General features: G+C 69.3%; 240 protein-coding genes, 1 tRNA gene and 2 pseudogenes (2 of these 243 running past the window's edge). 123 read left to right on the forward strand and 120 right to left on the reverse strand.

Translation table 11 applies throughout. The annotated features are described in order from the left end of the window. A protein-coding gene (locus ACRSBM_RS32940; protein ID WP_434449510.1) for a hypothetical protein crosses the window boundary here: on the forward strand, positions 1–734 show its 3' portion. It extends 4 nt beyond the left edge of the window; 734 of the gene's 738 nt are visible here — the last part of the coding sequence; the start codon falls outside the window, past its left edge; its stop codon occupies positions 732–734. A gap of 27 nt (positions 735–761) precedes the next feature. Here ACRSBM_RS32940 and ACRSBM_RS32945 read toward each other — a convergent pair whose 3' ends face one another. Beyond that, the gene (locus ACRSBM_RS32945; protein WP_434453314.1) at positions 762–1,865 is read right to left on the reverse strand and encodes a sugar ABC transporter substrate-binding protein; all 1,104 of its coding nucleotides are present in this window, start codon (positions 1,863–1,865) and stop codon (positions 762–764) included. 229 nt (positions 1,866–2,094) lie between these two features. On the opposite strand from ACRSBM_RS32945, the gene ACRSBM_RS32950 reads away from it, so the two are divergent. From ACRSBM_RS32950 to ACRSBM_RS32960, 3 genes are all read left to right on the forward strand, one after another. Then, on the forward strand, positions 2,095–3,804 hold the full coding sequence (locus ACRSBM_RS32950; protein ID WP_434453317.1) for a S8 family serine peptidase: 1,710 nt from the start codon (positions 2,095–2,097) through the stop codon (positions 3,802–3,804). 174 nt (positions 3,805–3,978) lie between these two features. After that, positions 3,979–4,695 (forward strand): MerR family transcriptional regulator, encoded by a 717-nt coding sequence (locus ACRSBM_RS32955; protein WP_434449511.1) that lies wholly within the window; start codon positions 3,979–3,981, stop codon positions 4,693–4,695. Between the two features lie 53 nt (positions 4,696–4,748). Then, positions 4,749–6,203, forward strand: coding sequence for an alpha/beta hydrolase (locus ACRSBM_RS32960; protein ID WP_434449513.1), 1,455 nt, complete (start codon positions 4,749–4,751; stop codon positions 6,201–6,203). 74 nt (positions 6,204–6,277) lie between these two features. On the opposite strand, the gene ACRSBM_RS32965 is transcribed toward ACRSBM_RS32960, so the two are convergent. Together ACRSBM_RS32965 and ACRSBM_RS32970 are read right to left on the reverse strand one after the other, a co-directional pair. Then, the gene (locus ACRSBM_RS32965; protein ID WP_434453319.1) at positions 6,278–9,208 is read right to left on the reverse strand and encodes a glycine--tRNA ligase; all 2,931 of its coding nucleotides are present in this window, start codon (positions 9,206–9,208) and stop codon (positions 6,278–6,280) included. Between the two features lie 247 nt (positions 9,209–9,455). Continuing rightward, on the reverse strand, positions 9,456–9,791 hold the full coding sequence (locus ACRSBM_RS32970) for a hypothetical protein (RefSeq protein WP_434449516.1): 336 nt from the start codon (positions 9,789–9,791) through the stop codon (positions 9,456–9,458). On the opposite strand from ACRSBM_RS32970, the gene ACRSBM_RS32975 reads away from it, so the two are divergent. The 4 genes from ACRSBM_RS32975 (at position 9,790) to ACRSBM_RS32990 (ending at position 13,836) form a co-directional block, all read left to right on the forward strand. Further along, positions 9,790–11,211 carry an LCP family protein gene (locus ACRSBM_RS32975; protein WP_434449518.1) on the forward strand — a complete coding sequence of 474 codons (1,422 nt, stop codon included), beginning with the start codon at positions 9,790–9,792 and terminating at the stop codon, positions 11,209–11,211. The genes ACRSBM_RS32970 and ACRSBM_RS32975 overlap by 2 nt on opposite strands. A gap of 114 nt (positions 11,212–11,325) precedes the next feature. After that, positions 11,326–11,811: a helix-turn-helix domain-containing protein gene (locus ACRSBM_RS32980; protein ID WP_434449520.1), complete on the forward strand. Its 486-nt coding sequence runs from the start codon at positions 11,326–11,328 to the stop codon at positions 11,809–11,811. 77 nt (positions 11,812–11,888) lie between these two features. Next, positions 11,889–13,136: a MurT ligase domain-containing protein gene (locus tag ACRSBM_RS32985; RefSeq protein ID WP_434449522.1), complete on the forward strand. Its 1,248-nt coding sequence runs from the start codon at positions 11,889–11,891 to the stop codon at positions 13,134–13,136. After that, a complete protein-coding gene (locus tag ACRSBM_RS32990) occupies positions 13,129–13,836 on the forward strand; it encodes a type 1 glutamine amidotransferase (protein ID WP_434449525.1) in 708 nt (235 codons plus the stop codon). The genes ACRSBM_RS32985 and ACRSBM_RS32990 overlap by 8 nt, the downstream gene beginning before the upstream one ends. Here ACRSBM_RS32990 and ACRSBM_RS32995 read toward each other — a convergent pair. Further along, positions 13,802–14,377 (reverse strand): TetR/AcrR family transcriptional regulator, encoded by a 576-nt coding sequence (locus tag ACRSBM_RS32995; protein ID WP_434453321.1) that lies wholly within the window; start codon positions 14,375–14,377, stop codon positions 13,802–13,804. The genes ACRSBM_RS32990 and ACRSBM_RS32995 overlap by 35 nt on opposite strands. Before the next feature lie 114 nt (positions 14,378–14,491). Between ACRSBM_RS32995 and ACRSBM_RS33000 the strand changes: the two genes are divergently transcribed. Then, the gene (locus ACRSBM_RS33000; RefSeq protein WP_434449527.1) at positions 14,492–15,964 is read left to right on the forward strand and encodes a flavin-containing monooxygenase; all 1,473 of its coding nucleotides are present in this window, start codon (positions 14,492–14,494) and stop codon (positions 15,962–15,964) included. Here the strand turns inward: ACRSBM_RS33000 and ACRSBM_RS33005 are convergent. Together ACRSBM_RS33005 and ACRSBM_RS33010 are read right to left on the reverse strand one after the other, a co-directional pair. Continuing rightward, positions 15,948–16,982: a zinc-dependent alcohol dehydrogenase family protein gene (locus ACRSBM_RS33005; protein WP_434449530.1), complete on the reverse strand. Its 1,035-nt coding sequence runs from the start codon at positions 16,980–16,982 to the stop codon at positions 15,948–15,950. The genes ACRSBM_RS33000 and ACRSBM_RS33005 overlap by 17 nt on opposite strands. Before the next feature lie 96 nt (positions 16,983–17,078). Further along, positions 17,079–17,978, reverse strand: coding sequence for an AraC family transcriptional regulator (locus ACRSBM_RS33010; protein WP_434453322.1), 900 nt, complete (start codon positions 17,976–17,978; stop codon positions 17,079–17,081). Between the two features lie 96 nt (positions 17,979–18,074). On the opposite strand from ACRSBM_RS33010, the gene ACRSBM_RS33015 reads away from it, so the two are divergent. The 3 genes from ACRSBM_RS33015 to ACRSBM_RS33025 all read left to right on the forward strand — a co-directional run bounded on the left by ACRSBM_RS33015 (position 18,075) and on the right by ACRSBM_RS33025 (position 20,139). After that, complete coding sequence (locus ACRSBM_RS33015; protein ID WP_434449532.1) at positions 18,075–19,001, forward strand: MBL fold metallo-hydrolase; 927 nt, start codon at positions 18,075–18,077, stop codon at positions 18,999–19,001. A gap of 70 nt (positions 19,002–19,071) precedes the next feature. Then, the gene (locus ACRSBM_RS33020; protein ID WP_434449534.1) at positions 19,072–19,290 is read left to right on the forward strand and encodes a hypothetical protein; all 219 of its coding nucleotides are present in this window, start codon (positions 19,072–19,074) and stop codon (positions 19,288–19,290) included. A gap of 234 nt (positions 19,291–19,524) precedes the next feature. Next, positions 19,525–20,139 carry a TetR/AcrR family transcriptional regulator gene (locus ACRSBM_RS33025; RefSeq protein ID WP_434449536.1) on the forward strand — a complete coding sequence of 205 codons (615 nt, stop codon included), beginning with the start codon at positions 19,525–19,527 and terminating at the stop codon, positions 20,137–20,139. Here ACRSBM_RS33025 and ACRSBM_RS33030 read toward each other — a convergent pair. Further along, positions 20,136–20,357 (reverse strand): DUF3618 domain-containing protein, encoded by a 222-nt coding sequence (locus tag ACRSBM_RS33030; protein ID WP_030469566.1) that lies wholly within the window; start codon positions 20,355–20,357, stop codon positions 20,136–20,138. The genes ACRSBM_RS33025 and ACRSBM_RS33030 overlap by 4 nt on opposite strands. 109 nt (positions 20,358–20,466) lie before the next feature. Between ACRSBM_RS33030 and ACRSBM_RS33035 the strand changes: the two genes are divergently transcribed. Both ACRSBM_RS33035 and ACRSBM_RS33040 read left to right on the forward strand, forming a co-directional pair. Continuing rightward, positions 20,467–20,540 (forward strand) — tRNA-Leu (locus tag ACRSBM_RS33035). Between the two features lie 402 nt (positions 20,541–20,942). After that, positions 20,943–21,557 (forward strand): DedA family protein, encoded by a 615-nt coding sequence (locus tag ACRSBM_RS33040; protein WP_434449539.1) that lies wholly within the window; start codon positions 20,943–20,945, stop codon positions 21,555–21,557. 99 nt (positions 21,558–21,656) lie between these two features. Here the strand turns inward: ACRSBM_RS33040 and ACRSBM_RS33045 are convergent, their stop codons facing one another. Beyond that, the gene (locus ACRSBM_RS33045) at positions 21,657–22,700 is read right to left on the reverse strand and encodes an NAD(P)-binding domain-containing protein (protein WP_434449542.1); all 1,044 of its coding nucleotides are present in this window, start codon (positions 22,698–22,700) and stop codon (positions 21,657–21,659) included. 93 nt (positions 22,701–22,793) lie between these two features. On the opposite strand from ACRSBM_RS33045, the gene ACRSBM_RS33050 reads away from it, so the two are divergent. From ACRSBM_RS33050 to ACRSBM_RS33070, 5 genes are all read left to right on the forward strand, one after another. Beyond that, positions 22,794–23,528 (forward strand): hypothetical protein, encoded by a 735-nt coding sequence (locus ACRSBM_RS33050; RefSeq protein WP_434449544.1) that lies wholly within the window; start codon positions 22,794–22,796, stop codon positions 23,526–23,528. A gap of 7 nt (positions 23,529–23,535) precedes the next feature. After that, on the forward strand, positions 23,536–24,564 hold the full coding sequence (locus tag ACRSBM_RS33055; protein WP_434449546.1) for an LLM class flavin-dependent oxidoreductase: 1,029 nt from the start codon (positions 23,536–23,538) through the stop codon (positions 24,562–24,564). 337 nt (positions 24,565–24,901) lie between these two features. Next, on the forward strand, positions 24,902–25,429 hold the full coding sequence (locus ACRSBM_RS33060; RefSeq protein ID WP_434449548.1) for a hypothetical protein: 528 nt from the start codon (positions 24,902–24,904) through the stop codon (positions 25,427–25,429). A gap of 22 nt (positions 25,430–25,451) precedes the next feature. After that, positions 25,452–25,919: a thioredoxin-dependent thiol peroxidase gene (gene bcp, locus ACRSBM_RS33065; protein ID WP_434449551.1), complete on the forward strand. Its 468-nt coding sequence runs from the start codon at positions 25,452–25,454 to the stop codon at positions 25,917–25,919. A 284-nt stretch (positions 25,920–26,203) separates the two neighbouring features. Continuing rightward, positions 26,204–26,545 (forward strand): DMT family transporter, encoded by a 342-nt coding sequence (locus ACRSBM_RS33070; protein WP_434449553.1) that lies wholly within the window; start codon positions 26,204–26,206, stop codon positions 26,543–26,545. A 34-nt stretch (positions 26,546–26,579) separates the two neighbouring features. Here the strand turns inward: ACRSBM_RS33070 and rdgB are convergent, their stop codons facing one another. After that, positions 26,580–27,179, reverse strand: coding sequence for an RdgB/HAM1 family non-canonical purine NTP pyrophosphatase (gene rdgB, locus ACRSBM_RS33075; RefSeq protein WP_434449556.1), 600 nt, complete (start codon positions 27,177–27,179; stop codon positions 26,580–26,582). Continuing rightward, entirely contained in the window at positions 27,176–27,940 is a 765-nt protein-coding gene (gene rph / locus ACRSBM_RS33080; protein ID WP_434449559.1) for a ribonuclease PH, read from the reverse strand. The genes rdgB and rph overlap by 4 nt, the downstream gene beginning before the upstream one ends. Positions 27,941–27,989: 49 nt before the next feature. Between rph and ACRSBM_RS33085 the strand changes: the two genes are divergently transcribed. Then, positions 27,990–28,484 (forward strand): DUF2231 domain-containing protein, encoded by a 495-nt coding sequence (locus tag ACRSBM_RS33085; RefSeq protein ID WP_434449561.1) that lies wholly within the window; start codon positions 27,990–27,992, stop codon positions 28,482–28,484. Here the strand turns inward: ACRSBM_RS33085 and ACRSBM_RS33090 are convergent. The 4 genes from ACRSBM_RS33090 to ACRSBM_RS33105 are packed head-to-tail and all read right to left on the reverse strand — an operon-like array spanning position 28,442 to position 31,002. Then, a complete protein-coding gene (locus ACRSBM_RS33090; protein ID WP_434449564.1) occupies positions 28,442–28,858 on the reverse strand; it encodes an OsmC family protein in 417 nt (138 codons plus the stop codon). The two genes, ACRSBM_RS33085 and ACRSBM_RS33090, sit on opposite strands and share 43 nt — an antisense overlap. Continuing rightward, positions 28,855–29,622: an MBL fold metallo-hydrolase gene (locus ACRSBM_RS33095; protein WP_434449567.1), complete on the reverse strand. Its 768-nt coding sequence runs from the start codon at positions 29,620–29,622 to the stop codon at positions 28,855–28,857. Before ACRSBM_RS33095 ends, ACRSBM_RS33090 begins: the two co-directional genes overlap by 4 nt. Position 29,623: 1 nt before the next feature. Further along, a complete protein-coding gene (gene murI / locus ACRSBM_RS33100) occupies positions 29,624–30,379 on the reverse strand; it encodes a glutamate racemase (RefSeq protein ID WP_434453323.1) in 756 nt (251 codons plus the stop codon). 11 nt (positions 30,380–30,390) lie between these two features. Beyond that, positions 30,391–31,002: a rhomboid family intramembrane serine protease gene (locus tag ACRSBM_RS33105; RefSeq protein ID WP_434449568.1), complete on the reverse strand. Its 612-nt coding sequence runs from the start codon at positions 31,000–31,002 to the stop codon at positions 30,391–30,393. A gap of 33 nt (positions 31,003–31,035) precedes the next feature. On the opposite strand from ACRSBM_RS33105, the gene ACRSBM_RS33110 reads away from it, so the two are divergent. Next, positions 31,036–31,896, forward strand: a complete 861-nt coding sequence (locus ACRSBM_RS33110; protein ID WP_434449570.1) for an SMP-30/gluconolactonase/LRE family protein — start codon at positions 31,036–31,038, stop codon at positions 31,894–31,896. Positions 31,897–32,019: 123 nt separating this feature from the next. On the opposite strand, the gene ACRSBM_RS33115 is transcribed toward ACRSBM_RS33110, so the two are convergent. The 10 genes from ACRSBM_RS33115 to clpS all read right to left on the reverse strand — a co-directional run bounded on the left by ACRSBM_RS33115 (position 32,020) and on the right by clpS (position 37,665). Continuing rightward, complete coding sequence (locus tag ACRSBM_RS33115) at positions 32,020–32,970, reverse strand: PLP-dependent cysteine synthase family protein (protein ID WP_434449573.1); 951 nt, start codon at positions 32,968–32,970, stop codon at positions 32,020–32,022. 8 nt (positions 32,971–32,978) lie between these two features. Further along, complete coding sequence (locus ACRSBM_RS33120; protein ID WP_434449576.1) at positions 32,979–33,251, reverse strand: MoaD/ThiS family protein; 273 nt, start codon at positions 33,249–33,251, stop codon at positions 32,979–32,981. A 31-nt stretch (positions 33,252–33,282) separates the two neighbouring features. Next, a complete protein-coding gene (locus ACRSBM_RS33125) occupies positions 33,283–33,693 on the reverse strand; it encodes a Mov34/MPN/PAD-1 family protein (protein ID WP_086661214.1) in 411 nt (136 codons plus the stop codon). A 99-nt stretch (positions 33,694–33,792) separates the two neighbouring features. Continuing rightward, positions 33,793–34,092 (reverse strand): hypothetical protein, encoded by a 300-nt coding sequence (locus tag ACRSBM_RS33130; protein ID WP_434449579.1) that lies wholly within the window; start codon positions 34,090–34,092, stop codon positions 33,793–33,795. Positions 34,093–34,118: 26 nt separating this feature from the next. Beyond that, positions 34,119–34,595: a YbaB/EbfC family nucleoid-associated protein gene (locus ACRSBM_RS33135; protein ID WP_434449582.1), complete on the reverse strand. Its 477-nt coding sequence runs from the start codon at positions 34,593–34,595 to the stop codon at positions 34,119–34,121. Beyond that, complete coding sequence (locus ACRSBM_RS33140) at positions 34,592–35,542, reverse strand: hypothetical protein (protein WP_434449585.1); 951 nt, start codon at positions 35,540–35,542, stop codon at positions 34,592–34,594. The genes ACRSBM_RS33135 and ACRSBM_RS33140 overlap by 4 nt, the downstream gene beginning before the upstream one ends. Further along, complete coding sequence (locus tag ACRSBM_RS33145) at positions 35,539–35,847, reverse strand: hypothetical protein (RefSeq protein WP_434449586.1); 309 nt, start codon at positions 35,845–35,847, stop codon at positions 35,539–35,541. Before ACRSBM_RS33145 ends, ACRSBM_RS33140 begins: the two co-directional genes overlap by 4 nt. Before the next feature lie 56 nt (positions 35,848–35,903). Next, complete coding sequence (locus ACRSBM_RS33150; protein WP_434449588.1) at positions 35,904–36,815, reverse strand: P1 family peptidase; 912 nt, start codon at positions 36,813–36,815, stop codon at positions 35,904–35,906. Continuing rightward, positions 36,812–37,369 carry a DUF2017 domain-containing protein gene (locus ACRSBM_RS33155; protein WP_434449591.1) on the reverse strand — a complete coding sequence of 186 codons (558 nt, stop codon included), beginning with the start codon at positions 37,367–37,369 and terminating at the stop codon, positions 36,812–36,814. The genes ACRSBM_RS33150 and ACRSBM_RS33155 overlap by 4 nt, the downstream gene beginning before the upstream one ends. Beyond that, positions 37,366–37,665, reverse strand: coding sequence for an ATP-dependent Clp protease adapter ClpS (gene clpS, locus ACRSBM_RS33160; RefSeq protein ID WP_434449594.1), 300 nt, complete (start codon positions 37,663–37,665; stop codon positions 37,366–37,368). The genes ACRSBM_RS33155 and clpS overlap by 4 nt, the downstream gene beginning before the upstream one ends. Before the next feature lie 79 nt (positions 37,666–37,744). On the opposite strand from clpS, the gene ACRSBM_RS33165 reads away from it, so the two are divergent. Together ACRSBM_RS33165 and ACRSBM_RS33170 are read left to right on the forward strand one after the other, a co-directional pair. After that, the gene (locus ACRSBM_RS33165; protein WP_434449595.1) at positions 37,745–39,028 is read left to right on the forward strand and encodes a nicotinate phosphoribosyltransferase; all 1,284 of its coding nucleotides are present in this window, start codon (positions 37,745–37,747) and stop codon (positions 39,026–39,028) included. A 1-nt stretch (position 39,029) separates the two neighbouring features. Beyond that, positions 39,030–39,569, forward strand: coding sequence for an isochorismatase family protein (locus tag ACRSBM_RS33170; RefSeq protein ID WP_434449598.1), 540 nt, complete (start codon positions 39,030–39,032; stop codon positions 39,567–39,569). On the opposite strand, the gene ACRSBM_RS33175 is transcribed toward ACRSBM_RS33170, so the two are convergent. From ACRSBM_RS33175 to ACRSBM_RS33190, 4 genes are all read right to left on the reverse strand, one after another. Next, positions 39,566–40,222 carry a hypothetical protein gene (locus ACRSBM_RS33175; RefSeq protein WP_434449601.1) on the reverse strand — a complete coding sequence of 219 codons (657 nt, stop codon included), beginning with the start codon at positions 40,220–40,222 and terminating at the stop codon, positions 39,566–39,568. The genes ACRSBM_RS33170 and ACRSBM_RS33175 overlap by 4 nt on opposite strands. Positions 40,223–40,450: 228 nt before the next feature. After that, positions 40,451–41,623, reverse strand: coding sequence for a non-hydrolyzing UDP-N-acetylglucosamine 2-epimerase (wecB, locus tag ACRSBM_RS33180; protein WP_434449602.1), 1,173 nt, complete (start codon positions 41,621–41,623; stop codon positions 40,451–40,453). A 66-nt stretch (positions 41,624–41,689) separates the two neighbouring features. Then, positions 41,690–41,881: an LPXTG cell wall anchor domain-containing protein gene (locus tag ACRSBM_RS33185; protein ID WP_434449604.1), complete on the reverse strand. Its 192-nt coding sequence runs from the start codon at positions 41,879–41,881 to the stop codon at positions 41,690–41,692. Positions 41,882–41,895: 14 nt separating this feature from the next. Next, entirely contained in the window at positions 41,896–42,660 is a 765-nt protein-coding gene (locus ACRSBM_RS33190) for a choice-of-anchor P family protein (protein WP_434449607.1), read from the reverse strand. Positions 42,661–42,952: 292 nt separating this feature from the next. Between ACRSBM_RS33190 and xrtP the strand changes: the two genes are divergently transcribed. The 5 genes from xrtP to ACRSBM_RS33215 all read left to right on the forward strand — a co-directional run bounded on the left by xrtP (position 42,953) and on the right by ACRSBM_RS33215 (position 48,220). Further along, positions 42,953–43,471, forward strand: coding sequence for an exosortase P (gene xrtP / locus ACRSBM_RS33195; protein WP_434449610.1), 519 nt, complete (start codon positions 42,953–42,955; stop codon positions 43,469–43,471). 44 nt (positions 43,472–43,515) lie between these two features. Continuing rightward, positions 43,516–44,838 carry a glycosyltransferase gene (locus ACRSBM_RS33200; protein WP_434453325.1) on the forward strand — a complete coding sequence of 441 codons (1,323 nt, stop codon included), beginning with the start codon at positions 43,516–43,518 and terminating at the stop codon, positions 44,836–44,838. A gap of 102 nt (positions 44,839–44,940) precedes the next feature. After that, the gene (locus tag ACRSBM_RS33205; protein WP_434449613.1) at positions 44,941–45,513 is read left to right on the forward strand and encodes a biotin transporter BioY; all 573 of its coding nucleotides are present in this window, start codon (positions 44,941–44,943) and stop codon (positions 45,511–45,513) included. A 10-nt stretch (positions 45,514–45,523) separates the two neighbouring features. Next, a complete protein-coding gene (locus tag ACRSBM_RS33210; protein WP_434449616.1) occupies positions 45,524–46,180 on the forward strand; it encodes a hypothetical protein in 657 nt (218 codons plus the stop codon). Between the two features lie 120 nt (positions 46,181–46,300). After that, positions 46,301–48,220 (forward strand): ATP-dependent DNA helicase, encoded by a 1,920-nt coding sequence (locus ACRSBM_RS33215; protein ID WP_434453327.1) that lies wholly within the window; start codon positions 46,301–46,303, stop codon positions 48,218–48,220. Here ACRSBM_RS33215 and ACRSBM_RS33220 read toward each other — a convergent pair. The 8 genes from ACRSBM_RS33220 to ctaD all read right to left on the reverse strand — a co-directional run bounded on the left by ACRSBM_RS33220 (position 48,189) and on the right by ctaD (position 55,207). Next, positions 48,189–48,785, reverse strand: coding sequence for a hypothetical protein (locus ACRSBM_RS33220; RefSeq protein WP_434449619.1), 597 nt, complete (start codon positions 48,783–48,785; stop codon positions 48,189–48,191). The two genes, ACRSBM_RS33215 and ACRSBM_RS33220, sit on opposite strands and share 32 nt — an antisense overlap. A gap of 48 nt (positions 48,786–48,833) precedes the next feature. Further along, entirely contained in the window at positions 48,834–49,133 is a 300-nt protein-coding gene (locus tag ACRSBM_RS33225; protein WP_434449622.1) for a hypothetical protein, read from the reverse strand. Continuing rightward, on the reverse strand, positions 49,130–49,435 hold the full coding sequence (locus ACRSBM_RS33230; RefSeq protein ID WP_434449624.1) for a helix-turn-helix transcriptional regulator: 306 nt from the start codon (positions 49,433–49,435) through the stop codon (positions 49,130–49,132). The genes ACRSBM_RS33225 and ACRSBM_RS33230 overlap by 4 nt, the downstream gene beginning before the upstream one ends. 10 nt (positions 49,436–49,445) lie before the next feature. Next, complete coding sequence (locus tag ACRSBM_RS33235) at positions 49,446–50,015, reverse strand: bleomycin resistance protein (RefSeq protein WP_434449627.1); 570 nt, start codon at positions 50,013–50,015, stop codon at positions 49,446–49,448. 22 nt (positions 50,016–50,037) lie between these two features. After that, a complete protein-coding gene (locus tag ACRSBM_RS33240) occupies positions 50,038–51,291 on the reverse strand; it encodes a phospholipase D-like domain-containing protein (RefSeq protein WP_434449630.1) in 1,254 nt (417 codons plus the stop codon). Between the two features lie 155 nt (positions 51,292–51,446). Beyond that, entirely contained in the window at positions 51,447–52,124 is a 678-nt protein-coding gene (locus ACRSBM_RS33245; RefSeq protein ID WP_434449633.1) for a peptidyl-tRNA hydrolase, read from the reverse strand. Continuing rightward, complete coding sequence (gene serB, locus ACRSBM_RS33250) at positions 52,124–53,338, reverse strand: phosphoserine phosphatase SerB (protein WP_434449636.1); 1,215 nt, start codon at positions 53,336–53,338, stop codon at positions 52,124–52,126. The genes ACRSBM_RS33245 and serB overlap by 1 nt, the downstream gene beginning before the upstream one ends. Before the next feature lie 81 nt (positions 53,339–53,419). After that, a complete protein-coding gene (gene ctaD, locus ACRSBM_RS33255; protein WP_434449639.1) occupies positions 53,420–55,207 on the reverse strand; it encodes an aa3-type cytochrome oxidase subunit I in 1,788 nt (595 codons plus the stop codon). Between the two features lie 133 nt (positions 55,208–55,340). Between ctaD and ACRSBM_RS33260 the strand changes: the two genes are divergently transcribed. Continuing rightward, positions 55,341–55,847 (forward strand): DUF305 domain-containing protein, encoded by a 507-nt coding sequence (locus ACRSBM_RS33260; RefSeq protein WP_434449642.1) that lies wholly within the window; start codon positions 55,341–55,343, stop codon positions 55,845–55,847. A 16-nt stretch (positions 55,848–55,863) separates the two neighbouring features. Beyond that, on the forward strand, positions 55,864–56,649 hold the full coding sequence (locus tag ACRSBM_RS33265; protein ID WP_434449644.1) for a phosphotransferase: 786 nt from the start codon (positions 55,864–55,866) through the stop codon (positions 56,647–56,649). On the opposite strand, the gene ACRSBM_RS33270 is transcribed toward ACRSBM_RS33265, so the two are convergent. The 4 genes from ACRSBM_RS33270 to ACRSBM_RS33285 all read right to left on the reverse strand — a co-directional run bounded on the left by ACRSBM_RS33270 (position 56,646) and on the right by ACRSBM_RS33285 (position 59,340). Beyond that, positions 56,646–57,365 (reverse strand): LPXTG cell wall anchor domain-containing protein, encoded by a 720-nt coding sequence (locus tag ACRSBM_RS33270; protein ID WP_434449647.1) that lies wholly within the window; start codon positions 57,363–57,365, stop codon positions 56,646–56,648. The genes ACRSBM_RS33265 and ACRSBM_RS33270 overlap by 4 nt on opposite strands. Positions 57,366–57,546: 181 nt before the next feature. Next, positions 57,547–57,732 carry a hypothetical protein gene (locus ACRSBM_RS33275; protein WP_434449650.1) on the reverse strand — a complete coding sequence of 62 codons (186 nt, stop codon included), beginning with the start codon at positions 57,730–57,732 and terminating at the stop codon, positions 57,547–57,549. A 21-nt stretch (positions 57,733–57,753) separates the two neighbouring features. Continuing rightward, the gene (locus tag ACRSBM_RS33280) at positions 57,754–58,749 is read right to left on the reverse strand and encodes an aKG-HExxH-type peptide beta-hydroxylase (RefSeq protein ID WP_434449653.1); all 996 of its coding nucleotides are present in this window, start codon (positions 58,747–58,749) and stop codon (positions 57,754–57,756) included. A 438-nt stretch (positions 58,750–59,187) separates the two neighbouring features. Beyond that, positions 59,188–59,340, reverse strand: coding sequence for a hypothetical protein (locus tag ACRSBM_RS33285; protein ID WP_170166570.1), 153 nt, complete (start codon positions 59,338–59,340; stop codon positions 59,188–59,190). A gap of 157 nt (positions 59,341–59,497) precedes the next feature. Here ACRSBM_RS33285 and ACRSBM_RS33290 point away from each other — a divergent pair, with 157 nt between their 5' ends. From ACRSBM_RS33290 to ACRSBM_RS33320, 7 genes are all read left to right on the forward strand, one after another. Then, a complete protein-coding gene (locus tag ACRSBM_RS33290; RefSeq protein ID WP_434449655.1) occupies positions 59,498–60,295 on the forward strand; it encodes a FadR/GntR family transcriptional regulator in 798 nt (265 codons plus the stop codon). Positions 60,296–60,398: 103 nt separating this feature from the next. After that, positions 60,399–61,532 carry a hypothetical protein gene (locus ACRSBM_RS33295; protein ID WP_434449657.1) on the forward strand — a complete coding sequence of 378 codons (1,134 nt, stop codon included), beginning with the start codon at positions 60,399–60,401 and terminating at the stop codon, positions 61,530–61,532. 66 nt (positions 61,533–61,598) lie between these two features. Continuing rightward, entirely contained in the window at positions 61,599–62,582 is a 984-nt protein-coding gene (locus ACRSBM_RS33300) for a LacI family DNA-binding transcriptional regulator (protein ID WP_434449659.1), read from the forward strand. Between the two features lie 108 nt (positions 62,583–62,690). After that, a complete protein-coding gene (locus ACRSBM_RS33305) occupies positions 62,691–64,019 on the forward strand; it encodes an ABC transporter substrate-binding protein (RefSeq protein WP_434449661.1) in 1,329 nt (442 codons plus the stop codon). After that, complete coding sequence (locus ACRSBM_RS33310; protein ID WP_434449664.1) at positions 64,020–64,877, forward strand: carbohydrate ABC transporter permease; 858 nt, start codon at positions 64,020–64,022, stop codon at positions 64,875–64,877. Beyond that, positions 64,874–65,707 (forward strand): carbohydrate ABC transporter permease, encoded by an 834-nt coding sequence (locus ACRSBM_RS33315; RefSeq protein WP_434449666.1) that lies wholly within the window; start codon positions 64,874–64,876, stop codon positions 65,705–65,707. The genes ACRSBM_RS33310 and ACRSBM_RS33315 overlap by 4 nt, the downstream gene beginning before the upstream one ends. An 11-nt stretch (positions 65,708–65,718) precedes the next feature. Beyond that, positions 65,719–67,200 (forward strand): glycoside hydrolase family 13 protein, encoded by a 1,482-nt coding sequence (locus ACRSBM_RS33320; protein ID WP_434449669.1) that lies wholly within the window; start codon positions 65,719–65,721, stop codon positions 67,198–67,200. Positions 67,201–67,249: 49 nt separating this feature from the next. On the opposite strand, the gene ACRSBM_RS33325 is transcribed toward ACRSBM_RS33320, so the two are convergent. Genes ACRSBM_RS33325 through ACRSBM_RS33340 form a run of 4 tightly spaced genes read right to left on the reverse strand, consistent with a single transcriptional unit; the run spans position 67,250 to position 69,398 of the window. Further along, on the reverse strand, positions 67,250–68,125 hold the full coding sequence (locus tag ACRSBM_RS33325) for a WXG100 family type VII secretion target (RefSeq protein ID WP_434449672.1): 876 nt from the start codon (positions 68,123–68,125) through the stop codon (positions 67,250–67,252). After that, a complete protein-coding gene (locus tag ACRSBM_RS33330) occupies positions 68,122–68,454 on the reverse strand; it encodes a type VII secretion target (RefSeq protein WP_434449675.1) in 333 nt (110 codons plus the stop codon). The genes ACRSBM_RS33325 and ACRSBM_RS33330 overlap by 4 nt, the downstream gene beginning before the upstream one ends. 5 nt (positions 68,455–68,459) lie before the next feature. Further along, positions 68,460–68,921 carry a YbaB/EbfC family nucleoid-associated protein gene (locus ACRSBM_RS33335; protein WP_434449678.1) on the reverse strand — a complete coding sequence of 154 codons (462 nt, stop codon included), beginning with the start codon at positions 68,919–68,921 and terminating at the stop codon, positions 68,460–68,462. Next, positions 68,922–69,398, reverse strand: a complete 477-nt coding sequence (locus tag ACRSBM_RS33340; protein WP_434449680.1) for a DUF6346 domain-containing protein — start codon at positions 69,396–69,398, stop codon at positions 68,922–68,924. A gap of 277 nt (positions 69,399–69,675) precedes the next feature. On the opposite strand from ACRSBM_RS33340, the gene ACRSBM_RS33345 reads away from it, so the two are divergent. From ACRSBM_RS33345 to ACRSBM_RS33385, 9 genes are all read left to right on the forward strand, one after another. Further along, positions 69,676–70,437, forward strand: a complete 762-nt coding sequence (locus ACRSBM_RS33345) for a DeoR/GlpR family DNA-binding transcription regulator (protein ID WP_434449683.1) — start codon at positions 69,676–69,678, stop codon at positions 70,435–70,437. Positions 70,438–70,518: 81 nt separating this feature from the next. Beyond that, a complete protein-coding gene (locus ACRSBM_RS33350) occupies positions 70,519–71,853 on the forward strand; it encodes an ABC transporter substrate-binding protein (protein WP_434449684.1) in 1,335 nt (444 codons plus the stop codon). Between the two features lies 1 nt (position 71,854). Beyond that, positions 71,855–72,799 (forward strand): carbohydrate ABC transporter permease, encoded by a 945-nt coding sequence (locus tag ACRSBM_RS33355; protein WP_434449686.1) that lies wholly within the window; start codon positions 71,855–71,857, stop codon positions 72,797–72,799. Then, positions 72,796–73,596, forward strand: a complete 801-nt coding sequence (locus ACRSBM_RS33360; RefSeq protein ID WP_434449689.1) for a carbohydrate ABC transporter permease — start codon at positions 72,796–72,798, stop codon at positions 73,594–73,596. Before ACRSBM_RS33355 ends, ACRSBM_RS33360 begins: the two co-directional genes overlap by 4 nt. Further along, positions 73,593–74,582 (forward strand): zinc-dependent alcohol dehydrogenase family protein, encoded by a 990-nt coding sequence (locus ACRSBM_RS33365; protein ID WP_434449692.1) that lies wholly within the window; start codon positions 73,593–73,595, stop codon positions 74,580–74,582. Before ACRSBM_RS33360 ends, ACRSBM_RS33365 begins: the two co-directional genes overlap by 4 nt. 108 nt (positions 74,583–74,690) lie before the next feature. Continuing rightward, complete coding sequence (locus tag ACRSBM_RS33370; protein ID WP_434449695.1) at positions 74,691–74,915, forward strand: hypothetical protein; 225 nt, start codon at positions 74,691–74,693, stop codon at positions 74,913–74,915. Positions 74,916–74,956: 41 nt separating this feature from the next. Further along, on the forward strand, positions 74,957–76,768 hold the full coding sequence (locus ACRSBM_RS33375) for an ATP-binding protein (RefSeq protein WP_434449698.1): 1,812 nt from the start codon (positions 74,957–74,959) through the stop codon (positions 76,766–76,768). Positions 76,769–76,779: 11 nt separating this feature from the next. After that, the gene (locus ACRSBM_RS33380) at positions 76,780–77,445 is read left to right on the forward strand and encodes a response regulator (RefSeq protein ID WP_434449700.1); all 666 of its coding nucleotides are present in this window, start codon (positions 76,780–76,782) and stop codon (positions 77,443–77,445) included. A 56-nt stretch (positions 77,446–77,501) separates the two neighbouring features. Further along, positions 77,502–78,047 carry a hypothetical protein gene (locus tag ACRSBM_RS33385; protein WP_434449703.1) on the forward strand — a complete coding sequence of 182 codons (546 nt, stop codon included), beginning with the start codon at positions 77,502–77,504 and terminating at the stop codon, positions 78,045–78,047. On the opposite strand, the gene ACRSBM_RS33390 is transcribed toward ACRSBM_RS33385, so the two are convergent. Then, positions 78,034–78,144 (reverse strand): DUF397 domain-containing protein, encoded by a 111-nt coding sequence (locus tag ACRSBM_RS33390; RefSeq protein WP_434449706.1) that lies wholly within the window; start codon positions 78,142–78,144, stop codon positions 78,034–78,036. The genes ACRSBM_RS33385 and ACRSBM_RS33390 overlap by 14 nt on opposite strands. A gap of 13 nt (positions 78,145–78,157) precedes the next feature. After that, positions 78,158–79,027: a helix-turn-helix domain-containing protein gene (locus tag ACRSBM_RS33395; RefSeq protein WP_434449708.1), complete on the reverse strand. Its 870-nt coding sequence runs from the start codon at positions 79,025–79,027 to the stop codon at positions 78,158–78,160. Between the two features lie 166 nt (positions 79,028–79,193). Here ACRSBM_RS33395 and ACRSBM_RS33400 point away from each other — a divergent pair, with 166 nt between their 5' ends. After that, positions 79,194–80,378: a DUF222 domain-containing protein gene (locus tag ACRSBM_RS33400; RefSeq protein WP_434449710.1), complete on the forward strand. Its 1,185-nt coding sequence runs from the start codon at positions 79,194–79,196 to the stop codon at positions 80,376–80,378. 7 nt (positions 80,379–80,385) lie between these two features. Here ACRSBM_RS33400 and ACRSBM_RS33405 read toward each other — a convergent pair whose 3' ends face one another. From ACRSBM_RS33405 to ACRSBM_RS33430, 6 genes are read right to left on the reverse strand one after another with little or no spacing between them, the layout of a single operon-like run. Next, positions 80,386–81,321 carry an asparaginase gene (locus ACRSBM_RS33405; RefSeq protein ID WP_434449712.1) on the reverse strand — a complete coding sequence of 312 codons (936 nt, stop codon included), beginning with the start codon at positions 81,319–81,321 and terminating at the stop codon, positions 80,386–80,388. Continuing rightward, positions 81,318–81,884: a 1,2-dihydroxy-3-keto-5-methylthiopentene dioxygenase gene (locus tag ACRSBM_RS33410; protein ID WP_434449715.1), complete on the reverse strand. Its 567-nt coding sequence runs from the start codon at positions 81,882–81,884 to the stop codon at positions 81,318–81,320. The genes ACRSBM_RS33405 and ACRSBM_RS33410 overlap by 4 nt, the downstream gene beginning before the upstream one ends. Next, positions 81,881–82,477, reverse strand: coding sequence for a methylthioribulose 1-phosphate dehydratase (mtnB, locus tag ACRSBM_RS33415; RefSeq protein ID WP_434449717.1), 597 nt, complete (start codon positions 82,475–82,477; stop codon positions 81,881–81,883). The genes ACRSBM_RS33410 and mtnB overlap by 4 nt, the downstream gene beginning before the upstream one ends. Beyond that, complete coding sequence (gene mtnC / locus ACRSBM_RS33420; protein ID WP_434449719.1) at positions 82,474–83,130, reverse strand: acireductone synthase; 657 nt, start codon at positions 83,128–83,130, stop codon at positions 82,474–82,476. The genes mtnB and mtnC overlap by 4 nt, the downstream gene beginning before the upstream one ends. Continuing rightward, the gene (locus ACRSBM_RS33425) at positions 83,127–84,128 is read right to left on the reverse strand and encodes a s-methyl-5-thioribose-1-phosphate isomerase (RefSeq protein ID WP_434449722.1); all 1,002 of its coding nucleotides are present in this window, start codon (positions 84,126–84,128) and stop codon (positions 83,127–83,129) included. Before ACRSBM_RS33425 ends, mtnC begins: the two co-directional genes overlap by 4 nt. Then, positions 84,128–85,228 (reverse strand): acyl-CoA dehydrogenase family protein, encoded by a 1,101-nt coding sequence (locus ACRSBM_RS33430; protein ID WP_434449725.1) that lies wholly within the window; start codon positions 85,226–85,228, stop codon positions 84,128–84,130. The genes ACRSBM_RS33425 and ACRSBM_RS33430 overlap by 1 nt, the downstream gene beginning before the upstream one ends. Positions 85,229–85,367: 139 nt before the next feature. Here ACRSBM_RS33430 and ACRSBM_RS33435 point away from each other — a divergent pair, with 139 nt between their 5' ends. Both ACRSBM_RS33435 and ACRSBM_RS33440 read left to right on the forward strand, forming a co-directional pair. Further along, positions 85,368–85,571 carry a cold-shock protein gene (locus tag ACRSBM_RS33435; RefSeq protein WP_434449727.1) on the forward strand — a complete coding sequence of 68 codons (204 nt, stop codon included), beginning with the start codon at positions 85,368–85,370 and terminating at the stop codon, positions 85,569–85,571. Positions 85,572–85,861: 290 nt separating this feature from the next. Beyond that, positions 85,862–86,938 (forward strand): PLP-dependent aminotransferase family protein, encoded by a 1,077-nt coding sequence (locus ACRSBM_RS33440; RefSeq protein ID WP_434449729.1) that lies wholly within the window; start codon positions 85,862–85,864, stop codon positions 86,936–86,938. Here the strand turns inward: ACRSBM_RS33440 and ACRSBM_RS33445 are convergent. Next, positions 86,904–87,728, reverse strand: coding sequence for a glycosyltransferase family 2 protein (locus tag ACRSBM_RS33445; protein ID WP_434449732.1), 825 nt, complete (start codon positions 87,726–87,728; stop codon positions 86,904–86,906). The genes ACRSBM_RS33440 and ACRSBM_RS33445 overlap by 35 nt on opposite strands. A gap of 94 nt (positions 87,729–87,822) precedes the next feature. Here ACRSBM_RS33445 and ACRSBM_RS33450 point away from each other — a divergent pair, with 94 nt between their 5' ends. Genes ACRSBM_RS33450 through ACRSBM_RS33460 form a run of 3 tightly spaced genes read left to right on the forward strand, consistent with a single transcriptional unit; the run spans position 87,823 to position 89,000 of the window. Continuing rightward, a complete protein-coding gene (locus ACRSBM_RS33450; protein ID WP_434449735.1) occupies positions 87,823–88,272 on the forward strand; it encodes a MarR family winged helix-turn-helix transcriptional regulator in 450 nt (149 codons plus the stop codon). Beyond that, the gene (locus ACRSBM_RS33455; RefSeq protein ID WP_434449738.1) at positions 88,269–88,664 is read left to right on the forward strand and encodes a DUF5313 family protein; all 396 of its coding nucleotides are present in this window, start codon (positions 88,269–88,271) and stop codon (positions 88,662–88,664) included. The genes ACRSBM_RS33450 and ACRSBM_RS33455 overlap by 4 nt, the downstream gene beginning before the upstream one ends. 6 nt (positions 88,665–88,670) lie before the next feature. Beyond that, the gene (locus ACRSBM_RS33460; protein ID WP_434449740.1) at positions 88,671–89,000 is read left to right on the forward strand and encodes a hypothetical protein; all 330 of its coding nucleotides are present in this window, start codon (positions 88,671–88,673) and stop codon (positions 88,998–89,000) included. Here ACRSBM_RS33460 and surE read toward each other — a convergent pair. From surE to ACRSBM_RS33525, 13 genes and pseudogenes are all read right to left on the reverse strand, one after another. Next, the gene (gene surE / locus ACRSBM_RS33465) at positions 88,963–89,718 is read right to left on the reverse strand and encodes a 5'/3'-nucleotidase SurE (protein ID WP_434449743.1); all 756 of its coding nucleotides are present in this window, start codon (positions 89,716–89,718) and stop codon (positions 88,963–88,965) included. The genes ACRSBM_RS33460 and surE overlap by 38 nt on opposite strands. A 4-nt stretch (positions 89,719–89,722) precedes the next feature. Beyond that, positions 89,723–90,628, reverse strand: a complete 906-nt coding sequence (locus ACRSBM_RS33470) for a 1-phosphofructokinase family hexose kinase (RefSeq protein WP_434449744.1) — start codon at positions 90,626–90,628, stop codon at positions 89,723–89,725. A 58-nt stretch (positions 90,629–90,686) separates the two neighbouring features. Next, a complete protein-coding gene (locus tag ACRSBM_RS33475) occupies positions 90,687–90,872 on the reverse strand; it encodes a hypothetical protein (RefSeq protein ID WP_434449746.1) in 186 nt (61 codons plus the stop codon). A gap of 23 nt (positions 90,873–90,895) precedes the next feature. Beyond that, on the reverse strand, positions 90,896–92,623 hold the full coding sequence (locus ACRSBM_RS33480; protein ID WP_434449748.1) for a family 20 glycosylhydrolase: 1,728 nt from the start codon (positions 92,621–92,623) through the stop codon (positions 90,896–90,898). A gap of 316 nt (positions 92,624–92,939) precedes the next feature. After that, positions 92,940–95,090 (reverse strand): terpene synthase family protein, encoded by a 2,151-nt coding sequence (locus tag ACRSBM_RS33485; RefSeq protein WP_434449751.1) that lies wholly within the window; start codon positions 95,088–95,090, stop codon positions 92,940–92,942. A 144-nt stretch (positions 95,091–95,234) separates the two neighbouring features. Next, positions 95,235–95,867, reverse strand: coding sequence for a Uma2 family endonuclease (locus ACRSBM_RS33490; protein ID WP_434449753.1), 633 nt, complete (start codon positions 95,865–95,867; stop codon positions 95,235–95,237). A 531-nt stretch (positions 95,868–96,398) separates the two neighbouring features. Next, the gene (locus ACRSBM_RS33495) at positions 96,399–99,335 is read right to left on the reverse strand and encodes a BTAD domain-containing putative transcriptional regulator (protein WP_434449755.1); all 2,937 of its coding nucleotides are present in this window, start codon (positions 99,333–99,335) and stop codon (positions 96,399–96,401) included. Beyond that, entirely contained in the window at positions 99,326–99,913 is a 588-nt protein-coding gene (locus tag ACRSBM_RS33500) for a nitroreductase family protein (protein ID WP_434449758.1), read from the reverse strand. Before ACRSBM_RS33500 ends, ACRSBM_RS33495 begins: the two co-directional genes overlap by 10 nt. A 54-nt stretch (positions 99,914–99,967) precedes the next feature. Then, positions 99,968–100,498 (reverse strand): DUF742 domain-containing protein, encoded by a 531-nt coding sequence (locus tag ACRSBM_RS33505; RefSeq protein ID WP_434449761.1) that lies wholly within the window; start codon positions 100,496–100,498, stop codon positions 99,968–99,970. Further along, positions 100,495–100,893: a roadblock/LC7 domain-containing protein gene (locus tag ACRSBM_RS33510; protein ID WP_434449763.1), complete on the reverse strand. Its 399-nt coding sequence runs from the start codon at positions 100,891–100,893 to the stop codon at positions 100,495–100,497. Before ACRSBM_RS33510 ends, ACRSBM_RS33505 begins: the two co-directional genes overlap by 4 nt. Then, positions 100,890–103,007, reverse strand: a complete 2,118-nt coding sequence (locus tag ACRSBM_RS33515; protein ID WP_434449766.1) for a sensor histidine kinase — start codon at positions 103,005–103,007, stop codon at positions 100,890–100,892. The genes ACRSBM_RS33510 and ACRSBM_RS33515 overlap by 4 nt, the downstream gene beginning before the upstream one ends. Beyond that, complete coding sequence (locus ACRSBM_RS33520; protein ID WP_434449769.1) at positions 103,007–103,132, reverse strand: MFS transporter small subunit; 126 nt, start codon at positions 103,130–103,132, stop codon at positions 103,007–103,009. The genes ACRSBM_RS33515 and ACRSBM_RS33520 overlap by 1 nt, the downstream gene beginning before the upstream one ends. Before the next feature lie 122 nt (positions 103,133–103,254). Then, positions 103,255–104,601, reverse strand: a pseudogene (locus tag ACRSBM_RS33525) (OFA family MFS transporter); the annotation flags it as partial. Between the two features lie 274 nt (positions 104,602–104,875). On the opposite strand from ACRSBM_RS33525, the gene ACRSBM_RS33530 reads away from it, so the two are divergent. Next, positions 104,876–105,292, forward strand: a complete 417-nt coding sequence (locus ACRSBM_RS33530) for a DUF485 domain-containing protein (RefSeq protein WP_434449771.1) — start codon at positions 104,876–104,878, stop codon at positions 105,290–105,292. A gap of 3 nt (positions 105,293–105,295) precedes the next feature. Further along, on the forward strand, positions 105,296–106,876 hold the full coding sequence (locus ACRSBM_RS33535) for a solute symporter family protein (RefSeq protein ID WP_434449773.1): 1,581 nt from the start codon (positions 105,296–105,298) through the stop codon (positions 106,874–106,876). Positions 106,877–106,890: 14 nt separating this feature from the next. Here the strand turns inward: ACRSBM_RS33535 and ACRSBM_RS33540 are convergent, their stop codons facing one another. Genes ACRSBM_RS33540 through ACRSBM_RS33550 form a run of 3 tightly spaced genes read right to left on the reverse strand, consistent with a single transcriptional unit; the run spans position 106,891 to position 109,495 of the window. Next, on the reverse strand, positions 106,891–107,538 hold the full coding sequence (locus ACRSBM_RS33540) for a response regulator (protein WP_434453329.1): 648 nt from the start codon (positions 107,536–107,538) through the stop codon (positions 106,891–106,893). Further along, a complete protein-coding gene (locus ACRSBM_RS33545; protein WP_434449775.1) occupies positions 107,535–109,004 on the reverse strand; it encodes a sensor histidine kinase in 1,470 nt (489 codons plus the stop codon). The genes ACRSBM_RS33540 and ACRSBM_RS33545 overlap by 4 nt, the downstream gene beginning before the upstream one ends. An 8-nt stretch (positions 109,005–109,012) precedes the next feature. Next, entirely contained in the window at positions 109,013–109,495 is a 483-nt protein-coding gene (locus ACRSBM_RS33550) for a phosphatase PAP2 family protein (protein ID WP_434449778.1), read from the reverse strand. Between the two features lie 89 nt (positions 109,496–109,584). Here ACRSBM_RS33550 and ACRSBM_RS33555 point away from each other — a divergent pair, with 89 nt between their 5' ends. Further along, positions 109,585–110,712, forward strand: a complete 1,128-nt coding sequence (locus ACRSBM_RS33555; protein ID WP_434449781.1) for an MFS transporter — start codon at positions 109,585–109,587, stop codon at positions 110,710–110,712. On the opposite strand, the gene ACRSBM_RS33560 is transcribed toward ACRSBM_RS33555, so the two are convergent. Beyond that, positions 110,643–111,212: a DinB family protein gene (locus tag ACRSBM_RS33560; RefSeq protein WP_434449784.1), complete on the reverse strand. Its 570-nt coding sequence runs from the start codon at positions 111,210–111,212 to the stop codon at positions 110,643–110,645. The two genes, ACRSBM_RS33555 and ACRSBM_RS33560, sit on opposite strands and share 70 nt — an antisense overlap. Positions 111,213–111,349: 137 nt before the next feature. Between ACRSBM_RS33560 and ACRSBM_RS33565 the strand changes: the two genes are divergently transcribed. Continuing rightward, positions 111,350–111,544, forward strand: a complete 195-nt coding sequence (locus ACRSBM_RS33565) for a hypothetical protein (RefSeq protein WP_434449787.1) — start codon at positions 111,350–111,352, stop codon at positions 111,542–111,544. A 180-nt stretch (positions 111,545–111,724) separates the two neighbouring features. After that, positions 111,725–112,243 carry a DinB family protein gene (locus ACRSBM_RS33570; protein ID WP_434449789.1) on the forward strand — a complete coding sequence of 173 codons (519 nt, stop codon included), beginning with the start codon at positions 111,725–111,727 and terminating at the stop codon, positions 112,241–112,243. Between the two features lie 79 nt (positions 112,244–112,322). Here the strand turns inward: ACRSBM_RS33570 and ACRSBM_RS33575 are convergent, their stop codons facing one another. Further along, entirely contained in the window at positions 112,323–113,903 is a 1,581-nt protein-coding gene (locus tag ACRSBM_RS33575; RefSeq protein WP_434449792.1) for a sulfatase-like hydrolase/transferase, read from the reverse strand. A gap of 77 nt (positions 113,904–113,980) precedes the next feature. On the opposite strand from ACRSBM_RS33575, the gene ACRSBM_RS33580 reads away from it, so the two are divergent. Continuing rightward, a complete protein-coding gene (locus tag ACRSBM_RS33580) occupies positions 113,981–114,643 on the forward strand; it encodes a RibD family protein (RefSeq protein WP_434449793.1) in 663 nt (220 codons plus the stop codon). Here ACRSBM_RS33580 and ACRSBM_RS33585 read toward each other — a convergent pair. Continuing rightward, the gene (locus ACRSBM_RS33585; RefSeq protein WP_434449796.1) at positions 114,624–115,025 is read right to left on the reverse strand and encodes a DoxX family protein; all 402 of its coding nucleotides are present in this window, start codon (positions 115,023–115,025) and stop codon (positions 114,624–114,626) included. The genes ACRSBM_RS33580 and ACRSBM_RS33585 overlap by 20 nt on opposite strands. Next, positions 115,018–115,752, reverse strand: a complete 735-nt coding sequence (locus ACRSBM_RS33590; RefSeq protein WP_434449798.1) for a CDP-alcohol phosphatidyltransferase family protein — start codon at positions 115,750–115,752, stop codon at positions 115,018–115,020. The genes ACRSBM_RS33585 and ACRSBM_RS33590 overlap by 8 nt, the downstream gene beginning before the upstream one ends. A gap of 41 nt (positions 115,753–115,793) precedes the next feature. Here ACRSBM_RS33590 and ACRSBM_RS33595 point away from each other — a divergent pair, with 41 nt between their 5' ends. Together ACRSBM_RS33595 and ACRSBM_RS33600 are read left to right on the forward strand one after the other, a co-directional pair. Then, positions 115,794–116,789 (forward strand): zinc-dependent alcohol dehydrogenase, encoded by a 996-nt coding sequence (locus ACRSBM_RS33595; protein WP_434449801.1) that lies wholly within the window; start codon positions 115,794–115,796, stop codon positions 116,787–116,789. Then, on the forward strand, positions 116,776–117,468 hold the full coding sequence (locus ACRSBM_RS33600; RefSeq protein WP_434449804.1) for a creatininase family protein: 693 nt from the start codon (positions 116,776–116,778) through the stop codon (positions 117,466–117,468). Before ACRSBM_RS33595 ends, ACRSBM_RS33600 begins: the two co-directional genes overlap by 14 nt. Here ACRSBM_RS33600 and ACRSBM_RS33605 read toward each other — a convergent pair. The 4 genes from ACRSBM_RS33605 to ACRSBM_RS33620 are packed head-to-tail and all read right to left on the reverse strand — an operon-like array spanning position 117,382 to position 120,479. Continuing rightward, complete coding sequence (locus ACRSBM_RS33605) at positions 117,382–118,344, reverse strand: lysylphosphatidylglycerol synthase transmembrane domain-containing protein (RefSeq protein WP_434449807.1); 963 nt, start codon at positions 118,342–118,344, stop codon at positions 117,382–117,384. The two genes, ACRSBM_RS33600 and ACRSBM_RS33605, sit on opposite strands and share 87 nt — an antisense overlap. Next, entirely contained in the window at positions 118,344–119,123 is a 780-nt protein-coding gene (locus tag ACRSBM_RS33610) for a class I SAM-dependent methyltransferase (protein ID WP_434449809.1), read from the reverse strand. Before ACRSBM_RS33610 ends, ACRSBM_RS33605 begins: the two co-directional genes overlap by 1 nt. Then, positions 119,120–120,091 (reverse strand): glycosyltransferase family 4 protein, encoded by a 972-nt coding sequence (locus ACRSBM_RS33615; RefSeq protein WP_434449812.1) that lies wholly within the window; start codon positions 120,089–120,091, stop codon positions 119,120–119,122. Before ACRSBM_RS33615 ends, ACRSBM_RS33610 begins: the two co-directional genes overlap by 4 nt. Continuing rightward, on the reverse strand, positions 120,069–120,479 hold the full coding sequence (locus ACRSBM_RS33620) for a 6-pyruvoyl trahydropterin synthase family protein (RefSeq protein WP_434453330.1): 411 nt from the start codon (positions 120,477–120,479) through the stop codon (positions 120,069–120,071). Before ACRSBM_RS33620 ends, ACRSBM_RS33615 begins: the two co-directional genes overlap by 23 nt. A 93-nt stretch (positions 120,480–120,572) precedes the next feature. Between ACRSBM_RS33620 and ribA the strand changes: the two genes are divergently transcribed. Genes ribA through ACRSBM_RS33635 form a run of 3 tightly spaced genes read left to right on the forward strand, consistent with a single transcriptional unit; the run spans position 120,573 to position 122,177 of the window. Then, on the forward strand, positions 120,573–121,205 hold the full coding sequence (gene ribA / locus ACRSBM_RS33625; RefSeq protein WP_434449815.1) for a GTP cyclohydrolase II: 633 nt from the start codon (positions 120,573–120,575) through the stop codon (positions 121,203–121,205). 38 nt (positions 121,206–121,243) lie between these two features. Then, the gene (locus ACRSBM_RS33630; RefSeq protein ID WP_434449818.1) at positions 121,244–121,894 is read left to right on the forward strand and encodes an amidohydrolase family protein; all 651 of its coding nucleotides are present in this window, start codon (positions 121,244–121,246) and stop codon (positions 121,892–121,894) included. 31 nt (positions 121,895–121,925) lie between these two features. Next, positions 121,926–122,177 (forward strand): amidohydrolase family protein, encoded by a 252-nt coding sequence (locus ACRSBM_RS33635; RefSeq protein WP_434453331.1) that lies wholly within the window; start codon positions 121,926–121,928, stop codon positions 122,175–122,177. Here the strand turns inward: ACRSBM_RS33635 and ACRSBM_RS33640 are convergent. The 3 genes from ACRSBM_RS33640 to ACRSBM_RS33650 are packed head-to-tail and all read right to left on the reverse strand — an operon-like array spanning position 122,135 to position 123,716. Then, positions 122,135–123,079 (reverse strand): NAD(P)-dependent alcohol dehydrogenase, encoded by a 945-nt coding sequence (locus tag ACRSBM_RS33640; RefSeq protein ID WP_434449821.1) that lies wholly within the window; start codon positions 123,077–123,079, stop codon positions 122,135–122,137. The two genes, ACRSBM_RS33635 and ACRSBM_RS33640, sit on opposite strands and share 43 nt — an antisense overlap. Then, a complete protein-coding gene (locus ACRSBM_RS33645) occupies positions 123,076–123,240 on the reverse strand; it encodes a helix-turn-helix transcriptional regulator (protein ID WP_434453332.1) in 165 nt (54 codons plus the stop codon). Before ACRSBM_RS33645 ends, ACRSBM_RS33640 begins: the two co-directional genes overlap by 4 nt. 53 nt (positions 123,241–123,293) lie before the next feature. After that, positions 123,294–123,716, reverse strand: a complete 423-nt coding sequence (locus ACRSBM_RS33650) for a hypothetical protein (RefSeq protein WP_434449823.1) — start codon at positions 123,714–123,716, stop codon at positions 123,294–123,296. Positions 123,717–123,863: 147 nt separating this feature from the next. Here ACRSBM_RS33650 and ACRSBM_RS33655 point away from each other — a divergent pair, with 147 nt between their 5' ends. Further along, entirely contained in the window at positions 123,864–124,730 is an 867-nt protein-coding gene (locus ACRSBM_RS33655; protein WP_434449825.1) for a tat pathway signal sequence, read from the forward strand. A gap of 197 nt (positions 124,731–124,927) precedes the next feature. Here ACRSBM_RS33655 and ACRSBM_RS33660 read toward each other — a convergent pair whose 3' ends face one another. From ACRSBM_RS33660 to ACRSBM_RS33675, 4 genes are all read right to left on the reverse strand, one after another. Next, positions 124,928–126,394 (reverse strand): M16 family metallopeptidase, encoded by a 1,467-nt coding sequence (locus ACRSBM_RS33660; RefSeq protein ID WP_434449828.1) that lies wholly within the window; start codon positions 126,392–126,394, stop codon positions 124,928–124,930. 453 nt (positions 126,395–126,847) lie between these two features. Next, positions 126,848–127,222: a VOC family protein gene (locus tag ACRSBM_RS33665; protein ID WP_434449831.1), complete on the reverse strand. Its 375-nt coding sequence runs from the start codon at positions 127,220–127,222 to the stop codon at positions 126,848–126,850. Continuing rightward, positions 127,219–127,566, reverse strand: coding sequence for an MmcQ/YjbR family DNA-binding protein (locus ACRSBM_RS33670; RefSeq protein WP_434449834.1), 348 nt, complete (start codon positions 127,564–127,566; stop codon positions 127,219–127,221). The genes ACRSBM_RS33665 and ACRSBM_RS33670 overlap by 4 nt, the downstream gene beginning before the upstream one ends. 40 nt (positions 127,567–127,606) lie before the next feature. Beyond that, positions 127,607–128,152: a DUF6939 family protein gene (locus ACRSBM_RS33675; protein ID WP_434449837.1), complete on the reverse strand. Its 546-nt coding sequence runs from the start codon at positions 128,150–128,152 to the stop codon at positions 127,607–127,609. Positions 128,153–128,216: 64 nt separating this feature from the next. Between ACRSBM_RS33675 and ACRSBM_RS33680 the strand changes: the two genes are divergently transcribed. Then, positions 128,217–128,825, forward strand: a complete 609-nt coding sequence (locus tag ACRSBM_RS33680; protein ID WP_434449840.1) for a suppressor of fused domain protein — start codon at positions 128,217–128,219, stop codon at positions 128,823–128,825. On the opposite strand, the gene ACRSBM_RS33685 is transcribed toward ACRSBM_RS33680, so the two are convergent. After that, positions 128,785–129,699, reverse strand: coding sequence for a DMT family transporter (locus tag ACRSBM_RS33685; RefSeq protein ID WP_434449842.1), 915 nt, complete (start codon positions 129,697–129,699; stop codon positions 128,785–128,787). The genes ACRSBM_RS33680 and ACRSBM_RS33685 overlap by 41 nt on opposite strands. Here ACRSBM_RS33685 and ACRSBM_RS33690 point away from each other — a divergent pair. The 3 genes from ACRSBM_RS33690 (at position 129,698) to katG (ending at position 133,843) form a co-directional block, all read left to right on the forward strand. Next, positions 129,698–131,092, forward strand: coding sequence for a PLP-dependent aminotransferase family protein (locus ACRSBM_RS33690; protein ID WP_434449845.1), 1,395 nt, complete (start codon positions 129,698–129,700; stop codon positions 131,090–131,092). The genes ACRSBM_RS33685 and ACRSBM_RS33690 overlap by 2 nt on opposite strands. 66 nt (positions 131,093–131,158) lie before the next feature. Then, positions 131,159–131,593, forward strand: a complete 435-nt coding sequence (locus ACRSBM_RS33695; RefSeq protein ID WP_434449848.1) for a Fur family transcriptional regulator — start codon at positions 131,159–131,161, stop codon at positions 131,591–131,593. Between the two features lie 18 nt (positions 131,594–131,611). Further along, positions 131,612–133,843, forward strand: coding sequence for a catalase/peroxidase HPI (katG, locus tag ACRSBM_RS33700; protein ID WP_434449851.1), 2,232 nt, complete (start codon positions 131,612–131,614; stop codon positions 133,841–133,843). Between the two features lie 804 nt (positions 133,844–134,647). On the opposite strand, the gene ACRSBM_RS33705 is transcribed toward katG, so the two are convergent. Continuing rightward, complete coding sequence (locus tag ACRSBM_RS33705; RefSeq protein WP_434449854.1) at positions 134,648–135,289, reverse strand: DedA family protein; 642 nt, start codon at positions 135,287–135,289, stop codon at positions 134,648–134,650. 161 nt (positions 135,290–135,450) lie between these two features. Here ACRSBM_RS33705 and ACRSBM_RS33710 point away from each other — a divergent pair, with 161 nt between their 5' ends. From ACRSBM_RS33710 to ACRSBM_RS33735, 6 genes are all read left to right on the forward strand, one after another. Next, on the forward strand, positions 135,451–136,575 hold the full coding sequence (locus ACRSBM_RS33710) for a sensor histidine kinase (RefSeq protein WP_434449857.1): 1,125 nt from the start codon (positions 135,451–135,453) through the stop codon (positions 136,573–136,575). After that, on the forward strand, positions 136,566–137,210 hold the full coding sequence (locus ACRSBM_RS33715; protein ID WP_434449860.1) for a response regulator transcription factor: 645 nt from the start codon (positions 136,566–136,568) through the stop codon (positions 137,208–137,210). The genes ACRSBM_RS33710 and ACRSBM_RS33715 overlap by 10 nt, the downstream gene beginning before the upstream one ends. 387 nt (positions 137,211–137,597) lie before the next feature. Further along, a complete protein-coding gene (locus tag ACRSBM_RS33720) occupies positions 137,598–138,656 on the forward strand; it encodes a heme/hemin ABC transporter substrate-binding protein (RefSeq protein WP_434449863.1) in 1,059 nt (352 codons plus the stop codon). 373 nt (positions 138,657–139,029) lie between these two features. After that, entirely contained in the window at positions 139,030–140,421 is a 1,392-nt protein-coding gene (locus tag ACRSBM_RS33725) for a beta-xylosidase (RefSeq protein ID WP_434449866.1), read from the forward strand. Positions 140,422–140,430: 9 nt separating this feature from the next. After that, the gene (locus tag ACRSBM_RS33730; protein WP_434449869.1) at positions 140,431–141,780 is read left to right on the forward strand and encodes a hypothetical protein; all 1,350 of its coding nucleotides are present in this window, start codon (positions 140,431–140,433) and stop codon (positions 141,778–141,780) included. A gap of 36 nt (positions 141,781–141,816) precedes the next feature. Next, the gene (locus ACRSBM_RS33735; protein WP_434449872.1) at positions 141,817–142,338 is read left to right on the forward strand and encodes a pyridoxamine 5'-phosphate oxidase family protein; all 522 of its coding nucleotides are present in this window, start codon (positions 141,817–141,819) and stop codon (positions 142,336–142,338) included. Here the strand turns inward: ACRSBM_RS33735 and ACRSBM_RS33740 are convergent. Both ACRSBM_RS33740 and ACRSBM_RS33745 read right to left on the reverse strand, forming a co-directional pair. After that, positions 142,313–143,110, reverse strand: a complete 798-nt coding sequence (locus ACRSBM_RS33740) for an ergot alkaloid biosynthesis protein (RefSeq protein WP_434449875.1) — start codon at positions 143,108–143,110, stop codon at positions 142,313–142,315. The genes ACRSBM_RS33735 and ACRSBM_RS33740 overlap by 26 nt on opposite strands. After that, positions 143,107–143,490, reverse strand: coding sequence for a nuclear transport factor 2 family protein (locus ACRSBM_RS33745; protein ID WP_434449877.1), 384 nt, complete (start codon positions 143,488–143,490; stop codon positions 143,107–143,109). The genes ACRSBM_RS33740 and ACRSBM_RS33745 overlap by 4 nt, the downstream gene beginning before the upstream one ends. Positions 143,491–143,553: 63 nt before the next feature. On the opposite strand from ACRSBM_RS33745, the gene ACRSBM_RS33750 reads away from it, so the two are divergent. Further along, positions 143,554–144,162, forward strand: a complete 609-nt coding sequence (locus ACRSBM_RS33750) for a TetR/AcrR family transcriptional regulator (protein ID WP_434449879.1) — start codon at positions 143,554–143,556, stop codon at positions 144,160–144,162. 66 nt (positions 144,163–144,228) lie between these two features. Here the strand turns inward: ACRSBM_RS33750 and ACRSBM_RS33755 are convergent, their stop codons facing one another. After that, on the reverse strand, positions 144,229–145,269 hold the full coding sequence (locus ACRSBM_RS33755) for an NAD(P)-dependent alcohol dehydrogenase (RefSeq protein WP_434449882.1): 1,041 nt from the start codon (positions 145,267–145,269) through the stop codon (positions 144,229–144,231). Positions 145,270–145,413: 144 nt separating this feature from the next. On the opposite strand from ACRSBM_RS33755, the gene ACRSBM_RS33760 reads away from it, so the two are divergent. Together ACRSBM_RS33760 and ACRSBM_RS33765 are read left to right on the forward strand one after the other, a co-directional pair. Continuing rightward, positions 145,414–146,289 carry a helix-turn-helix domain-containing protein gene (locus ACRSBM_RS33760; RefSeq protein WP_434449885.1) on the forward strand — a complete coding sequence of 292 codons (876 nt, stop codon included), beginning with the start codon at positions 145,414–145,416 and terminating at the stop codon, positions 146,287–146,289. Further along, on the forward strand, positions 146,286–146,579 hold the full coding sequence (locus ACRSBM_RS33765) for a SelT/SelW/SelH family protein (RefSeq protein ID WP_434449888.1): 294 nt from the start codon (positions 146,286–146,288) through the stop codon (positions 146,577–146,579). Before ACRSBM_RS33760 ends, ACRSBM_RS33765 begins: the two co-directional genes overlap by 4 nt. A gap of 15 nt (positions 146,580–146,594) precedes the next feature. Here ACRSBM_RS33765 and ACRSBM_RS33770 read toward each other — a convergent pair whose 3' ends face one another. The 5 genes from ACRSBM_RS33770 to ACRSBM_RS33790 all read right to left on the reverse strand — a co-directional run bounded on the left by ACRSBM_RS33770 (position 146,595) and on the right by ACRSBM_RS33790 (position 150,667). Next, the gene (locus ACRSBM_RS33770) at positions 146,595–147,566 is read right to left on the reverse strand and encodes a glycine betaine ABC transporter substrate-binding protein (RefSeq protein ID WP_434449891.1); all 972 of its coding nucleotides are present in this window, start codon (positions 147,564–147,566) and stop codon (positions 146,595–146,597) included. Next, complete coding sequence (locus ACRSBM_RS33775; RefSeq protein ID WP_434449894.1) at positions 147,563–148,297, reverse strand: ABC transporter permease; 735 nt, start codon at positions 148,295–148,297, stop codon at positions 147,563–147,565. The genes ACRSBM_RS33770 and ACRSBM_RS33775 overlap by 4 nt, the downstream gene beginning before the upstream one ends. Continuing rightward, positions 148,294–149,409, reverse strand: coding sequence for an ABC transporter ATP-binding protein (locus ACRSBM_RS33780; RefSeq protein ID WP_434449897.1), 1,116 nt, complete (start codon positions 149,407–149,409; stop codon positions 148,294–148,296). The genes ACRSBM_RS33775 and ACRSBM_RS33780 overlap by 4 nt, the downstream gene beginning before the upstream one ends. Beyond that, positions 149,402–150,049, reverse strand: coding sequence for an ABC transporter permease (locus tag ACRSBM_RS33785; RefSeq protein ID WP_434449900.1), 648 nt, complete (start codon positions 150,047–150,049; stop codon positions 149,402–149,404). The genes ACRSBM_RS33780 and ACRSBM_RS33785 overlap by 8 nt, the downstream gene beginning before the upstream one ends. A 114-nt stretch (positions 150,050–150,163) precedes the next feature. Then, positions 150,164–150,667, reverse strand: coding sequence for a hypothetical protein (locus ACRSBM_RS33790; RefSeq protein ID WP_434449903.1), 504 nt, complete (start codon positions 150,665–150,667; stop codon positions 150,164–150,166). Between the two features lie 212 nt (positions 150,668–150,879). Here ACRSBM_RS33790 and ACRSBM_RS33795 point away from each other — a divergent pair, with 212 nt between their 5' ends. Genes ACRSBM_RS33795 through ACRSBM_RS33820 form a run of 6 tightly spaced genes read left to right on the forward strand, consistent with a single transcriptional unit; the run spans position 150,880 to position 158,145 of the window. Next, on the forward strand, positions 150,880–154,743 hold the full coding sequence (locus tag ACRSBM_RS33795) for an amino acid adenylation domain-containing protein (protein WP_434449906.1): 3,864 nt from the start codon (positions 150,880–150,882) through the stop codon (positions 154,741–154,743). Between the two features lie 10 nt (positions 154,744–154,753). Further along, positions 154,754–154,978 carry a tautomerase family protein gene (locus ACRSBM_RS33800; RefSeq protein WP_434449909.1) on the forward strand — a complete coding sequence of 75 codons (225 nt, stop codon included), beginning with the start codon at positions 154,754–154,756 and terminating at the stop codon, positions 154,976–154,978. Positions 154,979–154,986: 8 nt separating this feature from the next. Then, the gene (locus ACRSBM_RS33805; RefSeq protein WP_434449912.1) at positions 154,987–155,907 is read left to right on the forward strand and encodes a pseudouridine-5'-phosphate glycosidase; all 921 of its coding nucleotides are present in this window, start codon (positions 154,987–154,989) and stop codon (positions 155,905–155,907) included. Positions 155,908–155,915: 8 nt separating this feature from the next. Continuing rightward, positions 155,916–156,566: an HAD family hydrolase gene (locus ACRSBM_RS33810; RefSeq protein ID WP_434449915.1), complete on the forward strand. Its 651-nt coding sequence runs from the start codon at positions 155,916–155,918 to the stop codon at positions 156,564–156,566. Next, complete coding sequence (upp, locus tag ACRSBM_RS33815; protein ID WP_434449917.1) at positions 156,563–157,228, forward strand: uracil phosphoribosyltransferase; 666 nt, start codon at positions 156,563–156,565, stop codon at positions 157,226–157,228. The genes ACRSBM_RS33810 and upp overlap by 4 nt, the downstream gene beginning before the upstream one ends. Next, positions 157,228–158,145: an EamA family transporter gene (locus ACRSBM_RS33820; protein ID WP_434449920.1), complete on the forward strand. Its 918-nt coding sequence runs from the start codon at positions 157,228–157,230 to the stop codon at positions 158,143–158,145. The genes upp and ACRSBM_RS33820 overlap by 1 nt, the downstream gene beginning before the upstream one ends. On the opposite strand, the gene ACRSBM_RS33825 is transcribed toward ACRSBM_RS33820, so the two are convergent. After that, positions 158,127–158,699: a dihydrofolate reductase family protein gene (locus tag ACRSBM_RS33825; protein WP_434449923.1), complete on the reverse strand. Its 573-nt coding sequence runs from the start codon at positions 158,697–158,699 to the stop codon at positions 158,127–158,129. The two genes, ACRSBM_RS33820 and ACRSBM_RS33825, sit on opposite strands and share 19 nt — an antisense overlap. Positions 158,700–158,944: 245 nt before the next feature. Between ACRSBM_RS33825 and ACRSBM_RS33830 the strand changes: the two genes are divergently transcribed. Continuing rightward, complete coding sequence (locus ACRSBM_RS33830) at positions 158,945–159,160, forward strand: hypothetical protein (RefSeq protein WP_434449926.1); 216 nt, start codon at positions 158,945–158,947, stop codon at positions 159,158–159,160. Here the strand turns inward: ACRSBM_RS33830 and ACRSBM_RS33835 are convergent. Further along, the gene (locus tag ACRSBM_RS33835; protein ID WP_434449929.1) at positions 159,157–159,897 is read right to left on the reverse strand and encodes a hypothetical protein; all 741 of its coding nucleotides are present in this window, start codon (positions 159,895–159,897) and stop codon (positions 159,157–159,159) included. The genes ACRSBM_RS33830 and ACRSBM_RS33835 overlap by 4 nt on opposite strands. 116 nt (positions 159,898–160,013) lie before the next feature. On the opposite strand from ACRSBM_RS33835, the gene ACRSBM_RS33840 reads away from it, so the two are divergent. Continuing rightward, positions 160,014–160,679: a DNA alkylation repair protein gene (locus tag ACRSBM_RS33840; RefSeq protein WP_434449932.1), complete on the forward strand. Its 666-nt coding sequence runs from the start codon at positions 160,014–160,016 to the stop codon at positions 160,677–160,679. A gap of 38 nt (positions 160,680–160,717) precedes the next feature. On the opposite strand, the gene ACRSBM_RS33845 is transcribed toward ACRSBM_RS33840, so the two are convergent. From ACRSBM_RS33845 to ACRSBM_RS33870, 6 genes are all read right to left on the reverse strand, one after another. Beyond that, the gene (locus tag ACRSBM_RS33845) at positions 160,718–161,320 is read right to left on the reverse strand and encodes a response regulator (RefSeq protein WP_434449935.1); all 603 of its coding nucleotides are present in this window, start codon (positions 161,318–161,320) and stop codon (positions 160,718–160,720) included. After that, the gene (locus tag ACRSBM_RS33850) at positions 161,317–162,381 is read right to left on the reverse strand and encodes a sensor histidine kinase (RefSeq protein WP_434449938.1); all 1,065 of its coding nucleotides are present in this window, start codon (positions 162,379–162,381) and stop codon (positions 161,317–161,319) included. Before ACRSBM_RS33850 ends, ACRSBM_RS33845 begins: the two co-directional genes overlap by 4 nt. After that, complete coding sequence (locus ACRSBM_RS33855; protein ID WP_434449941.1) at positions 162,378–163,127, reverse strand: ABC transporter permease; 750 nt, start codon at positions 163,125–163,127, stop codon at positions 162,378–162,380. The genes ACRSBM_RS33850 and ACRSBM_RS33855 overlap by 4 nt, the downstream gene beginning before the upstream one ends. Next, positions 163,124–164,014, reverse strand: coding sequence for an ABC transporter ATP-binding protein (locus ACRSBM_RS33860; RefSeq protein WP_434449943.1), 891 nt, complete (start codon positions 164,012–164,014; stop codon positions 163,124–163,126). The genes ACRSBM_RS33855 and ACRSBM_RS33860 overlap by 4 nt, the downstream gene beginning before the upstream one ends. Positions 164,015–164,084: 70 nt before the next feature. Next, on the reverse strand, positions 164,085–164,933 hold the full coding sequence (locus tag ACRSBM_RS33865; protein WP_434449946.1) for an NYN domain-containing protein: 849 nt from the start codon (positions 164,931–164,933) through the stop codon (positions 164,085–164,087). A 20-nt stretch (positions 164,934–164,953) separates the two neighbouring features. Further along, positions 164,954–165,307 (reverse strand): hypothetical protein, encoded by a 354-nt coding sequence (locus ACRSBM_RS33870; protein ID WP_434449949.1) that lies wholly within the window; start codon positions 165,305–165,307, stop codon positions 164,954–164,956. A gap of 55 nt (positions 165,308–165,362) precedes the next feature. Between ACRSBM_RS33870 and ACRSBM_RS33875 the strand changes: the two genes are divergently transcribed. Beyond that, on the forward strand, positions 165,363–166,634 hold the full coding sequence (locus ACRSBM_RS33875; protein ID WP_434449951.1) for a PucR family transcriptional regulator: 1,272 nt from the start codon (positions 165,363–165,365) through the stop codon (positions 166,632–166,634). Between the two features lie 67 nt (positions 166,635–166,701). Here ACRSBM_RS33875 and ACRSBM_RS33880 read toward each other — a convergent pair whose 3' ends face one another. Continuing rightward, positions 166,702–167,568: a peptidase inhibitor family I36 protein gene (locus ACRSBM_RS33880; protein WP_434449954.1), complete on the reverse strand. Its 867-nt coding sequence runs from the start codon at positions 167,566–167,568 to the stop codon at positions 166,702–166,704. Positions 167,569–168,129: 561 nt separating this feature from the next. Next, positions 168,130–168,390, reverse strand: a complete 261-nt coding sequence (locus ACRSBM_RS33885; protein ID WP_434449957.1) for a WGxxGxxG family protein — start codon at positions 168,388–168,390, stop codon at positions 168,130–168,132. Between the two features lie 819 nt (positions 168,391–169,209). Here ACRSBM_RS33885 and ACRSBM_RS33890 point away from each other — a divergent pair. Beyond that, complete coding sequence (locus tag ACRSBM_RS33890) at positions 169,210–170,037, forward strand: lysostaphin resistance A-like protein (protein WP_434449959.1); 828 nt, start codon at positions 169,210–169,212, stop codon at positions 170,035–170,037. Beyond that, positions 170,034–170,579, forward strand: a complete 546-nt coding sequence (locus tag ACRSBM_RS33895; RefSeq protein ID WP_434449962.1) for a histidine kinase dimerization/phosphoacceptor domain-containing protein — start codon at positions 170,034–170,036, stop codon at positions 170,577–170,579. The genes ACRSBM_RS33890 and ACRSBM_RS33895 overlap by 4 nt, the downstream gene beginning before the upstream one ends. Here the strand turns inward: ACRSBM_RS33895 and ACRSBM_RS33900 are convergent. Continuing rightward, positions 170,467–171,852 (reverse strand): PLP-dependent aminotransferase family protein, encoded by a 1,386-nt coding sequence (locus tag ACRSBM_RS33900; protein ID WP_434449965.1) that lies wholly within the window; start codon positions 171,850–171,852, stop codon positions 170,467–170,469. The genes ACRSBM_RS33895 and ACRSBM_RS33900 overlap by 113 nt on opposite strands. A 106-nt stretch (positions 171,853–171,958) precedes the next feature. Here ACRSBM_RS33900 and ACRSBM_RS33905 point away from each other — a divergent pair, with 106 nt between their 5' ends. The 4 genes from ACRSBM_RS33905 to ACRSBM_RS33920 all read left to right on the forward strand — a co-directional run bounded on the left by ACRSBM_RS33905 (position 171,959) and on the right by ACRSBM_RS33920 (position 176,090). Further along, complete coding sequence (locus tag ACRSBM_RS33905) at positions 171,959–173,152, forward strand: M20 family metallopeptidase (protein WP_434449967.1); 1,194 nt, start codon at positions 171,959–171,961, stop codon at positions 173,150–173,152. A gap of 159 nt (positions 173,153–173,311) precedes the next feature. After that, entirely contained in the window at positions 173,312–174,088 is a 777-nt protein-coding gene (locus tag ACRSBM_RS33910) for an SDR family oxidoreductase (protein WP_434449969.1), read from the forward strand. A 117-nt stretch (positions 174,089–174,205) separates the two neighbouring features. Continuing rightward, positions 174,206–175,381 carry a glycoside hydrolase family 27 protein gene (locus ACRSBM_RS33915; protein WP_434449971.1) on the forward strand — a complete coding sequence of 392 codons (1,176 nt, stop codon included), beginning with the start codon at positions 174,206–174,208 and terminating at the stop codon, positions 175,379–175,381. Between the two features lie 214 nt (positions 175,382–175,595). Next, complete coding sequence (locus tag ACRSBM_RS33920; protein WP_434449973.1) at positions 175,596–176,090, forward strand: RICIN domain-containing protein; 495 nt, start codon at positions 175,596–175,598, stop codon at positions 176,088–176,090. Positions 176,091–176,133: 43 nt separating this feature from the next. Here ACRSBM_RS33920 and ACRSBM_RS33925 read toward each other — a convergent pair whose 3' ends face one another. Beyond that, the gene (locus ACRSBM_RS33925; protein WP_434449975.1) at positions 176,134–177,642 is read right to left on the reverse strand and encodes a glycosyltransferase family 2 protein; all 1,509 of its coding nucleotides are present in this window, start codon (positions 177,640–177,642) and stop codon (positions 176,134–176,136) included. Between the two features lie 520 nt (positions 177,643–178,162). Here ACRSBM_RS33925 and ACRSBM_RS33930 point away from each other — a divergent pair. From ACRSBM_RS33930 to ACRSBM_RS33945, 4 genes are all read left to right on the forward strand, one after another. Continuing rightward, on the forward strand, positions 178,163–180,307 hold the full coding sequence (locus tag ACRSBM_RS33930; protein WP_434449977.1) for a glycosyltransferase family 39 protein: 2,145 nt from the start codon (positions 178,163–178,165) through the stop codon (positions 180,305–180,307). Between the two features lie 82 nt (positions 180,308–180,389). Beyond that, positions 180,390–182,090, forward strand: a complete 1,701-nt coding sequence (locus tag ACRSBM_RS33935) for an RICIN domain-containing protein (RefSeq protein WP_434449978.1) — start codon at positions 180,390–180,392, stop codon at positions 182,088–182,090. A 143-nt stretch (positions 182,091–182,233) separates the two neighbouring features. Beyond that, positions 182,234–183,292: a glycosyltransferase family 2 protein gene (locus tag ACRSBM_RS33940; RefSeq protein ID WP_434449980.1), complete on the forward strand. Its 1,059-nt coding sequence runs from the start codon at positions 182,234–182,236 to the stop codon at positions 183,290–183,292. Beyond that, positions 183,289–183,699, forward strand: coding sequence for a GtrA family protein (locus ACRSBM_RS33945; RefSeq protein WP_434449982.1), 411 nt, complete (start codon positions 183,289–183,291; stop codon positions 183,697–183,699). The genes ACRSBM_RS33940 and ACRSBM_RS33945 overlap by 4 nt, the downstream gene beginning before the upstream one ends. Before the next feature lie 11 nt (positions 183,700–183,710). Here the strand turns inward: ACRSBM_RS33945 and ACRSBM_RS33950 are convergent, their stop codons facing one another. The 3 genes from ACRSBM_RS33950 to ACRSBM_RS33960 form a co-directional block, all read right to left on the reverse strand. Beyond that, on the reverse strand, positions 183,711–184,982 hold the full coding sequence (locus tag ACRSBM_RS33950; RefSeq protein WP_434449984.1) for a molybdopterin-dependent oxidoreductase: 1,272 nt from the start codon (positions 184,980–184,982) through the stop codon (positions 183,711–183,713). A 202-nt stretch (positions 184,983–185,184) separates the two neighbouring features. After that, on the reverse strand, positions 185,185–185,760 hold the full coding sequence (locus ACRSBM_RS33955; RefSeq protein WP_434449986.1) for a hypothetical protein: 576 nt from the start codon (positions 185,758–185,760) through the stop codon (positions 185,185–185,187). Beyond that, positions 185,760–186,338 (reverse strand): hypothetical protein, encoded by a 579-nt coding sequence (locus ACRSBM_RS33960; protein ID WP_434449988.1) that lies wholly within the window; start codon positions 186,336–186,338, stop codon positions 185,760–185,762. Before ACRSBM_RS33960 ends, ACRSBM_RS33955 begins: the two co-directional genes overlap by 1 nt. Before the next feature lie 45 nt (positions 186,339–186,383). Here ACRSBM_RS33960 and ACRSBM_RS33965 point away from each other — a divergent pair, with 45 nt between their 5' ends. Next, complete coding sequence (locus ACRSBM_RS33965) at positions 186,384–187,346, forward strand: pentapeptide repeat-containing protein (RefSeq protein ID WP_434449989.1); 963 nt, start codon at positions 186,384–186,386, stop codon at positions 187,344–187,346. 17 nt (positions 187,347–187,363) lie between these two features. Here the strand turns inward: ACRSBM_RS33965 and ACRSBM_RS33970 are convergent, their stop codons facing one another. Continuing rightward, the gene (locus ACRSBM_RS33970; RefSeq protein ID WP_434449991.1) at positions 187,364–188,725 is read right to left on the reverse strand and encodes an ATP-binding protein; all 1,362 of its coding nucleotides are present in this window, start codon (positions 188,723–188,725) and stop codon (positions 187,364–187,366) included. Further along, positions 188,722–189,408 (reverse strand): response regulator transcription factor, encoded by a 687-nt coding sequence (locus tag ACRSBM_RS33975; RefSeq protein WP_434449993.1) that lies wholly within the window; start codon positions 189,406–189,408, stop codon positions 188,722–188,724. Before ACRSBM_RS33975 ends, ACRSBM_RS33970 begins: the two co-directional genes overlap by 4 nt. A 228-nt stretch (positions 189,409–189,636) precedes the next feature. Between ACRSBM_RS33975 and ACRSBM_RS33980 the strand changes: the two genes are divergently transcribed. The 7 genes from ACRSBM_RS33980 (at position 189,637) to ACRSBM_RS34010 (ending at position 197,572) form a co-directional block, all read left to right on the forward strand. After that, positions 189,637–191,073: an MFS transporter gene (locus tag ACRSBM_RS33980; protein WP_434449995.1), complete on the forward strand. Its 1,437-nt coding sequence runs from the start codon at positions 189,637–189,639 to the stop codon at positions 191,071–191,073. 1 nt (position 191,074) lies between these two features. Further along, complete coding sequence (locus ACRSBM_RS33985; protein ID WP_434449997.1) at positions 191,075–191,647, forward strand: DUF998 domain-containing protein; 573 nt, start codon at positions 191,075–191,077, stop codon at positions 191,645–191,647. Further along, on the forward strand, positions 191,644–193,635 hold the full coding sequence (locus tag ACRSBM_RS33990) for a glycosyltransferase (protein WP_434449998.1): 1,992 nt from the start codon (positions 191,644–191,646) through the stop codon (positions 193,633–193,635). Before ACRSBM_RS33985 ends, ACRSBM_RS33990 begins: the two co-directional genes overlap by 4 nt. A gap of 201 nt (positions 193,636–193,836) precedes the next feature. After that, on the forward strand, positions 193,837–194,967 hold the full coding sequence (locus tag ACRSBM_RS33995) for a hypothetical protein (protein WP_434450000.1): 1,131 nt from the start codon (positions 193,837–193,839) through the stop codon (positions 194,965–194,967). Positions 194,968–195,012: 45 nt separating this feature from the next. After that, positions 195,013–196,188: a DUF5624 domain-containing protein gene (locus ACRSBM_RS34000; RefSeq protein ID WP_434450002.1), complete on the forward strand. Its 1,176-nt coding sequence runs from the start codon at positions 195,013–195,015 to the stop codon at positions 196,186–196,188. Positions 196,189–196,345: 157 nt separating this feature from the next. Continuing rightward, entirely contained in the window at positions 196,346–196,966 is a 621-nt protein-coding gene (locus tag ACRSBM_RS34005; protein ID WP_434450004.1) for a malonic semialdehyde reductase, read from the forward strand. 129 nt (positions 196,967–197,095) lie between these two features. Further along, positions 197,096–197,572, forward strand: coding sequence for a MarR family winged helix-turn-helix transcriptional regulator (locus ACRSBM_RS34010; protein WP_434453334.1), 477 nt, complete (start codon positions 197,096–197,098; stop codon positions 197,570–197,572). On the opposite strand, the gene ACRSBM_RS34015 is transcribed toward ACRSBM_RS34010, so the two are convergent. After that, on the reverse strand, positions 197,491–198,294 hold the full coding sequence (locus tag ACRSBM_RS34015) for a lysostaphin resistance A-like protein (protein WP_434450006.1): 804 nt from the start codon (positions 198,292–198,294) through the stop codon (positions 197,491–197,493). The two genes, ACRSBM_RS34010 and ACRSBM_RS34015, sit on opposite strands and share 82 nt — an antisense overlap. Before the next feature lie 478 nt (positions 198,295–198,772). On the opposite strand from ACRSBM_RS34015, the gene ACRSBM_RS34020 reads away from it, so the two are divergent. From ACRSBM_RS34020 to ACRSBM_RS34045, 6 genes are all read left to right on the forward strand, one after another. Continuing rightward, complete coding sequence (locus tag ACRSBM_RS34020; RefSeq protein ID WP_434450008.1) at positions 198,773–199,435, forward strand: TetR/AcrR family transcriptional regulator; 663 nt, start codon at positions 198,773–198,775, stop codon at positions 199,433–199,435. Then, positions 199,432–200,796 (forward strand): carotenoid oxygenase family protein, encoded by a 1,365-nt coding sequence (locus ACRSBM_RS34025; protein WP_434450010.1) that lies wholly within the window; start codon positions 199,432–199,434, stop codon positions 200,794–200,796. The genes ACRSBM_RS34020 and ACRSBM_RS34025 overlap by 4 nt, the downstream gene beginning before the upstream one ends. 120 nt (positions 200,797–200,916) lie before the next feature. Beyond that, the gene (locus ACRSBM_RS34030) at positions 200,917–201,924 is read left to right on the forward strand and encodes an SAM-dependent methyltransferase (protein WP_434453337.1); all 1,008 of its coding nucleotides are present in this window, start codon (positions 200,917–200,919) and stop codon (positions 201,922–201,924) included. A 109-nt stretch (positions 201,925–202,033) separates the two neighbouring features. After that, complete coding sequence (locus tag ACRSBM_RS34035; protein WP_434450012.1) at positions 202,034–203,143, forward strand: sensor histidine kinase; 1,110 nt, start codon at positions 202,034–202,036, stop codon at positions 203,141–203,143. Next, positions 203,136–204,233, forward strand: coding sequence for a hypothetical protein (locus ACRSBM_RS34040; RefSeq protein WP_434450013.1), 1,098 nt, complete (start codon positions 203,136–203,138; stop codon positions 204,231–204,233). Before ACRSBM_RS34035 ends, ACRSBM_RS34040 begins: the two co-directional genes overlap by 8 nt. Beyond that, a complete protein-coding gene (locus ACRSBM_RS34045) occupies positions 204,218–204,886 on the forward strand; it encodes a response regulator (RefSeq protein WP_434450015.1) in 669 nt (222 codons plus the stop codon). Before ACRSBM_RS34040 ends, ACRSBM_RS34045 begins: the two co-directional genes overlap by 16 nt. A gap of 4 nt (positions 204,887–204,890) precedes the next feature. On the opposite strand, the gene ACRSBM_RS34050 is transcribed toward ACRSBM_RS34045, so the two are convergent. From ACRSBM_RS34050 to ACRSBM_RS34060, 3 genes are all read right to left on the reverse strand, one after another. Next, a complete protein-coding gene (locus ACRSBM_RS34050; RefSeq protein ID WP_434450017.1) occupies positions 204,891–205,658 on the reverse strand; it encodes an AfsR/SARP family transcriptional regulator in 768 nt (255 codons plus the stop codon). A 196-nt stretch (positions 205,659–205,854) separates the two neighbouring features. Continuing rightward, entirely contained in the window at positions 205,855–206,217 is a 363-nt protein-coding gene (locus tag ACRSBM_RS34055; protein WP_434450019.1) for a hypothetical protein, read from the reverse strand. A gap of 152 nt (positions 206,218–206,369) precedes the next feature. Continuing rightward, entirely contained in the window at positions 206,370–206,678 is a 309-nt protein-coding gene (locus ACRSBM_RS34060) for a hypothetical protein (RefSeq protein WP_434450021.1), read from the reverse strand. 130 nt (positions 206,679–206,808) lie between these two features. On the opposite strand from ACRSBM_RS34060, the gene ACRSBM_RS34065 reads away from it, so the two are divergent. Next, positions 206,809–207,240, forward strand: coding sequence for a hypothetical protein (locus ACRSBM_RS34065; RefSeq protein ID WP_434450023.1), 432 nt, complete (start codon positions 206,809–206,811; stop codon positions 207,238–207,240). Positions 207,241–207,350: 110 nt separating this feature from the next. Here ACRSBM_RS34065 and ACRSBM_RS34070 read toward each other — a convergent pair whose 3' ends face one another. After that, positions 207,351–210,389 carry a BTAD domain-containing putative transcriptional regulator gene (locus ACRSBM_RS34070; protein WP_434450025.1) on the reverse strand — a complete coding sequence of 1,013 codons (3,039 nt, stop codon included), beginning with the start codon at positions 210,387–210,389 and terminating at the stop codon, positions 207,351–207,353. 334 nt (positions 210,390–210,723) lie between these two features. Here ACRSBM_RS34070 and ACRSBM_RS34075 point away from each other — a divergent pair, with 334 nt between their 5' ends. The 3 genes from ACRSBM_RS34075 (at position 210,724) to ACRSBM_RS34085 (ending at position 213,357) form a co-directional block, all read left to right on the forward strand. After that, positions 210,724–211,338 carry a hypothetical protein gene (locus ACRSBM_RS34075; RefSeq protein ID WP_434450026.1) on the forward strand — a complete coding sequence of 205 codons (615 nt, stop codon included), beginning with the start codon at positions 210,724–210,726 and terminating at the stop codon, positions 211,336–211,338. A 108-nt stretch (positions 211,339–211,446) separates the two neighbouring features. Next, a complete protein-coding gene (locus tag ACRSBM_RS34080) occupies positions 211,447–212,046 on the forward strand; it encodes a hypothetical protein (RefSeq protein ID WP_434450028.1) in 600 nt (199 codons plus the stop codon). A gap of 75 nt (positions 212,047–212,121) precedes the next feature. Then, positions 212,122–213,357 (forward strand): hypothetical protein, encoded by a 1,236-nt coding sequence (locus ACRSBM_RS34085; RefSeq protein WP_434450030.1) that lies wholly within the window; start codon positions 212,122–212,124, stop codon positions 213,355–213,357. A gap of 93 nt (positions 213,358–213,450) precedes the next feature. On the opposite strand, the gene ACRSBM_RS34090 is transcribed toward ACRSBM_RS34085, so the two are convergent. Together ACRSBM_RS34090 and ACRSBM_RS34095 are read right to left on the reverse strand one after the other, a co-directional pair. Beyond that, positions 213,451–214,365: a DUF1963 domain-containing protein gene (locus ACRSBM_RS34090; RefSeq protein ID WP_434450032.1), complete on the reverse strand. Its 915-nt coding sequence runs from the start codon at positions 214,363–214,365 to the stop codon at positions 213,451–213,453. Between the two features lie 87 nt (positions 214,366–214,452). Continuing rightward, on the reverse strand, positions 214,453–215,499 hold the full coding sequence (locus ACRSBM_RS34095) for an aldo/keto reductase (RefSeq protein WP_434450034.1): 1,047 nt from the start codon (positions 215,497–215,499) through the stop codon (positions 214,453–214,455). A 178-nt stretch (positions 215,500–215,677) separates the two neighbouring features. Here ACRSBM_RS34095 and ACRSBM_RS34100 point away from each other — a divergent pair, with 178 nt between their 5' ends. Further along, on the forward strand, positions 215,678–216,376 hold the full coding sequence (locus tag ACRSBM_RS34100; protein WP_434450036.1) for a TetR/AcrR family transcriptional regulator: 699 nt from the start codon (positions 215,678–215,680) through the stop codon (positions 216,374–216,376). Positions 216,377–216,421: 45 nt separating this feature from the next. After that, positions 216,422–216,562: pseudogene (locus tag ACRSBM_RS34105) on the forward strand (FAD-dependent oxidoreductase); the annotation flags it as partial. Positions 216,563–216,580: 18 nt separating this feature from the next. On the opposite strand, the gene ACRSBM_RS34110 reads toward ACRSBM_RS34105, so the two are convergent. Next, positions 216,581–216,706 (reverse strand): hypothetical protein, encoded by a 126-nt coding sequence (locus ACRSBM_RS34110; protein ID WP_434450038.1) that lies wholly within the window; start codon positions 216,704–216,706, stop codon positions 216,581–216,583. A 94-nt stretch (positions 216,707–216,800) separates the two neighbouring features. On the opposite strand from ACRSBM_RS34110, the gene ACRSBM_RS34115 reads away from it, so the two are divergent. From ACRSBM_RS34115 to ACRSBM_RS34125, 3 genes are all read left to right on the forward strand, one after another. Further along, positions 216,801–217,706, forward strand: a complete 906-nt coding sequence (locus ACRSBM_RS34115; protein WP_434450040.1) for an FAD-dependent oxidoreductase — start codon at positions 216,801–216,803, stop codon at positions 217,704–217,706. Further along, positions 217,706–217,942, forward strand: coding sequence for a hypothetical protein (locus ACRSBM_RS34120; RefSeq protein ID WP_434453338.1), 237 nt, complete (start codon positions 217,706–217,708; stop codon positions 217,940–217,942). Before ACRSBM_RS34115 ends, ACRSBM_RS34120 begins: the two co-directional genes overlap by 1 nt. A 224-nt stretch (positions 217,943–218,166) precedes the next feature. Continuing rightward, complete coding sequence (locus tag ACRSBM_RS34125) at positions 218,167–219,000, forward strand: alpha/beta fold hydrolase (RefSeq protein WP_434450041.1); 834 nt, start codon at positions 218,167–218,169, stop codon at positions 218,998–219,000. Between the two features lie 34 nt (positions 219,001–219,034). Here ACRSBM_RS34125 and ACRSBM_RS34130 read toward each other — a convergent pair whose 3' ends face one another. After that, the gene (locus tag ACRSBM_RS34130; RefSeq protein ID WP_434450043.1) at positions 219,035–219,805 is read right to left on the reverse strand and encodes an SDR family NAD(P)-dependent oxidoreductase; all 771 of its coding nucleotides are present in this window, start codon (positions 219,803–219,805) and stop codon (positions 219,035–219,037) included. 96 nt (positions 219,806–219,901) lie between these two features. Between ACRSBM_RS34130 and ACRSBM_RS34135 the strand changes: the two genes are divergently transcribed. The 4 genes from ACRSBM_RS34135 to ACRSBM_RS34150 all read left to right on the forward strand — a co-directional run. Further along, a complete protein-coding gene (locus tag ACRSBM_RS34135) occupies positions 219,902–220,537 on the forward strand; it encodes a TetR/AcrR family transcriptional regulator (protein WP_434450045.1) in 636 nt (211 codons plus the stop codon). Positions 220,538–220,710: 173 nt separating this feature from the next. Beyond that, a complete protein-coding gene (locus tag ACRSBM_RS34140; RefSeq protein ID WP_434450046.1) occupies positions 220,711–222,021 on the forward strand; it encodes an alpha-lytic protease prodomain-containing protein in 1,311 nt (436 codons plus the stop codon). 169 nt (positions 222,022–222,190) lie between these two features. Further along, the gene (locus ACRSBM_RS34145; RefSeq protein WP_434450048.1) at positions 222,191–222,814 is read left to right on the forward strand and encodes a DUF4241 domain-containing protein; all 624 of its coding nucleotides are present in this window, start codon (positions 222,191–222,193) and stop codon (positions 222,812–222,814) included. A gap of 283 nt (positions 222,815–223,097) precedes the next feature. Further along, positions 223,098–223,231 carry the 5' portion of an ArsR/SmtB family transcription factor gene (locus ACRSBM_RS34150; protein WP_434450050.1) on the forward strand. It continues 214 nt past the right edge of the window, so 134 of the gene's 348 nt are visible here — the first part of the coding sequence; it begins with the start codon at positions 223,098–223,100; its stop codon lies off the right edge, out of view.

Below are 223,231 nucleotides of genomic sequence, written 5' to 3' on the forward strand. Positions count from 1 at the left end.
CCGGCAGCGAAAGACTGCTCTTCTTCTTCGTCGGCTTGGTGACCACGTTCGTGTTCATCCGCATCAGCGTGCGCTTGATCAGGGCGAAGGTGCGCTGGTGGCCCCGCAACATCGTGCACGGCGACACCCACGTGCACCACGTCGTGTTCGGCACCGTGCTGCTGCTGTTGTGCAGCGTCACGGGCCTGGTCATCCCGGACGACCTGCACGGCGCCAGGCTGGCCGCCGCGGCCGGTCTCGGCGTGGGCGCGGCGCTGGTACTGGACGAGTTCGCGCTGATCCTGCACCTGAGGGACGTCTACTGGACGAAAGCGGGCCGGTTGTCGGTGGACGCCGTGTTCCTCGCCGTCGGCCTCACGGGGTTGTTCCTGCTCGGCGCGCGTCCGCTCGGCTACGACGAGGTGCTGCAGCTCAACCCGGAGACGACGCCGGCGTCCACGTTCACGCTCCGGCTGATCGCCATCGGCGTGAACCTGTGCTTCGCCATCGCGGCGCTGCTCAAGGGCAAGATCTGGACGGGGCTGCTCGGCCTGCTGGTGCCGGTGGTGCCCGCGGTGGGCGCCGTGCGGCTGGCCAGGCCCGGCTCCCCGTGGGCGCGCTGGCGGTACCCGGAGGGCTCGCGCAAGCTGACCCGCGCGTACCGGCGGGAGGCCAGGATCCGGCAGCCGATCATCCGGGCGAAGATCGCCGTGCAGGAGTTCATCTCGGGCCGTCACGACCTGCCGGACCGCTAGCGGCCTGGCAGGTCGTGACGTGCCCCGTCACCCTCCGACGATGTCCAGACTGGCGCAGGCCGGGGCCACGTCACCGGCGCACAGCTCGGCCTGCTTGACGATGCCCTCGGTCACGAGGGTCCGGACGGTGTCCTTCTTGATCAGCGTCGCGCCGAGCAGCACCGACTTGATGTCGCGCCGCGCGACGGGGTCCCGCAGGTTGCCGGTGGCGAGGTCGTCGGCACCCTCCAGGTCACCGCGGGCGATCGCGATGGCGAGCCTGGCCGCGGCCTCGGCCTCGTCACGCACCGGCTTGTAGACGGTGACGCACTGGTCGCCGCGCAGCACGGCTCTCAGGCCGTCCACGGTGGCGTCCTGGCCGGTGACCGGGACCTTGCCCGCGAGGCCCTTCTTCTTGAGCACGGCGATGACCGCGCCGGCCAGGCCGTCGTTGGCCGCGACCACGCCGTCGACCCTGCCCTGGTTCTCGTTCAGGATCTGCTCGAACAGCTGCCCGCCGAGCTCGTTGTTCCAGTCGGCGACCGGCTGGGACTTGACGAGCTTGAGCGCGCCGCTGTCGTACTTCGAGGAGAGCCGTGACTTCTGGCCCTGGGTGAAGAGCGTGGCGTTGTGGTCCGTCGGCGCGCCCTCGATCTCGATGATCTGGGCACCCGGTCTGTCGCCGAGGCAGCCCAGCAGGCCGTCGGCCTGCAACTGGCCGACGTTCACGCTGTCGAAGCCGACGTGGTACTCCGCCTGGCCGCCGAGCGTCACGCGGTCGTAGTCGATGATCGGGATGCCCGCGGCCTTGGCCTTCTTGTGCACCGCGATGCCGCCCGCCGCCGACAACGGCGTGATCATCATGACCTTCACCTTGCGGCGGATCATCTCGTCGGCGATCTGGGCGAACTTCGCCTCGTCGCCCTCGGCGTTCTCCATGAACGGTTCGATGTCCGCGTAGTTGAACGCCTGCGTCAGCAGAGGGCGATCTTGCTCTTCCCAGCGCGCGGAAGTCGTTCGGTCGGGAAGGATTACCCCGACGATTGGTTTGGGGCCGCGCGCGGGCAGCGTCGGAGAGCTCTGACCTGCTTCACCACAGGCAGAGAGGAGAAAGAGCAGGCACGCCGACGTTGCCATTACCCGTCTTCGCATAAACGCGGAGTTCATCGCTTGAACCTTGTTAAGTCAAGATTTCTTCTTATAACATCACGCTCCGCTTCCGGTCGGCTACAGTTCGATTCCGTACGAAAGGTGCTGATGCTTGGCGCATTTTCGTGCCAGTCTGTCTGACTTGGGCGGCAATCGGGGGCCGTTCCGTGTTGTTGGACCCAGCCCTGACCGGGTGTGAGGAGACAGCTAGGTGAGAACGCGCAGAACCGTGATGGCGGTGGCGGCAACGGTGTCGCTGATCGCCGCGGGCAATTCGGCGGCGGGGGCCGCGCCGGCCTCTACCGCGGGCCAGGCAGCGGACACGGAGTACACGGTCCTCCTGGAGGATCCGGGTAACCGCGACTTCGCGATCGACGCCGTGCAGGCGGCGGGCGGCGAGGTCGTCCGGGAAAACGGAGCCGTCGGCCTGCTGACGGTGAAGGCGCCCGCGAACGGGTTCGTGGAGAAGGTTTCCGCTTCGAGCGCGATCGTCGGTGCCGCACGGACCAAGCCGATCGGCCACGCGCCGGCGGCGAAGGCCGAGAAGGCCAAGCGGGAGAACGTCGAGAAGGAGAACAAGGCCGCACAGCCGAACAAGGCTCCCGCGGCGTCGAAGTCGGCCGCGGGCATGGACCCGCTCGACGGCGACCTGTGGGGCCTGAACCTCGTCCGCTCCAACATCGCGCGGGCCAAGCAGGCCGGTGACAAGCGCGTGTACGTCGGCATCCTCGACACCGGTGTGGATGGTTCGCACCCGGACATCGCGCCGAACTTCAACAACGAGCTGTCGCGCAACTTCACCGTCGACATCCCGAACGACTCCGACGGTGGCGTGTTCGACGGCCCGTGTGAGTTCCGCGGTTGTGTCGACCCGGCGAACTGGGACGACGGCGGCCACGGCACGCACGTCGCCGGCACGATCGGTGCCGCCGCCAACGGCTTCGGCATCTCCGGTGTCGCTCCGGGCGTGTCGCTGGTCAACATCCGCGGCGGCCAGGACGCGGGCTCGTTCTTCCTGCAGCCCGTGGTCGACGCCCTGACCTACGGCGCCGACGTCGGCCTGGACGTCATCAACATGTCGTTCTACGTCGACCCGTGGTACATGAACTGCATCAACGACTCCACGGCCACCGCCGAGGAGCAGCTGGAGCAGCGCACGATCATCGCGTCCGTGCAGCGCGCACTGAACTACGCGCACCGCAAGGGCGTCACGCTGATCGGTGCCGGTGGCAACAACCACGAGGACCTGGGCAAGCCGCGCACGGACACGATCAGCCCGAACTACCCGCCGGGCCACGCCCGTCCGCGGGCGATCGACAACGCGACGTGCCTGAACCTGCCGACCGAGGGCAACCACGTCATCTCGGTGTCCTCGCTCGGCCCGTCGACCGGCAAGGCCGACTACTCGAACTACGGCGTTGAGCAGACCGCGCTCTCCGCTCCGGGTGGTTACTTCCGCGACGGTCTCGGCACGCCGTGGTACCGCACCAACGAGAACATGATCCTCTCGACCTACCCGCGCAACGTCGCTCTCGCCGAGGGCGCGATCGACGAGGCCGGCAACATCACCGAGGACGGTCTCGCGGCCGGCGTCAAGAAGGCCGTGCAGGGCGACAAGGTCGGCTACTACCAGTTCCTGCAGGGCACCTCGATGGCCGCCCCGCACGCCGCTGGTGTCGCCGCGCTGGTCGTCAGCGAGTACGGCAAGAAGGACAGGAAGAACCCCGGCCTGACCCTCGACCCCGACAAGGTCGAGAAGGTGCTCTACAAGACGGCGATCCAGCGCGCGTGCCCGAACCCGCGCACTGTCTCGTACGTCAACGTGGGGCGCTCGGCCGAGTTCGACGCCACCTGCGAGGGTGACGCGAAGTTCAACGGCTTCTACGGTCACGGCATCGTGGACGCCTACGGCGCCGTCACCCGCGGTCGCCAGTTCCTGTAAGTCCCCGCTCCAAGAACATCGGGCTCCCGGTCGTCTCGACCGGGAGCCCTTTGTCTGCGACGAAAGTAGCTCCGCCCCCACACCTTCGTCTGAAGTTCTCCCCCTGCCTTGACCGTGCCGTAGCGGCATGGTTTCAACTGGGTCCTGTCAGGGACGAACGAGAACGGAGGCGTCGTGGGGTGGAGCACCAGTCAGCTGGCCGACCTCGCCGGCACGACGCTGCGCACGATCCGGCACTACCACGACGTGGGCCTGCTCGCGGAGCCCGAACGCCGGGCCAACGGCTACAAGAGCTACGGCGTGCCGCATCTCGTGCGGGTGCTGAGGATCAAGTGCCTCACCGATCTCGGGCTGTCGCTCACGCAGATCGCCGATCTCGGTGACGCCGACGAACATCCCCGCGAAGCACTGCGCGAGCTCGACGCCGAGCTGGCCGCGAGGATCAAGCGTCTCCAGATGGCGCGCACGGAGCTCGCGGTGATCCTGCGGCAGGAGACGCCGACCGACCTGCCCGCGGACGTCGCGGCGGCGCTCGCGAACGTGGACCTGTCGCCGCAGGACCGCGCGTTCACCGTCGTGCTGGCCCAGCTGCTCACGCCCGAGGCGCTGTCCTCGTACGCCGAGCTGCTGAAGGGCCACGCGAAGGATCCCGTGCTCGTGGAGTTCGACGATCTGCCCGCGGACGCGGACGAAGAGACGCGCCAGAGCTTGGCGGACCGCATGCGCGTGCACCCGCACGTGCTGCGGATGCAGGCCGCGTTCCCGGACGCGGCCAGCATGTACAGCGCTTCGCCGCACAGCGAGAAGTTCGTGGCGCAGACGCTCGTCAAGGTCATCGTCGAGCTCTACAACTCCGCCCAGATCGACGTTCTCGTCCGCATGAACGGCTGACTTTTCATTTGGTTCGACGCGCGTGGAGCGCGTTGTCGGGGAGGTATTTGCAAATGCGAAAATCGTTGTCGCTGGCCGCGGTCGTGACCGCCGCCGCGGCGTTGCTGACGCCGGGGGTGTCGTCCGCGGCACCCGCCACCGAGGTGAAGTGGGTGACGTGCCCCGCGGACGTGGCGTTGCCGGGACTGGAGTGCGGAACGCTCAGCGTGCCGCTCGACTACCGCCTGCCTGAGGGCCGCCGGACCGAGGTGATGATCACGCGGCTGGCCAGCAAGAACCCGGAGAAGCGCAAGGGAATCCTGCTGACGAACCCCGGCGGTCCGAGCGAGGGACTCACGTTCCCGTTCGTGCTGAAGGCCCTGGGCATGCCGCAGAGCGTGCTGGACGCGTACGACGTGATCGGCATGGATCCGCGCGGCCTCGGCTACAGCTCGCCCGCCACGTGCGACCTGACCGAGGAGCAGATGGCCGCGGGCAGCGTGCCGCCGTACGCCGTGACGCCCGCCGACGTGCGGAAGCGGGCCGAGGAGGTCAAGGCGATCGCGCAGCAGTGCCTCAGGTCGTCGACCGCCGACGAGCTGCCGTACAACACGACGGCGAACATCGCCCGCGACCTGGACAGCGTCCGCGCCGCGCTGGGCGAGAGGAAGGCCTCGTTCCTGGGCTACTCCTACGGCACTTACCTGGGCTCGGTGTACGCCACGCTGTTCCCTAGGACCAGCGACCGCGTCGTGATCGACAGCAACCTCCCGAAGGGTGGCTGGGACGTCGAGGGTGGCCGCATGTTCGGCCGCGGCGTGGAGGACACGTTCCCCGGCTTCGCGAAGTGGGCCGCGCAGCACCCCGAGTACGGCCTGGGCACCACGCCCGAACAGGTGCGCGCCAAGTACTTCGACCTCGCCGCCCGCCTGGACGCGAAGCCGTCCGTCGAGGGCATCACCGGCCCGCAGTTCCGGATGCTGGTGTTCGCCGGTCTCTACGCCACCGGAGACGCGGCGTTCGCGAAGATGGCCGCGCAGTGGAAGGCGCTCGACAACGACCAGCCGTTGCCGCCGCAGGAGGTGCCGGAGGTCCCGCGCGTCGAAAGCCTGATCTCCGGGCGCCTGCACGTGATCTGCGGCGACTCGCAGTGGCCTTCGTCGGTCCGCACCTACGAGCGCAACGTCGCCGTGGACCGCGTCCGCTACCCGATGTTCGGCGCGGCCGGGGCGAACATCTACCCGTGCGCCTTCTGGCCGAAGCCGGTGGAGAAGCAGGTGCTGCCGTCCGACCGCGGACCGCGCAACGTCCTCATGGTGCAGAACGAGCGCGACCCCGCCACGCCGCTGGCCGGTGCGCGGTCGACGCGCCGCGCGTTCGGCGACCGGGCCGCGATGATCACCGTCGACCAGGGCGGGCACGGCACCTATCTGCTCGGCAAGAACAAGTGCGCCAACGACAAGGTGACCGGGTACCTGCTCGGCGGACAGCGTCCCGGGGACATGAAGTGCGCGGCTGAGACCAGCTGATCGAGTGATTGATGAGGGGAGCTTTCATAAACCTGAGGTTTGTGAAAGCTCCCCTCATCAACAGCCGGGGCGGGTTAGAGCTGGGTCCAGTCCAGTACCGGCGCCGCGAAGTCGCGGATCGACGCCAGCAACCCGAGCCGCGCCGCCTTCACCTTCTCGTCCTCGGCCATCACGAGCACCTCGTCGAAGAACGTGTTGATCGGCGCGGTCAGCCCTTCGGCCGCCGTGACGAACGCCGCGAGGCCGGCGACGTCCCGTGAGACACCGTCGAACGCCTTGTGCAGCGCCACTTCCGCCGGCTCGGACAGCACCGAGGCGTCGTAGGAAGCCTCGGCCGACGCCGGCACGATCCGCCGCACCCGCTGCAACGCCGCCGCCAGGGCGTCGAAGGACTCGTTGCCCGCCAACGACTCCAGCTGCGCGAGCGTCTCGTCGGCCAGCACCGGCGAGTCGGCCAGCGGCAGCACCGCCTGGACGAACCGGTGCTCGTGGCCCGCGTCGAGCAACGCCTGCTCGTACCGGCGCACCGCGAACTCCCGCGCGGTCTCCAGCGCCTCCGCGGACACCTCGAGTCCTTCGGCCGCAAGGGAAAGCGCCACCGGCAGGGTGATCGCCCGCAGGTCCGGGAACGCCCGCAGCACCGTCACGGCGCCGAGAGCCGCGCGGCGCAGGCCGAACGGGTCGGACGAACCGGTCGGCTGCGCGCCGATGCCGAACAGGCCGGCCAGCAGGTCGAAGCGGTCCGCCAGCGACAGCAGCGCACCCGGCACCGACGACGGCAGCGCGTCACCGGCCGAACGCGGGAGCTCCATCTCCCACAACGCCTGCGCGACCTCCGTGGTCTCGCCCGCCCGTGCCGCGTACTCGCGGGCCATCACACCGGCCAGCGACGACAGCTCGATCACCATCTGCGAGCCGAGGTCGAACTTGGCGAGCGCGCCCGCGCGGTCCAGCGTCTCGCGATCCACGTCGACCACCGAGGCGAACCGGCCGGCCAGCGACGCGATGCGGCCCGCGCGGTCCGCCATCGAGCCCAGCTTGTCCGCGAACGTCAGCTTCGCGAGACCGGACTTCATCTCCTCCAGCGGCGTCTTGAGGTCCGCGCGCCAGAAGAACGCCGCGTCCTCGTACCGCGCGCGCAGCACGGCCTCGTTGCCCGCCCGCACCAGGTCCGCGTCGACCGACCCGTTCGCCACGGCCACGAAGTGCGGCAGCAGCGCGCCGTCGGACGACCGCACCGGCAGGTAGCGCTGGTGCTTGCGCATCACGGTGGTGAGGATCTGCGCCGGCAGCTCCAGGTACCGCTCCTCGAACGAGCCGAGGATCGGCGTCGGCCACTCGACCAGGTTCGTCACCTCGTCGAGCAGCCCGTCGGCCTCGACCACACCGCCGACCGACGCCGCGAGCTCCTGCGCGGCCTCCACGATCGCGGCCGACCGAGCAGCCGCGTCGACCTGGATGCCGTGTGAGGACAGGAACTCCAGATAACCGTCCGCAGTGGACACCTCGACCACCGGCTCCGCGGCCGTGCGGTGCACGCGCGTGACGGTGCCGGAGGCCAGCGACGACACCGCGACCGGCACCGGCGTGGAGCCCAGCAGTGCGAGCAGCCAGCGGATCGGCCGGGTGAACGACAGCTTCGGGTCGTTCCACTTCATGTTCTTCTCGGCCCGCAGTTCCGAGACCACCTCGGCCAGCAGCCCGCTCAGCACCTCGACGGCACCGCGACCGGCGTCGGTCTTGGTCAACGCCACGAACTCGACGCCGTTCTCGGTGACCCGGCCCAGCGCCGCCACCTCGACGCCCTGACCGCGGGCGAAGCCCTGCACGGCCTTCGTCGGGTTGCCCTCGGCGTCGAACGCGGCGGACACCCTCGGACCACGCACCGTGCGTTCGGCGTCCGGCTCGCGCGGCGACACCGCGGGCACCTGCACGACGATCCGGCGTGGAGTGCCGTGCACCGTCACCTCGCCGTGCGTCAACCGAGTCGCGCCCAGCTTCGACGAGACGGCCTCGCGCACCGCGTCCACGGTCCGCAGCACCTCGTGCGGCGGCAGTTCCTCGGTGCCGATCTCGAACAGCAACGTGGCCGGCGCGACGACGTCCGCGAAGGACGAGGGCTTGCCGGCCGCGGCCGGAACCTCGGCCACACCGAGCGGATGCCCGAGCTCGGCACGGCGCTCGGCCCACAGACCGGCGACCTCCCGCGCCAGGCCACGCATCCGGCCGAACGCGCGGGCGCGCTCGGTCGTGGAGATCGACCCGCGCGCGTCCAGCACGTTGAAGATGTGCGAGCACTTCAGCACGAAGCTGTGCGCCGGAACGGGAAGCCGCGCGTCGAGCATCCGCCGCGCCTCGACGGCGAACTCCTCGAAGAGGCGCTTGTTCGCCTCCACGTCCGCGTCGTCGAGGTAGTACCGCGACATCTCGTACTCGGCCTGGCCGAACGCCTCGCCGTAGGAGATGCCGGGCGCGTACGCGATCTTCTTGAAGTGGTCGACGCCCTGCAGCGCCATCATGATCCGCTCGATGCCGTAGGTGATCTCCACCGACACCGGGTCGAGCGTCATGCCACCGGCCTGCTGGAAGTAGGTGAACTGGGTGATCTCGAGGCCGTCGAGCCAAACCTCCCAGCCGAGGCCCCAGGCGCCGAGCGCCGGCGAGGCCCAGTTGTCCTCGACGAACCGGACGTCGTGCGCGCGGACGTCGATGCCCAGCGCCTCCAGCGAACCGAGGTAGAGCTCCTGCGGGTCGCCCGGGTCGGGCTTGAGGATCACCTGGAACTGGGTGTGCGTCTGCAGCCGGTTCGGGTTCTCGCCGTAACGGGCGTCGTCGGGCCGCACGGACGGCTCCACGTACGCGACGCGCCACGGCTCGGGACCCAGCACCCGCAGCACGGTGGCCGGGTTCAGCGTTCCCGCCCCGACCTCGGTGTTGAACGGCTGCACCACGATGCAACCTCGGTCGGTCCAGTACTTCGTCAGCGCGAGCAGCGCGTCCTGCATCGTCAACACGGCGACGAGTCTACGAAACAGACAAAACCGCTGGTCAGGGGGCCTCGATCGGGTGGTCTTCACCACTGTGTCACGCTTTGCACAACCGAGTGACGCTGTCGCACGTCTACTTGGGGTACCCGACTGTGCCGAGAGGAGTGGGTGTGGAGAACCGGCCGCCGCGGCCGGGAGACCCGAACGGGACTCCTGGTCGATCTTCCTCTGGGCGACCTTCCGCCACCCCGCGTCCGCAGGCGGGTCAGGCCCGCCGCCCGCACGTACCGCCGCGCGGCGCCGAGCCGCCCCGGCGGGAGCCGCGCCGGACGGAGCCGCCGAGGCGGGAGCCTCCGCGCCGCGTCGAGCCCCCGCGCCGCGAGTCGGCGAGCCGCAGCGAACCGGTGCGCAAGGACCCACCTCGCGGCCGCGCGTCGTCGTCCGCCGCGCGCCCGCGTCCACTGGCCGACCGCCCGACGGTCCGCACCACGCCCGCGAAGGCGAAGGCCGCGGCACGTCCGCGCCCCAGGCCCGCACCGGCCCGCCGTCCCAGCGCGGCCCAGCGCGGCGCGTCCACCGGCGCCAGGATCTTCGTCAGCATGCTGTCCGCGCTGGTCCTGCTGATCACCGGCATCGCGTGGCAGAACCTCACCGCGCTGACCGACGGCCTGACCAAACAGGACCTGAACCTGGCGGACGCCGGCGAGAAGCCCGCCGACGGCGCGATCGACATCCTGCTGGTCGGCATGGACAGCCGCACCGACTCCAAGGGCAACCCGCTGCCGCAGAACGTCCTCGACGAACTGCAGGCGGGCGGCAGCGACGACGGCGGCCTCAACACCGACACGCTGATCCTGCTGCACATCCCGAACGACAGCGGCAAGGCGTTCGCCGTGTCGTTCCCGCGCGACTCCTACGTGAAGATCGCCGGCGGCTTCGGGCGTCACAAGATCAACTCTGCCTACGGGTACGCCAAGGGTCAAGCCGCCGAGAAGCTCAAGGGCAGCGGCAAGAGCGCACCGGACATCGAGATGGAGTCGCGCAAGGCGGGCGCGAACAACCTCATCGAGACCGTCCAGGACCTGACCGGCGCCACCATCGACCACTACGCCGAGGTCAACCTGGTCGGGTTCTACGACATCACCAAGGCCATCGGCGGCATCGAGGTCTGCCTCCTCAACAACGTCCGCGACAGCTTCTCCGGCGCGAACTTCAAGGCGGGCAAGCAGACCATCGAGGGCAAGAACGCGCTCGCGTTCGTCCGGCAGCGCCACGGCCTGCCGATGGGCGACCTCGACCGCGTCGTGCGCCAGCAGGTCTTCATGGCGGGCCTGGCCAAGAAGATGCTGTCGGCGGGTGTGCTCACCGACAGCACCAAGCGCAACGACATGATCAAGGCGGTCAGCAACGCGATCGTGCTCGACGACGGCTGGGACATCACCAAGTTCGCCCTGCAGATGAAGGACATGTCCGGCGGGAACATGACGTTCCAGACGATCCCGACCGGCCGTCCCGACCTGCAGACCCCCGAGGACGGCTCGGCGGTCGAGGTGAACGCGGCCGAGGTGCGCAAGTTCGTGAAGAACCTCGGCAAGGCCCCCGCCTCCTCGACGGCGCCGGACCCGCAGTTCGACAAGGCCTCGGTGACCGTCGACGTCCGGAACGCCTCCGGCCAGCCCGGCCTCGCCGGCACGGTGCTGCAGTCGCTCGTCGCGAAGGGCTTCAAGGGCGGCCAGCCGGGCAACGCCGAGGCGATGACGACGTCGGTCGTCCGCTACGGCAAGGGCGGCGAAGCGGGCGCGGACGCGGTCCAGCAGGCGCTCGGCGGCCTGAGCATCGAGGAGGACGTGAACATCCCGGCCGGCCGGGCCCGCGTCTTCCTCGGATCGGACTACTCGGGGCCGGGGGCGCAGGGTTTCGCCGGATCCGGACTACTCGCCCTGGACGGTGCGCGTCAGCAACCGGCTGACACCACGACCCCTCCGCCCATCTCCGCAGACGGAGTGCGCTGCGTAAACTGATACTGAGAGTAGAGAAGTATCCCCCATTCGGGGGATTCTGTCGGCAAGTTGCGTAAGCAGCGAAGCAATGGCGCCTTCCATCACCGTGAGACCCGCTCACGGGGTGGAGGACCAGTGCAGACTGCGAACGGCCAAATCGACACAGCGGCGTACCAGCGCGTGCTCGGTGATGAGATCCGCAGCCTTCGCAAGCAGCGCGGATGGACCCGCAAGGAGCTGAACAAGCGGCTGCAGACCGAGATCTCGCTGCAGACGCTCGCGACCTACGAGCTGGGCACGCGGCAGTGCTCCGTCGTGCGCCTCGTGGAAATCTGCCACGCCCTCGACATCCCCGCGCACGAGGTCCTCGCCCGCGTACACGAACGCTTCTTCGGCGACACCCCCGCCGGCCACCTGACGCTGAGCCTCACCGCCGTCGCCCTGACCGACGACCCGCGGCTGATCCCCCTCCGGCGGTGGGCGGCCGGACGGCTGCACGCGTTGCCGCCGGGTGCCTCGCCCGAGATCCACCTCGACCTGCCCGCACTGGAGAACATGGCGCAGCTGTGCCAACTCCCGACGGTGGAGCTCATCCGGACCCTGCGCGCGCTGAGTCGCTAGTTGTACCGAACCCGGTTCACACCAACGCAACGACCGCCCGGAAAGGGGCGGACACCAACGCCGGTAGAGTCGCCGGGGTGAACGATTCCCCCGCCCGCCTCCCTCTGCGCACCGCAGCCGCCGTGAAGCTGGGCAACCTGAGCTCCACGCTGTCGCAGAAGATGGGCCTCGGCGCCGGCGGCATGATCGGCGGCCGGGTCGCGCTGAAGCTCGACCCGCAGGCGCTGGGCCACCTCACCCAGGGCCGCAAGGTCGCCGTCGTCACCGGCACCAACGGCAAGACCACCAGCACGATGATGCTGGCCAGGGCCGTGGGAGCGCTGGGAGAGGTCGCCACGAACCACAGCGGCGCGAACATGCCCGACGGCCACGTCACGGCGCTGTCGAAGCAGCCGGACGCGCCGTACGCGGTGCTGGAGTGCGACGAGGGCTACTTCCCCGCCGTCGCCGGTGCCAGCAACCCCGCGGTGGCCGTGATCCTCAACCTGAGCCGCGACCAGCTCGACCGCGTCGGTGAGGTCCGCACCATCGAGCGGTCGCTGCGGGACGCGATCTCCAAGCTGCGGAACTGCACGATCGTCGCGAACTGCGACGACGTGATGGTGACGAGCGCGGCGTGGAACGCCTCCAAGGTCATCTGGGTCGCCACCGGCACCGGCTGGCACCACGACTCCGCGAGCTGCCCGCGGTGCGGCAGCCCGATCCGCTGGCAGGGCGAGCACTGGCACTGCACGGGTTGCGACCTCTCGCGCCCGCACCCGAACTGGATCACCGCCGACGAGGCGATGATCACGCCGGAGCACCAGAAGCTCGAGCTGCGCCTCACGCTGCCGGGCAAGTTCAACCAGGCCAACGCCGTCATGGCGTCCGCAGCCGCGCACGCCATGGGTGTGCCCACGGAGGAGGCGGTCCGCCGCCTGCGTGGCGTCTCCAACGTGAGCGGCCGTTATCGCACGATCCAGCGCAACGGCCGCAGCGCGCGCCTGTTGCTCTCGAAGAACCCGGCGGGCTGGAGCGAGACGCTCACGGTCGTCAAGGAAGCCGACCACCCGGCCGTCCTGGTGATCAACGCCAACGAAGCCGACGGCCGCGACCTCAGCTGGCTGTGGGACGTCCCGTTCGAGCGCCTGCGGGGCCGCACGGTCATCGCGTCCGGCGAGCGCGCGACCGATCTCGCCGTCCGCCTGACCTACGCCGAGGTCCAGCACACGATCGTGCCCGACCCGCTGAACGCCATCGACCAGATGCCGCAGGGGGCGGTCGAGGTCATCGCCAACTACACCGCGTTCCGCGACTTGAATGCCAGGGCTGCCGCTGATGAGTGAGTCGACAATCCAGATCGCGCTCGTGCTGCCGGATCTCCTCGGCACGTACGGCGACTTCGGCAACGCCGTGGTCCTCGAGAAGCGCATGACGTGGCGCGGCATCAAAGCCGAGATCGTGCCCATCAACTACGGCCAGCCGGTGCCGGACTCGTGCGACATCTACGTCGTCGGCGGCGGTGAGGACACCGCGCAGACGCTGGCGGTGAAGCACCTGCGCGAGCACCCCGGCCTGCAGCGCGCCGTCACGAAGAACGCCGTGGTGCTGGGCGTCTGCGCCGGCATCCAGATCTTCGGCGAGAGCTTCACCCGTGCCGACAACGTGACCCACCCCGGTATGGGCCTGATCGACTCGACCTCGCACGCCGGCGGCAGCCGCGCGATCGGCGAGGTCATCGCCGAGCCCGCCGGTGGCCTGTTCTCCGGCGTGCTGACCGGGTTCGAGAACCACCAGGGCCGCACGGTGCTGGGCCCGGCCGCACGGCCGCTCGCGCACGTCAAGGTCGGCACCGGCAACGACGGCAGCGTCGAGGGCGCGGTCCAGGGCCGGATCGTCTGCACCTACCTGCACGGCCCGGTGCTGCCGCGCAACCCCGCGCTCGCGGACCTGCTGATCGAGTGGGCGACGGGCACGAAGGTAGCGCCGCTGGACCTGCCCGCCGTCTCCGCTATGCGTGCGGAGCGGGTGAAGGCAGCTTCATAGCCACGCCGGGCCAGATCACGGCCATGACGTAGTCGGTTGCGAGCGCGGGTCCCACCGAGGGCCTGCGCTCCATCCACACCGCGAGGCGTTCCGTCGCGCCGACGACGATCTCGGCGAACGCCTCCGCCTCCAGCGGGTCGATGTCCGGCGTGAACGACGCCAGGACGGCCCCGATCATGTCCGTCTGCTGCTGACGGATGCCTTCCACCTCTTCCTGCGCCGACGGCACGGCCACGGCCGCCTCCTGCCGCAGCAGAGCCCACGACCTGCGGTGCTCGTCGATGAACTCGAAGAACGCCAGCAGCCCCAGCCGCAGGAACTCCTCCGGGCCCGTCGCACTCGCGATCGCCGCCGCCGTCTTCTCCCGCAGTTCCGTGCGCGCGCGGTGGATACAGCCGATGAGCAGGCCTTCCTTCGAGCCGAAGTACTCGTAGAGCATCGGCTTCGAGACACCGACGCGTTCGGCGATCTCGTCCATCGACGTGGCCAGATACCCCTGCTCGGCGAAGATCTCCTCGGCGACGGTGAGCATCTGCGCCATGCGCTGGGCCTTGGGCATGCGGCGCCGCGGAGCAGTCACGAAAGAGAGTCTACCGCTCGTAACTTACTTCGAGTAACCTACTGCGAAGTAGCTACCGCGAGCGGAGGGATCCCCATGCACCGAGAGACGAAAGTGCTCGTCATCGGCACCGGCTTCTCCGGCCTCGGCATGGCCATCGAGCTCAGGCGCCGCGGCGAGCGCGACTTCGTGGTGCTGGAGAAGGCGGCCGACCTCGGCGGCACGTGGCGGGACAACTCCTACCCCGGCTGCGCGTGTGACGTGCCGTCGCACATGTACTCGTTCTCGTTCGAGATGAACCCGAAGTGGTCGCGGATGTTCGCCCAGCAGGGCGAGATCTTCGACTACCTGCAGCGGGTCGCCGAGAAGTACCGGCTGCGGCCGCACATCCGCTTCAACACCAAGGTCTCCGGTGCCCGGTGGGACGACGTGGCCAAGCGCTGGAACGTGACGACCGAGCAGGGTGACACCTACACCGCGCAGGCTCTGGTCGCGGGCGTCGGCGCGTTGCACATCCCGAACATCCCCGAACTGCCGGGCATCGAGAACTTCGCGGGCAAGACTTTCCACAGCGCGCAGTGGGACCACGACTACGACCTGACCGGCAAGCGCGTCGCCGTGATCGGCACGGGCGCGTCCGCGATCCAGTTCGTGCCGAAGATCGCGGGCCAGGTCGGCTCGATGAAGATCTTCCAGCGCACCCCGCCGTGGATCATGCCCAAGGCCGACCGCGCGATCAACGGCTGGGAGCAGAAGCTGTTCCGCGCCCTGCCGTTCACGCAACGGATCTACCGCAACTTCGTCTACTGGGTACGCGAGTCGTCCGCACTGGGGTTCGCGATCAACCCGAGGATCATGCGGTTCGCGCAGGGAATCGCGTTGAAGCACATGAAGAAGCAGGTGCCGGACGCGCAGCTGCGCAGGAAGCTGAAGCCCGACTACACCATGGGCTGCAAGCGAGTGCTGATCTCCAACGACTTCTACCCCGCCCTCGGCCACCCGAACGTGGACCTGGTGACGGACAAGGTCTCCGAGGTGCACGAGAAGTCCATCGTGGACAGTGCGGGCGTCGAGCACGAGGTCGACGTCATCATCTACGGCACCGGGTTCCACGTCGTCGACTCGTTCGACTACCTGGACATCCAGGGCAAGGGCGGCGTCGACCTCGCGAAGCAGTGGCGCCGCCAGGGGATCGAGACCTACTACGGCATCACGGTCTCGGGCTTCCCCAACCTGTTCTTCCTGCTGGGCCCCAACACCGGACTCGGGCACAACTCGGTCGTCTTCATGATCGAGTCGCAGATCCGGTACATCTCGCAGTGCATCCGGCTCCTCGACAAACACCGCGCAGCGGAGCTGGACGTGCGGCTGGAGGCCCAGCAGGAGTTCAACAAGGAACTCCAGCGGAAGCTCACCAAGGGCGTGTGGACCCAGGGTGGGTGCAAGAGCTGGTACCTCGACGCGCAGGGCGTGAACCGCACCGTGTGGCCGGGATTCACCTGGCGGTACTGGATGCGGACCAAGCGCGTGCGCGCCGAGGACTACGTGCTCACTACGGCTGCACGATGACCTTGAGGGCGGTCCGCTCGTCCATCGCCTGGTAGCCCAGCGCGACGTCGTCGAGCGAGACCGTCCTGTCGAACACGGGCCCGGGGTCGATCCGCCCGGCGAGCACGTCGGCCAGCAGCTCCGGCAGGTACGCCCGCGCGGGCGCGACGCCGCCGCCGATGGCGATGTTGCGGCCGAACAGCTTGCCCAGCGGCAGCCCCGGCATCTCGTGCGGCACGCCGACGTAGCCGATCTTGCCGCCATCACGCACGATGCCCATCGCGGTCTCCCATGACTGCTCGGTGCCGACGCACTCCAGCACCGCCGACGCGCCGAGCCCGCCGGTCATCTCCTTGATGCGCTCGACCGCGGCCTCACCGCGTTCGGCGACCTGGTCCGTGGCCCCGAAGAGCTTCGCGATCTCGGCCCGGTCCTCGTGCCGGCCCAGCGCGATGATCCGCTCGGCTCCCAGGCGCTTGGCCGCGAGAACGCCGCACAGCCCGACCGCGCCGTCACCGACGACCGCGACCGTGGCGCCGGGACCGACGCCCGCGCCGAGGGCCGCGTGGTGCCCGGTGCCCATGACGTCGCTCAGGCTCAGGAACGCGGGCAGCAGTGCGGCCGGCGCGTCCGCGGGAACCCGGACCAGCGTGCCGTCGGCCTGCGGCACGCGCACTGCCTCACCCTGACCGCCGTCGCTGCCCTTGCTGCCCCAGAAACCACCGCTGCGGCAGGACGTCTGGAGCCCGGCCTGGCAGTACGCGCACGTGCCGTCGCTCCACACGAACGGCGCGATGACGCGGTCGCCGACGTTGACGCTCTGGACCTCGCCGCCGACCTCCTCGACGATGCCGAGGAACTCGTGCCCGATCCGCTGCCCGCCCTCGCGCTTGGCCACACCGCGGTACGCCCACAGGTCGCTGCCGCAGATGCACGCGAGCTCGACCCGGACGACGACGTCGGTGGCCTCCTGGACGGTCGCGTCCGGCACCTCCTCGACGCGGATGTCACGGGTGCCGTGGATCGTCGTAGCCCGCACGTGGAGCCTCCTCAGGTCTCGCTGCTCAACCGTTGCATCGTCCCCCTGTCCCGGTGTTCGCGCCGAATCGAGACGCTGTGGAGTTGGTTACGCGCCTCACCCGAGCGAGATTCGTTCCTGCTGATGGCTTTCTGCGCGGTAACGGCCCGGAGTGAGACCGAACTGACGCTTGAAGGCGTGTGAGAACGCGAAGGGCGAGCCATAGCCGACCTGTCGGGCGACCGCGGGTAACGGCTGGTCGGTCTCGCGGAGCAGTTGAGCCGCGGTGGTCATCCGCCACCAGGTCAGGTACGCCATCGGCGGTTGACCGGTGAGTGCGGTGAACCGCCGGGCCAGGGTCGCGCGCGACAGGCCGACATGTGCGGCCACGTCCTCGATCCGCCACGGGGCGGCCGGATCGGTGTGGAATGCCTCGAGCGCGGCGGCGATCGCGCGATCGCGCAGCGCCCGCGGCCATCCGGTCTGCGAGTTCTCGTGGAGCCAGGCGCGCACCATGTACGTGAGCAGGAGATCGAGCAGGCCGGAGATGACGATGTCCCGGCCCGGCCGGTCCCCGGTCGCTTCGCCGGCGAGCAGGTCGATGCCCGCCCGAAGCTCGGGGTGGCGCCCGAGTTGGGCGGGGAGATGAACGACCTCGGGCAGTTCCGTCAGCACGGGATGTGTTCGCGTGCGGTCGAGCCGATACTTGCCGCACAGGAAATCGGTCTGGCCGTCCGGGTCGGCGACGACCTTGTCCAAAGGCACCGCGTTGTGCGCGTGGGGCGAGTCGGACAGGACATGTGCGCTGCCTCGCGGCACCAGCACGACGTCGCCGGTCGCGAGAGGCATGGGCGCTCCCTGTTCCGGGATCAGCCAGCCGGTGCCGCGCAACAGCACGTGGAAACCGGCCCCGTCGTAGCGGTCGAACCGGTAGCACCACGGCGAGCTCACGCGCAGCCGGTCCGACGAGGGCCGCCCGGTGCGCATCACGGCGATCGCATCGCTCAGCACGTCCACCGCATCCATCGTACCGGTCACGAGTGAGACGATCACGCAAGAATTTGAGCTGATCGAGCATTGGTATGCGCAAAAGTCCGACCTAACGTGGGTCTTGTGCAACACTTTCAGCTTGGCGAGGTCGAGGTCACGAAGGTGGTCGAGTGGCAGGGCGAGGCCGCCCCCGCGCGGTTCATCGTCCCCGACAGCCCACCCGAGATCTGGCGGGACAACGAGTCCTGGCTTTCACCGGATCACTGGCGCCCGGAGACCGACGCTTACCACGGTGCCGTCCAGACCTGGGTGCTGCGCAGCGAAGGCAAGGTCATCCTCGTCGACACCGGCGTCGGCAACGATCGTCACCGGCCGCAGATGCCCCTCTTCGAGCATTTGAAGACGGACTTCCTGGACCGGCTCGCCGAGGCCGGTGTCCGGCCTCGGGACGTGGACGTCGTCATCAACACGCACCTCCACTACGACCACGTGGGCTGGAACACCGAACTGCGCAACGGCGAGTGGGTGCCGACCTTCCCCAACGCCACCTACCTGATCCCCCGCGCCGACCAGGTGTACTTCGACCCCCGCAACGCCCACCGCCGTCCAGCTCCCCGCAACGACGACGAGCACCTCCGCGGAAACGGCAGCCTGGTCGTTTACGCCGACAGCATCGCGCCCGTGCTCGGCCAGGCCGTGCTGTGGGACACCGCCTATCGCGTCGACGGCAACGTCAGCCTGGAACCCGCACCTGGTCACACGCCCGGCTCCTCACTCGTCCGCGTGTCGTCCGCTTCGGACCGTGCCGTGTTCGTCGGAGACCTGCTGCACAGCCCGGTACAGATCCTCGAACCGCGCTACAGCAGTTGCTTCTGCGAGGACCCGCGGCAGGCCGCGTCCACCCGCCGCAGCGTGCTGGAACGCGCCGCCGACACCGGGGAACTCGTTGTGCCCGCCCACTTCGCGGGCGCCGGCGCGGCCGAGATCCGACGCGACGGCAGCCGCCTCGCGATCAGCCGATGGGTGGCCGCCTCCGACGGCGTGCGTTGACTCTCCTCCGGACCGGGTTCACGCGAATCGGGATGGACGCGCTGCCGTCGCGTTCGCTTGACTTCGGTGGATGACCGGCCGCGAGCGTGTGCGCACCACGCTCGGCGAGGACGCCGCCCCAGGCGCTGTTCTCCCGGCTGTCCGGCCCGCGAATCCTGGAGATCGGCCCCGGTACCGGTCAGGCCACGCTGCCGCTGACCCGCGCTGGGGTGAGGTGACGGCGGTGGAACTCAGCCCCGAACTGGCCGCCATCGCCCGCTCCCACGGCTCGCGCTCGCTCGCGTCCTGAGTGGACTGTCCGACCCGGAATCGAGTTGCTTTCATTCCCGATGCATGGATCTGGGTGTGATCTGCGTTACACAGCCACCTCGACAGCCCGGTCCTTGCGCAGGATTCATCGAACTACAACACGATGCAACAACCGGGTGCTGCTCACCCTGTGAGGTGGGTAGGACGCCTAGGATGTTCCGCCACAGGGGCGGGGAGACACGCATGAGCCGTGCCCTTGCACGAGGGAGGTGGCATGGCCGTGTCGACAACGGCGTTCAACGAGGGCAGGACCCCCCAGCGGGGCCGTCCTCGCGACGCCAGCAGGGACGACGCGTTACGTCAGGCAGCGCTCGAGGTGATGGCCGAGGTCGGATACCGGGCCCTCACCATGGACGCCGTGGCGGCCCGCGCGAGAGCGGGCAAGGCGACGATCTACCGGCGGTGGGAGTCGAAGCTCGATCTCGTGATCGACACGTGCACCCAGCTGGCCACGCAGAACCTCGTGGCACCGGACACCGGCTCCCTGGCCGGCGACCTGCGCGAGTTCCTCTCGTCGTTCGCCGCGTTTCTCTCCGGACCGATCGGCAAGGCCGCTCAGGCACTGGTCGGCGAACTCCCGCACGAACCGGAGCTGGCAACGGCGTTCCGCGAGACGTTCCTGATCTCACAGCGCGACGTGCTGCGCGGCATCCTCGACCGCGCCGCCGAACGGGGCGAGCTCAGGGCCGACGCCCCGCGCGGCATGGCGGTCGAGATCGCGGGCGCGGCCCTGATCTACCGGCTGATGCTGACCGGTGACCCGCTCGACGAGCCGTTCGTGGAGAAGGTCGTCGAGCAGGTACTCCTGCCGCTGGTGCGGGTGTCCTAGCGGAACAGCTTGCGGACCAGCGCGAAGCCGACCACCGCGCCCACCGCGATCAGCGTGTACTTCACCTTGGGCTGGCTCAGCACGTCGAGCACGGACGACTTGCCCTGCTCGACGAGCTTCTGCGGGTTGGCCCGCTCGCTGAGCTCGTCCAGGGTGGCGGCCAGCGCGGTGCGAGCCTGCTCGATCTCGCGCTGGATGGTGTCGGGATCGCGAGCCACATGTCCTCCTAGCAGCGGTTCTGCCCGCAACCGTAGTGGACGGGCGGCGCCGGGACTTCGCGCGACCCGCGAGAGCGAGTCCATGGCAGGGTTATAGGCTTTCACCCGAGGGGTCGTAGCCCAATTGGCAGAGGCACTGGGTTTAGGTCCCAGCCAGTGGGGGTTCGAGTCCCCCCGACCTCATTGATCAGCGGTTTCTCGGTGGTTCGCCGCGGGAGCTCGCCCGCGGCGATCCGCCTCCGGGTTAGTCGCTGGGCCTCAGGTGGATCACCGGTTCCCGCGCCGGAACGGGGTCAGCTACTGACGCCCCACCTGGATCAGCGGCTCCCGGCCCGTGAAGTGCTGACCTCCGTGACGTTCCCGCGTAGCGATTGCTGAACGTCGATCCTCAGACCTACCCGCCGTTCCACCGGGGCTGTTCGCTGCCCGCGCCACCCGACCCATTGTCCGGTGTGGACAGTCGACCGTCGCGGCACGTGCACCGCACATCAGGGTTTTCCCTGAGCCGGAGGTGGGGTTTACCCCACCCCAACCTTGCGGATCACCCCAATGTCCCCCACCATCCCCCTCCGTAACGTGGGCCTTATGAACTTGGTCGACTGGGTCACCGACCTGATGCAAACGGCCGGCGCCCCCGGAGCGGCTTTGGCGATCGCGCTGGAGAACCTGTTCCCGCCCCTGCCCAGCGAGGTCTTCCTGCCCCTGGCGGGCTTCACCGCGGCCCAGGGCAAGATGTCGCTGTTCGACGCCATCCTCTGGACCACCTTCGGGTCGGTCGCCGGCGCCCTGCTGCTCTACTGGATCGGCTCCCTGCTGGGCCGCGACAGGGTCCGCCGCATCGCCGGGAAGATGCCCCTGGTCCGCGTGTCCGACGTGGACAGGACGGAGGCCTGGTTCCTCCGCAACGGCTACCGCGCAGTCTTCTTCGGCCGCATGATCCCAGTCTTCCGCAGCCTGATCTCGATCCCGGCCGGCGTAGAACGCATGCGCTTAGCCCCGTTCGTCGCCTACACCGCCGCGGGCAGCCTCCTGTGGAACTCGGCCCTGATCCTCGCGGGCTACCTGCTGGGCGACAACTGGCACCTGGTCGAGCAGTACGTAGGCCTGGCGTCAAGGGCAGTCCTGGTCCTGGCCGTCGTCGCCGCAGCGATCTTCGTCGTCACCAGGCTCTCCAAGAAGCGCACCAGAACACGAGCCTGACCCGAGCCCCCAACACCTCGCCACATCCGAGTCGCGCCCGCCCACCAGGCACGCGCAGACCCGGCGCACGCCCACCAGGCACGCGCCGACCCCCGCCGGTTATCCCACCTCGACGCCGTCGAGGTACCGAGTCAGCTCCCGAACAGCACTACGCCCAGCCCGGTTGGCCCCGATGGTGCTGGCCGACGGCCCATACCCCACAAGGTGAATCCGCGGGTCAGCCACCACCCGGGTCCCATCGACGCGAATCCCCCCACCAGCAGCCCGGAGGTGCAACGGCGCAAGGTGTTCCAGATCGTGCCGGAACCCGGTGGCCCACAAGATGATGTCGGCGTCGAACCGCTCGCCGGACGCCCACTCGACACCCGACGCGGTCACCCGCTCGAACATCGGCTTCCGGTCCAACACCCCGGAGGCGAGGGCGGCGCGGGTCTGGTCGTTCAACGGCAGGCCGGTCACGCTCACGACGCTGCGCGGGATCAACCCGGCCCGGACGCGTTCCTCGACCATGCCGACCACCCAGCGGCCGTAGTCCTCGGTGAACGGGCCCTCCCGCCACACCGGCTCGTGCCGCGTGACCCAGCGGGTCTCCGCGGCGAGAGGAGCGAGCTCCATCAACAACTGCGTGGCCGAGGCGCCGCCGCCCACGACCACGACGCGCTTGCCCGCGAAGTCGGCGGGCCCCTGGTAGTCGGCGGTGTGCAGCTGGCGGCCCTGGAACGTCTCCTGGCCCGGGTAGTGCGGCCAGAACGGGCGGCGCCACGTGCCGGTCGCGTTGATCAGGCCGCGGGTGGTCCAGACGCCGTCGGAGGTCTCGACCTTGAGCAGCGAGCCGTCGTTCACCACCTGGGTCACGTTCACCGGGCGGAGGACCGGCAGGTCGAAGAGCTGTTCGTAGCGGGCGAAGTAGGACGGGATCGCCTCGTTGGCGGGCTCGTCGGGTGCGGGCTGCTCGAACGGCATGCCGGGCAGTTCGTGGATGCCGTGCACGGTCCGCATGCGCAGGCTCGGCCAGCGGTGCAACCAGGCGCCACCGGGTGAGGTGTTCGCGTCCAGCACCACGTGGTCGACGCCGCGGCGCCGCAGGAAGTAGGAGGCGGACAGGCCCGCCTGTCCCGCGCCGATCACCACCACATCCGTCACACCATGGTCAACGGCACGCGGGCACTACTCCTTCTCACCTGTGAGCCACGAAACACCAGCGGAGGAATCCGCCCACCGCTAGCCTCCGGGAGAGTGCACCTACTTCTGACGATGGCGTTGCTCGCGGCACCCGTTCCCACGACGACCGCGTCCTACGCGGTCTACGACCGGATCACGCACACGTTGACCGGCCGGGACGTGCACAAGCCGATCAGATCGGCCTCACTGGTGAAGATCCTGATCGCGATCGAGCAGCTGGAGACGCGCGGCGACGACCCGCGCATCGAACCCATGCTGCGCGTGAGCGACGACAACGCGGCGAGTGAGCTCTGGGTGGAGAACGGCTGGGAGCAGCTCGTCGTGCGCACCGCCGAACGCCTGAAGCTCAGGGACACGCGGCCGCCGGAGAACCGCGGCATGTGGGGTTACACGGCGGTGAGCGCCTACGACGTCGTGAAGATCTACCGGTACCTGCTGGAGGACGCGAAGCCGAAGGTGCGGCACACGATCATGGGGCACCTGCACAGGGCCGAGAAGTGCGCCGCGGACGGGTTCGACCAGTCGTTCGGCCTGCCGTCCGCCACCCGCTGGCCCGCGTTCAAGCAGGGCTGGTCCGGCTTCGGCGACCCGGCGAAGCCGTGCGTGGACAGGCCGCGCCCGCGCATGCAGTGGGAGCTGGACACGAAGTCGCCTGCCCTGCACACGTCCGGGACGTGCCGGTTCAGCATCGTCGCCGTGCTGACCCTGCACCCGGAGGGCACGACCTACGCCAAGGCCGGGAAACGAGTTACCCGGCTCACGGAAGAACTGACGAAGTATCGGTGTTGATCGATGTATGAGCCGTTTGAGTGACATCCCGCTGTCCGTACTCGACCTGGCCCCCATCACGTCGGGGTCGGACGCGACGACCGCCCTGCGGCATTCGCGAGAGCTCGCTCAGCAGGCAGAACGGCTCGGCTACCACCGCTACTGGTTCGCCGAGCACCACAACATGCCCGGCATCGCGTCCTCCGCGCCCGCCGTGCTGATCGGCCACGTCGCGGACGCCACGTCGACGATCCGCGTCGGTTCCGGCGGCGTGATGCTGCCGAACCACGCCCCGCTCGTGGTCGCCGAGCAGTTCGGCATGCTCGAGGCGCTGCACCCCGGCCGCATCGACCTCGGCATCGGCCGCGCGCCCGGTACCGACCAGAAGACCGCGCGGGCGCTGCGGCGCACCGAGGCCGGTCTCTCCGCGGAGAACTTCCCGCAGGAGCTGACCGAGCTGATCAAGTACTTCGAGGGCTCCGCCGAGCTCAACGCCGTGCCCGCGGCCGGCAACAAGCCGCCGATCTGGCTGCTCGGCTCGTCCGGCTACAGCGCGCAGGCGGCGGGTCTGCTCGGCCTGCCGTTCGCCTTCGCCCACCACTTCAGCGCGCAGAACACGTTGCCGGCGCTGGAGCTGTACCGGAAGCACTTCCGGCCGTCCGACGTCCTCGATGAGCCGTACGCGATGGTGTGCGCCTCGGTGATCGTGGCCGACACCGACGAGCACGCCCACTGGATCGCCGGACCGGGAGCGCTCTCGTTCGTGCGGCTGCGCCAGGGCCGTCCGGGACCGCTCGCCACCCCGCAGGAGGCGGCGGACTACCCGTACACCGAGATCGACGAGCTGGTGGTCGAGGACCGCATGTCCACCCAGATCATCGGGTCCCCCTCAACGGTCCGCACCGGGCTCGACGAGTTGATGGAGTCGACCGCGGCCGACGAGCTGATGGTGACGACCATCGTGCACGGGCACGACGACCGTCTGCGCTCGTTCGAACTGCTCGGCGAGCTGGCCGAACGGACGCCGTCACTGCGCCGTTCAGCCGCACATACGTGAGTCGGTCAGGCGTGAGCTTCACGTTTCGTACGACTGCCACTGCTCTGAACGGGTGATAATCGGCTCCGCTTGTAGCGCCAGGCACACGGTGGGCGATGATCGGTATGAGCGCGCACGCCCCCCGACGCGCTCCCTAGCATCACCAAGCGGCTTCCGCCGCTGGACGGCGTGGGGCCGGCGCACTCTGTGGCGCCGCCCACGTCGCCCATCACGAGTCGGCCACGGCCCGGCACCAGGTCCGCTTCTTCAGGCCGCTTTCGTTCGCACACCCCCTTCGGCACCGTCACAGTTGACGTGAGTCGTCCACACCCACCGCCGGGGTGGGAAAGGGGAGTTCGTGAAGTTCGCCAAATCGGCCGCGGGCCTGTGCCTGCTGCTGGCCGTGGCGGGATGTGCGGGCCCCAGTGTCGCCGTCACCCCGAACGAGGACCTGACAGTCGAACAGCGATCCGAGACGCCGAGCGCGTCCGACGCCGCCGCCTTCGGCTCCCAGCGCGTGTGGGCCTCGGGTCTGTCCGTCGTGGTGTCCGCCCCCCGCTCGCTGGCGCCGTCCGAGACGGCGATCCCCCCGGCCAAGCGCACCGCGGTCTTCACGATCACCGTCTACAACGGCTCCAAGGTCTCCTACCACCCCTCCCAGTTCTCCGTGCGCGCGACCGCTGACGGCGCCCCCGCCGCCGAGCTCGTCGACTCCGTGCAGGGTCTCAACGGCCTCGCCGCCGCCGTGGCCGAGCTTCCGCCGGGCCGTGACACGCGGCTCCAGCTGGCGTTCGCGGTACCCGAACAGGCGGTGGAGATGCGGCTGACCATCCAACCCGGCGGCCAGGGCCAGGACGCGGCCACCGTCTTCAAGGGCCAGGCCTAGGCGCGGGCATAGGCTCTGCGGCATGACCAGTCGTCTCGAACCTGGAGACACCGCGCCCGCGTTCACGCTGCCCGACAGCGAGGGCAAGCCGGTGTCCCTGTCCGACTACCTCGGCAAGTCCGTGGTCGTGTACTTCTACCCGGCGGCCGGCACGCCGGGCTGCTCCAAGCAGGCCTGCGACTTCCGCGACAACCTCGGCGTCCTCGCCGACTCCGGATACGAGGTCGTCGGCATCTCGCCCGACAAGCAGGAGAAGCTCGCCAAGTTCCGCTCCGCGGAAGGCCTGACCTTCCCGCTGCTCGGCGACCCGGACAAGAAGGTCCTGGTCGAGTGGGGCGCGTTCGGCGAGAAGCAGAACTACGGCCGCACCGTCCAGGGCGTCATCCGCTCGACGTTCCTCGTCGGCCCCGACGGCAAGATCGTCAAGGCCATGTACAACGTCCGCGCCACCGGCCACGTCGCCAAGCTGCTGCGCGAGCTCCCCGCCTGATTCCACCGAAAGGCTGAGGCCGCCGTCGCTCCACTTGCGACGGCGGCCCATTCTTCGGGTATGGTCGGGTGGAGGGCGCGCACCAAAGCCGCCCCTGTTCCGGTGAGGGTGATATACCGTGTGTCGCTTGACGGCACCTAGCGGCCCCGACATCCCGTCTGATTTCGTCTTGCGAGTCCACTTTCCCACGCGCGGCGGCTGACCAGGGCTTTTCGCCCCAAGTCACCCGTTCTCTTCGACACGCACGCCTAGCGCCGCGTGCATTCCGTGCTGGGAAAAATTCAATGCTCAAGTGGATATTGCTCGCCCTCGCCGTGGGGGCGGAAGTTTTCGCGACCCTTTGTCTCAAGTACTCCGACGGCTTCACGAAACCGTGGCCGGTGGCCGGCCTCGGCGTCGGCTTCCTGACCGCGCTCTACCTGGAATCGCTCGTGATCCGGATGGGCCTGCCCGTCGCCATCACGTACGCGATCTGGGCGGGCGCCGGCATCGCCCTGGTGGCCATCACCAGCCGCGTCCTGTTCGCCGACCCGCTCAACCTCGCGATGCTCGCCGGCATGGCCCTGATCGCGGCCGGCGTGTGCGTCGTCTCCGTCGCGTCCCACGCGCAGGGGGCCGCGGTGTGACCGCGGCCCCTGGGCGTGAGATCGAGTGGCGGAACTAGACCAGGCTGCGCAGGTGGGGGACCAGGAGCTGGAGGGCGCGGCCCCGGTGCGACTCCGCGTCCTTCTCCTCGGCGGTCATCTCCGCCGAGGTGATGGAGGAGCCCTCGGGAACGAAGATCGGGTCGTAGCCGAACCCGTTGGTCCCGCGCCGCGCCCGCAGCAGCGTGCCACGCCACTCGCCCCGTACGACGACCTCGTCGCCGCCGGGCACGACGAGAGCGACCACCGACACGAAGGCGGCGCCCCGGCGCTCGTCCGGCACGTCGCCGAGCTGACCGAGCAGCAGGTCGAGGTTGGCGTCGTCGTCGCCGTGACGGCCGGACCACCGGGCGGACAGCACGCCGGGCATGCCGTTCAGCTCGTCCACGGCGAGCCCGGAGTCGTCCGCGACGGACACGAGTCCCGTGGCGGCAGCGGCGTCACGGGCCTTGGCCAGCGCGTTGCCCTCGAAGTCCGGCGCGGTCTCGGGAGCCTCGGGGAACTCGGGCACGTCCGCGAGGGACAGCACCTCGATGCCGGACAGCTCCTCCGCGACGACGATGCGCTGGAGCTCACGCAGCTTCTTGGCGTTGCGCGAGGCGAGGAGGAGCTTCATCGCCTGCTCGCCTTGGGCTCCGGCAGGATGCCGGGGTACGGCTTGGCCAGCGCCTCGGCCTGCAGGCGGTTCAGCTCGGCACAGCCCAGCATGGCCACGTCCAGCATGCGGTCCAAAGTGGACCGGGCGAAGGTCGCGCCCTCACCGGTGCCCTGCACCTCGATCAACGTGCCGGCGTCGGTGGCGACGACGTTCATGTCGACCTCCGCGCGCGAGTCCTCCTCGTACGGCAGGTCCAGCCGCACGCGCCCGTCGACCACACCGACCGACACGGCGGAGACCGCGCAGGACAGCGGCGACGGGTCGGCCAGGCGACCGGCGGCGCCGAGGTACGTCACCGCGTCGGCCAGCGCCACGTAGGCGCCGGTGACCGCGGCGGTCCGGGTGCCGCCGTCGGCCTGGATGACGTCGCAGTCGATGACGATGGTGTTCTCGCCCAGCGCGGCGAGGTCGATGCAGGCGCGCAACGAACGGCCGATCAGGCGCGAGATCTCGTGCGTGCGGCCGCCGATGCGGCCCTTCACGGACTCGCGGTCGCTGCGCGAGTGCGTGGCGGACGGCAGCATCGCGTACTCGGCGGTCACCCAGCCGAGGCCGGAGCCCTGCCGCCAGCGGGGGACGCCTTCGGTGACACTCGCGGCGCAGAGCACACGGGTGTTCCCGAACTCGATCAGGACCGAGCCCGCGGGCCAGGTCTGATATCCACGCGTGATCCGGATGTCACGCAACACGTCGTCGTTCCGGCCGTCGCTTCGCACCACGCCGCCTACCCTAGTGAACCCTGCGGGGCGCCATGGCGTAGGGAGAGACATGCTGACGATCGACGGTATTCCGCTTCACCCGTTGCTGGTGCACGCGGTGGTCGTGCTGCTGCCTCTCGCGGCGCTCAGCTCGATCGCGATCGCCCTGGTCCCCGGCTGGCGGCGCCGGTACGCGTGGCCTGTTCTGGGGGTCACGCTCGCCGGTGTCGCGGCGGTTCCGATGGCCAAGCAGTCCGGTGAGGACTTCCAGGCCGCGCTCGCGCGGGGCGGCGTGCAGAACCCCGCCATCCAGGCGCACGCCGACCTCGGCACGATGCTGCTGCCCGTCGCGCTCGGGTTCGGGCTCGCGGTGATCGCGTTGCTGGTCGCGGGGCGGCTGGCCGACCGGGAACGGCAGGCGGAGGCACCCACCACGAAGACGTGGCGGGTGGTCTCAGTCGTGGTGTCGGTGCTGGTGGTGCTGCTCGCGGTCGGGACCACGGTGCAGACCGTGCGCGCCGGTCACAGCGGGTCGGAGGCGGTCTGGAGCGGCGTCGGGAGCTGAAGCGGGGCCGTCGCCGACTGCTTCAACGTGCGCGTGACCGTGCAGAACTGCTCCACGGCGCGGCGGACGACGGTGTCCAGCGCCTCCACGTCCTCCGCGGCGGACAGGTCGTACGAGAGCGTCACCGGGATGGAGATCACCTCGTTGCCGCTCTCGGACTGGACCGCGTCCGCGACCGCGGTGAGCTCCTCACCGCCCGTCCGGCGCAGGATCAACGTCTCCGACGTCACCATCGCGCAGCCGGCGGCGGCCGCGACCAGCAGCTCGACCGGGCTGAACGAGCTTTCCTGGCCCTTGCGGCCGATGCGCACGGACGCGCCACGGCCGTTCGTCGCGACGAACTCGTGGTCGCCCACTCTCTCGATCTCGATCATGTCCGCTCCCCCACCTCGTACCGGCCGCCCTGCACGACCAGCTCACTCGGCCCGTCGAACGCCGACCGGGCCTCCTCCAGCACGTCCTCGCGCGACGTCCACGGCGGCACGTGCGTGATCAGCAGCCGTCCGGCGCCCGCCCGCGCGGCCAGTTCGCCCGCCTCGCGCCCGGACAGGTGCAGGTCTGGCTGCCGGTCCGGGGCGTGCGTCCAGCTCGCCTCGCTCAGCAGCACGTCGACCCCGGAAGCTAACGAGTCCAACGCGGCACACGGCCCGCTGTCTCCGGTGTAGGCCAGCGACACCCCGCCGCACGAGATCCGGAACCCGTAGGCCTCGCAAGGGTGCGCGACCACGGCCGAGTCCACGGTGAACGGTCCGATCTGGACCGGCGAACCGAGTCCACGGAACGAGAAGACGTCGCTGAAGTCCAACTCCGACCGCTCGGCCTCGTTCGGCGCGTAGGCGGCGACGAACCGCGAGTGCGCCTCGGCCGGGGCGTACACGGGCAACGCGGCGGCAGGCGGCTGAGGGTGGTACTTCCGTGCCACGTAAAGGGAAGACACGTCGACGCAGTGGTCGGGATGCAGGTGCGAGAGCACCAGCGCGTCCATCGAGAACAGCGGCCGTTCCTCCTGGAACCGCGACAGCACCCCGTTGCCGAACTCCAGCACCAACGTGAACCCGTCGGCCTCCAGGAGGTACCCGGAGGCGGCCGCGCCGGGTCCGGGGATGCTGCCGGAGCAGCCGAGCACGGTCAGCAGCACGTCAGCCCCACTGTTCGAAGGTCGGCAGGAACCGGGCGGCGAGCTTCGCGAACCGCTCCGGCGGGCCGGTGCACGTCACGCGGTGCACGGCCGGCGCGGAGTCGGACGCGAACTCGTCGCGTTCGGTCAGCAGCCGCACGACGTCCTTGACCGTCTCCTCGGCGCTCGACACCAGCGTCACGCGCTCGCCCATCACGATCTGGATCACGCCCGTCAGCAGCGGGTAGTGCGTGCAGCCGAGCACCACCGTGTCGACGTCGGCGCGCTGCAACGGCTCCAGGTACGCCTGCGCCAGCCCGAGCACCTGCCGGCCGGACGTGATGCCGCGCTCGACGAAGTCGACGAACCGCGGACACGCCGCCGCCGTCACCGTCACGTCGCGCGCCGCCTGGAACGAGTCCTGGTACGCGTGCGAGTTGATCGTGCCGACCGTGGCGATCACGCCGACGCGTCCGCTGCGGGTCGTCGTCACCGCACGGCGCACCGCGGGGAGGATCACCTCGACCACGGGCACGTCGTAGCGCTCACGGGCGTCACGGAAGCACGCGGCGGACGCGGTGTTGCACGCGATCACGAGCATCTTCGCGCCCTCGTCGACCAGCTGGTCGCAGATCTCCAACGCGTGCTTGCGCGCTTGAGCGATCGGTAGCGGCCCATAAGGACCATGAGCCGTGTCGCCGATGTAGTGGATCGACTCGCCCGGCAACTGGTCCATGATCGCGCGGGCGACCGTCAGGCCGCCGACGCCCGAGTCCATGATCCCGATCGTCACGCCGTGAATGTAGCCGGTGCACTGCCGCGGCGGTTGTCACGAGACACACCCCACGCGGCCATGACTCCACCGATTGCGCCGAACAGGTGGCCTTCCCACGACACGCCGGGCTGGCCCGGCAGCACACCCCACAACGCGGCGCCGTACAGCGCGAACACGCCGACCGCGATCACCAGCTGCAGCCACGACCGCGCGAAGATCCCGCGCACCAGCAGGAACGCGAGGAAGCCGAACACCAGCCCGGACGCGCCGATGTGGCTGCCGGGGCTGCCGAACACCCACACCCCGAGCGCCGAGGACAGCCAGATGACCACGGTGACCTGGAAGAACTGCTTCAGCCCTCCCGAGGTCGCCAGGAACCCGAGCAGCAGCAACGGAACGGCGTTGCCGGTGAGGTGGCTCCAGTCGCCGTGGATCAGCGGCATCCACAGCAGGTTGTCCCACTCGCCGAAGTCGCGCGGCCGCACGCCGTCGTCCTCCAGCGAGCCGCCGGTCGCCACGTCGAAAGCCTCGGCGACGTAGAGGAAACCGACGAACCCCGCCACGACGAGCAACGACAGCACGGGATGCGGCGGGATGACCCGTTTCGCGAGCGCGGTGCGGTCCACGTCTTCCAGAGTACGTGGACATAGAGTGATCAGGTGTCGATTGAGGTAGCGGTGCGCGCGTCGGCCCAGCTCGGCGAGGGGCCGACCTGGGACCACGGCAGTTCCACGTTGCTGTGGGTGGACATCCTGGCCTCCGAGGTCCACCGGTACGCCCCCGCGCGGGACGACGACGCGGTGCTCGTGGTGCCCCAGCACGTCGGTGCCGCCAAACCGCGCGCCCAGGGCGGCATCGTCTGCAACCTGCGCGACGGCATCGCGCTGATCGACCGCGACGGCACCAAGAGCTGGCTCGTCTACTGGGCACGCGAGGGCGTGCGCGGCAACGACGCGGGCGTCGACCCGTCGGGACGGCTGTGGGCCGGCACGATGCGCTACGACCAGGCCGCCGACGAGGGCTGGCTCGCCAGGGTCACCGGCGACGGCGCCGCGAAGGTCATGGTGGACAAGGTGAACACGAGCAACGGCGTCGGCTGGAGCCCGGACGCCGGACTCATGTACTTCATCGACACGCCGACCCGCCGCATCGACGTCCTCGACTTCGACAACGCCACCGGCACCGTCGCGAACCGCCGCCCGTTCACCCACGTCGGCAACACCGACGGCTGGCCGGACGGGCTCACCGTGGACGCGGACGGGTGCGTGTGGGTCGCGCTGTGGGGCGGGCACGCCGTGCGCCGCTACACGCCTGCCGGCGAGCTCGACCGCGAGATCGCGCTGCCGGTGGACAACCCGACGGCGTGCTGCTTCGGCGGCGCCGACTTCGCCGACCTCTACGTCACGTCCGCGCGGGTCGGACTGTCCGATGAGGCGTTGATCGAGCGGCAGCTCAACGGCTCCGTGCTGGTGCTGCCCGGCGTCGGCCAAGGCGTGCCGAGCGTCGCGTTCAACGGCTGACGCAGCTGCCCGGGGTGGGGGCCGGGGTGCCTGGAACCGTTTCCGCGGGCTGACGCAGGCGTCCCCCCGAGCTGGGAACCCCTGCGTCACAACCTACTCGGCACCACCGACAAGATCGCCGGGTTACGCCCAGAGGTGGCCGTCGAGCCTGGCCGCCGCCTCGTCCAGCGTCCCGGCGTAAGCACCGGTGGACAGGTACTTCCAGCCCGCGTCCGCCACGACGAACACGATGTCCGCCGGCTTCCCCGCCACCTCGGCCTTCTGCGCCACGGCCAGCGCGGCGTGCAGGATCGCTCCGGTCGAGATGCCGGCGAAGATGCCCTCGGTCTCGAGCAGCTGCCGGGTGCGGCGCAGCGCGTCGTACGAGCCGACCGAGTACCGCCCGGTCAGCACCGACTCGTCGTACAGCTCCGGAACGAAGCCCTCGTCCAGATTCCTCAACCCGTAGACCAGCTCGCCGTACCGGGGTTCGGCGGCGATGATCTGCACGTCCGGCTTGGCCTCGCGCAGGTACCGCCCGACACCGACGAGCGTGCCCGTCGTGCCGAGACCGGCGACGAAGTGCGTGATCGAGGGCAGGTCGGCGAGGATCTCCGGGCCGGTGCCGCGGAAGTGCGCCTCCGCGTTCGCCGGGTTGCCGTACTGGTAGAGCATGACCCAGTCCGGGTTCTGCTTGGCGATCTCCTTCGCCGTGGCGACGGCCTGGTTCGACCCGCCGGCGGCGGGCGAGAAGACGATCCGCGCGCCGTACGCCTGCAGCAGCTGACGCCGTTCGGTCGAGGTGTTCTCGGGCATCACGCACACCAGGCCGTAGCCCTTGAGCTTCGCGGCCATCGCCAGCGAAATGCCGGTGTTGCCGGACGTCGGCTCCAGGATCGTCGCGCCGGGACGCAGCACACCGTCCCGCTCCGCCGCCTCGATCATGGCCAGCGCGGGCCGGTCCTTGATCGAGCCGGTCGGGTTGCGGTCCTCGAGCTTCGCCCAGATGCGCACGTTCTCGGACGGCGACAGCCGCGGCAGGCCCACCAGCGGCGTTCCGCCGAGCGCGTCCAGGAGCGAGTCGTAGCGGGCCATGGAGGAGATCAGCCGCCCGCGACGGCCGGGAGGATGGTGACGTTGTCGCCGTCCTTCACCGCGGCCTCGAGGCCACCGGAGAAGCGGACGTCCTCGTCGTTGACGTAGACGTTGACGAACCGGTGCAGCGAGCCCTCCTTGACCAGGCGGGCCTTGAGGCCGCCGTGGTTGTTCTCCAGGTCGTCGATGACCTCGGCGAGCGTCGTACCGGCGGCGGACACCGACTTCTCGCCCCCGGTGTGGGTGCGCAGGATGGTCGGGATCGACACGGTGACTGCCATGGTGGTTCTACCTCCGGGAAACGGGTGCAACTCAGGACTCGATGATCTTGACCGGTTCCTCGGTCACGACGCCGTCGACGATGCGGTACGACCGCAGCTCGTGCTCGATCGGGTCACGCGTGGAGACCAGCACGTAGTGAGCCTGGGGCTCGTTCGCGAACTTGATGTCCGTGCGGGACGGGTACGCCTCCGTCGCGGTGTGCGAGTGGTAGATGACCACCGCTTCCTCGTCGTTGGCCTGCATCTCGCGGTACACCTTCAGCTGCTCTGCGGCGTCGAACCGGTAGAACGTGGGCGACCGCTCCGCGTTCTCCATCTCGATGATGCGCTCAGGCCGATCGGAGCCTTCAGGCCCCGCGATCTGCCCGCACGCCTCGTCGGGATGGTCGCGGCGCGCGTGGGCCACCATCGCGTCCACCAGGTCACGGCGAATCACCAGCACGCATCCAATCCTACGGGCTGGCGCGAGTTGTCTCGGTATGCGAGATAACACCCGGCACAGGTGGTCCTACCTGGGCGGATGCGTCCACGACCTCAAGCGTCACCGACGCCGGCTGAGCACCACCACGAGGTAGAGGGCCAGCAACGCCACCCCGCGCCGCCGCTGGCCCTGGTCGAGCCCGCGCCACGCGGTCAGCTCCGCCCACGCCGCGAACGGCGTGGCGGCGACGCCCACCTTCATCAGCACCCGTCCGAGCCACGGCGGCACCAGGAACGCCGCGGCGAAGAGCCCGGCGGGGGCGAGGACCGCCAGCTCCCTGCCGGGGACCTCCCGCCCGGTCACACCGGGCGGGACGAGCTCGGACACGACACCTGCCGCCTGATCGATCACATCGCTCATAACCGGATGGCTACCCGCTCAGCGCGTCACCAGCCCTCCTCCTTCAGCACGGGCCCGGAGAAGTCGTCCTCCGCGGCAGCCGGACGCCGTCGCACCGGCGCGGGCGGGGCGGGAGAGGGAGCGGGCGCCGTCTCCGGCAGCAGCACCGGCATGTCCCGCACGACGCCTTCGTTGCGCAACGGCGTGTAGACCTCCCGCACCGCACCCCGTGCCTGGGCGGCGGCCTCCTGGGCCACCTGGACCAGGGCGGCCGCGAGCTGCCGCACGTTCAGCTGCTGCACCGACGGCGCCAGCACCAGCCCGGTGAGCATCCCGCCCGCGTCGACCGTCGCCCGGATCGCGCCGTCCGGTGAGGACGCCGTCCCGGTCACGCCGACGGCCTGGTCGCGCGCCGCGTCGAGCGTGGCCCGCCGCCGTGCCGCCCGCGTGTGCAGGTGTGCGGCGTGCTCGGTGACCTGCGCGGCCCTGGCGTTGATCTCCGCGCTGTTCAGCGGGCTGCTCATGCCGGCCCCTGCTCGGCGTACCGGTCGGCCCAGTCGGGGCCGGAGCCCGTCCGGTCATACGGCCCGTCCGCCTCGCGCTTCGGCTCCGGCACCAGGTCGGTCCTGTCGGTGGGTCGCCGGTGGTCGCCCTGCGCCTCGTCGGTCATCCCGAACGAGCGGGGGTCGAACGACGGCGCCGTGATCACCACGGGCCGCTCCGGCCGGACCTCGATGAGCTTGGCGCCGGAGACGAACTCCGTGAGATCCCGCAACGCCTGCTCCAGCTTCGCGCGCTCGACGTCGATCTTGCCGATCGCGCTGAGGCCGTTCTTGTTGATCGACAGCAGCGCACCGAGCTCGCTGTCCGCGTCGATCACCTCGTTGGCCACGCCCGCCCCACCCGCGATGAGCGAGGCGACGATCGGCGTCAGTGCGAGCGACGCACCACCGGACGCGACCGCCCCCACCACGCCCGCGATCGCGCCCACGACCGCCAGCGCGATCTTCCACCCGTCCGCGCCGGCCTCCTCGTACGCCTTGAGCGTCATGTCGACGAGCCGCACCGCGTCGTCCCGCATCGCCAGCACCAGCGCCTGGTAGGCGCGCAGGATGAGCAGCAGCGAGTCGACCACGCTCAGCAGCAGGCTCATGGCGTCCTGGAGGTTCAGCAGGAAGTCGGCGAAGTTCTCGGCCGCGTCGCCCGTCCAGCCGTCCATGTCCTTCAGCGCGCCGCCGAGGTACAGCTGGAGGTCCTTCTGCAGCACCCACTTCGCCTCTTCGAGGCTGTCGATCATCGTCTGCGCGCGATCGGGATCACCACACTGGAAGGCCGAGAAGATCTTCGGAATGTCCTGTTCCACGTACGGGAACACATCCATGAGCGACGAATCGCATTCCTCGCGGATCAGCGCCATGATGTGGTCGCCCTGGGCGCGGATGTGGTTGCGCCATTCCCCGTTCTCGCTCATGCCTGACCGTCCGCCTGGCGGTAGCGGTGGGCGATCTCGCGCAGCGCCTGCGCGGCCAGGCTCAGGTTCTCGGCGTTGTCGTCGAGCACGCGCCCCAGGAAGTTCGCCGCGGGGTCGAACTCGCGTTCCACACCTTCGAACAGCCGGTACACGGGTTCGTCCGAAATGGAGAAGGCACCGTCCGACTCGTCGACGGCCTTGTTCAGAAGTCCCCTCACCCGGCGCAGGCAGTCGGCCATGCCGGGGAGCCGGACGTTCGCGATCTTGTCCAGATTTTCGAGTTGTACCGAGAACTGGTCCCCCATGCTGATTCCTCTCTCTCGAGACTGGAATCAACGTAACGAGAACGCACCGGTCGCGGTCAGAGGTCGCGGAAAGCCTTCACACCCGCAACGGAGTGCGCTTCGCGGACCCCCGAAACCACCGATTCCGCGAACATCTCCGCCGCCGCCGTGCACAATGCGTCGAGCGCGAACGCGCGCGGCCCCGCCAGCGGCACGGCACCGGTGGCCAGCGCGAACACCGTGTCGCCGTCGAACATCGAGTGCGCGGGCCGCACGGCGCGGGCCAGGCCGTCCTGCGCGGCCATCGCGAGCCGCTGACACTCCGCCTTCGACAGGTCGGCGTTTACCGCGACCACGCCGATCGTGGTGTTGAGGCCTTCCGGTTTGCGTTCGGGCAACGCCACCGCGCGAGTGCCCAGCGACGGCAGCCACGGCAGGCCGGACGCGCGGTCGACGACCTCACCGGCCGCGTTCACCACCGCCAGTGCCCCGACCCGATGCGCGCCGACCGTGGTCGAGGCGACGCCGACGCCGCCCTTCAACGACCCGACCCGGGCACCGGCGCCCGCGCCGACACAGCCCAGCGCGAAGTCCTCGGACGCCGCCTCACAGGCCGCGTAGCCGAACGAGGCGTCCGGCCGGTTGCCCCACTCCGACATCGGCAGGTCGAAGATCACCGCGCCCGGCACGATCGGCACGACGTGGTGCGGCAGCGCTCCCACCGGGAAGCCGATCGAGCGTTCGGAGAGCCACCGCATGACGCCGTCCGCGGCCGCGAGCCCGTAGGCCGAACCGCCGGACAGGCACACCGCGTGCACCTGCTGGACCAGGTTCGCCGGGTCGAGCAGGTCGGTCTCACGGGTACCGGGCGCGCCACCGCGTCCGTCGACGGCCCCGACCGCACCGGCGGGCACGAGCACGACGGTCGTGCCCGTGGCCCAGCCCGGTTCGACGCGGTGGTGGTGGCCGACGAGAACGCCGGGGATCACGGCATCATCGCCTCGACGAGGGTGTCCTGCACCCAGGTCAGCCAGTGGTACACGCCGAGGTGCGGCGACCTCGGGTCCTCCGGCGGCAGCTCGTCCGGCATGTCCTCGGTGACGTCGAGCGCTGTCCCGAGGGCCAGACGCACGTCGTTCAGCGACGCCATCCAGGCCTCGGCCTCGGCGATGGTCAGGCGGATCTCACCGCCGTCCGGGGAGCACGTGTTGAGCACGATCTCGGCCGCGCCCGTCTTGTGGTCCAGAAGCTCCGGCTCGTGCAGCGAGCGCAACGCCGCCGCCGAGTTGACCTCGTCCGGGTCGGGCGCGTCGTCGTCGAACCGGTGGAAGTCCGGCAGCAGCCGGCCGAGGATCGGGTCGTCGGGTGCCTCCGACGGGCCTGTCCTGATGCCGGTCAGCTCCGCGAGCTCGTCCTGGGGCGCTTCCTCGGCGCGGGCCAGCAGCATGTCCTGGATCTGGCTGACCAGACCGCGCACGACCGCGGCCTCCTGCCGATCCAGCCTGCCGACGACGACGTCGCCGTCGCGGATCCACCGCTTCACGAGGCCCGCTGCATGGTCGCCCAGAGCCCTGCCGCGTGGAGCTTGGCCACGTCGGCCTCCACCTTGTCCTTGGTGCCCGATGTCACGATCGCCTTGCCCTTGTGGTGCACGTCGAGCATCAGCTTGGTCGCATGGTCCCTGCTGAACCCGAACAGCTTCTGGAACACGTACGTCACGTAGGACATGAGGTTTACCGGGTCGTTCCAGACCACGGTCTGCCAGGGGCGGTCCTCGGCGGCGATTTCCTCGCCGATGGCCTCCGGCTGCGTCCGTTCCTGTTCGACGGGCGTGGTCATACCGCCAATGGTGTCATGTTCGCCGCAGTGACGGAGACCGCATGCGGGTAAACCGGATGCGACCTTAGGGTTGGCGACCATGAACTCGACGGCGTTGCTGACCGACCACTACGAGCTCACCATGCTCGCGGCCGCCTTGCGTGACGGCACTGGTGACCGTCCGTGCGTGTTCGAGGTCTTCGCCCGCAGGCTTCCGGACGGACGCCGCTACGGCGTTGTCGCCGGGGTGAACAGGCTGCTCGAGGCGATCGGGAACTTCCGCTTCGGCGACGAGGAGATCGACCAGCTGCGCCGGGGCGCCGTGGTCGACGATTCGACTTTGGAATGGCTCGCGAACTACCGCTTCTCCGGGGAGGTCGACGGCTACCCCGAGGGCGAGCTCTACTTCCCCGGTTCGCCGGTGCTGACGGTCCGCGCGTCGTTCGCCGAGGGCGTCGTGCTGGAGACGCTCGCGCTCTCGATCCTCAACCACGACAGCGCGATCGCGTCCGCCGCCGCCCGCATGGTCACCGCCGCGAACGGCCGCCGCATGATCGAGATGGGCTCGCGCCGCACGCACGAGGAAGCCGCCGTGGCGTGCGCCCGCGCGTCGTACCTGGCGGGCTTCACGGCGACGTCCAACCTGGAGGCGGGCCGGCGCCACGGCATCCCGACGGCCGGCACGTGCGCGCACGCGTTCACGTTGCTGCACGACTCCGAGGAAGAAGCGTTCCGCAGCCAGGTCGACGCGCTGGGTGCCGGCACGACGCTGCTGGTCGACACCTACGACATCACCGCGGGCATCAAGACGGCCGTCGCGGTCGCCGGCCCTGACCTCGGCGCGATCCGGATCGACTCCGGTGACCTGGGCGTTCTCGCCCGCCAGGCCCGCGACCAGCTCGACTCGCTGGGTGCCCGCAACACCCGGATCGTCGTGTCCGGCGACCTCGACGAGTACTCGATCGCGGCCCTGCGCGCCGAGCCCGTGGACGCGTACGGCGTCGGCACGTCGGTGGTGACCGGGTCGGGCGCGCCGACCGCGGGCATGGTCTACAAGCTGGTCGAGGTCGACGGCAGGCACGTCGAGAAGCGCAGCACGTCCAAGCAGTCGCGGGGCGGCTGGAAGAAGGCGTTGCGCCGCCACAAGGACACCGGCACGGCACTGGAGGAGGTCGTGTTCCAGGCGCCTTCGGAACCCGAGCTCGGCCCGCACGACAGGCTCGTGCAGATTCCGCTGATGCGCGCTGGACAGGTCACCGGCGAGGTACCCACGCTGGAGCAGGGCCGCGAACGCTTGCGCGCGGCGCTGGTGAGCGTGCCGTGGGAGGGCCTCAAGCTCTCGCGCGGTGAGCCCGCGATTCCGACGATCTACCTGGAAGGCTGACATGACGAAGGCACTGATCGTCGTCGACGTGCAGAACGACTTCTGCGAGGGCGGTTCGCTGGCGGTGACGGGAGGTGCGGCCGTCGCGGCGGCCATCTCGCAGCACATCGCCACCTCGTCCTACGACCACGTCGTGGCGACGCGTGACTACCACGTGGATCCGGGTCCGCACTTCTCCGCGACGCCGGACTTCATCGACTCGTGGCCGGTGCACTGCGTGGCGGGCACGCCCGGCGCGTCGTTCCACCCGGAGCTCGACGTGTCCGGGATCGAACAGGTCTTCTCGAAGGGCCGTTTCGCCGCCGCCTACTCGGGTTTCGAGGCGGAGAACGACCTCGCGGGGTGGCTGACGGACAGGGGAGTGACCGACGTGGACGTCGTCGGGATCGCGACCGACCACTGCGTCCGCGCCACGGCCCTCGACGCGCAGCGCAACGGCTTCCGCACGAGGGTGCTCGTCGGCCTCACGGCGGCGGTCGCCCCGACGACCCGCGACGCCGCCGTGGAGGAGCTGGTCGCCGCGGGTGTCGCTGTCTCCTAGGGAGTGGGCGAACAGGCCACCGTTCCGACGGTGACGCTGCCCGTGTAGCCGGACGACGGCTCGAACGTGATCTTCAGCAGCGTCATGCTCAGGCTGCCGTCGTTCGGCACCGGGAACACCGTGTCGGTGAACTTGGCCTTCGCCAGCACGGTTCCGGTGTTCGACTTGATGTCGTGCACGTACCCGGGCGGGATGGTCTGCGGCAGCCCGGTCCACCCGGACATGCCCTTGAGCTGCCAGCCGGCCTGCGTGCCCTTGTCGTCGGCGTCGCAGTTGACCGACCACTCGGCGATCTTGAGCCGCGGGCCCCGCTGCGCGGTGAGCGCGGACAGCTCGAAGGCGGTGCCCTTGGCCACCGACTTCGTCCTCGTCAGGAACTCGTCCGGGTTCACGACCTCGGTCGTGCAGGTCGAGCTCGTCGCGCCGATCTTGAGCCCGCTCCTGCTCACGGCGGGGCTGGAGCCGGTGACGGTGCCCGCCACGTCCGGGTTCACGGCGCACACCGCGAGCGGCGTGACCGTGAAGGTCTGGTCCGCCTTCGCGAAGTCCGCGGATCCCGCCGACGCGGTGCCGGGCGGGTTGGCCGCGAGCGCGGGGGCCGCGGTCGCGAACGTCAGCGCGACCACAGCGCCTGCGATCAAACTCTTGCGCACTTCAGTCCTCTCGGGACGGCGTCGAAATCCCTCCGCACCGATAATCGTGCTGTTGTGCGGTGCGGCTGACAGCTCGGCACCCCATGTCACCCTTTCGAGAATCCCAATTACCCGATCTAGTGACAGGCGAGCTGGTGGCCGCCACGTCAAGACTCGACAAAGGTGAGGATCACCCGCTTCCTCCGCTCGGATTCGCCGTGATCACACTGGCGGGCGTCCGCCGGACGGTTACCGGACTCCGGCGAGCGTGGCGAACGGCTCCCGGCGCGGCAGCGCGGTCGGGAGGCCTGCCAGCCTCTCCAGCGCGGAGCACACCCGGACGGCGGCACGCCCGTCGCCGAACGGGTTGCGCCCCAGGGGAAGCCGCAACCGGGAGCCGAGCACCCAGCCCGCCTCGGCGAGGATGCGGGTGGTGTCCGTGCCGACGAGCCAGGCGCACCCGGCGTCGACGGCGAGCATGCGTTCGGTGGTCTCGCGCAGCACCAGCACCGGCACGCCGAACGACGGCGCCTCCTCCTGGATGCCACCGGAGTCGGTCAGCACGAGGGCCGCGCGGCGCAGCACGCGCACGAGGTCGGAGTAGTCGAGCGGGTCGGTGATGACGATGCGCTCGTGGCCGCCCAGCAGCGACACGACCTGTTCGCGCACACCGGGGTTCGGGTGCGCGGGGATCAGCACGTGCAGGTCGGGGTGGCGGTCGGCGATGGCGCGCACGGCGTTGAGCACGCGCATGAGCGGACGGCCCCACGACTCGCGGCGGTGCACCGTGACGAGCATGAGCCGGCCGCCGGTGGCGTCCAGGGTCCGCTCCAGCGCCACGAGGTCCGGGCTGGACGCGGGGAGGTCGAGGGCCCCGACGCGCTGCACGGCGTCCACGACGGTGTTGCCGGTGACGACGATGTGGCTGTCCGGCAGGGACTCCTCGTTCAGCGCGTTGGCGGCGTCGTCGGTCGGCGCGAGGTGCAGCGAGGTGATGCGGGAGATCATCTGCCGGTTCCCCTCCTCGGGGAACGGGCCGTACAGGTCGCCGGTGCGCAGACCGGCTTCGAGGTGTGCCACGGGGATTCCGCGCCAGAAGGAGGCGATCGCCGCGGCGAGGCTGGTGGCGGTGTCGCCCTGCACGAGGGTGACCGCGGGGTCGCGCTCCTCCAGCACGGCGTCGAACTCGGGCAGCAGCCGGGAGACCAGCTCGGCCTGCGTTCCGGTGGTGCGGGGCACGTCCAGCCGCACGTCCGGCACCAGGTCGAACGCGCCGAGCGCCTGCTCCACCATGCCGGAGTGCTGTCCACTGTGGACGATCGTGGGACGGAGGCCGGGATGGCCCCTCAGCGCGATGGCGACCGGGGCGATCTTCACGGCTTCTGGCCGGGTGCCGGCCACGAGCAGAACTTCTTTCCTCACCGTTGTCCTCTCTCGGGGATACCGGGAGGTCCGCCTGGGGCCGGGGGCAACCCCAGGCGGACCATTTCAGCCGGCTCGATTCGGTCTGGCCTGGACGGGGACCGCACGGCGCCTTTTTCGCGTCGAGTGCAGGAGAAACGCACCCACGACGAGAAGGACGATTCCCGCGACGATCCACCACGTCACGTCCGCGCCGGTGACCGCGAGGGCACCCACGCCCGTGCCGACACCAACGCCCGTACCGGGGACCTTGTACATCCGCCGCTCCTCGGTCAGGCCGCGCTCAGGTGCGCGCGACGGCGCAGCGCCACGAAAGCGACCGGTGCGGCGACGACACCGAGCAGGCCGAGGCCGATCCACAGCCCCGCACCCGACGCCATCGGGATGGGCAGGCCGGCGGGACCGCACGTGGCGGACGAGAGGATCACGTCGCCGGTGCCGATGGAGCCGAGCACGCCCTGCAGCAGCTTGATGTGGATCGCGTTCACGGTGAGGCTGCCGTCGTTGTTCCTGATCTGCTCGTTGAAGACCACTTCCGCGATCTTGATGCCGGCGAGCTGGACGTCCAGCTTGGTGTTGGCTGCCGGATCGGCGTCGACCTGGCCGAGCCTGCCGAGGTTCACGCCCGCGAGCTTGGACTTGCCGGCCAGACCCTTCTGGGTCGCCGTGCACTCCGCCTCCACCAGTTCGGCGGAGATCTTGCCGGTGACCCCGGAGAGCAGGTCGACCCGGACGTCCGCGGTGCTCGCCCGCGAGTACACACCGCCGGACTTCTCGTCCCGCGACGCGGAGGCGTTGATGACACCGGTCTTCAGAATCCCGGTGAGGTCGACGCCCGCGAACGTGTTCTGCGTCGGCCCGTTCGCGTTGGCGGCGGCGAACGGTTCCGCGTTGACCGCGGGGCTGCCGAGCAGCGTCACGTTGAGCCTCGCACCGTCGGCCGAGGCGTCCCCCGGGGCGGCCGAAGCAGGTGCGGCACCGACCAGGAGTGCGGCAATCGCGATGACTCCAGCCAGTCCCGTCATTCGGACACGCATGAAACTCCTTCCCTTGATTCCGGCCCCAAGGCGCGTTGATACCAATCTGGTTTCACGCTTTCCGGGGGCAATTACCGGCATCGGCGTTCTTTCGAGGGAACTGAGGGTTACTCCCCGTATCGGGCGACACGATCACTCGACTCGCCCAATCGGCGCCACTCATCGTGGGTTTTTTGATCAATTTCCGGTTACGGCGCCACCCGATCCGGGGGTGAGGGATGACGTTCCGTCTACCGATGGAACGTCAGGTAGCCCATCTGGGCGCTCCCTCATCGGTGGAAAGGATCCTCGGGTGACGCTTGCCGTGCGCCGCACCGCATTCCCGAGCCGGGTGACGGTGGTCGTCCTGCTCGCCGTCGCGGCCGGACTCGTGTTCGCACACCGCCTGTACCGCACGGCGGAGATCTCGCTGTCCGGCGCGGTTCTCAGCGTCATCAGCTCCTACGGCGTGGACGTGGTCCCCGAGCGCCAGACCGTCTACTTCGGACTGGGTTCGGACACGCCGCTGGGCCTGCGGATGACGCCGGAGTGCACGTCCGCGTTCCTGGTGCTGCCGCTGATCGTGGTGGGCGCGGTGATGATCGCGTTGCGCCCGCGCATCCAGTCGCGCGTGCTGTTCGCGCTGGGGGTCGCCGCGCTGGCGGTCGTGGTCGTCAACCAGTTCCGGGTGCTGACCCTGGTGGGGTTGGTGAACTGGCTGGGCGTCGACACCGGCTACTACTGGGGTCACACGCTGCTCGGGTCGATGGTGAGCGTGTTCGGTGGCGCGGCGGCGTTGGTCGCGTTCGTCTGGCTGGCCACGCGGAAGTGAGCCTCGACCTCGTCCTCGGGTTCACGCAGGCGCTCGCTCTGACGATGAGCGTCGCCTTCGTGACGTACGTGTTCGTGATCGTGGTGCCGTACCTGCGGCGCAAACCCGCGCCCGTCGGCGTCCCGGAGTCGTTGGAGTGGCACTTCTTCGTGCCGTGCCGCGACGAGGAGGCCGTCATCGGCGCCACGATCAGGTACCTGCGCGAGACGTTCCCCATCGCGCACGTGTGGGTCATCGACGACGACTCCGACGATCGCACCGCTGGAGTCGTGCGGACGTTGAAGCGCAACGGCGGTGTCCGGGACACCCAAATCCACCTCGTGCGACGCCAACGCCCGTACGCCCGCACCGGCAAGGGCAACGCGTTGAACGACGCCTACCGCACGCTGAAACTGTGGATGGGCCGGCGTGCGGACACCGACCGCGCGATCGTCGTCGTGGTCGACGCGGACGGCCGACCGGCGCCGAACTGCCTGGAAGTCTGTGCGGCACAACACCTCTTCGGCAACCCTCGGATCGGCGCCGTGCAGGTGGACGTGCGGATGATCAACGCGGGTCAGCGGCAGCCAGGGGTGTCGCGGTGGCGGCGCGCGTTCGGGGCCGGCCTGGTGCGGATGCAGGACCTGGAGTTCCGCACGGCCATCGCGGCGATCCAGATGTCCCGCGGCGCCACCGGCACGATCTCCATGGGCGGCAACGGGCAGTTCACGCGGCTGTCCGCTTTGGACTCGATCGCGGGACCTACCGGAAGCCCCTGGCGCGGCTCGTTGCTGGAGGACTTCGAGCTCGGCGTGCACCTGCTGACCGAGGGCTGGCATACGGGGTTCTCGTTGGACACGCACGTGAACCAGGAAGCGCTGTACTCGTTGCGCCGGTTCCTGGCCCAACGCACCCGTTGGGGCCAGGGAACCATGCAGTGCATGCGTTATCTGCGGCGGATCTGGGACTCGGAGCACCTGACGACCCTGGGTGCCGCCGAGATGATGTACTACCTGGCGCAACCGTGGATGCAGCTGCTCGGAACGCTGATCTACCCGATCCCGGTGGCGATGATGGCGTACCGGTTCGCGGTGTCGCCCTCCGAAGTCGTGGCGTGGTTCTTCGACGGCGCCTGGATCCTGTTCACCGTGTACGGCGCGTTCGGGTTGCTGCCGTTCGTCCTGTGGGGACCGGTGTACCGCGCACGCTGTGTGCCTGTTGGGTTCTGGAAGTCCGTTGCGTACGGGTTCGGTTACGCGCTGTACATCTACACCTTCTACATCACGTCGTGGCGCGCGCTGATCCGTTTGGTGCGCGGCAACAACGGCTGGACCAAGACGCGGCGCAACGAGGAACGGGTGGCGGGCAAGGTCGCTCTCGACGGGTGAGAACAACGTGTGTGACCGGTCACTTTGTGGAGATCGAACAAAGACGTTCTCGAGTTCACATGGTTAACCTCAGGTCCTCTCGATTCCGCCTGGGAGGGAACCGTGACTCTCGCACTCGCGCCTCGTCGCACCGTGCTCGCCGACTTCGTGCCGGGCGCACTGGCGCGCGACCTGACCCTGGTCGTCGCCGGTGCCGTCCTCACCGGTCTCGCCGCTCAGGTGGCGCTGCCGATCCCCGGCAGCCCGGTCCCGCTGACGGGCCAGACGTTCGCCGCCCTGCTCGTCGGCGCGTCCCTGGGCTGGCAGCGCGGCGCGACCTCGATGCTGCTGTACCTGATCGCGGGCGTCGCGGGTGTGCCGTGGTTCCAGGGCGGCTCGTCCGGTGTGCCGGTCTCGCTCGGCTACGTCATCGGCTTCGTGTTCGCCGGTGCGCTCGTGGGCTACCTCGCCGGGCGTGGCGGTGACCGCACGCCGTTGCGGACCGTGGGCACCATGGCGCTGGGCAACCTGGCGATCTACTCCGTCGGCGTGCCGTGGCTGATGGCGATGACCGGCATGTCGTTCGGCAAGGCCCTGGCCGTGGGCGTGCTGCCGTTCCTGATCGGTGACGCGCTGAAGGTCGCGCTGGCCGCGGGCGTGCTGCCGGGAGCCTGGGCCCTGGTCCGCCGCCGGTAGCTTGGACCAGGTGATCACACCTGGGGAGTACCTGTCGTTCCTGGATGCGCGCCTGCCCGGTCTCGTGGTGGGCGCGCATCTTCATGGGTCGAACGTTCTCGGCGACGTCGTTGCGGACTCGGACCTGGACATCGTGATCGAGCTTTCCTCGGCCGCCGAGGTGCCTGCCTTCGACGGCGCCGATGTCGCGGTCGTGCCGGCGGGATCGTTGGAGAAGCCCGTCTTCGAGGTGACGCCGCTGGCCGGTGAGATCACGCCCGTGCTGTGGCAACAGCTGCGGACCGTCGGACAGACCGTGCGCGGCGCACGGCCCTCCTGTCCCGGCACTGCCGCCGAGGTCGAGGCGTACTGCCGCGACAACCTGATCAGCTACTGGAAGCGGGACTTCGACCGCTTCCGCGAGGTGCTTTCCTCCTTGGATCCCCAGGCGCCGATACCGCGCGACGCGCTGCTGTGGGTGGGCCTCGGCCCGGCCCGCCTGTGGCACACGATCCGGACGGGCGAGATCGTCGGCAAGTCGCGCGCCGGCGAACTGGCCGCCGCCCGCTGGCCCGACCTGCCGATCCTGGACCTGGTGTCGTCCCGGCGGGGTGCGGACGTACCGCTGACGGTCGCGCACGCCCGAGCCGCCCTCGAGCTGTTCGACCGGATCCTCGCCGACGTCTGAGGGGGACTGTCGGACCCGCCGGGTACGGTCTGTCCCGTGCCTGAAGTTCCCCCCACCCTGAGCCTGCTCGAAACCGCCGTCCACGCCGTCGGCGGTGCGGAGCGCCCTGGTCAGGTGGAGATGGCTGAGGCCGTCGACCACTCGATCCGCACGGGCGAGCACCTCGCCGTGCAGGCGGGCACGGGCACGGGCAAGTCGCTGGCGTACCTGGTGCCGTCGATCCGGCACGCGGTGGCGGAGGACGAGACCGTGGTGGTCTCGACGGCCACGATCGCGTTGCAGCGGCAGCTGGTCGACCGGGATCTGCCGCGGCTGTCCAAGGCGCTCAAGAAGGAGCTGGGCAGGGAGCCGACGTTCGCGATCCTCAAGGGCCGCAGGAACTACCTATGCATGCACCGCGTGCACAACGGCGCGCCCGACGAGCCGGAGGACGACGCGCTGTTCGACCCGTTCGCGGTGTCGAAGCTCGGGCGTGAGGTGAAGCGGCTGCACGAGTGGTCGTCGGACACCGAGACCGGCGACCGCGACGAGCTGGTGCCCGGTGTCAGCGAGCAGGCGTGGCGGCAGGTGTCGGTCACGGCTCGTGAGTGCCTCGGCGTGTCGAAGTGCCCGATCGGCTCCGACTGCTTCGCGGAACGGGCGCGGGCGGAGGCGGGCAAGGCGGACGTGGTGGTCACGAACCACGCGATGCTCGCCATCGACGCGTTGGAGGGCTACCAGGTCCTGCCGGACCACGACGTGGTGGTGATCGACGAGGCGCACGACCTGGTCGACCGGGTCACGTCGGTCGCCACGGAGGAGCTGAGCGGCGCCAGCGTCTCGATGGCGGCGCGCCGGTGTGGCCGGCTCATCGACCAGGACATCGCCGACCGGCTGGCCGAGGCGAGCGACGGGCTCGCGATGATCCTCGAGGACATGCCTCCTGGCCGGCTGGACGCGCTGCCGCGGGCACTCGCCGGTGCGTTGGCGGCCACCCGCGACGCGGCGCACAACTGCGTGTCCGCCATGGGGCCGGAGCGCAAGGAGGACCCGGACGGGGCGACGGCGCGCAAGCTCGCGCTGGCGTTGCTGGAGGAGGTCCACGACTGCGCGGTGCGGGTGCTGGAGGCGTTCGACGAGGAACGCGACGTCGTGTGGGTGTCGGGCGACTTCAACCAGAAGGCGCCGGCGTTGCGGGTCGCGCCGCTCGGGGTGGGCGGGCTGCTGCGGGAGCGGCTGTTCGCCAAGCGCACCACGGTGCTCACGTCGGCGACGCTGACGCTCGGCGGCGCCTTCGACACGATGGCGCGCCAGTGGGGCCTGCCGCCGTCGGAGAAGGTCCGCAAGATCGAGGGCGCGGCGACCGAGAAGGACATCGACGGTCCGAAGTGGACAGGCCTCGACGTCGGCTCGCCGTTCCAGCACGGCACGAGCGGAATCCTTTACGTGGCACGGCATCTGCCGCAGCCGGGCCGGGACGGGCTGCCGCCGGAGTACCTGGACGAGATCGAGGGCCTGGTGAACGCGGCGGGTGGCCGCGCGCTCGGGCTGTTCTCGTCTACACGCGCGGCGAAGGCGGCCACGGAGGCGCTCCGCGACAAGCTCGAGCACCCGATCCTGTGCCAGGGCGACGACGCGACGGGCCTGCTGGTGAAGAAGTTCGCCGAGGACGAGCGCACGTGCTTGTTCGGCACGCTGTCACTCTGGCAGGGCGTGGACGTGCCGGGCCCGAGCCTGCAGCTCGTGATCATGGACCGGATCCCGTTCCCGCGCCCGGACGACCCGCTGGCCTCCGCGCGCCAGAAGGCGGTGAGCTCACGTGGCGGCAACGGCTTCCTCAGCGTCGCCGCCACGCACGCCGCCCTCCTGCTGGCCCAGGGCGCGGGCCGGTTGCTGCGGTCGATGTCGGACAAGGGAGTGGTGGCCATCCTCGACCCGAGGCTGGCCACGGCTCGCTACGGCGGGTTCCTCAGGGCCTCACTCCCTCCGTTCTGGACCACCTACGACCCCGAGGTGGTCCGCGGCGCCCTCAAGCGCCTGGACGAGGCTCAGACCCCTTGACCCGCTCGACCAGTTCGTCGCGGAAGGCCTGAGCGTCCGCCAGTTCCGGCTCGGTTCCGTCGGACCCCTTCAGCGCGCCTTCGAGGATCTTCAACGCCTGCCGCTCGTCCCCGCGCGCGTCCGCCTGCCGGGCCGCGTTCTCCATGGCCTTGGCGAGCTTGGTGCGCGCCTCGGGTTCCTGCGCGGCCTTGTTGATCCGAATCCAGTTGCCGCCCGGATCGACGACGGTGAACCCGGTGTACCGGTCGTTGCGCAACCGCGGCCGGGTCATCCGCGGGATGCCGGAGATGAGCAACTTCCCGTGCACCGCGCGCATCCCCGCCGCGAACGCCTCGAACAACGGCTCGGTGTCCTCGACGATGACGATGCACGTGCTGTGCGACTGCTCCGGCACGTGGCCGGGCATCCCGTAGAAGTGCAGGTTGATGTCCTCGCGCCGCATGGCGATGTACGGGTTCGGGCGCGTCTGCCGGTAGGTGTCAGAGAAGCCGAGCATCTCGTAGAAAGCCGACATCTCGTCGATGTCGACGCAGGGCAGGAGCGGAATCGTCAGTTCGTTGGCCACCGCCCGAAGCTAAGCCCGGCCCCGCCGAAACGACACCGAGCTATTTGCTCAAGCGAACAGCAGCACCACTCCGCCCAGCACCATCAACGCCGAAACCACGGCGATGGCGAGCACACGTCCACGTGAAGTCCCCGCGTGCTTCAAGGCAATGCCCAACGGTCCAATACCAGCCACAACAGCCCCTTTCGAAGGTATGGCAACGGCAGCGCGCACAGTCCCGAACGCCACACCCAACGGCGACATACCGAGCTCGTGCGCACCAACGACATCTGCTTCCCACTGCTCGCGGTAGCGCTCATCGCCCACCACCGCCGCTGCGAACCGCACCACCAGCAACGCGATTCTCATTGCGCCGCCCGCGGCACGAACTTCGGTGCCGGAGCCGCCCGCGCCACGACCTTGCGGGCCTCCGCGGCCCCGTCGGCGGTCAGCCGGTACATCCGCCGGCGCGGCCCACGCCGTTCCACGTCGTCGTCCCAGGCCGACGTGACCCACCCGGCCCGTTCCAGCCGGTCCAGCAGCGGGTAGACGCTGCCGGACGGCCTGCCGGTGAGCTTGATGATCTCCAGGCCCCAGCGCGGCTCGTCGGTGCCGAGCAGCACGTCGAGGACGTCGACGGTGGCCTTGCCGATGCGTTGCAGTGGCTCCACGCCACTAAGACTACCTATGTAGATTAAGGCGTTCAAGTAGCTGTTCGCGGAACTCCAGCGCCGACGCCCGCTCTTCCTCCGAGGCGTGCACCTCCCGCGCCAGCGCCCCTTCGAGGATCTTCAACGCCTGCCGCTCGGCCCCGTGCGACCCGGCCAGCGTCACCGCGCTGCTCAACGCCCTGGACAGCCCGTCCGACCGCACGGACTCCCGCACGGCGGGCACCACCCGGATCCAGTTGCCACCGGGATCGACGAACAGGAACCCGTCCCGGCGCGGCCGGGTCATCCGCGGGATCCCCGTGAGCAGCACCTGCCCGTACACCGCCCGCATGCCGACGGCGAACGCCTCGTACAGCTCCCGCGGGTCCTCCACCTGGATCAGGCACGAGCTGTAGGACTGCGCCGGGTCGTAGCCAGGAATGCCGAAGAAGTGGAGGTTGATCTCCTCGCGCCGCACCGAGAGGTACGCGTTCGGCCGGTACTGCCGGTACGTGACCGTGAACCCGAGCATCACGTAGAACTCGGCCACCTCGTCGATGGACGCGCACGGCAGCAGCGGGATCGTCACCTCGTTGGCCACGCCGCCACGCTAGACCCGGAGATCAGCCGTCGACCAGCAATCCGCGTAACGGTCCTTGCAGTCTTCCGGCCCGGCGGGACACACCGGGCAGCGACGTCACGCGTGCCGGGCGCTTCAGGGCCGGGTGCCAGATCTGGTCCACGACCTCGTGCGCGGGCCCCGAAACGTCACTCTCCAGGTGTTCCGCCCACAGCCGCAGCCGGGTCGCCCGCACCACTTCCGCGTCGTCGGTCACGACGTTGACCTCGGTGTCGTTGAACAGCGAGTGCTCGTTCAGGTTCGCCGACCCGATCGACATCCACTTGTCGTCCACAATGGACAGCTTGGCGTGCACGTAGATCGGGGCGTCGCCGTGGGCGACGAGCGTCGCGGCGACGAGCCGCCCGCCGGAGTCGACGTCGAGCAGGCGGCCGAGCTGACCGCGCGTGGTGTCCGCGCCGTTGCTGGGTTTCTGCGGCAGCACCAGCACCATCCGGAACTCCGGCGACGGCGGTCTGCTCAGCTTCTCCAGCAGCACTTCGGTGATCTCCGGCGACCACAGGAACTGGTTCTCCAGGTACACCAGCGACTCGGCCGCCCGCAGCGCGCGCAGGTAGGAGTCAAGCAGGCTGAAGTCGCCGTGCGGGGCGAACGAGTAGGTCTTCTCCGGGATCGTCCGCACCAGCTGCACCGACGACGACCCCGCCTCGGGCGGCACGTGCGGAACGGGCAGGGTCTCCCCCGCGATCTCCAGCCACCGCGCGGCGAAGTGCGCGGCAACCTCCGCGACGACGGGACCTTCCAGCTTGGCCACGTGGTCGTGCCAGCCGAGGTCGCGCGGCGGGTGGCCGGGCGAGTCGTGGCGGTCGCCCTCCACGGCCGTCATGTCGAGGCCGCCGACGAACGCGACATCGTCGACGATCACGATCTTCTCGTGGTGGCAGTGCAGCGTTCGCTCGCGCGCGTCCAGCTCGCACCGGACGGCGCCGCACTCCAAGAAGGCCTTCTGTGCCGCCAGCGCCCGTTTGCGCGTCGGCTCGAACATCGGGAAGGGCGGGCCTGCCCAGAGCAGCACGCGCACCGGAATCCGTTCCGCGGCAGCGGAAAGCAGTTCACGCAGCTGCGGAGCGCCCGGCTCCCGGGTCAGCTGGAAGTCCGGCGAGGCATGCCAGTTCGCGATGTGCACGTACTTCTGCGCGCCCTCGATCGCCTTCGCGATCACGGGGAACGCGTTGGCGCCGTCGACCAGGACCTCGATCTTGTTGCCGTGCTGCACCGGCGGCGCGGGGTGAACCACCCCGCGCCGTCTCCGTCCAGCACCTCGCCCCACCCCAGCCGCCGCAGCCGGCGCGCGTGGTGGGAGCACAGCATGTTCTCCAGCCCGTCTCCGAGCCGGGCGTCGAGAACGTCGAGTAGGCCCACGAGACGCGGATTTACCCGATTCGCGTGCTTCTAAACGGCGAGCACCGTCGTCGTGCCCGGCTCGACCTCCGTGAAACCCGCGTCCCGCACCGCCACGACGTCGTCGCGGTGGATCAGCGAGTCCCACTCGGCGGCGGACGGCGTCCGCACGGCACAGCGGTAGTCCAGCAGCGCCCACGCCTTGAGCTCGGCCTCGGACAGGCGCGGCGCCAGCAGCATCGACGCGTGCCCCACCTGGGCCGCGAGCTTGCCCGCCGACATCTCCACCCGCGGGTTCACGTACAGCAGCCGCGCGCCCTCGGGCACCGCTCCCGGCTCGTCAGGGGGCAGGTCGGAGCCCGAGATCTGCAGCTTCGCGACCTCGCGGGGTGTCTCGGACACCAGCACGGGCAGCAGCGACCGGACCGACGCGCCATCCACGGTGACCGTCACGCCCGGCAGCTCCTGCACGGCCTCCCACTGCACGCCACGGGCCCGGCGCGACACCTTGCGGATCCGCCCGGCCACCCACGCCCGCACCGCCTCGTGCCACTCCCCGCCGACGTCGGCGCGCGGGTCGAGGCACACGGCGACCGCCGACGCGGCCGCGGCCTCCAGCAACGCCGTCCGGGACGGCGGGTCTACGCGTTCGATGCGCAACACCATCGGCATCGCGCGGACCTCGGCCTCCTCCGCGTAGTTCCGGGACGCGATCAGGTCGAGAATCATCACAGCCGGGTCAGCTCCAGGCCGTCCGCGGCGTCCGCGGCCTCCACCTCGGCCCTGGTCACGCCGAGGATGAACAGCACCGCGTCCAGGAACGGGTGCGACAGCGCGGTGTCGGCGACCTCACGCAGCGCCGGCTTCGCGTTGAACGCGATGCCCAGCCCGGCCGCGTTCAGCATGTCGATGTCGTTCGCGCCGTCACCGACCGCCACGCACTGGGCCAGCGACACGCCGACCTCCTCGGCGAACCGGCGCAGCGCCACGGCCTTGCCCGGCCGGTCGACGATCTCGCCGACGACCTTGCCGGTCAGCTTGCCGTCGACGACCTCCAGCGTGTTCGCGGCGCAGAAGTCGAGCTGGAGCTCGTCGGCGAGGCCCGTGATCACCTTCGTGAACCCGCCGGACACGACACCGCAGTAGAAGCCGAGGCGCTTGAGCGTGCGGATCGTCGTGCGCGCGCCGGCCGTGAGCTCCAGCGACGCCGCGACCTCGTCCAGCACCTTCTCGTCGAGGCCCTCCAGCAACGCGACCCGGCGGCGCAGCGACTCGGTGAAGTCGAGCTCACCGCGCATCGCGGCCTCGGTGATCTCGCGCACCTGCTCCTCGCACCCGACGTGCGCGGCCAGCATCTCGATCACCTCGCCCTGGATCAGCGTGGAGTCGACGTCGAACACGACCAGGCGCTTGGCCCGGCGGGTCAGGCCGGCGCGTTCGACCGCGATGTCCAGCCCGCCCCGCACCGACACCTCGGCGAGCGCGGACCGCAGCTCGGCGTCGTTCTCGAGCGTGTCGTCGGCGACGGAAACCCGCAGCTCGAGCCCGGTGACCGGGTAGTCGGCGACGCCGCGGATCGCGTCGATGTTCACGCCGAGCGACGCGAGCCGGCGCGCCACCTCGGTGAACGCCTTCGCGGTGACCGGGCGGCCCAGCACGATCAGCACGTGCGACGACTCCAGGCGTGCCGACCGCTTCGAGTCGGCGCCGATCTCGATCTCGACGTGCATCGAGACGGTGGCCATCGCCTGTTCGACGGCCTCCTGCAGGCCCTCGGGGTCGTGGTCGGTCGAAACCAGCGCACCGAGCACCAGCCGGCCCCTGATGACGACCTGCTCCACGTCGAGCACCTCGACTCCGTGCCTGGTCAGCACGGCGAAGAGCACGGAGGAGACACCGGGCTTGTCGGGACCGGTCACGGTGATCAGCACGGGCGTTTTCACGTCGTCGTCTCCTCGTCGGACGCGACGAGCCCCGACCGCGCGAAGCAGCCGGGGCTCGTCGTTGAACCTGTGAAGTGCAGGTTACTTGTGGTCCGACTCCGACTTCTCGGAGGCCGTACCGGACTGGATCGCGGCGCCCGCCATCTCGGACAACGCCGGCTTCGCGTCCTTGTGCTGGATCGTCTTGCCGGTGAAGGTCACGTGACCCTCGTTCCGGATGCGTTCGATCATGTGCGGGTAGTGCAGCTCGAAGGCCGGACGCTCCGAACGGATCCGGGGCAGCTCGGTGAAGTTGTGCCGCGGCGGCGGGGACGACGTCGCCCATTCGAGCGAGTTGCCGTAGCCCCACGGGTCGTCGACCGTCACGACCTCACCGAAGCGGTAGCTCCGGAAGATGTTCCAGATGAACGGCAGCGTCGACGCGCCCAGGATGTAGGCACCGATCGTGGAGATCATGTTCAGCGTCGTGAAGCCGTCGGACGCGAGGTAGTCGGCGTACCGGCGCGGCATGCCCTCGTTGCCCAGCCAGTGCTGGACGAGGAACGTCGCGTGGAAGCCGAGGAACGTCGTCCAGAAGTGCAGCTTGCCGAGCGGCTCGTCCATGAAGCGGCCGGTGATCTTCGGGAACCAGAAGTAGATACCGGCGAAGGTCGCGAACACGATCGTGCCGTAGAGCACGTAGTGGAAGTGCGCGACGACGAAGTACGTGTCGGACACGTGGAAGTCGATCGCGGGCGCGGCCAGCAGGATGCCGGACAGACCACCGAAGAGGAACGTCACGATGAAGCCGATGCTGAACAGCATGGGCGTCTCGAACGTCAGCTGCCCCTTCCACATCGTGCCGATCCAGTTGAAGAACTTCACACCGGTCGGGACCGCGATGAGGAACGTCATGAAGGCGAAGAACGGCAGCAGCACGGCGCCGGTCGCGTACATGTGGTGCGCCCACACGGCGACGGACAGGGCCGCGATGCCGAGCGTCGCGTAGACCAGGCCGTTGTAGCCGAAGATCGGCTTGCGGCTGAACACCGGGAAGATCTCCGACACGATGCCGAAGAACGGCAAGGCGACGATGTAGACCTCCGGGTGACCGAAGAACCAGAAGAGGTGCTGCCACAGGATCACGCCGCCGTTGGCGGGGTCGAACACGTGGGCACCGAGGTGGCGGTCGGCCAGCAGGCCGAGCAGCGCGGCGGTGAGGATCGGGAACGCGAGCAGCACCAGCACCGACGTCACCAGGATGTTCCAGGTGAAGATCGGCATCCGGAACATCGTCATGCCGGGCGCGCGCAGGCAGACCACGGTGGTGATCATGTTCACCGCGCCGAGGATGGTGCCGAGACCACCGACCACCAGGCCGGAGATCCACAGGTCGGCGCCGACGCCGGGCGAGTGGATGGCGTTGGACAGCGGCGTGTACGCGAACCAGCCGAAGTCAGCGGCACCACCGGGGGTGATGAAGCCCGCCATCACGATCAGGCCACCGAAGAGGTAGAGCCAGTACGAGAAGGCGTTGAGCCGCGGGAACGCCACGTCGGGCGAGCCGATCTGCAGCGGGAGCACGAAGTTCGCGAAGCCGAAGACGATCGGCGTCGCGTACAGCAGCAGCATCACGGTGCCGTGCATCGTGAAGAGCTGGTTGAACTGCTCCTGGCTGAGGAACTGCATGCCGGGCCGGGCCAGCTCGGTCCGCATCAGCATGGCCATGGCGCCGCCGACCATGAAGAAGGCGAACGACGTGACCAAGTACATGATGCCGATTTGCTTGTGGTCCGTGGTGCGGAACATCCGCAGCAGGAAGGACCCCTTGACCGCGGTGCGCGTCGGATAAGGACGCGTTGCGATCGGCTGCGGGGCTACGGCCGTCACGGTACCTCCAGGCCTTGGTGGGACCAGTAGTTCGGGAAACTCACCGGATATTAGACGGAGCCGATCAGCTCCATTCGGGTGGGCCAGGGCCGGTGGCCAGCGGCGTAGCGCACGTCACACGTATCCTGCCGCCGTGCTCCGATTGCTCGCTGTCGCTTCCGTCCTGCTGGTGTTCGCCTGCGGCTCCCCAGCCACGCACAACTCGGCGGACGTCACCTTCGCCCAGGGCATGGTCCCGCACCACGAGCAGGCGCTGGAGATGTCCGGGCTCGTCGCCGCCCGCACCGAGAACCCCCAGGTGATCGACCTGGCCAAGCGCATCTCGGCGGCGCAGCAGCCCGAGATCGACCGCATGAACGGCTGGCTGAAGTCCTGGAACGCTCCCGTCCAGGCCTCCTCGCACACCCACTCCGGCTCGCACGGCATGGTCGAGCTGGGCAACCTCGCCGACCTCGACGGCACCGAGTTCGACCGCCAGTGGCTGTCGCTGATGATCCAGCACCACCGCGGTGCCGTGGAGATGGCGCGCAAGCACCTGTCCGCCGGCACGGACCCGGAGACGCGCAAGCTCGCCCAGGACGTCGTCAGCCACCAGGAGAAGGAGATCGCGGAAATGGAGTCGCTCCTCCCTCAGGGCTGATGCCAGCCTTCTGGGGGTGAGCACCTCAGCAGCCTGCCGCGCCGCAGTCTCTCTCGCGGCAGCTCACGGCGTGGTGTCCACCGACCCTGTCGTGCTGAAGACCGGCAGCAACGTGCTGGTGCACCTGCGCCCGGCCCCGGTCGTAGCCCGCATCGCCGCACGTACCGCACTGGTGCGGCCTTCGGTGGCCGCACACTTCGCCCGGGACCTGTCGATGTCGTCGTTCCTGGCGGGTCGCGGCGTGCCGGTCGTGACGCCTTCCGCCGAGCTCCCCGCCGGGCCTCATGTCGTCGACGGCTTCGTGCTCTCGTTCAGCACGTACGTCCCCCACGAGCCCGGTGCGCGGTTGCCGCGGGAGGACGTGCTCAAGCTCATGCCGGACCTGCACGCCGAACTGAGGCACTACCAGGGCGCGTTGCCCACGCGCGGCCCCCTGGACGACGTGGATCACGTCCTGACCTACCTGGACGGTCTGGGTGTGCCGGGCCTGGACAGGTTCCGCTCCTGGCGCGACTCCCTGCTGACCCGCTGGACCGCCCACTACCACGACGTCCAGCCCCTGCACGGCGACGCACATCCGGGAAACCTGCTGCTCACGCCATCCGGCCCCGTCTGGAACGACTTCGAGGACGCCTGGCTGGGCCCGGTCGCCTGGGACGTGGCCTGCTCCACAGACGAAGGAGCCGCCCCACGCGCCGTAGAGATCTACGGCGGCGGAGCGGCTCCTTCAGACGTGGAGTTCCACGTGGAGACACGAACCATGTTCGGCACGCTGTGGGGCGTGCTCATGGAGTGGTCTTAGGCGCGACGCCTGCGCATCACGAGCATCACGGCGGCACCGGCGGCAACGAGCGCCGCACCGAGCCCGAGCAGCCACGCGGAGCCGAAGCCGGTCGAGGCCAGGTCATCCTCGTTCGCGACCGGCGCGGGCGCGACGGTGGTGGTCGTGGTGGGCGCGACCGGCTCGGAGGACGACGGCGCAGTGGTGGTGCCCGACGTCGTGGTCGGGGTCGACGAGTGCGTCACGGTCGACGTGGACGTCGTCGTGGTGGTGGTCGTGGTCGTCGTGGTCGTCGTCTGCTCCTCGACACCACAGCCGTACCAGTGGCTGATCTGCGGGAGCTGTCCGCCGTTGTTGAACGGCGAACGCAGGTCCTCCCACGGCAGCGTCTCGCCGAGCTTGTCAGCGAGGTAGACGTTGAACTTGTCGCCGCCCTTGACCACGATGCCCGTGATCTCGATGCCCTCGGGCAGACCCGTGATGTCGAGGTGCTGCTGGTTGTCACCACCGGTGAAGGTGAACTCGTTCGGGTGAACGGTGGACCCGGTCAGCCCACCGACGGTGCAGGCATCGGGGTGGTTGATGTCGACGTTCTTGAGGAACGGCGTCGCGCGCGGGTCGTCCGTGGTCGGCACTTCGGGCTGAGCGCCGGCGGTGGTTGCCAGGGCGAGCGTGGCCACGGCTGCCACAGCGGCCGAAGCGAGCAGGCCGGCTCTTCTCAGGGGCGTCAAGCGCATCGGGTTACTCCGTACGGGATCGGGGATGTCGCGATCTAAGACGATCGACGTCGCCCAAACGGTCGAGATGACGATCAACTGCGCCCTTGTGGCCGAGTTGTTACTACTCTGTGAGGTCGCATCCCCAAACGACCGAACGCAAGAGGGGGCCGGCGACGCGGCCCCCTCCTGTGCGACAAGATCAGCTCTGCTGGCCCTGGGCGGGCTTCACGTAGACCGTTCCCCCGGTCGGCATGCGCCGGAACCACTGAACGGGAGTGACCGGCTGACCGATCACCGGGCCCACTCCAGGCGCGGGGTGAGCAACAGGCATGCCGGCGTTCTGCGGGAACTGCGGCAGGCGTGGAAGCTGGTTCGGGGAGGTCATTGTTCCTTCTCGGGAGGCGATTTAAGGTACTTCGGGCGACCCGACGATCGAAGTGCGAAGAAGTGAACCGAGTGCGGTTCTCAGTCGCCCAGCCGCCATCGCGGAGCCGACCTGCCATTCCTCGGTAGCCCGGGTGAGCAGCCACCCGAACGTTTTCGTCGCCCTATCGGTACGCCATTGGTCCAGAGTCCAGCTCGCATCGGCGTCGAGCCAGAACATCTGAGGCGGTTGTGCTGCCCTGCCCACCACCACTCGTCCTGAGGCAGCGCGCTTGTAACGCACGTCCGGGAGCACGTGGAAGCAGAGGTCTTCTGAATCCTCAGTGGACAGTGTGACACCGCCCGCGGAGGACTGCGCGGCAGCCCCGCCGACGTCGACCGGGAAGCCAGTCAAGGCACGCAGGAGCCAGCGCGCGTCCCCGCACAGGTCGTCCTCATGCGCGAGCAACCACTCGCCGATCTCACTGGCGCGTTCTTTTGCTTTCGCCAGCAATGAGTCGGCACCGAGTTGTTCGGTACCGATTGATTCGTTGAACTGCGCGAGGCAGCTGTAGGCGTGCCAGGCCGCGAACGTCTGTTCCAGTGGCCATCGTGCATGCGACCACGAAGTCTCGAAATAATCCGCGTCCTCAGCCCTCACGTCAAGAAATTCTTTTGTGATGGCGAGGTCGAAGAACTTTTCATGCGCGCCTTCGTGAACCAGTGCTTCCGCCACCTCCATCGGCAGCACGGGTTCGTCGATCAGGACGATGCCGGGGACGTACCGTGACGACGCCGAGACGAGTCCGCCGGACGTCTCCCGTTTGAGGACGGCGAGCATGGACACGTGGGCCAGGAGGTCGTCGGCCATGTCCGGTGCGAACTTCCGCAGCAGCGCGACGCCCTCGTCCACGATCGCCAGCGCGGCCTCGAACCGCTCCCCGTCCGCCTCGGTCAGCGGCTGCGGGCGCGTGCCGGGAGGAGCGACGATGCGCAACGGCGCCTCGAGCACCTCGGCCGCCGCCGGGTCCGCGGCCACGAGCAGACCGGCGTCACGAACCCTCATCGCGGCGACTTCAGCGAGTCGCGCGGGATCCAGGCCACCGTGGCCGGCCAGTGCCCTGCCGATCTCGTATCGGACGATCGGGTGATCCGCGAGGTTGTCGGACAACTCGGTTCCGGGAGCGAACATCTCGGCCGCCAGCCGGTACAGGGTGCGTCTCTCGTCCACCAGAGCAGGCGCAGTAACCAGCGCCGCATGCAGCGCATGCGCACTCACGGTGGGCGAACCCGTCACCGAAGACCCCTACTCACGTCCCCCGACGCCATGGAGTCATGGGCCCCACCACGTCGGCGGCGCCTGATGGCGCGCAACTTTAGAGCACAGAGTGACCTGCACGACATTGGATACCCCGACGAATGCCGGTGCCCCGGTCGCGTCTGCCGGAGACACGGCCGGGGCACCGGGATGGGTTCATCAGCCGAACATGATGCTGGTCACGTTCACGAAGCCGACGACGGCGAGCGCGACCACCGAGACAGCGATCATCGTGAGCACGGTGCGCCATCCGATCGCGGTGACGGCGACAGCGACGGCGGCGGCGATTCCGAGTGCACTCCCTGCGGACATCTCGTTCCCTCCCGACTAGGCGAGCAAGGGCTCCCAGGTGTGGGCGGTCCTGGGCTTCTCGCCTGCCCATAGGGTCCCGTGTTGTAGGTTGTCTGTCAACGGTCGCCAGGTTGCCAGACAAGTTGCAACCGCCGGGCAACAGGCCTAAGCTGGACCAATGCCCGCCGACGACGTCCATTTCGGCGAGAGCTGGTCGCTCTCGCCTGATTCGCGACGGCCACTGCCGGAGCTCATCGAGCAGAAGCTCCGGGAGCAGATCATCGGCGGCACCCTCAAGGCGGGCGACCGTCTCCCCACCGAACCGGAGCTGGCCCGCAAGCTGGACGTCGCGCGGTCGTCGCTGCGCACCGCGCTGCAGCGGCTGCAGCTGCAGGGCATCGTGGAGGTCCGCCGCGGCCTCGGCTGGTACGTCCGCCGCACCGACCTCGCCGCCGTCGAGGAGCACCTGGAGGGCAGGCTCGCCGCCCGGCAGTTCTCCCAGACCGACCTGCTGGAAGTGCGGATCGCCCTGGAGACCACCGCCGCCTCGCTGGCCGCGGTGCGCGCCGGCGACGGTGAGCTGGACGAGCTCGCCAAGCTGAACCGCCGCTACCAGCGCGCGCCCGTCGACGACATGCAGGAGGTGATCGAGTCGGACGAGGAGTTCCACTCGGCCCTGATGCGCGCGTCGCACAACGAGCTGCTGGAGCAGATGTACCAGGCGCTCGTGCCCGGCCTGCAGGACTGCAAGCGGCACGCGCACCCGTCCCGCGAGGTGCACAACCGTTCGGCGAACGAGCACGAGCAGGTGATCTGGTTCCTCCGCCGGCACGACGAGGTGGGAGCCAAGAGCGCGATGACCACCCACCTGCTCGGCCTGTACAACGACGTGGCCACCGACGACACGCAGCCCCGCGCCACCCTCGGCACCTATGTCGGGGTGTCAGACAACCCCATCTGGGGCAAGTCCCGCTGAGTCCGTGCCGGTACGGCGCGGGCCGAAAGGGTCTGGCGCTGATCCGTCATCACTCCCACCATGTATGGACAACCCGGTGGAGTGAGGGGGCGGCAACCAGGTGGTGGCGGCGCGCAGGCACAAACAGGCGCTGGCCGTCGCGATCCTGCTCCTGGTCGTCGCGGCGGCCGACCTGACCGCGGTGCTGCTGTGGCAACCGACGTCGAGAAGCGTGCCGCACGACGTGCTGGTCGTGCTCTGGCCGTTGCCGGCACTGGCCGGTTTCCTGCTGGGCACCTACGAACTGTTCCTGCACCAGCGGCTGGTGAACGAGATCGGCCGCATCTCCGGCCCCGGCATCGTCGAGCACCTGCTGCCGAGCGAGGTGCTCAGGACGTTCCTGTCGAGGATCTACGGCACCGGGCAGCAGAACGACGACGTGGTGTCCGGCGTCCTCGGCGGCAGCGGCATGCGCCCCAAGGGCGACGACCTGACGATCAGCACGCGCACGACGGTCCGGCTCGAACTGCAGGGCGTGGACACCAAGACCTACCACCTGACCACGACGCAGACCCACCAGTTCCGGCACAGCGTCCCGGTCGACCGGTTCGTCATCTTCGCCACCAGCAACGCCACGCTGCGCGACACGATCAGCGCCGCGTGCCGCTTCCCCCTGTTCGAGCTCTACTTCATGCCGGACGCGTCGCTGTTCCTCGACTCGGTCGACGACATCCGCGACTCGACCAAGATCACGATCGACTACCTCGACCACGACGGCCAGAGCCGCTCGGCCGAGCCCAGCCAGATCCCGCCGGTCGAGGTCCGCTTCGACCAGTGGTCGAACTACCTGACGTTCTTCCGCGAAGCCATGCCCCCGCTGCCGAAGCTCAGCCCGGTGGACCACATGAGCGACCTGCGCATCCTGGAATGCGACCTCAGCGGCATCGCCGACGACCACGTTGTGCGCGCCATCCTCGGTCTCACCGTGTCGTCACGATCGTTGCAGCGCACCAACGACGGCTTCGCGTACTGGCAGTCACCGTATCCGTCCTATGTGGACACCATAAGTTTCGACGCGACCGAGCTCGCCGTCGACCACTCCCCCGGCCACGAGTTCCGCATCATGCCGTTCACGTTCCGGTCCGGGACGGAGGCGGCGCAGTGGTTGCGGGCGGACCAGTTGAGGGACCTGGACGTGCGGTCGTGGATGTTGCCGGGGCACGGGGTGGCGTTGTTGTGGCGGGAACAGCGCGGCTGAGATCAGCCCGCCGAGAGGGTGAGCGTGGCTTGCAAATGGACGCAAGAAATTGCGTACACTTGCGTCATGACGCAACGGAGGCTGGCCGAGGTCGCGGCCAAGGTCGGGGTCAGCGAGGCCACCGTCAGCCGGGTGCTGAACGGCAAGCCGGGTGTCTCGGACGCCACGCGCAGCGCTGTGCTCACCGCGCTCGACGTGCTGGGTTACGAGCGGCCGACGCAGCTGCGGGGCGAGCGGGCCCGGCTCGTGGGGCTGGTGCTGCCCGAGTTGCAGAACCCGATCTTCCCCGCGTTCGCGGACGTCGTGGGCAACGCGCTGGCGCAAAGGGGTTTCACGCCCGTGCTGTGCACCCGGACGGCCGGTGGGGTGACGGAGGCCGAGTACCTGGAGCTCCTCCTCGAACAGCACGTCAGCGGCATCGTGTTCGCGGGTGGGCTGTACGCGCAGAAGGACGCCAGCCACGGGCACTACCAGCAGATGATGAGCAGGAAACTGCCTGCGGTGCTGGTCAACGCCGCGATAGACGACCTGGCGTTCCCGCGGGTGTCGTGTGACGACACGGTGGCGGTGGAGCAGGCGTACGGGCACCTCACGTCGCTCGGGCACAAGCGGATCGGCGCCGTGCTCGGGCCGCTGGACCACGTGCCGAGCCAGCGGAAGCTCGAAGCCATCACCCGGTGTGGTGGGGCGGATGTCGAGCACGCGATGTTCAGCCTCGAGGGTGGACAGGCGGCGGCGACGAAGCTCGTGCAGCGCGGGGTCACGGCGATCATCTGCGCGAGCGACCCGCTGGCGTTGGGTGCGATAAGGGCCGTCCGGAGGGCCGGGCTGGACGTGCCCAAGGACGTGTCGATCATCGGGTACGACGATTCCGCGTTCATGACCTGCACTGATCCGCCATTGACGACGGTCAGGCAGCCGATCGAGGCCATGGGGCGGGCGGCGGTGGAGCTGCTGGCCAACCAGATCTCCGGCAACGCCGTGGCGCCGGACGAGTTGCTGTTCGAGCCCGAGCTGGTGGTGCGGGCGTCCAGCGCTCCAGCGAGGTAACTGGGCAGTCAGCTTCTTGCGAGTTTTCGTCTAGATATTGCGTTCAGATGTAACGACGACTTATGGTCGCCGTCACATCGACGCGCTCGCGAGAAGGGCGGCCCCACCATGAAGAAGTCCGCTGCCGTGCTGCTGGGCTGTGTCCTGGTCGCCGGCTGTGGGAGCGGTTCCACGACCGAGCCCGGCGGCAAGGTCACCATCAACATCAACGGCCAGCCGCCACAGACCCAGGCGTTCGACCGCAAGGTCTTCGACGAGGACGTCGCGGAGTTCGAGAAGCAGAACCAGGACATCGACCTCGTGCCGCACGAGGGGTTCATGGACCCGAAGACGTTCTCCGCCAAGCTCGCCGGCGGCCAGCTGGAAGACGTCTTCTACGTCTACTTCACCGATCCCGCGGCGCTCATCGCCAGGAAACAGGCCGCCGACCTGACGGACTACGTCAAGGACGTGCCGCACTACGGCGACCTCAAGCAGGAGCTCAAGGACGTCTTCACGGTCGACGGCAAGGTCTACGGGCTGCCCACCGCGAACTACACGATGGGCCTGCTCTACAGCCGCACCAACTTCACCAAGGCCGGCCTGGACCCGGACTCGCCGCCGAAGACGTGGGACGAGGTCCGCGCCGCCGCCAAGAAGCTCAAGGACGCCGGTGTCACCGGGTTCGCCGAGTACAGCAAGAGCAACCAGGGCGGCTGGCACTTCACCACCTGGATGAAGTCCGTCGGCGGTGACGTCGCGCGCAAGGACGGCGACACCTACAAGGCCGACTTCAACAACGACAAGGGCAAGGAAGTCCTGCGCAGGCTCAAGGAGATGCGCTGGGACGACAACTCCATGGGCGACAAGCAGCTCCTGGAGATCGGCGACGTGCAGAACATGATGGGCGCGGGCCAGCTCGGCATGTACCTGGCCGCGCCGGACAACGTCGCCGCGATCGTCAACCAGTTCAAGGGCAAGTACGACGACTACGGACTGGCGGCGATCCCCGGCCGGCAGGGCACCCTGCTCGGCGGCGAGGGGTACATGATCAACCCGAAGGCCTCGCCGGAGAAGATCAAGGCCGGTCTCAAGTGGATCCAGTGGAAGTACCTGAACCCGGACCGCCTCGAGGGCAACCTGCAGAGGCACAAGGACCGCGGTCAGCCCGTCGGCCTGCCGATCCCGCCGATCGCCGACATCTGGACCGGTGAGCCGCGCCAGCAGCAGGAAGAGCTGAAGGCCAAGTACGCCACCATGCCGGTGCGGAACTTCCAGGCCTATGTGGACGGTTCGGAGAAGACCAAGGGCTCGCTCGAACCGCCGCAGGCCCAGCAGGTCTACGCGATCCTCGACAGCGTCGTCCAGGCGACGCTGACCAACTCCGACGCGGACCACGCGGCACTGCTGAAGGACGCGGAGACCAAGGTCAACGCCGTTCTGGCGCAGGTGAGGTAAGTGCGGCGCCACGTCACCGCGTACGGCTTCCTGAGTGCCGCGCTGGTCGTCTTCGCGGTCTTCTCCTGGTACCCCATCGTGCGCGGGGTGGTCCTGAGCTTCCAGCAGGTCAACTTCGTCACGAGCCCCGACTGGGTGGGCTGGGAGAACTTCGAGCGGCTCTTCGCGGACCCGCTGTTCGGGGTGGCGTGGCGCAACACCTTGTACTTCACGGTCCTGGCGCTGCTCATCGGTTTCGGCGTCCCGTTCCTGACCGCCGTGGTGCTCAACGAGCTGCGGCACGCCAAGGGATACTTCCGCCTCCTGGTCTACCTGCCGGTGATGTTGCCGCCGGTCGTCACGGCCCTGCTGTGGAAGTGGTTCTACGATCCGGGACCCGGGCTGTTCAACTCCGTCCTCAGAGGACTCGGGCTGCCCACGTCCCAGTGGCTCGACTCCGCGGACACCAGCATGATCAGCCTCGTCCTGGTGATCACCTGGGCGAACATGGGCTCGGCGACGCTGATCTACCTGGCGGCGCTGCAGACCATCCCCGGTGAGCTGTACGAGGCCGCGGATCTGGACGGCGCGGGGATCGTCAAGAAGGTCTGGCACATCACGATCCCGCAGACCAAGTTCGTGATCCTGATGCTCCTGCTGCTGCAGGTCGTCGCGACCATGCAGATCTTCACCGAGCCGTTCATCATGACCGGCGGCGGCCCGGAGGAGTCCACGGTCACCGTGCTGCTCCTGCTCTACCGGTACGCCTTCTACTACAACGACTTCGGCACCGCGAGCGCGCTGAGCCTGATCCTCTTCGCGGTGCTGGGCGTCTTCTCCTTCCTCTACCTCAAGCTCACCCGGAAGGCCGACGCATGAGGACTCTCACCAGGGGAACCGGTAAGACGTACTGGATCGTGCTCACGATCACGCTGGTCCTGTTCACCGCCGCGTTCCTGCTCCCGCTGGTCTGGGTGCTGCTCGGCGCGTTCAAGCCGCCGGCGGAACTGGCGCAGCAACCGCCGACGATCCTGCCGCGGACGTGGGAACCCGGCGCGTACGTCGACGCCTGGAACTACATGGACCTCGGCCGGTTCTTCCTCAACACGTTCGTCGTCGCGATCGGCGCGTGGGCCGTGCAGATGGCCGTGATCGTGCCCGCGGCCTTCGCGCTGTCCAAGCTCCGGCCGATCTTCGGCAACGTGATCATGGGCCTGATGCTGGCGACGCTGATGCTGCCGTCGACGGCCATTCTGGTCCCGGTCTACCTCACGCTCGTCGACCTCGACCTGCTCAACAACCCGGCGGGCATCTGGTTGCCCGCCGCGGCGAACGCGCTGAACGTCTACCTGCTCAAGCGGTTCTTCGACCAGATCCCCGAGGAACTGCTGGAGGCGGCCAGGATCGACGGCGCGGGCACCTGGACGACCCTGGTCAGAGTGGTCCTGCCGATCTCCCGGCCCATCCTCGCCGTCGTCTCGATCTTCGCGGTCGTCGCGGCCTGGAAGGACTTCATCTGGCCACTGCTCGTGTTCCCCGATCCGGCGAAGCAGACGCTCAGCGTGGCGTTGCAGCGCTTCGCCCCGGACACACCGATCAACCTCCTGCTCGCCGGACTCGTGCTGGCGAGCCTGCCGATGGTGGCGCTGTTCCTGGCGTTCCAGCGGCACATCCTCGCGGGGCTCACCGCGGGCGGCGTAAAAGGCTGAAAGGACACCAGATGAGTTGGTGGCGCAACGCATCCATCTACCAGGTCTACCTGCGCAGCTTCGCGGACGGGAACGGCGACGGCATCGGCGACATCGCCGGTCTCCGCGCCAACCTCCAGCACATCGCGAGCCTCGGCTTCGATGCGATCTGGCTCAACCCGTGGTACCCGAGCCCGCTCGCCGACGGCGGTTACGACGTGGCCGACTACCGTGACATCGAGCCGGTGTTCGGGTCGCTCGCCGACGCCGAGAAGCTCATCGCGGACGCGCACGGGCTCGGCATCCGGATCATCATCGACCTCGTCCCGAACCACTGCAGCGATCAGCACCCGTGGTTCAAGGACGGCCTGTGGGACCGCTTCCACATCCGTGAGGGCGACGAGATCCCGAACGACTGGCAGTCGCGGTTCGGCGGCCCGGCGTGGAGCAGGCTCGAGGACGGCCGCTGGTACCTGCACCTCTACGCCGCCGAGCAGCCGGACTTCAACTGGGAGAACCCGGTCGTGCACGACGAGTTCGAGGACATCCTGCGGTTCTGGCTCGACCGCGGCGTCGACGGCTTCCGCATCGACGTCGCCGACGGCCTGGTCAAGGACTTCGGCAAACCGGACGCCGACCTGCCGTACTCCGACCAGGACGGCGTGCACGAGATCTACCGCAGGTGGCGCGAGATCGTCGACGAGTACGACGGCGACCGCATCCTCGTCGGCGAGATGTGGCTGCCCGACCCGGTGCGGTTCGCCAGGTACCTCCGGCAGGACGAGATGCACAGCGCGTTCAACTTCGACTTCCTGTGCTGCCCGTGGAACGCCGACGAGCTGCGCAAGGTCGTCGACAGCACGCTCGCCGCGCACGAACCCGTTGGCGCGCCACCGACCTGGGTGCTGTCGAACCACGACGTGACGAGGCACGTGACCCGCTACGGCCGCGAGAAGACGGGGTTCTCGTTCGCGGACCGGCAGCACGGCGCCCCGACCGACTTCGAACTGGGCACGCGCCGCGCCCGTGCGGCGATCATGCTCACGGCCGCGCTGCCCGGTGGCGTGTACGTCTACCAGGGCGAGGAGCTCGGCCTCTGGGAGGTCGAGGACCTGCCCGACGAGCTGCGCGAGGACCCGGTGTGGCACCGCTCCGGCTTCACCGACCGGGGCCGTGACGGCTGCCGCGTGCCACTGCCCTGGTCCACTGAGGACGGTCCGAGCTGGTTGCCCCAGCCGGAGAACTGGCAGGAGTACTCGGTCGCGGCCCAGGCGGACGATCCTGAGTCGATGCTCAGCCTGTACCGGCGGGTGTTCGCGCTGCGGCGCGGCATCGACGGCGACCTGGAGTGGCTTGACCTGGGCGAGGATGTGCTGGCGTTCCGGCGGGGCGACCACACCTGCGTCGTCAACCTGTCGGGCGAGCCGATCGACCTGCCCGCCACGCCAACGTTGTCAAGCGTCGCGTTGACCAACGGCCAGCTGCCGCCGGACGCGGCAGCCTGGCTTTCGTAAGAGGGGGTCGTGAGTGGTTGTGGTCGCGAGACCACAACCACTCACGTGGTCACCTGGTCGCGTAGGGCGAGTCGTCGGCCTTCGCGGCCTCGGTCGGCAGGTTCTTCACGATGCCGATCGCCGTCGTGTCCACGATGGCGTCGCCGGCGGCCTTGGGCATGACGTCCGCCAGCGCTCCCTTGCACTTCTCCAGGATCTCGAAGATCTTGTTGACGACCTTCGACAGGCTGCGGATCGTCGTGATCACCTTGTCGAGCCAGTCCGACACCTTCTTGGCCCACTTCATGATCAGCCGGATGCCGTCGGCGATGATGCCCGGCGTCGCGAGGCCGACCGTGAGCAGCGCGGCCGCCGCCCAGCGGATCAGCGCCTGCACGAGCTCGCTCATCGCCATCGAGATCAGGTCACGCACGATCGTGCGCACCGTCGCGACCGCCACACCGGCACCGGTCAGCGCGGCCCCGACACCCTCGGCGGCGATGCCGGCGGCCTTGACGCCGACCGCCTCGACCTTGCCCACCGCGGCGTAGGCGTCGACCGCCGCACCCCTCCACGCGCTGGTGTCGGACTCGACCATGCGGGCCATGTCCTCGCCGGCCTTCTTGAGGTGATCTCCGACGTTGCCCCACGTGGCGGCGTTCTGGTTGATCACACCGGGGTTGCCCGCCAGCGAGTCCAACATGGACTTCAACGGCTCGACGTGCTCGATGAACCACGCGAACGCCGACGACAGCAGCGTGCCGAACGGGTCGGTGAGGAAGCCCAGCGCGTCGATGCCCGCGCCGAGGACGTTGATGCCCGCCTCCGCCCAGTCGCCGCGCTGGATCGCGGAGACCGCGTCCGCCGCGGGCTCGACCAGGTTGAGGCCGGCCAGCGCGCCGGGAGCTTCGGGGGCGTTCGCGACCAATGGGTTCGGCGGCGTCATGACGTCATCTCCCCGAGCTTCTCGACGATCTTCTTGAAGTTGCCGCCGACCTTGTTGTCGACGTTGTCGTACACGTCGGCCATGCCGTTGACGCCGTCGACGGTCGCGGAGACCACACCGTGCGCGGTGTTGACGGTGCCGGTGCCGGCCGCCTCGATCGTGCCCATGATCGGCTCCAGCAGCGGGCTGCAGAGGATGCCGTAGGCGTTGGCGCCGTTGATCTGTGCCTGCCCGATGGCCTGCTGCGCCATCTGGATCTGCTGCACGATGCCTTCCAGCCGGCGCGCGTGTTCGCGCATCGACTGGGTGTGGACGTTGAACCCGGTCATGACCCTCACCAGCCCTTGTCGTCGCGGGCGAAGTTGTGCCCGCCGAAGTCGTCGTCGTCCGCGGGACCGGAGGGCCGCCGGGGCGCGGGGTCCTCGGGCTCGGGCTCCGGGAAGCGCTCGTGGTAGCCGCCCATCAGGGCGTCCATGGTCGCGGAGTCACCGCCGAGGATCGGCGCCATGGCCTCCTGCATCTTCGCCGCGATCTGCGCCTGGGCGGACCGCATCGCGCCGAGGATCTCGGCCGACAGCTGTGCGGGCTGTTTGCGCAACGCCGCGTCGGTGAGATCCAGCTCCGAGACGATGCCGTTCTGGTCGACCGTGACGGACACCGAGCCGTCCGACGAACGCTGCGTCGCCTTGACCGCGTTCGCGACCTGCTTCATCTCGTCGGCCTGCCGGAGCTTCGTCTGGATCTGCTCGTTCCACTGACGCATCATCGCGTCGGGGTCAGCTGCTCCCGGGTTCATCTACTCCCTCTCCTGTGCCTTCTTGCGACGGGACGCCACGGTGCCGAGCACGGCCAGCGCCACGATTCCCCCGATGCCGATGCCCCCGAGCACCGAACCGATGCCCAGCACGACGCTGGGCTCGAAGTCCGCGCGGTAGACCGGAGGATTCTCCGGCCCGTTGCGGACGGCTCCCTCACCTCGCTGCACCACGGGCACGTCCGTGCCCTTGTCGGCGGGGGTGAGCTGACCTGGTTCGGCCGTCACCCGCGTCCGCTGCCCGCTCTCCCACTCGACGTCGGCCTGGCAGATCCACCAGGTGCCGAAGCCGTGCCTGCTGACCGGTCCCCTGCTGGTGCAGTCGGCCACCCGCGCGGTGCCCCGGTCCGCGACGGCCGTGGTGGCCGCCGTGGGCGCGTACGTCGTGAAGCCCGTCAGACCCAGCCACGTGGCGCACGCCAAGATCGCCAGCGCGAACAGACCCGCGATCCACTTCATGCGCCTCGTCCCCTCTTCGTCGGCTTGTTGGACTTCATCCTGCTCCGCCCGGTTCCACCGAATTCAGCAGGCGTCTGGAGGCCATCCGGGCACACCAGCGGGGCGGTTCGGGCGTGCCCAGTCTGGACGACCTGCGTGAACCAGGCGGCACACACGGCACTACGGGCAAAAATCGGGCAGGATTTCAGTCAGTTGTGGTGCCGACCACAATGTTTCCAGGGTGTTTCATCTATGCACAGCCCGAACGGGCAACCCGAGAGCCGAGTGGGCAGGTGACATGCGAGCCGAGGAACGCAAACGGCGCATCCTGGCCAGGGCCCGCGCCGACGGCCGCGTCGACGTGGTGGAGATGGCGCAGGAACTGCGCGTCGCGCCCGAGACGGTCAGGCGCGACCTGCGCGTGCTCGACGAGCACGGGCTGGTGCGACGCACGCACGGCGGCGCGATCCCGGTGGAGAGCGCCGGCTTCGAGACGGGGCTCCGGTTCCGCGCCGGGTCCCACGTGCCGGAGAAGCGGCGCATCGCGAAGGCCGCCGCCGAACGGCTCGACGACGCCGAGACCGTGTTCATCGACGAGGGCTACACCCCGCAGCTCGTCGCGGAGTCGTTGCCGACCACCAACCCGCTCACGATCATCACCGCGTCGCTGCCGACCGCGGCGGCGATGTCCGAGCACCCGTCGTGCACGGTTCTCCTGCTGGGAGGCCGAGTCCGCGGCCACACCCTGGCCACTGTGGACCACTGGACCACCAGGATGCTCGGCGAGATGGTCATCGACCTCGCCTACATCGGTGCCAACGGCATCTCCCGCGAGCACGGTCTGACCACGCCCGACCCGGCGGTCGGCGCGGTGAAGGCCAAGGCGCTCAGCGCGTCCCGGCGGAAGATCTTCGTCGGCACGCACACGAAGTTCGGCGTCTCCAGCTTCCACCGGTTCGCCGAGGTCTCCGATCTGGAGGCGGTCGTCACGGACAGTGGCCTCTCCGCCCACGAGGCCCACCGTTACACGTTGCTAGGCCCCAAGGTCATCCGTGCTTGATCATTTCGGGCGCTGACCTCCCCACCTTCGGGCGCACTCCCCCACTTCGCCGTGCCCGAAAACCCTGGAAAGGAACCGACGATGCCGTCGATTCGCACACTCGGAGCCGCTACCGCTGTGTTGCTGCTAGCTTCCGCCTGCTCCGGCGCGGGCGGCGGGGGTGGTGGTGAGAACTCGGTCAACGTCCTGATGGTGAACAACCCGCAGATGCAGGACCTGCAGAAGCTCACCGCGGACAACTTCACCAAGGGAACCGGCATCAAGGTGAACTTCACCGTGCTGCCCGAGAACGACGTCCGCGACAAGATCAGCCAGGACTTCTCCAGCCAGGCCGGCCAGTACGACGTGGCGACGATCTCCAACTACGAGACGCCGATGTACGCCAAGAACGGCTGGCTCGCGCCGATGGACGACTTCGTCGCCAAGGACAGCGCGTTCGACCAGGCCGACATCCTGGAGCCCATCAGGCAGTCGCTGACCGCGGCGGACGGCAAGGTGTACGCGCAGCCGTTCTACGGCGAGTCGTCGTTCCTCATGTACCGCAAGGACATCTTCGAGGCCAAGGGCGTCACGCTGCCCGAGAAGCCGACCTGGCAGCAGGTCGCCGACGCGGCCGCGAAGGTCGCCACGCCGGAGGTCCGCGGCATCTGCCTGCGCGGCCAGCCGGGCTGGGGCCAGGTCATGGCGCCGCTCACGACGGTCGTGAACACCTTCGGCGGCACGTGGTTCACCAAGGACTGGCAGGCGCAGGTCAACGCGCCGGAGTTCAAGGAGGCCACCAAGTTCTACGTCGACCTCGTGCGCAACCACGGTGAGGCGGGCGCCCCGCAGGCCGGGTTCGCCGAGTGCCTGAACAACATGACGCAGGGCAAGGTCGCGATGTGGTACGACGCCACGGTCGCCGCCGGTCTGCTCGAGGCCGACGACTCACCGGTCAAGGGCAAGCTCGGCTTCACCCAGGCGCCGGTCGTGAAGACCGACAGCTCCGGCTGGCTCTACACCTGGGCGTTCGGCATCCAGAAGGCCTCGAAGAAGCAGGAGCAGGCCTGGAAGTTCATCTCGTGGGCGTCCGGCAAGGGCTACGAGGAGCTGGTCGGCAAGACCCTCGGCTGGTCGAAGCTCCCGGACGGCAAGCGCGCGTCGACCTACCAGCGCGCCGAGTACAAGCAGTCCTCCGGTTCGTTCTCCGCGCAGGCCGAGGCCGCGATCAAGAACGCGAAGCCGCTGAACCCCGGTGTGCAGGAACGCCCGGCGCCCGGCATCCAGTTCGTCGGCATCCCCGAGTTCACCGACCTCGGCACCCAGGTGTCGCAGCAGATCAGCTCGGCCATCGCGGGCGCGGTGACGGTGGACGACGCGCTGAACAACGGTCAGGCGCTCGCCGAGAAGGTCGCGGCGAAGTACAAGGGGCAGTGACATGGCGGTCCTCGGTACCGTTCCAAAGAGGGGAGAGCGGTCGGTCGTGGACCGGCCGCCTCCCGTCCCCCGCAGGAAGTACTCGAAGTGGGCGCGGCGGGCGCCACTCCTGCCCGCCCTGATCTTCCTCATCGTCGTGACGCAGCTGCCGTTCGTGGCGACGCTGGTCATCTCGTTCATGAAGTGGAACTCGCTCGACCCGGCCAACCGCGGGTTCGCCGGGTTCGACAACTACGTCAACGTGTTCACCGATCCTGACCTGCGTTCCTCGGTGGTCAACACGATCGTGCTCACGGCGTCGGTGGTGCTGATCAGCCTGCTCCTCGGGCTGGGCCTCGCGTTGCTGCTGGACAAGAAGTTCGCCGGCCGCGGGTTCGTGCGCACCATGCTCATCGCGCCGTTCCTCGTGGTCCCGGTGGCGGCGGCGCTGATCTGGAAGCACGTGCTCTACAACCCGGAGTACGGCCTGTTCAACGGAATACTGAACTGGCTGGGCTTCGAGGCCCAGCCGGACTGGATCAGTTCCATGCCGATGACCGCCGTCGTGCTGTCGCTGGTCTGGCAGTGGACGCCGTTCATGATGCTGATCCTGCTGGCGGGCCTGCAGTCGAAGCCCGTCGAACCGGTCGAGGCCGCCACGATCGACGGCGCGTCGTCGTTCCAGATCTTCCGGTACCTGACGTTCCCACACCTGCGGCAGTACCTGGAGCTCGGCGGGCTGCTCGGCTCGATCTACATCGTGCAGAACTTCGACGCGGTCTTCACGATCACGTCCGGTGGTCTGGGCACGGCGAACCTGCCGTACATGATCTACCAGACCTTCTACCAGGCCCACGAGTACGGCGAGGCCTCCGCGGCCGGCGTGATCGTGGTGGCGGGGTCGATCATCATCGCGACGTTCGCGCTGCGCACGGTGTCCTCGTTGTTCAAGGAGGAGAAGCGATGACACGGATCTGGGGTGTGCTCGCCTGGTTCGCCGGCATCGTGTTCTTCGCACCGGTGGCCTGGATGTTCCTGACCTCGCTGCACAGCGAGTCGGACGCGGCCACGAACCCGCCGTCGCTGGCGGCGCCGCTGACCCTCCAGGGTTACGAGGAGTTCTTCAACGCGGGCGCGTGGCCGCCGCTGATCAACTCGTTCAGCGCCTCGATCGGGTCGACGATCATCGTGCTGCTGCTGGCGATCCCGGCCGCGTACGCGTTGTCGATCAAACCGGTGGAGAAGTGGACGGACGTCCTGTTCTTCTTCCTGTCCACCAAGATGATGCCGGTCGTCGCGGCGCTGCTGCCGATCTACCTGATCGCGCAGTTCGCCGGGATGCTCGACAACATCTCGTTCCTCACGCTGCTGTACTGCTCGATGAACCTGCCGATCGCGGTGTGGCTCATGCGGTCGTTCCTGTCCGAGGTCCCCAAGGAGATCCTCGAGGCGGCCTCGATCGACGGCGCCGGGCTGGTCACGATCCTGCGCCGGGTGGTGGCGCCCATCGCGATGCCCGGCATCGCGGCGACGGCGTTGATCTGCTTCATCTTCAGCTGGAACGAGTTGCTCTTCGCACGGGTGCTGACCGGTGTCGTCGCCGGTACCGCCCCCGTGTACCTCACCGGGTTCGTCACGTCGCAGGGCCTCTTCCTGGCCAAGGTCTGCGCCGCGGCGGTCGTGGTGTCTCTGCCGGTGCTCATCGCCGGGTTCGCCGCCCAGGACAAGCTCGTCCAGGGCCTTTCGTTGGGAGCAGTCAAGTGAAAGCAGCAGTGATCACCGGCGTCGGGTCCGTCGAAGTGACCACTGTGGACGATCCCAAGTGCGGTCCGCGCCAGGTGGTCGTCGACGTGGCGGCCTGCGGCCTGTGCGGAACGGACCTGCACATCCTGCAGGGCGAGTTCGCCCCGACGCTGCCGGTCGTGCCGGGCCACGAGTTCGCCGGCACGATCGTCGAGATCGGGTCGCAGGTGACCGAGCTGTCCGTGGGTGACCGGGTCGCGGTGGACCCGTCGCTGTACTGCTACGAGTGCCGGATGTGCCGTGCGGGCAAGAACAACCTCTGCGAGCGCTGGGCGGCCATCGGCGTCACGACGTCCGGTGGCGCGGCGGAGTACGCGGTGGCTCCCGTGGCGAACTGCGTGAAGCTGCCGGACCACGTGCGGACCGAGGATGCGGCGCTGATCGAGCCGCTGTCGTGCGCGGTGCGCGGGTACGACGTGCTCCGGTCGCAGATGGCGTCGCGGGTGCTGATCTACGGCTCGGGCACGATGGGCCTGATGATGCTGCAGCTCGGCAAGCTGACCGGCGCGTCGTCGATCGAGGTCGTGGATCTGAACGCGGACCGGCTGGAGACGGCTCGGAAGCTCGGTGTCAGCGCGGTCGCGGCGTCACCGGACGAGCTGGACCGGCCGGGGGGCTGGGACGTCGTCATCGACGCCACCGGCAACGAGAAGGCCATCCAGGACGGGCTCGGCCGCGTCGCGAAGGGCGGCACGTTCCTCCAGTTCGGCGTCTCGGACTACTCCGCGCGCGTCACCATCGAGCCGTACAAGATCTACAACCAGGAGATCACCATCACCGGCTCGATGGCGGTGCTGCACTCGTTCGAACGGGCGGCGGACCTCTTCGCGACCGGAGTGCTGGACCCCGAGATCTTCATCAGCGACAGGGTGCCGCTGGACGACTACGCGGGCGCGTTGGACCAGTTCAAGGCGGGTAAGGGCCGCAAGATCCAGGTCCTGCCGTGAAATAGCCGCAAATGTTCGTGAGCACTCGTGTATCCAGGCGAGTGCTCACGACTCCTTCCAGGCATGTCGAAGTCCGGGCAGAAAGTGGTACCGCCGTACTTTTCGCACATGTCCGACGAACAGCTCCTCGCCTGGTACGCGGAGCTACAGGCGCGCGCGATGAACCCGCCGCCTGGGGACGTCGATTTCGACCACACCCACTCCCCCGCCAAGCCGGTGACCGTGGAGCAGCTGCGGCACCGGATCATGACGTTCCAGGGCTGGCCTGGAGGCTTCCAGACGCTGGACGCCGGTTCTCCGTTCCACAACCTGTGGCACTGGCTCAGCGACTGACGCGACGCGAGGTAGTCCTCGCTCGCGTCATCGGCGCGTTGGTGGCCGCCTGTGTGCTCTTCGCCGTCGGGCACACAGCGGTCACCGGCGCGGTCTCGCATCCGCGGAACTGGCTGGTCGCGTTCGCCTGCACCCTGCTCGGGGTGCGGGTGATCGGCCACGTCCGCAGGTCGTCCGTCGGATGGTTGCTGCTGGTCATGGGCCTGTTCGGCGCTGTCGCCGTCGCGGTCGCGGGCCAGCCGGCCGATCATCCCGCCCGCTGGGTCGAGGCGTGGGTGTGGTGGCCGACCTACGCGTTGCTGCCCGCGGTGGCCCTGGTCTTCCCGGACGGCAAGCCGGTGAGCGACCGGTGGTGGATCGCCATCGGTGCCTCGCTGTTCAGCGCTGTCGCGGGCGCGATCGGGATCGCCTGGGCGTCGTGGAGCGATCCCGCCGCGTTCTGGCAGAGCGGCGGTGGCGGGCTCGCGAAGACGATCACGCTGGTCGCGGTGCTCGCGGCGGGTGCCTCCGTGCTGGCGGCCGTGGTGTCGCTGGCCGTGCGCTGGCGGCGCGCCGTCGGGGACGAACGCCGGCTGCTCGTGTGGGCGTTCGCGCTGCTGGCGGCGGCCGTCGTGGCGACCGTGGTGGAGACGACGGACGGGCACGTCGCGTGGATCGTCGGTGTGCTGGCGTTTCCGGCCGCCGCGGTCATCGCGATCGTGCGGTACGGCCTGTACGACATCAGCCTGCTGATCCACCGGTCGTTGCTCTACGGTTCGCTGACCGTGACGTTGCTGCTGGTCTACATGGGCGTGATGGTCGCGGGCGGGCGGCTGTTCACGGGCGACGCCGAGGTCATCGGCGTGGTCGCGGCGGGCTTGGTGTTCGCGCCGATCCGCAGCTGGTTGCAGCGCAAGCTCGACCGATGGCTGTTCGGCGCGCGCGCTGATCCGTACGCCGCTTTGTCGACGTTGAGCGAGAAGCTCGAACGGTCGCAGGACGTGCTGCCGACGGTGGCGCAGACCGTCGCCGAGTCCTTGAAGCTGCCGTACGTCGCGATTCGCGGCGGGTCGGTGCTGGCCGAGCACGGACGGAGCCGCGGATGGCCGCAGCTGCGCTTTCCCATGACGTACCGGGGTTTCCTGGTCGGTGATCTCGTCGTCGAACCACGCGCGCCCGACGAACGGCTGAGCGATCGCGAGCTGAGCCTGCTCGTCGACCTCGCCCGCTCCACCGCGCCGGCCGCGCAGTCGATCAAGCTGACGGCCGACCTGCAACTCGCCCGCGAACGGTTGGTGCGGGCACGGGAAGAGGAACGGCTGCGGCTGCGGCGCGACCTGCACGACGGCGTCGGACCGGCGTTGGTCGGGATCCGGTTGCAGCTCAAGGCGTTGCGCCGGTCGCTCGGCGACGTGCTGGACCCGGTGCTGGGCGACGTCGACACGACCGCCGTCGAAGTGCGCCGGCTCGTGGACGGGCTGCGGCCGCCGATCCTCGACCAGGGCCTGGCTTTGGCCGTGCGAGACGAGGCGGCCCGCTTCCACGGCGACCTCGACGTTCAGGTGGAGGCCGAACAGATCGACGGCCTGTCCGCCGCCGTGGAGGTCGCTGCCTATCGCATCGTCGCGGAGGCGTTGACCAACACCGCGCGCCACTCCGGCGCGTCGACGTGCGTGATCACCGTGCGCACCGACGGTGACCTCGTCGTGGAGATCGTGGACGACGGGCGCGGGGTCCCGGCCGATGCCAGGCCGGGTGTCGGGCTCGACTCGATGCGAGAACGCTGCGCCGAGCTGGGTGGATCGTGCACAGTGGGACCGGCGCGGCCACACGGGACCAGGGTGGTGGCGCGGATCCCGTTGGAGGCCCAGTAGTGGCAGGCGCAGTGACTCGTGTTGTCATCGCCGACGACCACCCCGTTTTCCGGCGCGGCCTCAAGGCGTTGTTGGACGGCGAGAACGGCATCTCGGTGGTCGGCGACGCCGCGGACGGGCAGGAGGCCGTCCAGGTCGTCCTCGACCTGGAGCCCGACGTCGTCGTCATGGACCTGCACATGCCGGTGCTCGGTGGCGTCGAGGCCGCCAAGCAGATCCAGGAAGCCCTGCCCGGCGTCGGCGTCCTCGTGCTGACCATGCACGAGGACGACGAGCTCGTGTTCGCGGCGATGAAGGCCGGGTCGCGCGGCTACCTGGTCAAGACGACCGACGACGACGAGATCGTGCGCGCCGTGCAGGCCATCGGAGCCGGCGAAGCGATCTTCAGCGCCACCATCGCGCAACGGATGATGGGCTACTTCACCGCGATCTCGTCGTCCAAGGCCGTGCTGTTCCCGCAGCTCACCGACCGCGAACGGGACGTGCTGGAACTGATGGCGTCCGGCATGGACAACCCGTCGATCGCGCACCGGCTCTCGCTGTCGGGCAAGACCGTGCGCAACCGGGTGTCCGCGATCTTCACCAAGCTGCAGGTGGCCGATCGGGCGCAGGCCATCGTCCGCGCCCGTGAGGCAGGCCTGGGAAGTCCCTCCCAAGACGGGACACCGGTCACCTGACGGCGGGACTGGTCCCCCGCTTCGATCGGCGTCATCCGCCGAAGGGGGCAGACCGCATGGACATCACCTGGGACGTCGCACACGCGCGGCTCAGCCACGACCGAATGCTGCACATCGCCCAGGCGCTCATCTCGATGCGCCCGGAGACCGTCACGCTGGGCGGCGGCGAGCCGCTGGGAGTGCCCGGCCTGTTCGAGATCGTCGAACTGTTCCGCGAGGCCGGCATCGACGTCGTCCTGCGCACGTCCGGCAAGTCACTGCACCCGTCGATGGTGCGGACACTGCTGGTCTCGTGCTCGCGCATCGAGGTGTGCGCGATGGCGTTCACCCACGCCATGCACGCGTTGCACCTGCTCGACATCGGTGCCGCGAAGCTCGACCGGCACGCCGTGTTCGGTCTCGACGCCACCGGCATCCGGCGCGGGTTCGACCGGCTGGAGGACTTCTGTGCCACGACGGCGTTCGAGCTGCCGCACCTGGCGTTCATCGCGTTCAGCGAGACGATCGGGCCGGACCACGCGCAGTACCTGCAGTCGCTCGCGCCCCAGACCGTGCGGGTGACGGTCGAGACGGCTAACACCTCGGTGGTCAGAGCGAGCTGATCAGGGCACGCCAGGCGGGGGTGGAGAACGCGAGAACGTCGCCGCTCGCGTTCTTCGTGTCGCGGACCAGTGCGTTGTGGGCCAGGGAGACCTCCACGCAGCTTTCTCCGCTACCACCGTTGCTGTAGCTGCTCTTGTGCCAGGTCCGTTCCGCCGACATGGTGGTCCTCTCGAAGTCCGCTGACGTACTCCGCCAGCTTGCGCTTCGATTGTTCCGCATCCAGGGCTACGGCATCCAGCCGCTGAAAGAGCCTCCTGGCGCGTGCCACGGCGGCGCTGTCCTGCGCCCACACCTGAGCTGTGTCTGAATCGGTGTACACGACCGGAGCCGCCTTACCGAACTCGTACAGCGTGACCGGGGAGCGGAAAGCACAGACGTTCGCGGGTACGACCCTGAGGATGTGCGTGTTGAAGAGGAGACGCAGGTACTGATCTTCGCGAAGACTCGCATTACCCAACGGCATCCGCAACGCCAGCTCGTGCACGAAGAACACGCATTCCGGCCGGTTGGGCCGCCTCATGATCGCTTGCCGGTCCATGCGCGCCTGGACGAACCTCTCGATGTCCTCAGGTGCCTCGATGTGGGAGTCGACCATCAACTGCCGGGCGTAGTCCTCCGTCTGCATGAGACCGTGCATGATCAGGACATCGTAGGAGAAGATCCTCGTGGCCATCGCCTCTGTCATCGCGAGCGTGCGCAGGTTGTCCGGCACCTGAGCGAAGTACAGGTTGAAAGCGTTCTGGTAGCGGCTCCGGAACTCGTCCGCGAAGTCGATGTCCTTGCCGCACGTCGCCAGGTACTGCACGAGGTCGATCTCGCTCGCTCGTGCCTTCCCCAGCTCGATGTCGGACACCTTGCTCGGATCCCAGCCAAGCTGGATGGCCATCGCACGGCCGTGAAAGTCGGTGCACGTCTCCCTCAGGCGGCGTAGCTCGTCGCCGAGTTCCCGGCTGTACGGGGTGGAAAGGGTCGCGGTCATGCCCTTCGACGGTAGGGATTGGATCAGATCCATGCCACGGGCTCGTTCGGGTGAAAACGTAGTGGCTATGGCGCCGTGTGACACACACGACGCCATAGGCCTTGACCTGCACTTTCATCCGATCAGGGAATGGCATTCGAACACGTGTTCATGCCACGATGAACGCATGTCAGCCCTCGCCCTCTCCTCGCCGTTTGAGCTCCTCGATGAGCTCAAGCGGAAGGTGCGCGCGCTGCAACGGCTTCAGTTCCAGGTCTTGGAGATCGTCGCCGTACTCGATCAGCAGGGGGCGGCGGAAGCGTTGGGCTACAAGGATCTCATCGAGGTCTTCAAACACACGTTGCGCTGGGATCCCAGGGTGTCGCGCCGCAAGTTGAAGCAGGCGAAGGTTTTGTGCCCCACGGTGACGCACGATGGCACGCTCGTGGGGCCGGTACTGCCCGGAGTCGCGGCCGCGATGGCCGAGGGTGAGTTGTCCGAAGACCATGTCGACGTGCTGACCGAGGCGATGGCCGAACTGCCTGCCGTGGCAGAGGTGCACGTCGTCGAGTACGCGCGTCTGCACGAGCCCCGGTCGGCCAGGGCGTTCTGCAGGGAGCTGGTCTATCGGCTCGACCAGGACGGTCCGGAGCCCACGGAGCCGGAGCCGGAGCCGGTCCGGAAGAGGAACTTCCTGTGGCGGCAGTGGAAGGGCGGCCGGTACCTGCTGTCCGCCGACCTGGACGCCGTGACCGGCGCGAAGCTGGACGCGTTGATCGACCCCCTGGCCAAGCCCGAGCCCGGCGACCTGAGGCTCGCACCCGAGCGGGAAGGCGACGCGCTGTGCGAGGTCGTCGATCTGGCCCTGCGCGCCGGTGGCACCAGGACCCACGGCGGCGAGCGTGCCCAGCTGACGATCACGGTCGACTACGACAAGCTGCGCGACGGCATCGGCACCGCTCGCCTCGACAACGGCGAGCACATCCCGATGAACCAGGTCCGCAAGGTCGCCTGCGACTCCGGCCTCGTCCCGACCCTGCTGGGCAGTCGCTCCCAGGTCTACGACGTGGGCCGCAAGACCAGGACCATCAACTCCGGGCTCCGTCGCGTCCTCGTCGCCCGAGATCGCGGATGCGCCTTCCCGGGCTGCACCAGACCACCCTCACACTGCGAGGCACACCATGTCATCCACTGGGCCAACGGCGGTGAGACCAACGTCGACAACCTGGTTCTGCTGTGCCGCCGCCATCACGACCTGGTGCACCAGTCGGAGTGGGAAGTCCAGATCATCGCCGGACTACCGGTCTTCCGGCCACCCGCCTTCATCGACCCACAACGAAGACCACGAACAAACCCGGTCCACGCCGCGTAGCGCCGCACTAGAACACGCTGCCGCGGACCGCGAACACGTCCTCGATCTGCCGGCCGGCGCCCAGAGCGAGCCGCAGGAGCACGCGTGCCTTGCGCGGGCACAACCATCCGGCCATCACCGCGCCGCGCTGGATCAGATCGGACTCGGATCCGGTGAAGCCGTAGGTGCTGCGGAAGGTGGTGCCCGCGCCGGTCCGGGTCGCGACGACGACCGGGAACCGGGCGCGGGAGATCGCCTCGGCCATCCCCGCCGACACGTGGCCGACGCCGGAGGCCGCCACCACGACGCCGCCGACGTTCAACCAGTCGAGGATCGAGCCGTCGTCGTCCACAGTGGCCTCGATGAGCGGAACCGCAGGTGCGTCGAGGGGTCGTGGCAGCGCCGGCAGCCGGTGCGCGGGGTGGAAGTACCGCGGCGAGCCCTCGACGACGAGTCCGAGCGGGCCGGGGAACGACTCGAAGGCGTTGAGGAGGCTACTGTGCGTCTTGCGGACCCAGCGGGCGGCGTGGACCTCGTCGTTGAGGACGAGCAACGCGCCGCGGCCTCGTGAGTTCGCCGCCGCCGCGACGGACACGGCGGCGGTGAGGTTGGCGGGACCGTCCGCGCCGGGCAGGCCTGGGTGCCGCATGGCGCCGGTGACGACGAGCGGTTCTTCGTGCGGCCACAGGCAGTCGAAGAGGTACGCGGTCTCTTCGAGGGTGTCGGTGCCCTGGATGATCACGACGCCGCGCGCGCCTTCCGACACCTGCCGGTCGGCCCAGTCGAAGGCGTCCAGCAGCGTCGGAAACGTGAGCGAGGCGCCGGGGATCGTGGCTAGGGTGGCGATCTCGCCGACTTCGAGGCCTTGGACGAGGTCCTTGGCGCCCAGAGTCGGCGACACCGCGCCGGAGCCCGTCATCGTGATCGTGCCGCCGAGCGATGCCACCGCCACCTGTGAGCTCATGCGATTCCTGAACGCAGCTCGTCGAAAGTCGGGAACTTCGTCGCGATGTCGCTGCCGGTGAAGTTGCCGATCCAGCCGTCGTCGTCGTGGAAGAACCTGATCGACACGTAGTCGGGCGTGGTGCCCATGTCGAACCAGTGCGTGGTGTTCGCCGGGACGCTCAGCAGGTCGCCGGCCTCGCAGAACACCGCGTACACCCTGTCGCCGATGTGCAGGTAGAAAACGCCGGCGCCACGGGCGAAGTAGCGGTCCTCGTCGTCGTCGTGCGTGTGCTCGGCGAGGAACTTGTTGCGGAACTCGACGGCCTTCGCGCGGTACTCGTCGGTGTCGGCGGGGGTCATCTCCATCGCGTCGACGTAGGTGTAGCCCTCCGTCTCGCTGACGCGGGCGACGTCCTTCTCGTAGATCTCCAGCGCGTTGTCGGCGGTCACACCGTCCACAACGGACCAACGGTGGAAGCGCACGCCGTGCTCCTTGAGCGCGGTGGCGATCTCCTCGGCGTCGGTGGTGCGCAGGACGGTCTGCTCGGGGTCGGAGTCCGGCCACACCGTCAGCAGCGTCATGAGTGCCTCCCCGTAAAGATGTCTCGCGTCTCCACCTTGAAGCGCAGCAACCACTCCAGGCATTCCAGGCGGTGCCGGGCATGCATGAGGTCCTCGCCCCACACGTACACGCCGTGCCGTGCGACGAGCAGCGCCGGGACCTTCGGGTCGAAGCCCTTTTCGAAGGCGTCGCCCAGTTCGGCCATGTCCTGGGAGTTCCTGACGACCGGGATCACGACCTCTTCGTGGTCGTGGCGGCCGAAGCCCTTGAGCATCTCCAGGTCCCGCAGGACCACGCCGTCCGGCCAGTGTTCCGCCGCGACGACCGTTGCCAGCGCGTGGACGTGCACGACGGCGCCCGCACCGGCCACGTGCGCGATCCTGGCGTGCAGGGCGGCTTCGGCGGACGGGACCTTGGCGCTGTCCACGGCGTTGCCGCCGGAATCGATCACCACGCTGTCCTCAGCGGTGATCTCGCCCTTGTCGACGCCGCTGACCGTCACCGCGAGGCGGAGCGGATCACGTTGCAGGACAACGGACAGGTTCCCCGAAGTGCCGCGCATCCAGCCCAGCTGCGCGTAGCGGACGCACTCGCGGGCGAGCTCTGCCGTCACGAGAGTTCCCAGACCGTCGGGTGGGGCGTGAAGTCGGCGTTGGCGTACGGCTCACCGGCGCGCGCGACGCCGACCGTCTTCCAGCCCGCCTCCTGCGCGGCGTGCAGCTCGGCCGGAACGTCGCTGTAGAAGGTGATGTCGTCGCTCTGCAGCACCGAGGCGATCTTGTGGTACGACGCGGCTTCCCGTTTCGGGCCCGCGTTGACCGTGTCGAAGTGGTGCTCCAGCAACGGGGTCAGGTCGCCGTCGGTGGTGTGCCGGAAGAACGCGACCTGGCCCGCGACCGAGCCGCTCGAGAAGATCGCCAGCTTCACGCCGTCGTCGTGCCACTTGCGGATCGCGGGGACGACGTCCGGGAAGAACTCCGCCACCAGGTCGCCCTGCGCGTAGCCCTGCTGCCAGATGAGGCCCTGCAACGTCTTGAGGGGCGTGACCTTCTGGTCGGCGTCCATCCAGTCGTGCAGTGCCTTGACGACGTCGTCGTGCCCTGCGAGCTCCTTGATCTGCCGCACGGCGTCGGCGACCACCGGGTCGTCACCGTGCTGCTCGATCCACGGCCCGAGCCGCGGGCGCGCGTAGTCGTAGAGGACGACCAGCACCTGGTCCGTCGCGCTCAGCGTGCCCTCGATGTCGAGCACGACCCACTTGCTCACCGCTGTTCTCCCTCGTAGTACTCGTCCAGCGCATCGGCCCGGTAGACGCCGCGGTCCGTCACCACGGTCGTGACGAAGCGCGGCGGCGTCACGTCGAACGCCGGGTACAGTCCTTTCACCCTCGGCGTGGCACTCGGCCTGCCCAGCACCTGCAGCACCTCGGCGCCGTCGCGGTACTCGATCTCGACGTGGTCCGTCGTGGGCGCCAGCCGGTCGGGTGCCTGCACCTGGGCGTGGAACGGTACGCCGAACGCGTGCGCGGCCAACGCCAAGCCCAGTGTGCCGACTTTGTTGACGACGTGCCCGTCCATGGTGACCCGGTCGGCCGCCGTGACCAACGCGTCGACCTCACCGCTTTGCAGGACCGCGGCGCCCATGCCGTCCGTGATGAGCGTGGTGTCGACGCCCATCTCGATCAACGTCTCCGCGGTGAGCCTGGCTCCCTGCAGGTAGGGCCGGGTCTCGGTGCAGAAGAAGCGCAGTGTCTTGTTCTGGCGCTGGGCCGCTCGGACCGTTTCCGTGAGGTACAGGTCGGCCCAGCAGTGGGTCATCACGGTGGCGTTGTCGTGCAGCAGGTTCGCGGTGTGCTCGCCCAGCGCCTGGCTCCTGGCGCGGTACCGGCGGTCGCCTTCGCGAGCGCCGGCGAGCGCCGCGGTGACGTCCTGCGCGGCGTCCACGTGCTCGAGGACGATCTTGGCGGCCTTGCTCAGGGCGTTGTTGGTGCGCCTGGTGTTCTCGAGCATGCTCGCGGTCCTGGCGAGTTCTTCGCGGGCTTGCGCGAAGGGCTTGTTCTCGAGGGCCCTGGCCTTGAGGACCAGGCCGTAGAGGACCGCGAAGTACGGGCCCGAGGACTGGGTGACCATGTCCTCGATGGCCCGCGCGACGTCCTCGGCCGTCCGGCACAGCACCCAGTCGCGTTCGAACGGGAACCGGCGGCGGTCGAGGATCAGCACGCCGTCGTCGGTGAGCCGGACCGAGTCGGCGAGCACCGGCTGCATCAGCTGTACCCGGTGTGGGCGGGGCGCGCGCCGGTCAGGAAGTACTCGCCGACCTCACGGGCCTTGTAGACGACCGGGTCGTGCAGCGTGAGCGTGCGGGCGTTGCGCCAGAAGCGGTCCACGCCGTACTTCGCGGCGGTTCCGCGCGCGCCGACCTGCTCGAAGATGCGGCTGGTGACCTCGTTGACGAGCTTCGTGCTGACGACCTTGGCCTCGGAGATGGTGACGGCGACCTCCGCCCGCTTCGCCGGGGTGAGGGCGCGGCCGAGTTCGGAGGCTTCGCGGAGCTGCCGCGCCGCCTCGTCCGCGAGCAGCCCGGCGGCCCTCGTCTGGGAGACCATCTCGCCGTACGCGGCGACGATGTACGGGTCCTCGGTGGCCGTTTCGACTCCGCTGACGAACCACGGGCGGGTCTTCGTGCGGGTGTAGTCGGCGGCCTCGGCGAGCGCGCCCTCCGCGATGGCCACGTAGAGCTGGGCGAGCACGAGCTGGAAGCCGATCGCGGCGAGGCTGATGCGCGGGTCCTCGTTCGCCGGCTGGACGCCGAGGATCTCCGTCACCTCGACGTTCTCGAACGTCACGCCACCGGACGCGGTGAGGCGCTGGCCGATGTTGTCCCAGTCGTCCAGGTAGGTGATTCCCGGCGCCTTGCCGTCGAGCAGGAACGTGAGCTTCTCGCCGTTGTCCGTACGGGTGGCGCTGACCACGATCCGGTCGGCCACGGAGGCGCCGGTGGCGAACGTCTTGCGGCCGTTGAGGGTGTAGCCGGTGCCGGTGGGGGTGAGTTCGAGTGCCGCGTCGAGCGGGTTGCTGACGCCGGCCCAGAACTGGTCGGGATGCACGGTGAAGGGCGTGTCGAACAGGCCGCTGCGCCAGATCTGCAGGTAGTGGTACCCGAGGAGGTGCCCGGCGTTGGCGTCGGCGGCGCCGATGATCCGGCCGACCCTCTGCTGGGTCGCCCAGTCGCGGACGTTGAGCAAGCCGCTCTGCCGGAGCAGTTCCACCTCTTTGCTGGGCGGCTGGTTGGCCCGGTCCCTGTCCGCGGCGTCGGACCTGAGCGTCGCCGCCACCTCGTGCGCGACGTCCAGCCAGTTCGTCATCCCTGCTCCTCTCGGTGTACCCGGTTCAACTTACTTCGTCACACCACCGGGCTAACCACGATGTGAGAGAGACCGTCCACTGGCAGACTGCCCGCGCGCCCCGTTCTGCGGGGGCACCAACATCTAGGGAGCAATTGGTATGGCGCAGGGCACCGTGAAGTGGTTCAACGGCGAGAAGGGCTTCGGATTCATCGCGCAGGACGGCGGTGGTCCGGACGTCTTCGTGCACTACTCGCAGATCCAGGGCAACGGCTTCAAGTCGCTCGAGGAGCAGCAGCGCGTGGAGTTCGAGATCGGCCAGGGTCAGAAGGGGCCGCAGGCGCAGGCTGTCCGCGCCATCTGATTCAGCTCTTCGGGTGCCCGTTCGGCTTCGGCCGGGCGGGCACCTGTGCAGTGGCAACCGAGGGAGTCGAACCCTGCGCGGCTTGTGAAGGCGGCGCTCCAGTACCGGCCCTAACCCTTCGGCTGGGCGACGGCTGCCCTGTTCAGTTGAGAGCCTGTACTCAATGAGTGCGTCTTACGTCACGTGAGATACCCACAGTGTTAGACGTCCAAACGCTTGAAGACGTTTCATGTTTCACCCGGCTGCCCCAGCAGTGCCAGCCCGAATCGTGGGAGTTGTACGCTCCGCGCATGGCCTCGATCCTGTTCACGCGCGGAGCGCCCTCTCTCGACATCATCGACCAGGAAGGCCTGCGCGACGCGGCGCAGAGGGCCTTCACGGACGATCCCGGCGGCACCTTCGCGTACGGCACGAGCGTGGGCTACGTGCCGTTGCGCGCATGGCTCGCGGAGCAGCACGGCGTCGAGCCGGAGCAGGTGCTCGTCACCAACGGCTCGATGCAGGCCGACGCGTTCCTGTTCGAGCTGCTCGTGCAGCCGGGCGACGACGTGGTGGTCGAGGCGCCGACCTACGACCGCACGCTGCTGAACCTGCGCCAGCGCGGCGCCAAGATCCACGCGATCGAGCTGGAGACCGACGGCATCAACGTCGACACGCTCGAGAAGCTGCTGGAGAGCGGTGTGCGCCCGAAGCTCGCGCACATCATCCCGAACTTCCAGAACCCGGCCGGCTACACGCTGTCCGAGGCGAAGCGGGCGCGTCTGCTGGAGCTGTCGGCCAAGTACGACTTCGTGCTGTTCGAGGACGACCCGTACGTCAAGGTGCGGTTCGAGGGCGAGCCGCTGCCGACGATGCTGTCGCAGGACAAGAACGACAAGGTCGTCTACGCGTCGTCGTTCTCCAAGACGATGGCGCCCGGCATCCGCTGCGGTTACCTGGTCGGCCCGAAGGCCGTCATCAAGAGCATCCAGGACATCGCCACCACCACGTACATCTCGCCGAACATGGTGGCGCAGTCGATCGTGAACTCGTACTGCCGCTCCGGCCGGCTCGAGGAGTCGGTCGCGAACGTCCGCACCGCGCTGCGCGCCCGCAGGGACGCCCTCGTCACCGCGCTCCAGCGCGAGCTGCCGGAGGCGGTCTTCACCGCGCCGCAGGGTGGTTACTTCATGTGGGTCGAGCTGCCGGGCGTGTCGACCGACAAGCTGGTCCCGGTCGCGAAGGAGCACGGCGTCGAGTTCGTGAAGGGCTCGGACTTCCTGCTGGAGGGCGGCGACAACGCGTTCCGCCTCGCCTTCTCGGGCGTCACGCCGGAGCAGATCGACGAGGGCATCACGCGCCTCGCCGCGGCTGTTCGAGCGCTCTGATCTGCGCTTCCAGGTGTTCCGGCAGCGCTCGTCGCTGCCGGAGCGCCTGACCCAGCAGGGGCAACGCCGCGCGGAACGCCTTCAGGTCCTTCAGCGACGCCGCCAGCGCATTGGTCACCGGTCGTCGCATCCACGAGGCCAGCACGGCGTTGCGCCGCTCGACGACGTCACCGCCCGGCTCCCGGCCCGTGGCCGGATGGTGGTGCGCCACCACGTCCTCGACGTAGCAGAGCGCCCACCCCGCCGCTGCGAGGTCCCACGACAGCAACGTCTCCTCGCCGCGGAAGAACAGCACCGGGCTGAAGCCGCCCACGTCGAGGAACGCCTGCCGGCGCACGATCGCCGAACAGGCCATGAACCCGAGCACCGAGGGCCCCGCCACCCCCTCGCCCAGCGGACTGTGGCGCAGCAGCGGCGTGATCGGGTCGGGACTCTGCGACGGCCCCACCAGCGTGCGCGCCGCGATCACCGCCAGGTCCGGGTGCTCGTCGAAGATCGGTTCGGCCCGTTCCAGCGCGTCGGGCGCCCACCAGGAGTCGTCGTCGGCGAAGGCCACGAACGGTGTCCGTGCCGCCCGCACGCCCAGGTTGCGCGCGACCGCGCCGCGGTTCACCGCGGACTCCAGCAGTAGAACGTTCGGGAAATCGTTCCGCACACGGGAAACCGTGTCGTCCGCCGACGCGTTGTCGACGAGGATCACCGGCACCGCGAGCTCGCTGAGGTGGGACAGCGTGCGCAGCAGGCTGGTCGCGCGGTTCCGCGAGGCGATGACGACGGTGGTCCGGGCCATGCCAGTCGGCTACCCCGAGGCGCACCGCCGACACGCAGTCTGCTGCACCACACCCTTTGGACTTCGGCCTGCCCGCGAGATAGCGTGTGCACAAATGATTAGCACACCAAGCATCCCGGAGAACCCGCTCGAGCTCGAGCGGCAGGTTTGCTTCGCCCTCGCTGTGGCATCCCGAACGGTGATCGCGGTCTACCGCCCGATCCTGGAGCCGCTGAACCTCACGCATCCCCAGTACCTGGTGATGCTGGCGCTCTGGGAGCGGTCGCCGCGCACCGTCAAGGACCTCAGCGCGGTCCTGCAGCTCGACCCCGGCACCCTCAGCCCGCTGCTCAAGCGGCTGGAGGCGGTCGGCTACCTCGAGCGGCAGCGGGACAAGGCGGACGAACGCGCGCTGGCGCTCACCCTGACCGACGCCGGGCGGGAGCTGAGGAAGGAAGCGTTGAAGATCCCGTTCAAGGTCGTGGAGCAGCTGGACATGACGTTCGAAGAGCTCGCGCAGCTGAACCAGGTGCTGCACAAGGTGATCGCGAAGGCGACCCGGTGAACCCCGCGCTGAAGGTCTGGTACTACGCGGGCGGCAGGGTTCCGCTGAAGTACAAGGACTTCGTCTACGCCGACGTGACCGGTCCGAAGTGGTTGCTGCGCTTCACGGTCCGCAGCCTCGTGCAGGTCACACCACTCACGACGGCCATCACGCTGGCGCTCGTGTTCGGCCTGGGATCGCCGTGGCCGCTGGCAATCGCGTGCGGTGCGCTCGGTTTCGTTGTAGGACTGTACTTCGCGTTGTCCTACGCGCCGGAAAGTGTGGATTATCGGCTCACGAAGTACGGGTATCCAAGAGGATCAGCGACGCAGGGGCGTCGGGAACGAACGGCTGTGAGGGACCGCGAACGGCAAGCGAAGTACGACGCGGTCTGGCGGCGATCCGAAGGGTAGAGACCTATGGCCTTGTTGAGCGACCAGTTCGAGTTCACGAGGCCGCAGGCGATCACTCTCACCGCCGGGTTGGTGCAGCTCGCTTTCGGATGGCTGGACATGTTCGGCCTGGACCCGAACTACCACGTGATCCAGATCGGGGTCGGCGCGCTGGGTGTCGCGATGGCGTGGCGGCTCCAGCACGCGCGGATGTACGGGCTGTTGCTGCTCCTGGCGTTCGGAACGCTGGCGTTCACGCTCGACGAAGTGTCGACCGAGGGTTTCCTCGGGGTACGGACGGCGTTGCTGGGACTCGTGATCACGCTGACCAAGCCGGCAAAGGCCGCTCCGAAGTGACGTCGCGGCCCACCGAGTGCAGGGCCGTCACCGTCGCGAAGCCCTCGGCCAGCAGCGCCGTGTCGGTGCCCGGCACGAGCGACTCCTCCGAGTAGACGGCGACGACCTCGACCTCACCGTCGTCCAGTTCGTCCACCCGGCTCTGCACGGTGCCGAAGCGCGCCAGCTCGGCCCAGCGAAGTCCTTGCACCTCAACGATGTTCGGCACGTTCAGTGACAGCACCGTGGCGGCGGGCATCTCCAGCAGCATCGGCAGGACGGCACGCACGACCTCGCCTGCCTTGTCCCACAACGGTTCGGGCCCGTCCAACCCGACGTCGAGCGAGACCGCCATCGACGTGACGTCGTTGACGTGCGCGGTCAGCGCCGCGCCGACGGTACCGGAGTGCAGGACCGCGCGGCCCACGTTCGCGCCGAGGTTCACCCCGGACAGCACCACGTCGGGTTTGCCGCCGAAACCTCCGTTGCACGCGACCAGCGAGATCAGGCCCGGGTGCGCCGCGACGGCGTAGGCCTCCACGTCCAGGCCGGGCAACGGCCTGCGCTCGCTCACCACCCTGCCCGAGTCGCCGACAGCGGCGACCGAGGCGCTCGTGCCGCTGGACTGGGCAGACGGCGCCGCCACCACCACGTCGAGCCCGCACCCGAGAGCCGCGGAGGCCAGGGCGGCGAGGCCGGGAGAGTCGATTCCGTCGTCGTTCGTGATCAGCGCGCGCATCCGCTCATTCCTCGATCGGCTCCAGTTCGACGCGTTTGCTCAGCTCGCGCACGGCGTCTCCACTGCCGCTGCCGAGGCCGTGCCGCGTCACGTTCACCGCGCCGGCGGCCGCGCCGAGCTTCACCGCGTCCGTCAACGACATACCCAGCGCGAGGCCCGCTGAAATCCCCGCGGTCATCGAGTCGCCGGCGCCGCGCGTGTCTACGGCCTCCAGCCGGGGCATGCGCACGAGGTAGAGCTGGTCTTCGAGCAACGCCAGCGCCGGCTCGCCGGCCCGCGACACCACCACGCCCCGCACGGACGAGGAAGCGATCTCGCGGGCCTTCTCGATCAGCTTCGGCAGTTCCTCCTCGCCCAGCTCCTCGTGCGACACCTTGACGATGTCCGGGCCGCCGCGCACCGCTTCGGCGAGCCGCTCCCCCGCCAGGTCGACGATCACGCGGCAGCCGTTGCTGGTCAGGTCGGAAGCGAGGCGGTGGTACGTATCGTGGGGCAGCACGCGGTCGTCGGACGGCCCGCTCAGCACGGCGGTGCCCGCGCGGATGCCCTCCACCAGTGCCATCTCGTACACGTCGTCGAGTTCGTGCCGGGACAACGCGTCCGGGAGCATCTCGACCATCTCGGACCTGCTGCCGTCGCGGCGGTCGTGCACGTAGGAACCGTTGCGCGCGGCCACTTCACGCGCGCGCAGGGCGACGTTCTCACCTTCCAGAAGGGCGCGCAGCACACGGCCTGTCTCGCCGCCCAACGTCACGCACACCACGGCTTCGACGCCCAGTGCGGCGATCATCCTGGACTGCCAGAAACCCTGGCCGCCGGCGTGCAGGTGCACGTCCGGCTCACCGTCGAGGTCCTCGACGGTGACGGTCAGCTGAGGGGACGGGGCAAAGACGGCAACTCGGGCATCCACGACACCCTGGTACCCGGTGCGGGTGAAGGCTACTCACCCGCACCGGACCAATCGGGGATCACGCGCCGGAGCCTCCGGTCGGGTCGTCACCGTCCTGCGGTGCGGGCGCGCCGCCCGGTTGCATCTTCTCGTCGGCGCGCCACTCACCCGGTTGCGTCATGTCGCGGTACTCGTCGACCTCCTGGGGCGTCGGGTCGATACCGGCCTCTTCGGCGAACTCTTCGGCTTCTTCCGGATCCGTCATGCCCGGCGGGTACCCGCTAGAGCTCAGCAGACTCCGCCGTCGCGCCAGACGCCCCACTGGCCGGTGGTGCCGGGCTCCTCGCCCTGCGTCCACCACTGCGCGGTCCACTTGTGACCGTTGTGCGAGACCACGTTGCCGCCGGTGTAGACCTTCGAACGCTCCCATGCCGGTTGCGTGCAGGGACCGGGCTGCTGACCGCCGGTATCCCACGGGACCTGCGTGGACGCGTAGAAGTTGATGCCCATGGTGGTCCAGCGCGGGCCCTGAGCGCCCAGGCGCACCTTGAACTGGTCCCAGTTGTGCGTCGACCACGGCGACCACGCCAGTTCGGCGATGGCCGCGAGCCGCGGGAACGCCATGTACTCGATGTCCCGCGCGGTCACCAGCGTCTCGCTCCACAGTGGAGCTTCGACACCGCGGACGGCGGACTCCGGGACGCCACTGAGGTGCGTGCCGGGGTTCCACTCGTAGGCGGTCTGCACCTCGATGTAGCCGGCCCACGACAGGCCGAGTGGCGTGCTGGCGTTGTACTTCATGTCCAGGTACGCCTTGTTCGCGGGCGACATGATGACCTTGTTGCCGCGTGCCACCGCTGCCTGCACCGTGGCATTGGACGTCGAGGTGCCCCAGTACTGCGGGATGGCGGTGGTGTCCGTCGTGGTCTTCACGAACTCGTGCCAGCCGAGCACAGTCTTGCCGTACTTCTTCACGATCGGCAGCGCGCGGTCCATGAACGCCTGGTAGTCGGCGTCGGAGGTCGCGTGCGCCTCGTCGCCGCCGATGTGGAAGTACGGGCCGGGCGTCAGCGCCGCGATCTCGCGCACCACGTCGTCGACGAACTGGTAGGTGATCTCCTTGTTGACGCACAACGAGGAGTAGCCGACCTCGATGTCGGTGCGCAGCGGCGGAGCCTGGCCGTTGCAGTTGAGCTCCGCGTACGAGGCCAGCGCCGCGTTGGTGTGGCCCGGCATGTCGATCTCGGGGATCACGGTGATCTTGCGCGAGGCCGCGTACTGCACGATCTCGCTGTACTGCGCCTTGGTGTAGTAGCCGCCGGGACCGCCGCCGACCTGCGTGCTGCCGCCGTAGGTCGCCAGGCGCGGCCAGCTGTCGATCACGATCCGCCAGCCCTGGTCGTCGCTCAGGTGCAGGTGGAAGTAGTTGATCTTGTACAGCGCGAGCTGGTCGATGTAGCGCTTGACCGTCGAGACCGGGTGGAAGTGCCGGGCCACGTCGAGCATCGCGCCGCGGTAGGAGAACCGCGGCTGGTCGACGATCAGCGCGCCCGGCACGGTCCACGGACCGGCCTGCACGGTGCCGCTCTCCACCTTGGCGGGCAACAGCTGCCGCAGCGTCTGCACGCCCGCGAACAGTCCTTCGGACGTGTTGGCGCGCAGCACGATGGCGTTCGCCGCGACGTCGAGCTGGTAGCCCTGCTGCCCGACCGTGCCCGGTGCGCCCGAGAGCAGCAACGAGATGCCGTCCGCCGGGGTTCCGGTCGCATCCGACACCGGCAGGGCGTAGCCGGTCGAGGGCCGCAGCACGCCGGCCAGGAAGGTGCCGACGTCGCGCGCGGCCGGGGCGGTGTAGATCTTCGTGGCTGCCGTCAGCGTGTGCGTGACACCGCTTCTGGCCTGCACCGACGCCGGGACCGGTACCAGGCTCCGCAGTGGTTCCGCGGCATGCGACTGCGCGCTCACGGACAGCGCTGCGGTGACAGCGATGACCGCGGCGAGAACGCGAGTTCTCACGACTCCTCCTCACGAGGCGGGGGCGGCGGCCCTGCCCTCAGCCTGGTCAAACATCCCTTTTGTCGTCAATGGTCTGAGCCAATTCTTTCTTCGAGACCTGCGAGGGACTTCAGTAGGCGGGAAGCTGAAGGGAGTTCACGATGTCGGCGAAGTCGGCGGGCGGCTCACCGTTCGCCTGGCTCTACAACGCGACGTCCTGGTTGGCGAGGACGTACGGTCGCAGGATCTCCTCGTAGCGCCCGAAGGCGGTGGAGGGTTCGCGGACAGCACAAGGTGCCGACCAGCGCTGACCGCGCGGTCGGGGTTCGACAGCGGCCTAGGCGCGGGAGGTGATCCGGGCGGCCGACGTGCCGATCCCGGACGGCCGCCGGCTGAACGCCCCGGCGAGCAGGTGGGCGTTCACCGGTGTGCGGATCTCCTCTTCGTAGTAGCGCGAGGTCTCCACGTGCCAGTGCGTGACCCCGACGATCCAGTCCTTCAGCTCGTCGGCGTACCGGGTCAGCGCCGCCCGCGTCGCGGAGTCCAGCGACAGGTCGTCGAAGAGCTTCGGCAGGTCGGTCTCGACGGCCCGCACGAACTGCCCCATCCGGGCGTCCATCAGCTTGAAGGTGATCTCGAAGGCACGCGGCTGCGAGACGCCGAGGAAGTTCTCGACCACCCGCACCATGTTGTGCACCTCGCCTTCGTACTGGATTTCCTTCAGGTACGAGATGGTGTCGTTGACCATGAACGTGTAATCCATCGCGGATCGCTCCATGGTCTGCACGACGCGCGTCCGCCAGATCTCCGGCGGCACGGTGGTCGAATGCGAGAAGCGCGACAGCGACGTCGTCAGTTCCGAACCGAACGTGGACCGGCGCATCTCCAGGTAGTCGACCGGATCCGGAATGCGGTTCTGCTGGATGTTGACCACCTCCCACGCCCAGGCGTCCAGCATCGCGTCGACCGCTTTGCGGAACTCCTCCCGGAACGACTGGGGCATCGGCGCGGCGGTCCTCTGCCACAGGTCGGCGAGGGAGCGCTCGGTGGCGTTGGCCGGCACCACGGTCTGCACCAGGTCCAGCGGCATGCACTGCTTCAGGCGCGCGGTCTGGTGCTTCAGCCCGGCGAGGTCCTTCAACCGGCCGAACACCCACGGGTAGTAGTCGTCACCGTAGGTGCCCCAGGTCAGCCACGCGGCCGAGAGGAACAGCTCGGACGGCGTGCCGTCGGGGTCCATGCACACCGACGCCAGCGCGAGGTCGAAGCGGCGGTTCTTGGCCTCGTCCCAGATCCCTTCGCCGTGCAGGCCCACCTCCTCGCTCCAGGCGATGACCTCCTCCCGGCACTGGTCCAGGTGCGGCGCCATGCCGAGCGGGAACGGGACGTCGTACGTCGGCCTCGGGTACGGCTGCACGATCTTCGGGACGTTCGAGAACTGGCGGAGCCGCTGCGGCATGGTCCTGGCGAGCGAGCCGAGGATGCCCGGCTGGGGTTTCGGGTCCTTGTTCGTGTACCGCGACGACCGCAGGTGCCACTCGTGGCCGCCCGCCTGCCAGTCCTGCAGGCCCTTCACGTACCCCAGGACGGCCGCGCGCCCGATGGGGTCGACGGCGTGCTCGTCGAGCAGGATCGGCACCTCGGTGAGCGCCGTGTGCTCGAACTGGTGCAGCCGGGACGTCAGCAGGTCGTTGACGGCCTCGGCGGCGTCCTGGGTGCCGATGTCGAGGAACTTCTCGAACACCAGCACGCTGTTCGAGAGCTCGCCCTCGTCGAACACCTCGCGTTCGTAGGAGAACAGGTCGTTGCGCAGGTGCACGGCGTCGCTGAACGTGTCCCTGAGCACCCCGATGGGACGGCTTCCGGCGATGTCCGCGGGCACTTCGAGACCGACGGCGTGCTCGACGAGGTTCGCGCTCCACGGCGCGCCGCCGACCTTCCGGCGCATCTCGATGTACTCGATGGGGTTGCTCAGCCGGTTGGCGCTGATGTTGTGCAGCTCCCACATCGACTCGTCGAGCAGGTGCTTGGTGTTGGCGGCGAACCGTTCGCGCCAGTCCCGCGAATGGGTTCCGACCGTGCGGCGCCACAGGTCCGCGAGGCCCTTCTCGACCGGGTTCGCCGGCTCGTCGCGGATGGCGGCGTCGACCGGCATGAACAGCGGCAGCCGGTCGAGGTACGCCTGCGCGCCCTGGATGTCCGGATTGCGCTTGTAGAGCTCGACGAAGTGGTCGTCGAAGTAGAAGACCCAGACGTACCAGTCGGTGATGAGGTCGAGCGCCTCACCGTCGCAGTCGGGGTGCGTGTACGCGCAGAGCAACGCGTAGTCGTGCGACGCCAGGTCCTCGTCGGTCCAGATCACCGTCCCGTGCTGCGGCACTCCGACCATGTCCATCTCGTGCGCCCAGGCCCGCGCGTGGACGCGGGCCCGCTCGAGGTTCGGGTTCAGCCGGGCCGGGTAGGGCGTGTAGAACTCCGGCAGCTGCATGTGCGTTGGACCTCCGCGCGGTGGGCGTGACGCCCTGAACGCAACCAGCCCACCACGCGAGCGCACCAGATGGTGGAACCTTGATCCACACGTTCGTAGACCGTTGTCGCCCGATCAGCTCAATCCGCGGCCGCCGACAAGCACTCAGCGCACGAGTGACTGGGCGCTCAGCTTCACCGCGAACGGGAACCGCAACTCGATGATCTCTTCGCCGTCCGAACGGGCCTGTTCGACGTAGACACCGTTTTCGAGATGCAGGCACCGCACCCACGGACTGTCGTAGTCGATCATCCAGTAGTTCTCGCAACCGACTTCCTGGAACTTCGCCCGTTTGAGTTCGAGGTCGACGTGCCGCGTGCGGGGAGAAAGAACCTCGACCGCCAGCACGGGCGGTCCCATGAGCGCCTGCTTCGTGAACTGCTCGCGCCGGCCGACCACCAGATCGGGAATGAAGACCGTGTCGTCGGCGAGCACGACATCGACCGGAGCGGGGAGGACCTCGAGCTCCGGCGGGCAGACAGCCGTCAGCGCCACCAGTAGGCGGGCGACGACGCGCTGGTGTACGGGGCGGGGTGAGGGGCTCATGAGCAACACCCCGTCGACGAGTTCGAAACGGTGCCCGTCATCAGGCATCGCCTCCAAGTCCGCCCACGTCAGCGGTCTGCCGTGGGGAAACGTCGGGACACCACCCATGGTGCGTTCCACCCCCTGGTCGAGGCCACCGTCCGCCGGGCGGACCCCGGCGATGCCATTAGACAAGACTGGTCCGATTCTCACGACTCGCAAGCCCCTTTTGGCCGACGTCGCACCACTGCACGCACACGTCTCCGTGACCACCGCCCCGGAGGGTGAAGACCCGCTGCTCTGACCGTGGACACGGACACCCCGATGGAGCAGCCTTTGGTCGCGATCGAACAAGCGGCTAATTTTCGATCAATTTTCAGGTGATTTTCGGTAACGCCTGGCAATTGCTCGCGAATGCGACCCTAACGGAATCTTACGAGTCAGCCAAGCAGTCCGTTGGAGCAATAGCTCACGAGTACCTCACACTCCGATGATCAAAACGTTGGCGGAGTGCTTTCCACCGCATTCCGGCGGGGGTGTGATCGCGGTGGGGACGGCGTGGGGACGGCCTTCCCCACCCTCGGTGGCATCACCACCGAGGGGAGCAGGGGATGCGCAGGACGTCGGAAAGGATCAGGCAGTGGGTGGCTTTCGCCGTGGTGGCGGCGGCCGTGGTCACGCTGGTGGCGCTGGGGCTTTCGCTCTAGGGCCCGTATCGGAGTCCCGTTCGACGAGAGTCGCGCCTCAGGCCCGGCTATCGCGAACATGGACTTCGATACGGGCCCTGGCCAGGGTCTGCCGCGCGAAGGCGATGGCGCGCGGCTGTCCCCCGCGCTCGGCGGCCGCCACCGCCTCCTCGCCGTACCGGACGGCGGTGTCCCGGTCACCGAGTGCCAGGTGCACGGCGGAAAGCTGCGCGAGCACCCGGTTCTCACTCCACCAGCGGCGCGCCCGCGCGACCACCGAACACCGCCGCAGGTACCCGAGCGCCTCGTTCATCCGGCCATTCACCTGGGCGTCGAGTGCCAGGCACACGAGCAACGCGGCCTGTCCGATGTGGTCGCGGAGGTTCTCCAGCAACGCGAGCACCGCCTGGTCGTCGGGCAGGTTCGTGTACGCCCGGCACAGCCTCGTCACCTCACGCGCCCGCTCGCCCGCGGCGGTCAGGTCGCCCATCTCGTAACGCCAGTAGGCGAAGTCGGCCACGGCGAGCGCTTCGCCGCGCCGGTCACCGGACTCGCGGTAGGCGGCCAGCGACCGTTCCGCGCAGGCCAGGGACTCCTCGTCGTTGAACGAGTCGAAGTGCACGTGGGCGATGTTGTGCAACGTCACCGCGACCTCGCGCACGTCGTCGCCCACCAACGCGACCGCCTCCCACATGTGTTCGAGGGCCTGCTCGGTCCGCCCCAGCTCGGCATGGTTGACGCCGATGTTGTGCAACGCGTTCGCCACCCCGGTCGGGGCGCCCGCCTGCCGCATCAGCGCGAGGCCACGTTCGAAGTACTCCATCGACTTGTCGTACTCACGCCGTTCTCGCGCGATCATGCCGAGCAACCCCATCGCCGACGCCTCCCCGCGCAGATCGCCGATCTGCCGCATGAGGCCGAGCGCCTCGTGCAGGTGCTCCTCCGCCTTCGGGTTGCCGTCGTCCATGTACGCCGATCCCAAGCCCCGCAGGGCTTCCGCGCGCGCCTTCAGGTCACCGAGCGCGCGTGCGGCCGCGAGCGCGACGCTCTGCAGCTCGACCCGTTCCCGCCATAATCCGCGCAGCCACAGGTAGTGCGAGAACCGGTGCGGCAGCTGCCACGCGTGCTGATAGTGCCCCTCGTAGGCGGCCAGGTAGACGGCGGCCCGCAGGTTCAGCCGCTCCGCCTCCTGCCACGCCAGCGCCTCGGCCGGTGTGGCGAACACGGGCGGGTCGACCGGCTCGTGCGTGACGGCGGAGTGGAACTGCGGGCGGCCGGGCGCGATCCGCGCGGCGGAGGCCTCCACGCTGTGCAGGTAGTGGTCGAGGATGCGGACGATCGCCTCGCCGCGCTCCGCCGGGTCGACCGCCGCTTTCGCGTGATCGGCCAGGAGGTCGTGGAACCGGTAGCGCCCGTTCTCCTGCTGCTGCACCAGGTGCGCGTCCAGCAGCTCGTCCAGCAACCGTTCGGCTTCCGCCCGCGTGGAGCCGATCACCGCCGCGGCGAGGTGGGCGTCCCAGTCCTCCCCGGTGTGCAGGCCCAGGCGCCGGAACAACCGCTGCTGCTCGGGCGTGAGTTGCTGATAGGACAAGGCGAACGCGTCCGCGACGCTGCGTTCGCCCGCCGTCAGCTCCGTCAGCCGATGCTCGGTGAGGCGGCGGACGAGGTCCTGCGCGGACCACGCGGGCCGGGTGCGCCAGCGGGCACCGACGATCCGCACCGCGAGTGGCAGGTAACCGCAGAGCCGGACGATCTCGCGGGCGGAGCCGGGGTCCTGGTCCACCTTCGCGCGTCCGGCGATGCTCGCGAGGAGCTTCAGCGAGTCCTCTTCGGACAGTACGTCGAGCGAGATCGTGTGGGCGGCGTCGAGGTCGACGAGCCTGCGCCTGCTGGTGACCAGGACCAGGCCGGTGCCGGGCAGCAGCGGGCGGACCTGGGCCGCGCTGCCCGCGTTGTCGAGCACGACGAGTGCCTTGCGGTGCGCCATTTCCGCCCGCCACCGGGCGGCGCGGGCGTCGAGGCCGTCCGGGATGTCCTGCGCGGGCACGCCGAGCGCGGTCAGCAACGCCAGCAGCGCGTCCGCCGGGGTGCGCGGTTCGACGCCCGCGGTGTAGGAGTGCAGGTCGACGAACAGTTGCGCGTCCGGGAACCGCGCGGCGAGCCGGTGGGCAGCGCGGACGGCGAGGGTGGTTTTGCCGATGCCCGCCATGCCGTCGATCGCGGTGATCGCGACGCAGCCGGACGGTACGGCGGCGATGATCTCGCCGAGGTCGGCGGCGCGGCCGGCGAAGTCCGCGATGTCACCGGGCAGGTCGTTGCGCGTGCGCGGGCGGTTGTCGGCGGTGAGCACCTGCTGGTGGGCCTGCTGGAGGTCCCTGCCGGGGTCGAGGCCGAGCTCGTCGGCGAGCCTGCCGCGGATGTCGTCGTAGGCCTGCAACGCCTCGGTCTGCCGGTCGCAGCGGTGCAGCGCCACGATCAGCTGAGCCCACATGCGTTCCCTGGTGGGGTGCTGGAGGGTGAGCGAGCGCAGTTCGGGGACCAGTCGCTCGTGCAGGCCCTTCCGCAGGTCGTGCTCGATCCGCGCTTCCAGTGTCGTCAGGTACTTCTCGGTCAGCGCGGGCGCGTGGTCTCGTTCGAGCGCGTCGCTGCCGATGTCGGCGAACGGGCGGCCGCGCCAGAGCCGCAGGGCCTCGTGCGGTTCCAGCCGGTCGAACCGGTGGACGTCGACCTCGTCGGGCCGCACGTCGAGCAGGTACCCGCCCGGCCTGGTCACGACCAGCCCGGGCAGGACCTCACGCAGCCGTCCGACCGTGGTCTGCAGGGCGTTGCGCGACCCGCCGGTCAGGTCGAGGAGCTCGTCGATCCCGACCACCTGGCCGGGCCGCAGCAGGAGCGCGGCGAGCACCACGCGCCGCTTGCCCGGCGGGATGTGGACGCGGCGCCCGTCGAGCACCACGTCCAACGGCCCGAGCAGGCCGAACGACCTCACTTCCACTGACCCCAGTGCACGACCTCGTCGAACGGCAACCGCTTGCGGGTGCGCGGCGACGCCCCCTCGGAGACGCCGTCCTCGGCGGGGTGACCGATCGCGATCATGCCGATCGGCACGTAGATGTCCGGCACGCCGAACGCGGCGCGCAGCTGCGGCCAGGTGTCCTTGTCCGTCCCGAAGAACACCGCGCCGAGCCCCTCGTCGACGGCGGTCTGCAGGATCAGCAACGCGGCCATGCCGGTGTCGATGTCCCAGTAGGGCACCGGCCAGTGGTCCTCGCTGCGGTCCGTCCAGCCCTTGTCGGCCTGCGCGTACCGGTCGAGGTAGACGTCCTTGGCCGAGAACGGGATGACGACGACGGGCGCCGTCTTCGCGTCCTCCCCGCCCCACCACTCGAACATCTCGGTGAGCCGCTGCAGCGACTCGCCCCGCAGCACCAGGAACCCCTGCCCCTGCGAGAACCCGGCGGACGGGCCGCGCACGGCGTTGCGCATGATCCGCTGGATGCTCTCGTCGCTGACCGGCTCACCGGTGAACCTGCGCACCATGCGCCGGCGGCGGACGACGTCCTGGAACTCCACCCCGTACCTCCCCAGATAGGCCTCCGACCGTAGCAGCGGCTGCGGAGATCCAACTCAGAGACGGCGAAGCCCCGCCAGCACCCGCTCCAGCAGCTGGCCGTCCGGCCGTTCGCCGCCGTAGGACGACGCCGTGCGGTGCACGTCGATCAGCCCGTGCCCGGCCATGTCGCCGAGCAGCACCTTGGTGACGCCCAGCGGCAGCCCGCGCAGGGCGGCGATCTCCGCCACCGAACGCGGCTGCGTGCACAGGGCCAGCACGTCCTGGTGTTCCGGGCGCACGGCGGTGGCCGAGCGCTCGTTCACCGACACCAGGGTCTCGATCTGCAGGTGCACGTCGGAGGTGGTGCGCCCGCCGGTCCACGCGTAGGCGCGCACGATCGACGACGAGGTGTCGTACCCCGTCTCGACCGACGGCAGCGGCGGGACCGGTTCGAACGGCAGCGTGGCGTACGGGTCCGGCTCCGGCGGGGGTTCCGGTGCCCGCTGGGCCTTGGACTTGCCGCGCTTGCGGATCCGTTCGCTGTCGAAGCTGAAACCGCTGATCAGATCACCGAAGTTGACCTGTTCCTCGGGATCCCTGCTCATGCCAGCTCGGCTCGGAGTTCCGGCGTGAGCAACTGACCCACCTGCCGCACGACCACCGTCATCTCGTACGCCACCTGGGCGACGTCGCTCGAGGACGACGCCAGTACCGCGAGGACCGAGCCGTCGCTGATCGACGACAGCAGCATCACGCCCCGGTCCATCTGCACGACGGTGCGGACGACCGACTCACCGGCGAAGGTCTGCGACGCCGAGTCCGCGAGTGAGACCACACCGGCCACGATCGCCGCGAACTGCGGCGCCACGTGCTCGGGCAGCTTGGACGACGAGATCAACACCAAGCCGTCTGCCGAGATCACCACGGCGTGCTCGATGCCGGGTGTGCGTTCGGCGAAGTTGGTGACCAGCCAGCCGAACTGGTCCACCTGCGTGCTCATCGACTCTCCTGGTGGTCGGGAAGGCCGCGTTGCACGCCGCGCTGGAAGGCGTCGAGGAAGCCCCGGGCCGATTCCGGCGTCTGACGTGCGGGTGCGGGGGGAGGCGGCGGCGCGGCGGCGGGCGTCGTCCGCTGGAACCACGACGTCTGCTGCCGATCGATCGCCTCCCCTCGGAAAGACTCCCAGGACTCTTCCCGTTGTGGTGCCAGTTCGGCCGGAACCAACACGATCGCGCGAGTCCCGGTGCCCTGTTTTGCATCCAGACGTACCACGATCTGGTGGCGTGCCGCGAGTCTGCCGACGACGAAAAGTCCCATTTCGCGGAAGACCTGCACGTCCACACCCTCGCCGGCGGCCTCGAGGCGGTGGTTCACGGCGGCCAGTGCCTCGGGGTCGATGCCGATGCCCTGGTCGAGCACGTCGATCTGCACGATGCCGCCCGCCTCGATCGACGCGCTGATCGCGACCTGCGTGTGCGGCGGCGAGAAAGCCGTTGCGTTGTCAAGGAGTTCGGCCAGCAGGCGGACCAGGTCGCTCGCGACGTAACCCACCACTTCGGCGTTCGGCGCGGTGTGCACCATCACCCGCTGGTACTGCTCGATCTCCGCGGCCGCCGCGCGCAGCACGTCGGTGAGCGGGATCGGCTTGTGGAACCGGCGTGCCACGTCGCCGCCGGAGAGCACCATCAGGTTCTCGTTGTTGCGGCGCATGCGGGTGGCGAGGTGGTCGAGCTTGAAGAGGTTCGCGAGCTGGTCCGGGTCCTCCTCGAACTTCTCCAGCTCCTCCATCAGCTTGAGCTGGCGTTCGACGAGACTCTGGCTGCGCCGCGAGAGGTTCACGAAGATGTTGCGCATGTTCGCGCGCATCGCGGCCTGCTCGATGACCGACTTCACGGCCTGCTGGTGCACCGCGTCGAACGCGCGCGCCACCTGGCCGAACTCCTCGGTCGTGTGCACCGGGACCGGCTCGATCTCCGTGCTGCCGCGTCCGGTCGCGACCATTTCGGGAAGTTTGTCCCATGCCACGTCGAGCGCGGAGCGGCGCAGCGCGTTCAGCGACCGCGTCAGGTAGCGGCCGACGACGAACCCGATGGTGGCGGCCAGGATCAGGGTGGCGAAGAGGATGACCGACGCCGTGCCCGCCTGGTCGCTGGTCTCGTCGCGCAGCCGGTTCGCGGTGCCGAGCAGGTCGTTCTGCAGACCCTGCACCACGTTGTCCATCGAGGTCGCGACCGCGCCGGAGGCCTGGCTCCAGTCCGCCGCCGCGATCGGGATCGGCTTGGGCTTGGCGCTGTTGTTGTTGCCGGTGTTGTTGTTCCCGGTGTTGTTGCCCGCGTTCGGACCGTCCGAGGTCGGGTGCAGCATCGCGGCCGTGAGCATCTTGCGGTGCGACTCGATGTCCGGGCCGTTGAACTTCGTCTTCCAGTGCGAGTCCAGCTGACCCGGCGTCGCGAGCGCCGCGAACTCGCTCGCGATGTAGCCGAGCCGGACGTTCGACTCGACGAGTTCGCGCACCTCGGCGTTGGTGAGCTGGCCGCGGGTGAGCCCGGTCAGCACGACCGACTGCTGGTACAGGACCTCCTCCTGCACGTGCAGCGCGTGGTGCATGCCCATCGCCGTACGGGCGAGCACGGCGTCGCCGAACTCGCTGGCGAGCACCTCGTCCACCTCGAGCATCGACTCGACGACGCCGGTGTAGCGCGTGACCGAGCCCGGCACGTCGCCGGTCTGCCCGCGCAACGCGGGGAGTTCGCCGATCTTGGCGGTGACCTCCTCCACGCGGGCGGCCATGGCCTCGCTGAACGACGTCTTGCCGAGCTGCCCGCGCACCACCTCCTGCGCTTCGTCCGTGCGGCGCGCCTGGTCGGCGAGTGCCTCGGGCCCGGCGCCCTCGGCGACGATCCGGCGCTCCTGCTGCACGCCCTCGATCAGGGGGATCAGCATGGCGCGGACCTTCACCAGTCGCTGGAACTCCGCGTAGGACTCAGCACGGTCCGTGTAGGACTTGATCTGCAGAACGCCGACGCCCACCGCGATGACGACCGGAACGATCAACACCGCGGCGAGCTTCACCGGCAGGCGCCAGTTGCGCCAGTTGACGAGCGCGTTGAACATCAGACGAAGAGCTTGGCCGCGTTCAGGAAGAGCCGGTACAGGCCGTAGGCGAGCGGAAGGCCCACCCACAGCCACGCGCCGACCAGCAACAACGTGCTTGATCGGGTTTCCTGGGGTGAGCTCACTTCTTCACCACGCCTTCCGCGTCTTCCTTCTCGGCCGTCTCGGCGTTGTCCGCCGCCTCGGCCTCGTTCCACTTGGCGACGGTCGCGTCCTGGTCGGTGACCGGCGAGGGGGTGCCGGTCTCCGCGGCGGCCTTCGGCTCGTGGAACTTCGGGTTGACCGGGCGGATCAACTCGTTCGCGACGAAACCGACGACCAGCAGCGAGATCATGATGTAGAACGACGTGGCGTACAAGTCCGGGCCGGTGTGCCCGGCCTTCTTGCCCGCGTCCGCGATGGCGTTGACGATCAGCGGCCCGAGCACGCCCGCCACCGACCACGCGGTCAGCAGGCGGCCGTGGATCGCACCGACCTGGTACGTGCCGAACAGGTCGCGCAGGTAGGCCGGAACGGTCGCGAAGCCCGCGCCGTAGAACGACAGGATCACCATCGCCGCGATCACGAACAGCGGGGTGCTGGACGAGCCGGCCGTCAGCAGCACCAGGTAGAGCAGCGCGCCGACGCCGAGGTAGAGGCGGTAGATGTTCTTGCGGCCCACGATGTCCGAAGTGGACGACCAGACGAACCGGCCGGCCATGTTCGCGGCGGAGAGCAGCGCGACGAAACCGGTGGCGGCGGTGGCGGCCACCGGCGTCGAGGACTCCTTGAAGAAGTCGACCAGCATCGGCGCGGCCTTCTCCAGGATGCCGATGCCCGCGGTGACGTTGAAGCACAGCACGACCCAGAGCAGCCAGAACTGCGGCGTCCTGATCGCGTTGTTCGCCGAGACGTTGAAGGCGACGCCCGACTTCGGCCTGTCCTTGAGCAGTGCCTCCTTCGCCGCCGTGAACTCCTTGGAGGGCAGGCGGATCAGCAGCACGCCGAGGCTCATGAAGACCGCGTAGGCGATGCCGTGCACGAGGAAGGCCTTGCCGATGCCCGACGTGGTGGTGCCGAACGCCGTCAGCATCGAGGTCGACCAGGGTGACGCGATCAACGCTCCGCCGCCGAAGCCCATGATCGCGATACCGGTCGCCATGCCCGGCCGGTCGGGGAACCACTTGATCAGCGTGGACACCGGCGAGATGTAGCCGATGCCGAGACCGATGCCGCCGATCAGGCCGTACCCCACGACGACGACCCAGTACTGACCGGCCCACACGCCGACCGCCGAGATCAGGAGACCGGAGCAGAAGGCGATCAGGGACATCAGCATGGCCCAGCGCGGGCCCCTGCGCTCCACCGTCGTGCCGAGCACGGCGGCCGAGAGCCCGAGCATCACGATGCCGAGCTGGAAGGGCAGTGCGGACTGCGTTCCCGAGATGCCGAGTGATTTCTCCAACGGCGTCTTGAAGACGCTCCAGGCGTAGGCCTGACCAATGGAGAGATGAATCGCCAGTGCTGCGGGCGGAACGAGCCAGCGGTTCCATCCGGGAGGCGCGACTTGACGTTCGCGCGCTAAGAACCCCACTTTATCCCCAACCGTCACCATAAACGCGGACCGAACGATCCTAGGCCAGGTGCACACGTGCGACAACGGTCTGGACATGTCGTTCACAGTTGCATGTGCCGCAACTCCGGTGATCAGCTTGGTACAATCCCCGGTTCATACCATTTGAGACGAATGTGACGTCCGGCTTTCGCCCGGTTCCGGTCCAGGCGCGTTCCCGCTTTGGTCCGGTTTGGCCCGTTTCCGGCGACTCCGGCACGTTGACTGCACACGTGAGAGCGCTACAGTGGTCGCCGCACACGAGGGGCAGGGGTACATGACCAAGGCGATGAGGTCGCCTGGCGAAGCACAGCACGAGTACCGGGAAATCCGGGGTTTCGCGTCGTTCGACGACCCCGAGGCTTTGTCGTACGTCCATTCGAACGGCAAACCGAACTTCGAGCTGATTCGGCAGACCGACGAATTCCGCACTCTCCGTCGCCGCCTCACGACGTTCATCTTCCCGATGACCGCTCTTTTTCTGACGTCGTACCTGACCTTCGTACTGCTGTCCGCGTACGCGAAAGACTTCGTCAGCACCAAGGTGATCGGTGTGATCAACCTCGGGATCCTGCTGGGCCTCGGACAGTTTGTGACTTCGATCATCATCACGCTCGGTTATGCCCGTTACGCAAAGCGACGGCTGGACCCGCAGCGCAAATTGCTCGCCGAGAAGACGGGCGTCGAGGAGTAAGGCATGCCCACCACCGGCAACCCGGTGCTGAACCTCAGCGTCTTCGCGGTCTTCGTTCTCATCACCCTCTACATCGTCTATCGCGCGAGCAGCCGCAACGTCACGGCGTCGGACTACTACGCCGCGGGCAGCTCGTTCACCGGCGCCCAGAACGGTGTGGCGCTCTCCGGTGACTTCCTGTCCGCCGCGTCGTTCCTCGGCATCTCCGGCGGCATCGCGGCGCACGGCTACGACGGCTTCCTCTACTCGGTCGGCTGGGTCGTCGCGTGGCTCGTCGGCCTGCTGCTGATCGCGGAGGGCCTGCGCAACACCGGCCGCTTCACCGTCGGCGACGTGCTGGCGTTCCGGATGAAGCAGCGGCCGGTCCGCGCGGCCGCGGCGAACGCGACGCTGGTGATCTCGTTCTTCTACATGATCGCGCAGATGGCGGGCGCCGGCGGCCTGATCGCGTTGCTGCTCAACGTGAACTCGGAGTGGGGCCAGGCGCTGCTGATCGCGGTGGTCGGCATGGTCATGGTGCTCTACGTGCTGGTCGGCGGCATGAAGGGCACGACCTGGGTGCAGATCATCAAGGCCGTCCTGCTGCTGCTCTGCGTGACGCTGATGAGCGTCTTCCTGCTCGGCAAGTTCGGCTTCAGCCTGTCGGCGATCATGCAGCAGGCCACCGAGAACAACGAGCTGGGCGAGGCGGTCCTCGACCCCGGCGCGAAGTACGGCTTCAGCGCGATGTCCAAACTGGACTTCGTGTCGCTGGCTCTCTCGCTGGTGCTGGGCATCGCGTCGCTGCCGCACGTGCTGATGCGCTTCTACACCGTGCCGAACGCCGCCGAAGCCCGTCGGTCGGTCGTGTGGGCGACGTGGACGATGGTCATCTTCTACCTCTGCACGCTGGTGATCGGCTTCGGCGCGATGGCCCTGGTCGGCACCGAGAAGATCGCCGCGGCACCGGGCGGCGAGAACTCCGCCGCGCCGCTGCTGGCGTTCGAGATCGGGGGCGCCGTGCTGCTCGGCATCGTGTCCGCCGTGGCGTTCGCGACGATCCTCGCCGTGGTCGCCGGCCTCACGCTGGCCGCCTCCGCCTCGTTCGCCCACGACGTCTACGCGAACGTGATCAAGCGCGGCAACGCCGAGCCGCGCAGGGAGATCCGGGTCGCGCGGCTCACCGCCGTGGTGGTCGGCATCCTGTCGATCCTCGGCGGCATCGCGGCGAACGGGCAGAACGTGGCGTTCCTCGTGTCGCTCGCGCTGGCCCTCGCCGCCTCGGCGAACCTGTCGACGATCCTCTACACGATCTTCTGGCGGCGCTTCAACACCACCGGCACGCTGTGGAGCATCTACGGCGGCCTGGTCTCGTGCCTGGTGCTGATCCTCTTCTCGCCGGTGATGTCCGGCGCGAAGACGTCGATCTTCCCGGAGCTCGACTTCGCGTGGTTCCCGCTCGGCAACCCCGGTCTGGTGTCGATCCCGTTCTCGTTCCTCTGCGGGTTCCTCGCCACGATCTTCTCCCGGCGAGAGCCGGAGATGGAGGCCAAGTCGGCGGAGATGGAGGTCCGGGCGATCTCGGGCATCGGCGCCCGCACCTGATCACCCGCGCCTGATCATTCTGGGATGATCCCCGACTCGTGGGCGATGATCGCGGCCTGCACGCGGTTGCGGACACCGAGCTGCCGCAGGATGGTGCTGACGTACACCTTCACCGTCCCCTCGACGACGTGGATGCGGGCCGCGATCTCGGCGTTCGACAGGCCCGCGCCGACCAGGCCGAGCACCTCTCGCTCCCGTGCCGTCAGGACGGCGATCCGTTGCGTCGCGAGCGGCGTCGGATGTGCGCGCGAGAGCTGGTCCACGACCCGTTTCGCCACCGACGGGGACAGGAACGCACCGCCACCCGCCACGGCACGGACCCCGGAGATGATCTCCTGCGGATCGCCGGTCTTCAGCACGAACCCCGCCGCGCCCTCCCCCAGCGCCCGGCTGATGTAGGCGTCGTCGGCGAACGTCGTCAGCACCAGCGTCTTCGTGCCCGGATGGCACTCGCGGATCACCCTGGCCGCGTCCAGCCCGTCGAGCACGGGCATGCGGATGTCGAGCACGGCGACGTCGGGCCGGTGCCGGGCGACGAGGTCGATCGCCGCGCTGCCGTTCTCCGCCTCCGCGACCACCTCGATGTCGCCGGCGGTCGCGAGCACGGCCTTGACGCCGAACCGGACCACCGGCTCGTCGTCCGCGAGCACGACCCTGATCAACCGCTCCTCCTGGCGAGCCACTGCTTGAACACCAGCCGATCATCCCGGAAGCACAGCTGGTGCAGGTCGTGGCGGGCGCCGTCGAACGGGTTGGCGTGCGTGCTGTAGTAACGGCACTCGGTGCCGGGCGGCGCGGTGACGCCGAGCGGGTTGTCGACGCGGGTGCGCAGCGGCAGGTCGAGGTCGTCCTCGTTCTGCCCGATCTCGGCTCGTTCGAACTGCTGCGCGGTGAGCACGGACGTCGCCGCGTCGAACACCATGTAGCCCGGCACGCCGATCGCGATGCCCGCGCAGACGACCGATGTGATCAGCACAGTGCGTTTCGCGCTCTTGCGGATCTCCTCCTCCGTGCGCTCGCGACGCACGTGCGTGGGCGTTGTCCTCGCGCGCGGGCGTTCCGGCAGCTTCGCCCTGACCTCGAAACCGCCGTCGTCCGAGGGAGCGGCCTCGAACCAGCCGCCGACGAGCGCGACACGTTCGGCCAGGCCCACGAGCCCTTTGCCGCTGCCCACGGCCTGGGTCTTCGGCGCGGGGCCGTTCGTGATGCGCAGTTCGAGGTTCGCGGTGAGGGTGACCGCCACCTTGGCGCCGGGAGCGTGCTTGATCACGTTCGTCAGGGCTTCGGCGGTCACCCGGTGCACGGTCCGGGCGATGATGCCGTCCATCGCCGTCGTGCGCGCGTTGGTGAGCTCGACGTCGAGTCCGCTCCTGGCGACGACCTCCTCGATCGTCGCGACGGGCTCGTCCTCGTCGGCCCGGAGCACCTGCATGACGTCGGCCAGCCGTTCCGCCGCGGCCGTGACGCTGGCCCGCGCGGTCTTGGCGGCCTCCCGTTGCTGTGCGGTCAGCGTCGGTTCCAGCTCCAGCGCACCGACGAGGAGCGCGGCCCGTGCGAGCTCGTGACCGACGAGGTCGTGCATCTCCCCCGCGAGCCGGGCACGCTCCGCGTCACGGGCATTGTCCGCGTCGCGTTCCAGCATCGCCGCGTGCTCCCAGCCCACCTCGCGTAACTCCGCGAACCGACGCCGGAACCGCCCGAACGCCCAGGGCACCACCCCGAGCACCCCGACGCCGGAGGTGACGGCGAGCGCGGTGTCCGACCCGCCGCGTTCGGTCAGCGCGACGACGACACCGGCGATCTCGGCGAGACTCAGGGCGATCGCGGTCGGGCGTGGGTCCGCGGCGTGCCGCCCGGCGAGGAAGCTCGTGACGGCGAGCGCGGGGGCCAGCGCGACCACGCCGATGACGCTGTCGGACTCGACGCGGACGAGGTAACAGACGAGCCACGCGCCGAGCGCGAGACCGAGCGCCACCGCCGGCCGCCGGTTCACGACGACGAGCGCCGCGGCGAGGACCGCCAGGTACAGCACGACTTCCCAGACGGCGAGCCGCCCAGGCCGGGAGGTCGCCGCCGTAGCCACCACCGGCAACGCCGCGCACATCCACAGGACCAGCCGCACCCTCACGGCACCCATCATCGCAGTCGCTGCAGCACAACGGTCGGCGCGTCGTCCGCCCGCGCCCGCTCCCTCCTGGTCAGCAGTACCGCGATCCCCCACGACACCAACGCTCCGAGCGCCAGCCCGGCCAGCACGTCGTGTACATAGTGGACACCGACGACAACCCGCGACGCCGCCGCCGCGAGCGCGCAGACCGCCGCCACCCAGCCGAACGTCCGGTGCAGCGCCCAGATCGCCATCGCCGAGCCGCCGGCCACCACCGAGTGGTTGCTGGGGAACGACCAGTCACCCGGCTCCGGGCACGGTGCCAGCGACGGTGCCGTGCGGCAGGGCCGTTCCTCCTGGACCACGAGCTTGATGACCTCGCTGACCGCATAGGCCACCACCACGCCGGCACCGGCGAGGAAAGCCCTCAGCCGGTGCCGGAACCACAGCACCGCGAACATCACCGCGAACACGCCCAGCACCGCGTCGGTGCCGATCACAAGCCAAGTCACCCAGCCGAAACTACGAAGTTCGCGGTCTTGGCGCCCCTGCCCATCGGAACCGATCGGCCTTTACTTTCGACAGGGTTCACAATGCAGCGATGCTCATCCAGCGCACGGCCATCGCGCTCGTCCAGGTCCTGGGCCTGGCCGTGTGGTTCTCGATGTCCGCCGTGGTTCCCTCGTTGAGGGTCGAGTGGGGCATCAGCGCGGGCGCGGCGGTGTGGCTGACCGCCTCCGTGCAGCTCGGCTTCGTCGCGGGCGCGGTCGGGGCCACGGTGCTCAACCTGGCCGACCGCGTCCGCCCGCACCTGCTGCTCGCCTCGTCGGCGACGGCGGGTGCGGCGCTCACGCTGGTGCTCGGGCTGTTCGTGAACGGGCTGGGCGCCGCGATCCCGTTGCGGTTCCTGACCGGGGTGGCGCTGGCCGGCGTCTACCCGGTGGGCATGAAGCTGATGGCGTCCTGGTCACAGCCCCACAACCGCGGCCGTGCGCTGGGCGTGCTGATCGGGGCGCTGACGCTCGGATCGGCGCTGCCCCACGTGTTCGGGCAGCTGCCGTGGCGTCAGGTGCTGGTGGCCGCGGCCCTGATCGCGTTCGCCGGCGCGGTGGTGGCGGTGGCGTTCGTCCGGCCAGGACCGTTCCTCACCGCCACGACCACGCAGCTCAACCCTCGCTATGCCGTACAGATGTTCCGCGAACGCAAGCCCCGGCTGGTGAACCTCGGCTACTTCGGGCACATGTGGGAGCTGTACGCGCTGTGGACGTGGCTACCGACGTTCCTGCTGAGCTCGCGGGAACCCGTTGGCCTGACGGTGTTCCTGACGATGGGCGTGGCGGGGTTCGCCGGATGTCTCGCGGGCGGCTGGGCGGCGGACCGGTTCGGCCGCGCCCCCGCCGCGGTCGGGGCGTTGACGGTGAGCGGACTTTGCTGCCTGCTCTCACCGCTGGCCTGGGGCACGTCGCTGCTGATCGCGTTCTGCGCGGTGTGGGGCGCCTCGGTGATCGCGGACTCCGGGGTGTTCTCGGCGTCGTTGAGCGAGGTCGCCGACCCGCGCTACGTCGGGACGGCGCTCACCGCGCTGACCGCCGTCGGGTTCGGGCTGACGGTGGTCAGCATCCAGCTCGTTCCGCTGCTCGCCGAGGTCGTGACCTGGCGTTACGCGTTCTTGCTGCTCGTGCCCGGCCCGGTGGTCGGCGCGCTCGCCATGCTCAGGACCAGGTCGTAGTAGCCGTCGGGGTTGTCCGCGCCGGACCGCCCGTCGATCAGCTCCCGCACGATGTCGCAGTGCCCGGCGTGCTGTGCCGTCTCGGCGACGACGCGGACGAGCAGGTGCCCGAACGTGGTGCCGCGGCGTTCCCGCGGCCACCACGGCACCGAGCCCGGCGCGTCCAGCGGCAGTTCCGCGATCGAGGAGTCGGAGTGCCTCCAGGCCTGGCGGTACAGGTCGACGATGTACTCACGGCTCTCGGTGGGCTTGGCCCACATGTCGCCGTTCTCCCAGACCGACCCGTCCTCGTTCCACGGCAGCGTGACCGGTGCGGGACGGCCCACGCAGTCGCCGAGGTAGCCGAACTCGATGCCGACCAGGTGCTTCACCAGACCGAGCAGGTTGGTGCCGCTGGGCACGAGCGGGCGGCGCACGTCGAACTCGGCCAGTCCGTCCAATGAGGACAGGATCGAGTCGCGCGAGTCTTGCAGGTAGCGCTGGAGGTCCTCGGCAATCATGCTCCGACACTAATGCCGCCGTGCCGCGACGTCGTTGGGTTTCGCGCAGGGGACGAACCTGGTCACGCTCTGCAGTCGTGGTTCCGAATGGAGCAGTGCTGACGTTTGCGGGCCCGGCTCGCAGGTAACCACGAGGCATGACCGAACACCAGCAGTTCACCACGCCCGAGGGTGGCGGCGAGCCGGTCGACACCGAGCCGGACGCGGTCGCGGTGGCCGAGGACGGCGAGCACGTCACCGCCCCTGAGGAGACCGCGATGCACATCGAGGAGACCGAGGAGGGCGGCGGCCGGGTCGACCGGCCGGACGACGGTTACTTGGAGAGCCCGTGAGCCCAGCTCAGGCGCCCCGGCGCTTCCCTCGGGTTCAGCCCCGGCCAGGTACTGCCTACTCGTTCAAAACACAGCCCGCACTCAAGTTTCGCTAGAGCCGCCGCTCGTCTAGGACACAAGCTGACCTCAAGTGGTCCTACAGTCCTTCATGTCGGGACAAACGAGCGAAGGACAGAAGCGATGACCACCACCGAGATCCTCACCGGCGAGCGCGCGGACCTCCTCGAGACCCTGCGGCAGCACCGCTGGTTCCTGACGTTCACCGCGCAGGGCCTGACCGACGAGCAGGCGGCGGCGAGTCCGACCGCCAGCGCGTTGTGCATCGGCGGCCTGATCAAGCACGTCGCGTCGGTCGAGGAGAACTGGGTCAAGTTCATCGAGCACGGCACGTCCGCCATGGAGTCCGACCCCGAGTCGACGGACTACGAGAACCACGCGGCGAACTTCCGGATGGAGCCGGGCGAGACGCTGGAGGGCATCATCGCCCGGTACAACGAGGTCGCGGCCTACACCGACAAGCTCGTCGAGACGGTCGACCTGGACCTGTCGCACGCGCTGCCGGCCGCCCCGTGGTTCCCCGAGGGCAAGACGTGGTCGGCGCGGCGGGTGTTCGTGCACATCGTCGCCGAGACCTCGCAGCACGCGGGGCACGCGGACATCATCCGCGAGACGATCGACGGCCAGAAGACGATGGGCTAGGGCGCGTCCCGCAAGTCTCGTCCGCGATAGTCGCGGCCGAGGGCCGTGACTCTCATCGAACGGACTCACGGGACACGCTCTAGGGCTTCGGCGGGCTGAAGGCCGAGAGGAACTGGTCCCGGAAGTCGCTCATCCGCGACACCGGGGCCGACCCTCCCGGTTTGATGCCGTCGTGCCACTGCCAGCCCTCGACCCGCTGCAGCACCGCCGGGTCCTTGGCCACGATGGTGATCGGCACGTCCCGCGAGGCTCCCTCGCCGGTCACCATCTGCGCCGGCTGGTGGTCGCCGAGGAACACGAACACCAGGTTCTCGTCGCCGTACCGTTCCAGGTACGAGATCACCGACTCCAGCGAGTACGTGACGGAGTGCGCGTAGTCGGCGCGCACGGCCGCCGGGTCGCGGCCGAAGATGGACTCCGGCGGGTCGTTCGAGGCGGGCATCGTCGAGTAGATCGCGCCGTCGCCCAGCTGCTCCCACCCGACGAAGTCCGGCGTCGGCGACCACGGCGCGTGTGAGGACACCATCGGGATCGCCGCCATCACCGGGCCGTGCGCCTGGGAGCGCTCGGCGCGCTGGAACGACTCCAACGTGAACTGGTCCGGCGTCGTGGCGTAGCCGAAGCGCGGGCCGGTGTACCCGAGGTCGGCGGCGGCGTAGATCTCGTCGTAGTGGAAGAAGTCGCCTTCCGGCCACGCCTGGGTGATGCCGGGGACGACGCCGACCGAGCGCCACGACGCCTCGCGGAACGCCCGCGGCAGGGTCAGCCGGTCGGACGCCACGAGGTTGCGGTACCGCTGCTGGTTGTCGATCCACAGCCCGGACAGCAGGGTCGCCTGCGCCATCCAGCTGCCGCCACCGGCGGTCGGGGAAGTCAGGTAGGCCGAGCGGGCCGCGTACCCGGCCGCCTTCAGCCGTGCGTCGCCGTCGGTCAGTTTCGCGGCGACGTCCGGCAGGTCGAGGGCCGACTTGCCGTAGCTCTCCACGAACGTGAAGACGACGTCCTTGCCCTGCAACGAGGACAACAGGCCAGGATGTCCGCGGAACGCGTCGACCGAAGCCTCCGCCGCGAACTTCTCCTGGTCGTGCAGCCCGGCCTGAACGCGCCGCGCGTGATCGACCAGCGACGTGGCCGCGGCGTCGGAGTAGACCGGGATGCCGGGCATCGCGAGCGACACGCACGCCACGGCCGCCAGCGCCACCGCGCGGATCGCGACAGGGCGCCGTCCGGCGGCGGCGGAACCGAGCCGCTGCACCGAGATCGCCGCCGCGAACACGATCCCGCCGGCCAGCGCGACCGCGAGGCCGACGGCGAGGACCGAGGCGAACCGGCCGAACGTCACGTCCACGAAGTCGATGGCGGGCACCAGCAGCGGCCAGTCCAGCACGAGGTCGAACGGCCGGTACAGCACCAGGTCGAAGCCGATGTCCATGATCTTCACGACCGTGAACAACCCCAGCGCCACCCCACCGGCGATGGCGACGGGCCGGCGGAACCGGTCCGGCAGCAGCACCAGCACCATGACGCCGACCAGGCCTTCGAGCGGTACCCGCAGGAACGCCTCGAACGTGAACTTCTCCAGGTCGCTCGGTGCGATGAGCACGAACAACACGAACAGGCCTGCCAGGACCGTGGCCGTCCGCCGCAGCAACACCTTCACCGAGAATCCCCTTTCCTGCCCTCTGAGGTAAACGCGGCACGGCCCGCGACCGGTTCAACTGCTCTACGATCGAGTTCGTGACCCGACCGCACGTTCTGCTGAGCGTCGCCGTCAGCCTCGACGGCCACATCGACGATCGCGGCACCGAGAGGTTTCCGCTTTCCAACGCGGAGGACTTCGACCACGTCGACCGGATGCGCGCGGAGTCGGACGCGATTCTGGCCGGGGCCGAGACGTTACGCCGTGACAACGCGCGTCTGCTCGTCTACAGCGACGAGCGGCGCGCGCGGAGAATAGCCGAGGGCAAACCGGAGTTCCCGCTGCGCGTCACGGTCACCAGGAGCGGCGATCTGGACCCTGAGCTGCGGTTCTGGCACTGCGGAGGTGAGCGGCTGGTCTACTCGCGCAGCCCTGCGACCACGGTCGGCCACCTCGCCGAAACGAAGACCTTCAGCGCATTCTCGGAGATTCTCGACGATCTCGGCGCACGCGGGGTGAGAAAGCTCATGGTCGAAGGCGGCACGAGTATTCACACCGCGTTCCTCGAAGCCGGACTGGCCGACGAGATCCGGGTGGCGGTGGCGCCGATGCTGATCGGGCAGGCGACGGCGCCGCGTTTCGTGAATCCCGCCGAATTCCCCGGTGGACCGGCACGCCGATTCCACCTGGAGGACGTCACGAAAGTCGGGGACGTCGCGGTGCTGCGTTACTTCCCGAAGGTCACCTCTTCGCCGGCCTGAACACACCGAAGATCTGCTCGCGGCGGTAGATCGCGATCACCAGCGCCCACACCATGAAGATCAACGGCATCGTGGCGGCGTCGAGACCGCCGTTCGTGACCAGGACCATCTCGGTGAGCGCGGCACCGGCCATGATGCCCGCGAGGCCCAGCGCCGCGAGGCCGCAGATCCGCGGGACGAGCAACCCGATCGCGGTGGCGATCTCCAGCACACCGGTGAAGTAGCGGAACCACTGACCGAAGCCGATGTCGTCGAACTTCGCGACGAACTGGTCGGTGAACAACGCGTAGCCGTTCATCACGAACTGCACGGCGAGCACGATCTGCAGGATCCAGACGACGATGTTGCCGATCTTCGCCGCGGTAGAGGTCTGCTCAGACATGCCGGGATCCTCCCACCGAAACGGCGGAGTTGGTCCACAGCCACAGCACATCGCGACCGAACGACCACACCAGCGATGCCAGCGCGAGACCGACGAGCGCCGGCGCGAAGAGGAGCAGGCCCGAAGCCGCCACGACGAGGAAGATGCCCTGCACCGCGGCCACGACCTTGCGCGCGTAGCTGGCGGGCAGCGGCGCGTTCATCCACCGCAGGCGCCACGACGCGGCGACGAACACGTACCGCATGAGCCCGATCGCGAGCACCCACGGACCCATGTGCACGGCGACGTACGCGCTGAGCACGAGGATCAGGAACGCGTCGACCTCCATGTCGAACCGCGCGCCCAGCGCGGTCGAGGTGCCCGTGCGGCGGGCGACCTGGCCGTCCACCCAGTCGAGGGACAGCGCGACGGCCGCCAGCGTCACGACCAGCGCGACCGGCACGTCCTGGCCGGCGCGGTCGGCGACCAGCGCGGTCACCACGCCGACCATGAGGCCCCTGGCCAGCGTGACCCGGTCAGCGGGCCCCAGCGCCGCCGTCCGGTGGCGTTGCATGCCGTAGCCGAGGAACGCCCAGGTGGCGAACCCGTAGGCGAGACCGGCGGCCCAGCCGAGCGGGCCGAGTCCGGCCGTGGCACCGGCCACGCCCAGCGCGAGGACCTGAAGGCCCGCCCAGATGGCAGGCTCCCGCAGGACGGGCGCGGTCCTGGTGTGCTGAAGTGTGATCATCAGGTGCCCCTAACGAACTTCGTGCGGCGGAGGTGTTGCGAGTGACACGTACGGCGAGTGCCTTTTGGCTCAATGAATCCGGAAACGGGGAAGTTCGGCAGGTCACGCTGACCGAGCCCGGTCCGGGTGAGGTGGAGGTGCGCACGCTGTTCTCCGGCGTCAGCCGTGGCACGGAGACCCTCGTCTTCCGCGGTGGCGTGCCGGAGAGCCAGTACGAGGTGATGAGGGCTCCCTTCCAGGAGGGCGAGTTCCCGTGGCCGGTGAAGTACGGGTACCTCAACGTCGGCGTCGTCGAACATGGACCCGAACGACTGCGGGGGCGCACGGTGTTCTGTCTCTATCCACATCAGACTCGTTACGTGGTCCCGGAAAACTCGGTCACCCTCGTGCCGGAGGCGGTTCCGGCCGCGAGGGCGGTGCTCGCGGGCACCGTCGAGACCGCGGTCAACGCCGTGTGGGACGCGCGTCCGTTGATCGGCGACCGGATCGCGGTGGTCGGCGGCGGCATGGTCGGGTCGAGCGTCGCGGCGGTGCTGGCGACGTTCCCCGGTGCCCGTGTGCAACTCGTCGACGCCGATCCCGGCCGGCGGGCCGTCGCCGATCAGCTCGGTGTCGGCTTCGCCTTGCCGGGCAACGCTCTCGACGGCTGCGACCTCGTCTTCCACGCCAGCGCGACGGAAGCCGGCCTCACCACCGCGCTGAACCTGCTCGCGCCGGAAGGCCGCGTCGTCGAGCTGAGCTGGTACGGCGACCGGAAGGTCTCCGTGCCGTTGGGCGAGTTCTTCCACTCGCGCAGGCTGACGATCCGCAGCAGCCAGGTCGGCACGGTCGGCCGCCCGGACCGCACCTACGCCGAACGCCTGGCTCTCGCGCTCGACCTGCTGGCCGACGCCCGGTTCGACGCGCTGATCACCGGCTCCAGCGCGTTCGAGGAGCTGCCGGACGTGCTGCCGAAGCTGGCCGATGGGCAGATTCCGGCGCTGTGCCACCGGATTGACTACGGTCCCGAGAATGGTGACAGCCATGTTTCCGAGTGACACCACGGTCGACGTCCGCGACAAGCATGTGGCCGTGCTCCCGATCGGCAGCACCGAGCAGCACGGCCCGCACCTGCCGCTCGCCACGGACTCGGTGATCGCGTGGACCATCGCGTCGGAGATCGCCGCGAGGTACCCGGTCCGGCTGCTGCCGCCGATCCAGTTCTCGTGCTCGCAGGAACACGCCGACTGGCCGGGCACCGTCAGCATCACCGCGCGCACGCTGATCTCAGTCGTCACGGACATCTCGGACTCGCTGCGCCGCACCGGTGTCACGAACCTGGTCCTGGTCAACGGCCACGGCGGCAACTACGCGCTGTCGAACGTCGTGCAGGAGGGCGAGGGCCTGGCACTGTTCCCCGGACGGGACGACTGGGCGTTCGCGCGGGAGAAGGCCGGCATCGAGACCTCGGCGTACAGCGACATGCACGCGGGTGAGCTGGAGACCTCGATCCTGCTGCACGCCCACCCCGATCTCCTCCGTCCCGGCTACGAAGCCTCCGACCACCTGGCGGAGGACCGGCGGCACATGCTCACCCTGGGTCTGGCGCCGTACACCACGTCCGGCGTCATCGGGCGGCCCTCGCTCGCGTCAGCGCGCAAGGGCGAGCTCCTGCTCGCGGGACTGACCGAGTCGTTCCGCCACTACCTCGACCTGTTCGGCCTTCCTCCGGCGTGACACGAGCAGCACGACCGCGCCGGGCAGCGCGGCGATCAACGCCAGCACGCCGTAGACGATGCCGGTGGTGAAGCCCTGCGCGGCGCCCAGACCGGCGGCACCGAACGCCACCGCGAGGAACGCCTCGCGCGGGCCGAACCCGCCGATGTTGACCGGGATCGCCATGATCAGCAACGCCAGCACGATCACCGGCGCGAGCTGGGTGATCGTGGCGTCCGACCCGGCGGCGCGGGCAGCCACCAGGAACATCGCGACGTAGCCCGCGACCGTGGCGGCCGACAGCCCGACGACCGCGGGCCAGGTCTTCAGCGACAGCAGCCGGATGCCGTCCGCCAAGGTGTTGACCAGCGCTTTCCTGACCGGCCGGAGGTGCCAGCCGACGCCGACGAGCGCCACCAGACCGGCCAGGACGAGCGCGGCGGTCGTGCCGTCCGGCGCGAGATCCAGGCCGGGTGCGGGGTGCGTGAGCAGCACCGCGAGCCCGATTCCGATGAGCACCACCTGGCCTGCGAAGCGTTCGAAGAACACGGCGCGCACGCCCCGTCCGACGTCGCCCGACTCACGGCCGTGGTTGACCGCGCGGTGCACGTCGCCGAGCACGCCGGCCGGCAGCACGGCGTTGACGAGCAACGCGCGGTAGTAGTCGCTGACCGCGGTTCGCAGGGACAGCGACAGGCCGAGGCGGCGCGCAACGAGCACCCAGCGGCCCGCGCTGAGCAGCGTCGTCACGAGCCCGATCGCCAGTGCGGCGGCGACGGAGAACGCGTCGATGGCGCGCAGCCCGTCGAGGAACGCCCCGGTGCCCAGGCGCAGGCCCAGTCCCACCAGGATCGCCACCGCCAGAAGCAGACGGAGCCACGGCCAGAACTTGTTCATCACACAGCTCCCGGTAGTGCCAGCAGGTCGACGTGGTGGACCACCGCAGACGCCCCTGACCTGCGGCGCAGGTACTCGGACGCCTCGGCGGCGAGTGCGGGTTCCTGCTCCACCGCGGCGCCGACCCAGCCCTTCAGCCACTCGCCCAGCAGGGCGTCGGCCTCCAGGCGCCAGGGGCTCTGTGCCGTGTGCACCGAAGCGCCGAGTGCCGCGAACGCCTCTTCGGCGGCGGCCGGTGCGTCCGGTCCGAGCAGACGGCGTCCGTCCACGACGCGGCGCTGGTGAGCGTTGAACGCGTCCTGGAAGGCGACGTCGAGCGGCTCGGCCGGGTCGAGCTCGATCCGGCCTGCCACCGAGAGCGTGAACAGTGCGGGCACATGAGCTTCTACGCAGGCGGCGGCCAGAGCGTTCATCTCTTCGGCGGTGAGCAGGTCGAGCAACGCGGAGCAGGTGACCAGGCCGGTACCCGCGAGGTCAGCGGCCGTCAGGGAGGTGAGGTCGCCCTCACGCGTCTCGACGGTGACGTTCTCCAGCGCGCTCATGCCGGCCTCCGCCAGCCCGAGCAGCCGGGGGTCGCGGTCGTGCAGCACCCAGTGCTGTACGCCGCCGAGCCTCCCGGCGAGCCATCGTCCCATCGATCCCGTGCCACAACCGAGGTCACGGATCGTCAGGGGGGTTCGGTTCAGCAGAGTTTCGCGGACGATGTCGACGAGCTCGGTCGAGCGTGCCTGTGCGTCGGCGTTTTCCCGCAGTGCCAGCCATTCCGGGGCGAAGGTCATGGCCGCAGAGTAGCCAGCACCCTCCGCAGGTCCTGTGTGGACTCGTCCCAAGTGGACAGAGTGGCCCTTCTGGCGAGCGCTCTGGCCCGCAGTTCCGCCCGGAACTCCTGATCTTGGAACCAGCGTGTCAGTGCAGCTTCCCACGCGTTTTCGTCGCCGGCGGGAACGAGTAGGCCGCCCTCGCCGAGCGCGTCCGGGACCGCGCTGGCGATGACCGGCAGACCATGCGCGAGCGCCTCCGCGACGACCATGCCGTAGGTCTCGGCGCGGGACGCCAGCACGAACAGGTCGGCGCTGTCGTAAGCGCTGGTCAGAGCCTCGCCGGTGAGTGGTCCGGGGAAGCTGACGCGCTCGTCCGCCGGCAGGGTCCGCAGGAACGGCCGATGCGGGCCCACGCACGTCAGCCGCCAGTCGCGTTCGATCCTCCGCAACGCCCTGACCAGCACGTCATGGCCTTTGCGGGGTGTGATCGACGCGACGCAGAGCAGGTGGTGCACGCCGTCCGTGCCGCGCGCTCGTGGTGCCGGATCGGTGCCCGGGAGGACGACGTGGACGTGGCCGAGCCCGTGCCGCGCCCTGAGGCCGCGTGCGGCCGTGGGGCTGGTCGCGACGACGGCGCTCACGGCCCGCAGGACCTGGCCTTCCTTGCTGTTCAGGGCCGCTGCCGTGGCGGGGTCGAGCCCGGTCTCGTCGGCCAGCGGGAGGTGGACGAGGACGGCGAGCCTGAGCCGTCGCGCGTGCGGGACGACCACTTCGGGCACGCCGCAGCCGACCAGGCCGTCGATCAGGACGACGGCATCGTCGGGGATCCGCGCAAGCGTTTGCTCCAACGCGGTGGCGCCGGCCGGGCGCGGCCAGTCACCAGCGACGGTCAGACGGTTCAGGCCTCCGCTGATCCGGAGGTCGTAGACGTTGCCGCCGCTGGGACTGGCCGGGTCGTCGACGTCAGCCGGAAGGACGAAGTGCACGTTCGTAGCTCGCCCACGCCACATGGGACTCGTGGAGTGTGACGGCGATCGCATCGATCCCGTGAGCGCCCTCACCCAGCGCACCCGCGGAGATGCGGTCCGCGAGCTGGTCGGCGATGTGCTTCGCGAGCCACTCCGTGGACGTGTTGATGCCCGCGAACTGCGGTTCTTCGTCCAGGTTGCGGTAGTTGAACGCGGCCAGGACCTTGTTCAGCTCCTGGGTCGCGAGTCCGATGTCGACGACGATGTTGTCGGCGTCGAGCTCAGCCCGTTTGAACGTTGCGTCCACCAGGAACGTTGCACCATGCAGACGTTGCGCCGGACCGAAGACCTCGCCGCGGAAGCTGTGGGCGATCATCACGTGATCGCGGACGGTGATGCTGAACAGGGTGACCTCCGCTGTGCGGTCGGGTTACGGTGCGATCTCCATCCGAGCGTAGATGACCGCGCTCGGAAGGCGCCTTGGACGAGGGGACCCGAGATGTTCGAACAGGCCTTCAACGACGCAGACGTGGCGGAGTCCGACCTGGTGACCCGCCGTGGCACCTTCCGAGCAGTCGCGTTCCGCGCGGACGGTCACGAACACATGGCCCTCGTCTTCGGCAAGACCAAGCTGCGCGAGAACGTGTTGGTGCGCATCCACTCCGAGTGCATGACCGGCGACATCTTCGCCGCCATGCGGTGCGAGTGCGGCGAACAGCTCGACGCCGCGTTGAACACCATCGTGCGGGAAGGCAGCGGCATCCTCGTGTACCTGCGCGGGCACGAGGGCCGCGGAATCGGCCTGGTGGACAAGATCCGCACGCATGTGTTGCAGGACCAGGGACTGGACACGCTGGACTCGGCCACGTCGCTCGGTCTCCCCGTCGACGTGCGTGACTACACGCCCGCGGCGCGGGTGCTCAAGCACCTCCGGGTGCGGTCCGTGCGGCTGATGTCCAACAACCCCGACAAGATCGCGGCACTGGAGTCTCACGGCATCCCGGTCACCGCGCGCGTGCCGTCGCTGATGACGCCGAACCAGCACAACATCGCGTACCTGACGGCCAAGCGCGACCGGCTCGGGCACGACCTGCCGCAGGTCGAGTCGTTCACCCTCCCGCACGCACGCTGACCATTGCTTTCCCGGCAGGTGGCGCTCAGAATGTGCCGATGCTGGCACTGCGTGCAGGGCGAGCCTTCGACGGTGAGCGGACGCTCGCCGGGCCCGTCACGGTCATCACCGGGAACGGGAGGATCACGGCCGTCGAGCAGGGGCATCCTGACGTTCCCGGTGCCGAGGTCGTCGACCTCGGCACCGCGACGGTCCTACCCGGACTGATCGACACGCACGTCCACCTGTGCGCGGACAGCGAGGACGGCGCGCTGGACCGGCTGCCCGAGTTCACCGACGCACACCTGGACGCGGTGATCAGGGACAGCCTCGACCGTCACCTCAGGGCGGGCGTGACCACCGTCCGCGACCTGGGCGACCGGCGGTGGTCGGTGGTGGAGCAGAGGTCGAAGCACCGCCAGCGCGTGCTCGCGTCCGGCCCGCCGATCACCTCCCCGCGGGGTCACTGCTGGTCGATGGGTGGCGAGGCCAGCGGCGAGGACGAGCTCCGCCGGGCCGTCCGCGACCGGGCCGAACGCCAGGTCGACGTCGTCAAGGTCATGGCCGGCGGCGGGTTCGCGACGCCCGGCAGCGCCGTCGGCGACTGCCAGTTCACCGAACAGGAACTCCGCGTGGTCGTGGAGGAAGCCCACGCGCACGGTCTCCCGGTGACCGCCCACGCGCCATTGCAAGGCCGCAGCCGGCACTGATGGCGGGATCGGGGCGGGCAAGCCGCACGGGATCACCGCCTGCGCCCTCGGCCAGATGATCGAGGCGGGCATCCCGAACGCGGTCGTGCTCGCCAGTGCCACCAGTCAGGCGGCGAAGGCGTTGAGCGTCACCAAGGGCGTCCTGAAGCCCGGCTGGGACGCGGACATCATCGCCGTGCAAGGCAATCCCATGCGGGACATCACGGCGTTGCAGCACGTGACCGCCGTGGTGCTCGGCGGTCAGATCGTGACGACGACCTTGCCGAGCGACCGTCGCGAGTAGACATGGTCGATCGCGTCCAGCGCCTCGGACAACGGGAACTCCCGCTCCACCGGCGGTTTCACCTTGCCCGCCTCGACCAGCACGCGCAGCTCGTCGAAGACGTCGGCGCGTTCGGCCGACATGAGCGGGGCCAGCTTGTGCGACACGAACAGGTTCAGCGCGGCCGCGAACAACATCCGTTCGAACCCGCCTGTCAGTGTTCCCCCGGTCTCGGCACCGACCAGCACCAACGTCCCGCGCGGCGTCAAAGCCCTGCGCAGCCTGGACAACGGCCTGCCCCCGCCGCAGTCCAGGATGAGGTCATAGGTGCCGGTGAAGTCCGCGGCCGTGTAGTCGACGACCTCGTCGGCGCCCAGCGACCGCACCAGCTCGGCCTTCCGGGTGCTGCACACACCGGTCACGTGTGCGCCCAGGGCTTTCGCGATCTGCACCCCGTAGGAGCCCACGCCGCCACCGGCGCCGAGCACCAGCACCCGTTGCCCTGCCTGCACTTCACGCAGCCCCTGGAGCGCGGTCCCGCCCGAGATGGGCAAGGCGGCCGCCTCCGCGAACGAGATTCCGGCCGGCTTGCGCGCCAGCTGCGAGACCGGCGCGACGGCGTACTCGGCGAACGCCCCGTCGCACGTGCCGAACACCTCGTCCCCCGGCGCGAACCCGGTGACGCCGGGGCCGATCTCCTTCACGACACCGGAGACGTCCCGGCCGGGCACGGGTGACTTCGGTCCGCGGACCCCGAACCCGATGAACCGCACCAGGTACGGCCTCCCGGCGAGGAGGTGCCAGGTGCCCATGTCGACGCCCGCCGACCGCACCTCCAGCAGAACCTGACCCTTCCCAGGTACAGGCACGTCCAGGTCACCGAACACCGCCGATCCGTATCTTCGTTGCACGACAGCCTTCATTCGTCCTCCTCCGGGTACTGGAACACCTCTTCGAGCGACACCCCGAACGCGCGCGCGATCTTGAACGCGACCTCCAGCGAGGGCGAGTACCTGCCCTGCTCGATGGCGATCAGCGTCTGCCGCGTCACGCCGATGGCGGAGGCGAGATCGGCCTGCTTCATCTCGCCGTTCGCGAACCGCAGCGCGCGGATGGAGTTCGTGACCTTCGTCGGCTTCACGGCATCCCTCGCCGGTAAGCCGCGATCTTCGCCATCGACCCGAGCACGGCCGACAGCACGAAGCACAGGTAGAGCACGTTCGCGATCCAGAAGTGCGCCACCTCGGCCATGGCCAGTGCCATCGCCGCCACACTGCCGATGACGACGAACGACTGCCCGATCTGCTCGCCGAACTGACCGATCTCGCGGTCCCGTTCGTCGGCCTGCAGGCCGTCGTTGCGCGCGGCGATGCCGAGCCAGATCCCTGACACGATGCCGGCGACGATCCCGAGCCCCACCGTCCACAGCATCGCGCCGATGTACGGCGCCTCGGCCAACGGGCGCCCCGCCGCCTGCCCGAGCACGACCAGCACGTACGCCGAATAGCCGACCACGGCGATGATCGCCAAGGCCCATGCGCGCTTCTCTTCGAACGCCACGGTCCCGCTCCTGATGTCAAAGAACCTGACATCACCAAGGTAAAGCGAAGCAGACACCATGTCAAACATCTTTGACTTTTGGGTCGTTCGGCCGCGCGGCCGGATGGCGGTCGACCGTCTCCGATCGGACCCGTTAGCGTGCGGCGCATGCTCCGTCCGATCCTTGTCGCGTGCGCGCTCGCCCTGACGGCGTGCGGTCACGCCGTGACGGCGGAACCACCCGCCGTGGCGAACACGCCGCAGCGACAGCACACCCCCGCGGCAGCGCCTCTCGTCGCGACGCCCGAGGTCTGCCCGCTGCCCGACAGCGGGTTCGAATGCGGGTTCCAGAAGCGGCTCAAGGCGGCCCAGGACTACGCGGAGACCAGGCCGGGCACCGTCGGTTTCGTGCTGCGCGACCGCAAGAGCGGCGCGATCTGGCGCAACGACCACGCGGCCGACCTGACGTGGACCGCGTCGACGATCAAGCTCGCGATGGTCGTGAACCTGCTGGAACGCCACCGTGCCGGCAAGATCAGGCTGAGCAACGACGACCGCCGGCTGATGACCGCGATGTTGCACAGTTCCGACGACGACGCGGCAGACACGCTGTGGCAGCGCTACGGCCCCACGACGTTCAACGCGGCGTTCGGCAAGTACGGGATGACCGAGCTGGTGCCACAACGGGGTTACGCGTCCTCGTTCCCCTATTGGGGCTTCGAGAAGTGCACCGCGAACGACCTGGACCGCCTGATCAACTACGTCCTCGACACCGTTCCCGCCGAGGACCGCGCCTACATCGTCGGGCAGATGCGCTCGGTCGGCCCCGCGCAGCAGTGGGGCGTCTGGGGTCCCGACTCCGGCGTGAAGAACGGCTGGTCGGAGGAGGACGGCGGCTGGGTGATGAACTCCGTCGGGTTCGTCGGGCCGGATGAGCGGTACACGCTCGCGATCATGAACGACCTCAGGGGCGAGGGCGGCTACGACGAGGGCCGCGCGACGGACACCGAGATCACCCGCATCCTGTTCCGCTGATTCGCCCGCGCCACTCCCCCGCACCGTGTCACCCTCGTCGGCGGACACGGACTGCTCCGGGGGAATGCGGAAGGCTTCCTGCTGTGCCTGCCGACGAGGTTTCCACTGTCCGCCAAGTGGTTCCTAAGACCGTCAGCTGCGGCGCCCACCAGCCGAACTCACACCGCAACCCTCCGTCGCCCTGGAGGTCAAGCCCTTCAAGCGGTGGAGACGGAAGGCGGGAACACCACACCCGGATCCACCTGTGCGTCGACCGCGGCGATCGCGGGCTCGATGCCCTTGAACAGGTCCGAGTGAACCGGCACGACGCAGCCCGATCTGCCGAACACGGTGCGGGAACCGTTCTGTGCCAGCACACCCACGACGTCGGCGAACCGGACGAAGTGCCGGTCACCGCCGTCGATCAACCCCACACCGTCGGGCGCGAGGTGCAGCCGTGCCCCGCGTGCCGCCGCGCTCGCCGCACGGGCGAGCAGAGCAGGCTTGAACACCTTGCCCCGCGGCTGCCATTCCGGCGTCGTGCAACCGCCCGCAGGGACCGGCTTCCCGTCCAGGTCGGACAGTTCGAGCCGCACCTCACCCGGCACGACGATCAACGCGGTGCGCAGTGACTCGGCCAACGCGTCCGCGACCTGTGCCTGAGTCGTCGCGGCGAGCGCCTCCAGCCACTCGGCGGGCGACCGGTACGGCTCGCCGAGCAGCGCCGAACGGGCGAACTCGTCGAGGTCGCCCTCGACGAACCGCGGGTCCTCGGCCATCTCGCGGAAGCCGGCGAGCTCGTGGTCGAGCTCCTCCCGCGTCGGGCCGGACCTCGCGAGCTCCCGCGCGGTCTCCCAGAGGATCGACGCGACCTCCGCCTCCTGGCCCTCGCGGGCGTCCACCCAGATGACGCGATCCGTCGTGGCCGGATCAGCGCTGGCGCGGTCGCCGTCGACGCCGTAGCTCAGCCCCTTCTCCTTGCGGGCCACCTCGGTGAGCCGATGGGACAGCACCTGCAGGCCGAGCGCGCTCACGGGCGAGACCGACGGGCCGCGCAACGACATGCCGACGCACGGCACCTCCTCAGCGAGCCACCGCGGACCGCCGGCGAGACGCGGCGGCGTCGGTTCGTGCACCACTCGCGGGCCGTCCGGAAGCGGCAGACGCAGCCCCTCCGGTGGCGGGCCGGTCAGGGTCAGCACCGCGTTTCCCCTGGTGAAGAACTTCGCGGCGTGCGCCGTGACCGCCTCGGCCGGGAGCTGGTCGTAGCCAGGGCCGTCCCACGGCGCGAGACCGGGTCCGGCGATCCCGTACCGGCGCGCCAGCAGCACGCCGGCGGTCGGGTGGCACGCGGCGGAGCCTTCCGCCGTGAGCACGCCGGCTTCCTTCTCGATGCGCGACAGCGGCAGGTCACCCAGCGCCTCGCACACCGCGGCGATGAAGTCCACGAGCTGGGCGGGCTTGCCCGTGGCGAAGAACCGCGTCACCTCGACGCCCACGCTCGCGTTGTGCTCGTGGTGCAGGCGCGGCAGCGTGCTCATCGCCAGATGCTCGATCAGGTGCGTGACACCGAGCGTGCGGAACGACTCGTCCCGCACTCCACACCCGAACGTCAGGGTGGCGGTCATCGGCGCCGGCCCCTGCGCCCAGTACACGTCGACGCCGTCGATCACGGTGTGCTGCATGGTCGTCATCCCTCTGTCATCCCTGTCCCGCGCGCCGGCGAACAGATCGTCGTGCTCGCCGAAATAACCCCACGGCCACGCACCGCGCGTCCACCGCTTCTGACGATGTGCGTCGCGAACCGCGCCTGGCCGATGTCGGCCTCCTGGTAGAAGACCGCGAACATCTGGTACGCCGCAACCGAGTTCAGGCCGGTGCCGAGCCCGGCGAGCAGCCGGCCGTACCCGCCGCACCGAGCACGTCCACCGCCGGCGCGCTTCGCTGCGGCCGCGCGGGTGGTGGCCGAACGTGGGCACGAGGCCAGCCGGCGCCAACGCGCAGATCGCGGGTTCGGAGCTCCCCGCCCGGACGGGCCTGACCCACGCGCGGAGGCAGTCGAGCGGTCCCGTGCGAGAAACAACACCGGCCCGGCAGTCCAAACAGGACCTCGGCCCGGATTGTGACTCAGTCCGCGATCAGGTGGCCGCCGAGCCGTCCGCGACGGGTTCCCACAGGCAGAGCACGCTGCCCTCACTGTCCTTGACGTACTGCGAGTACCCGTAGTCGCCCACGCGTTCCTTGGCGTTGAGCACCTCGCCACCCGCTTCGAGGACTTTGCGCGCCACGTCGTCGATGCTCACCACGTCGACGATCAGCACGGGCCCCTGCACGAACTCGGTCCGCGGCGAGATCCCACCGTCCGCGTCCTGCACGTCGACGGGGTCGCCGCCGGTGTCGACGAGCACGTAGTCGAACGGCAACCGCTGCGCCGACCAGCCGAAGACATCGCGGTAGAACGCCGTCGCACGAGCGAGGTCGTCGGCGGGCAGCTCGAACTTGACCCTGGTCATCGCGCGAGGTCCGGCACCTGGGCGACGAGCTCGTCCGGCGCGGACAGCCGCCACGCCTCGAACACCAGCTCACGCAGCTCGTCGGCGTCGATGCCCTCCAGGTGCACCACGACCCAGCCGAAGCCACCGGCCGTGAACTGCACCTCGAACACCTCCGGCCGCTCCGCCACCAGCGCCAGCTGCTCGGACAGCGTCTGCTTCACGCCCACGGTCCTCGTGCGCGGCCAGTAGTAGCCGAACACCTTGCCGCGCACGCGAAACGTGTCGTACTGCTGGCCGGAGGAGCGCCGCACCTCGGCGAGCGCGTCCACGATCTTGAAGAGCTGCTTGTCCGATGTCGCCACTGCCGACCCCCAAAGCCGTAAGGGGAGAAGTATAAATCGGTCATACCCCGCACGAGGGAGTGAGCCTTCTCAGGTGGTCGGCGACCAAAGCCGCGTGGGACAACGGACTGCTGATGTCCTCGACGTCGCCGTTGGTCGTGTAGTCCAGGAGCACGACGTCCGAGGACTCGGCCAACTCGTGTAACCGCGCGACCTCGGCCTGCAACCGGTGCTCCAGAACCCAGCGGTAGGCCGGCAGGTAGATCTCACGGCGCGCGGTGCGGTAGTCGAGCAGGCTCTCGCCCGCCAGGCCCGCACGGTGGCCCCGGACCTGCCCGAAGCGGCGGACCGTGCGCTTCAGGCCCTTCATCGACGTCACGGTGAGCTTCGACGGGTCCACGTCGGCGCCCTCGAACACCTTCAACGCCTGCCAGACGCCCTCGACGGATTCGCTCGTCACGCCCGGCGACAACGGCACCGGGATCTGGCCGTGCGGGTAGAACGGGCTGAAGCGCACCCACGGGTCGGGGCCGCGGGAGGTCACGTCGACGACCACCGCGTCCGGGCGCTGCACCTTGCGGCGTCTGCTCGCCACTTCGATCGGCATGGTCCGAGGATGGCAGAAGGGTCTGACAATTCTCGGCGCCCGACGCGGCCTAAGCTCTGCGCTCATGGACGACCTGGGGGAAGTCGCGCACGAGGCGATCGAGCGGCACGTCGAGGAACACTTCGGGCCGATCGAGTTCGTGTTCCACGCGATGCCGTCGACCGGGGTGCACGTGCTCGTGGTCGGGCCGACCGCTGACCGTCCTTTCCGGACACTGGTCACCGAGGGCATGAGCGACCAGCCGATGACGGTGCCGGACGGGGTCGGCCCGTTCGCGGAGCTGATGCTGTGCCTGCCGGCGGACTGGCCGGTCGAGGACCTCTCGGCCGACGACTCATGGCCGGTGCACCTGCTCAAGTACCTGGCGGTGTTCCCGCACGAGAACGGCACCTGGCTCGGGGCGTGGCACCTGCTGCCCAACGGCGACCCGGCCGTGCCTTACGCGCCGAACACCCGGTTCGCGGGGATGGTCGTCACACCGGTGCTGATGACCGGGCCGCAGGGGCGCGAGATCGACAGCGCGAAGGGCAAGATCGATCTTCTCGCCGTCGTCCCGCTGCACCCGGCCGAGATCCGGCTCAAGCTGGAACAAGGTGCCTCGGCACTCATCGAGGCGTTCGACCGCGCCGGCGTCAGCGAACTGGTTGACCCACGGCGACCGTCGTCGGTGTGACGCGGCTGCGTTGGGTCAGCACGACGCACACGACCACAACGGCGGCGGTGGCGAGGGCGGGCCAGCCGACCGGTTCGCCCAGGACCAGCGCCGACCACATCAGGGTCAGCACCGGCTGGGCCAGCTGGATCTGCCCGATCTTCGCGACGCCGCCCGCGGCCAGGCCCGCGTACCAGGCGAAGAAGCCGAGGAACATCGAGACCAGCGCCACGTAGGCGAAGCTGAGCCACACGACACCGGTGGCGCGCGAGAAGTCCGCTGTGTACAAGGAAACCGGGATGGTCACCGGGAGCGAGACCACCAGCGCCCAGCAGACCGTCCTGGCACCGCCCAGTTCGCGGGAGAGTGCGCCGCCCTCGGCGTATCCCAGGCCGCACAGCACGACCGCGACGAACAGGTACACGTCGGCGAGTCCGAGGGAGCCGGAGAAACCACCGCCGGTGGCCACGAAGGCCAGCACCGCGAGCAGGCCGGCGCCGCTGGAGAGCCAGAACGCGACGGGCGGCCGTTCCGAGGCGCGCACGACCGCCCAGATCGCCGTGGACATGGGCAGCACGGCGATCACGACGGCGCCGTGGGCCGAGGTCTGGGTCGTGAGGGCCAGGGACGTGAAGAGCGGGAAGCCGATCACGATGCCAAGGGCGACGATCACCAGGCGGCGCACCTGCGTCATCGTCGGCAGCGGTGCACGCGATAACGCCAGGTAACCGATCGCCAGGACGCCGGCGACGAGTGCTCGGCCGAACGCGACGAACCACGGGTCCAGTCCGGCCACCGCCAAGCGGGTCGCGGGCAGGGAGAAGCTGAAACCCAGCACGCCCAGCGCACCGAGTGTTACTCCCGCCGGCAGGATAACGTTACTCTTGGCTCTCATGAATGAGGATAACGCAGCCGTCCGCGTTATCGAGGACCTGAGAGCCACGGCACGTGCCGGACACGCGGGCGACCGCATGCCCTCGGTGCGCGACCTGATGGCGCGGCACCGGGCCTCCCCCGCGACGGTCCAGCAGGCGATCCAGCACGTGGCGGCCGAGGGGCTCGTCGAGGTGCGGCCCGGCCGGGGCAGCTTCGTCGCGCCACGCGCGGCCGCCACCAGCCGGGACCTGTCGTGGCAGGCCGTGGCGCTCGGCGAGGGCAGGCCCGGCGAGGACCTGGTGGCGAACCTCGTCGCGGTGCCGAAACCCGAGGCCATCCCACTGACCAGCGGCTACCTCGACCCAGACCTGCAACCCGTGGACGCGCTCGGCGCCGCGCTCAGCCGGGCCGCACGCCGGCCGGCGTCGTGGGGACGCGTGCCGGTCGAGGGCAAGGAGGAGCTGCGCGCGTGGTTCGCCAAGGAGGCCGGCGGCGAGCTGAGGGCCGGTGACATCACGGTGTGCGCGGGCGCCCAGGAGGCGCTCGCGACCGTGTTCCGCGGGCTCGGCGACCGCGGTGACGCCGTGCTCGTCGAGTCACCCACCTACCTCGGCGCGATCGCGGCCGCGCGCGACGCCGGGCTCAAGGTCGTCCCGGTGCCGGCCGACCAGGACGGCGTGCGGCCCGACCTGCTCCAGGCCGCGTTCGAGCGGACCGGCGCGAAGCTCTTCTACTGCCAGCCGTTGCACGCGAACCCGCACGGCGCCGTGCTGTCCGAAGACCGCCGCACCGAGGTCATGCGGATCGTCCGCGGCATGGGTGCGTTCCTGGTCGAGGACGACTGGGCACGCGGCTTCACCATCGACGGCACCGCGCCGCCGACGCTGGCCTCCCAGGACACCGACGGCCACGTCGTCCACGTCCGCTCCCTGACCAAGGTCGCCGCACCCGGACTCCGCGTCGCGGCGATCGGAGCCCGCGGCCCGGCGAGCACCCGGCTGAAGAACACGCGTTCCCGGCAGGACCTGTACGTCGCGGGACCGTTGCAGGAGGCGGCGATCGACTTCGTGACGTCCCCTGCCTGGCGCCGGCACCTGCGCGCGCTCCAGCAGTCCTTGAGGTCGAGGCGTGACGCTCTGTCGCGCGCGATCTCCGAGCACCTGCCGGAGTTCGAGGTCGCACGGTCGACCGGCGGCCTGCACCTGTGGGCGAAACTGCCGGACGACCTCGACGACCTGGAGCTGACCACGGCCGCCGCGGCACGGGACGTCGTGGTGATCCCGGGACGCGCCTGGTTCGCCGCTGAACCGCCGGGCGGTTTTCTCCGTTTGACCTACGGCGGCGCGCCCGAGCACGTGCTCGCCGAGGGGGTGCGGCGGCTGGCCGACGCCGTGGTGGCCGTGCGGCGGTGACCCTTCGTGTGAACTGCAAGACTCATTAACTTGACTCATTCCAGAAAAGACGGCAGGCTGGTGCCCGTGCCCACGACTTCCGACTTCGAGCGCATGTTGCGTGGAGCGTCATTGCGAGTGACGGCTCCGCGGATGGCTGTGCTGTCCGCGGTGCACACCCACCCGCACGCCGACACGGACTCGATCATCGGTGTCGTGCGTCAGAACCTCGGCGCGGTCTCCCACCAGGCCGTGTACGACGTGCTCCGCGCACTGACCGGAGCCGGCCTGTTGCGGCGGATCGAGCCCCAGGGCTCGGTCGCGCGTTACGAGGCGCGCGTCGGGGACAACCACCACCATGTCGTGTGCAGATCCTGTGGCGCCATCGCCGACGTCGACTGCGCGGTCGGCCATGCGCCCTGCCTGGACGCATCCGACGACCGAGGGTTCGTCATCGACGAGGCCGAGGTCATCTACTGGGGCACTTGCCCCGACTGCACGACCGCCGCGAAAAGTTCCTGAACACCCGGAAGGATTCCCGTGTCCGACAGCACTGACGCCAAGCTGAGCGAGCTGAACGTGGAGGAGGCCGGCGGCTGCCCGGTCGCGCACGGCCGGCGCAGCCACCCCAGCGAGGGCGGCAGCAACCGAGACTGGTGGCCCAACCAGCTCAACCTCCGGATCCTCCGCAAGCACCCCGTCCAGGCGGACCCCTTCGGTGGTGAGCTCGACTACGGCAAGGAGTTCCTGACCGTCGACCTCGACGAGCTGGCGCGCGACGTCGACGCCGTGCTCACCGAGTCGAAGGACTGGTGGCCCGCGGACTTCGGGCACTACGGCCCGTTCATGATCCGCATGGCGTGGCACAGCGCGGGTACCTACCGCACCCACGACGGCCGCGGCGGCGCCGGCGCCGGCATGCAGCGCTTCGCTCCGCTCAACAGCTGGCCGGACAACGGCAACCTGGACAAGGCCCGCCGTCTGCTGTGGCCGGTCAAGAAGAAGTGGGGCCGCAGGGTCTCCTGGGCCGACCTCATGATCTTCACGGGCAACCGCGCCCTGGAGACCATGGGCTTCACGACCTTCGGCTTCGCCGGCGGCCGCAACGACGTGTGGGAGCCGGACGAGGACGTCTACTGGGGCCCGGAGACCGAGTGGCTCGGTGGCGACGCGCGCTACACCGGTGAGCGCGACCTCGAGTCGCCGCTCGCGGCCGTCCAGATGGGCCTGATCTACGTCAACCCCGAGGGCCCCAACGGCAACCCGGACCCGCTGGCCTCCGCCCGCGACATCCGCGAGACGTTCGGCCGCATGGGCATGAACGACGAGGAGACCGTCGCGCTCATCGCCGGTGGCCACACCTTCGGCAAGGCGCACGGCGCCGGCGACCCGTCGCTGGTCGGTGCCGAGCCCGAGGGCTCGCTGATGGACGCGCAGGGCTTCGGCTGGATCAGCACGCACGGCACCGGCAAGGGCCGCGACGCCATCACCTCCGGCCTCGAGGTGACCTGGACGCAGCGGCCCACCGAGTGGACGAACCTGTTCTTCAAGAACCTCTTCGAGTTCGAGTGGGAGCTCACCAAGTCTCCCGCCGGCGCGCACCAGTGGAAGCCGAAGGACGGCGCGGGCGCCAACACGGTGCCCGACCCCGAGGACGGCACCCGCAACCGCACGCCGATGATGCTCACCACGGACCTCGCGCTGCGGTTCGACCCGATCTACGAACCGATCTCGCGCAAGTTCGCCGAAAGCCACGAGGCGTTCGCCGAGGCCTTCTCCCGCGCGTGGTTCAAGCTGACCCACCGCGACATGGGCCCGATCCAGCGCTACCTCGGCCCGCTGGTGCCGCAGGAGGAGCTGATCTGGCAGGACCGCCTGCCCGTGCGCGACTACGAGCTGATCTCCGCGGAGGACGTGGCCTCGCTGAAGGCCAAGATCCTGGAGACCGGCCTCTCGGTCTCGCAGCTGGTCAAGACCGCGTGGGCCTCGGCCTCGTCGTTCCGCCAGAGCGACAAGCGCGGCGGCGCCAACGGTGCCCGGATCAGGCTGGAGCCGCAGCGCGGCTGGGAGGTCAACGAGCCCGACCAGCTCGCCCAGGTCCTGCGGACGCTGGAAGGCGTGCAGGAGGCGTTCAACAGCTCCGCGACCGGCGGCAAGAAGGTCTCGCTGGCCGACCTGATCGTCCTCGGCGGCGCCGCGGCGATCGAGCAGGCCGCCAAGGCCGCGGGCCACGACGTCGAGGAGCCGTTCCTCGCGGGCCGCGTGGACGCGACCCAGGAGCAGACCGACGCCGAGTCGTTCGCCGTCCTGGAGCCGAAGGTCGACGGTTTCCGCAACTACGGCGGCAAGGCCACCCCGCTGCCGTCGGAGTACCTGCTGATCGACAGGGCCAACCTCCTCGGCCTCTCCGCGCCGGAGATGACCGTGCTCGTCGGCGGCCTGCGTGTGCTGGGCGCCAACCACGGCGGTTCGACGGCGGGCGTGCTCACGGCCAAGCCGGAGACGCTGACCAACGACTTCTTCGTCAACCTGCTCGACATGGAGACGGAGTGGAAGTCGGTCACCGAGGACCAGGAGAACTTCGAAGGCCGCGACCGCGCCACCGGTGCCGTCCGGTGGACCGGCACCCGCAACGACCTGGTGTTCGGCTCGAACTCCGAGCTCCGCGCCATCGCCGAGGTCTACGCGAGTGACGACGCCTCCTCGAAGTTCGTGCAGGACTTCGTCGTCGCGTGGAACAAGGTCATGAACGCGGACCGCTACGACGTCTGATCCAGCTGCTCTCCGGTACCCCAGGCCACTCCCCCGGCCTGGGGTACCTTCGTTTTCCGGCACTTCGTGGTCTCCTTGTTCGTGGTGGGGAACGACTGCGCTTCTGTCGTCCACTTCGGACTGCTTGTGGTGGTGTCGGGCCGGTGGTCCCGGCGTGCTGGGGCCGACGCCGCCGTTGGGGCCGGATCTCTGGGTAGCGCGGGAGCGGCTTGCCGGGGCTGGTGGAGGGCGAGTTCCCCGGCGTTGTCGCCAACAACGTGGAGCCGCCAGGAACCCGTTCGTGTGGACGCGGCCGAGCGGGATCGCGTTGCCCGGCAACGACATCGGGTGCTCGATGGCAGCGGGAATGAGCAGGCGCGGACGGTCGTCCCAGCCTGCGAACGACAGCTCGCCCCGATCGCTCCCGCCCCGTGCCCGGACTGGCGCAACGGGATCGCGTTGCCCGGCAACAACACCAGGCACTCGGCGGCAGCGAGAGTGGGCTCCCGCGGACGGTCACCGGAGCCCGCGAACGACAGCTCGTCCCCATCGCCGGGGCCGGATCTCGGGTAGCGCGGGAGCGACTTGCCGGAGTTGGTGGAGGGCGAGTTCCCGGCGTTGTACCCAACTGCGTGGAGTCGCCAGGGGAAACCCGTCCGTGTGGACGCGGCCGAGCGGGATCGCGTTGCCCGGCAACGACACCAGGCACTCGGCGGCAGCGAGAGTGAGCTCGCGCGGACGGTCGCCCGAGCCCGCGAACGACAACTCACCCCCACCGCCCCTCGTGCCCGGACTGGCGCAGCGGGATCACGTTCCGTGGCAGCGTTATCGGCCGATGCGGGGCAGCACCGCTGTCGACTCCGGATCGCCCTTCGAGCGCTGGCGCAGGCGGCTGACGACGAAGAGCACGACGGCGAGGGCGACGGCGCCGAGCACCAGCTTCTGGAAGATGCCGGCGTAGGACTCGACGCGGTGCCAGTTCTCGCCCAGGAGGTAGCCGGCGCTGACGAACACGGTGTTCCAGATCAGGCTGCCTAACGTCGTCAGCACCAGGAACTTCGGGAAGTTCATGCGTTCCACGCCCGCGGGCAGGGAGATGAAGCTGCGGAACAGCGGCACCATCCGGCCGAAGAACACGGCTTTGGTGCCGTGGCGGGTGAACCACGCTTCCGTCTTGTCGAAATCGCTCACGCGGACCAGCGGGATTCGTGCCACCAGGCGGCGAGTCCGGTCGCGGCCCAGGAGCAGGCCCGCGAAGTAGACGATGACGGCGCCGGCCACTGAGCCCAGCGTGGTCCAGAAGAGGGCGGCGGGCAGGCTGAACACGCCCTTGCTCGCGGAGAAGCCCGCCAGTGGCAGCACCAGTTCGCTCGGGATCGGCGGGAAAAGGTTGTCCAGGCCCACGACCACCGCCGCGCCCACGCCTCCCAGCGATTCCATGAGTGAGACGGCCCAGTCAGCCAGCATCGCTTTCCCCTTGTGTCGTAACGGAATGCCGGGGTCAACGCTAGAAAGGGAGGAGGGCGGGGACCATGAGGTTGACCGTCGGGAATCGTGGGGGAAACCGCAGGGCGATACTGCGGTAAACCACAATGCCTGGGTCCGAACGGGCCAGTACGGTTGCCGATGTGCACCAGGATGAGCAGCTCAGCGCGGGTTCGGTGGTGCGCGGGTGGTTCCGGACCTTCTACGGCGTGCTGGTCGGGACGGCGTCCGCGCTGCCCGACCTGCTGGCCGCGGTGCTGGGGGTCGGCGCGGTCAGGCTGACCAAGCTCGAACTGTGGAGGATCGCGCGGTACGGCGAGGCCGCGCACGCCGATCCGCTGACGTCGAGCCGGTGCCGGCGCTACCTCGGCCTGCGGGCGCTGGTGGGTGGCCTGGGCGCCGGCGTGATCATGATGCTGATGCTCTACGTCACCACGGCGCTGTCGATGCTGACGGCATGGCTCTTCGACGGCTCGTGGGGCCTGGTCAAGAACGGCGACGTGGTGGACACGCAGCTGATCGCGGTGGCGACGCTGCCGGGTGCGCTGCTCATCTTCGTCACGCTGGCCGGGGTCACCGGAGTGGCGGCGCTGGACCGGTGGCTCGCCACGACGATGCTCGGCCGCAGCCAGCAGACGCTGCTGCGTCAGCGGGTCGCGGAGCTGACCAGCACGCGGGCCGAGGTGATCGAGGCGATCGACGACGAGCGCAGGCGGATCGAGCGCGACCTGCACGACGGCGTCCAGCAGCGGCTCGTGGCGCTCGGCATGTTGATCGGCAGGGCGCGCCGGACGAAGTCCGAGGAGCAGTTGCAGGAGTTGTTACAGCAGGCGCAGGACACGGCGGGCGAGGCCATCGACAAGCTGCGCGAGGTCGCCACCCGCGTCTACCCCGCCGTCCTCGACGACGCCGGGCTGGACGCGGCGCTCGAGGTGCTGGCCGAGCGGTCGAGCGTGCGGGTCGAGATCAGCAACGAGCTCAGGCAGTCGCCGGGTACCGCGCTGGAGGCGGTGATCTACTTCGTGGTGTCGGAGGCCGTCACGAACGCCGCCAAGCACGCCGGTCCGTCGGTCGTCGAGATCTCCGTCCGGCCAGGAAAGGACGACATCACGGTCATGGTGTGGGACGACGGCGTCGGCGGCGCCGACGCGGCGGGCACGGGGCTGTCCGGCCTCGCCAGGAGGGTCAAGGCGGTGGACGGGGAGTTCGAGGTGACCAGTCCGCACGGCGGTCCCACCACGATCCGTGCGAGGTTGCCGTGCGAGTGATCCTGGCCGAGGACTCGACCTTGCTGCGCGAAGGCCTGATCAGGCTCCTCGCCGAGGAGGGCCACGAGGTCGTCGCCGCCGTCGGCACCGCGCCGGAACTGCTCAGGGCCACCGAGGAGCACCGGCCGGACATCGTGGTCACGGACGTCCGGATGCCGCCGGACCACAAGGACGACGGCATGCGTGCCGCGCTCGAGATCCGCGAGCGGTGGCCGGAGGTCAGCGTGCTCGTCCTCTCCCAGTACGTCGAGAACCGCTACGCGACAGAGCTGATCACCAGCACCGGCGGCAAGGTCGGTTACCTGCTCAAGGACCGCGTGGCCCAGGTCGACGAGTTCCTGGAGGCGCTGGACCGGGTCGTGGCGGGCGGTGCGGCGTTCGACCCGGAGGTCGTGCGCCGGCTGCTGACGAGGACGACCCACGTCGACCCGCTCGAAACCCTGACGGCGAGGGAGAAGGACGTCCTCGAGCTGATGGCGCAGGGTCTCACGAACGCGCGCATCTCCGCGCAGCTGCACATCTCGCAGAGCGCCGCGGAGAAGCACATCAACGCGATCTTCGACAAGCTCGGGCTCTCCGGCTCGTCCGGTCTGAGCCGCCGCGTGATGGCCGTCGTCCGCTACCTGGGCAGCTGATGACGACCATCGACGAGCTGCACGGCGCTTCCGGCGCGGAACTCCCGCGCGGGACGTTCGATGATGCCGTCGTGGTGCCGGAGAAGTGGGTGGCGCGTTCACCCCGCACGGATCCGTAGTAGCTGTCCGCTCCGTAGTAGCCGTCCGCCGGGTCGTTGCCGGTGCCGGACACGGTGACCATCCCGCCCGCCGCGACGAGGTCTGTGGCGTTCGGGGTGTGGTCGCGCCCCGGGAAGCGCTTTCCGCGGCGGCGGGCACGGCGATGGTCATGAGATCAGCCGCGATGGTCACGAGATCAGCTGCGATGGTCACGAGATCAGCTGCGACAGCCACTTTTGCCGGCATCTTCTAGCCATCACCGGTCCCTGGTGTAGTTAAGTTCAGGGCGTGAGAATCTGGGTGGCTGTGCTCACGGTCATGCTGGTCGCGGGCTGCACCAGGCCGGCACAGCCCGACGCGCCGGAAGTACCTCCGAGCGACCCCGGCCGGACTCCGCTGGAGCAGCTCGAACCGGCGAAGGATCCGCGGCACAAGACGGGGCCGAGCACCGCGACGGTGGCGGTGCCGGACATCGCGCCGATCAGCGACCAGGCGACCCCGAGGCTGCCCACGACGGTCACCGACGCGCAGGACACCGAGGTCACGGTGACCAGCGCCGACCGCATCCTCGCCTTCGACCTGCACGGCACGCTCGGTGCGACGGTGTTCGGGCTGGGGCTCGGCGGCCGCATGGTCGGCCGCGACGCCTCGACCGGTTTCCCCGCTGCCGCCATGCTTCCGCTCATCACCACCAACGGGCACCAGCTCAGCACCGAGGCCATCCTCGGGCTGCGGCCGAGCGTCGTGATCACCGACATCACGCTCGGGCCGTCGGACGTGGTGCCGCGGCTCAGGAAGTCGGGCATCCCCGTCGTCGTCACGGACTCCAGGCGCGCCGTCAACAACGTAGGCACGCTGATCCAGCAGGTCGCCGACGCGCTCGGGGTGCCGGCGGAAGGCGAGAGACTCGCTCAGCGCACCACCGTGGAGATCGAGAAGGCCAAGATCGCGGCGCACCGGCTCGCGAGCGACTCCAGCCTGCGGATCGTGTTCCTCTACGTCCGCGGCGAGTCCGGGACCTACCAGATGTTCGGCCAGGGCACCGGCGCGGACGACCTGATCACCGCTGTCGGGGCGGTCGACGCCGCGAGCGAGGCCGGGTTGCAGGGCGCCGGACCGATCGACCCGGAGGCGTTGTCCAAGGCGGCACCGGACGTGATCCTGGTGATGACGAAGGGACTCCAGTCCGTCGGCGGGGTCGAGGGCTTGGTCGGCGTGCCCGGTGTCGCGCAGACGCCGGCCGGGCAGAAGCGCCGGATTGTCGACATGAACGACCACCAGGTGCTGAGCTTCGGACCGCTGACGTCCTCCGTGATCGACGGCCTGGCCAGGGCGCTGTACACGTGAGGTCGCCGCCCTTCCCGACGCTCACGGGCCCTGCTGTCCGGGGCGGGCTGCCGTCCGCGTGCATCGGCCGGTTCTCGATCCTGTCAACGATGTCTTCGTCGCTGTCGGCAGCCAGCGACCCGATGGCGGAGCGGTCTGGCCGCAACGGCTCGCGGGATTCGCTCCTGGGCAGCGGAATCGCACTCACCACGGCGACGCGAAAGACGGATTGACAGTGGATGAATCGGAGAGCGACAACGGACTTCACCCGTCCGGATGAGTTGATCACTATGATGGTCTCGTGCCCCGGAGTCGCCGACCTCTTGCGTTACTCGCTGCGCTCGCACTGCTCAGTGCGGTCACCGCGTGCACCACTGAGGTAGCCGGCCCTCCGGTGGGCAAGCCGGCCACCGGTCAGCAACCACCGATGCAGGAGACCAAGGCGCCCCCGCCGCGCGACAAGCTCAAGCTGACGGTGGAGAACGGCAGGCGGAGCCCCGGCACGGTGATCGCGGGGACCGGCGACGCCGTCTACAACTACGCGCCCACCGTGATGCTCGACGGCGGCAAGGTGCGCACGTGGTGGTGCAGCCAGATGGGCACCGCCCAGCCCACCGGCGACGACATCCTCTACAGCGAGGGCCCCGGTCCGGACGGACCGTTCACCGCCGCGCTACCGGTACTCTCGGGCAGCGGCACCAGCTTCGACGCGATGCACACGTGCGACCCGTCGCTGGTCAAGATCGGCGACACCTACTACCTCTACTACACCGCCGCGTCGAGGGACAACCACGCCAACGGCAGCGCGGTCGGCGTCGCGACCAGCAAGGACGGCATCAGCTGGACGCGCGCCAACAGCGGGCAGGCGATGCTCGGCACGTCCGACGACATCATCCGCGAGAACACCTACGGCGCGGGCCAGCAGTCCGCCATCTACCTCGACGGCTGGGTCTACCTGCTCTTCACCGACACCACCGGGTACGCGGCGGCGTCGAACGGCGCGGGCCAGTACGTGCTGCGTTCGAAGAACCCGCTGTTCACGACGGGCGTCGAGTCCTTGGGTCCGCAGGGGTTCAAGCCCGTGCCGTCGACCACCGAGGCCCGCACCCGGTCCGTGGTCGAGGCGTTCAGCGCGGACTGGATGTGGATCGACGCGGCGTCGGCGTTCGCGATCGCCCACTCCACCGAGGCGGGCACCACCATCACGTTCTGGAACAAAGAGTTCACCCGCCACCCGTACGAACGGGTGGTGATCCCCGGTCCCTGGCAGGAGGGCCCCGGCCTGCTGCGCACGCCCGAGGGTCACGCGCCGATCCACGCCGCCGGTCCGTGCGACAAGGTGGCGATCGACGTGCTGCGTGCCACCTCGGGCGACTCCGGCGCACCGACGAACATCACCCACTTCGGCATCGACGCGCTCGGGCTCAACGGCTGCGCGACGCCGGACGAGGCGCGTGTCCTCGACGGCTTCTCGGTGCCCTCCCCCGAACGCACGGCCGACGTCGTCGTCGACGGCAAGGTCGTCCGGTTCGAACGGGGCTCGGCGGCGGCGAAGTTCGCGCGCGGGGTGATCGGGTGGCGCCCGAAGATCGTCGACTCGTTCCAGGTCGCGGTCCGCGTTCCCGCGGCCGTCCCCGCCGTGCTCGGCCCGGACGGCATGATGGGCCTGCTGGTCGGCGACAAGCTGATGCCGATCAACTCGCTGGAGGTCGCGCAGTCGAACTCCTCCGAGGTCACCGTGGTGACCCAGGAGCAGTGGGACCGCTACGAACGCCTGTTGAGCTGACCCCGTACCGTGCCTGTGTTCGACTCGGACATGGGGGAACGGGTGACGGCGACCAAGGAACGACCGAAGGCTCTCGCGGACGGCATGATCCCGCTGCCCGCCGAACCGCCGCACGAGCGGGCGTGGCTCGGCATGACGGCCGCGTTCCTCGGCTCGATGCTGTTCCTGCTGCTCATCCCGGCCGGCTGGGCCCGGCTCGACCACCTGTGGGCCGAGGACGGCGCCAGGTTCGCGGTCGACGCGCTGCGGTTCCCGGCGCTGTCGAACCTGGTCGAACCCTACGGCGGCTACCTGCACACGTTGACGCGCATCGTCGCCGAACTGGTCGCGCTGCTGCCGATCGAGTGGACCGCCGCCGCGTTCGCCGTCGCCGCCGCGGTGCTGCGGGCGCTGATCGCGCTGATCGCGTTCGCCGGGTCGAAGGCGTACCTGAAGTCGACGCCGATGCGGTTCGCGCTGGCCTCGCTCGTGATCGTGCTGCCGGTGGGCAACTCCGAGACGTTGAACAACCTGACGAACCTGCACTGGTTCCTGCTCTACGGCGCCTTCTGGGCGTTGTTGTGGCGCGACGCCCCGCGCGTGCTGGTCGGGTTGTTCGTGTTCCTCGCCGCGATGACGAGCCCACTGGTGTTCATCCTGGCGCCGATCGCGCTCCTGCGGTTGTTCCAGCCGCGCAAGGAGGTGCCGATCGTGTTCCTGGCCGGACTGGTCGTGCAGGGCGCGGTGATGCCGTTCGCGGCGAGGACGGCGTACTCGCACGACGCGATCGACCCGGTGCAGGTGCTGCTCGCGAGCCTGCTGCGCGTGCCGGTGGCGGCGCTGACCGGGTCCGAGCGGGTCGACGACTTCTACCCGGCACTGGGCAACGGCGTGATCCTGGCGGCGCTGCTGATCACGGCGGTGCCGATCGTGGCGGGGCTCAGGTTCGGCGACCGGGCGGGGCGGACGCTGGCGGTGGTCGCCGTCGCGTACAGCGTGGTCCTGATCGTCGCGTGCCTGGTGCTGAACTGGACCGCGCTCCTGCAGGTGCAGCAGCCTGACGTCGTGATGACCGGGCAGCGCTACAGCATCGCGCCGGCCCTCTTCCTGTTCACCGCGATCTTCGTGGGTCTCGACGCGACGCCGGCGCCGGCGTGGGGACGCGCGATGGTGGGCGCGAGCCGCTACCTGATCGGCATCATCGTCGTGGTCAGCGTCTTCTGGTACCTGCAGGAGGCATCGCCGGTGGTCGATGGCGTGCCGTGGGACGAAAGCGTCGCGAAGGCCCGTGCGGAGTGCGCGGCGGGCGCCCAGGAGGTACGGCTGGAGCACGAGCCGGAGGGCTGGTTCTTCGTCCTGCCGTGCACCTCGCTGGACTGAGTGTCGAAAACGCGGGTTCCCGTTCGACGCACTTGCATGACGAACACGACGATCGAGACCCGCAACCTCGACCAGTACGGCAACGCCGCCCTGCGGTGGAGCCAGGCGGAGGACCTCCTCGGCCGGGAGTCCGCCGCGAAGGACGTGCCGATCTTCCTGAGCACCGTGCGACCCGACGGCCGTCCGCACTCGGTGGGCATCGGCGCCGTCTGGTTCGAGGACACCCTGTTCTTCGTGAGCGGGCCGGGCACCCGCAAGTCGCGCAACCTCGCGAAGAACCCGGCCTGCACGGTGTCGGTGCGGCTGACCGGAATGGACCTCGTGCTGGAGGGCGACGCCCACCGGGTCACCGACGAGTCCACTTTGGACAGGGTGGCTGCCAGGTACCGCCGGGCGGGCTGGCCAGCCGAACGGGAGGGTCTGGCGTTCACCGCGCCCTACACCGCCCCGAGCGGCGGACCGCCGCCCTGGTACGTCTACCGGATCTCGCTGCGCGCCGCGCACGCCGTGGCCACGGCGGGGCCCGGTGGGGCTACGCGCTGGACGTTCGCCGGATGAAGTCGCGGAACGACCGGGCCGGCCTGCCCGTCACGTCCTCGACGGTCGTGGTGACCCGGTCCTCCGCACCGCCGCGGATGTCCTCGTCGAGCCCCGCGAGCAGCGCGGCGAACTCCCTCGGCAACCCGGTGGCGAAGCGTTCGGTCATCTCCTCCGTGCTGACCGGGCGGTGCCGCACCGGCTTCCCCGTGACCTCGGTGATGATGGCGGCGGCATCGGTGTAGCCGAGCGCCTCCGGACCGGTGATCAGGTGATCGGTGTTGTGCGGCACCGGATCCAGCAAGGCCCTGGCGGCCACCGCGGCGATGTCGGCGGCGTCGATGAAGCCGACCCTGCCGTCACCGGTGGCCGTGACGATCTCGCCGGCGCGGACGCCCGCCGCGACCGGGTGGTCTCCGGTGAAGTTCTGCATGAACCACGACGGCCTCAGCACCGCCCACTCCGGCATCGTGCGCACCAGCGCGGGCAGAGCGCCGATCCCCGTGGCGCTCTCCGGCACCGCGGAGGAGCTCAGCAGCACCACGCGCCGCACGTGCCGCGCCCGAGAGAGGAACGACTCGACCGCGGGAACAGGGTCGACGACACCGATCGGCGGGATGAGGTAGACGCGGTCCACGCCGTCCAGCGCACCCTCGGACGTCGCCGGCACGTCCCAGTCGAACCGGACCTGGCCTGGCCGCACCGGTTTCCTCGTGGCGGCGCGGGCATCGGGCAGCAGGGTGACGAGCAGGCTGCCGGTCGTCCCGGTCCCGCCGACGACCAGCGTGCTCACTTCCGCCAGTCCTGCAGGTTCAGCGGGTTCCAGTAGTCGCGGTAGTTCACGATCTCGCCGTCGCGGGTCGTGACGACCACGACGTAGGAGTGCCGGTACGGCTCGCCGGTCGGCACCAGGACACCCTCGGCGTCGTACTCGACGATGACGACGTCCGGGTCGGTGGTCTGGTGAACCACCTGCTTGGGGAAGGACTGGATGTCGAGCACCTTCGGGTAGTCGCGCACGTAGTCCTCGATCGCCGCGCGGCCCTCCAGCCTGGCAGGCCAGCCGGGCGGCGCGAACGGGAACTCCGCCGTGCCGTCCTCGGCCCACAGGCCGGCGAACCCGATCATGTCCTTGTCGAGCAGCAGCTGCAACGCCCTCGCGATGAGATCCACCGATGATCCTTCGAACGAAATGGACGGAACGGTTCCGTCCCGTCCAGTCCTATGATGTGCTTCATGACCAAGCGCACCCCGACCGGCGCCGCCGTGCTGCAGCCCCAGGTGACGCGGGCGATCACCGAGGCCGTGTTCGACGAGCTCGCCCTGCACGGCTACGGCCGGCTGTCGATGGAGGCGGTGGCCAAGCGCGCGGAGGTCGGCAAGAGCGCGCTGTACCGGCGCTGGCCGTGCAAACAGGACATGGTGGTCGCGGCGCTGTCGGAGTTCTCCGTGCCACTGGCCGACGTCCCGGACACCGGGTCGTTGCGCGGCGACCTGCTGGCGACCGTCACGGCGGTGCACGACTGGCTGACGCACCCGCGGTTCGCGACGATCCTGCCCGACCTCACCGCCGAGGCCGTGCGCAACCCCGCGCTGTCCGAGGCGATCGCCGCGACCATCGGCGAACCCCGCCGAGCACTGGGTGCCGCGACGTTGCAGCGTGCGGTCGACCGGGGTGAGCTACCGGCCGGCTTCGACGTCGAGATCGCCCTCGACCTGGTCGCGGCGCCGGTCTACTGGCGACTGTCCGTCCGGCGGGCCGAGGCCGGGCCCGACTACCTCGAACGGCTCGTCGACCACCTGCTGCGCGCGCTTCAGGGCGCGGACATCGGTCGTCGGTGCTGAAGCAGATCGAGAGCTGCAGGAGACGCTGCACCGGCTCGACACGGTGACAGGGCACACCGGGAGCCGTCAGATCGTCGCGGCGTCGATCACGAACCGGTACCGCACGTCGCTCGACAGCACGCGGTCGTAGGCGGTGTTGACCTGGTCGGCGTCGATGAGCTCGATCTCGGCACCCAGGCCGTGCTCGGCGCAGAAGTCCAGCATCTCCTGGGTCTCCGCGATGCCGCCGATCATCGAGCCGGCGAGCGTCTTGCGGCCGCCGAGCAGCGCGAAGAGGTTGAGTGAGACCGGCTCCTCCGGGGCGCCGACGTTCACCAGGGCGCCATCGGTCTTGAGCAGGCCGAGGTAGGCACCGAAGTCGAGCGGCGCGGACACCGTGGAGACGATGACGTCGAACGTGCCCGCCAGCTCGGTGAACGTGGCCGGGTCGCTGGTGGCGCGGTAGTCGTGGGCGCCGAGCTTGAGCCCGTCGTCCTTCTTGCGCAGCGACTGCGACAGCACGGTGACCTCGGCACCGAGCGCGGCCGCGATCTTGACGCCCATGTGGCCGAGACCGCCGAGACCGACGATGGCGACCTTCTTGCCCGGTGCGACGCCCCAGTGCTTGAGCGGCGAGTACAGCGTGATGCCGGCGCACAGCAGCGGCGCGGCCACGTCGAGCGGGAGCGCGTCCGGGATGCGCACGACGTAGTTCTCGTCGACCACGATCTGGCGCGAGTAGCCGCCGTAGGTGACGTCGCCACGGCGGTCGATGCCGTTGTAGGTCACGGTGTTGCCGTTGGCGCAGTACTGTTCCAGCCCGCGCAGGCAGAACTCGCACTCACGGCACGAGTCGACCATGCAGCCGACGCCGACGCGGTCACCGACGGCGTGACGGGTCACCTCGGAGCCGACCTCGACGACGACACCGGCGATCTCGTGGCCCGGCACCATCGGGAAGATCGCCTGGCCCCAGTCCTCGTTGACCTGGTGGATGTCGGAGTGGCAGATGCCGGCGAACCTGATGTCGATCAGCACGTCGTGCGCGCCGACCGCACGACGTTCGATGGTGGTGCGCTCCAGCGGTGCCTTGGGTGCGGGAGCGGCGTAGGCAGCGACGGTGCTCATCTGGTTTTCTCCTCGTTCGTCGTGTCGGTGACGACACTGCTCCGGTTCGAGGGATCCACCCAGACACCTGGTTTTCGTACGACCGCCGTGCGTACCACTGGCAGTAGCAGGCACGACGTCCGCGGGACGGGGATACTCGGACCCATGACCGTCGATCCGCGCGCCGAGCTGAGTGAGTTCCTGCGCAGCCGCCGCGCGCGGCTGTCGCCCGACGACGTCGGGCTGCCGCACTACGGCCGAGCCCGCCGCGTACCGGGCCTGCGCCGCGAGGAACTGGCCCAGCTCGCGGGTGTCTCCGTCGCGTACTACACGCGGCTGGAACAGGGCAACGGCCGCAACGTCTCGGACGAGGTCCTGGACTCGATCTCCAACGCGCTACGGCTCAACGACACCGAACGCACGTACCTGCGCAACCTCGCGGTCTGCCCGCACACCACCAAGAAGAAGAAAACAGCGACCACGCGCGTGCGTCCGGCGTTGAGGAACCTGCTCGACTACGTCGGAGTGCCCGCGTACATCGGCGGGCGGCGGTCCGACGTGCTCGCGTGGAACCCCATGGCCGCCGCGCTGTTCGGCGACTGGGCCGAGGTGCCGCCGCCCGAGCGGAACTGGGCGCGGTTCATCTTCCTGCAGCCCTCCTACCAGCAGCTCTTCGTCAACTGGGAGAGCAAGGCCGCCGACGTCGTCGGGTTCCTGCGGATGGACGCGGGGTGCTACCCGAACGACCCCGAGCTGGCCGCCCTGATCGGCGAGCTGTCGGTGAAGAGCGAGCTGTTCCGCCAGCTCTGGGCCAGGCACGACGTCAAGGAGAAGAGCTTCGGCACCAAGGTGCTGCGGCATCCGCTCGTGGGTGAGATGACGCTGTCGTACGAGACCCTCAAGATTCCGAGCGAGCCCGACCTGTTCTTCACGACCTACCACGCGGAGCCCGCCAGCCCGTCCGCCGAGGCGCTGCGGCTGCTGGCCAGCTGGGGCAAGGACGCGACCCAGGTCGGGATCTCCGCTGGAACCCAGTCGTGAGAACACCGCGGCTGGAGATCGAGTACTGCACCCAGTGCCGGTGGCTGTTGCGCGCCGGCTGGACCGCGCAGGAACTGCTGACCACCTTCACCACCGAACTGGGCGAGGTCGCGCTGGTCCCCGGCACCGGTGGCGTGTTCGACGTCCGGCTCGACGGCGAGACCCTGTGGTCGCGCAAGGAGCAGGAGGGCTTCCCGGACCTGGCGGTGCTCAAGCGACTGGTGCGCGACCGGGTGGCACCGGGGCGTTCGCTGGGCCACACCGATCGCAAGCAGTCGTCCGGTGACTGAGGACGGCCGCGCCGGTCAGCCGGTCCGGATGAACCCCTTCGACACCATCCAGTCCCTGGCCACCACGCCCGCGTCCCTGCCGTCCACGTCGACCTGACGGCACAGCTCGATCATCTGGTCGTTGGTCAGCGCGCGGCTCACCGTCTCCAGCGGGCCGCGGATCCGCGGGTAGCGGGCGAGGAACTCGGCGCGCACGGTCGGAGCGACGTTGTACTGCGGGAAGGCCTTCTTGTCGTCCTCCAGCACGCGGAGCTTCTGCGCGGCGATCCGGCCGTCGGTCGTGAACACCTCGCCGACCGGGCAGGTGCCGCCCGCGACGGCCGAGTAGATCGTGCCGATGCCGAAGTTCTTCACCTCGGTGACCGGGAAGCCGTAGGTCTTCTTCGCGGCGGGGAAACCGTCCTGGCGGCTGGTGAACTCGGTCTCCAGGCAGAACACCGCCTCCTGCGGGTTCTGGGCGAGGAACGCCGCCAGGTCGGAGGTCGTGCGCAGCCCGTGCTGTTCGCCGTAGGCCTCGGTGACGGCGAACGCGTACTGGTCGTTGAGCGGGGAGTAGGCGAGCCACTCGACGCCGAACCGTTCGAGGTCGGCCTTCTTCGTGGCGTCGTACTGCGCCTGTTCGCCGCCGGGCACCGGCAGTTCGTTGCCCTGGTAGTTGATCCAGCCGGTGCCGGTGTACTCCCAGGTGACGTCGACCTCGCCGTTGAGCAGGGCCTGCCGCGCGGTCTGCGAGCCCTTCAGGTCCGTGAGGTCGACGACGTCCGCGCCGGCCGCGGACAACGCCATCTCGGCGAGGTAGCCGAGCAGGATGTTCTCGGTGAAGTCCTTGGACCCCACGGTGATCTCGACGCCCTGCAGCGACCGGTCCGGCTGGATCGAGCCCGGGAGTACCTTGTACGGCAACGCGGTGTTGACGTCGAGACCGCACGCTGTGCCAGCGAAGAGCAACAGGCCGAGCAGGAAGGCTTTGTGCCGCAACCTTTTCATCGAACCCCCTTGGGACCGAACCACTGCTCGATCACCGCGCCGACCCAGTCGACCAGCAGCGCGAGACCCGCCGCCAGCACCGAGCCGGTCACCAGGACCTTCATCAGGTTCAGCTTGTAGCCGGCGTCGATGAGCAACCCGAACCCGCCCGCGTTCACGAAGAGACCGAACGTGGCGGTGCCGACCGCGAGCACCAGCGAGGTGCGCAGGCCGGCGAGGATCAGCGGTGTCGCCAGCGGCAGTTCGACCCGCCACAGCACGCCCGACGCCGACATGCCGATGCCGCGCCCGGCGTCCACCAGGGACGGCTCGACCTGCTGGATGCCGACGATCGTGTTGCGCAGCACCGGAAGCAGCGAGTAGAACGCGAGCGGCAGCGCGGCCACCCACAGCCCGCCCGACGCCCCGGTGACGAGGAACCACAGCACCAGCACGCCCAGCGCGGGCGCGGCCTGGCCGACGTTCGCGACCGCCAGGAACACCGGGGCGAGCCAGCGCGCCCACGGCCGGGTGGCGACGACGCCCGCCGGAATCGCGACCACCACGACGATCGCGGTCACCACGACCGTGATCAGCAGGTGGTCGCGCAACGCCGACAGCAACGAACCGGCGTTCAGCGTGCCCTTCTCGGTCGCCGTCAGCTCGCTGCCGAACACCCACGCCAGCACGCCGCCGACGATCAGCAGCACGGCGACGGGCTGCGCCCAGAACCTGATCCGGCCGGCCGTCACGCGCTCGCCCGCAACCGTTGCACGACCTCGGTCACGGTCGTGAGGTCGAGCGTGCCGACGTACTCGCCCTTGTTGCCGGTGACGACCGCGCGCCCGCCCTCGTTGACCATCGCCTCCAGCGCGTCCCGCAACGTCGACTGCAGCGTCACGGAGTCCTGCACCGGGCGTCCGAGCCCGGTCAGCGGCCGGCCGCGCTTCAGCTCGTTCACGTGCACCCAGCGCAACGGCCGGCCGCGCTGGTCGAGCACCAGCAGGAACCGTTCGCCGCCAAGGTCCACAGTGGACGGTTCGGCGTCGGCACTGGCGGTGACCGCCTGACCGAGCTCGACGTCGCGCACCCTCATCAGCGTCAGTGCCTTCAGCGACGCGCCCGCCCCGACGAACCCGGCGACGGTGTCGTCCGCCGGGTTGGCCAGGATCGCGTCAGGGGTGTCGTACTGCAGGATCGTGGACCGCTCGCCGAGCACCGCGATCTTGTCGCCGAGCTTCACCGCCTCGTCGAAGTCGTGCGTGACGAACACGATCGTCTTGCGGAGCTCGTTCTGCAGCCTCAGCAGCTCGTCCTGCAGGTGCCCGCGGGTGATCGGGTCGACCGCGCCGAACGGCTCGTCCATCAGCAGCACCGGCGGATCGGCGGCCAGCGCCCGCGCGACGCCGACCCGTTGCTGCTGGCCGCCGGAGAGCTGCCGGGGGAAGCGCGAGGAGAACTCACCGGGGTCGAGGCCGACGAGGTCCATCATCTCGTCGACGCGGTCCGCGGTCTTCTTCCTGTCCCAGCCCAGCAGTCCCGGCACGATGCCGATGTTCTGCGCCACGGTGAAGTGCGGGAACAACCCGGCCTGCTGGATCGCGTAGCCGACGCGCCGCCGCAGGTCGTCCGGGTCGATCTTCAGCGCGTCCTCGCCGCCGATCGTGATCGTGCCCGAGGTCGGCTCGATCAACCGGTTGATCATCCGCATGGTCGTGGTCTTGCCGCACCCGGACGGCCCGACGAACACCACGATCTCCCCGGCGGGCACGACCATCGAGAAGTCGTCGACCGCCGCCGTCTTCTGGCCCGGATAGCGCTTCGTCACCCGGTCCAGCCGGATCTCGATGCCTTTTTCAGCCACGGACGCCCCTCGACACGGTGAAACGGTTGACCAGCACGTAAATTCCGTCGAGCAGCAGCGCGAGCACCACCACTCCGATCGTTCCTGTCAGGGCCTGGTTCATGGAGTTCGCACTGCCCGCGTTCGCGAGCCCGGAGAACACCTCGGAACCGAGCCCGGGTCCTTTCGCATAGGCGGCGATGACCGCGATGCCCATCAGCATCTGCGTCGCCACCCGCATTCCGGCCAGAATCGCGGGCCACGCGAGGCGCAGCTCGACGCGCGTGAGCACCCCGAGCCGGCTCATCCCGATTCCCCTTGCGGCGTCGCTCACCGCAGGGTCGACACCGGCCAACCCTACGATTGTGTTACGAACTATCGGCAGCAGCGCGTAAAGCACCAATGCGACCACCGTCGTGTCCGCGCCGAGCCCGAACACCGGAATCAGCAACGCCAGCAGAGCGAACGACGGAATGGTGAGAATCGTGCTCGCCAACGCCGTGGCCAGCGCGGATCCGGCCGGGCTGCGGTAGACGGCGACCCCGATCACCACACCGATGACCGTCGCCAGAACTGTGCACTGCACAACGGCACTGACGTGCAGAAACGCTTGCAAAGACAGCCGATCCCAGCGATCGGCGACGTACTCGAACACATCCACCTGTGGCCCCGCCCGCAGAAGTTGGCGTCAACCCAACACCATTGTGGACAGTCCGGCAACCGTTCGTCACCGAACCGAATGCGAAAAAGGCCGTGCTACCAGGGACTATCTCGGTTAATTTTCCGACGAGAGCAGATCCTGCAGATCTGCCAGGAATTCGGGCAACGTCGCCGCGATCATCCGCGCCAGGGAATCGTGGTTGTCGTACACTCCGGTACTGTCGATTCCGCTCGGTAGCAACGAATACACGGGAGCGCCGTCCGGCAGCCCGAGCGCGAAGTGCGTTCCGCCACCGTCGGAACCGAAGCTCACGATGTCGATGCGGTCCGGTCCGTCGATCACGACGGGCAGCCTGCCGTCCCGCCCGTTCACCACGGCCCGTGCCGGGGACACGAAGTAGCCCTGCTGGAGGTCCGGCAGGGACACCTCGGACGCGTGGCGGTAGAACTCCACCAGTGGTGCGGGAAGGTCCTCCACGCCGTCCGGCAACGGCCCGGCCGCGCGCCGGACCCCGTTCTCGCCCGGCGGATAGCCGAACCGCGCGACGAACCTGGCGACGAACCGCGCCGCGAGGTCGTCCATCGACGTCAGCCACTGCTCGTAGTCGAAGCCGTTCACGTACCGCACCTTCCTGTGGGACGGGCGGGGAAGCCGGTTCGGGCCTCCCCGCGCACGACCGCGGCCAGTACCGGAACCCCTCGCTCCCGCAGGGCTCGTCCTGATCGGACGACGGCACGCTCCAGCCGGTTTCGAGCTGACGTTCGTACATTTTTCAACGTAGTCAGCCTCGTACCCGCTGGTGCCCGTTGCTACCTTGGGGGATTTCTGAGATGTCGCAGGAAGCTGAAGTGGACGGCGGCTGCCTTCCCGACCTGCTGCGCAAGCAGGTGGAGGAACACCCCGATCGCACAGCCGTCGTCTTCGGCGAAGAGAGCATCACCTACGGCGAACTCTTCGAGCAGAGTTCGGCTCTGGCCACGCACCTGCGGCGGCTCGGCATCGCCGCGGACGACTGCGTCGGCATGTTCGTGGAACCGTCGCTCGACCTCGTCGTCGGCGCGTGGGGAATCCTGTGCAGCGGCGGCGCCTACCTGCCGCTGAGCCCGGAGTACCCCGAGGAGCGGCTCCGGTACATGATCGAGGACTCGCGCACGAAGGTCGTCGTGACCCAGCCCGCGCTCCGGCAGCGCCTGGCCGACCTCGCGCCGAGCACCACCCGGATCGTCACGCTCGACGACTGCGACGAGGCGTTCGACGACGGCTTCTCCCCCGTGCACGACAGCCTCGCGTACATCATCTACACCTCCGGCAGCACCGGCCGGCCCAAGGGCGTGATGATCGAGCACCGCAGCATCGTCAACCAGATGCTGTGGCTGCACGACACGCACGCCATCGACGGCACGAAGCGCGTGGTGCAGAAGACGCCGATGAGCTTCGACGCGGCGCAGTGGGAGATCCTGGCGCCCGCGGTCGGCAGCACCGTCGTGATGGGCCGTCCTGGCATCTACCGCGACCCGGAGATGCTGATCGAGACCATGCGCGAGCAGGGCGTCACGACGGTGCAGTGCGTGCCGACGCTGCTCCAGGCGCTGATCGACACCGAGGAGTTCCACACGGTCGGCTCGCTGCGGCAGGTGTTCAGCGGCGGCGAGGCGTTGTCCCGCACGCTGGCCCAGAGCTTCGTCGAGACCATGCCGGGCGTAGCGCTCATCAACCTCTACGGCCCGACCGAGACGACGATCAACTCGTCATCCCACGTGGTCGACCCGGCAGAGCTCGCCGAGGCCCCGAAATCCATCTCGATCGGCCTGCCCGTCGCGAACACCACCTACCTGGTGCTCGACGAGAACCGGAACGTGGTCACGCCCGGCGAGATCGGTGAGCTCTACATCGGTGGCGTCCAGGTCGCCCGCGGCTACCTGCACCAGCCGGAGCTGACCGGGGAACGGTTCGTGGACGGCCTGTTCCGCACCGGCGACCTCGTGACGCAGAACCTCGACGGCACCGTGCAGTTCGCCGGACGCGCGGACAGCCAGGTCAAGCTGCGCGGCTACCGCGTGGAACTGGACGAGATCCGGCTCGCGATCGAGACGCACGACTGGGTGCGCAACGCCGCGGTGATCGTGAAGTCCGACGAGCGCACCGGGTTCCAGAACCTGATCGCGTGCGTCGAGCTGAACCCCAAGGAAGCCGCCCTGATGGACCAGGGCAACGCCGGCTCGCACCACCAGTCGAAGTCGAGCAGGCTGCAGGTCCGCGCGCAGCTGTCGAACCCCGGTGTGCGCGACGACCTCGGCGGGCGCGAGGCGTTCGAGCTGCCCGGCGAGGAAGCGTCCTGCCTGCAACGCAAAGTCGTGTTCTCGCGCAAGTCCTACCGGTTCTACGAGGGCGGCCAGGTCACCGACGCCGACCTCGCGCGACTGCTGGAGCGCAAGCCGATCGGCGCCGGGTCGAAGGACCCGAGGACCGTGCGGTTCGCCGAGCTGGGCGAGATCCTGCGCTACTTCGGCGCGCACTTCAGCGACCAGCGGCTGCTGCCGAAGTACGGCTACGCCTCACCGGGTTCGCTCTACGCGACCCAGCTCTACCTGGAGCTGCACCACATCGCGGGCCTGCCGGCCGGGTTGTACTACTACCACCCGCTGCGCCACCAGCTCGTGCTGATCTCGCCGGTTCAGGAAAGCGCCGAGGCGCAGGCGAAGCTGCACTTCATCGGACGCAGGGCAGCGATCGAGTCGGTGTACCTCAACAACATCCAGGAGGTGCTGGAGATCGAGACCGGCCACATGGTCGGGCTCTTCGAGGAGGTCCTGCCCGGCTACGGCCTCGACGTCACGGCGTCCGCGTACACGCCGGAGACCAAGGACCGGCTGGACGTCGCCGACGAGGACTACTACCTCGGCACGTTCGAGCTGTGCGCGTACACCGGCATCCGCGAGGACGAGGTCGACGTCTACGTGCAGACGCACCCCGGCCGGGTCGCGAACCTGCCCGGCGGCCAGTACCGGTACGCCGGCGGCGAGTTCGAGCGCGTGTCCGACGAACTGGTGCTGCGCAAGCACGTCATCGCCATCAACCAGGCGGTCTACGAGCGCGCGAGCTTCGGGGTCACCGCGATCAGCCGGTCCGCCGAGAGCTGGCGGCGCTACGTCGACCTCGGCCGGACCATGCACCGGTTGTCCGCCAACGACGTCAACCTCGGCTTCATGTCGTCCGGCTACAGCTCCAAGTCGGACAACGACCTGCCTTCGGCCAAGCGCATCGACGCCATTCTCGCCGACCTCGGTGAGGAGTCCGGGCCGTCGTACTTCTTCCTGGGCGGCAAGGTCTCCTACGAACAGCGCCGCAGCCCCGGCATGAAGGAGGACGTCGTCCACATGAAGGGCCCGGCCGAGCTGATCCGGGACGACCTGGTCAACTTCCTGCCGGACTACATGATTCCCAACAAGGTCGTGGTGCTGGACCGGCTGCCGGTCACCGCGAACGGCAAGATCGACGTCAAGGCCCTGGAGGCGTCGGACAAGACCGACGTCGACGACCAGGACCGGCCGTTCGTCGCGCCGCGCACCATCACCGAGCGCCGCATCAGCGAGATGTGGAAGAAGCTGATGAAGCGCGAGACCGTCTCGACGCACGACGACTTCTTCGAGACGGGCGGCAACTCGTTGATCGCGGTCGGCCTGGTGAACCGCATCAACAAGGACTTCGGCACCAGCCTGCCGCTGCAGGTCCTCTTCGAGTCGCCGACGATCGAGCAGCTGTCGCGCCGGGTCGACGGTGTCCAGGAAGGACCGATCTCGCGGCTGGTTCCGTTGCAGCCGGGCGGTGACGCGACTCCGGTGTTCTGCTGGCCGGGTCTCGGCGGGTATCCGATGAACCTGCGGACGCTGGCGAGCCGCTCGGAGCGGCCGTTCTACGGCGTGCAGGCGCACGGCATCAACGAGGGCGAGGTGCCGTACCGCACGATCCGCGAGATGGCGGCCGCGGACGTCGAGGCGATCCGGGAGGTCCAGCCGGAGGGCCCGTACACGTTGTGGGGCTACTCCTTCGGCGCGCGGGTCGCGTTCGAGACGGCCTACCAGCTGGAGCAGGCCGGTCACGAGGTGGCGAACCTGTTCCTGATCGCGCCGGGATCGCCGAAGGTGCGCTCGGAGCGGGTGAGCGACGAGGCCTCCTACGACAACAGCGCGTTCGTGACGATCCTGTTCTCGGTGTTCGCGGGCAGCATCACCGACGCCCGCCTGGCCCGGTGCCTGGAGGTCGCGCAGGACGAGGACAGTTTCGCGGCGTTCGTCAGCAGCGAGTTCCGCGACCTCGACAGCGAGCTGGTGCGCCGGATCATCAAGATCGTCACGGAGACGTTCTCCTTCAAGTACACCTTCAGCGAGCTGGCCGAACGCACGATCTCCGCGCCGCTCACCATCTTCAAGGCCCAGGGCGACGACTACTCGTTCATCGAGGGCAGCGAGGGCTTCTCGGTCACCGCACCCGTGGTCGTCGAGCTGGAGGCCGACCACTACAGCCTGTTGCGCGAACCGGACATCGACGAGCTGCTGGCGTCGATGGAGCAGCGTGCGGCGGTGCGGCGGGAGGTCGCGCGCGTGCCCGTGCTGTTGTCCGACGAGCAGATGTCCGAGCTGATCGCGGCCGTCACCAAGGCCGTCACCCTCGCCATCACGAGTGGCCGGTCGTGAGGAGGCGGACGTGCCGCACGTGAACATCAAGCACTTCCCTGCCCTGCTCGCCGAAGAGCAGGCGTCCGAGCTGGTCACGACCATCACCGAGGCGGTGACACGCGCGTTCGGCTGCGACGAGGACGTCGTGTCCGTCGCCCTGGAGCCGGTCGACCCGCAGGCGTGGCAGGACCAGGTCTACGCGCCGGAGATCGTGGAACGGAAACACCTCCTGCACAAGACCCCGAGCTACTGAGGGCGCAGATGAACATTCCCCTGGTGTACAGCGAGGAAGTGGCCGAGGCGATCACGTCCGGCCAGCCCGTCGTGGCGCTGGAGTCCAACGTCATCACGCACGGGCTGGACTACCCGGACAACGCCGAGACAGCGCGCCGGGTCGAGGACGCGGTGCGCGCGAGCGGCTCGGTGCCGGCCACGATCGGCATCGACAACGGCCGGATCCTGGTCGGCCTCTCGGACCGCGACATCGAGAGGTTCGCGACCACACCGGGCATTCCGAAGGTCAGCAGCCGGGACCTGCCGATCGTGCTGGCCCGCGGCGGGATGGGCGCGACCACCGTGGCGTCCTCCGTGATCGCGGCCGAGCTGGCCGGGCTGAAGTTCTTCTCCTCGGCCGGCATCGGCGGCGTGCACCGGGGTGCCGAACGCACGATGGACGTCTCATCGGACCTGGTGCAGTTCACCAGGTCCAAGGTCGCCGTGGTGTGCGCGGGCGCCAAGAACATCCTCGACCTCGGGCTCACGATGGAGTTCCTGGAGACGCACTGCGTCCCGGTCGTGGCCTACCGGTCGGACGACTTCCCGGCGTTCTACTGCGTCTCCAGCGGCCTGCGCAGCCCGCATCGGGTGGACGACCCGCGGCTGCTGGCGAGGGCGATCGAGGGCCACTGGGCGCTCGGCAACCCCGGCTCGTTCCTGGTCACCACGCCGACCAGACCGGCGGACGCGATCGACGGCGCCGAGGTGGAGTCGGTGATCGCCGAGGCCGTCTCCCGCGCCGAGCGGGAAGGTGTGTCGGGGCAGGCGATCACGAAGTACCTCATGCGCGCCGTCGACCGCGCGACCGAGGGCCGTTCCGCGAAGGCCAACATGGCGGTGCTGATCAACACCGCCGAGGTCGCGGGCGAGCTCGCCGCCGCCCACGCGAAGGAGTTCTCGTCATGAGCCGCTGCGTGATCTTAGACTTGGACGGCACGCTCGTCGACTCCCCGCGCGGGATCGTCACGACGTTCGCGGCCGTCCTCACCCAGCTCGACCTGCCCACTGTGGACTCGGGGACGATCCGCGGCACCATCGGACTCCCGCTGCCCGCGGCGTTCGCGAAGGTGCTCGGGATCGCCGAGGACGAGCCGACGGTCGCGACGTGTGTCGAGCTCTACCAGTCGACGTTCCGCAGGATCGTGCTGCCGATGGCGGCACAGCTCGTGTTCCCCGGCGTGTTCGACGGGCTGAGGTCGTTGCGGGAGGACGGTTTCCTGCTGGCCGTCGCGACGAGCAAGTTCATCCGCAACGCCGAGGCGCTGCTCACCGCGGCCGGGCTGCGCGAGGAGTTCGCCGTCGTCGTCGGCGCGGACCAGGTCGCGAAACCCAAGCCCGATCCCGAGTCAGGTTTCCTGGTGCTGCGACGACTCGGTGTCGCCGCCGCGAACGCCGTCATGGTCGGCGACACGACGCACGACGTCCTGATGGCGCACGCCGCCGGAATGGCGTCGGTCGGTGTGACCTACGGCGTGCACAGCGTCGACCAGCTGCTCAGCGCCAACCCCACCTGGCTCGTCGACTCGTTCGCCGGGGTCGTGGCCGCCGTCAAGGAGTGTTCGTGACCTCGATCGACGCGTACCTCGAGAAGAACGTGCACCTGTTGCCACAGAACAACCAGCTGCGCGCGATGCACACGATCGTCCGCGACCGGGACGTCTCCCGCGAGGACTTCGTCTGCTACACCGAGCGGATCATCCGGCTGCTGATCGAGGCGAGCCTCGACCTGCTGCCGTTCGCACCGCTCGACGTCACCACCCCGGTCGGCGCGACGTACCACGGCCTGCGGTTCGCGGAGAAGCTCGTCGGCGTCCCGATCATCCGGGCCGGCGAGAGCATGGAGGCCGGGCTGCGGGCGGTCGTGCGCGGCGTGCGGATCGGCAAGATCCTCATTCAGCGCGACAAGGTGACCAAGCTCCCCGAGCTCTACTACTCGAACCTGCCGCAGGACATCGCGTCGCGGCAGGTGTTGCTGCTCGACCCGATGCTCGCCACCGGCGGCACCGCCAACGCGGCGATCCAGGTGCTGCTCGACCGGGGCGTGCTGGAGGAGAACATCGTCTTCGTCACCCTGATCACCGTGCCCGAGGGCATCGAGGCGGTGTGCTCGCGCTTCCCGCGGGTGCGGATCGTGACGTCGGCGATCGAGGAACGGCTCGACGAGAACGCCTACATGCTGCCCGGCATCGGTGACTTCGGCGACCGGTTCTTCGGCACCGACGACTGATGGGGGAAGCGATGAAGGGCAACCGGCTACTGGCCGACTCGGCGGTCACGGCGCTGGCGCCGATGATCTGGGGCAGCACCTACCTCGTCACGACCCAGCTGCTGCCGCCCGACCGGCCGCTGCTCGCCGCCGTCGTCCGCGCGTTGCCGGCGGGCCTGATCCTGTTGCTGTTCGGCCGGATCCTGCCGCGGGGCATCTGGTGGTGGCGCGCGTTCGTGCTGGGAACGCTGAACATCGGCGCGTTCTTCTTCCTGCTGTTCGTCGCCGCCTACAAGCTGCCCGGCGGGGTGGCGGCACTGGTCGGCTCGGTCCAGCCGGTGATCGTGCTGGTGCTCGCCGCACTGCTGCTGGGTGACCGGGTCCGGGTCCCGCACCTGGTGGCGTGCCTGGCCGCCAGCGCAGGCGTCGCGTTGCTGGTGCTGAAAGCCACCGCACAGCTGGACCTGGTCGGCGTGCTGGCGGCGTTGGGCGGCGCGGCCTGCATGGGATCCGGCGTCGTGCTGACCAAACGATGGCAACGACCGGCCGGCGTGAACGTCCTGCTGTTCACCGGCTGGCAGCTCACCGCGGGCGGCATCGTGCTGCTGCCCGCGCTGGCGCTGATGGAGGGCCTGCCGAGCACGATCACCGGGACCAACGCGCTCGGCTTCGGTTACCTGATCGTGCTCGGGTCGCTGTTCGGCTACTCGGTCTGGTTCCGCGGCACCGACCGGGTGCCCGCGATCGGGCTGTCGTTCCTCGGCTTCTTCAGCCCGATCGTGGCGACCCTGCTCGGACTGGTGTTCCTCGGTCAGACCCTGTCGCTGCTCCAGGTCGTCGGCGCCCTGGTCCTGATCGGCTCGATCGTCCTGGTGCAGCTGACCCCGACGACGCCTCAGCCGCTACCCGGACGCGAGCTTCAGCGCACGACGTCGTAGACCAGCTTCTGGATGCCGTTCGAGTACGACTCGCTCTCCACCACGCGCAGCATCTGCTTGTCCTTGTCGGTCGCGCTGAACAGCCGCTTGCCCGCGCCGAGCAGCACCGGGAACACCAGCAGGTGGTAGCGGTCGATCAGGCCGGCGTCGGACAGGTTGCGGTTCAGCGTCGCGCTGCCGTGGATCGAGATCGGGCCGCCGTCGGTCTCCTTCAGCGCGGCCACGTCGTCCAGCGACCGCAGGATCGTGATGTCACCCCAGTTGCCGACCAGCTGGTCCTCCCGGAGCGTGCTGGAGACGACGTACTTCGGCATCGCGTTGTACCGCGGGAAGTAGTCGAGCGTCGGCCACACCGGGGAGAACGCCTCGTAGCTGACCCGGCCCATCATCATCGCCGCGGCCTCGTCCTGCTCGCGGCCCTTGAGCTCGTAGGCGGCCTCGTCGAACTCGATGTCCTTGAAGGTCCAGCCGGAGCTGCGGTGGCCCGGCTCGCCACCGGGCGCCTCCACGACGCCGTCGAGGGAGACGAAGGCGGTGGCGATCAGGGTGCGCATGTGGTTCTCCTCGGTGTCCGCGCTTGCTCTCATCAGTGCGTCGAACGGTAGATGCCGGAAATCGACATCTCACGTCAAGGAAGTTTCCGTCATGGCCGGCGGCGGCGCCGCACGCCCTGCCCGGCGCGCTCGACGGTTCCGGTCAGCGCGCTCGACGGTCTGGTCAGGAATCGAGAAGCACGGCTGAGCGTCCGCTCCTACCGTTGTCCACAACACACCGGACGACGAACGAGAGGACAGGGAAAATGGCCGGCAGCAAGGGGATCCGCCAGTTCCACCGCGTGGTCAGCATGGTCTTCATGGCCACCGTCGTGTTCACGGCGGTCGCGCTGACCGTCGACAGCTCCGTGGTCTGGGTGTCGTACGTGCCACTGCTGCCGCTGTTCGTCCTGATGGGAACGGGCGTCTACATGTGGTTCCTGCCGCAGATCGCCCGCCGCCGTGCTGCTCGCGGGGCCTAGCCGTTCAGCCGTTGCTGCAGGTGCGTGAGGGTGGCGTCGAGCGCCACCCCGTACACCGCGATCCGGCACGCCAGCCGCCACAGCGTCACGTCCGTCGGAGCCGCGACCAGGCTGATCACCAGCTCCCGCACGAGCCGCCGGGTCTGCGCGACGAGCACCCCGACGCTCTCGGTGATCTCCGCGAACGCCGCCGACACCGAGCTGAGCCCGCGGATCGCCTCGATGTTGTGGCCCATCAACCGCAGGTGCTCGGCGGCGCCGCTCCACCCCGGGGCGTCCCGTTCGAGGAGGTCTTCGAGCTCGGCGGCCATCACCTGCTGCTCGGCCGCGATGTTGTGCCAGGTCGTCGCGTGCGCGGCGATGACGTCCGGTAGCCCGGTGAGCTCGTCCAGCACGTCGCGCAACGGCCCGATCCGCTCCATCGCCGCCCGTGTCACCGGCTCGACCGGCGCGACCAGCGAAGGCACTGCGGCTTCCCGTACCGGGTCCGGTTCGGGCTGCGGCACGCCGTAGAGGTCGTACAGCCCGGCCACGATCAGGCGCAGGTTCTCCTCGACGTAGGCCACCAGCTCGTCCTGCCGGGCGTGCTTCTCCAGCACGGTGTCGATGATCCACCGGCACAGCCGCCCGTACACGGTCTCGTCGCCGACGACGACCGCGCTCGCCTTGTGGACGGCCGCGAACCGCACGCGCACGGCCTCGATCCGGGCGGCGTGGCGGACGATCTGGCCGGTCACACGTCCCCCTCGGCTCGGCGTCCCCTTGCCCCGCAACGGTAGTGCCGGGCGGGTCGGAGCCGCACCGCCAGGCCCCGCCCGTCGTAGGCTGTCGGTGGCGAACAGGAGGTCGGACGGTGACCGAGACGACGGTGGCCGAGGTGATGGCCGAACTGGCCGCGCTGGAGGACCCGAAGGCACGCGCGGTCAACGAGAAGCACGGCGACGACCACGGCGTGAACCTCGGCAAGCTCCGCGCGGTGGCCAAGCGGCTCAAGACCCAGCAGGACCTGGCGTTGCGGCTGTGGGCGACGGGCGACACCGCGGCCAGGCTGCTCGCGCTGCTGATCTGCCGCCCCAAGGCGTTCGGGCGCGACGAGCTCGACGCCATGCTGCGCGAGGCCCGCCGTCCCAAGGTGCACGACTGGCTCGTCAACTACGTCGTGAAGAAGAGCCCGCACGCCGAGGAACTGCGCGTGCTGTGGTTCGCCGACCCGGACCCGGTGGTCGCGAGCGCCGGGTGGGCGCTGACGACGGACCGCGTCGCGAAGCAGCCCGGCGGCCTGGACCTCGACGGTCTGCTCGACATCGTCGAGAAGGAGATGAAGGACGCCCCGGACCGCCTGCAGTGGGCGATGAACCACTGCCTGGCGCAGATCGGGATCGAGCACCCCGCACTGCGCGCGCGGGCGATCGGGATCGGCGAGCGCCTCGAGGTCCTCAAGGACTACCCGACGCCGCCGAACTGCACGTCACCGTTCGCGCCGATCTGGATCAACGAGATGGTGCGCCGCAACGGTTAGCAGCCTGGCCCGGCCATCGCGGACGCGGACACCGGCGCTCAGAGCCAGCCGCGTTCCCGAGCGGTCCTGGCCGCCTCGGACCGGTTGCGCGCGCCCAGCTTCGCCATCGCCGTCGACAGGTAGTTGCGGACCGTGCCCTCGGCGAGGTTCAGCCGCGCCGCGATGTCGGCGTTGCTCGCACCCGTCGTGACCTCGTGCAGCAGCTCACGTTCGCGCGGCGTCAGCGGATCGGCGCTGTCCCACGCGGCCATCGCGAGCTCGGCGGCGACGACCCGTTCGCCGGCGTGCACCCTGCGCAACGCGGAGACCAGGTCCGCGATCGGCGCGTCCTTGAGCACGTACCCCGCCACGCCGGCGTCCATCGCGCGCCGCAGGTACCCGCTCCGCGCGAACGTCGTGATGATCAGCACTCGGGTCGTGTCGCCGCGCCGGCCCAGCTCCTGCGCGACGTCGAGGCCGGTCCTGCCCGGCATCTCGATGTCGGTCAGCAGCACGTCGGGCCGGTGCCGGGCCACCGCCGCGAGGGCCTCGTCGCCGTCCCCCGCGGTCGCGACGACGGTGACGTCGGGCTGCAGGTCGAGCAGCTGGGCGAACGCGCCGCGCACCATCGCCTGGTCCTCCGCCAGCACGACCCTGATCACGTGGCCACCTCCAGCGGGACGGCGATGGTGACGGTGGTGCCCGCCGAGGCGGTGCGCGCGACCAGGCCGCCGAGTGCGGCGATCCGCTCGCGCATCCCGGTCAGCCCGTTGCCCTCCGGCGCGTGGCCGCCGATGCCGTCGTCGGCGATCACCAGCCGCAGTTCGCCGTCGCGGGCCTCGACGCCGATGTGGCACGTCCGCGCCCGCGCGTGCCGGGCCACGTTGGTCACGGCCTCCCGCAACGCGAGCGCCAGCTCGTGCTCGGTCGAGCCGACGATCACCAGCTTGGGGTCGCGCCGCACGACCACCTCAACGCCGAGGCTCGACAACGCGGCGCGCGCCGCGTCCAGTTCGGTCTCGAGGCTCGCGCTGCGCCACCCGGTGACGGCGTCGCGGATCTCGGCCAGCGCCGCGCGGGCGGTGTGTTCGATCTCCGCCGCCTCATGCGGCACCCGCGCGGGATCCGCGGTGACGAGCTGCGCGCGCAGGATGATCGCGGTCAGCGAATGGCCGAGCAGGTCGTGCAGGTCGCGGGCGATGCGCTCCCGTTCGGCGAGGGTGGCGAGGTGCTCGATCCGCGCGGTGCGGATGCGCAGGTCAGCGGCCTCGCGATCCCGTTCGGACCACTCGACCTGGAGGATCCCGACGAGCCACAGGAAGATCAGCGACGGCAGCAGTCCCCACAGCCGGTACGGCATCTCGACCACCGACACCACGCCGAACAGGCAGATCAACGCGGACAGGGCGACGAACCACCGCATCGCCACCCGCCGCGACTCGGCGAGGCCCGCGAACGCCGCCGCGTAGACGAAGAGTACGGCGGCACCGGTGTTGAACGGCGTCGTCAGGGAACCGAGCACCACGGTCGGTACCAGGCACCACCAGCGCACGCGGTCCGGCCGCCGCCACTCCAGCACGTACATCGGGACGAAGGCCACGACCACGACGGCGACGAGCGCCCAGTCCACCCAGTCCGCGGCCGGGTCGAAAATTGGCGCCCACAGCAGGTTCCCCAGGTACAGCAGGTGGAACCAGCGCGAGATCCTCACGTCTTTTCTCATGACCGCGCATGACGATACGACACGGCCGCGAGCACCGCGGCCACCGTCGCGAAGCCGAGCAACACCAGCACGTGCGTGATCACGGGCCCACCGGTCAGCTGGGCGCGGGCGAGCTCCGACAGGTGGTAGGTCGGCAGGAACCGCGCGACGTCGCCGAAGAACGCGGGCATGATCTCCAGCGGCATCCACAGTCCGGAAAGGACGGCGGACGGGATGAGGATCGCGTTCAGCACGGCGGCGGCGGCACCGGACCCGACCTGGAACCCGATCGCGAGGCTCAGCGACGCGAACGGCAGCGCGCCGAGCACCAGCACGACGAAGAGCCGCAGCAACGCGGGCACCGGCGCGTTCAACGAGCCGGTGACGGCCGCGGTCGCCGTCATCGCGAGCAGCACCCCCGCCGCGTAGGGCACCGCCGCCACCACCTTCGCCGCGAGCGTCACGCCGATCGGCACCGCGGACACCTGCTTGGACCGCAGCCAGCCGCGTTCCCGGTCGGCCGCGACGCCGATGCCGGGGTTCATCAGCACGACCGAGATCACGCCGAACGCACCGAACGTGGCGATCATCGTGGTGCCGGCGGACAACCCGCCGTCGCTGAACCTCCCGAACAGGGACACGAAGAGCGCGAAGAACGCCACCGGCATGATGACGGAGAAGAACAGCGCGGCCGGTTCGCGGACGATACCCCTCAGCTCGTCCGCGAGCTCCACACCGAAGATCCTCCCGGAACTGTGCACAGTCACGCCGCACCCCTTTCGATCAGTCCCGCCACCGCTTCTTCCAGCCCGGCACCCTCGACGCGCAGGCCGGTCAGGCCGGCGTCCTGCGCGAGCAGCACCCGCAGCAACGCCTCCGGCGCGCGGGTGCCCAGGCGGACGTGCTCGCCGTCGGTGTGCACCGACACGACGCCGGGCAGCGCCTCCAGCCGGTCCCTGCTCAACGTCGTCCTGGCGATCACCGTGCGGTCGGGCAGCCGCGCCACCAGTTCGTCCGGCGTGCCACCCGCGAGCACGCGGCCGCGGTCGAGCACGACGACGCGGCCGGCGACGGCCGAGGTCTCCTCGATGAGGTGCGTGGTGAGCAGCACGCCGGTCCCCCGCTCCCGGCGTTCGGCCAGGATCTGCCAGAACCGCTTGCGGGCGGGCACGTCGAGGCCCGTGGTCGGTTCGTCCAGCACCAGCAGCCGGGGGTCACCGACCAGCGCCATCGCGAGCTGCAGCCGTTGCTTCTGACCGCCCGACAGCTTCGTCGCGCGCCGCCCGGCGAGGTCGGTGAGGTCGAGCTCGGCCATGATCGGCCCGGCGGCCGAGCGCCTCTTCCCCGCGCGCACCGCGGCCCCGGTGACCAGCTCGGACACCTTCAGCGTGGTCGGGAACCCCAGCGACTGCTGCACCACCCCGAGGTGCCTGCGGGTCGCCGCGACGCGCGGGTCACCGCCGCGGACGCGGACCGAGCCCTCCCCGGCGGGCAGCAGGCCGACGACCAGGTTCACCAGCGTCGTCTTGCCCGCGCCGTTCGGCCCGAGCAACGCCACGCACTCCCCCGCGCCGACGTCGAGGTCGACGCCGTCCAGCGCCCGCGTGGCACCGTAGTCGTGCCGCGCCCCGCGTACTTCGAGCACCGATTCCATGCCGTCAAGGCTGATCGGCGCGGGCTCGCACCGGTAGTGAAGCGCAGTCACCTCACCGGGATGACAAATGTCATTCGGGCCGGACGGCCTGCGCCCTCGGGTACTTCCGGCCGGGCGTCGGCGCGGGTGATCCGGTGAACGACACCGGCGTGCCCGCCAGCAGCAACGTCAGGCCCGCCGGCAGGTCGTCGCGCGAGACGAACCACGACCCGCCCCGCGTGTCGGTGATGAACCCGTGTGCCTGCCCGGTCTTCCAGCTCGCCACCGTGCCCCGCCGGCGTCCGCGCGGCGCCCCCACCGGTGACGCCACCGCGTGCGAGGACCGCACGAAGGCCCGCCGCAACGGGTAGTCGGCCTGGTCGCCGGGGGCGAACAACGCGTCGAAGCCGGGCGTGAACGGCGTCGCGGCCCGCAACGGCGCGGCGGTGCGCGGAGTCCAGGCGGGCGGCGGTGCGCCCTGAACGGTCCTGATGTCCACCACCGGCACGATCACGTGCACGCCCCGCTCCGTCAGCCTCGACGCGAGCGGAGCGAAGTCGGAGTCGCCGGTGAGCAGCACGACCCACCGCAACGGCACCGTCATCGCGCGGTCCCACGCCTCCAGGGCGAGCTGGACGTCGACGCCCTTCTCCTTGCCGCCCTGCAACGGCAGGTCGTGCCGCGTGATGCCGGCGGTGGCCAGCGCCCGGTCGAAGGACTCGGCGGGGGTGGCGATGCGGCCGCGGACGTAGTGGGCCTCCGCGACCACGCACTCGTCGAGCGGGCGGCCGGTCTCGGTGTGGACGTACCAGCGCAGCGCGTCGTGCAGGCCGTCGAGGGAGATCCGGGCGCCTCTCAGGTGCACGGTGGCGTAGAAATCGCTCAGGTAGGCGAACCACGTGCCGTCGTAGAACACTCCGATCCGGACGGTCTCACCCACCCGGCGAGATTACTACTCGCTCAGAACGTGGAATGACCCGGCGCGGCGGGCAGGTCGAGCAACTGGCCGGCGACGTCCAGGAACTCGCCGCCGCACTGCCACAGCGTCCGGTCGGGATCGACGACGAACGGGTCGGCGGGGTCCGCGTCGCTCTCGCGCACCCGGTAGGCCAGTGCCTCGGTCTCCGACAGCGCGAGCACCGTCTCGTTGGTGCCCCGCCACACCCGTCGGAACATCACGGCGTTGGCGCAGGTCAAACGATCATGCACGACGGTCCGGCGAAACCCGCGACGCAGCAGTAACTTCATGCATTCCTCGACGCTGCTCACAGCGGCCGATTCTCGCTGTGCGCGGCGGCCGTCCTCGCCGTCCATCACTCGATAGGGTCAAATGTTTGGGGCACGTGCACAACGTGGGCGTCCTCCTTTCGTGCAAGGAACCAGACCGGAACGGGCTATCGCCCCCGGCCGCCGGATGCGCAAGCCTCTGGCGGTGGTCGACATCCCCGCCCCAGACCCCTCCGCGCCGCTCTACGACCGTGCCGCGACGCAGATCCCGCGGATCGCGGAGAAGGTGCTGGAAGCGTTCTTCGCCAGGTCCGCCGCGTACCGGCAGCTGCCGCACCAGCTCGTCGACCGCGAGATCACCGAGGCGGTGACCCGCAACCTCCAGGTCTTCCTGCGCGCGCTGCGCGAACAACGGCCTCCCGCACCCGAGGAGCTGGCCGAGCAGATCGCCACGGCGGTGCGCCGCGCCCAGCAGGGCGTTCCGCTCGACGTCGTGCTGAGCACCTACCACGTCGCCGCGACCGTCGGCTGGGAGGCGATGGCCGCCGTCGCCGAACCGGACGAGGTGCCCGACCTGCTGGCGACGGTCCCGGCCCTGCTGCGGTACCTGAGCGTCGCCGTGCCGTCCGTCGCCGGTTCGTACCTGGCCGAGCAGCAGGCCCTGCACGCCGAACGCCGCGAGGCGGGCCGTGCGCTGGTGGCCGCCCTGCTCACCGGCCGGGAGGCCGAACCGCTCGCCGAACGGATCGGGCTGGAGCTGTCCGGCCACCACGTCGTCGTCGCCGTGCGCGTCGAGACCCCGCCACCGGCCGACGGCGCCGACGCGCGGCTCGCGGTGCACGGCCTGGTCAGACGACTCCGGGCCGAACTGCCGAAGCACGCCCTCTCCGCGTTGGACCACGACGGCGGAACCGTGCTGCTGCCCACCACCGCGGAAGCCGTCGAGCCGGAACTGGAGGCCGCCGCCGAACTGGTCCGCAACCTGCACGTCGCGGCTGGTACCAGCCTGATCGGCGGAATCGCCGCCGCGGAACGCCGGGAGGACGTCCCCGCGGCCGCCCGGCAGGCCGCCGACATCGCCGAGCTCGCCCAGCGCCTGGGACGCCCGCCCGGCGCGTACGTCCTCGACGACGTGCTGCTCGAGTACCAGCTGTGCCGGCCGGGCCCCGGCCGCAAGCGGCTGGCGCGGGTGATGGACCGGCTGGCCGAGCATCCCGAACTGCTGCACACGCTGCGGACGTTCATCAACAGCGACCACAACCGCCACCGCACCGCCGACGAGCTGCACCTGCACCGCAACACGCTCAACTACCGGCTGCGCCGCGTGGCCGAGCTCACCGGCTACAACCCGGCCGACCCGACGGACATCCGGCTGCTCTCCGCGTCGCTGATCGTCCACGACCTGCGCTCCTGACGCCGGGAAGGCGAGCGCGGTGTGCGCTCGCCTTCCCAGGTCAGTCATTCAGTTTCAGTCGTTCAGCTCAGTCACCGTGCGGGTTCTGCACCGAGACGTGGACGTGGTCGTAGTGACCACCGGTCACACCGCTGCCGGCGGTGTAGTTGCGCCAGCCCTCGGACGCGCGGGCGACGCTCCAGATCTTGCCCTGCCAGATGACGTACCGGACGTCGAGCTTGGTGGCGTACTTCTGCAGCCAGTAGGCGAGCTTCCAGCCCTGCGCCTTCTGCGCCGCGGTCGGGTAGGTGCCGATCGCGTTGGAGATGGTGCAGTCGAGCGCGTTACCCGTGTTGTGGTTGCTCGTCGACGACTCGTAGCTGCGGTAGTCGCCCACCCAGCACTGCTTCTCGCCGGTCTTCGAGGCGATCTGGTCGTCGATGAACTGCGTGCGCTTGGTGGCCTGAGGCGCCCGAGCCGTCGCGGACGGGTGCGGGTTCGTCTCCGGCGCGGGGTAGACGCCCGGAGCCGGATCCGGGTCGCCACCGGCGTCACCGAAGCGGTGCGAGGCGTTCTCGTTCTTGAGCTCCGCCTTCAGGTTGCCCTTGGCACCGGCCGCGAACGTCTGCTTCGCGCCGCCGTAGTTGCTGTTGTAGAACACCGTGACGGCCTTGCTGGACTTGTTCCAGACCGACGCGGCGTTGTTCTTGACGCAGATGCCCTTGCCGTTGCCCGCGCCCTTGAACTCGTAGCAGCTCGGCTGCGAGTCACCGTAGTCGGCGATGGAACCCGCGAAGTCGGACACCGAACCGGCCTGGTTGCTGTTGTAGTACAGGCAGAACTCGCCCGACTCGCAGGAGCCGTTGCGGTCGGTCGCCGCGTTGGCGACACCGGCCCCGAAGGACGCGCCGAGCAGCGCGCCCATCAGTGCCACGAAAGTGAGTTTCTTCAGCACGATTGACCCTAGTCTCGTTCCACAGACTCCGGCGTGACAGGCACGAGGTCGTGCCCGGCCGCCCCCCGATCGACACCGCCGGAACCCATTTGTGCAGGGGAAGCTTCGTTTCGCCAGAAGGATCGCGAGAGGCACTGACATTCCGCTGACACCCGCGGCCACCGATTTGTCAGTACCCCCGGTCCCTGTGACAGCTCAGACGATGCCGGGGAGGTGGCGACGCCCGGCGGAACCCGACCGAATCCGAACGGCCTCGTTCACCAGGACACGAAAAAGGCGAGTGCTCCGTGCGAGCACTCGCCTTTTCACGTACACAGCAGGAGAAATCCGTGGTGACGGCTCAAGGGCCTGAGCCGCCGGCCGGACGGTGGCGCGACGGACAGGTGGCCCGAGGTGAACAGCACGCCCACCTCGGGCCGGTCCTCACAGCATGACGTTCAGCAGAACGGTGAGCAGGACCGACAGCACCACCGACACCACCAGCATCGTCAGGCATCCTGACCGTCCGCCCAGGAACTCGACCCTGGTGTTGCCGAAGCGCATGGCCGGCTCCCGCTCTCGTCACCGCCCGGTGGTGCGGTCCGCGATGTTGGGCGTCCGCTGCTTACGGCCCGCCAGGCCCGCGAGGCCCAACAGACCCAGAAGGCCCCACCAACCCCAGTTGCCGCTGCTGTTGTCATTGTCGTTGTTGTTGTCGTCCTGGGCCGTCACTACCGTCATCTCGTGCGGCGCGGCATCGTCGGCGAGCGCCGAGGCTGCGGGAACTCCGGCGAGTGCTGTGCCGAGAACGAGTGCGGCCACGAGCCGCTTCGCGGTGTCCATGTCGTCTCCTCCGGGCGATCGATGTTTGGGTCACCTGGGTACCGCCGGGAGGGCCATCGATGTGCCAAACGACGAGGACCACTCGTTCGAGTGGCCCCGGCCACCGTGCGGACCGCCACGCGAGCCCTACCGCAACGGCAACGCTGAGGTTGCTCGCGTCTCGTAGCTGGTCAGCCGCGCTGCGGGAAGGACGACCTGCCCGGCCAGCCCGCCCTCGCCAGGCGCGGGCCGCCGCGAAGCACAGCCTGCGGAACTGTTCGAAGAGCTGGTCCGTCAGCTCGTCGTCCAACACCACAGTTCCGGAAGCACCGGAAGGTGAGCGGTATGCGACGACTTATCTTTTCTTTATGCAACTTCGGGAAGACCGGCTTTCCCTTGTGCCCGTGCTGATTGTGGAAAACCAGAAATGTGGTGGTGCTCACCGTGGCTTACCGGTCGTGCACGGCGACGACGTGTGCCGCACGATCGACAGGCCGTTCCGGTGCCGAGCACCCCGCCCCTCCAGGGCGTTCCGGCGACCGCCGCCCCGGCGCCGGTGACGCTGCCGGTCACGGTGGCCGACGAGCAGGGCTGCGCCCGATCAGGGCTGCGCGTCGCGCGAGGCGGGGCGGCGGCATCTCGGTCGTCGCCCCGCCTGCTCGTGCTTCGGGAAATGAACGGTGCGCTAAGCGAAATCAGGCTGAGGTAAGGCGAAATGGTCGGTGTCCCCCGCGCGAGCTACACGAAGATGTCCACTGTGCGGTGACGTTTCCACGTCGGCGAATCAATAGCGTTCTGGATGTCCGCAGCGCTCAGCTGCGATCTCACGGAGGATTCGTCATGCGACTGTTGAAACAGTTCGGTGCCATCGCCCTGGTGTCGATCGCGGGGAACGCGCTCGTCAACGCGATGGGCTGGAACCCACCGCTCACCCTGATCGCCGGTCTCGCGACCTCCGTGATGTTGCTGCTGGCGTACCGGTGGGTCGTGCGGAAGACCGAGGGTCAGCTGCCGGCCGACCTGGCCCTGCCGGGCGCGGCCGCCTCGGTGCGGCGGGGACTGCTCATCGGTGCCGGGATGTTCAGTTCCGTGATCGCGATTATCGCGCTCCTGGGTGGCTACGAGGTGGTCGGCTGGGGTTCGCTGACGGGCGCGGTCGCGGTGTTCGGCTTCACCGCCGGCGCCGTCGTGTCGGAGGAGCTGCTGTTCCGCGGAATCCTGTTCCGCATCATCGAGGGCCGCGTCGGCACGTGGGCGGCTCTGGTGCTGACCATGCTGGTGTTCGGGCTGGCTCACGGGTTCAACCCCGGCGCGACCGCGTGGAGCACGATCTCCGTGGCCGTCGCGGCCGGTGGCACGCTCGCCGCCGCCTACGCCGCCACCCGCACCCTGTGGCTGCCGATCGGCCTGCACTTCGCCTGGAACTTCGTCCAGGGCGGCGTCTTCGGCAACGCCATCTCCGGCAAGACCGCGCCGGACGGGCTGCTGCGCGGCGTCACGTCCGGACCGACCATCCTCAGCGGTGGCGAGTTCGGTCCGGAGGCCAGCGTCTTCACGGTGGTGATCGGCCTGGCGGTGACCTTCGCCTTCATGCGCCTGGCCCGTCGGCGCGGCCTCGTGCTGCCCCGCCGCCGGCGCATCGCCGCGCCGACCGAACTCACCCCGTGACCAAGGCACTCCTCGTCGTCGGTGCGGTGGCGGTCGCGTACACGGCGCTGGCCCTCACGATCGACCGGCAGGCCCTCGTCGCGATCTGCCTGGCGCTGGCCGTGACATGGGCGACCGGCGCGTGGCTCAGCCTTACCCGGCAGGCGGAAGCCGACCGCCGCCGGCACGCCGCCGAGACGGCCCGTGCCGCGGAACGCACCCGCATCGCCCGCGAGCTGCACGACGTGGTGACGCACCACGTCACGGCGATGGTGGTGCAGGCAGAGGCCGCCCGGTACCTGACCGCGTCCCCGGACCGCCTCGACGAGACGCTCACCGCGATCACCGGCAGCGGCCGGCAGTCCATTTCGGACCTGCGGCGGTCGCTCGACCTGCTCGGCACGACGAGGAGTCCCGTGGCGCAGCCGCGGCCCGCCCATCGAGTTCAGCTCAAACCGTCCAGCGGGGGACGTGCAGGTCCCGGCTCGATGGCGAGGTGGACCGAAGCGATGCCTCCCGAAGCAGCCCGGCGACGGTGCCGGCCTGATGGGCGGGCAAGGTGAAGGGCAGCCGGAGCCACCGGTCGGCGGTTCCGTCCACGGTGAACCGCGGGCCCGGGGTGATCCGGAGGCCGAGGTCCAGCGCCGCCGAGGCGATGCGGGTCGCGCTGGGGTGGGGAAGTTCGACCCACAGTGCCATTCCGGCTCTCGGAGAGGACCAGCGCCAGTCGGGCAGCCGGGACCGCAGGGCCTGCTCGAGGGCGGCGCGGGAGCGGCGCAGGTGGTCCCGCCGTTCGGCGAGGATGGCGTCGGCGTCCTCGAGGAGCCGGACGGCCACTAGCTGGTCCAGGACCGGGCTGCCGAGGTCGACGGACGCTCGTTCCTGCGCCAGCCGGGCGAGGATCTCCGCGTCGGCACGCACCCAGCCGATGCGCAAGCCGGTCCAGAACGCCTTGTTCATCGATCCGAGGGTGACGACGTCCTGGCGCAGGACGGCGCACGGCGGGGGCACGGGACCGTCCAGCACCAGATCGGCGAACGTCTCGTCGACGGCGACGACCACGCCCCGCAGGCCGGCGAGGACCTGCCGGCGGGACGCTTCGTCCGCGACCAGTCCGGTGGGGTTCTGCCCGTCCGGGGTGAGGTGGGCCAGCGCCGGGCCCGCGGCGGGGCGGTCCCACCCGGTCGCGGTGACCGGGAGCGGAACCGGGCGCAGGTGGTGGGCGCGAACGGCGTCGAGGACGGCGGGATAGGTGGGTTGCTCGACCAGCACCGCGGCACCGGGGCGGCTCAGCGCGCGCAGGAGGAGGTTCCAGCCCTGCAGGACACCGCTGGTCACGAGGATCTGCCCGGCATCGGTCGGGAGGCCCCGCCCGGTGAGATGTCTGGCCACCGCGGCTCTCAGCGCGGGCAGGCCGAAGGGGTGCAGGCCGTGGCCGGCGAGCTGTGCGGAGAGGTCCGCCGCGGCTGCCTGGGCCGCTGCGGGCAGCTGGCCGGGAGCGGGCAGTGCGGCCACCGTGAGATCCAGGACTTCGGGAGGTTCCCCCGGCCGGGCGTCCGGTCGCTGCGCGGGAGCCACCGGCAGGCTGATCCGGCTTCCTGCGCCGTGAGCGCTGCGCAGGTAGCTCTCCTGCCGCAGAACGTTGTAGGCGGCGCTCACCGTCGTCCGGTTCACGTTCAGCGCCGCGGCCAGGGCGCGCTCCGAGGGCAGTCTCGTCCCGGCCGGCAGCCGGCCGTCGAGCGCGAGGCTGCGGACACCGACCGAGACCGCGACGTAGACGGGCACGCCACCAGCCAGCCACGGCTCCAGCAGGGTCGCCAGCCGGTCAGGCCCCATCCGGCCAACACCTCCAACTTGGCTGTGTTCGAAGCCAGCCAAGTTTGTCACAGTGTGACGCGTGCCGCTCCGGCGGTGAGCAGAACCCGAACCCGAGGAGGCCGCAGTGGCGACGATTTCACCGGACCGGTTGCCCTCCCCCGATCGCCGCGAAGTCCTCGAGCTCACCCGTGAGCTCCTCCGGGTGGACACGGTGAACCCTCCGGGCAACGAACGGGAGGCCGCGGAACTGGCCCTCGCCTACGCGAAGCGCCGCGGGCTGGACGGCCGCCTGGTACCTCTCGGCGACGGCCGCGCCAACCTGCACCTGGTGCTTCCGGGTACGGGCGCGGCAGCCCCGCTCATGTACTGCGGGCACTTCGACACCGTTCCGCTGGGCTCCTCCGCCTGGACCCGGCCGCCCCACGCCGCGGAGGTGGACGAGGACGGCGTCCTGTGGGGCCGCGGGGCCGTCGACATGAAGGGAGGCGTCGCCGCCATGCTCGTCGGCATGGCCACCCTCGCCCGTGCGGAGGCAGCCCTGCCGGGTGACGTGCACTTCCTCGGCACCATCGGCGAGGAGGTCGACTGCGCCGGCGCCCGCGCCGCGCTGGACAGCGGTGTGATGGAGGGCGTCGCGAACCTGGTCATCGCCGAACCGACGGACCTGGACCTCGTGGTCGCCCACAAGGGAGCGCTGTTCCTGGAGTTCACCACCTACGGCCGGGCCGCCCACGGCGCCATGCCCGACCAGGGCGTCAACGCCATCACCCACATGATGTTCCTGCTCGAACGCCTGGGCACGCTCGACGCCGGACTGCCGTCCCACTCCCTGCTCGGTGACGCCACCCTCAACGTCGGCACCATCCACGGGGGCTCGGTCGTGAACATCGTTCCCGACCAGTGCACCGCCCTGGTGGACCTGCGCACCGTGCCCGGCATCGAACACCCGGCCCTGCTGGCCCGCATCGAGCACCTGCTCGACGAACTCGGCACCACCCGTGCGGGCTTCCGGGCGCGCATGACGGTCACCGGTGACTACCCCGCCGTCGGCACGTCCCCCGACCAGCCCCTGGTGCGGGCCGCCACCCGCGTACTCGGCACCGTGCTGGGACGGCCGCCCGCGGTCCGTGGCGTGAGCTACTTCTCGGACGGTTCCATCCTGCACCCCGCCACCGGCGTTCCCACCCTCCTGTGCGGTCCGGGTGACCCGAACCTCGCGCACCAGACGGACGAGCGCGTCGACGTGGTCGCGCTGGAGCGGGCCGCCGAGATCTTCACGTTGCTGCCCGCAGCGCTTCAGTCCACTGTGGACGACTGAGAACGCGCCGGACGCCGCGATGTCCTCGCGTAAACATTTTCGGTGCGTTAGGGCAACGAAGCACCGCCGAACGGGCAAGATCGCACTGTCACCGTGCGACAGCGGAAACCACGAGTGCGACAGCACTTCTGGCCGCGTTCGCTCGGATGGTGGATCCTCATGCCTGCCTTGCTCACGGACACCCCGCTGGCCGGCCGCGTCGCGGTCGTCACCGGAGCCTCCAGCGGTATCGGCGCCGCGACCGCCACCCGGCTCGCCGAACTCGGCGCGAAGGTCGCGGTGCTGGCCCGCCGCAAGGGCAGGCTCGACGACCTCGTCGACACCGTCAAAGCCAAGGGAGGCACCGCGATCGCCATCCCGGTCGACGTCACCGACCGGGCGGCGACGGACCAGGCCGCGCGGCAGGTGGCCGCCGAGCTGGGTACCGCCGATCTCGTCTTCAACAACGCCGGCGTGCAGCTCGTCTCACCGATCACCGATCTGGTCCAGGACGACTGGCAGCGCCAGATCGACCTCAACGTCACCGGTGTCATGAACGTCATCGGCGCCTTCCTGCCACACCTGACCGGCGCGGCCGAGGAGGGCAGGCCCGCCGACCTCATCACCACCTCGTCGATCGCGGCCACCCGGATCCTCGAGAAGTTCTCCGTCTACTCCGGCACCAAGGCCTACATCAGCCACATCACCCGGCTGCTGCGGGTCGAGCTGGGACGCAAGAACATCCGGGTCGCGACGATCGAGCCGGGCATGGTCGACACCGAGCTGCCGGACCACGTCACGGATCCCGACGCCACCGCGCTGATGGCCGATCTCATCGAGCAGATCGACGTCCTGCAGTCCGAGGACGTCGCCGAGACGGTGGCGTTCATGGCCGCCCTGCCCCGTCACGTCAACCTCACCGAGATCACCATTCTGCCTACGGCACAGGCGATCTGAGCGCGCGGCCGGCTCGGCACCCCACCGTCCCACGATTCGGTGGACCTGTGTTCGCGGGGTGTCGCCGGCGGACGAACTTTGCTTGCGTGGGATGACGTCTGCTGCAAGGGAGTCGTCATGCGTCGCACGGTTCACCAGGTCGTGATCGCGGCGGTGATGGCCACCGCGCTGTCCCCGGCGGCCACCGCCGGACCTCAGGCCCCACCGCTGGCCCTGGCACCGACGCCGCCGATGGGCTGGAACTCGTGGAACCGGTTCGGCTGCGACGTCGGCGACGAGATGGTCCGCGAGACCGCCGACGTCATGGTCGAGTCGGGGATGCTCGCCGCCGGCTACGTCTACCTGAACATCGACGACTGCTGGATGGCCTCCGAACGCGGTCCCGACGGGCGGCTCGTGCCCGACCCGAAGAAGTTCCCCGACGGCCTCAAGCCGGTCGTGGACTACGTGCACGCGCGCGGGCTCAAGTTCGGCATCTACGCCACGGCGGGCACGAAGACCTGCGCCGGCTACCCCGGCAGCCTGGGCCACGAGCAGACCGACGCGCGGAGCTTCGCCGAGTGGGGCGTGGACTACCTCAAGTACGACAACTGCAACAACGACGACCGCCCGGCCGCCGAGCGCTACGCGCGGATGGGGCGCGCGCTGCGGGAGTCGGGCCGGCCGATCGTGTACAGCATCTGCGAATGGGGCCACGAACGTGCCTGGGAAGGCTGGGGCCGCAGGGTCGGTGGGCATCTGTGGCGCACGACCCGCGACATCCGTGCCACCTGGGAGAGCTGGACGTCCCTGGTGGACCTCCAGGTCGGGCTGGAGGCGTATTCCGGCCCCAACGCCTGGAACGACCCGGACATGCTGGAGGTCGGCAACGGCACCATGGCCGAGCACGAGCACCGGGCGCACTTCACCCTGTGGGCACTGCTCAACGCGCCGCTGATCGCGGGCAACGACCTGCGGGTCATGCCGCAGTCCGTCAAGGACATCCTGCTCAACAAGGACCTCATCGCCGTGAACCAGGACTGGGGCGGCAAGCAGGGCCACAAGGTGCGCGACGACGGCGAGCAGGAGGTGTGGATCAAGCCGATGTCGGACGGGTCGCTGGCCGTGGTGCTGTTCAACCGCGGCGAGGCCGGCCACGAGTTCGGCTTGGGCATCGAGGCTCTCGGCCTGCCCTCCGCCGCCCGGTACCGGGTGCGCGACCTCTGGACCACGAAAGAAACGGAGAGCACCGGTGAACTCCGCGCCACCGTGCCCACTCACTCCGTGGTGGCCTACCGAATATGGCTCGTGTGACCGCGCCTCCAGGCGGTGACCACCCGTGGTAACCCACATGGACACCGACCCGAAAAGCGTGTGAATATCCGCGCGGGCCATTGAGTCAGCTTGCGGTCACCCAGGCGAGTACTGTCCCGGCCGGCGCATTGTGAGCCGATTGACCCGTGCGTACCGTCGCCTTCGGTCCCTGCCGGTATTTCATCGAGCGGCGACGACAAGGAATGTGGTACCGATGGCGCACGGCAATATGAAGAAAATTATTTCACTGGCAGCGGCGGTGGCTCTGATCGGATTGACGCCCACGTTTTCCGGCACGGCGTCCGCCAGCGATCGCGGCATGATCCGCAATGGCGAGAACGCGCGGTGCCTGGATGCCGCGTCGGAAAGCCTCTGGGAGGAAAGCACGAAGGTCCAGCTGTGGGACTGCCACGGCGTGGCCAACCAGCTGTGGTACTTCGACGAGTACGACGTGATCAGGAACCACGCGAACGGCAAGTGCCTCGACGCCGACCTGAAGACCATCGGCGAGAACGGCACGCTGGTGCAGCTCTGGGACTGCCACGCCGACCCGAACCAGCGCTGGCACTACGACCCCAGCCGCAGGACCCTGGTCAACGAGCAGTCCGGGCGCTGCCTGGACGCCGAACTGGAGAGCATCAACGAACTGGGCACGCGCGTGCAGCTGTGGGACTGCCACGGCGACTCGAACCAGCGCTGGTACTTCTGACGCCCCTGAGCCCGCCTTGACGAGGAGGCCCGGGGGCGCCGGCTCATCCGCCCGGCCGCGACGTCTCGTCCCGCTGCCTGGGGATCACCCCAGGGCCGAACAGGATGCCGTGGGTCTCCTCGTCGAGCTCGACCAGCCCGTGGCGGGTCAGCTCCCAATGGTGGCGCTTGCTCGGGCGCAGCAGCTGCGTCGCCGCCTTGTAGGCGGCGACGCTCATCAACGCCCAGTACAGCGGCACCGTGAGCATCGTCGGAACGGCGCGTGCCAGGCCGCGTTCCATGCACCCGGCCATGAACAGGTACAGCACCGCCAGGTTGCCGAGCAGCAGGCTCGCCACGCCCGCGTACAGCACGGCGGACGGGAACAACGGCTCGATCCGCTCCGGCCCCGCCACCAGGTAGTAGCAGGTCATCGCCCAGAACAGCGGGTTGACCAGCGCGGTGAAACCGGACAGCCCGAAGGTCAGCTGGAAGCCGACGAACCGCCGCACGCCGAGATCGCGCAGCAGGCGCCACGGATCGCGCATGTGCACCAGCCACGTCTGCAGGTAGCCCTTGATCCACCGGCTGCGCTGGCGGATCCAGTTGCCCAGGTGGCTGTTCGCCTCCTCGTGGGTGACCGAGTCGACCATCCGCACGTCCCACCCCCGCCGGGCGATGCGCACGCCCAGGTCGGCGTCCTCGGTGACGTTGTGCGGGTCCCAGCCGCCCAGCGCGCGGAGGGCGTCGACGCGGAAGTGGTTGGACGTGCCGCCGAGCGGGATGGCCAGGCCGAGGCGGTCCAGGCCGCGCAGGACCAGGGCGAAGTTCAGCGCGTACTCGGCGGCGAAGTTGCGGGTCAGCCAGTTGGTCCAGGGATTCCAGTAGGAGAGCTCGGCCTGCACGCACACCACGCGGTCCGGCAGGCCGGCGAACGCCGCCGCGGCCTTGCGCGGCTGGTCGGGCTCGGGCCGGTCCTCCGCGTCGTAGATCACGCACAGCTCACCGGTGGCACGGGCCAGGCCCACGTTGCAGGCGTTGGGCTTGGTACGCGGCCCGCCCTCGGGCACCACCACCACCTCGCACACGGACGGCAGTTCGAGGACGTCCAGCGCCGCGCGGGTGATCGTGTCGTCCTGCTCCACGAGCAGCAGGACCTGCAACCGGTCGTCCGGGTAGTCCAGCAGGCGGATCGTCGCGATCAGGCCGGGCAGCACCGCCTGTTCCCGGTGCAGCGGTACGAGCACGGTGTAGGGCGGCAGCTCTCCGTGGGCGAGGTCCTCGGCGGACGGCCGGATGACCGGCGCGCCCATGCCCGCCGCCACCACCACGCAACGGAAGCAGAGCATCACCAGGTAGACCGCCGTCACGCCGGCGACGAACGCCTGGGCCCACCACCACGGCCCCGGCCCGGTACCGGTCAGTGCGCTCGTCAGAACCACGGACGGCAGGACGATGGCCGCGAACAGCAGCGCGATGTGCTGACCGGGGCCGAGCAGGCGCAACGCGCTGTCACGGTCGGGCAGGAGTACGGGTTCTCCGGCTTGGTCCGCCGGGGCACTGGTCGTCGTCATGCGCGCCGTGATTCCATTTCGGGAGCGGATCCTGGTGGTGTGGCTCAGGACGTTGCCGGGGAATTCGCGGTCAGACGGGTGCATCGTGGTGCCGCTCCCGCGTCCTCATACTGGATGTATGGGGCGTGGGGGCGGTGCCGCGAGGTGCCCCGCTGAGCGTGGATTACCTCGCCAACGTTCTGAGTCACGCCACTAGCGTGATCGGTGCTGGCGGGAATCACCATTCGAACCGGGCCGACGCTACCGCCGCTCCCGGCCGATGTCCACACGCACAATCGGTTTCCGTCGACCAACGCCGTGACCGTGGAAAATGATCTCGCACGTTCGGATGAGCATTTTCCATTCGGCAGGGCTACGCGACGGAATTGTTCCGGTGATTAAGTCACCTGGAAGCGTCGCCTGCCCGGCTGTGAAGGGTGACGTGCCTTGCGGCGCTGTGTTCGGTGACGCACGCTGCGAAACGACCGGATGAGGGCGAATCCCGCCCCGTATCCGTTTCGGTCGAGGAGTGACCAGGTCCATGACATCTGTCCGGACATCGCCTCAGCGTGCCACCGAGGGCGTTCTCGTCGTCGTTCCCGCCGCGCCAGGTCTCGAGTCCAGTGTGGAGGACTTCGAGTCCTGCCTGGACGACGCCGGCGAGCGCTGCCGCGTGGTCGTCGTGGCGGACGACGACCACGTCGTGCCCGAGGCCGTGCGGCTCACGTCGGCCGGCACCGATCACCGGAGGGTCTTCCTGGCCCGCTCCGGCGACCTGTCCGCCGACGGCCTGGTGACCCTGCTGGACATCGCCCGCGAGGAGCGTGCCGACGTCGTCGTGGGCTACCGGCGCGCGCCGACGGGCCTGCTGTGGGCGGCCGCGTGCCTGGCGCTGCTGCGCACCAGGAGTGGGGACATCGCCGGCGACAAGCTCATCGACCGGTCGGCGCTGGCCGACCTGGAGCTGACCGGGAACGCCCGTGCGGCGTCCGCGGAACTGCTGGTGAGGCTGCGCGGCCGGGGCGCCAGGGTGGTGCGTCACCCGATCGACGGCACCGCGGGCCCGGACCTCACCGGCCCCGGCTCGGCGGCGGACGTGGTGCGGCTCTGGGCGGACCTGGTCCGCCGGGGGCCGCTCGGCGCCGCCGCCCGCCGGGTGCTCACCCCGCGCGACCCCCTGTTCGCCGCCGTTCTCGTGGTCGCGGTGGTGCTGTCGGTGAGCGCCTGTGCCGTGGTCGCGGCGCACCAGCTGACCCTGGCCTACATCGACGCGGTCTCGCACCTGCTGATCACCCGCCGGGTGGCCGACGCCTCCACCCCCGGCGCGGCCCAGCTCGGCGGGGTCTGGCTGCCGCTGCCGCACCTGCTGGCGCTGCCGCTGGTGCTGAACGACTCGTGGTACCACTCGGGAATCGGCGGGAGCGTCGTGTCGATGTGCTCCTACGTCGCGACGGCCGGCTGGCTGTACCGCATCGCCCGCGAACTGACCGGACACCGCGTGGGCGGGCTGACCGCGGCGGTGGTGTTCTGCCTCAACCCCAACGTGCTGTACCTGCAGAGCACACCGATGACCGAGGCGCTGCTGATGGCCTGCCTCGCGGCGGCGACGTGGCACCTGCTGCGCTGGTGCCGCGACGACGACTACAAGCAGCTGGCCGCAACGGGTGTCGCCATCCTCGCTGCCTGCCTCGTGCGCTACGAGGGCTGGGTGTACCTAGCGGCGGTCGCGCTCGTCGTGGGCGTGCGCTCGTGGCAGCGGTCCCGGCCTGAGCGGCTGCGCGCGGACCTGGTGTTGTTCTGCTCCCTGGCGATCGGCGGCGTCGCGGGCTGGCTCATCTGGAACGCCGCGATCTTCGGCGACCCGCTGCACTTCGTCCGCGGCGACTTCGCCAAGCCCTCGCTCTGGGTCAGCGCGGCCGATCCGGCCGTCGGGCACTGGGGCGTGGCGCTGATGACCTACCTGCACGCCATGGTCCACGACCTGGGTCTGCCGACGCTGCTCCTGGCCGCGGCCGGGCTGGCCGTCCACGGGTGGCGGACGCGCCTGCGCGACGAGGCGATGGCGCCGTTGCCACTGCTGGTGTTCCTGCCGTTCTTCGTCGTGGCACTGCACTCGGGCCAACGCCCGCTGCACGTGCCCGAGATCAACGGCGACCTCTACAACCTCCGGTTCGCACTGGTGATGATCCTGCCCGTGGCGGTGTTCACCGCCTACCTGGTGACGCTGACCGGACGGGCGTGGGGCAGGTTCCTGCCCGCCGCGCTGGCGCTGGTGGCGTGCGGACACCTTGCGCTGGCAGGGATTTCGACGCTGAAGGAGGCGCAGGCCTTCCGTGCGGGTGCCGCCGAGCGGATCAACGCCCAGGCGAGCGCGTGGCTGCGGGAGCACTACGACCACGGCAGGATCCTCATGCAGTCGTGGAGCAACGAGACCGTCAGCTTCGACTCGCGCGTACCCATGGACCAGGTCGTGTACGAGGGCAGCTTCCGCCAATGGGAACCGGCCCTGGCCGACCCGGTGGCCGCGGGAATCCGCTGGATCCACTTGCGACACACCCCCGGCAACGAGGACCAGGTCTGGCAACGCCTCACCGGCTCCCCCGTGCTGGACACCGGCTACACCCGCGTCTACGCCGATGACCATCACGCCTTCTATCGGCGCGTGGAGCAGGTAGCAAGCCGCTGAACCCGACCGTCCGCATCGGACGCACCCCTCGACATCCACCACCGGCCCGTGGTGGGAACAGCAGATCACTGGAAGGAAAACGATGAAGCCGAAGATCCTCCGAACACCTCTGCTCGCCGTCACCTCGGTGGCAGCACTGGCGCTCGCTCTGCTCACCGCGCCCGCGCACGCGACCAATCAGGCACCGGACGCGGTGGTCGCGTGGGGAGACAACGATGTCCTGCAGTCCGGGCAGGATCGGCCGACCTGGCAGGACTTCAACGGTGCGACGCAGGTCTGCGTCGGCGGCAACTGCGGTTCGTCCAACCCGTTCACCAAGGCCAAGACCGTCGCCGCCGGCGAGTACCACAGCCTGGCGATGACCACCGACGGCACCGTCTGGGCGTGGGGTTACAACGCCAACGGCCGCCTGGGCATCGGCACGACGGGCGGCAACGAGCTGCCCCGCCACGTCTGCGCGCCGGGGTCCAGTTCCGGGTGTACCGACCTGACCGGAGCCAAGGGCATCGCCGCCGGGTACAGCCACAGCATGGCCATCCTCCAGGACGGCTCGGTGGCCACCTGGGGCTGGAACGGCTGGGGCAAGCTCGGCACGGGCGACGAGGTGGAGAAGAACCGGCCCCAGGTGATGTGCCGGTCGACCAGGGGTGCGGCGTGCGCGGGTGGCGCCAAGGCGGTCGCGGGCGGTTACGCGCACAGCCTCGCGTTGCTGGAGAACGGCACCGTGCTCTCCTGGGGCAGCAACGTCGAGGGACAGCTCGGCATCGGCACGCCCGGCGGCGTCTACCGGACTCCGCAACGGGTCGTGCTGCCACACCCCGGCAAGGCCAAGGCCATCGCGGCGGGCGCGTACCACAGCATCGCGATCCTCGAGGACGGCTCGGTGGTGACGTGGGGCCACAACGGCCAGGGCCAGATCGGCAACGGCAAGATGGAGGGCGTCAACTACTGGTCGCCGCAATCGGTCGCACTCCACGCGAAGGCGAAGTCGGTCGCAGCGGGCGTGCGGTTCAGCATGGCGCTCACCGAGGACGGCGCGGTGCACACCTGGGGCCAGAACAACTTCGGCCAGCTCGGCATCGGCTCCTACCAGAACACCGGCACACCGACCAGGGTGTGCTCGACCGATGGCTGCGGCGGTGCGGGCACCATGGAGAACGTGCGGACGATCGCCGCCGGCCACTACCACGCGCTGGCGGCGTCGACCGACGGGCTGGTGTCGTCGTGGGGCCTGAACGACCGGTCGCAGCTGGGGATCGGCAGTTCCGGCGGCACCCAGAACCACCCCAGGGTGACCCAGATCCTCGGCGGTGACAACCTGCTGGGCATCACCAGCCTCAGCGGCGGTCTGTACCACTCCCTGGCGGCCAGGGGCACCACCTCGGTCTACCTGATCCAGCCGTCCGGCGACGACAGCCTGGCCCTCGAAACCGGTACCACCGGGACGCACCTGGCGAAGAAGACCGACAGCGCGGCCCAGCGGTGGGAGCTGACCGACCTGGGTGGCGGCAAGTACCGCATCACCAACCCCGAGACCGGGAAGTGCCTGACCGCGGGCGCCGGCGGTGGCGGCATCTTCGCGGTCGGCGTCAGGGACTGCGGCGACTCCCGCGGCCAGGTCTGGGAACTGGATCCCACCAAGCCGGGCGCCATCAGGAGCACCGACCCGTACAGCTGCCTCGACGCCAGCGGCGGAGTGCACGTCAGCGCCGAGGTGATCGCGTACCACGAGTGCCACGGCCAGGCCAACCAGAGCTGGACGCTGACGAAGGCGGGCGCGTGACCACCCTGCCGCTCATCGGCGGTGGGTGAAGTTGGAGCAGACAGAACCCTGATCCGCGTGTGGGCGCCCGTGTTCCCGGCACGGGCGCCCACCGCACGCTGTCGTCCGGCGACCACGTCATGACCACAAAGGACTGTTGCCCAGTGACCGTTGAGCCAGCACCACCAGGAAAGGCAAGCACGATCACCTACGTCTTTCCCGTCTACAACGAGGCCGAGAACATCGGACCGCTGCACCGCACGGTGTCCCAGGTGACCGCGCCCCTCGCCGGCCGGTACCGGTTCACGTTCATCTACGTCGACGACGGCAGCACGGACGACTCGCACGCCCGGCTGCGGACGCTCGCCGACGCCGACGACCGAGTGACCGTGGTCGAACTGGCTCGCAACTTCGGGCACCAGACGGCGGTCACGGCGGGACTCGACCTCGCCGACGCGGACGCCGTGATCATCATGGACAGCGATCTCCAGGACCCGCCACGGGTGAGTCTGGAGCTGATCGACAAGTGGCGGCAGGGGTACGACGTCGTGTACGCCCAACGCCGCTCGCGGCGGGACACCACGTTCAAGAAGGTCACCGCCGGCACGTTCTACTGGTTCCTGCGCAAGGTCGCCTGCATCGACATCCCGCGCGACACCGGCGACTTCCGGCTGCTGGACCGGAGGGTGGTGGACGAGCTGCGCAGGTTCCGCGAACGGGACCGGTTCCTGCGCGGCCTGATCAGCTACCTCGGGTTCCGGCAGACCGGCGTGCTGTTCGACCGGGACGAGCGGTACGCCGGCGTGACCGGCTACTCGTTGAGCACGATGCTGCGCTTCGCCGCCGACGGCATCCTGGGCTTCTCCGTCGCGCCGCTGAGACTGATCAGCAGACTCGGCTACCTGATCTCGTTCCTGAGCTTCCTCGGCATCCTCTACGTGGCGGCGGTGAAGGTCCTCACGCCCGAGACGGCGGTGCCGGGATGGGCGTTCACCACGATGGCGATGTTCTTCCTCGGCGGCATCCAGATCACCATGCAGGGCGTGCTGGGCAGCTACATAGGACGGATCTACGCCCATTCACAGGGCAGACCGCTCTACACCGTCGCGTCCGTGCGCACGGCCGCGAGCCGGCGCGAGTGCCCGATAACGCCCCCTGAGCAACGGACTCGCCCGAAAGCGACCGAGAAGCCGGCCGCGACCGACGGCAGCCTGGTCAGGTGAGCCGGAGGACGGCGGGAGAGGCGACCTGGTTCCGGTTCGGCCTGGTCGGTGTCCTCAACACGATCACCGACCTGGCCGGCTACACCCTGCTCGCTCTGGCGGGCGTGCCCTCGTTCGCGGCGAACCTGGCCTCCACGTCGGCGGGCATGGCGTTGAGCTTCACCCTCAACCGGTCGTTCACCTTCCGCGCGCGGCCGGGTTCGGTGCGGACGCAGGCCGTGCTCTTCGTGCTGCTCACCTCGTTCGGGCTGTGGGTCCTGCAGCCTGTGGTGATCGGCCTGACCACCGGGGCGTTCGACGGGCTGGGGCCGGTGCCGGCCGTGGCGGGTCCGAAGCTCGCCGGTCTGTCCGCCGGGGTGCTGTGGAACTACACCGCGTACACGTGGGTGGTGTTCCGGCCCGAGTAAGCCCGCTTCGGTCAGCTGACGAGGATCTGCGGCGAGAGGACCTTGAGCGTGGCGTTGGTCCACTTGAGCTGGCGCAGCGTTTCCGGGTGGCAGCGTTCGGCCAGGGCGAGCAGGTCGGTCTTCTTGGCCGCCTGGGCACCCTGGGCGAGCAGTTCCCAGTCCGGGGAGACGCCCGCGGCCTTGCGGTGCAGCCGGCGCAGATCTGCCAGCAGCAGCAAGCCTGGTTCGGGCCGGTGGACGGTCAGTTCGCGCGGCCGTGGCCTGGTGCGACTGGTAGAAGCCCTGCAAAACCGTGGACAGCAGCCGCCGCGCACCGCCGAGCACCTCGGCGGTGCGCGGCGGATCTGGTCGGCCGGCACACCACAGATACCGGCCACCTTTTCCGGTGTGCAGGACTGGACCTGCGTGACGAGCTCGTCGAAGCCGACGGTGCACCGGTCGATGTAGTCGTGATCGACCCAGTCGTGGGCGATGATCTCGTGCAACAGCCCGTTCATCAACGCGAGGTTCGTGCCGGGCAACGGCGCGAGGTGCACCGTGGCCGCACGCGCGACCGGCGTGAGGCGCGGGTCCACGCACAGCACCTGCGGCGGGTTCGGACCGGCCAGCCGGTCGAGGATCCGGCTCCACAGCACCGCCTGCGTCTCGGCGGCGTTGTGCCCGAACAGGGCGATCACGTCGGCGTGGTCGATGTCGGTGTAGGAGCCGGGCTGCCCGTCGCAGCCGAACGACTCCTTCAACGCCTCCGCCGCGGTCGCCGTGCACAACCGCGTGTTGCCATCCATGTGGTTGGTGCCGATCGCGCCGTGCCCGATCGCGGCGAGCGTGTAGTACTCCTCGGAGAACAACTGCCCGCTGGTGTAGAAACCGATCGCGCTGGCACCCTGCTCGCGCAGGAGATCCTTGCTGCGCTCCACGATCCGGGTCATCGCCTCGTCCCAGGTGGACTCCACCAGGCGCCCGTTCTCGCGGACCAGCGGCGTGGTCAGCCGGTCCGGCGAGTTGTTGGCCTGCCACCCGAACAGGTCCTTGGGATCCAGCCGGCCGTGGTTGACCCGGTCGTCGGCCCGGCCGCGGACCCCGACGATCCGGGCACCCTTGACCGCGATGTCCATGCCGTCACCGTTGGAGTGCAGGATCGAGGCCGAGGGCACCCAGTGCTCGACGTCCGCGGCACTCACCCCGTCGGCCAGGTGCATGTCCACCCGCACCGGCCAGGCCTCTCCTGGCCCGTACGGCGTCCTGGCACCCCACGGCTGCGCGATCCCGTCGCGGTTCGGCATCGAACCTCCTCGTCGCGGACCATCCGCGGCACTGATACCCGCTGTGACGGGCTGTAAACCGCCCGTCACGACCTGGGTCGACGAACGGGTCGCTTTCATGCCGGCAGGTCGATCAGCACCTTGCCGACGGCACCGTCCTCGACGGCCCGGTGCGCGTCGGCGACGCGGTCGAGCGGGAAGCGCGGCAGCGGCAGGCGACGCGTCAGCGGCGAAGCAGTTCGTACGCCTGCGCGACCTGCGCGGTGACCAGGCGCAGGTCGTCGGGTCCGTAGGTGCGGCTGACGAGGAGGAGGTGCTCGTAAGTCCGGATGGCACTGGAGCCGAGCCGTTCGACGGTTTCCCTCGCAGGAGCGCCCTGATGGCACGCGAGCATCCACGCGAGCTGGGACCGCGAGTTCGCCGCGTTGCCGATGAGTTCCTCGAACTCGTCGACGCTGCCGGGATGGCGGCGCCGGAAGTCCCTGACCGTCGCCTCGACCTGGTCCGGATCGCCGTGGGTGGGATCGATGTCGGTGTAGAGGAACTCGGCGGTCCGGGCGGCCTGGACGGCTCGTGCGCCGTCATTGAGGTTGTGGTGCAACAACACCTGGTCGTAGTGCAGACGAGCGGCCGCGGGCTGGTTCGCGATCCTGGCGACACCGGTGGGATCGGCGCGCACCGTGCGGTCGAGCAGGTCGAGCGCGCTGCGGTTGACCTTCAGCGCACGGCGGAAGTCACCCCTGGCGGCATGGCCGGCGGCGGTGGCGATGAGGCCGTCGATCGACTTTCGGAGCGGCATCAGCGCAGATGTTCTTTGGCCGCCTCGTACTGGGCGACGACCCGGTCGACGTCGGCCCACGTCGTCTCGTCGCCGTACCGCAGCAGCGCCTCGTACGTCTCGATCGCGGCTTTGCCGTGCCGGTGCACCGCTTCGGCCTGCGCCCTGCCCTCGTACTTGGCGAGCAGCCGGGCGAGCCGGGCACGCGCGTCGGCGGTGTGGGCGATGAGGGTCTCGGCCGCGACGGCGTCCGAGCGCATCTCGCGCAGCTGACGTTCGACGGCACCGGGAGAACCGGCCGCGGGGTCGAAGTTCGTGTACGTCCGCACCGCGCTGCGTGCGGCCGCGACGGCGTCGCTGCCGCGGCCGATGGCGTCGAGCACGGTCGCGCGGTTGTAGAAAACGCCCGCCAGCAAGAACAAATGGAACTTCTCGTGCGGCTCACGGGCGGTGAGCTCGGTGATCGCGTTTTCCTGCTGCTGACTGTGCCGCAGTGCACCGGCGGCGTCGCCCGACCTGATGCACGCCTCGAACAGCCGCTGCTTGCTGCTCGCCCGCTCCCGAAGCCTGGTCACCGCCCAGCGCCCGAAAATCCCCATGATGCCCACCGTGACATCCCGGCTTCGATCTGTCACTAATGATCCATGAAGAGTGCGCGAGGCACCGCCCTCAGCAACAGGGCCATCGTGCTCATCGGCGTCGTGCTGCTCGCCATCGCGACGGTGTGCACCACCGTGCTGCTGTGGCAGTTCGGCGACGACCGCCCGTCCACCCGCGCACGACTCGAAGCGATCAAGGTCGCCGGCACGATCGTCGTGGCGACGGGAGGTCTGGTCGCGTTGTGGCTCGCCGCGCGCAAGCAGCGCTCGACCGAGCTGGAGCTGGGGCGTCAGTTGCAGGCCGACGCGGCCATCCAGCTCGACGCCGCCGAGCGGCGCATCACCGAGCTGTACACGAAAGCCGCCGACCAGCTCGGCAGCGATAAGGCGCCGGTCCGGCTCGCCGGGCTGTACGCGCTGGAGCGCGTGGGCATCGGCGCGCCCGACCAGCGGGCGACGATCGTGAACGTGATCTGCGCGTACCTGCGCATGCCGCACACCGCGCCCGCGGTGGGGCAGGACCAGGAGGTGTACGAGCGCCGCCTGCAGGAACAGCAGGTTCGCCTTACCGCTCAACGCATCCTGCACCGCCACATCTCGACGCTGGTCGACGCGAACGGCCGCAACGACCACCACTGGGAACGGCTCCACATCGACCTGACCAGTGCGGACCTGCGCGACGCCGACCTCGCGCAGACCGACCTCACCGATGCGGACTTCTCCGGTGCCAGTCTCGTGGGCGTGCGGCTGACGTCGGCCGTCCTCGCTCACGCGAAGTTCACCGACGCCGACCTGAGTCACGCCGACCTGAGCAACGCGCAGGCGTTGCGCGCCCGGTTCGCCGACGCCGACCTCACCGGCGTGAACTTCTCCGGTGCCACGCTGACCGATGCCGACTTCCGCCGCGCCCACCTCGCGGGAGCGAACCTGTCCCACGCCAACATCCGCGGCGCCGACTTCACCGACGCCGACCTCACCGGTGCGGTGATGGACGACGTCGTCAGGTAGTCCGAACGCGTCCGGTGTCAGTACCCGGGCAGGAGCCGGCTGGTGGCGATGGTGAAGCCGATCGTCGCTCCGCCGCCGGCCCGGTTCCTGGCGAAGGTGGTGCCGCCGTGGGCCTCGGCGATGCCGGCCACGATGGCCAGGCCGAGCCCGGAACCGGGTAGTGACCGCGAGGTGTCCGCGCGGTAGAACCGGTCGAAGATCCTGCCGAGCTCGTCGGGGCCGAGGCCGGGTCCGCGGTCCGACACGGCGATCGTGCCCGCGTGAACCTCGACGTCGATCGGGGCGGTGCCGTCGGTGTCGAACTTCGCGGCGTTCTCCAGCAGGTTGCCGATCGCGCGTTCCAGGGCGAGGCGCTGCCCGCGCACCCGCGTCCCGTCGCAGTCGATGGTGATCTCGCGCTCGGTTCGGCGCTGTGCCCGTGCGACCGCGTTGCGGACGACGTCGGCGAGATCGAGGTCGGTCTCCTCCTCGTCGGTCCCTCTCGCGAGTGCCAGGGCGATCAGTTCGTTGACGAGGTGGGAGAGCTCTCTGGTCTCCCCCTCGACGTCGGCGAGCAAACGCGCGCGGGACTCCGGCCGGAGCTGGTCGAGGCGGGGCAGCACATGGGCGTTGGTGCGCAGGCTCGTGAGGGGTGTGCGGAGCTCGTGCGCGATGTCCTGGATCAGTCGTTCCTGCGCTTCCCGCGAGTCCGCGAGCCTGCGCAGCATGGTGTTGAACGACGACGACAGCCGAGCCACCTCGTCCCGCCCCTGCACCGGGACCTCACCGGAACCCAGACCGGTGGCGCTGACGTCCTCGGCGATCGCGGTCAGCCGCACCAGCCGCCGGGTGATCCGGCGTGCCAGCACCCAGCCGAGGCCCGCGGCGACCGCGGTCACGAGCAGGGCGAGCGCGGCGATCTCCTTGGCCATCCCGCTCATCACCTGCCGCGACTGGTTGATGTCGATCCCGACCTGCACCGCACCGGCACCGTCGCCCAGGGAGGTGGTCAGCACCCGGTAGGTGTCGAATCCCACGATCACCTCCGCGGTGTTCGTGGCGCCACGCACGGATTCGGTGGCGAGAGCGCGGTCGGCGTCGCTGACCGGGAAGTTCACGGGGCGTCCGCCGAGCGGTGTGACGCCACCGCCGGGGTCGATGCGCTGCGCGGTCAGCGGCGGCGGCCGTTCCCCTCCTTCGTCGCCGAGGGCAACGCCCGACGGCTGGTGCAGCACCACGTCGTGTCCGTCGATGATCGCGACGGACGCGGTGTGCAGGCCGCGGTTCACCTCACCGACCACGCGCTCGACCGCGGAGTTGAAGGCGAGCACGCCGACCACCCCCGCGACGAACGCGGCGCCGAGTGCGAAGCCGAGTGCGAGCCGGGTTCCGAGGTTCACGGGTGGCGCACCGTGTACCCGACGCCGCGCACCGTGTGGATCACGGACGCGGCACCCGCCGCCGCCAGTTTTCGCCGCAGGTAACCGACGTAGACCGCCAGGTTCTTCGAGTCCCCGCCGAAGTCGAAGCCCCAGATCTGTTCGTAGATCGTCGTGTGCTCGAGCACGACACCCTCATTGCGCATGAGCAGTTCCAGCAGATCGAACTCGGTCTTGCTGAGGTTCAGCTCGGTCGCCGCCCACCACGCGCGCCGGCTCGCGGGATCGAGCCGCAGCGCCCCGGCGGACAGGACGCGATCGTCGGTGTCCTCCGCCGGGACCGCCCTGCGCAGCAAGGCACGCAGGCGGGCCAGGAGCTCGTCGAGCTCGAAGGGCTTGGGCAGGTAGTCGTCGGCGCCCGCGTCGAGCCCCGCGACCCGGTCGGAGGTCTCGATCCTCGCCGTGAGCATCAGCACCGGCACCCGATCGCCTTCCGCACGCAGGAGCCGGACGACGCCGAGCCCGTCGAGCTCGGGCATCAGCACGTCCAGGATGAGGACGTCGAACTTCTGCCGGCGGACGCTGGTCACCGCCTTCACCCCGTCGTCGACGTCGACGACGGAGTAGCCCTCGAGCTCCAGCGCGCGAACGAGCGACTCACGAATCGCCCGGTCGTCATCGGCGAGCAGCACGGTGCATGTCATCCAGTTCCCCCATCTCGGCCATTGCCGATGATTCTCGCCGAGCGAATCGACGCGTAGCACGAAAGTTCACTCTGAGAATGGTAGGAACCTGGTGAGAATCCACCGGTAAGGCGCCCTTCGCCATTGCCGTCGAGTCGGAACGATTCTTACATTCGGTGACGAGCGAGCACTTCTCCGCAGTCTGCGTGTGCCGCATCCCCTCACCGAAGGAGTTCCGTGGATACCACCATGAGCACTGCCGCCCCGCCTGGCAGGCCACCACATACGCGGTGGAACCCGCGGCTCGTCGGGCAGATCGCCGCGTTGCTCCTGGCGAACGTCACGGTGGACTCGGTGATCATCATGCCGCTGTTCGTCCTGCCGCAGATGCTGGAGCACTTCGACACCACCCAGTCGGCGTGGATCGGCTCCACCGCGATGCTCGCGGGGGCCATGTGGGCGCCGCTGTTCGGCAAGAGCGCCGACATCCACGGCAAACGCAAGATGCTGACGATCGCGTTGCTCATCGCCTGCTGCGGTGCGGTGATCTGCCTCGTCGCGCCCAACCTCTGGATCCTGGTGATCGGGCGCATGCTGCAGGGCGCCGCGGTGGCTTCGCTGTTCCTGACCGTCTCGCTCGTCCGCGACCTGTGCGCACCACGGATCGCGATGACCGCGGTGGGTGCGGTGACCACCTGCGCGGGAGTGGTGGGGCTCGCGATGGCCGTCAACCTCGAGTCGCTCGTGGCGGATTTCGGGTACCAGGTCGTGTTCGTGTTCTCGGCGGTGTCCGCGATCGTCGCGGTGACCTGCATCCGTGCCGTCGTACCGGAATCGGCTGTGAGGGCGCCGGGACGGCTCGACATCGCGGGAACGCTCCTGCTCGGCGGAGGCATCGTCGCGGTGCTCGGCTACATCAGCCTCGGAACGGACATCGGTTATTTCAACGTGGGCGCGATCGCGCTGCTCGGTACCGGCGTCGCGGCGCTCACCCGGTGGTATCTCGTCTCGAGCCGGGTTCCCGAGCCTGTGATCGACATCAGGAACCTCGGCAGGCCGATGGTGCTCACCCTGCTCGTGGTCGTGCTCGCCACCGGTGCGGGGCAGAGCATGGACCAGCTGCTCAGTCTCATCGCCCAGGTCTCGGCGGACCAGGGGCTTGGCTACGGGCTCGACGCCCAGGGCGAGCTCGCGCTGCTGTTCGGCCTGCCCGCCATCGGAATCATGACGGGAGGGGTGCTCTCGGGCTGGCTCGCGGCCCGCACCGACCCGGCCGTGGCTCTGGCCGGAGGCGTGCTGGTGGGCACGGTGGGAACCCTCGGCATGTTCCTCGGCGCGTCCTCGTTCCCCATCGCCATCTCCTTCGCCTTCCTGGTGAACCTGAGCATGGGATCGCTGCTCGCCACCGGGTACAACATGGCGTCCGTCCTCACACCACCACACCGCCAGGGCGTGACCGCGAGCATGGTCTCGGTCACGAGCGCGATCGGCTCGGTCGGCGTGAGCTTCGTCGGCGCCGCAGTCCTGTCCGCCACGAGCATCGAGGTCGGCGGGAACACGGTCAACTCCGCCACCGGTGTGTACAGCTACATCGCGACCTCGGCCGGGTTGTTCGCGGTCGCCGCTGTGCTCGCCGTCCTGCTGCTCGCGCGGCGGCGCGCCGAACGTCCACAAGGGACTGACTGACGTGCTCGCGGTGGTGCCGAACAGGCGAGGACTGCTCACCGGCGGCCTGCTGCTGTCGCTGGTCCCGATCTTCTACCTGCACGTGGTGTCGGCGGAACAGCTCAACCCGATCAGCGACGTGATCAGTGACTACGTGTTCGTGGACAACGGCACCGGATGGCTGGCGGCCGCCTCCCTGTCACTGGCCGCGGTGAGCGGCCTGCTGGTGTGGAGGCTGCGCCACGTCGGCGGTCCAGCGCGGTGGCTGATCGCCGCGTGGGCGGCGGGACTGACCGTCGCGACGGTCTTCCCGACCGATCCGGCCAGCGAGCCGACGACCTTCTCCGGACACATGCACCGGTACGCGTGCGCGGTGATGTTCGTGTGCCTGCCCGCCGCCGGTCTGCTGATCGCACGGCAGTTCCCGGCGCTCAGGAAGATCGCCGTCACGGCGACCGTCTCGAGCGCGGCGTTTCTGGTCAGCCACGTCTCGTTCGCCGGTTTCGACGCGCGCGGGCTGACCGAACGACTGCTGTTCGTGGCGCTGTACGTGCTCCTCTTCGCCATCGCCGGTGTGCACAGGCGGATGACGTGACACCAGTCGCCATCACCCTCGCTTTGCTCGGTGCCGCATGCCTGGCACTCGCGGCTCGGTCGCAGCACGACGCGGTCGCCGTGGCCGGTGCGACGCTCCGCATGGTCCGCGATCCCCGCTGGCTGGGCGGGCTCGTGCTGCTGATCGCCGGTGCCGGGGTGCATGCGGCGGCGCTGGGGATGGCGCCGCTGACGGTCGTTCAGCCGATCGGTGTGCTGGCGATGGGGATGACCGCGTTGCTGGACCGGCGGTTCCGTGAGCTGCCGGCGATTCTGCTGACGACCGTGGGTGTGGGCGCGTTCGTGCTCCTGGCCTCGGGCAGCGCCACCGCCACCCAGGTCGCGCCGGACGCCGAGCTGACCGCAGGACTGGTTGCCCTCGGCGCGATCGCGGTGCCGGGCGTGGTCGCCGCTCTCACGTCGAGCGCTCGCATTCGTGCCGTGGCGCTCGCCTCGGCCGGTGGCGTCACCTACGGATACGTGTCCGTGCTGATGCGCGCTGTCTCGCAATCGGTGCAGCAGGGCGGTTTCGGGCTCTCGCACCTCGCGTCCGTGCTCGGCATCGCCCTCTCGCTCGGCGTCGGTGGCTGGCTGGTCCAGCACGCCTACGCGGACGGGCCTCCTCATCTCGCCGTCGCCTGCCTGACCGTGGTGGACCCGCTGGTCGCGGTCGGCATCGGCGCCTTCCTTCTCGGCGAGGCCGCGCATCTGTCCATTTGGACCGGTGCCGGGCTGCTCGCCTGTGCTCTCGCCGCTGTGTGCGGCGTGTTCGCCCTTGCTCGTCAACCTCGTGCCCGTGACACCATTCGAACGGAGCTTCCCGTGAACACCTCCAGCGCGCTGCGCGTCGTCATCGCCGCCGACACGTTCCCGCCGGACGTCAACGGTGCCGCGCGGTTCGCGCAGCGCCTGGCGGTCGGCCTGGCCGGGAAGGGCCACGACGTCCACGTCATCGCCCCCGACTCGCCCAAGGCCACGGAGATCCCCGGAGTCACCGTGCACCGGCTGCGCTCGCACCGGCTGCCGTTCTACCCGGACTTCCGGTTCTGCCTGCCCTGGCAGGCCGCCAAGGAAGCCAAAGAGCTGATCGCGTCGCTCAAGCCCGACGTCGTGCACGTGCAGGCCCACTTCGTCGTCGGCCGGTTCGTCCTCAACGCCGCTGTCGCGCAGAGCATCCCGACACTGGCCACGAACCACTTCATGCCGGAGAACCTGTTCAGCCACGCGCACGTGCCGGCGTTCCTGCAGGGCCTGTCCCGCAAGTGGGCCTACCGCGACCTCGCCCGCGTGTTCGGCCGCGCCGACGTCGTCACCGCGCCCACGCCGCGTGCCGTGCAGTTGCTGCACGACAGTGGTTTCCCCGCTCGTGCGGTGCCGGTGTCGTGCGGTATCGACATCGCCCGCTACCAGCGCGAGGTCACCCACAACGACCGGCCGACCGCGTTGTTCGTCGGACGGCTGGACGAGGAGAAGCGCGTCGACGAGTTCCTGCGCGCACTGGCCCGCGTGCCCGGCGCGGTCGGCGAGATCGTCGGCGACGGCACCTGCAAGTCCGAATGGGAGCAGCTGGCCCGCGACCTGCAGATCACCGACCGTGTCACCTTCCACGGCTTCGTCTCCGAGGACGAGCTGCTCGACATCTACGCCCGCGCGGACCTGTTCGTCATGCCCGGTGTCGCCGAGTTGCAGAGCCTGGCGACGATGGAGGCGATGGCCGCCGGCAAGCCGGTGATCGCCGCCAACGCCATGGCGTTGCCGCACCTCGTCCGCCCCGGCCGCAACGGCTGGCTGTTCGAACCCGGTGACGTCAACCAGCTCACCCAGCGCCTGCACACCCTCGTGCACGACGCCCCCATGCGGGCCCGCATGGGCGCCGCCGGCCGCGAAATCATCTCCCACCACGCCCTGGCCACGACCTTGGACCGCTTCGAGGCGCTCTACGCACGGGCGATGGGCCACACCGTGCCCGTCATCGCAACGGCCGCCTGAGCACGCAAAGGCCGCCCGAACCTCCACAAACAAACAATTCCGAAATAGTTGCCAACTCATCCGCCCTGCGTGCGGAAGAGCTAATTCAACGCGCCCGCGCACGGTTTTCCAAATAATCATTCGATCTCTTCTTCCGCTTGACAACTTATCAACGTTAAGTCAAGCTGGGTTTAGTCACCTTAATGCAGTTAAGGAGCCTCCATGTCGAACACCGACCTGAACCACCCGAACGCGAAAATCCTGTCGGTCCACCAACGTCTCGCCACGTCCGGCGCCCGTGCGGCCCACCTGTTCCAGCTCGACGGCAAGCTGAATCTCGTCGTCCCCCAGCTGTCCGAGGACGTGCCGGGGCGGCCCCCGAACATGAACGGCGGGAACACCGACGTGGACGCCCTGCTCTACCGGTGGGAAGGGGGGCAGTTCGCCGAAGTGGACCGCCTGCCCTGCCCGGGTGGCGAGGACGCGTTGAGCTTCCGCAGCGGTGGGCGCAATTACCTGGCTTTCGCCAGCATGGGAACCGGAAGCGGTCCCTACGAAATCAACATCGAGTCACTCATCTATCGCGAGGAGGGCGGGAAGTGGGTCCTCGACGAGACCCTGCCCACTTTCGGCGCCAAACAGTGGCATCACTTCTCGATCGACGACCGCGAGTTCCTGGCCCTGGCCCAGGGGGTGATGATCCCCGGCATCCCCCTGGTACCCAAGGGTCACGGGCGCTCGGTCATCTTCGAACGCATCGACGGGCGCTGGCAGGAGTTCCAGGTCCTGGGCGGGCGCTTCGGGTACAACTGGGTCTCCTTCCGCGTCGGTGACCACCAGTTCCTGGCCTATGCCGACCAGCTTTCACCCAGTGTCGTCTACCGCTGGGACGGGAGCTCCTTCATTCCTTACCAGACGTTCGCCGATCGTGGCGGCCGGAGTTTCCTGCACTTTTCGCAGGACGGCGAGGAGTGGCTGGCCTTCGCGAGCATCGGCGGCGAGTCGACGCTCTACCGGTGGAACGGTGAGCTCTTCGACACCCACCAGTCACTCGGTGGCGTCGGTGGCCGCGAGTTCGAACTCTTCCGCCGTGGCGACGATCTGTTCCTCGTCCGGGTCTGTTTCGTGCAGGGAATGCCCCCCACTCCCAAAACCGATCTGATGTCGCAGCTCTACAGGTGGGACGGCGGCAAGTTCGAGGTGATCGAGGAGTTCCCCACCTTCGGCGGCACCGACGCGAGCTTCTTCCAGGCCGACGGCAGGAGCTTCCTGGTCGTCGCCAACAGCCTCACCCCGGACGTGCGGTTCCGTCAGGACAGCGTCGTCTACGAGCTCTCACTCGACAACGCCTGACCCGAACCGGCAGCGCCCGACCCGAACCGACACGGAGAAACTTCGATGCGATACCAACCCAACGCGCACTTCATGCGGCTGTTCGAGCTGTTCACCTCAGCCCCGGACAGCATCGGCCAGAACCTGCAGCGGCGACTGGGCGAGGCCCACTCCGACTCGCCGCTGATGGTGGCGACGGGCACCGACCTGGTGCTGTTCCCCGGCGGCGGCCGCCCGCCCACGTCGGTCGACTTCCGCAAGGGCACCAGGGGTTTCTTCGAGATCACCGCGGTCTCGCACCTCGGTCTCGCGATCCCCTACCTGGCCCGGCTGCGCGAGCTCGGCGACGTCAGCTGCAAGAGCGCCGCCAGGGAGCTCATCGCGCAGTGCCGCGTCGTCCAGGACTTCAACAGCGTCTCGTACTGGCGTGACGAGGTCGCGGTCGCCGCGTGGCGGGGGCACGAGGAGAAGATCACCGATCTCGTCGACTACACCTGTGCGACGACGGCGGACTACCTGGAACGCGCGATCGAGAACCCGAAGCTGCTGGACTTCGAGTACATGCGCGCGAACCTGCTCGAAGGCGACGGGCCGGACGCGGTACCCGTGTCGTTCAACGACATGATGGCGGCCACCTTCGCCCTCTCCGCACTGGACTCCGCCCACCGGAGCCTGAAGTGGCTGCACGAGCAGTCCATCGACTGGGACCAGCTGATGGTGATCGTCGCCGGTGGTGCCGGGCGCCCGAGCGCCGGCCTGACCTGGCAGAGCAACAACCTGTGCTCGCTGCTCTACGAGGCGTCGGGCCGCAAGCTCGACCCGGCCAGGGTGATCATCGCCCCGACCGCCCCGACCATCGGGCCCGACCAGTTCGGCGACACCGAGTTCTGCGCCCGGGCCGAGGGTCAGTACCGCAAGTTCTGGTACGCCTGCCTGTCTTCGGTCGAGATGAGCCGTCTCATGTGGCCGGACTACCCGGCCTTCGAGAAGAGGATCGACCAGTCACCCGTGGTCGACGACGACACCCAGGTGGTCAACTCCATGCCGATCGTCCGGTCGGTCCAGGACAAGCGGGCCATCGTGTCCCGGCTCCGCTACGTCATGGAGGATCCCGGCGCACAGATCGCGACCGCCGGCATGCAGTTCGTGGTCGACCAGTTGAGCGCCAACGGAAACCGGCCCGAACTCGTCGAGCTTCCCGGTTTCACCTACACCACCTACCCGGCCGCGTCACGGGCGTAGCACCCGCCCGGGACGTCGTGGGACGAGCAGTGGGTGTTGCCCGCGGATCGTGGCAACACCCTCCTGCACGTCGTCACCAGCTGCGTGGGTTCCGTCCCGGCTTCCCTTCAGCCGTGGAGATCTCCCTCTGATTCGAGGCAGTACCTCAGGAGTAAAAGTGACACATCCAGATTCGGCTGAGCTGGTGCTCGCCAAGGACGCGCAGGACATGCTCTTTCGCGAAGCCCGCACCGTCACGGACTTCCAGGACGTGCCGGTGCCGGACGCCCGCGTGCGTGCCGTCTACGACCTGATCAAGCACGGCCCGACCGCGATGAACCAACAGCCGTTGCGCGCCGTCCTCGTCCGGTCGGACACGGCACGCGGGCGCCTGGTCGAGCACGTGGTGGACCACAACAACAAGTTCGAGACCCAGGCAGCCCCGTTGTCGGTGATTCTGGCTGCCGACCTGGACTTCCACCTCAGGTTCTCCGAGACCTTCCCGGTGCTCCCCGAGGCCGAGCAGATCTACGCCGAGGCCGAGCCGGAGGTCCGCATCGCGTCCGCGGTCATGAACGCCCACATCCAGCTCGCCTACTTCATCATCGGCGTTCGCGCGGCTGGACTCGCGGCGGCGCCCGTGACCAGGTTCGACCACCAGGCCCTGGACGCGGACTTCTTCCCCGGCGGCAAGCTTCAGGCGGTGGCCGTGGTCAACGTGGGCGTGCCGGTCCAGGGTTCGCCCGGCTATCCGCGACTGCCCCGCCTTCACTATGACGACGTCTTCACCACCGTCTGATCCTTCGGCTGGTTCGGCACCCCGCCCGGCCGTTCAGTCGTGGCCGCCGGGGTGCGCCGGTAATCTGGGCGGGTGACTCGCAGCCCTGGTGATGGCGTCGATCTTCCCCGGGAGGCCGTTTTCCACTTCATGCGGCGCGTTCTGCAGGATCACGCGGCGGCGTGGCAGGCTCGCGTGCCGGAGCTGACCAAGCCCCAGTTCGCGATTCTGAACGTGATCGCCAGGGATCCGGGCGTCGACCAGGTCACGGCGGGTGAACGGGCCGCCATCGACAAGTCCACTTTGGCCGCGATGCTGCGCCGGCTGGAGGAGCGCGGCCTGGTCACCCGCAGCGGCGACCTCCAGGATCGCCGGCGCCAGCGGCTGGAGCTGACCGAGGACGGGACCGCCGCCCTGCACGCGGCCATGCCTCTGGTCCTGGAGTCGAGGAGCGGTTGCTGTCCCGGTTGTCCGCCTCCGAGCGGCAGCGGCTGGCCGCCTTGCTGCACAAACTCGGCTCTGGTTGATGGTTCTCGCTCCTTTGCCTATACGGCAACGGTTTCAGGCGTGGCGCCGGCCCGGCGGGAGTGCGCGGCCCCAGCACGTCGGCCTACCCACCACGTGTAGGCGAGCGTCACGACGATGCCCGGCAGGACCTCCCACACGCCGTAGTCACCGCTTTGATCCAACCCAGGCTTTCCCTGCACCGCAAGGATGAGGAACGCGACGGTGTTGTTCATCGCGTGCAGCGCCACGGCCGCCTCAAGGCCTCCCGTTCGTACGGTGAGCCAGCACATCGCGATGCTGAACACGGCCAGGTCGGCGATGACGAGCGGATCGGTGTAGTCGTGCAGCAGGACGAACCCGACGGTGCCGATCACCGCGGCCGGCCACCAGGCGCGGGTCCACGACGAGATCGCCTGCACCAGCCAGCCACGGCACAGGTACTCTTCCGCGGCCGCCTGCAAAGGAACGGCGAGCACCAGGGCAAGCATCACGGGCAGCAGCGTCGTCCACGGCGCGACCGATCCGGCGAGCTCCCCTGTCGCGATGCCGACGACCAGCAGCGGGGCCATGGCGAGGGCGGCCCACCCGACGCACTCCGCCAGCCAGCGCCAGCGCACGCGCCCCACGACACTGCTGACGGTGCCGGGCCGCCGCCCCCGCGCCCACAACACACCCAGCAGCACAGCGGGCAGCAGAGCGGCGACGGTCACGACGCTCAGGACCGTGTCCCACCATGGATCGCTCATGCTCTCGTCAGTCAGCCGCACGCCGAAAGCGGCACCGGCGAGCACGACCGCCGCGAACGCGAGCAGAAGACAGCCCACGGACGCCAAGAAGATCATCGCCGCTTCGAGGATCGGGCGCCACCAACGGTTTCCGGCACCACGACCGAGACGGTGGTAAGGAACAACTGCTGGAGTGAGAGTCACGTCGGTCAGTGTGGGTCCGGTCCACGGCAACGCGCGTCTGCCGACCGGCCTGGTTCAGCCGGCCGACTGGCCACGCCAAGAGCGCCGACCGGGTGGGTGAGCCGAGGCCGCATTTCTCTCCTTTGTGGACAACACTTCTGTGCTCGGGACACCCGAGGAGTCGCGAGGAAGGTTGCTCCAACGATTCGACAGAAGCCGCACGGGCAGTGTTCTGTGCCCTTTCTTGACGGGTCCACCCGTGAGATCCGCGCCGGCGGCCGATCTTCGCTGGTCACCACCACCGTGCGCTCCCCCCACGCCCCCAGCCACCCCCTGCCCGGTCGTTTGACGGACCTGGCGGAGCAGCCTATAAAAGACAGCAACAGCGTTACCGAGAGGAAACGACGTTACCGTGAGCACTCCGTACCAGCAGGCCCAGCTCGAAGGGCAGAGCGTTGTCAGGGCGGCCATCCTCGACGCGGCCAAGAACCTGCTCGTCAGCGAAGGGCCGGCGGCGCTGACCGTCCGGCGGATCTCGTCCGACGTCGGCTGCTCCACGAAGGTCATCTACACGCTCTTCGGCGGCAAGGACGGCCTCAGCGAGGCCCTCTGGATCGAGGGCTTCGCCCGGCTCGAACAGCGGCTGACGGCGGTGCCGCGCGACACCGGCCCGCTCGAGTGGGTGGTGGCCGCGCTGGACGCTTACCACGAGTACGCGCTGGCCGAGCCCGACTACTACCGCGTCATGTTCCTGGGAGCCCTGCCGGGCTTCCGGCCGGGAGAGCAGGCGATCCGGGCGGTCAAGCACACGTTCGAGCTGCTCGTGGCGGGCGTGGCGCAGTGCCTGGAGGCGGGAGAGCTGGCCGGGGGCAAGGCGCCGGAGATCGCGGACGTGCTGTGGATGGCCGTCCACGGCGCCGTGAGCCTGGAGATCATGAGCTATTTCGAGGAGGCCGACGCGTCCGCGCGCTACCGGCTGCTCCGCGACTCGGTGCTCACGCCGTTCCTGACCACGACACGACGGCCGCTGCCGGCCGCACCACGACAAGAGACAGGCGAGAGGGAATCCACATGAGCACCACCACCACTCCGTTCATCGGCGGCTTCACCCCCGCGACCGAGGAGATCACGGCCTTCGACCTGGAGGTCACCGGCCGCATCCCGGCCGAGCTGAACGGCCGCTTCCTGCGCAACGGCCCCAACCCGCTCAGCCTCGACGATCCGCGCGCCAGCCACCTGCTCATCGGCGAGGGCATGGTGCACGGCCTGCGGCTGCGCGACGGCCGCGCCGAGTGGTATCGCAACAGGTGGGTGCGCAGCGCCGACGTCGCGCGGCGGCTCGGCGAGGAACCACGACCAGGGCCGGTGCACTCCGGCATGGACTTCGCCCCCAACACCCATGTGATCGGGCTGGCCGGGCGCACGTTCGCGACGCAGGAAGGGGGAGCGCTGCCGTACGAGCTGAGCTACGAGCTCGAGACGATCGGCTCGTGCGACTTCGACGGCGGACTGTCCGGCGGGTTCACCGGCCACGCCCACTTCGACCCCAAGACCGGCGATCTGCACGCGGTGGCGAACTTCTTCGGCTGGGACCACCACCAGCACATCGTCATGGATCCCACGGGTGTGGTGAAGCAGGTCACGAAGATCCCGGTCCCCGACGGGCCGATGGTGCACGACTTCGCGCTCACCGAGCGGTACGTGGTGATCTACGACCTGCCGGTGACGATCAGCCTGCCGCACGCCCAGAGGGGCGTGCAGCTGCCGTACGCGTGGAACGAGGCACACACCCCGCGGCTCGGCCTCCTGTCCCGCAAGACCGGCGACGTGCGCTGGTTCGAGGTGGAGCCGAGCTGGGTGTTCCACACGCTCAACGCCTACGACGACGGCGACGAGGTGGTCGTGGACGTCGTGCGCTACCCCAAGCGGTTCGTGGACGCCCAGCTGACCCGCGGCGGCGCGCCCACGCTCGACCGCTGGCGCATCAACGTGCGCACCGGCCGCGTGACGGACACCCGGCTGGACGACCGGCCGCAGGAGTTCCCGCGCATCGACGAGCGCCGCACCGGCCTGCCGTACCGCTACGGCTACACCGCCGCCACCCTCGACATGGACGAGGTCTTCCACCCCAGCGAGGAGCCGGAGGACATGCCCGACGAGGCGTTCGACAACACTCTGATCAAGCACGACCTGGAGCGCGGTACGCACGAGACGCGGCGGATGGGGCGCGAGTCGTTCGTGGGCGAGCCGGTCTTCATCGCCGCCGGCGAGGCGGAGGACGACGGCTACGTGCTCTCCTACGTCAACAACCCCGAGCGGGGAGCGGCCGACCTGGTGATCCTTTCCGCGCAGGACTTCACCGGCGATCCCATCGCCACGGTGCACCTGCCCGCCCGCGTGCCGCTCGGCTTCCACGGAAGCTGGATCGCCGGCTGAACCCCGAACTGGGGGCCGCGTTCCCACCGGCGATCAGCAGGTGCACGGCCCCCGTTCCCACCTGCTCCACCTCCCCTCGATGATCGACCTGCAGAGCGAAAGGCAGTTAACGGCGTGACGATGCCGAACGAGCACGACCAGGGAATGGAGGGACTGCAGGCCGCGCTGGCGGCCCGGGCCACGGTGAAGGGCTGGGCCGAGGGGCTGGAAGTCCTCGAACTCGTCCGGGCGGCCCAGCGCGCGGGCTGGCTGGACCAGCTCCGCGCAGAGACCACCGCGGCACAACTCGCGGCCGCCACGCGGGTCCCGGTCGATCAGGCCGAGAACGTCCTCCTCGTGCTCGCCGCGGCCGGCGTGGTGGAGGGAACGAACCCCTTCCAGCTCACCCCGGCCTTCGACGCCCTGGTCGCCGGAGCCTCCGGCGTCGATCTGTCCACCACCCTGGACGCCGTGGAACTGGCGCGGGAACGGGCTGCCCAGGCGGTACGGCCGGAACCGGATGCCCCCAACGGTGCACAGGGGCTGCGGCTGGCGCGCGACTGGGGAGTGCGGGCGACACCCGGATCGCGGCAGCTGTACCAGATCCTCTACCAGTCGTTGCCCGGCTACCGCGACCGGCTCGACCGCGGCGGCCCGCTGCTCGACGTGGGCAGTGGGATCGGCGGCGTGCTGCTGACGACCTTGACCCTGTTCGACAAACTGCGCGCGGTCGGGGTGGAGATCGTGCCGGAGGTCGCCGCCGAGCTCGGAAAGCGGGCCGAGGAGGCCGAGGTCGCCGGCCGGGCGGAGATCCGGGCCGTCGACGCGCGGACCTTGACCGACGTGGAGAAGTTCGAGGTTTCCTTCTGGGCGCACGAGTTCTTCCCGGTCGAGACGCGCGCGGACACGCTCGCCGTGATCCTCCGCGCGTTGCGGCCGGGCGGCCTGCTCCTCGTGCAGGAGCTGTTCCCGCCGCGGGAGGAGCCAACGACCCGGACCGCGCTCGACCGGCTGTTCTTCGAGCAGCAGCGAACCGCGTTCGGCCGGTCCGCCGAAGAACTAGCGGACGAGGGTCGGGCGGCCGGCTTCCAGGAGGCCGACATCATCGCCACTCCCCTGGGCCGGCTGGTGATGCTGCGCAAACCGTGAGTCCGCCCGCAGCCTGGAAACCGGGAATCGGCCGTTTCCCGTCAACTTGGGCGTTCTGAACCGGTAACGTCACGAGCGAGATTTGTTCCAGTCTCGGCCTGGGGGACGGGTGGCAGACGAAGCCGTGCGGCTGTTGAACGGTTTCGGCCGCCGTTACGCCGTCACTGTGCGCGTGGCGACCCTGCCGCCCATCGCGGCGGTCGCCCTGCTGGAGTCCTCCGCGAGCAAGATCACGGCCACCGCGCTGACGGTCGCCGTCGCCGTGGTCTGGACGTGCGCGCAGGGATGGCTGCGAAGGAAGACCACCGTACCCGTCGCCGTGGACATGGCCGTGTTGCTCGGTTTGTGCCTGAGCGTCTTCTGGACCGGCGCGGTGGAGGACGGCAACACCGCGTGGCTTCGGCTGCTCGTCACGTTCGCGTGCGTGACCTGGCAGTGGCACACCGCACCGGTGACCGGCGTCGTGGCGGCACTGGCCACCGGTGGTTCGATGCTCGTCATCCTCGCGCTGGCCGGGCAGGGCCCGACGTCGTCGCTGTTGTGGGTGCCGGTGATGGCGATCATGTCCAGGGCGGCCTGGACCGTGGTCACCCGCTCGGCCGAACGCGCCGACCGCGTGGCGGCCGAGGCCGAACGGGCCCGCCGCGAGTCCGCGGTGATCGCGGCCGTGCGGGCCGAGGAGCGTGAGCTCGCGAACTCGTTGCACGACACCGCGGCCACCACCTTGCTGATGGTCGGCACCGGTCAGGTCCCGGCGGGTGCGAGCTGGCTGGCTCCGCAGGCCCGGCGCGACCTGGCCCGGTTGCTTTCCTCCAGCGGCGAGCGGAAATCGGAACAGGCCGATCTCGTCGACCTGCTGCGCGGCGGCCTCGCCGCCGGCCACCTGATCGTCGAGCTCGACGCGCCGGAGACGTTGCCGCTGCCGTTCGACGTGGCCGGCGCGATCACCGGCGCGGCCGGGGAAGCCCTCAACAACGTGCGCCGGCACGCCGGGACGGACCGGGCGCTGGTCCGGCTGCGCGGCGGCCAGGACGCGGTGCGCGTCGAGATCTCCGACGACGGCAGGGGATTCGCCGTCACCGACAGCGCGTCTACGTCCCGGCGCGGGCTTCGCGAGTCCGTGCACGGCCGGATGGAACGGGTCGGCGGCAAGGCCACGGTCATCTCGGCCGAGGGCGCGGGCACGGTGGTGCGGCTCGAGTGGAGGCCGGATGAGTGACGACGGCACCAGGGCACAACTGCAGCGGGGGCTGCGGATCGCCACGCTGATCCTCGCCGTGCTGACGGTGGACGTGCTCGGTCTGATCAACCTGGTGCACGGCCTGGAGTTCCACGACTTCCCGCTGGCCCAGTTCACCGCCTTCGCCGCGCTGACGGCCGTTCTCGCCGCCGAGGCGGTGCTGGTCGCACGGCGGCGACCCTGGCGGAACGGGCGCAGGGTCGCCATCGCCGTGGTGCTCGCCGCGTCCGCGCTGTCCTACTCGACCCTGCCGGACGGCATGACGTCGACCACTGTGGACTGGTTGTTCGGAGCGGCGAACTGGGCCGGCGCCGTGGTGCTGCTCGACCGTCCTTTGCGGACTTTCCTGGCGTTCCTGGTCACGCACGAGCTGCTCGCGCTGGCGAACCTGCTGGTGTTCCACGAGGTGGACCGGGCGGCGCTGGTGCGGTTCACCACCGGCTCGGTCACGGTGTTCGGCCTGCCGCTGCTCATGGCCGTGGTGGCGGCGGTGCTGGGCGGGATCGCCGCCGAGGCGGCGAGGGCCGCCCGCGAGCTGGAACTGGCCCGCACCGCGGAAGCCGCCGCGTCCGCCGCCCACCGCCGGCGCATCCAGCGGTTCACCGAGCTGAGCGACACGGCGGTCCCGCTGCTGACCGGCCTCGCGGACGGGTCGCTCGCGCCGTCGGACCCGGCGGTGCAACGCCGGTGCGCCATCGAGGCGTCCCGGATGCGCCGGCTGTTCGCGGAAACGGACACGGTCGCGAACCCGCTGCTGCACGAGCTGCGACACTGCGCGGAGATCGCGGACCGCAAGGGAGTCGAGGTCGAGCTCGACGCACGCGGCCAGTGGCCGACGCCGCCCGTGGCCGTCCGGCGGGACCTGACCGACGCCGCGCTCACCGCACTCGCGACGGCGGGCTCGTGGGCGCGGGTCACCGTGGTCGGCAGCGTCGACGCGGTGACGGTCAGCGTGGTCGCGGACTGCGCCGAGCCCGCGGTGGCGTCACCGGCGTCGCCGGACGTGCGGATCGAGGTCTTCGGCAACGGAGGAACGGTGTGGATGGAGGCCCAGTGGCAACCGAGTTGATCACGGCGGTGATCGTGGACGACCACGCGGCGATCGCGGCGGGTGTGCGGTACTGGTGCGAGCAGGCCGATCCGCCGATCCGTCTCATCGACGCGGGCGACCGCCTCGCCGGCGTGTGGACCGGCCAGGGCGCCGAAGCCGACGTGGTGATCTTCGACCTGGAACTCGTGCCGGGCAAACCCGACTTCGGCGAGCTCCGCCGGCTCGTCGACAGCGGCCGGCGCGTGGTCGTGTACTCCCAGCACGCCGACAACGCCACGGCGATCAAGTGCATCGACCTCGGCGCGCTGTCCTACCTGACCAAGCGCGAAGGCCCCGAACACCTCGTCCCCGCCGTCAGGGTCGCGGCCGAGGGCCGGGGCTACACCGCGCCATCGCTGTCCGGCGCGCTCGCCGCCGACGACACCCCGGACCGGCCGCGCCTGTCGCCGCGTGAGGCCGAGGTGCTGCGAGCGTGGTTCGCGTCGTCGTCCAAGGAGCTCGTCGCCGCGAAGCTCCACATCACCGCGAAGACCGTCGACACCTACATCGCGAGAGTCCGGGTGAAGTACGCCAACGTAGGACGTGCCGCGAGCACCAAGAGCGAACTCATCACCAGAGCGCTCGACGACGGCGTCATCACGCTGGCCGAGCTGAACGAGGCCGCGTCGTGAGGCATCACCCGGCACGTTCGAGGACGGCTCGCGGCGCCTGATCGGGCAGAGCGCCGGCGAGCACACGCCGGTGCAGCTCACGCAACACCGGCCCCGGCTCCAGGCCCAACTCGGACACCAGCGCGTGGTGCGCCCTGCGGTACACGTCGAGCGCCTCGGACCGGCGACCGGCGCGGTGCAGTGCGGTCATCAGCAGCTCGTGCAGCCGTTCCCGCAACGGATGTTCCCTGACCAGGCCGGAGAGTTCACCGATGACGGCCTCGTGCAAGCCACACGCCAGCTCCGCCTGGTGCAGCGACTCGACCGCGGCAAGGCGGTGCTCGGCCAGCCGACGCCCCCAGTCGGCCAGCGCCGGCACCTCCACGTCCGCGAACGGTTCACCACGCCACAACGTCATCGCCGACCGCAGCAACCCGATCGCCCGCTGCGGCTCCCGCCCCGCCATCGCCGTACCGGCCTTGACCATCGCCTCGAACCGTTCGGCGTCGACCTCCTCCGGCCTGACCCGCAACCGGTAACCAGCACCCCCGAACGACACCCGGCCGGACTCACCCAGCGCCACCCGCAACCGATGCACCTGCACCTGCAACTTCTGCGGCGCCCGCGAATCACGTTGCTCTCCCCACAACGCGTCCGCCAGCACGTCCACCGGCACCGGCCGCCCGGCACGAGCCAGCAGCACACCGAGCAGCACCCGCCGCAGCCGTCCGGTCAGCACCTCGACCCGGCCGCCGTGCCGGACCTCCACCTCTCCCAACACCCGGAACTCCATTGCCTCTCCCCCTTCGGTGAGTCCATTCCAGCCTCCCGGGCGAACCAGGACTGTCAGGCGTTCACCGGACATCGCAAAACACCGCCGACACCGGGACGGCCGAGGACATCAGCACGACGGACGGTCCACCAGGAGTGTCACCCTGGTGGACCGTCCGCGGTCCCTGCCCACCGGTCAACCGAACCGGCTCGTCACATCAGGCGAAGTCGGTCGACCACGCCGAGCACTTGTCGGGAGCGTTGTTGACGTTCACGCAGGCCTTGTACTCGACCTTGGAGCCTTCGGAGAAGTTCTTGTCGTATTTGCCGCTCTTGTTGCAGCCGCCGCTGAACTCGATCCGCTGCTCGGAGCCGCCGCGAAGCTTGTACACGAGGTACACGGTGTAGGCGTCGCACTTCTCGTCGTACAGCCGGAAAACCTCACCGCTCGAGGTGAAGGTCGCCCTGGCACCGGCACCGGTCTTGGCGCTGCTGTCCGCCTGCGCCGCCGGCGCGACCAACGCGGAACCGCCGAAGGCGAGCGCAAGGGCGCCGAGCGTGAGTGCCATCTTCTTGACCATCTCGTACAACCTCCGAGTCGTCCATGTCCTTCGGCCCCCTCGGCCGACGACAGGACAAGAATCCCGGCGGCGCTTTCACCGGGCTTTCGCAACGGTGAAAGCGCTCACCGGCCCGGCTCAGTCCACAAAGGACTACCGAAACACCCAACCCTTCACCGCAGCAGCCGCCGAGCCAGCACCTCGGCGAACGTGACCGAGTCGGCCTCGATCTCGAACCGGCCGCTGTCGTCCTCGATCGCGAACGCCGCCAGATCCCGCGAAGCGATCACGTCAACCTCGACGTCGCCGGCGACGCAGGTCAGGTGCCAGCTCCAGACAGCAGCGGGACTCGGCTCCTCCGTGGGATCGACTTCCACGAGAAGTTCCAGTCCTTCTGCGGCGACTCGAGTACGCGCGCTGGCGATGACGACATCGAGGCACTCACGCCACAGTGCCCACATGTTCTCAGCGGTATCGCTCACTCCAGCCATCGTCCTCTGATCTGGTCGGTGGGCCTGTTCTCCCACCGGTGCACCACATCCTCGGCCCTATGCTTCCACGCGGGTTGGCCGAGACACGGCCGGCCGAGCACAAACGACGGAGATCGGCATAGTGAAGAACCTACTGAGGTCGTTGCTCATGATCCCGGCGCTCACGCTGGGGTTGTTGGCCGGCAACGCAGGGCCGGCGGCGGCAGCGTCGGTGTACCTGGCGACGAACGACGGCGTGACGTACAGGTTCGAGAAGAGCGTGCACAGTCCGGCGTTCAGCAACTCCCGGAGCGGCTACATCAAGATCCACCTGCAGCGGTCGTGCGCGACCTCGGAGGGGTCGTTCATCGTCCGGCTGCAGAAGCGCATCGGTAGCAACTGGGTCGTGCAGTCCGGCACCGAGCGCATCTGGTGCAGCACCACCCGCGGCTACCTCACCCGCGACTGGGCGTATCAGCAGTCCGGGACGTATCGGATCCAGTTCTACGCGCTGACCGGAAGCAGCGAGAAGCGCATCCACTACTGGGGCGTGTACCGGTCGGACAACCCGTGATGCCGGCCAGGTAGTCGCATCTTGAAGCCCGCCGTGGCCGTCCCGCGTCGGCGGCGGGTGTGTCCGGAGTGGCGCGGGTGCTGGAGCTCAGCGGTCCGACGCCGAGCCCCTCACCCGAGCCGGGCGTTCAGGGTTCTCAAGCCCTCTTCGTGCGAGATCCCGCGGAACAGTTCGCGTGCCTCTTCCCACACGGCCCTAGCCTTGTCGTGGTCGCCGGCGGCGACGTACGCGTCGCCGAGGGCGCGGAGAGTCCTTGCCAGGTAAGGGATCGAGCCGCGAGTTCGCCACACCTGGACCGAGCGTTCGAAGGAGCTGACCGCGGCGGGCACGTCGCCTTCCGCCAGGTCCACCTGTCCGAGAACGCTGAGCGCGTCGGCGAGGTAATGGCCGAAGTTGCCGTCCTCGCTGTACGCCAGCGTCAGCTCGGCGGTCGCCCTGGCTCGTTCGTCCCCCACCGCGGCGAACAGCTTCGAGAGGTAGAGCAGCGAGAACGTCTCCAGATAGCGGTAGTTCAGCCGCCGCGCCATTTCCAGCGAGCTCTCCAGCAGTTCCCGGCCGGCCGTGACGTCACCGCAGAACGACTTCGCCGCGCCGAGGAACTGGGTGATCGTCGTGGTGTAGTGGGGGTTGCCGAGCTTCTCGGCCACCTTCGTCGCCTTCTCCAGGACCGCGACTGCCCCATGTGGATCGTCCTCGCCGTGGATGATCGCCATCACGTGGTAGGCCCGCGCCTGGCCTTCGATGTAGTCCGCGTCGGTGGCCATCCGCAGCGCGCGCTCCGCCAGGCCGAGTGCCTCGGCGCTGTGCCCGTCGGCCGTCATGCTCCAGGCCAGGGTCGCCAGCGCGTCGGCTGTCCCGAGTGGATCGTTCAGCGTGGTGAACAGGTCGAGGAGCTGTGCGGCACTGGCCCGCATCCGGGTCATCGCCGGTCCGGGGCCCGGCGGTGAGTTCCACGTGGTGACCTGCAGGAGTCCGCGCATCAGCACGGCCTCGCCCCGCTTGTCGCCGGTCTGCCGGCAGACCGCGATGGCCTGCTCGTGCATGCGCTGCCAGCCGTCGTACACGCCCCGCACGTTGAGGTACGTCTCGGTGGACCCCGCCAGGTCCCAGGCGAGCTGGGTCAGTCCCTCCTCGCACGACTGGGCGACCGCCGCCATCAAGGCGGCGTGTTCCGCGCTGAACCAGGCCATCGGGTCGGCCAGCAGCGAGTCGGCGACGGCCGCGGGCAGCCGCCAGCGTTCCGCGTCGCTGTGCATGAGCGTGTAGCAGGGACCCGGGACACGTTCCGACGCGACCTCCGCCAGCGCCAGCCACGCGCCGAAGGCCCGCGCGAGCGCGGCACGGCGCTCGGAGCCGGCGTCCTCGCGCCGCGCCTGCTCGCGTGCGTACAACCGGATCAGGTCGTGGAACCGATACCTGAGTCTTCCCGTCTCGTCCGTTCCGGTGAGGTTCAGCAGATGGGCGTCGACCAGCGTTTCGATCTCACGTTCCGCTTGTCGCACCGGAAGGTCGAGGAGCGCCGCCACCACCCAGGAGGCGAAGTCCGGCGCGTCGAGCAGCCCGGCCAGCCGGAAGGCCCGCTGCGCGCCCGCGGGCAGCATCCGGTAGCTCATCTCGAACCCCGCGCGGACGTCGAGGTCACCCGCCACGAGTTCGTCCAGCCGGTGTCGTTCCTCCCCGAGGACGCCGGCGAGGTGGGAGAGCGACCACTGCCGCCTGCTGAGCAGCCTGGCCGCCGAGATGCGCACCGCCAGCGGGACGTGACCGCACAACCGGACGATCTCCCGAGCCGCGTTCGGATCGCCCTGGACGCGTTCGTCGCCGACGATGGTGCGCATCAGGTCCATGGCCTGGGCCGACGGCAGGACGTCGAGCTCCAGCAGGCTGGCGCCCTCGAGACCGACCAGCCGCACCCGTCCGGTGAGCAGTACCGCCGTGCCGGGCTGCCCTGGCAGAAGCGGCCGCACCTGCTCCTCCCCCGCCACGTTGTCGAGCAGGACGAGGAATCTGCGACCTGCCAGGCAACTCCGGAACAACGCCACGCGTTCGTCGAGGGATTCGGGGATACCGCTGCCGCTGATGCCCAGTGCGAACAGGAACCGGCTGAGCACGTCCTCCGGGCGGGTCGGTTCGGCGGAGGCGCCACGAAGGTCCGCGTAGAGCTGGCCGTCGGGGAAACGTTCGGCGATCCGGTGCGCGACGTGCACGGCGAGCGTCGTCTTGCCCAGGCCCCCCAGACCCGCGATACCGGCCACGGCGACGGCACCCGGCCGTGGCGCGGTGAGGGCCTGCGTCAGTTCGGCCATCTCGTCGTCCCTGCCGGTGAAGTCCGGGATGTCCGGCGGCAGCTCGGCGGGGGTGGGGGTCTTCGGCGCGTTCGTGATCGTGACCGCGACGCGGGGAGCGAGGTCGAGGGAAGGGTCCTGGTTGAGGATCCGTTGCTGCAGATGGTGCAGTTCGTCGGCCGGGTCGAGGCCGGTCTCCTCGATCAGGGTCGTCCGGGCACGCGTGTACTCGGCGAGAGCGTCCGCCCGGCGGCCACAGCGGTACAACGCCAGCATCAGCTGGGCGCGCAGCCGTTCTCGCAGCGGGTGAGCGCTGACGAGTGCGGTCAGCTCGCCCAGCAACTCCGTGTGGCGCCCCAGTTTCAGGTCCACGGCGATCCTCGACTGCAGCGCCGACAGGCGGACCTCATCGAGCCGCGCGGCCTCCGCGGCCAGCATCGGCACGTCGGCCATACCGGCGAACGCGGGCCCCCGCCAGAGCCGCACCGCCTCGCGCAGCCGCCGCGATGCCTCGTCCAGTGCGTCGGCGGTCTCCGCCACCTGCCCCGCCTGGGCCAGGTCCTCGAACCTCGTGGCGTCGAGCTCGCCCCGGTCCGCCTGGATCAGGTACCCGGCGCCCTGCCGTACGACGCGAGCCGGATCGCCCAGCTGACGGCGGAGCCGGTGAACGTAGGTCTGCATGTTCTTGGTGGCGCTCTTCGGCGGGTTGTCCCCCCACAGGGCCACGGCCAGCTGATCTTCCGAAACAGGGTGACCGGCTCGGCTCAGCAGCACCGCCACCAGCACTCGTGCCTTGGGGGTGCCGAGGTCGAGTTCCTCATCCTCGCGCCACGCCGTCAGCGGTCCCAGGACCCCAAACCTCATCGCACCCCCTCGACTCACCTACTGTAGACGCGAGGCCAAGCCGTTCCGTTGTCGTGGGCACGGTGATCCCGGCGGCCGGATTTCCCGGTCACACGACCGGAACGCGTGGCCCTGGCGGTGTCCCGCGGCCGGTCGGCCCATCGTCGACGACCAGGCCGCCTCGAGAGACGGCGCCGCCGTGAGCGCCAGGCTCCGCTGAGCCTTCTACTGAGCTCGTATTCCCGGCGTGTACTCGCCATATTCCAGCCTGTGCCACTATTCGCGGCGTCGGGGAAATTCCCGATGAGAGCAATCTGCTCGGTAACCAACAAAGGCAGCCAGAGAGGGTTTTCACATGTCGAAAATCGGGCGAATTCTCGCCTCGTCCATTGCGGCCAGCGTGGTGGCGGGAACGGCGATGGCAGGCCTGCTCGTCGCACCCGCACAGGCCGCGGAGACGGCCGCGCCGGACACCAGCGCCGTCTCCGACGCGGACTTCGACACCGCCTCCGACGCCGATTGCACCAAGAAGGTGAAGGTCGGAAACTCGCGATACAAGGGCGACATCTTCCACTCCTACGCCAAGACCGTCGTCCGCCACAACCACGTCGGCATCTTCTACACCACGAAGACGGTCGTGGAGGCACCTGGACCGAAGAGCAAGAGCCAGGCCCGTACCGCGGCCACGCTGAACAAGTGCGGCCCCGTCTACAAGATGTACGTCAAGGCCAAGCAGACCACCCGCAACAAGGCAGCCAACCTCGCCTACAACGATCTGCGCGGAAGGTTCTACGACCTCGACTTCAACAAGAACAAGGTCAACGGCTCCATCTTCCTGAACTGCTCCGAGCTGGTCTGGCGGGCCTACAAGACCGCGGGCATCGAGCTCGACGCCAACGGCGGAACCGGCGTGTACCCCGACGACATCAAGAACGACGGCAGCACCGTCATCTACAGCACCCGCAGGTAACGACATCCCGGCGTGCGGGTGCGGCCTGCCGAATACAGGCCGCCCCGCCCGTCATTGTCGCCAGCACGCGAAGCTGAACCACGTCGGCACACTGAAAGTGGAGTACACATGTCGAAAATCGGGCGAATTCTCGCCTCGTCCATTGCGGCCGGCGTGGTGGCGGGAACGGCGCTGACCGGCCTGCTCGTCGCACCCGCACAGGCCGCGGAGACGGCCGCGCCGAACTCGGAGGCCGGCATTTCCTCCGACAGCGACTGCACCGAGAAGGTGAAGGTCGGAACCTCGCGATACAAGGGAGATATCTTCCACTCCTACGCGAAGCTCTACCGCGGGACAAGCAACCACGTCGGCATCTACTACACGACGAAGATCGTCGTGGAGGCACCTGGACCAGGCAGCAAGAGCCAGGCCCGTACGGCGGCCACGCTCACCAAATGCGGCCCCATCCACAAGATGTACGTCAACACGACGCAGGCCAACCGCGACAAGGCGGCCGACTACGCCTACCGAAAGCTCCGCGGCAAGCCGCACGACACGCACGCCAACAAGAACAAGCACAACGGCGACCACGAGCTGAACAGCTCCGAGCTGGTGTGGCGGGCCTACAAGGCCGCGGGCCTCGACCTTGATCACAACGGCGGAACTGCCGTGTACCCCGACGACATCAAGAACGACGCCAGCACCGTCATCTACAACACCCGCAGGTAACGACATTCCAGTGCGCGGTGCGGCCTGCCAGGCGCGAGCCGCACCGCCCGCCCGCCCGCCCGAAAGGACTCAACGGTGCCCCTGCCCCGACTCGCCGCGCTCGCCGCCTGTGCCGTTCTGGCCTTGACGGCCTGCACCACACCCGACAGCGCGGCCAAGGCCCCCATCGTCAAGCCCGCCGAGGCGAAGCTCGACGGCACCGTCCTCGCGTTCTACCTCAGTCCGGACTCCGAGGTCGGGACGAGCCAGGCGGAGAAGCGCCCGGCCTATCTGGTCCTGGTGCAGGCGGACGGCAGCAAGAAGCTGGTCGAGACCAGCGGCATGCGCGAGCCGCACATCGCGTGGTCGGGGCGCGGCCTGTTCTTCAGTGACGACACACGCGACTACATCCTCGGCAAGGACGGACTGGCCAGCTTCGAGAACAAGAAGTCATCGCTGCAACAGTCGGCTTTCGCGCTACCCGACGACCAGGGCTTCCTGGCGGTCTACAACGAAGGCTTCTCCGACGCCGACTCCGGTTACTCCAACCAGGTGGCCGTCACGACCTCGGCCGGTTCGCAGCTCTACCAGGTCGAAGGAAACTACTTCATGAACGCGCTGTGCGGTGGTGTCCTCAATGGAATCGCCACCCAGGCGGGCACTCATCTCCCTGCCTCGGCCGACGTTCCCGGTATGCGCTCCAAGGTCGACACCTCCGCTGAACCGGAGCTGCTGTCCCAGCTGTATCCGGCGACCGCGGGACGCGAAAAGGTCCTCGCCTGGCGAGGGGCCTTCAACGCGGGAGATCACAACCGGCACGTGCCATGCCACAACGGTGTCATCACCTTCCTCTCCGACTACGACGACGCCGACGGCAAGTCCCACATGACCGTCGTTTCCTGGGACACCAGGACCGGCGAGTACACCGAACGCACCCTCGTCGACGCGCAGAGCCGCCCCATCGCCGAGAACCTGTCCGACCCCGAGACGTTCTCCCAGAAGTCCTACGACGCACGGTCGGCCCGAGACGGTCACCTCGAATGGCTCGCCGGCGACGGCCGGATCATGAGCACCGACATCGCGTCGGGAGTCACCGTGCCGCGGTTCGACACCGGCCTCGCCTCGGGCACCAACTCGTCCAGCCAGGCAACCTTCACGGAGCAGTCGATCCACCTGATCCAGGAGACGTTCGACGGCAAGACACCCATCAAGATCAAGCGGTTCGACCGCGCCACCGGAAACCTGGTCACCGAGATCGCCGTGTCCGGACTGGCGGAACAGCTCGGTCTCGAGTTCAACCTGAGGAGCATCGCCGTTCCTCCCGGGGCGTGAGACGTGGCCGCTCGGCTCGATGCGCCGCAGGAGAGCCGAGGCTGATCGCGGGCTTGTAGCGCCGGAGCGTTGGAGTGGCGTCCGCGGTTGCCGCTACTCGCTGAACATGGTGAACGACAACATCCGGTCGAAGTGCTTGTCAGCGAGGTCATCGCTACTGATCAGGAAGCAGCCGTAGTAGACCTCGCTTTCGGTGTGGAACTGGGCGAGCGGCAGCCATTCACGAATCAGCCGGTACTCCTCCACGTCGCTCCGGGCGAGCCGTTCCGATCCCGGGAGGACGGGGTGGTCCAGCCGGCTCGTGATGCCGGCGTACTTCATCTGCGTCCACGGGGTGTCCGAGCCGCCGATCCGCGAGCAGTACCCGCCGATGCGGATCGTGGCGCTTCCGTTGCCCGGCCAGAGTTCGTCGACCAGCTCGCACAGTTCGTCGGCGTGCTTCAGCTCGTTGAACAGGTGCTCCTCGACCTCCGAGCTGAAGTCGTAGTCCTCCTCCTCGATCCACTCCGGCAGTTCCGGCTGGACCCACGCGGTAAGCCGGTGCTCCGGGATGAGGAACGGGATGTCCTCGTGGAAGAACGTCGTGCTGTCGTGGTCGGGCGGCGGTGCCGCCACCGCCGTCTCCGTTCCCGCCGGGACGTACACCACTCGAGCGAATTCGTGCTCGGTCCCTCTGGTAGGAGCCAGCCTGCCGTCCGACAGGTCTTCCTCGTGGTGCAGGAAGAAGAGCAGCGAACCGTCCTCGGGCAGGGGAAGCCCCTCGGCCCGGGGAAGGGCCGCGCAGTCGACGGAGACGATGAACGGCAACGGGTTTCCGGCTCCGTCGCTTGGCCACTCCATGCCCGCCGGTAACCGGGGGAGTCCTCCCGTCTGGCCGACGGCCTGCTCGTCGTGATCGCAGGAACCCGCCCAGATCGCGAACCGGAGCTGATCGGCGAACTTGCCTGCCTCGTCGGCCGGGAAGCCTCGATCGACAGCCGCGCGGCGGAACTGCTCGTAACGGTCCATGGTTTCCTTTCAGATTCAGCGACTTCGTTGCTCGGACCGCTCAAGCAACGCCGAGCCGATCGTGGAGTCCATTCGCGACACAGGCGTTCAGGAGATCAGTCCGGCGACGCGGTCATCGGCGACGCGACGACGCAGTCTCGCATCCTGGAGGTGCGGCGGCACATACGCCACGTCCATCGGCCCGACGTCCGTTCCCGGCGGCGCGATCCCGTCGATCCGGTCGAGGAGGTCGTCGTCGAGCGAGGTGTGAGCTCCCGCGAGCAGGTCATCGAGCTGGTCCATGGTGCGTGGCCCGATGATCGCGGAGGTCACCGCGGGGTGGGCGATGACGAACGCCAGCGCAAGGCGAGCCAGGGTCAGTCCGGCCTGCCCGGCGATCGGCAGGAGCGCTTCCACGGCGTCGAGCTTGCGCTCGTCGGTCATGTGCCGCGGCACCCAGTGCAACTGGGCGGCCGAGGCCGCTTCTCCGCCGCTCCTGCGGAAACGACCGGTGAGCAACCCCATCGCCAGCGGGCTCCACACCAGGGTGCCCAGGCCATAACGTTGGCAGACGGGGAAGATCTCACGCTCGGCACCGCGGTTGAGGATCGAGTAGTGCGGCTGCTCGGTGCGAAACCGGGCCAGCCCACGCCGTTCGGAGACCCATTGCGCTTCGACGATCTCCGTGGCCGGCAGGTTGGAGTGGCCGATGGCGCGCACCTTTCCGGAGCGGAGCAGATCGGTCAGCGCGCTCAGGGTCTCCTCGATGTCCGTGCCGGGATCGGGGTGGTGGACCTGGTAGAGGTCGATGTGGTCGACACCGAGGCGACGCAGGGACGCTTCGGCGGCGGAGACGATCCAGCGGCGGGAGTTGCCACGCTGGTTGGGACCCTGGCCCATGGGGCCGCTGAACTTCGTGGCGAGGACGACGTCGTCCCGGCGGCCGCGCAACGCCTTCCGCACGATCTGCTCGGACTCCCCGTCGCCGCCGTACACGTCGGCGGTGTCGATGACGTTGATCCCGGCGTCGAGTGCGCGGTGGATGATGCGGACGCATTCGTCGTGGTCCGGGTTGCCGGCCTTGCCGAACCGCATGGTGCCCAGGGCGTAAGGGCTGACCTGGATGCCGGTGCGGCCAAGTGGGCGCGTGTGCATGGGTTTGGCTCCTGTGTGATGTCCGCGAGCAAGAGCGCGGGGCGGGAAGCTTTGCCGCCGCAGGTTTCCGCGACGACAACGACTCTCGCACCGGTACCGGTCAGGGAACGTCCGCTATTCTCCGGTGGAACGGTGCACCAAGTTGGTGCACCGTTCCAAATGCTGTTACCGTGGACGCATGGCAACCCGAGCCCGCCGGCCTGAGCGGCGTAACCAGGTGCTCTCCCGGGAGCAGATCCTCGACACCGCGATCGAGCTGCTCGATTCGGCCGGCGAGCCTGCTCTGACGGTCCGGGCGATGACCGAGCGCCTCGCGACCGGGTCCGGGGCGATCTACTACCACGTGGGCAACAGGGACGAACTGTTGGACGCGGCAACGGAAACGCTTATCACCGCGGCTCTGGCGACCAAGCCGTCCCAGGAGGCGGCCACGCCCGAGGACGAGATCCGCGGAGTCGCGCTCGCCCTGTTCGACGCGATAGCCGAACACCGGTGGCTCGCCACGCGGCTGACCCTCCAGATCATCCGCAACCCGGCCGGATCGGTGACGGTGGAGATCTTCGAAAGGATCGGCCGCCAGGTGGGTGCCCTGGGCGTGCCGCGAGCCTCCTGGTTCGACGCGACGTCGACCCTCGTGCACTACATCCTCGGCGCCGTCAGCCAGAACGCCCGCATCGAAGGGGACACCTCAGGCCTCCAGCCGGACGTGGATCGCGAACAGTTCTTCGACGCGGTGTCGACGGCATGGCAGGAACTCGATCCCGAGGAATACCCGTTCATGCACGCGATCGTGGGCCTGGCCAGAGACCACGACGACCGCGCGCAGTTCCTCACCGGCCTCGCCATCGTCCTCGACGGTCTCACCCACCTCCGCTGACCCCGCCGGGTCTGCCATGAAACCTTTCCGTGAAGGGCACTTCTCATGCATGACGTGCTGATCGCCGGCGCCGGTCCGGTCGGCCTGTTCCTGGCAGGCGAGCTTGCCCTGTCCGGCTGCTCGGTACTGGTCCTTGAGCGGGACGACGAACTCGGCTCGCCGCTGAAAGCGCTTCCACTCGGGTTGCGGGGCTTGACCGCCGGGTCAGCCGAGGCGTTCTACCGCCGCGGACTGCTCGAAGCGGTAGTGAAAGCTTCCGGCGCCGACGAGGACCAGGTCGGCGCGCCCCCGGAAGCGGTCGAAGCGCCGGTCCCCCGTGGCGTGAGCCATTTCGCGGGCATGGGCCTCGACGCCGCGAACATCGATGCGTCCGCCTTGCCCTTCCGGTTGCCCAGCCCGGCGATGGAAGGCTTCATGACCAGCCTTGAAGCAAGTCTCGGCGGTGCTGACCCCGTGGGCCACCGCCCTCGGCGTGGAGATCATCCGGGGTGTTGCTGTCACGGCCGTGAACCAGAACGACGAGGCCGTGGTCGTCACAGCAGGTGGGCAGGAGTACCGGGCACGCTGGCTGGTGGGATGCGACGGCGGCCGCAGCGCGGTTCGGGAGCTCGCCGGCTTCGACTTCGTCGGCACAGATCCGCTGTTCACCGGCTACGTCGCACACGTCACCTTCGCCGACCCGCAACAGCTGCCACGCGGCTTCAACCTGACGCCCCACGGCATGTACCTGCGCACGCCCTTCAACGGGTACGTGGGCATGATGGACTTCGACGGCGGCACGTTCGACCGCTCCACACCGCTGACCCGCGAGCACCTCCAGACGGTCCTGCGCCGCATCACCGACACCGACGTGACGCTGACCGACGTACATCTGGCCTCGAGCTTCACGGACCGTGCGATGCAGGCGACGACCTACCGCAAGGGACGCGTGCTGCTCGCCGGCGACGCCGCGCACATCCACTCGCCGCTGGGCGGTCAGGGACTCAACCTCGGCATCGGCGATGCAGTCAACCTCGGCTGGAAGCTCGCCTCCACCGTGCACGGGCACGCCGCCGACGGCCTGCTCGACACCTACACCAGCGAGCGCCACCCGGTCGGCGCCTCGGTGCTCGACTGGTCACGCGCCCAGGTCGCGGTGAAGCCGGGCCCCAACACCCCCGCGCTACGGCAACTGGTCCACGACCTGATGAACACCCCCGACGGAACGACGCACGTGTACCGGAAGACATCGGGCTGGCTCAACCGCTACGACCTGGGCAGCCACCACCCACTGGTCGGCCGGACCGCCCGGACTTCCGCTTCACCGACGGCACCCGCCTCGGCGACCTGATGCGCCAGGGCCAGGGCATCGCGCTCGACTTCAGCAGCGACCGCGCGTTGCGGGACATGGCCAAGGGCTGGGAGGGCCGGGTCCGGTACGCCGCCGGCCAGGTGCGCAACGACCTCGGATTCCGCGCCTTGCTCATCCGTCCCGACGGCGTCGTGGCATGGGCCGATGAGGACGGCCCGGATCGCGACGAGCTCGCCCAGGCCGCCACCCGCTGGTTCGGCAGCCCAGAAAACTGACGTCGAACCACCCCACCCGCGCACCACGATGCTGCCCGAGCACGTGGTCGCCCACAGAGATGATCATGTCGATGCGTCGCGCCATTTCAACGAAACTCAGGACACTCGTCGTATCTCTGACGGTGACTACTGCGGCAGGCCTCGCCATGCCGGCTATCACGTCCGCTCCGGCACAGGCCTACCCGCACGTCCAGCACGCGCGCTGTCACGACGTGCGGGTTCCGGTGTCAATCGCAAAGATCGGCAAGGCCCACGTATACGGGGAGCTGTGCCAGCCGCGCCACGGCGGCAGCACGAGCGACACCGTGCAACTGCTGGTGCCGGGCTCCACGTACAACCACAGCTACTTCGACATGCCCGTGCAGCCGTCCCACTACTCGTACGTCGCCAAGGCACTCGGCGCCGGTTACTCCACGTTCAACATCGACCGGCTCGCCACCGGCAGAAGCACCCTGCCGCCCAGCTCGCTCCACACCCTCGACGCGGGGGTCCAGGCGATCCACCAGGTGATCACGCAGCTGCGCGCGGGCGGGGTGAAGCATCGCAAGTTCACCAAGGTCGTCTGGGTCGGCCACTCGCTGGGCTCGTCGATAGCTTGGGCACTGGCCAAGCAGTACAACAACGTTGACGCGTTCGTGCTCACCGGCATGAGTCGCGGCAAGGTGAAAGACCCCGGCTACATGACGACAAACGCCGGCATGCGGCGGTTCTTCTACTACGGGCCCAACGCCGATCCGGCCGTCGTCGAGGCGGACGAGCGCCTCAAGGACCTGAGCACCGCGGCGGACTCGGCCGGCCCGGACCTTCCTCCGGCGCAGTCACCCTCACGCTCGATCAAGGTACCGACCCTCCTCGTCGTCGGTGACCAGGACCCGTACTGCACCGCCGGCGTCTGCACCGACGAGTCGTTGCTGGCCCACGAACGCCCGTATTACTCCGACAAGGCAGACCTCAAGGCCATCGTCGTCTCCGATAGTGGTCATTCCGTGCAGCTGCACAAGAACGCGCCCACGACCAACGCCGCGATCCTCCAGTGGGTCGACACTGTTGTGTCCTGACGGGCTGTGCACGGTCAGCCCGGTGGCGAACTACCTAGGCCGCCAGCGCCGGGCCGAGCAGCAGGCCGCCGTCCAGCACGAACTCCGCGCCGGTCGCGAACCCGCCCTCCGCGGAGGCCAGATGCAGGACGAGCGCGGTCACCTCCTCCGGCGTGCCGAGGCGCGGCACGGCGAACGGGGCAGCCGAGTAGAGGTCGCCGATCGCGGGCTGGCCGGCGGCCACCGGTTCGTTGATGAACGGCGTCGACACCACGCCGGGATGGACCGAGTTCACGCGGATGCCGTCGCGGCCGAGTTCCAGGGCGGCCGTGCGCGTGAGGCCCCGCAGCGCCCACTTGCTGGCGACGTACGGCGCGTAGTACGCCTGACCCACGTTCGCCATGGTGGAGGCGATGTTCACGATCGACCCGCCGCCGGCCTCCCGCAGCGCCGGCGCGGCGTGCTTGATGCCGAGGAACTGCCCGGTCAGGTTCACCGCTAGCGTCCGCTCCCACACGTCCAAGGCCGTGTCCTCGATCAACGCCGCCGGGTGCTGCGCGCCCGCGTTGTTGACCAGCACCGACAGCGGCCCGAAACGGGAGGAGGCCGCGTCCACCGCCGCGATCCACTCGGTCTCGGACGTCACGTCGAGCCGCACGGCGAACGCCCGCGAACCCAGTTCCGCGGCGAACGCTTCACCCGCCTCCTCGTTCCGGGCGGCGATCACGACCTGCGCACCCGCGGCGTGGAAACCCCGCACGTGGCTCGCGCCCATTCCGCTCGTCGCCCCGGTGACGAACACCGTACGGCCGTCGAAGCGCCCCATCGTTTCCTCCAGTGGTGAGTTGAGTGACTCATCTCAGAACCTAGCCACAACCCTGATGGTGAGTCAAGCGACTCACCTCATGGCATACTGGGCAGCGTGCCGACGTACCACGAGCGCATGGCGGAGCAGAAGCGGACGGCGATCGTCGACGCCGCGACCGGCCTGTTCCTGGAGTCCGGCTACGACAAGACCTCACTCGCGCGCATCGCCGACGCGGCCGGGGTGTCGAAGGCGACGCTGTTCAAACAGTTCCCGACGAAGGCGGAGCTGTTCGACGCGATCGTCACGGACTACTGGCGCACGGACGAGGGCGCGCTCACCCCGCGGCCGGGTGATCCGCGCAAGGGGCTGACCGCGCTCGGCAACCGGTACGTGGCGCTGCTGACGCGGCCCGGCATGGTCGCGTTGTTCCGCATCGTGATCGCCGAGGCACCGCGGTTCCCCGAACTCGGCCAGACGCAGTTCAAGCTGGGCAAACAGCCGTTCTTCGACGCCGTGCGCGACTACCTCGCCGCCGAACACGAGGCCGGCACGCTGCGCGTCGACGACCCGATCCTGGCGGCCACGCAGTTCCTCGGCATGATCTCGAACTTCGCGTTCTGGCCCCGGATGCTGCTGATGAACTGGGCGCCCACCGAGAAGGCCATGGCCCGTTCGGTGAAGGAGGCGGTCCAGACGGTCCTGGCCCGCCACTCGGTCACAACGGCCCCCGCCGCCTCGCGTCGTCCGTGAGCGGTTCGCGCCTGAGCTGTTCGGAGGAGCGTCGGAGCACAGCGAGGACGCGCTGAGCAAAGGGTCCTGCCGTCCAGCCTTATGGCCGACCTTATGGCCAATTGGTATGTACCACTTGGTGTGATCCTCGTCGTAGGGTCGGCGCGCAATCACCCTGCATGCAAGGAGCGGACATGAACCGCAAGCTCATCGCCGCCGCCACGGCGGCGGTAACGGCGGCCGGGCTGACCATCGCGGTGGCGCTGACAACCAGCGCCACCGCTGCCGACACGGCTGACCCTGCCATGCTGGCCGCGATGGCCCGTGACCTCGGCATCTCCTCGGAGCAGGCGCGTGAGCGCCTCGTCGCCGAGAAGGCCGCGGGCCAGACCGACGCCGCACTGAAGTCGCGCCTCGGCGCGGCGTACGCCGGATCGTGGCTGGACAGCACCGGCCGCACCCTGACAGTCGCGGTCACCGACCCGGCGCTGGCGAGCGCGGTGCGTTCCGGCGGCGCCGTCGCCACGACGGCGAAGCACAGCGCGTCCGCTCTGGACAGCGCGAAGATCAAGCTGGACGCCAAGGCCACCACCGCACCCGACGCCGTCCCCGGCTGGTACGTCGACGTGCGCGCCAACAAGGTCGTCGTGCTCGCCCACAACGGCGGCGAGGCACAGGCCAAGGCGTGGGCGGCCGAGGCAGGTCTGCACGGCGACGTCGTCGCCTTCGAGGCCAGCACCGAGAACCCCAAACCGCTGATCGACATCATCGGCGGCAACGCCTACGGCACCCCCGGCGGTGGCCGCTGCTCCATCGGCTTCGCCGTCGAGGGCGGCTTCGTCACCGCGGGCCACTGCGGATCCACCGGCGGCCGCACCTCCAACCCCGGCGGCACCATCCAGGGCAGCAGCTTCCCCGGCAACGACTACGCCTGGGTCCGCACCGACGCGGGCCACACCCCGCGCGCCCTGGTCAACCGCTACCCGGGCACCGTCCCGGTCGCGGGCTCCCAGGAGGCTCCGGTCGGCTCCTCCGTCTGCCGCTCCGGCTCCACCACCGGCTGGCGCTGCGGCACCATCCAGCAGAAGAACGCCTCGGTCACCTACCCCGAGGGCACCATCACCGGCCTGACCCGCACCAACGCCTGCGCCGAGCCCGGCGACTCCGGCGGCTCGTGGCTGACCGGCGACCAGGCCCAGGGCGTCACCTCTGGCGGCTCCGGCAACTGCCGGACCGGCGGCACCATCTACTTCCAGCCGGTGACGGAGATCCTGCAGGTCTACAACCTGCGCCTGGTGACCTCCGCCGGCCCGACCACGACCACCTCGCCGACGACGACCACGACCACGCCTCCCGGCGGTGGCGACTCGTGGGCCCCGTACACCTCCTACGGCGACGGCGCCCAGGTCACCTACGGCGGCGCGTCCTACCGCATCATCCAGCCACACACGTCCGTTCCCGGATGGGAGCCGCCGAACACCCCTGCCCTCTGGCAGCAGATCTGACGGCGACACCCTCCCACCGCCCTCCGACGGCTACCGCCGTCGGGGGGCGGCTTCTGAGCGGCTCCGTACACCGAGCATCTGGTCGAAGCGCTGGATGCCTTCGTCGAAGCCGATCCGGCCGCGAGCACGGTGACCGGAGCCGGCGAACCAGCTTTGGTTGGATGGTCCCATGGCATTGACACCGCCGGATTTCGACCGGCTACTCGTCCCGGGCACCAGGGTCGACACCGTGTCCGGATCGGGGACCGTCGCCGAACCGCTGCGTACCGAGCTGTCGCTGCCCTCGGGCGAGGTGGTCGCCTCGGAATGGCGCTGGGAGCCGGTCGGGTTCACCGAAACCGCACCGCCCGGCCGCTACCCGGTGCTGCTCCACCCGCTGGTGCTCGACAGCGGCGAGACGCGCGCTCTGATTCCGCTGGCGGTGCGGCTGGTCATCCGCGACCAGCCGGTGGCGTCGTGGACCATGGCGCTGCTGCCCGGCCAGGACCCCGCCGAGTTGAGCGAAGAGGGCTTCTACGGTTTTCCGGTGGACGGCGGCGAGGGCAGCTTGATCGACGCGCAGTACCTCCGCGAACTGCATGAGACCGACACGTACCCCGAATTCGTCGACACCGCCAAAAGCGACCTCGGGTTCGGTGAGCTGCTGGAGCCGTCCGAGGACGAGGACGGCCGCCAGACGGTGGGGTTCACCATCGGCTGCGATGGCGTCTATCCGACCTGGATCGGCCACACCGCGGACGGTGATCTCGCCTGCTACGTCATCGATCTGCTGGAGTTCGACGGGCGGACCTGAGGATTGCGGCGCAGTCGCGACCCAGCACGGCACCGGCTCCAAATCCCCCGGAATCCAGTGCGGTTGGCCGGTCGCCCGGCCGATCTCCCCGGCCGCGGACCGCGTGCTGACCACGCCCGCCTCGACCGAGGCCGATCGATAACGCACTGCGCACGTCCGGCCCGCCGTCGAAGCAGGTCACGGTGTTGATCGCCCCAGCGGCGGTGCGGCGCGACGATCATCAGCGCCGTTGTCGAGGTCGCTGGCACATGCTAATATCTCTTAGCATGTGCCAGGAACAGCGATGAGCGGTCCCCAGTTGACCGGGGACGACCTGGTGCAGATGTTGGCCACACTGGCGAACCCGCATCGCATGCGGGTGGTCGCGGCGCTGTCCAGAGAGCGCAACTACGTGAGCAAGCTGGCTCGTGAGCTGGG

The sequence above is a fragment of the Lentzea xerophila genome (assembly GCF_051094245.1).
Lineage (GTDB): Bacteria > Actinomycetota > Actinomycetes > Mycobacteriales > Pseudonocardiaceae > Lentzea > Lentzea xerophila.

Coding starts and splice junctions, on each gene's coding strand:
- ACRSBM_RS32945 (WP_434453314.1), bottom strand. CDS start 1,865: ATGCGAAGACGGGTAATGGCAACGTCGGCGTGCCTGCTCTTTCTCCTC.
- ACRSBM_RS32950 (WP_434453317.1), top strand. CDS start 2,095: ATGGCGGTGGCGGCAACGGTGTCGCTGATCGCCGCGGGCAATTCGGCG.
- ACRSBM_RS32960 (WP_434449513.1), top strand. CDS start 4,749: ATGCGAAAATCGTTGTCGCTGGCCGCGGTCGTGACCGCCGCCGCGGCG.
- ACRSBM_RS32965 (WP_434453319.1), bottom strand. CDS start 9,208: ATGCAGGACGCGCTGCTCGCGCTGACGAAGTACTGGACCGACCGAGGT.
- ACRSBM_RS32975 (WP_434449518.1), top strand. CDS start 9,790: ATGCTGTCCGCGCTGGTCCTGCTGATCACCGGCATCGCGTGGCAGAAC.
- ACRSBM_RS32970 (WP_434449516.1), bottom strand. CDS start 9,791: ATGCTGACGAAGATCCTGGCGCCGGTGGACGCGCCGCGCTGGGCCGCG.
- ACRSBM_RS32990 (WP_434449525.1), top strand. CDS start 13,129: ATGAGTGAGTCGACAATCCAGATCGCGCTCGTGCTGCCGGATCTCCTC.
- ACRSBM_RS32995 (WP_434453321.1), bottom strand. CDS start 14,377: ATGGCGCAGATGCTCACCGTCGCCGAGGAGATCTTCGCCGAGCAGGGG.
- ACRSBM_RS33000 (WP_434449527.1), top strand. CDS start 14,492: ATGCACCGAGAGACGAAAGTGCTCGTCATCGGCACCGGCTTCTCCGGC.
- ACRSBM_RS33020 (WP_434449534.1), top strand. CDS start 19,072: ATGACCGGCCGCGAGCGTGTGCGCACCACGCTCGGCGAGGACGCCGCC.
- ACRSBM_RS33025 (WP_434449536.1), top strand. CDS start 19,525: ATGGCCGTGTCGACAACGGCGTTCAACGAGGGCAGGACCCCCCAGCGG.
- ACRSBM_RS33040 (WP_434449539.1), top strand. CDS start 20,943: ATGAACTTGGTCGACTGGGTCACCGACCTGATGCAAACGGCCGGCGCC.
- ACRSBM_RS33055 (WP_434449546.1), top strand. CDS start 23,536: ATGAGCCGTTTGAGTGACATCCCGCTGTCCGTACTCGACCTGGCCCCC.
- bcp (WP_434449551.1), top strand. CDS start 25,452: ATGACCAGTCGTCTCGAACCTGGAGACACCGCGCCCGCGTTCACGCTG.
- ACRSBM_RS33070 (WP_434449553.1), top strand. CDS start 26,204: ATGCTCAAGTGGATATTGCTCGCCCTCGCCGTGGGGGCGGAAGTTTTC.
- rdgB (WP_434449556.1), bottom strand. CDS start 27,179: ATGAAGCTCCTCCTCGCCTCGCGCAACGCCAAGAAGCTGCGTGAGCTC.
- ACRSBM_RS33085 (WP_434449561.1), top strand. CDS start 27,990: ATGCTGACGATCGACGGTATTCCGCTTCACCCGTTGCTGGTGCACGCG.
- ACRSBM_RS33090 (WP_434449564.1), bottom strand. CDS start 28,858: ATGATCGAGATCGAGAGAGTGGGCGACCACGAGTTCGTCGCGACGAAC.
- murI (WP_434453323.1), bottom strand. CDS start 30,379: ATGGACTCGGGCGTCGGCGGCCTGACGGTCGCCCGCGCGATCATGGAC.
- ACRSBM_RS33115 (WP_434449573.1), bottom strand. CDS start 32,970: ATGGCCCGCTACGACTCGCTCCTGGACGCGCTCGGCGGAACGCCGCTG.
- ACRSBM_RS33120 (WP_434449576.1), bottom strand. CDS start 33,251: ATGGCAGTCACCGTGTCGATCCCGACCATCCTGCGCACCCACACCGGG.
- ACRSBM_RS33130 (WP_434449579.1), bottom strand. CDS start 34,092: ATGAGCGATGTGATCGATCAGGCGGCAGGTGTCGTGTCCGAGCTCGTC.
- ACRSBM_RS33135 (WP_434449582.1), bottom strand. CDS start 34,595: ATGAGCAGCCCGCTGAACAGCGCGGAGATCAACGCCAGGGCCGCGCAG.
- ACRSBM_RS33140 (WP_434449585.1), bottom strand. CDS start 35,542: ATGAGCGAGAACGGGGAATGGCGCAACCACATCCGCGCCCAGGGCGAC.
- ACRSBM_RS33145 (WP_434449586.1), bottom strand. CDS start 35,847: ATGGGGGACCAGTTCTCGGTACAACTCGAAAATCTGGACAAGATCGCG.
- clpS (WP_434449594.1), bottom strand. CDS start 37,665: ATGACCACGCCCGTCGAACAGGAACGGACGCAGCCGGAGGCCATCGGC.
- ACRSBM_RS33165 (WP_434449595.1), top strand. CDS start 37,745: ATGAACTCGACGGCGTTGCTGACCGACCACTACGAGCTCACCATGCTC.
- ACRSBM_RS33170 (WP_434449598.1), top strand. CDS start 39,030: ATGACGAAGGCACTGATCGTCGTCGACGTGCAGAACGACTTCTGCGAG.
- ACRSBM_RS33185 (WP_434449604.1), bottom strand. CDS start 41,881: ATGTACAAGGTCCCCGGTACGGGCGTTGGTGTCGGCACGGGCGTGGGT.
- ACRSBM_RS33190 (WP_434449607.1), bottom strand. CDS start 42,660: ATGCGTGTCCGAATGACGGGACTGGCTGGAGTCATCGCGATTGCCGCA.
- ACRSBM_RS33200 (WP_434453325.1), top strand. CDS start 43,516: ATGAGCGTCGCCTTCGTGACGTACGTGTTCGTGATCGTGGTGCCGTAC.
- ACRSBM_RS33215 (WP_434453327.1), top strand. CDS start 46,301: ATGGCTGAGGCCGTCGACCACTCGATCCGCACGGGCGAGCACCTCGCC.
- ACRSBM_RS33225 (WP_434449622.1), bottom strand. CDS start 49,133: ATGAGAATCGCGTTGCTGGTGGTGCGGTTCGCAGCGGCGGTGGTGGGC.
- ACRSBM_RS33245 (WP_434449633.1), bottom strand. CDS start 52,124: ATGATTCTCGACCTGATCGCGTCCCGGAACTACGCGGAGGAGGCCGAG.
- ACRSBM_RS33270 (WP_434449647.1), bottom strand. CDS start 57,365: ATGCGCTTGACGCCCCTGAGAAGAGCCGGCCTGCTCGCTTCGGCCGCT.
- ACRSBM_RS33275 (WP_434449650.1), bottom strand. CDS start 57,732: ATGACCTCCCCGAACCAGCTTCCACGCCTGCCGCAGTTCCCGCAGAAC.
- ACRSBM_RS33285 (WP_170166570.1), bottom strand. CDS start 59,340: ATGTCCGCAGGGAGTGCACTCGGAATCGCCGCCGCCGTCGCTGTCGCC.
- ACRSBM_RS33290 (WP_434449655.1), top strand. CDS start 59,498: ATGCCCGCCGACGACGTCCATTTCGGCGAGAGCTGGTCGCTCTCGCCT.
- ACRSBM_RS33300 (WP_434449659.1), top strand. CDS start 61,599: ATGACGCAACGGAGGCTGGCCGAGGTCGCGGCCAAGGTCGGGGTCAGC.
- ACRSBM_RS33305 (WP_434449661.1), top strand. CDS start 62,691: ATGAAGAAGTCCGCTGCCGTGCTGCTGGGCTGTGTCCTGGTCGCCGGC.
- ACRSBM_RS33315 (WP_434449666.1), top strand. CDS start 64,874: ATGAGGACTCTCACCAGGGGAACCGGTAAGACGTACTGGATCGTGCTC.
- ACRSBM_RS33320 (WP_434449669.1), top strand. CDS start 65,719: ATGAGTTGGTGGCGCAACGCATCCATCTACCAGGTCTACCTGCGCAGC.
- ACRSBM_RS33325 (WP_434449672.1), bottom strand. CDS start 68,125: ATGACGCCGCCGAACCCATTGGTCGCGAACGCCCCCGAAGCTCCCGGC.
- ACRSBM_RS33330 (WP_434449675.1), bottom strand. CDS start 68,454: ATGACCGGGTTCAACGTCCACACCCAGTCGATGCGCGAACACGCGCGC.
- ACRSBM_RS33335 (WP_434449678.1), bottom strand. CDS start 68,921: ATGAACCCGGGAGCAGCTGACCCCGACGCGATGATGCGTCAGTGGAAC.
- ACRSBM_RS33340 (WP_434449680.1), bottom strand. CDS start 69,398: ATGAAGTGGATCGCGGGTCTGTTCGCGCTGGCGATCTTGGCGTGCGCC.
- ACRSBM_RS33345 (WP_434449683.1), top strand. CDS start 69,676: ATGCGAGCCGAGGAACGCAAACGGCGCATCCTGGCCAGGGCCCGCGCC.
- ACRSBM_RS33350 (WP_434449684.1), top strand. CDS start 70,519: ATGCCGTCGATTCGCACACTCGGAGCCGCTACCGCTGTGTTGCTGCTA.
- ACRSBM_RS33355 (WP_434449686.1), top strand. CDS start 71,855: ATGGCGGTCCTCGGTACCGTTCCAAAGAGGGGAGAGCGGTCGGTCGTG.
- ACRSBM_RS33360 (WP_434449689.1), top strand. CDS start 72,796: ATGACACGGATCTGGGGTGTGCTCGCCTGGTTCGCCGGCATCGTGTTC.
- ACRSBM_RS33370 (WP_434449695.1), top strand. CDS start 74,691: ATGTCCGACGAACAGCTCCTCGCCTGGTACGCGGAGCTACAGGCGCGC.
- ACRSBM_RS33385 (WP_434449703.1), top strand. CDS start 77,502: ATGGACATCACCTGGGACGTCGCACACGCGCGGCTCAGCCACGACCGA.
- ACRSBM_RS33395 (WP_434449708.1), bottom strand. CDS start 79,027: ATGACCGCGACCCTTTCCACCCCGTACAGCCGGGAACTCGGCGACGAG.
- ACRSBM_RS33400 (WP_434449710.1), top strand. CDS start 79,194: ATGTCAGCCCTCGCCCTCTCCTCGCCGTTTGAGCTCCTCGATGAGCTC.
- ACRSBM_RS33405 (WP_434449712.1), bottom strand. CDS start 81,321: ATGAGCTCACAGGTGGCGGTGGCATCGCTCGGCGGCACGATCACGATG.
- ACRSBM_RS33410 (WP_434449715.1), bottom strand. CDS start 81,884: ATGACGCTGCTGACGGTGTGGCCGGACTCCGACCCCGAGCAGACCGTC.
- ACRSBM_RS33425 (WP_434449722.1), bottom strand. CDS start 84,128: ATGCAGCCGGTGCTCGCCGACTCGGTCCGGCTCACCGACGACGGCGTG.
- ACRSBM_RS33430 (WP_434449725.1), bottom strand. CDS start 85,228: ATGACGAACTGGCTGGACGTCGCGCACGAGGTGGCGGCGACGCTCAGG.
- ACRSBM_RS33435 (WP_434449727.1), top strand. CDS start 85,368: ATGGCGCAGGGCACCGTGAAGTGGTTCAACGGCGAGAAGGGCTTCGGA.
- ACRSBM_RS33440 (WP_434449729.1), top strand. CDS start 85,862: ATGGCCTCGATCCTGTTCACGCGCGGAGCGCCCTCTCTCGACATCATC.
- ACRSBM_RS33445 (WP_434449732.1), bottom strand. CDS start 87,728: ATGGCCCGGACCACCGTCGTCATCGCCTCGCGGAACCGCGCGACCAGC.
- ACRSBM_RS33450 (WP_434449735.1), top strand. CDS start 87,823: ATGATTAGCACACCAAGCATCCCGGAGAACCCGCTCGAGCTCGAGCGG.
- ACRSBM_RS33460 (WP_434449740.1), top strand. CDS start 88,671: ATGGCCTTGTTGAGCGACCAGTTCGAGTTCACGAGGCCGCAGGCGATC.
- surE (WP_434449743.1), bottom strand. CDS start 89,718: ATGCGCGCGCTGATCACGAACGACGACGGAATCGACTCTCCCGGCCTC.
- ACRSBM_RS33475 (WP_434449746.1), bottom strand. CDS start 90,872: ATGACGGATCCGGAAGAAGCCGAAGAGTTCGCCGAAGAGGCCGGTATC.
- ACRSBM_RS33485 (WP_434449751.1), bottom strand. CDS start 95,090: ATGCAGCTGCCGGAGTTCTACACGCCCTACCCGGCCCGGCTGAACCCG.
- ACRSBM_RS33505 (WP_434449761.1), bottom strand. CDS start 100,498: ATGAGCAGGGATCCCGAGGAACAGGTCAACTTCGGTGATCTGATCAGC.
- ACRSBM_RS33510 (WP_434449763.1), bottom strand. CDS start 100,893: ATGAGCACGCAGGTGGACCAGTTCGGCTGGCTGGTCACCAACTTCGCC.
- ACRSBM_RS33515 (WP_434449766.1), bottom strand. CDS start 103,007: ATGTTCAACGCGCTCGTCAACTGGCGCAACTGGCGCCTGCCGGTGAAG.
- ACRSBM_RS33530 (WP_434449771.1), top strand. CDS start 104,876: ATGACCAAGGCGATGAGGTCGCCTGGCGAAGCACAGCACGAGTACCGG.
- ACRSBM_RS33535 (WP_434449773.1), top strand. CDS start 105,296: ATGCCCACCACCGGCAACCCGGTGCTGAACCTCAGCGTCTTCGCGGTC.
- ACRSBM_RS33555 (WP_434449781.1), top strand. CDS start 109,585: ATGCTCATCCAGCGCACGGCCATCGCGCTCGTCCAGGTCCTGGGCCTG.
- ACRSBM_RS33560 (WP_434449784.1), bottom strand. CDS start 111,212: ATGATTGCCGAGGACCTCCAGCGCTACCTGCAAGACTCGCGCGACTCG.
- ACRSBM_RS33565 (WP_434449787.1), top strand. CDS start 111,350: ATGACCGAACACCAGCAGTTCACCACGCCCGAGGGTGGCGGCGAGCCG.
- ACRSBM_RS33570 (WP_434449789.1), top strand. CDS start 111,725: ATGACCACCACCGAGATCCTCACCGGCGAGCGCGCGGACCTCCTCGAG.
- ACRSBM_RS33585 (WP_434449796.1), bottom strand. CDS start 115,025: ATGTCTGAGCAGACCTCTACCGCGGCGAAGATCGGCAACATCGTCGTC.
- ACRSBM_RS33590 (WP_434449798.1), bottom strand. CDS start 115,752: ATGATCACACTTCAGCACACCAGGACCGCGCCCGTCCTGCGGGAGCCT.
- ACRSBM_RS33600 (WP_434449804.1), top strand. CDS start 116,776: ATGTTTCCGAGTGACACCACGGTCGACGTCCGCGACAAGCATGTGGCC.
- ACRSBM_RS33605 (WP_434449807.1), bottom strand. CDS start 118,344: ATGAACAAGTTCTGGCCGTGGCTCCGTCTGCTTCTGGCGGTGGCGATC.
- ACRSBM_RS33610 (WP_434449809.1), bottom strand. CDS start 119,123: ATGACCTTCGCCCCGGAATGGCTGGCACTGCGGGAAAACGCCGACGCA.
- ribA (WP_434449815.1), top strand. CDS start 120,573: ATGTTCGAACAGGCCTTCAACGACGCAGACGTGGCGGAGTCCGACCTG.
- ACRSBM_RS33630 (WP_434449818.1), top strand. CDS start 121,244: ATGCTGGCACTGCGTGCAGGGCGAGCCTTCGACGGTGAGCGGACGCTC.
- ACRSBM_RS33640 (WP_434449821.1), bottom strand. CDS start 123,079: ATGAAGGCTGTCGTGCAACGAAGATACGGATCGGCGGTGTTCGGTGAC.
- ACRSBM_RS33645 (WP_434453332.1), bottom strand. CDS start 123,240: ATGAAGCAGGCCGATCTCGCCTCCGCCATCGGCGTGACGCGGCAGACG.
- ACRSBM_RS33655 (WP_434449825.1), top strand. CDS start 123,864: ATGCTCCGTCCGATCCTTGTCGCGTGCGCGCTCGCCCTGACGGCGTGC.
- ACRSBM_RS33660 (WP_434449828.1), bottom strand. CDS start 126,394: ATGCAGCACACCGTGATCGACGGCGTCGACGTGTACTGGGCGCAGGGG.
- ACRSBM_RS33665 (WP_434449831.1), bottom strand. CDS start 127,222: ATGACCAGGGTCAAGTTCGAGCTGCCCGCCGACGACCTCGCTCGTGCG.
- ACRSBM_RS33675 (WP_434449837.1), bottom strand. CDS start 128,152: ATGCCGATCGAAGTGGCGAGCAGACGCCGCAAGGTGCAGCGCCCGGAC.
- ACRSBM_RS33680 (WP_434449840.1), top strand. CDS start 128,217: ATGGACGACCTGGGGGAAGTCGCGCACGAGGCGATCGAGCGGCACGTC.
- ACRSBM_RS33690 (WP_434449845.1), top strand. CDS start 129,698: ATGAATGAGGATAACGCAGCCGTCCGCGTTATCGAGGACCTGAGAGCC.
- ACRSBM_RS33685 (WP_434449842.1), bottom strand. CDS start 129,699: ATGAGAGCCAAGAGTAACGTTATCCTGCCGGCGGGAGTAACACTCGGT.
- ACRSBM_RS33705 (WP_434449854.1), bottom strand. CDS start 135,289: ATGCTGGCTGACTGGGCCGTCTCACTCATGGAATCGCTGGGAGGCGTG.
- ACRSBM_RS33735 (WP_434449872.1), top strand. CDS start 141,817: ATGACGAACACGACGATCGAGACCCGCAACCTCGACCAGTACGGCAAC.
- ACRSBM_RS33750 (WP_434449879.1), top strand. CDS start 143,554: ATGACCAAGCGCACCCCGACCGGCGCCGCCGTGCTGCAGCCCCAGGTG.
- ACRSBM_RS33755 (WP_434449882.1), bottom strand. CDS start 145,269: ATGAGCACCGTCGCTGCCTACGCCGCTCCCGCACCCAAGGCACCGCTG.
- ACRSBM_RS33760 (WP_434449885.1), top strand. CDS start 145,414: ATGACCGTCGATCCGCGCGCCGAGCTGAGTGAGTTCCTGCGCAGCCGC.
- ACRSBM_RS33770 (WP_434449891.1), bottom strand. CDS start 147,566: ATGAAAAGGTTGCGGCACAAAGCCTTCCTGCTCGGCCTGTTGCTCTTC.
- ACRSBM_RS33795 (WP_434449906.1), top strand. CDS start 150,880: ATGTCGCAGGAAGCTGAAGTGGACGGCGGCTGCCTTCCCGACCTGCTG.
- ACRSBM_RS33805 (WP_434449912.1), top strand. CDS start 154,987: ATGAACATTCCCCTGGTGTACAGCGAGGAAGTGGCCGAGGCGATCACG.
- ACRSBM_RS33820 (WP_434449920.1), top strand. CDS start 157,228: ATGGGGGAAGCGATGAAGGGCAACCGGCTACTGGCCGACTCGGCGGTC.
- ACRSBM_RS33825 (WP_434449923.1), bottom strand. CDS start 158,699: ATGCGCACCCTGATCGCCACCGCCTTCGTCTCCCTCGACGGCGTCGTG.
- ACRSBM_RS33830 (WP_434449926.1), top strand. CDS start 158,945: ATGGCCGGCAGCAAGGGGATCCGCCAGTTCCACCGCGTGGTCAGCATG.
- ACRSBM_RS33850 (WP_434449938.1), bottom strand. CDS start 162,381: ATGAGAAAAGACGTGAGGATCTCGCGCTGGTTCCACCTGCTGTACCTG.
- ACRSBM_RS33860 (WP_434449943.1), bottom strand. CDS start 164,014: ATGGAATCGGTGCTCGAAGTACGCGGGGCGCGGCACGACTACGGTGCC.
- ACRSBM_RS33870 (WP_434449949.1), bottom strand. CDS start 165,307: ATGGACGGCGAGGACGGCCGCCGCGCACAGCGAGAATCGGCCGCTGTG.
- ACRSBM_RS33885 (WP_434449957.1), bottom strand. CDS start 168,390: ATGGACACCGCGAAGCGGCTCGTGGCCGCACTCGTTCTCGGCACAGCA.
- ACRSBM_RS33890 (WP_434449959.1), top strand. CDS start 169,210: ATGCGACTGTTGAAACAGTTCGGTGCCATCGCCCTGGTGTCGATCGCG.
- ACRSBM_RS33900 (WP_434449965.1), bottom strand. CDS start 171,852: ATGGGGCCTGACCGGCTGGCGACCCTGCTGGAGCCGTGGCTGGCTGGT.
- ACRSBM_RS33910 (WP_434449969.1), top strand. CDS start 173,312: ATGCCTGCCTTGCTCACGGACACCCCGCTGGCCGGCCGCGTCGCGGTC.
- ACRSBM_RS33915 (WP_434449971.1), top strand. CDS start 174,206: ATGCGTCGCACGGTTCACCAGGTCGTGATCGCGGCGGTGATGGCCACC.
- ACRSBM_RS33920 (WP_434449973.1), top strand. CDS start 175,596: ATGGCGCACGGCAATATGAAGAAAATTATTTCACTGGCAGCGGCGGTG.
- ACRSBM_RS33925 (WP_434449975.1), bottom strand. CDS start 177,642: ATGACGACGACCAGTGCCCCGGCGGACCAAGCCGGAGAACCCGTACTC.
- ACRSBM_RS33930 (WP_434449977.1), top strand. CDS start 178,163: ATGACATCTGTCCGGACATCGCCTCAGCGTGCCACCGAGGGCGTTCTC.
- ACRSBM_RS33935 (WP_434449978.1), top strand. CDS start 180,390: ATGAAGCCGAAGATCCTCCGAACACCTCTGCTCGCCGTCACCTCGGTG.
- ACRSBM_RS33950 (WP_434449984.1), bottom strand. CDS start 184,982: ATGCCGAACCGCGACGGGATCGCGCAGCCGTGGGGTGCCAGGACGCCG.
- ACRSBM_RS33955 (WP_434449986.1), bottom strand. CDS start 185,760: ATGCCGCTCCGAAAGTCGATCGACGGCCTCATCGCCACCGCCGCCGGC.
- ACRSBM_RS33960 (WP_434449988.1), bottom strand. CDS start 186,338: ATGGGGATTTTCGGGCGCTGGGCGGTGACCAGGCTTCGGGAGCGGGCG.
- ACRSBM_RS33965 (WP_434449989.1), top strand. CDS start 186,384: ATGAAGAGTGCGCGAGGCACCGCCCTCAGCAACAGGGCCATCGTGCTC.
- ACRSBM_RS33975 (WP_434449993.1), bottom strand. CDS start 189,408: ATGACATGCACCGTGCTGCTCGCCGATGACGACCGGGCGATTCGTGAG.
- ACRSBM_RS33980 (WP_434449995.1), top strand. CDS start 189,637: ATGAGCACTGCCGCCCCGCCTGGCAGGCCACCACATACGCGGTGGAAC.
- ACRSBM_RS33995 (WP_434450000.1), top strand. CDS start 193,837: ATGTCGAACACCGACCTGAACCACCCGAACGCGAAAATCCTGTCGGTC.
- ACRSBM_RS34000 (WP_434450002.1), top strand. CDS start 195,013: ATGCGATACCAACCCAACGCGCACTTCATGCGGCTGTTCGAGCTGTTC.
- ACRSBM_RS34010 (WP_434453334.1), top strand. CDS start 197,096: ATGCGGCGCGTTCTGCAGGATCACGCGGCGGCGTGGCAGGCTCGCGTG.
- ACRSBM_RS34015 (WP_434450006.1), bottom strand. CDS start 198,294: ATGATCTTCTTGGCGTCCGTGGGCTGTCTTCTGCTCGCGTTCGCGGCG.
- ACRSBM_RS34025 (WP_434450010.1), top strand. CDS start 199,432: ATGAGCACCACCACCACTCCGTTCATCGGCGGCTTCACCCCCGCGACC.
- ACRSBM_RS34030 (WP_434453337.1), top strand. CDS start 200,917: ATGCCGAACGAGCACGACCAGGGAATGGAGGGACTGCAGGCCGCGCTG.
- ACRSBM_RS34040 (WP_434450013.1), top strand. CDS start 203,136: ATGAGTGACGACGGCACCAGGGCACAACTGCAGCGGGGGCTGCGGATC.
- ACRSBM_RS34050 (WP_434450017.1), bottom strand. CDS start 205,658: ATGGAGTTCCGGGTGTTGGGAGAGGTGGAGGTCCGGCACGGCGGCCGG.
- ACRSBM_RS34055 (WP_434450019.1), bottom strand. CDS start 206,217: ATGGTCAAGAAGATGGCACTCACGCTCGGCGCCCTTGCGCTCGCCTTC.
- ACRSBM_RS34070 (WP_434450025.1), bottom strand. CDS start 210,389: ATGAGGTTTGGGGTCCTGGGACCGCTGACGGCGTGGCGCGAGGATGAG.
- ACRSBM_RS34075 (WP_434450026.1), top strand. CDS start 210,724: ATGTCGAAAATCGGGCGAATTCTCGCCTCGTCCATTGCGGCCAGCGTG.
- ACRSBM_RS34080 (WP_434450028.1), top strand. CDS start 211,447: ATGTCGAAAATCGGGCGAATTCTCGCCTCGTCCATTGCGGCCGGCGTG.
- ACRSBM_RS34090 (WP_434450032.1), bottom strand. CDS start 214,365: ATGGACCGTTACGAGCAGTTCCGCCGCGCGGCTGTCGATCGAGGCTTC.
- ACRSBM_RS34095 (WP_434450034.1), bottom strand. CDS start 215,499: ATGCACACGCGCCCACTTGGCCGCACCGGCATCCAGGTCAGCCCTTAC.
- ACRSBM_RS34100 (WP_434450036.1), top strand. CDS start 215,678: ATGGCAACCCGAGCCCGCCGGCCTGAGCGGCGTAACCAGGTGCTCTCC.
- ACRSBM_RS34110 (WP_434450038.1), bottom strand. CDS start 216,706: ATGGCTCACGCCACGGGGGACCGGCGCTTCGACCGCTTCCGGGGGCGC.
- ACRSBM_RS34120 (WP_434453338.1), top strand. CDS start 217,706: ATGCGCCAGGGCCAGGGCATCGCGCTCGACTTCAGCAGCGACCGCGCG.
- ACRSBM_RS34130 (WP_434450043.1), bottom strand. CDS start 219,805: ATGGGGCGCTTCGACGGCCGTACGGTGTTCGTCACCGGGGCGACGAGC.
- ACRSBM_RS34140 (WP_434450046.1), top strand. CDS start 220,711: ATGAACCGCAAGCTCATCGCCGCCGCCACGGCGGCGGTAACGGCGGCC.
- ACRSBM_RS34145 (WP_434450048.1), top strand. CDS start 222,191: ATGGCATTGACACCGCCGGATTTCGACCGGCTACTCGTCCCGGGCACC.